Annotated in this window: 213 protein-coding genes and 3 tRNA genes (2 of these 216 only partly in view); 120 read left to right on the top strand and 96 right to left on the bottom strand. The window is 61.9% G+C overall.

The genetic code is table 11. The features are described from left to right. Window positions 1–308, bottom strand: the beginning of a protein-coding gene (locus tag AB7813_RS16680) for an MBL fold metallo-hydrolase (protein ID WP_439065100.1). Its footprint begins 544 nt before the window's first position; 308 of the gene's 852 nt are visible here — the first part of the coding sequence; it begins with the start codon at window positions 306–308; its stop codon lies beyond the left edge, outside the window. A gap of 130 nt (window positions 309–438) precedes the next feature. Here AB7813_RS16680 and AB7813_RS16675 point away from each other — a divergent pair, with 130 nt between their 5' ends. After that, window positions 439–852 (top strand): DUF3775 domain-containing protein, encoded by a 414-nt coding sequence (locus AB7813_RS16675; protein ID WP_439065099.1) that lies wholly within the window; start codon window positions 439–441, stop codon window positions 850–852. 72 nt (window positions 853–924) lie between these two features. Here the strand turns inward: AB7813_RS16675 and AB7813_RS16670 are convergent, their stop codons facing one another. Next, window positions 925–1,707 carry an SDR family oxidoreductase gene (locus AB7813_RS16670; protein ID WP_175367646.1) on the bottom strand — a complete coding sequence of 261 codons (783 nt, stop codon included), beginning with the start codon at window positions 1,705–1,707 and terminating at the stop codon, window positions 925–927. 76 nt (window positions 1,708–1,783) lie between these two features. Then, window positions 1,784–2,299, bottom strand: a complete 516-nt coding sequence (locus AB7813_RS16665; RefSeq protein WP_175367647.1) for a CvpA family protein — start codon at window positions 2,297–2,299, stop codon at window positions 1,784–1,786. 111 nt (window positions 2,300–2,410) lie between these two features. Here AB7813_RS16665 and AB7813_RS16660 point away from each other — a divergent pair, with 111 nt between their 5' ends. Together AB7813_RS16660 and AB7813_RS16655 are read left to right on the top strand one after the other, a co-directional pair. Continuing rightward, window positions 2,411–3,172 carry an SDR family NAD(P)-dependent oxidoreductase gene (locus AB7813_RS16660; RefSeq protein WP_439065098.1) on the top strand — a complete coding sequence of 254 codons (762 nt, stop codon included), beginning with the start codon at window positions 2,411–2,413 and terminating at the stop codon, window positions 3,170–3,172. A 283-nt stretch (window positions 3,173–3,455) separates the two neighbouring features. Then, a tRNA-Met gene (locus AB7813_RS16655) sits at window positions 3,456–3,532 on the top strand. A gap of 138 nt (window positions 3,533–3,670) precedes the next feature. On the opposite strand, the gene AB7813_RS16650 is transcribed toward AB7813_RS16655, so the two are convergent. The 5 genes from AB7813_RS16650 to AB7813_RS16630 all read right to left on the bottom strand — a co-directional run bounded on the left by AB7813_RS16650 (window position 3,671) and on the right by AB7813_RS16630 (window position 11,117). Then, window positions 3,671–5,389: a protein kinase domain-containing protein gene (locus tag AB7813_RS16650; RefSeq protein WP_439065097.1), complete on the bottom strand. Its 1,719-nt coding sequence runs from the start codon at window positions 5,387–5,389 to the stop codon at window positions 3,671–3,673. 71 nt (window positions 5,390–5,460) lie between these two features. Next, the gene (locus AB7813_RS16645) at window positions 5,461–6,282 is read right to left on the bottom strand and encodes a formate/nitrite transporter family protein (RefSeq protein WP_439065096.1); all 822 of its coding nucleotides are present in this window, start codon (window positions 6,280–6,282) and stop codon (window positions 5,461–5,463) included. A gap of 47 nt (window positions 6,283–6,329) precedes the next feature. Further along, the gene (gene nirD / locus AB7813_RS16640; protein WP_439065095.1) at window positions 6,330–6,674 is read right to left on the bottom strand and encodes a nitrite reductase small subunit NirD; all 345 of its coding nucleotides are present in this window, start codon (window positions 6,672–6,674) and stop codon (window positions 6,330–6,332) included. Window positions 6,675–6,676: 2 nt separating this feature from the next. Beyond that, entirely contained in the window at window positions 6,677–9,154 is a 2,478-nt protein-coding gene (gene nirB / locus AB7813_RS16635) for a nitrite reductase large subunit NirB (RefSeq protein ID WP_439065094.1), read from the bottom strand. 412 nt (window positions 9,155–9,566) lie between these two features. After that, entirely contained in the window at window positions 9,567–11,117 is a 1,551-nt protein-coding gene (locus AB7813_RS16630) for a methyltransferase domain-containing protein (RefSeq protein ID WP_441228243.1), read from the bottom strand. Window positions 11,118–11,342: 225 nt separating this feature from the next. Between AB7813_RS16630 and AB7813_RS16625 the strand changes: the two genes are divergently transcribed. The 3 genes from AB7813_RS16625 to AB7813_RS16615 all read left to right on the top strand — a co-directional run bounded on the left by AB7813_RS16625 (window position 11,343) and on the right by AB7813_RS16615 (window position 13,941). Continuing rightward, window positions 11,343–11,579 carry a ribbon-helix-helix domain-containing protein gene (locus AB7813_RS16625; protein WP_089265762.1) on the top strand — a complete coding sequence of 79 codons (237 nt, stop codon included), beginning with the start codon at window positions 11,343–11,345 and terminating at the stop codon, window positions 11,577–11,579. A 94-nt stretch (window positions 11,580–11,673) separates the two neighbouring features. Then, window positions 11,674–12,930 (top strand): aminopeptidase, encoded by a 1,257-nt coding sequence (locus AB7813_RS16620; RefSeq protein ID WP_439065092.1) that lies wholly within the window; start codon window positions 11,674–11,676, stop codon window positions 12,928–12,930. A gap of 48 nt (window positions 12,931–12,978) precedes the next feature. Further along, window positions 12,979–13,941, top strand: a complete 963-nt coding sequence (locus AB7813_RS16615; protein WP_115032928.1) for a GlxA family transcriptional regulator — start codon at window positions 12,979–12,981, stop codon at window positions 13,939–13,941. A gap of 3 nt (window positions 13,942–13,944) precedes the next feature. Here the strand turns inward: AB7813_RS16615 and AB7813_RS16610 are convergent, their stop codons facing one another. After that, window positions 13,945–14,607 carry an XRE family transcriptional regulator gene (locus AB7813_RS16610; protein ID WP_115032930.1) on the bottom strand — a complete coding sequence of 221 codons (663 nt, stop codon included), beginning with the start codon at window positions 14,605–14,607 and terminating at the stop codon, window positions 13,945–13,947. Window positions 14,608–14,741: 134 nt separating this feature from the next. Here AB7813_RS16610 and AB7813_RS16605 point away from each other — a divergent pair, with 134 nt between their 5' ends. The 5 genes from AB7813_RS16605 (at window position 14,742) to AB7813_RS16585 (ending at window position 20,239) form a co-directional block, all read left to right on the top strand. Further along, complete coding sequence (locus tag AB7813_RS16605) at window positions 14,742–15,635, top strand: class II glutamine amidotransferase (protein WP_231079106.1); 894 nt, start codon at window positions 14,742–14,744, stop codon at window positions 15,633–15,635. Further along, window positions 15,635–16,321 (top strand): protein glxC, encoded by a 687-nt coding sequence (locus tag AB7813_RS16600; RefSeq protein ID WP_231079108.1) that lies wholly within the window; start codon window positions 15,635–15,637, stop codon window positions 16,319–16,321. Before AB7813_RS16605 ends, AB7813_RS16600 begins: the two co-directional genes overlap by 1 nt. Then, window positions 16,321–17,652 (top strand): FMN-binding glutamate synthase family protein, encoded by a 1,332-nt coding sequence (locus AB7813_RS16595; protein ID WP_184512087.1) that lies wholly within the window; start codon window positions 16,321–16,323, stop codon window positions 17,650–17,652. The genes AB7813_RS16600 and AB7813_RS16595 overlap by 1 nt, the downstream gene beginning before the upstream one ends. Window positions 17,653–17,691: 39 nt before the next feature. Next, window positions 17,692–18,996 (top strand): type III glutamate--ammonia ligase, encoded by a 1,305-nt coding sequence (gene glnT, locus AB7813_RS16590; RefSeq protein ID WP_439059887.1) that lies wholly within the window; start codon window positions 17,692–17,694, stop codon window positions 18,994–18,996. Window positions 18,997–19,087: 91 nt separating this feature from the next. Further along, the gene (locus tag AB7813_RS16585; protein WP_439065091.1) at window positions 19,088–20,239 is read left to right on the top strand and encodes a DUF3095 domain-containing protein; all 1,152 of its coding nucleotides are present in this window, start codon (window positions 19,088–19,090) and stop codon (window positions 20,237–20,239) included. A 14-nt stretch (window positions 20,240–20,253) separates the two neighbouring features. Here the strand turns inward: AB7813_RS16585 and AB7813_RS16580 are convergent, their stop codons facing one another. Both AB7813_RS16580 and AB7813_RS16575 read right to left on the bottom strand, forming a co-directional pair. After that, the gene (locus tag AB7813_RS16580; protein ID WP_231079111.1) at window positions 20,254–20,697 is read right to left on the bottom strand and encodes a DUF2147 domain-containing protein; all 444 of its coding nucleotides are present in this window, start codon (window positions 20,695–20,697) and stop codon (window positions 20,254–20,256) included. A gap of 144 nt (window positions 20,698–20,841) precedes the next feature. Continuing rightward, window positions 20,842–21,366, bottom strand: coding sequence for a GNAT family N-acetyltransferase (locus AB7813_RS16575; protein WP_093757224.1), 525 nt, complete (start codon window positions 21,364–21,366; stop codon window positions 20,842–20,844). A gap of 116 nt (window positions 21,367–21,482) precedes the next feature. Here AB7813_RS16575 and AB7813_RS16570 point away from each other — a divergent pair, with 116 nt between their 5' ends. The 12 genes from AB7813_RS16570 to AB7813_RS16515 all read left to right on the top strand — a co-directional run bounded on the left by AB7813_RS16570 (window position 21,483) and on the right by AB7813_RS16515 (window position 31,149). Beyond that, entirely contained in the window at window positions 21,483–22,724 is a 1,242-nt protein-coding gene (locus tag AB7813_RS16570) for an MFS transporter (RefSeq protein WP_093757223.1), read from the top strand. A 106-nt stretch (window positions 22,725–22,830) separates the two neighbouring features. After that, window positions 22,831–23,430 carry a superoxide dismutase gene (locus tag AB7813_RS16565; RefSeq protein WP_093757222.1) on the top strand — a complete coding sequence of 200 codons (600 nt, stop codon included), beginning with the start codon at window positions 22,831–22,833 and terminating at the stop codon, window positions 23,428–23,430. Window positions 23,431–23,600: 170 nt separating this feature from the next. Next, entirely contained in the window at window positions 23,601–23,975 is a 375-nt protein-coding gene (crcB, locus tag AB7813_RS16560; RefSeq protein WP_089265774.1) for a fluoride efflux transporter CrcB, read from the top strand. Between the two features lie 90 nt (window positions 23,976–24,065). Beyond that, window positions 24,066–24,278, top strand: coding sequence for a hypothetical protein (locus AB7813_RS16555; protein ID WP_439065090.1), 213 nt, complete (start codon window positions 24,066–24,068; stop codon window positions 24,276–24,278). Continuing rightward, window positions 24,275–25,033, top strand: a complete 759-nt coding sequence (locus tag AB7813_RS16550) for a metal ABC transporter ATP-binding protein (RefSeq protein WP_439068635.1) — start codon at window positions 24,275–24,277, stop codon at window positions 25,031–25,033. Before AB7813_RS16555 ends, AB7813_RS16550 begins: the two co-directional genes overlap by 4 nt. A gap of 5 nt (window positions 25,034–25,038) precedes the next feature. Next, window positions 25,039–25,908: a metal ABC transporter permease gene (locus AB7813_RS16545; protein WP_089265777.1), complete on the top strand. Its 870-nt coding sequence runs from the start codon at window positions 25,039–25,041 to the stop codon at window positions 25,906–25,908. Window positions 25,909–25,955: 47 nt separating this feature from the next. Beyond that, entirely contained in the window at window positions 25,956–26,801 is an 846-nt protein-coding gene (locus tag AB7813_RS16540) for a metal ABC transporter substrate-binding protein (RefSeq protein ID WP_439065910.1), read from the top strand. A gap of 51 nt (window positions 26,802–26,852) precedes the next feature. Then, window positions 26,853–27,896, top strand: a complete 1,044-nt coding sequence (locus AB7813_RS16535) for a CobW family GTP-binding protein (RefSeq protein ID WP_184512079.1) — start codon at window positions 26,853–26,855, stop codon at window positions 27,894–27,896. After that, window positions 27,896–28,918 (top strand): WD40 repeat domain-containing protein, encoded by a 1,023-nt coding sequence (locus AB7813_RS16530; RefSeq protein ID WP_420878672.1) that lies wholly within the window; start codon window positions 27,896–27,898, stop codon window positions 28,916–28,918. The genes AB7813_RS16535 and AB7813_RS16530 overlap by 1 nt, the downstream gene beginning before the upstream one ends. Before the next feature lie 95 nt (window positions 28,919–29,013). Continuing rightward, window positions 29,014–29,730, top strand: a complete 717-nt coding sequence (locus tag AB7813_RS16525) for an MgtC/SapB family protein (RefSeq protein ID WP_089265780.1) — start codon at window positions 29,014–29,016, stop codon at window positions 29,728–29,730. Window positions 29,731–29,841: 111 nt separating this feature from the next. Further along, a complete protein-coding gene (locus tag AB7813_RS16520) occupies window positions 29,842–30,180 on the top strand; it encodes a hypothetical protein (protein ID WP_439065088.1) in 339 nt (112 codons plus the stop codon). A 228-nt stretch (window positions 30,181–30,408) separates the two neighbouring features. Continuing rightward, complete coding sequence (locus AB7813_RS16515; protein ID WP_439065087.1) at window positions 30,409–31,149, top strand: acetoacetate decarboxylase; 741 nt, start codon at window positions 30,409–30,411, stop codon at window positions 31,147–31,149. 121 nt (window positions 31,150–31,270) lie between these two features. Here the strand turns inward: AB7813_RS16515 and AB7813_RS16510 are convergent, their stop codons facing one another. The 7 genes from AB7813_RS16510 to AB7813_RS16480 all read right to left on the bottom strand — a co-directional run bounded on the left by AB7813_RS16510 (window position 31,271) and on the right by AB7813_RS16480 (window position 37,539). Continuing rightward, on the bottom strand, window positions 31,271–31,600 hold the full coding sequence (locus tag AB7813_RS16510; protein WP_068728996.1) for a GIY-YIG nuclease family protein: 330 nt from the start codon (window positions 31,598–31,600) through the stop codon (window positions 31,271–31,273). A gap of 231 nt (window positions 31,601–31,831) precedes the next feature. Then, window positions 31,832–33,277, bottom strand: a complete 1,446-nt coding sequence (locus AB7813_RS16505) for a homospermidine synthase (RefSeq protein WP_175367755.1) — start codon at window positions 33,275–33,277, stop codon at window positions 31,832–31,834. A gap of 128 nt (window positions 33,278–33,405) precedes the next feature. Then, the gene (rnk, locus tag AB7813_RS16500) at window positions 33,406–33,810 is read right to left on the bottom strand and encodes a nucleoside diphosphate kinase regulator (RefSeq protein ID WP_439083986.1); all 405 of its coding nucleotides are present in this window, start codon (window positions 33,808–33,810) and stop codon (window positions 33,406–33,408) included. A 271-nt stretch (window positions 33,811–34,081) separates the two neighbouring features. Continuing rightward, entirely contained in the window at window positions 34,082–34,468 is a 387-nt protein-coding gene (locus AB7813_RS16495; RefSeq protein WP_175367756.1) for a RidA family protein, read from the bottom strand. A 54-nt stretch (window positions 34,469–34,522) separates the two neighbouring features. Beyond that, window positions 34,523–35,119: a GNAT family N-acetyltransferase gene (locus AB7813_RS16490; protein WP_439065086.1), complete on the bottom strand. Its 597-nt coding sequence runs from the start codon at window positions 35,117–35,119 to the stop codon at window positions 34,523–34,525. Window positions 35,120–35,267: 148 nt separating this feature from the next. Continuing rightward, on the bottom strand, window positions 35,268–36,410 hold the full coding sequence (locus AB7813_RS16485; RefSeq protein ID WP_068728986.1) for a type III PLP-dependent enzyme: 1,143 nt from the start codon (window positions 36,408–36,410) through the stop codon (window positions 35,268–35,270). Window positions 36,411–37,287: 877 nt separating this feature from the next. Then, window positions 37,288–37,539 (bottom strand): hypothetical protein, encoded by a 252-nt coding sequence (locus AB7813_RS16480; protein ID WP_068728984.1) that lies wholly within the window; start codon window positions 37,537–37,539, stop codon window positions 37,288–37,290. 131 nt (window positions 37,540–37,670) lie between these two features. Between AB7813_RS16480 and AB7813_RS16475 the strand changes: the two genes are divergently transcribed. The 6 genes from AB7813_RS16475 (at window position 37,671) to AB7813_RS16450 (ending at window position 44,456) form a co-directional block, all read left to right on the top strand. Continuing rightward, on the top strand, window positions 37,671–39,761 hold the full coding sequence (locus tag AB7813_RS16475; protein ID WP_184512073.1) for a M3 family metallopeptidase: 2,091 nt from the start codon (window positions 37,671–37,673) through the stop codon (window positions 39,759–39,761). Window positions 39,762–39,774: 13 nt separating this feature from the next. Continuing rightward, the gene (locus AB7813_RS16470; RefSeq protein WP_231079133.1) at window positions 39,775–40,410 is read left to right on the top strand and encodes a DUF1007 family protein; all 636 of its coding nucleotides are present in this window, start codon (window positions 39,775–39,777) and stop codon (window positions 40,408–40,410) included. 89 nt (window positions 40,411–40,499) lie between these two features. Next, complete coding sequence (locus tag AB7813_RS16465) at window positions 40,500–41,669, top strand: nickel/cobalt transporter (RefSeq protein ID WP_439065085.1); 1,170 nt, start codon at window positions 40,500–40,502, stop codon at window positions 41,667–41,669. Between the two features lie 71 nt (window positions 41,670–41,740). Beyond that, window positions 41,741–42,778 carry a ferrochelatase gene (gene hemH, locus AB7813_RS16460; RefSeq protein ID WP_439065084.1) on the top strand — a complete coding sequence of 346 codons (1,038 nt, stop codon included), beginning with the start codon at window positions 41,741–41,743 and terminating at the stop codon, window positions 42,776–42,778. 234 nt (window positions 42,779–43,012) lie between these two features. Continuing rightward, window positions 43,013–44,002, top strand: a complete 990-nt coding sequence (locus AB7813_RS16455) for an SPFH domain-containing protein (protein WP_089265787.1) — start codon at window positions 43,013–43,015, stop codon at window positions 44,000–44,002. Window positions 44,003–44,012: 10 nt separating this feature from the next. Then, a complete protein-coding gene (locus tag AB7813_RS16450) occupies window positions 44,013–44,456 on the top strand; it encodes an NfeD family protein (RefSeq protein ID WP_093757207.1) in 444 nt (147 codons plus the stop codon). Here AB7813_RS16450 and AB7813_RS16445 read toward each other — a convergent pair whose 3' ends face one another. Then, on the bottom strand, window positions 44,457–44,798 hold the full coding sequence (locus AB7813_RS16445; RefSeq protein ID WP_439065083.1) for a winged helix-turn-helix transcriptional regulator: 342 nt from the start codon (window positions 44,796–44,798) through the stop codon (window positions 44,457–44,459). A 72-nt stretch (window positions 44,799–44,870) separates the two neighbouring features. Between AB7813_RS16445 and AB7813_RS16440 the strand changes: the two genes are divergently transcribed. Then, window positions 44,871–45,419: a carboxymuconolactone decarboxylase family protein gene (locus tag AB7813_RS16440; RefSeq protein WP_439065082.1), complete on the top strand. Its 549-nt coding sequence runs from the start codon at window positions 44,871–44,873 to the stop codon at window positions 45,417–45,419. A gap of 6 nt (window positions 45,420–45,425) precedes the next feature. Here AB7813_RS16440 and AB7813_RS16435 read toward each other — a convergent pair whose 3' ends face one another. Continuing rightward, complete coding sequence (locus AB7813_RS16435) at window positions 45,426–46,403, bottom strand: KpsF/GutQ family sugar-phosphate isomerase (RefSeq protein ID WP_439065908.1); 978 nt, start codon at window positions 46,401–46,403, stop codon at window positions 45,426–45,428. A 342-nt stretch (window positions 46,404–46,745) separates the two neighbouring features. Between AB7813_RS16435 and AB7813_RS16430 the strand changes: the two genes are divergently transcribed. After that, window positions 46,746–48,350 carry an outer membrane beta-barrel protein gene (locus AB7813_RS16430; protein ID WP_439065081.1) on the top strand — a complete coding sequence of 535 codons (1,605 nt, stop codon included), beginning with the start codon at window positions 46,746–46,748 and terminating at the stop codon, window positions 48,348–48,350. A gap of 34 nt (window positions 48,351–48,384) precedes the next feature. Here the strand turns inward: AB7813_RS16430 and AB7813_RS16425 are convergent, their stop codons facing one another. Next, on the bottom strand, window positions 48,385–48,657 hold the full coding sequence (locus AB7813_RS16425) for a hypothetical protein (RefSeq protein WP_089266229.1): 273 nt from the start codon (window positions 48,655–48,657) through the stop codon (window positions 48,385–48,387). Window positions 48,658–48,856: 199 nt separating this feature from the next. Between AB7813_RS16425 and AB7813_RS16420 the strand changes: the two genes are divergently transcribed. Beyond that, window positions 48,857–50,353 (top strand): sensor domain-containing diguanylate cyclase, encoded by a 1,497-nt coding sequence (locus tag AB7813_RS16420; protein ID WP_439083989.1) that lies wholly within the window; start codon window positions 48,857–48,859, stop codon window positions 50,351–50,353. Window positions 50,354–50,356: 3 nt separating this feature from the next. Here AB7813_RS16420 and AB7813_RS16415 read toward each other — a convergent pair whose 3' ends face one another. Then, entirely contained in the window at window positions 50,357–51,241 is an 885-nt protein-coding gene (locus AB7813_RS16415; RefSeq protein WP_068728967.1) for a UTP--glucose-1-phosphate uridylyltransferase, read from the bottom strand. A 262-nt stretch (window positions 51,242–51,503) separates the two neighbouring features. Here AB7813_RS16415 and AB7813_RS16410 point away from each other — a divergent pair, with 262 nt between their 5' ends. Next, entirely contained in the window at window positions 51,504–52,901 is a 1,398-nt protein-coding gene (locus AB7813_RS16410; protein WP_439065080.1) for a lytic murein transglycosylase, read from the top strand. Window positions 52,902–52,995: 94 nt separating this feature from the next. After that, a complete protein-coding gene (locus AB7813_RS16405; RefSeq protein WP_115032964.1) occupies window positions 52,996–53,961 on the top strand; it encodes a Bug family tripartite tricarboxylate transporter substrate binding protein in 966 nt (321 codons plus the stop codon). A 52-nt stretch (window positions 53,962–54,013) separates the two neighbouring features. Here the strand turns inward: AB7813_RS16405 and AB7813_RS16400 are convergent, their stop codons facing one another. Beyond that, window positions 54,014–54,901: a TauD/TfdA dioxygenase family protein gene (locus AB7813_RS16400; RefSeq protein WP_439065079.1), complete on the bottom strand. Its 888-nt coding sequence runs from the start codon at window positions 54,899–54,901 to the stop codon at window positions 54,014–54,016. A 117-nt stretch (window positions 54,902–55,018) separates the two neighbouring features. After that, a complete protein-coding gene (locus AB7813_RS16395; RefSeq protein WP_439065078.1) occupies window positions 55,019–55,798 on the bottom strand; it encodes an SDR family NAD(P)-dependent oxidoreductase in 780 nt (259 codons plus the stop codon). A gap of 107 nt (window positions 55,799–55,905) precedes the next feature. On the opposite strand from AB7813_RS16395, the gene AB7813_RS16390 reads away from it, so the two are divergent. Together AB7813_RS16390 and AB7813_RS16385 are read left to right on the top strand one after the other, a co-directional pair. Further along, window positions 55,906–56,640, top strand: coding sequence for an SDR family NAD(P)-dependent oxidoreductase (locus AB7813_RS16390; RefSeq protein ID WP_439083990.1), 735 nt, complete (start codon window positions 55,906–55,908; stop codon window positions 56,638–56,640). Window positions 56,641–56,722: 82 nt separating this feature from the next. Beyond that, complete coding sequence (locus AB7813_RS16385; protein ID WP_441228242.1) at window positions 56,723–57,085, top strand: CsbD family protein; 363 nt, start codon at window positions 56,723–56,725, stop codon at window positions 57,083–57,085. A 157-nt stretch (window positions 57,086–57,242) separates the two neighbouring features. Here AB7813_RS16385 and AB7813_RS16380 read toward each other — a convergent pair whose 3' ends face one another. Continuing rightward, window positions 57,243–58,943 (bottom strand): SGNH/GDSL hydrolase family protein, encoded by a 1,701-nt coding sequence (locus AB7813_RS16380; RefSeq protein WP_439065077.1) that lies wholly within the window; start codon window positions 58,941–58,943, stop codon window positions 57,243–57,245. Window positions 58,944–59,174: 231 nt separating this feature from the next. Here AB7813_RS16380 and AB7813_RS16375 point away from each other — a divergent pair, with 231 nt between their 5' ends. Continuing rightward, window positions 59,175–59,429 (top strand): PepSY domain-containing protein, encoded by a 255-nt coding sequence (locus tag AB7813_RS16375; RefSeq protein ID WP_093757199.1) that lies wholly within the window; start codon window positions 59,175–59,177, stop codon window positions 59,427–59,429. A gap of 15 nt (window positions 59,430–59,444) precedes the next feature. Here the strand turns inward: AB7813_RS16375 and AB7813_RS16370 are convergent, their stop codons facing one another. Then, entirely contained in the window at window positions 59,445–59,825 is a 381-nt protein-coding gene (locus tag AB7813_RS16370) for a DUF930 domain-containing protein (RefSeq protein WP_120287194.1), read from the bottom strand. 721 nt (window positions 59,826–60,546) lie between these two features. On the opposite strand from AB7813_RS16370, the gene AB7813_RS16365 reads away from it, so the two are divergent. After that, a complete protein-coding gene (locus AB7813_RS16365; protein ID WP_439065076.1) occupies window positions 60,547–61,053 on the top strand; it encodes an adenylate kinase in 507 nt (168 codons plus the stop codon). Window positions 61,054–61,089: 36 nt separating this feature from the next. Then, a complete protein-coding gene (locus AB7813_RS16360) occupies window positions 61,090–61,317 on the top strand; it encodes an endonuclease domain-containing protein (RefSeq protein WP_439065075.1) in 228 nt (75 codons plus the stop codon). A gap of 64 nt (window positions 61,318–61,381) precedes the next feature. Here the strand turns inward: AB7813_RS16360 and AB7813_RS16355 are convergent, their stop codons facing one another. Further along, window positions 61,382–62,839 carry a glutamate synthase subunit beta gene (locus AB7813_RS16355; protein WP_439065074.1) on the bottom strand — a complete coding sequence of 486 codons (1,458 nt, stop codon included), beginning with the start codon at window positions 62,837–62,839 and terminating at the stop codon, window positions 61,382–61,384. 146 nt (window positions 62,840–62,985) lie between these two features. Continuing rightward, window positions 62,986–67,743: a glutamate synthase large subunit gene (gene gltB, locus AB7813_RS16350; RefSeq protein ID WP_439068632.1), complete on the bottom strand. Its 4,758-nt coding sequence runs from the start codon at window positions 67,741–67,743 to the stop codon at window positions 62,986–62,988. Window positions 67,744–68,290: 547 nt separating this feature from the next. On the opposite strand from gltB, the gene AB7813_RS16345 reads away from it, so the two are divergent. Beyond that, window positions 68,291–69,136 carry a hypothetical protein gene (locus AB7813_RS16345; RefSeq protein ID WP_439068631.1) on the top strand — a complete coding sequence of 282 codons (846 nt, stop codon included), beginning with the start codon at window positions 68,291–68,293 and terminating at the stop codon, window positions 69,134–69,136. Window positions 69,137–69,255: 119 nt separating this feature from the next. Here AB7813_RS16345 and AB7813_RS16340 read toward each other — a convergent pair whose 3' ends face one another. Further along, window positions 69,256–69,732, bottom strand: a complete 477-nt coding sequence (locus tag AB7813_RS16340; protein ID WP_068730352.1) for an Hsp20 family protein — start codon at window positions 69,730–69,732, stop codon at window positions 69,256–69,258. A gap of 213 nt (window positions 69,733–69,945) precedes the next feature. Here AB7813_RS16340 and AB7813_RS16335 point away from each other — a divergent pair, with 213 nt between their 5' ends. Both AB7813_RS16335 and AB7813_RS16330 read left to right on the top strand, forming a co-directional pair. Then, window positions 69,946–70,893: an alpha/beta fold hydrolase gene (locus AB7813_RS16335; protein WP_120287188.1), complete on the top strand. Its 948-nt coding sequence runs from the start codon at window positions 69,946–69,948 to the stop codon at window positions 70,891–70,893. Between the two features lie 12 nt (window positions 70,894–70,905). Continuing rightward, window positions 70,906–71,544, top strand: a complete 639-nt coding sequence (locus AB7813_RS16330) for a LysE family translocator (RefSeq protein WP_120287187.1) — start codon at window positions 70,906–70,908, stop codon at window positions 71,542–71,544. Here AB7813_RS16330 and AB7813_RS16325 read toward each other — a convergent pair whose 3' ends face one another. Continuing rightward, the gene (locus AB7813_RS16325) at window positions 71,545–72,297 is read right to left on the bottom strand and encodes a sulfite exporter TauE/SafE family protein (protein ID WP_120288012.1); all 753 of its coding nucleotides are present in this window, start codon (window positions 72,295–72,297) and stop codon (window positions 71,545–71,547) included. It abuts the gene before it with no gap. Window positions 72,298–72,391: 94 nt separating this feature from the next. On the opposite strand from AB7813_RS16325, the gene AB7813_RS16320 reads away from it, so the two are divergent. Beyond that, entirely contained in the window at window positions 72,392–73,285 is an 894-nt protein-coding gene (locus tag AB7813_RS16320; protein WP_120287186.1) for a LysR substrate-binding domain-containing protein, read from the top strand. Window positions 73,286–73,295: 10 nt separating this feature from the next. Here AB7813_RS16320 and hisN read toward each other — a convergent pair whose 3' ends face one another. From hisN to AB7813_RS16305, 3 genes are all read right to left on the bottom strand, one after another. Further along, window positions 73,296–74,078: a histidinol-phosphatase gene (hisN, locus tag AB7813_RS16315; protein WP_120287185.1), complete on the bottom strand. Its 783-nt coding sequence runs from the start codon at window positions 74,076–74,078 to the stop codon at window positions 73,296–73,298. Between the two features lie 619 nt (window positions 74,079–74,697). Continuing rightward, complete coding sequence (locus tag AB7813_RS16310; protein WP_175367776.1) at window positions 74,698–74,862, bottom strand: Flp family type IVb pilin; 165 nt, start codon at window positions 74,860–74,862, stop codon at window positions 74,698–74,700. A gap of 227 nt (window positions 74,863–75,089) precedes the next feature. Further along, window positions 75,090–75,977 (bottom strand): N-formylglutamate amidohydrolase, encoded by an 888-nt coding sequence (locus tag AB7813_RS16305; protein WP_120287184.1) that lies wholly within the window; start codon window positions 75,975–75,977, stop codon window positions 75,090–75,092. A 292-nt stretch (window positions 75,978–76,269) separates the two neighbouring features. Between AB7813_RS16305 and cpdR the strand changes: the two genes are divergently transcribed. The 3 genes from cpdR (at window position 76,270) to AB7813_RS16290 (ending at window position 77,826) form a co-directional block, all read left to right on the top strand. Beyond that, complete coding sequence (gene cpdR / locus AB7813_RS16300) at window positions 76,270–76,629, top strand: cell cycle two-component system response regulator CpdR (protein ID WP_015669438.1); 360 nt, start codon at window positions 76,270–76,272, stop codon at window positions 76,627–76,629. 128 nt (window positions 76,630–76,757) lie between these two features. Beyond that, window positions 76,758–76,832, top strand: a tRNA-Val gene (locus AB7813_RS16295). Window positions 76,833–77,004: 172 nt separating this feature from the next. Then, window positions 77,005–77,826, top strand: a complete 822-nt coding sequence (locus AB7813_RS16290) for a gamma-glutamyl-gamma-aminobutyrate hydrolase family protein (protein WP_120287183.1) — start codon at window positions 77,005–77,007, stop codon at window positions 77,824–77,826. Here AB7813_RS16290 and AB7813_RS16285 read toward each other — a convergent pair. Then, window positions 77,786–79,204 carry a DHA2 family efflux MFS transporter permease subunit gene (locus AB7813_RS16285; protein WP_231079165.1) on the bottom strand — a complete coding sequence of 473 codons (1,419 nt, stop codon included), beginning with the start codon at window positions 79,202–79,204 and terminating at the stop codon, window positions 77,786–77,788. The genes AB7813_RS16290 and AB7813_RS16285 overlap by 41 nt on opposite strands. A 161-nt stretch (window positions 79,205–79,365) precedes the next feature. Here AB7813_RS16285 and AB7813_RS16280 point away from each other — a divergent pair, with 161 nt between their 5' ends. From AB7813_RS16280 to AB7813_RS16230, 11 genes are all read left to right on the top strand, one after another. After that, window positions 79,366–80,283, top strand: coding sequence for an amino acid ABC transporter substrate-binding protein (locus AB7813_RS16280; protein WP_093757187.1), 918 nt, complete (start codon window positions 79,366–79,368; stop codon window positions 80,281–80,283). A gap of 248 nt (window positions 80,284–80,531) precedes the next feature. Beyond that, entirely contained in the window at window positions 80,532–81,263 is a 732-nt protein-coding gene (locus AB7813_RS16275) for an amino acid ABC transporter permease (RefSeq protein WP_068728920.1), read from the top strand. A 3-nt stretch (window positions 81,264–81,266) separates the two neighbouring features. Next, on the top strand, window positions 81,267–81,959 hold the full coding sequence (locus AB7813_RS16270) for an amino acid ABC transporter permease (RefSeq protein WP_068728918.1): 693 nt from the start codon (window positions 81,267–81,269) through the stop codon (window positions 81,957–81,959). Window positions 81,960–82,010: 51 nt separating this feature from the next. Beyond that, a complete protein-coding gene (locus tag AB7813_RS16265; RefSeq protein ID WP_120288011.1) occupies window positions 82,011–82,742 on the top strand; it encodes an amino acid ABC transporter ATP-binding protein in 732 nt (243 codons plus the stop codon). Between the two features lie 316 nt (window positions 82,743–83,058). Beyond that, on the top strand, window positions 83,059–85,089 hold the full coding sequence (locus AB7813_RS16260; protein ID WP_439065068.1) for a methyl-accepting chemotaxis protein: 2,031 nt from the start codon (window positions 83,059–83,061) through the stop codon (window positions 85,087–85,089). Between the two features lie 88 nt (window positions 85,090–85,177). After that, entirely contained in the window at window positions 85,178–87,181 is a 2,004-nt protein-coding gene (locus tag AB7813_RS16255; protein WP_439065067.1) for a methyl-accepting chemotaxis protein, read from the top strand. Between the two features lie 281 nt (window positions 87,182–87,462). Then, entirely contained in the window at window positions 87,463–89,463 is a 2,001-nt protein-coding gene (locus AB7813_RS16250) for a methyl-accepting chemotaxis protein (protein ID WP_441228241.1), read from the top strand. 529 nt (window positions 89,464–89,992) lie between these two features. Next, window positions 89,993–91,753: a methyl-accepting chemotaxis protein gene (locus tag AB7813_RS16245; protein WP_439083994.1), complete on the top strand. Its 1,761-nt coding sequence runs from the start codon at window positions 89,993–89,995 to the stop codon at window positions 91,751–91,753. A gap of 54 nt (window positions 91,754–91,807) precedes the next feature. Next, a complete protein-coding gene (locus tag AB7813_RS16240) occupies window positions 91,808–93,499 on the top strand; it encodes a methyl-accepting chemotaxis protein (protein ID WP_439065064.1) in 1,692 nt (563 codons plus the stop codon). A gap of 285 nt (window positions 93,500–93,784) precedes the next feature. Then, complete coding sequence (locus AB7813_RS16235; RefSeq protein WP_439065063.1) at window positions 93,785–95,464, top strand: methyl-accepting chemotaxis protein; 1,680 nt, start codon at window positions 93,785–93,787, stop codon at window positions 95,462–95,464. 287 nt (window positions 95,465–95,751) lie between these two features. Continuing rightward, a complete protein-coding gene (locus tag AB7813_RS16230) occupies window positions 95,752–97,443 on the top strand; it encodes a methyl-accepting chemotaxis protein (RefSeq protein ID WP_439065062.1) in 1,692 nt (563 codons plus the stop codon). 111 nt (window positions 97,444–97,554) lie between these two features. Here AB7813_RS16230 and AB7813_RS16225 read toward each other — a convergent pair whose 3' ends face one another. After that, entirely contained in the window at window positions 97,555–99,357 is a 1,803-nt protein-coding gene (locus AB7813_RS16225) for a carbamoyltransferase family protein (RefSeq protein WP_439083995.1), read from the bottom strand. A gap of 389 nt (window positions 99,358–99,746) precedes the next feature. Here AB7813_RS16225 and AB7813_RS16220 point away from each other — a divergent pair, with 389 nt between their 5' ends. The 5 genes from AB7813_RS16220 (at window position 99,747) to hemC (ending at window position 104,411) form a co-directional block, all read left to right on the top strand. Beyond that, window positions 99,747–100,061 (top strand): hypothetical protein, encoded by a 315-nt coding sequence (locus AB7813_RS16220; RefSeq protein ID WP_089265834.1) that lies wholly within the window; start codon window positions 99,747–99,749, stop codon window positions 100,059–100,061. A 260-nt stretch (window positions 100,062–100,321) separates the two neighbouring features. After that, window positions 100,322–101,434 carry an NADH:flavin oxidoreductase/NADH oxidase gene (locus tag AB7813_RS16215; RefSeq protein WP_439065060.1) on the top strand — a complete coding sequence of 371 codons (1,113 nt, stop codon included), beginning with the start codon at window positions 100,322–100,324 and terminating at the stop codon, window positions 101,432–101,434. Between the two features lie 220 nt (window positions 101,435–101,654). Next, window positions 101,655–101,840: a DUF3311 domain-containing protein gene (locus AB7813_RS16210; RefSeq protein ID WP_093757178.1), complete on the top strand. Its 186-nt coding sequence runs from the start codon at window positions 101,655–101,657 to the stop codon at window positions 101,838–101,840. After that, on the top strand, window positions 101,830–103,317 hold the full coding sequence (gene mctP, locus AB7813_RS16205; RefSeq protein ID WP_439083997.1) for a monocarboxylate uptake permease MctP: 1,488 nt from the start codon (window positions 101,830–101,832) through the stop codon (window positions 103,315–103,317). The genes AB7813_RS16210 and mctP overlap by 11 nt, the downstream gene beginning before the upstream one ends. 110 nt (window positions 103,318–103,427) lie before the next feature. Then, complete coding sequence (hemC, locus tag AB7813_RS16200; RefSeq protein WP_439083998.1) at window positions 103,428–104,411, top strand: hydroxymethylbilane synthase; 984 nt, start codon at window positions 103,428–103,430, stop codon at window positions 104,409–104,411. 127 nt (window positions 104,412–104,538) lie between these two features. Here hemC and AB7813_RS16195 read toward each other — a convergent pair whose 3' ends face one another. Continuing rightward, on the bottom strand, window positions 104,539–106,638 hold the full coding sequence (locus AB7813_RS16195; RefSeq protein ID WP_441228240.1) for a S9 family peptidase: 2,100 nt from the start codon (window positions 106,636–106,638) through the stop codon (window positions 104,539–104,541). An 83-nt stretch (window positions 106,639–106,721) separates the two neighbouring features. On the opposite strand from AB7813_RS16195, the gene AB7813_RS16190 reads away from it, so the two are divergent. Then, window positions 106,722–107,327, top strand: coding sequence for a nuclear transport factor 2 family protein (locus AB7813_RS16190; RefSeq protein ID WP_175367789.1), 606 nt, complete (start codon window positions 106,722–106,724; stop codon window positions 107,325–107,327). 149 nt (window positions 107,328–107,476) lie between these two features. Beyond that, entirely contained in the window at window positions 107,477–109,015 is a 1,539-nt protein-coding gene (locus tag AB7813_RS16185) for an AMP-binding protein (RefSeq protein ID WP_439084001.1), read from the top strand. A gap of 162 nt (window positions 109,016–109,177) precedes the next feature. Here AB7813_RS16185 and AB7813_RS16180 read toward each other — a convergent pair whose 3' ends face one another. The 3 genes from AB7813_RS16180 to AB7813_RS16170 form a co-directional block, all read right to left on the bottom strand. After that, on the bottom strand, window positions 109,178–109,405 hold the full coding sequence (locus AB7813_RS16180; protein WP_439084003.1) for a SlyX family protein: 228 nt from the start codon (window positions 109,403–109,405) through the stop codon (window positions 109,178–109,180). Next, window positions 109,398–110,195 (bottom strand): oxygen-dependent tRNA uridine(34) hydroxylase TrhO, encoded by a 798-nt coding sequence (trhO, locus tag AB7813_RS16175; RefSeq protein WP_439084004.1) that lies wholly within the window; start codon window positions 110,193–110,195, stop codon window positions 109,398–109,400. The genes AB7813_RS16180 and trhO overlap by 8 nt, the downstream gene beginning before the upstream one ends. A 241-nt stretch (window positions 110,196–110,436) precedes the next feature. Beyond that, complete coding sequence (locus tag AB7813_RS16170) at window positions 110,437–110,652, bottom strand: CsbD family protein (RefSeq protein WP_089265843.1); 216 nt, start codon at window positions 110,650–110,652, stop codon at window positions 110,437–110,439. A gap of 165 nt (window positions 110,653–110,817) precedes the next feature. Between AB7813_RS16170 and AB7813_RS16165 the strand changes: the two genes are divergently transcribed. After that, window positions 110,818–111,354: a cupin domain-containing protein gene (locus AB7813_RS16165; protein ID WP_089266238.1), complete on the top strand. Its 537-nt coding sequence runs from the start codon at window positions 110,818–110,820 to the stop codon at window positions 111,352–111,354. Window positions 111,355–111,523: 169 nt separating this feature from the next. Here the strand turns inward: AB7813_RS16165 and AB7813_RS16160 are convergent, their stop codons facing one another. The 11 genes from AB7813_RS16160 to ygfZ form a co-directional block, all read right to left on the bottom strand. Continuing rightward, window positions 111,524–112,861 carry an amidase gene (locus AB7813_RS16160; RefSeq protein ID WP_439084005.1) on the bottom strand — a complete coding sequence of 446 codons (1,338 nt, stop codon included), beginning with the start codon at window positions 112,859–112,861 and terminating at the stop codon, window positions 111,524–111,526. A 71-nt stretch (window positions 112,862–112,932) separates the two neighbouring features. Continuing rightward, entirely contained in the window at window positions 112,933–113,901 is a 969-nt protein-coding gene (locus AB7813_RS16155; RefSeq protein WP_120287165.1) for an ABC transporter substrate-binding protein, read from the bottom strand. Between the two features lie 31 nt (window positions 113,902–113,932). Next, the gene (locus AB7813_RS16150) at window positions 113,933–114,790 is read right to left on the bottom strand and encodes an ABC transporter permease (RefSeq protein WP_439084007.1); all 858 of its coding nucleotides are present in this window, start codon (window positions 114,788–114,790) and stop codon (window positions 113,933–113,935) included. After that, window positions 114,787–115,569, bottom strand: a complete 783-nt coding sequence (locus AB7813_RS16145; protein ID WP_439074761.1) for an ABC transporter ATP-binding protein — start codon at window positions 115,567–115,569, stop codon at window positions 114,787–114,789. The genes AB7813_RS16150 and AB7813_RS16145 overlap by 4 nt, the downstream gene beginning before the upstream one ends. Before the next feature lie 199 nt (window positions 115,570–115,768). Beyond that, on the bottom strand, window positions 115,769–117,460 hold the full coding sequence (locus AB7813_RS16140; RefSeq protein WP_439084009.1) for a thiamine pyrophosphate-dependent enzyme: 1,692 nt from the start codon (window positions 117,458–117,460) through the stop codon (window positions 115,769–115,771). 186 nt (window positions 117,461–117,646) lie between these two features. Then, window positions 117,647–119,155, bottom strand: a complete 1,509-nt coding sequence (locus tag AB7813_RS16135; protein ID WP_439065048.1) for a flavin-containing monooxygenase — start codon at window positions 119,153–119,155, stop codon at window positions 117,647–117,649. Between the two features lie 143 nt (window positions 119,156–119,298). Beyond that, window positions 119,299–121,992 (bottom strand): DUF2339 domain-containing protein, encoded by a 2,694-nt coding sequence (locus tag AB7813_RS16130; protein ID WP_439065047.1) that lies wholly within the window; start codon window positions 121,990–121,992, stop codon window positions 119,299–119,301. Window positions 121,993–122,119: 127 nt separating this feature from the next. Continuing rightward, window positions 122,120–122,626: a tyrosine phosphatase family protein gene (locus tag AB7813_RS16125; protein ID WP_231079197.1), complete on the bottom strand. Its 507-nt coding sequence runs from the start codon at window positions 122,624–122,626 to the stop codon at window positions 122,120–122,122. Window positions 122,627–122,701: 75 nt separating this feature from the next. Further along, entirely contained in the window at window positions 122,702–123,328 is a 627-nt protein-coding gene (locus AB7813_RS16120) for a YfbR-like 5'-deoxynucleotidase (RefSeq protein WP_439065046.1), read from the bottom strand. Between the two features lie 27 nt (window positions 123,329–123,355). Beyond that, a complete protein-coding gene (locus tag AB7813_RS16115) occupies window positions 123,356–123,982 on the bottom strand; it encodes a DNA-3-methyladenine glycosylase I (RefSeq protein ID WP_439065045.1) in 627 nt (208 codons plus the stop codon). Window positions 123,983–123,995: 13 nt separating this feature from the next. Next, window positions 123,996–124,880: a CAF17-like 4Fe-4S cluster assembly/insertion protein YgfZ gene (gene ygfZ, locus AB7813_RS16110; protein ID WP_439084011.1), complete on the bottom strand. Its 885-nt coding sequence runs from the start codon at window positions 124,878–124,880 to the stop codon at window positions 123,996–123,998. Between the two features lie 150 nt (window positions 124,881–125,030). On the opposite strand from ygfZ, the gene AB7813_RS16105 reads away from it, so the two are divergent. After that, a complete protein-coding gene (locus tag AB7813_RS16105) occupies window positions 125,031–126,365 on the top strand; it encodes a dihydroorotase (RefSeq protein WP_439065043.1) in 1,335 nt (444 codons plus the stop codon). Between the two features lie 165 nt (window positions 126,366–126,530). Here AB7813_RS16105 and AB7813_RS16100 read toward each other — a convergent pair whose 3' ends face one another. Next, window positions 126,531–126,797 (bottom strand): hypothetical protein, encoded by a 267-nt coding sequence (locus tag AB7813_RS16100; protein WP_068730348.1) that lies wholly within the window; start codon window positions 126,795–126,797, stop codon window positions 126,531–126,533. 186 nt (window positions 126,798–126,983) lie between these two features. On the opposite strand from AB7813_RS16100, the gene AB7813_RS16095 reads away from it, so the two are divergent. Then, entirely contained in the window at window positions 126,984–128,270 is a 1,287-nt protein-coding gene (locus AB7813_RS16095) for a DUF445 domain-containing protein (RefSeq protein ID WP_184512030.1), read from the top strand. A 184-nt stretch (window positions 128,271–128,454) separates the two neighbouring features. After that, complete coding sequence (locus AB7813_RS16090; RefSeq protein ID WP_320445522.1) at window positions 128,455–129,225, top strand: esterase/lipase family protein; 771 nt, start codon at window positions 128,455–128,457, stop codon at window positions 129,223–129,225. Between the two features lie 19 nt (window positions 129,226–129,244). Here the strand turns inward: AB7813_RS16090 and AB7813_RS16085 are convergent, their stop codons facing one another. Continuing rightward, complete coding sequence (locus tag AB7813_RS16085) at window positions 129,245–130,468, bottom strand: bifunctional alpha/beta hydrolase/OsmC family protein (protein WP_439065042.1); 1,224 nt, start codon at window positions 130,466–130,468, stop codon at window positions 129,245–129,247. 345 nt (window positions 130,469–130,813) lie between these two features. On the opposite strand from AB7813_RS16085, the gene AB7813_RS16080 reads away from it, so the two are divergent. The 3 genes from AB7813_RS16080 (at window position 130,814) to AB7813_RS16070 (ending at window position 133,810) form a co-directional block, all read left to right on the top strand. Beyond that, window positions 130,814–131,818, top strand: a complete 1,005-nt coding sequence (locus AB7813_RS16080) for a TRAP transporter substrate-binding protein (protein WP_093757160.1) — start codon at window positions 130,814–130,816, stop codon at window positions 131,816–131,818. An 83-nt stretch (window positions 131,819–131,901) separates the two neighbouring features. After that, the gene (locus tag AB7813_RS16075) at window positions 131,902–132,477 is read left to right on the top strand and encodes a TRAP transporter small permease (protein ID WP_175367803.1); all 576 of its coding nucleotides are present in this window, start codon (window positions 131,902–131,904) and stop codon (window positions 132,475–132,477) included. A gap of 40 nt (window positions 132,478–132,517) precedes the next feature. After that, the gene (locus AB7813_RS16070; protein ID WP_089265860.1) at window positions 132,518–133,810 is read left to right on the top strand and encodes a TRAP transporter large permease; all 1,293 of its coding nucleotides are present in this window, start codon (window positions 132,518–132,520) and stop codon (window positions 133,808–133,810) included. 1 nt (window position 133,811) lies between these two features. Here the strand turns inward: AB7813_RS16070 and AB7813_RS16065 are convergent, their stop codons facing one another. The 3 genes from AB7813_RS16065 to AB7813_RS16055 form a co-directional block, all read right to left on the bottom strand. Continuing rightward, window positions 133,812–134,597 (bottom strand): FadR/GntR family transcriptional regulator, encoded by a 786-nt coding sequence (locus AB7813_RS16065; RefSeq protein WP_089265861.1) that lies wholly within the window; start codon window positions 134,595–134,597, stop codon window positions 133,812–133,814. Between the two features lie 70 nt (window positions 134,598–134,667). Further along, window positions 134,668–135,189 carry a hypothetical protein gene (locus AB7813_RS16060; protein ID WP_175367806.1) on the bottom strand — a complete coding sequence of 174 codons (522 nt, stop codon included), beginning with the start codon at window positions 135,187–135,189 and terminating at the stop codon, window positions 134,668–134,670. A 432-nt stretch (window positions 135,190–135,621) separates the two neighbouring features. Further along, the gene (locus tag AB7813_RS16055) at window positions 135,622–136,119 is read right to left on the bottom strand and encodes a YbaK/EbsC family protein (RefSeq protein ID WP_439065041.1); all 498 of its coding nucleotides are present in this window, start codon (window positions 136,117–136,119) and stop codon (window positions 135,622–135,624) included. 179 nt (window positions 136,120–136,298) lie between these two features. Here AB7813_RS16055 and AB7813_RS16050 point away from each other — a divergent pair, with 179 nt between their 5' ends. Next, entirely contained in the window at window positions 136,299–137,015 is a 717-nt protein-coding gene (locus AB7813_RS16050; RefSeq protein WP_089265863.1) for a glycosyltransferase family 25 protein, read from the top strand. Here AB7813_RS16050 and AB7813_RS16045 read toward each other — a convergent pair. The 3 genes from AB7813_RS16045 to AB7813_RS16035 all read right to left on the bottom strand — a co-directional run bounded on the left by AB7813_RS16045 (window position 136,975) and on the right by AB7813_RS16035 (window position 139,984). After that, window positions 136,975–138,252, bottom strand: coding sequence for an O-antigen ligase family protein (locus AB7813_RS16045; RefSeq protein WP_439065040.1), 1,278 nt, complete (start codon window positions 138,250–138,252; stop codon window positions 136,975–136,977). The genes AB7813_RS16050 and AB7813_RS16045 overlap by 41 nt on opposite strands. Continuing rightward, complete coding sequence (locus tag AB7813_RS16040; protein WP_089265865.1) at window positions 138,249–139,124, bottom strand: amidohydrolase family protein; 876 nt, start codon at window positions 139,122–139,124, stop codon at window positions 138,249–138,251. The genes AB7813_RS16045 and AB7813_RS16040 overlap by 4 nt, the downstream gene beginning before the upstream one ends. Window positions 139,125–139,213: 89 nt before the next feature. Further along, entirely contained in the window at window positions 139,214–139,984 is a 771-nt protein-coding gene (locus AB7813_RS16035; protein ID WP_089265866.1) for an IclR family transcriptional regulator domain-containing protein, read from the bottom strand. A gap of 106 nt (window positions 139,985–140,090) precedes the next feature. Between AB7813_RS16035 and AB7813_RS16030 the strand changes: the two genes are divergently transcribed. From AB7813_RS16030 to AB7813_RS16005, 6 genes are all read left to right on the top strand, one after another. After that, window positions 140,091–140,567 carry a MaoC family dehydratase gene (locus tag AB7813_RS16030; RefSeq protein WP_089265867.1) on the top strand — a complete coding sequence of 159 codons (477 nt, stop codon included), beginning with the start codon at window positions 140,091–140,093 and terminating at the stop codon, window positions 140,565–140,567. A 20-nt stretch (window positions 140,568–140,587) separates the two neighbouring features. Then, window positions 140,588–141,028 carry a MaoC family dehydratase gene (locus AB7813_RS16025; protein ID WP_068728848.1) on the top strand — a complete coding sequence of 147 codons (441 nt, stop codon included), beginning with the start codon at window positions 140,588–140,590 and terminating at the stop codon, window positions 141,026–141,028. A 63-nt stretch (window positions 141,029–141,091) separates the two neighbouring features. Then, on the top strand, window positions 141,092–142,063 hold the full coding sequence (locus tag AB7813_RS16020) for a Bug family tripartite tricarboxylate transporter substrate binding protein (RefSeq protein WP_439065039.1): 972 nt from the start codon (window positions 141,092–141,094) through the stop codon (window positions 142,061–142,063). 241 nt (window positions 142,064–142,304) lie between these two features. Next, window positions 142,305–142,430, top strand: a complete 126-nt coding sequence (ykgO, locus tag AB7813_RS16015; protein WP_055038661.1) for a type B 50S ribosomal protein L36 — start codon at window positions 142,305–142,307, stop codon at window positions 142,428–142,430. 101 nt (window positions 142,431–142,531) lie between these two features. After that, window positions 142,532–143,176 carry a tetratricopeptide repeat protein gene (locus AB7813_RS16010; RefSeq protein ID WP_116663200.1) on the top strand — a complete coding sequence of 215 codons (645 nt, stop codon included), beginning with the start codon at window positions 142,532–142,534 and terminating at the stop codon, window positions 143,174–143,176. A gap of 215 nt (window positions 143,177–143,391) precedes the next feature. After that, the gene (locus tag AB7813_RS16005; protein ID WP_439065038.1) at window positions 143,392–145,710 is read left to right on the top strand and encodes a mechanosensitive ion channel domain-containing protein; all 2,319 of its coding nucleotides are present in this window, start codon (window positions 143,392–143,394) and stop codon (window positions 145,708–145,710) included. Window positions 145,711–145,870: 160 nt separating this feature from the next. Here AB7813_RS16005 and AB7813_RS16000 read toward each other — a convergent pair whose 3' ends face one another. Then, entirely contained in the window at window positions 145,871–146,053 is a 183-nt protein-coding gene (locus AB7813_RS16000; RefSeq protein WP_068728843.1) for a hypothetical protein, read from the bottom strand. Between the two features lie 261 nt (window positions 146,054–146,314). On the opposite strand from AB7813_RS16000, the gene AB7813_RS15995 reads away from it, so the two are divergent. The 3 genes from AB7813_RS15995 to AB7813_RS15985 all read left to right on the top strand — a co-directional run bounded on the left by AB7813_RS15995 (window position 146,315) and on the right by AB7813_RS15985 (window position 148,482). Beyond that, window positions 146,315–146,977 carry a DUF3750 domain-containing protein gene (locus tag AB7813_RS15995; RefSeq protein WP_120288006.1) on the top strand — a complete coding sequence of 221 codons (663 nt, stop codon included), beginning with the start codon at window positions 146,315–146,317 and terminating at the stop codon, window positions 146,975–146,977. Between the two features lie 74 nt (window positions 146,978–147,051). Further along, window positions 147,052–148,014 (top strand): alpha/beta fold hydrolase, encoded by a 963-nt coding sequence (locus AB7813_RS15990; RefSeq protein ID WP_439065037.1) that lies wholly within the window; start codon window positions 147,052–147,054, stop codon window positions 148,012–148,014. Window positions 148,015–148,056: 42 nt separating this feature from the next. Continuing rightward, window positions 148,057–148,482: an OsmC family protein gene (locus AB7813_RS15985; RefSeq protein WP_175367812.1), complete on the top strand. Its 426-nt coding sequence runs from the start codon at window positions 148,057–148,059 to the stop codon at window positions 148,480–148,482. Between the two features lie 182 nt (window positions 148,483–148,664). Here the strand turns inward: AB7813_RS15985 and pyk are convergent, their stop codons facing one another. Both pyk and AB7813_RS15975 read right to left on the bottom strand, forming a co-directional pair. Beyond that, window positions 148,665–150,098 (bottom strand): pyruvate kinase, encoded by a 1,434-nt coding sequence (gene pyk / locus AB7813_RS15980; RefSeq protein ID WP_089265874.1) that lies wholly within the window; start codon window positions 150,096–150,098, stop codon window positions 148,665–148,667. Beyond that, entirely contained in the window at window positions 150,095–150,703 is a 609-nt protein-coding gene (locus tag AB7813_RS15975; protein ID WP_093757145.1) for a DUF1036 domain-containing protein, read from the bottom strand. The genes pyk and AB7813_RS15975 overlap by 4 nt, the downstream gene beginning before the upstream one ends. A 177-nt stretch (window positions 150,704–150,880) precedes the next feature. Here AB7813_RS15975 and AB7813_RS15970 point away from each other — a divergent pair, with 177 nt between their 5' ends. Then, on the top strand, window positions 150,881–151,183 hold the full coding sequence (locus tag AB7813_RS15970) for a DUF1244 domain-containing protein (protein WP_089265876.1): 303 nt from the start codon (window positions 150,881–150,883) through the stop codon (window positions 151,181–151,183). 187 nt (window positions 151,184–151,370) lie between these two features. Next, window positions 151,371–151,646: a DUF2312 domain-containing protein gene (locus AB7813_RS15965; RefSeq protein WP_068728829.1), complete on the top strand. Its 276-nt coding sequence runs from the start codon at window positions 151,371–151,373 to the stop codon at window positions 151,644–151,646. Window positions 151,647–151,817: 171 nt separating this feature from the next. On the opposite strand, the gene AB7813_RS15960 is transcribed toward AB7813_RS15965, so the two are convergent. The 5 genes from AB7813_RS15960 to AB7813_RS15940 form a co-directional block, all read right to left on the bottom strand. After that, window positions 151,818–153,476: a DUF882 domain-containing protein gene (locus tag AB7813_RS15960; RefSeq protein WP_439084016.1), complete on the bottom strand. Its 1,659-nt coding sequence runs from the start codon at window positions 153,474–153,476 to the stop codon at window positions 151,818–151,820. A 285-nt stretch (window positions 153,477–153,761) separates the two neighbouring features. Beyond that, the gene (locus AB7813_RS15955) at window positions 153,762–155,951 is read right to left on the bottom strand and encodes a L,D-transpeptidase family protein (protein ID WP_439084018.1); all 2,190 of its coding nucleotides are present in this window, start codon (window positions 155,949–155,951) and stop codon (window positions 153,762–153,764) included. Window positions 155,952–156,265: 314 nt separating this feature from the next. Beyond that, window positions 156,266–157,768, bottom strand: a complete 1,503-nt coding sequence (locus AB7813_RS15950) for a sigma-54-dependent transcriptional regulator (protein ID WP_439065033.1) — start codon at window positions 157,766–157,768, stop codon at window positions 156,266–156,268. Between the two features lie 62 nt (window positions 157,769–157,830). Beyond that, a complete protein-coding gene (locus tag AB7813_RS15945; protein WP_231079233.1) occupies window positions 157,831–158,484 on the bottom strand; it encodes a TerC family protein in 654 nt (217 codons plus the stop codon). Between the two features lie 136 nt (window positions 158,485–158,620). Further along, on the bottom strand, window positions 158,621–158,962 hold the full coding sequence (locus tag AB7813_RS15940; protein WP_093757132.1) for a hypothetical protein: 342 nt from the start codon (window positions 158,960–158,962) through the stop codon (window positions 158,621–158,623). Window positions 158,963–159,072: 110 nt separating this feature from the next. Here AB7813_RS15940 and AB7813_RS15935 point away from each other — a divergent pair, with 110 nt between their 5' ends. The 9 genes from AB7813_RS15935 to AB7813_RS15895 all read left to right on the top strand — a co-directional run bounded on the left by AB7813_RS15935 (window position 159,073) and on the right by AB7813_RS15895 (window position 165,708). Further along, window positions 159,073–159,402, top strand: coding sequence for a helix-turn-helix domain-containing protein (locus AB7813_RS15935; RefSeq protein WP_089265882.1), 330 nt, complete (start codon window positions 159,073–159,075; stop codon window positions 159,400–159,402). Next, entirely contained in the window at window positions 159,399–159,836 is a 438-nt protein-coding gene (locus tag AB7813_RS15930) for a hypothetical protein (protein ID WP_089265883.1), read from the top strand. The genes AB7813_RS15935 and AB7813_RS15930 overlap by 4 nt, the downstream gene beginning before the upstream one ends. A 25-nt stretch (window positions 159,837–159,861) precedes the next feature. Beyond that, entirely contained in the window at window positions 159,862–161,772 is a 1,911-nt protein-coding gene (locus tag AB7813_RS15925) for a M3 family oligoendopeptidase (RefSeq protein ID WP_439084021.1), read from the top strand. Window positions 161,773–161,844: 72 nt separating this feature from the next. Continuing rightward, window positions 161,845–162,105 (top strand): AbrB/MazE/SpoVT family DNA-binding domain-containing protein, encoded by a 261-nt coding sequence (locus AB7813_RS15920; RefSeq protein ID WP_120287136.1) that lies wholly within the window; start codon window positions 161,845–161,847, stop codon window positions 162,103–162,105. Next, window positions 162,102–162,494 carry a type II toxin-antitoxin system death-on-curing family toxin gene (locus tag AB7813_RS15915; protein WP_175367820.1) on the top strand — a complete coding sequence of 131 codons (393 nt, stop codon included), beginning with the start codon at window positions 162,102–162,104 and terminating at the stop codon, window positions 162,492–162,494. The genes AB7813_RS15920 and AB7813_RS15915 overlap by 4 nt, the downstream gene beginning before the upstream one ends. A 108-nt stretch (window positions 162,495–162,602) precedes the next feature. Further along, on the top strand, window positions 162,603–162,755 hold the full coding sequence (locus AB7813_RS15910; protein ID WP_068728814.1) for an aa3-type cytochrome c oxidase subunit IV: 153 nt from the start codon (window positions 162,603–162,605) through the stop codon (window positions 162,753–162,755). 82 nt (window positions 162,756–162,837) lie between these two features. Beyond that, window positions 162,838–163,968 (top strand): Re/Si-specific NAD(P)(+) transhydrogenase subunit alpha, encoded by a 1,131-nt coding sequence (locus tag AB7813_RS15905; RefSeq protein WP_439065031.1) that lies wholly within the window; start codon window positions 162,838–162,840, stop codon window positions 163,966–163,968. Between the two features lie 11 nt (window positions 163,969–163,979). Continuing rightward, complete coding sequence (locus AB7813_RS15900; RefSeq protein WP_089265888.1) at window positions 163,980–164,294, top strand: proton-translocating transhydrogenase family protein; 315 nt, start codon at window positions 163,980–163,982, stop codon at window positions 164,292–164,294. Window positions 164,295–164,304: 10 nt separating this feature from the next. Then, a complete protein-coding gene (locus AB7813_RS15895) occupies window positions 164,305–165,708 on the top strand; it encodes an NAD(P)(+) transhydrogenase (Re/Si-specific) subunit beta (RefSeq protein WP_439065030.1) in 1,404 nt (467 codons plus the stop codon). 64 nt (window positions 165,709–165,772) lie between these two features. On the opposite strand, the gene AB7813_RS15890 is transcribed toward AB7813_RS15895, so the two are convergent. Beyond that, window positions 165,773–166,165 (bottom strand): VOC family protein, encoded by a 393-nt coding sequence (locus AB7813_RS15890; RefSeq protein WP_089265890.1) that lies wholly within the window; start codon window positions 166,163–166,165, stop codon window positions 165,773–165,775. A gap of 172 nt (window positions 166,166–166,337) precedes the next feature. Between AB7813_RS15890 and AB7813_RS15885 the strand changes: the two genes are divergently transcribed. The 3 genes from AB7813_RS15885 to AB7813_RS15875 all read left to right on the top strand — a co-directional run bounded on the left by AB7813_RS15885 (window position 166,338) and on the right by AB7813_RS15875 (window position 168,749). Further along, on the top strand, window positions 166,338–167,438 hold the full coding sequence (locus AB7813_RS15885; RefSeq protein ID WP_089266242.1) for a calcium:proton antiporter: 1,101 nt from the start codon (window positions 166,338–166,340) through the stop codon (window positions 167,436–167,438). A gap of 20 nt (window positions 167,439–167,458) precedes the next feature. Further along, window positions 167,459–167,746 (top strand): cupin domain-containing protein, encoded by a 288-nt coding sequence (locus tag AB7813_RS15880; RefSeq protein ID WP_068730343.1) that lies wholly within the window; start codon window positions 167,459–167,461, stop codon window positions 167,744–167,746. A 166-nt stretch (window positions 167,747–167,912) separates the two neighbouring features. Continuing rightward, entirely contained in the window at window positions 167,913–168,749 is an 837-nt protein-coding gene (locus AB7813_RS15875) for a hypothetical protein (RefSeq protein WP_231079238.1), read from the top strand. Between the two features lie 85 nt (window positions 168,750–168,834). Here the strand turns inward: AB7813_RS15875 and AB7813_RS15870 are convergent, their stop codons facing one another. Both AB7813_RS15870 and rpsU read right to left on the bottom strand, forming a co-directional pair. Continuing rightward, the gene (locus AB7813_RS15870) at window positions 168,835–169,494 is read right to left on the bottom strand and encodes a tetratricopeptide repeat protein (RefSeq protein ID WP_175367821.1); all 660 of its coding nucleotides are present in this window, start codon (window positions 169,492–169,494) and stop codon (window positions 168,835–168,837) included. Window positions 169,495–169,664: 170 nt separating this feature from the next. Beyond that, window positions 169,665–169,967 (bottom strand): 30S ribosomal protein S21, encoded by a 303-nt coding sequence (rpsU, locus tag AB7813_RS15865; protein ID WP_089265892.1) that lies wholly within the window; start codon window positions 169,965–169,967, stop codon window positions 169,665–169,667. Window positions 169,968–170,250: 283 nt separating this feature from the next. On the opposite strand from rpsU, the gene aqpZ reads away from it, so the two are divergent. Further along, window positions 170,251–170,973, top strand: coding sequence for an aquaporin Z (gene aqpZ, locus AB7813_RS15860; protein ID WP_439065029.1), 723 nt, complete (start codon window positions 170,251–170,253; stop codon window positions 170,971–170,973). A 26-nt stretch (window positions 170,974–170,999) separates the two neighbouring features. On the opposite strand, the gene AB7813_RS15855 is transcribed toward aqpZ, so the two are convergent. From AB7813_RS15855 to AB7813_RS15845, 3 genes are read right to left on the bottom strand one after another with little or no spacing between them, the layout of a single operon-like run. Continuing rightward, window positions 171,000–172,085, bottom strand: a complete 1,086-nt coding sequence (locus tag AB7813_RS15855) for a 5-(carboxyamino)imidazole ribonucleotide synthase (RefSeq protein ID WP_309943157.1) — start codon at window positions 172,083–172,085, stop codon at window positions 171,000–171,002. An 8-nt stretch (window positions 172,086–172,093) separates the two neighbouring features. Next, complete coding sequence (purE, locus tag AB7813_RS15850) at window positions 172,094–172,582, bottom strand: 5-(carboxyamino)imidazole ribonucleotide mutase (protein ID WP_068728790.1); 489 nt, start codon at window positions 172,580–172,582, stop codon at window positions 172,094–172,096. Beyond that, entirely contained in the window at window positions 172,579–172,782 is a 204-nt protein-coding gene (locus AB7813_RS15845; RefSeq protein ID WP_439065028.1) for a hypothetical protein, read from the bottom strand. Before AB7813_RS15845 ends, purE begins: the two co-directional genes overlap by 4 nt. A gap of 101 nt (window positions 172,783–172,883) precedes the next feature. Here AB7813_RS15845 and AB7813_RS15840 point away from each other — a divergent pair, with 101 nt between their 5' ends. Further along, the gene (locus AB7813_RS15840; RefSeq protein ID WP_439065027.1) at window positions 172,884–173,177 is read left to right on the top strand and encodes a hypothetical protein; all 294 of its coding nucleotides are present in this window, start codon (window positions 172,884–172,886) and stop codon (window positions 173,175–173,177) included. Window positions 173,178–173,201: 24 nt separating this feature from the next. On the opposite strand, the gene AB7813_RS15835 is transcribed toward AB7813_RS15840, so the two are convergent. Then, a complete protein-coding gene (locus tag AB7813_RS15835) occupies window positions 173,202–173,453 on the bottom strand; it encodes a hypothetical protein (protein ID WP_068728784.1) in 252 nt (83 codons plus the stop codon). A 409-nt stretch (window positions 173,454–173,862) separates the two neighbouring features. Next, window positions 173,863–174,069: a YdcH family protein gene (locus AB7813_RS15830; protein ID WP_068728782.1), complete on the bottom strand. Its 207-nt coding sequence runs from the start codon at window positions 174,067–174,069 to the stop codon at window positions 173,863–173,865. A 249-nt stretch (window positions 174,070–174,318) separates the two neighbouring features. Here AB7813_RS15830 and AB7813_RS15825 point away from each other — a divergent pair, with 249 nt between their 5' ends. Continuing rightward, window positions 174,319–174,504: a YdcH family protein gene (locus AB7813_RS15825; RefSeq protein WP_068728781.1), complete on the top strand. Its 186-nt coding sequence runs from the start codon at window positions 174,319–174,321 to the stop codon at window positions 174,502–174,504. Between the two features lie 168 nt (window positions 174,505–174,672). On the opposite strand, the gene AB7813_RS15820 is transcribed toward AB7813_RS15825, so the two are convergent. Continuing rightward, window positions 174,673–175,776: an NAD(P)/FAD-dependent oxidoreductase gene (locus AB7813_RS15820; RefSeq protein WP_439065026.1), complete on the bottom strand. Its 1,104-nt coding sequence runs from the start codon at window positions 175,774–175,776 to the stop codon at window positions 174,673–174,675. A gap of 190 nt (window positions 175,777–175,966) precedes the next feature. On the opposite strand from AB7813_RS15820, the gene AB7813_RS15815 reads away from it, so the two are divergent. From AB7813_RS15815 to AB7813_RS15800, 4 genes are all read left to right on the top strand, one after another. Beyond that, a complete protein-coding gene (locus tag AB7813_RS15815) occupies window positions 175,967–178,636 on the top strand; it encodes a sensor domain-containing protein (protein ID WP_120287129.1) in 2,670 nt (889 codons plus the stop codon). Between the two features lie 65 nt (window positions 178,637–178,701). Continuing rightward, on the top strand, window positions 178,702–179,868 hold the full coding sequence (locus AB7813_RS15810; protein ID WP_439061947.1) for an ABC transporter ATP-binding protein: 1,167 nt from the start codon (window positions 178,702–178,704) through the stop codon (window positions 179,866–179,868). Next, a complete protein-coding gene (locus AB7813_RS15805) occupies window positions 179,865–180,776 on the top strand; it encodes an ABC transporter permease (RefSeq protein ID WP_439065025.1) in 912 nt (303 codons plus the stop codon). The genes AB7813_RS15810 and AB7813_RS15805 overlap by 4 nt, the downstream gene beginning before the upstream one ends. Then, a complete protein-coding gene (locus tag AB7813_RS15800) occupies window positions 180,776–181,591 on the top strand; it encodes an ABC transporter permease (RefSeq protein WP_175367826.1) in 816 nt (271 codons plus the stop codon). The genes AB7813_RS15805 and AB7813_RS15800 overlap by 1 nt, the downstream gene beginning before the upstream one ends. Before the next feature lie 9 nt (window positions 181,592–181,600). Here AB7813_RS15800 and AB7813_RS15795 read toward each other — a convergent pair whose 3' ends face one another. Further along, the gene (locus AB7813_RS15795; protein ID WP_184512007.1) at window positions 181,601–183,529 is read right to left on the bottom strand and encodes an AsmA family protein; all 1,929 of its coding nucleotides are present in this window, start codon (window positions 183,527–183,529) and stop codon (window positions 181,601–181,603) included. Between the two features lie 265 nt (window positions 183,530–183,794). Between AB7813_RS15795 and AB7813_RS15790 the strand changes: the two genes are divergently transcribed. The 3 genes from AB7813_RS15790 to AB7813_RS15780 all read left to right on the top strand — a co-directional run bounded on the left by AB7813_RS15790 (window position 183,795) and on the right by AB7813_RS15780 (window position 186,388). After that, complete coding sequence (locus tag AB7813_RS15790; protein ID WP_068728766.1) at window positions 183,795–184,499, top strand: CoA transferase subunit A; 705 nt, start codon at window positions 183,795–183,797, stop codon at window positions 184,497–184,499. Window positions 184,500–184,527: 28 nt separating this feature from the next. Then, window positions 184,528–185,178: a 3-oxoacid CoA-transferase subunit B gene (locus tag AB7813_RS15785; protein WP_068728764.1), complete on the top strand. Its 651-nt coding sequence runs from the start codon at window positions 184,528–184,530 to the stop codon at window positions 185,176–185,178. A 145-nt stretch (window positions 185,179–185,323) separates the two neighbouring features. Further along, a complete protein-coding gene (locus AB7813_RS15780) occupies window positions 185,324–186,388 on the top strand; it encodes an AI-2E family transporter (RefSeq protein WP_439065024.1) in 1,065 nt (354 codons plus the stop codon). 13 nt (window positions 186,389–186,401) lie between these two features. Here AB7813_RS15780 and AB7813_RS15775 read toward each other — a convergent pair whose 3' ends face one another. From AB7813_RS15775 to AB7813_RS15765, 3 genes are all read right to left on the bottom strand, one after another. Beyond that, complete coding sequence (locus AB7813_RS15775; RefSeq protein WP_374725605.1) at window positions 186,402–188,075, bottom strand: ABC transporter permease; 1,674 nt, start codon at window positions 188,073–188,075, stop codon at window positions 186,402–186,404. 187 nt (window positions 188,076–188,262) lie between these two features. After that, the gene (locus tag AB7813_RS15770) at window positions 188,263–189,279 is read right to left on the bottom strand and encodes a Fe(3+) ABC transporter substrate-binding protein (RefSeq protein WP_093757116.1); all 1,017 of its coding nucleotides are present in this window, start codon (window positions 189,277–189,279) and stop codon (window positions 188,263–188,265) included. A 167-nt stretch (window positions 189,280–189,446) separates the two neighbouring features. Continuing rightward, window positions 189,447–191,750, bottom strand: a complete 2,304-nt coding sequence (locus AB7813_RS15765) for a TonB-dependent receptor (protein ID WP_439084025.1) — start codon at window positions 191,748–191,750, stop codon at window positions 189,447–189,449. Between the two features lie 362 nt (window positions 191,751–192,112). Here AB7813_RS15765 and AB7813_RS15760 point away from each other — a divergent pair, with 362 nt between their 5' ends. Next, a complete protein-coding gene (locus AB7813_RS15760; protein ID WP_089266246.1) occupies window positions 192,113–192,778 on the top strand; it encodes a response regulator transcription factor in 666 nt (221 codons plus the stop codon). Beyond that, window positions 192,775–194,109 (top strand): ATP-binding protein, encoded by a 1,335-nt coding sequence (locus AB7813_RS15755; protein ID WP_184512001.1) that lies wholly within the window; start codon window positions 192,775–192,777, stop codon window positions 194,107–194,109. The genes AB7813_RS15760 and AB7813_RS15755 overlap by 4 nt, the downstream gene beginning before the upstream one ends. Window positions 194,110–194,114: 5 nt before the next feature. Here the strand turns inward: AB7813_RS15755 and AB7813_RS15750 are convergent, their stop codons facing one another. Next, entirely contained in the window at window positions 194,115–194,822 is a 708-nt protein-coding gene (locus AB7813_RS15750) for a Crp/Fnr family transcriptional regulator (RefSeq protein WP_439065023.1), read from the bottom strand. A 153-nt stretch (window positions 194,823–194,975) separates the two neighbouring features. On the opposite strand from AB7813_RS15750, the gene AB7813_RS15745 reads away from it, so the two are divergent. Together AB7813_RS15745 and AB7813_RS15740 are read left to right on the top strand one after the other, a co-directional pair. Further along, complete coding sequence (locus AB7813_RS15745) at window positions 194,976–195,440, top strand: pseudoazurin (RefSeq protein WP_439065022.1); 465 nt, start codon at window positions 194,976–194,978, stop codon at window positions 195,438–195,440. 2 nt (window positions 195,441–195,442) lie between these two features. Then, window positions 195,443–196,651, top strand: coding sequence for an NnrS family protein (locus AB7813_RS15740; RefSeq protein ID WP_439084027.1), 1,209 nt, complete (start codon window positions 195,443–195,445; stop codon window positions 196,649–196,651). Between the two features lie 15 nt (window positions 196,652–196,666). Here AB7813_RS15740 and AB7813_RS15735 read toward each other — a convergent pair whose 3' ends face one another. Beyond that, the gene (locus tag AB7813_RS15735) at window positions 196,667–199,927 is read right to left on the bottom strand and encodes a PAS domain-containing protein (RefSeq protein ID WP_439084028.1); all 3,261 of its coding nucleotides are present in this window, start codon (window positions 199,925–199,927) and stop codon (window positions 196,667–196,669) included. A gap of 366 nt (window positions 199,928–200,293) precedes the next feature. Here AB7813_RS15735 and AB7813_RS15730 point away from each other — a divergent pair, with 366 nt between their 5' ends. The 4 genes from AB7813_RS15730 (at window position 200,294) to AB7813_RS15715 (ending at window position 202,093) form a co-directional block, all read left to right on the top strand. Next, complete coding sequence (locus AB7813_RS15730; protein ID WP_115033036.1) at window positions 200,294–200,665, top strand: phasin; 372 nt, start codon at window positions 200,294–200,296, stop codon at window positions 200,663–200,665. 269 nt (window positions 200,666–200,934) lie between these two features. Then, on the top strand, window positions 200,935–201,369 hold the full coding sequence (locus AB7813_RS15725; RefSeq protein ID WP_068728746.1) for a phasin: 435 nt from the start codon (window positions 200,935–200,937) through the stop codon (window positions 201,367–201,369). A 151-nt stretch (window positions 201,370–201,520) separates the two neighbouring features. Beyond that, window positions 201,521–201,597: transfer RNA gene (locus tag AB7813_RS15720), tRNA-His, on the top strand. 265 nt (window positions 201,598–201,862) lie between these two features. Continuing rightward, window positions 201,863–202,093, top strand: a complete 231-nt coding sequence (locus AB7813_RS15715) for a hypothetical protein (protein WP_184511980.1) — start codon at window positions 201,863–201,865, stop codon at window positions 202,091–202,093. Between the two features lie 30 nt (window positions 202,094–202,123). Here the strand turns inward: AB7813_RS15715 and AB7813_RS15710 are convergent, their stop codons facing one another. Then, window positions 202,124–202,771: an SGNH/GDSL hydrolase family protein gene (locus tag AB7813_RS15710; protein ID WP_439084030.1), complete on the bottom strand. Its 648-nt coding sequence runs from the start codon at window positions 202,769–202,771 to the stop codon at window positions 202,124–202,126. Window positions 202,772–203,038: 267 nt separating this feature from the next. On the opposite strand from AB7813_RS15710, the gene AB7813_RS15705 reads away from it, so the two are divergent. The 3 genes from AB7813_RS15705 (at window position 203,039) to AB7813_RS15695 (ending at window position 204,726) form a co-directional block, all read left to right on the top strand. After that, window positions 203,039–203,290, top strand: coding sequence for a hypothetical protein (locus AB7813_RS15705; protein WP_439084032.1), 252 nt, complete (start codon window positions 203,039–203,041; stop codon window positions 203,288–203,290). 174 nt (window positions 203,291–203,464) lie between these two features. Continuing rightward, the gene (locus tag AB7813_RS15700; RefSeq protein WP_231079282.1) at window positions 203,465–203,836 is read left to right on the top strand and encodes a hypothetical protein; all 372 of its coding nucleotides are present in this window, start codon (window positions 203,465–203,467) and stop codon (window positions 203,834–203,836) included. Window positions 203,837–204,045: 209 nt separating this feature from the next. Beyond that, a complete protein-coding gene (locus AB7813_RS15695) occupies window positions 204,046–204,726 on the top strand; it encodes a ParA family protein (protein WP_068728738.1) in 681 nt (226 codons plus the stop codon). Window positions 204,727–204,819: 93 nt separating this feature from the next. Here the strand turns inward: AB7813_RS15695 and AB7813_RS15690 are convergent, their stop codons facing one another. Together AB7813_RS15690 and AB7813_RS15685 are read right to left on the bottom strand one after the other, a co-directional pair. Then, window positions 204,820–207,207: an EAL domain-containing protein gene (locus AB7813_RS15690; protein ID WP_439084034.1), complete on the bottom strand. Its 2,388-nt coding sequence runs from the start codon at window positions 207,205–207,207 to the stop codon at window positions 204,820–204,822. 266 nt (window positions 207,208–207,473) lie between these two features. Then, window positions 207,474–207,749, bottom strand: a complete 276-nt coding sequence (locus AB7813_RS15685) for a metal-sensitive transcriptional regulator (RefSeq protein WP_089266249.1) — start codon at window positions 207,747–207,749, stop codon at window positions 207,474–207,476. Here AB7813_RS15685 and AB7813_RS15680 point away from each other — a divergent pair. Beyond that, window positions 207,748–210,183 (top strand): heavy metal translocating P-type ATPase, encoded by a 2,436-nt coding sequence (locus tag AB7813_RS15680; RefSeq protein ID WP_439089165.1) that lies wholly within the window; start codon window positions 207,748–207,750, stop codon window positions 210,181–210,183. The two genes, AB7813_RS15685 and AB7813_RS15680, sit on opposite strands and share 2 nt — an antisense overlap. Window positions 210,184–210,437: 254 nt before the next feature. Here AB7813_RS15680 and AB7813_RS15675 read toward each other — a convergent pair whose 3' ends face one another. Together AB7813_RS15675 and trxB are read right to left on the bottom strand one after the other, a co-directional pair. Further along, entirely contained in the window at window positions 210,438–211,331 is an 894-nt protein-coding gene (locus AB7813_RS15675; RefSeq protein ID WP_089266250.1) for a LysR family transcriptional regulator, read from the bottom strand. A gap of 32 nt (window positions 211,332–211,363) precedes the next feature. Further along, on the bottom strand, window positions 211,364–212,329 hold the full coding sequence (gene trxB / locus AB7813_RS15670; RefSeq protein ID WP_184511976.1) for a thioredoxin-disulfide reductase: 966 nt from the start codon (window positions 212,327–212,329) through the stop codon (window positions 211,364–211,366). Window positions 212,330–212,590: 261 nt separating this feature from the next. On the opposite strand from trxB, the gene AB7813_RS15665 reads away from it, so the two are divergent. After that, window positions 212,591–213,070 carry an Lrp/AsnC family transcriptional regulator gene (locus AB7813_RS15665; RefSeq protein WP_068730339.1) on the top strand — a complete coding sequence of 160 codons (480 nt, stop codon included), beginning with the start codon at window positions 212,591–212,593 and terminating at the stop codon, window positions 213,068–213,070. A gap of 70 nt (window positions 213,071–213,140) precedes the next feature. Here AB7813_RS15665 and AB7813_RS15660 read toward each other — a convergent pair whose 3' ends face one another. From AB7813_RS15660 to AB7813_RS15645, 4 genes are all read right to left on the bottom strand, one after another. Further along, window positions 213,141–213,545, bottom strand: a complete 405-nt coding sequence (locus tag AB7813_RS15660; protein ID WP_089265916.1) for a DoxX family protein — start codon at window positions 213,543–213,545, stop codon at window positions 213,141–213,143. A gap of 201 nt (window positions 213,546–213,746) precedes the next feature. After that, window positions 213,747–214,223: a transcription elongation factor GreA gene (greA, locus tag AB7813_RS15655; RefSeq protein WP_068728727.1), complete on the bottom strand. Its 477-nt coding sequence runs from the start codon at window positions 214,221–214,223 to the stop codon at window positions 213,747–213,749. Window positions 214,224–214,420: 197 nt separating this feature from the next. Further along, entirely contained in the window at window positions 214,421–217,885 is a 3,465-nt protein-coding gene (carB, locus tag AB7813_RS15650; RefSeq protein ID WP_120287111.1) for a carbamoyl-phosphate synthase large subunit, read from the bottom strand. A 171-nt stretch (window positions 217,886–218,056) separates the two neighbouring features. Further along, window positions 218,057–219,229, bottom strand: coding sequence for an MFS transporter (locus AB7813_RS15645; protein WP_439065014.1), 1,173 nt, complete (start codon window positions 219,227–219,229; stop codon window positions 218,057–218,059). Between the two features lie 115 nt (window positions 219,230–219,344). Between AB7813_RS15645 and AB7813_RS15640 the strand changes: the two genes are divergently transcribed. Beyond that, window positions 219,345–219,710 carry an ArsR/SmtB family transcription factor gene (locus tag AB7813_RS15640; RefSeq protein WP_120287109.1) on the top strand — a complete coding sequence of 122 codons (366 nt, stop codon included), beginning with the start codon at window positions 219,345–219,347 and terminating at the stop codon, window positions 219,708–219,710. Window positions 219,711–219,911: 201 nt separating this feature from the next. Here AB7813_RS15640 and AB7813_RS15635 read toward each other — a convergent pair whose 3' ends face one another. Next, window positions 219,912–220,607, bottom strand: a complete 696-nt coding sequence (locus AB7813_RS15635) for a class I SAM-dependent methyltransferase (protein ID WP_120287108.1) — start codon at window positions 220,605–220,607, stop codon at window positions 219,912–219,914. A gap of 264 nt (window positions 220,608–220,871) precedes the next feature. Here AB7813_RS15635 and AB7813_RS15630 point away from each other — a divergent pair, with 264 nt between their 5' ends. Further along, a complete protein-coding gene (locus tag AB7813_RS15630; protein ID WP_089266251.1) occupies window positions 220,872–221,363 on the top strand; it encodes a Dps family protein in 492 nt (163 codons plus the stop codon). 98 nt (window positions 221,364–221,461) lie between these two features. On the opposite strand, the gene AB7813_RS15625 is transcribed toward AB7813_RS15630, so the two are convergent. From AB7813_RS15625 to AB7813_RS15605, 5 genes are all read right to left on the bottom strand, one after another. Then, complete coding sequence (locus tag AB7813_RS15625) at window positions 221,462–222,439, bottom strand: Bug family tripartite tricarboxylate transporter substrate binding protein (RefSeq protein ID WP_439065013.1); 978 nt, start codon at window positions 222,437–222,439, stop codon at window positions 221,462–221,464. Window positions 222,440–222,563: 124 nt separating this feature from the next. Next, complete coding sequence (locus tag AB7813_RS15620; RefSeq protein WP_439065012.1) at window positions 222,564–223,412, bottom strand: fumarylacetoacetate hydrolase family protein; 849 nt, start codon at window positions 223,410–223,412, stop codon at window positions 222,564–222,566. 73 nt (window positions 223,413–223,485) lie between these two features. Continuing rightward, window positions 223,486–225,054: a bifunctional 3-(3-hydroxy-phenyl)propionate/3-hydroxycinnamic acid hydroxylase MhpA gene (gene mhpA / locus AB7813_RS15615; protein ID WP_439065011.1), complete on the bottom strand. Its 1,569-nt coding sequence runs from the start codon at window positions 225,052–225,054 to the stop codon at window positions 223,486–223,488. Then, window positions 225,051–225,956 (bottom strand): VOC family protein, encoded by a 906-nt coding sequence (locus AB7813_RS15610; protein ID WP_439065010.1) that lies wholly within the window; start codon window positions 225,954–225,956, stop codon window positions 225,051–225,053. Before AB7813_RS15610 ends, mhpA begins: the two co-directional genes overlap by 4 nt. Next, on the bottom strand, window positions 225,953–226,177 hold the end of the coding sequence (locus tag AB7813_RS15605) for an amidohydrolase family protein (protein WP_439084038.1). Its footprint extends 807 nt past the window's final position; only the last 225 of its 1,032 coding nucleotides appear in the window; its start codon lies off the right edge, out of view; it ends in the stop codon at window positions 225,953–225,955. The genes AB7813_RS15610 and AB7813_RS15605 overlap by 4 nt, the downstream gene beginning before the upstream one ends.

Genomic DNA, 226,177 nt, shown 5'->3' with positions numbered 1-226,177 from the left:
GGCGCGAAGCCCGCCGCCGTCATGTTTTCGAGGAACGGCGTGTGCAGATTATTCCAGGTCGGCACCGAACGGCCCTGCTTGTCGTTGCCGAGACACGTATCGACTATGATCCTTTGCGTCGGCGTTTCCACCACCAGCGCATGGATCGACATTTTCAGCCGGCCTTCAGGAGTTGCAAATTCCGGCATCAGCCACGGCAGCGCATGGACCTCATCGGGGCCGACCTGCGGGAGAATGAAGCGTGTGCTGCCAATCGTCTCGCCTTCGATGATCTGCGTGATCCTGACTTTGCCGACCGTCCATTGCATCAGGCGTTCACCCCATTGTTCTTTTTAGGGCTGGAAAGATGCGGGTTTCCGGCGTGGCGCGCAATGGATCATCTCGCGGGGCTGCGCGTTGTCAGAGTGGAACACCGGGCCCTGCAGCGAGGAGCGTGCGATGCCAGAACTAGCGATTTCATCCGAGAAAGTGGGCTTCCTGATCGAGAAGGCCCGGCAGTTCGATGCCAAGGATATCGCCTCGGATCCCGATTCCGGCTCCAATGGCGCGGACGACGACATGACCGATGTGTTGGAGGACAATGGCGAGGATCCCGTGGCGCGGGAGATCGCAGGCTTCATCAGCGCGCTCACCGAGGACGAGCAGATCGATCTCGTCGCCCTGATGCGGTTGGGCCGCGGCGACGCTACCATCGATGAATGGAGTGACTTGCGCCGCGAGGCCGCAGAGGGCCGCAACGGGCGCACAGCGCGCTATCTGCTCGGCGAGCCATTGCTCGGCGATCTCCTCGCCGAAGGCCTGGAAGAATTCGGCGTCGATTGGTCGAGCGAACGCACCACACCTGTCCACTGATAACGTAACCCAAAAGAAAAGGCGATCGGCCGTGCAGCCGATCGCCTTTTTGCGTCTTGAGATGCTGCCGACTTACATCGTGCCGGGGAAGGCGCCGCCGTCGAGCACGATGTTCTGGCCGGTGATAAAGCCGGACTTCGAACTGCACAGCCAGGCGCAGGCCTGACCGAATTCATCGGGATGACCGAACCGGCCCGACGGATTTTCGGCGGCGCGCTTGGCCAGGATCTCGTCGACCGAAAGACCTGTGGCCTTGACCTGTCCGGCGGCGACGCCCTTCAGGCGGTCGGTGTAGAACGGGCCTGGCAGCAGGCCGTTGATGGTGACGTTCGCACGTACCGTCTTGCGCGACAGGCCGGCGATGAAGCCGGTGAGGCCGCTGCGTGCGCCGTTGGACAGGCCGAGCACATCGATCGGCGCCTTCACGGCGGCCGAGGTGATGTTGACGATGCGGCCGAACTTGCGCTCCATCATGCCGTCCACCGTCGCCTTGATCAGTTCGATCGGGGTCAGCATGTTGGCGTCGATGGCCTTGATCCAGTCGTCGCGGGTCCAGTTGCGGAAATCGCCGGGCGGCGGGCCGCCGGCATTGTTGATGAGGATGTCGATCTGGCCGGCTGCCTTCAGCGCAGCTTCGCGGCCTTCGACCGTGGTGATGTCACCGACGACTTCAGTGACCTCGACGCCGGGATAGGCCTTGCGGATATCGGCAGCGGCTGCAGCCAGCACGTCGCCGCCGCGTGCAGTCATCGTGACATGCACGCCTTCTGCGGCCAGCGCTTCGGCGCAGCCACGGCCGAGGCCCTTGCTGGATGCGCAGACAAGCGCGCGGCGGCCTTTGATTCCAAGATCCACGATGTCACTCCTGAAGTTCGATAATCCGAGGGCCGCGTTATAGCGGTTCCGGTGGGGTCTGATAAGGGCGCTCCCGTCAGAGCCGGTGCGCGCGTTTCCATTGCTCGATGGTGGCCGTCACGTCCGGCGGCAGCGATTTGACGCCCTTCTGCCCGGCCAGCGACAGCAGGGGCCGCAGCTGTGAGCCGGTCATATAGGCTGGCTGCCTGTCGGCCGGCACCAACTGGTCGAAGATCAGCACCAGCGTCACCGCGATCAGGCCGACGCGAATGGCGCCGAGCAAAGCGCCGCCGAGCCGGTCGCCGATGCCGATCTCGTGGCCGATCACGTCGTTAATTGCCATGCGCAGCAGCGAGCCGAGTACGATGCCTGACACGAGAAAGATCGCGAAGAACAGCAGTGAATTTTGCGTGGTCGAAGCGGCGGCGGCGCCGGACAGTTGCGGCGCGATCAGCCCGGTGATCCAGACGGCGATCGGCATGGCCAGCAGATAGCCCAGGATGGTCACGGCGCTGCGCAAGAGGCCGGCGCGGAAGCCGATGACCATGGCGACGATCAGGCCGACATAAACGACGACATCGAAACTGTTCATCGCGGCTTCGTCCCCATGCGGCAATTCCGCGTCAAAGAAATCGGCGGAGCGCGCCGGTTTGCGATCGCGGCAAGGCCGGGTATCACTAGGGCAAAATCAAAGGGAAATGCCATGTCCGGGATATTCGACGTCAGTAAAGAAACCATCCTCATCACCGGAGCCTCGCAGGGCCTCGGCCGACAATTTGCGCGCGTGCTGTCCGCGCATGGTGCAGCTGTGGTGCTCGCAGCGCGGCAAATGGGCAAGCTAGAGAGCCTGCAGAAGGAAATCACGGACAAGGGGGGCCGCGCTGTCGCGGTGTCGATGGACGTCACAGACAATGCCTCGATCGCAAACGCGTTCGATGCCGCTGAAGCTGCGCTCGGGCCGGTCCGCGTGCTGATCAACAATGCCGGCATCGCGGTGGAGAAGATGGCCATCGATCAGACTGAGGCGGATTGGGACGCGGTCATCGGGGCCAATCTCAAGGGCGCCTATTTCGCGGCGACCGAAGCCGCGCGCCGCATGATCGCGCATAAAGTGGAGGGCAATATCGTCAATATCGCTTCGGTCCTCGGATTCGGGCTGACCAAGGCGGTGTCGCCTTATGCGATCTCCAAGGCGGGCATCGTGCAGGCGACCAGGGCACTGGCGCTGGAACTCGCCGCGCACCGCATTCGCGTCAATGCGCTGGCGCCGGGCTATATCGATACCGACATCAACCACGCCGCGTGGGACACGCCCGTGGGCGAGAAGCTGATCAAGCGCATCGCGCAGCGCCGGGTCGGTCATGAGAGCGACCTCGACGGTGCCATCCTGCTGCTGGCCTCGCAGGCCTCGCGTTACATGACCGGCAGTACCGTGACCGTGGATGGCGGCTTTTTGCTGAATTAGGCCGCCAGAGCCCGTCCAGCGGGCCTGAAACGCCGGTTTCGGCGGTTGCATCCGGGCCGCGCCGGGTTGTGCCGAAACAGGGCAGACAGGCGTTTTCCCGGACCGTCATAAAAGCGCAAAAAGATCGCCGCTGCCCCTTTCCAAAGCAGGCAGGCATTGGTACATACCCCTCGCACCGAGGGCTTTGCCCCGGTTGCCTTCTCAGGAAGCCTCCGGACTGGGATCGATCGACGCCTTGGCGTTGGCCGACTTCGTTTCGTCTCTGGTTTTCCGAAAGGTTTGGCGCGGGGTGGAGCAGCCCGGTAGCTCGTCAGGCTCATAACCTGAAGGTCATAGGTTCAAATCCTATCCCCGCAACCAAACATCTAATTGATATTTCAGTAAAAACGAAAAGCCGCCCTCTGGGCGGCTTTTCGTTTTTACGCCGTGGCGACGGATGCCTTTCAGGGAAAGAATGTGAGGTTTCCGCAGTGATGCAGGCGCCAACTGGCGATGCCGTTAGCGCCTCGACAGCAATACGATGACAGTTATAGCGAGCAGCAACGACAGGCCCTTCCAGACCATGTTCGGATTGCGCTCCAGGAGAGGCACGGTCGACGGATTGAGAAACTCCGCCTTCGGATTGCGCAGGTCGTAAACATATTCGGAGAGTTCGTCGTAGCGCTTCGCCGGGTCGGCGTGCACGGCCTTACGCAACACGCCGTCGATCCATTCCGGAATATCGCTGGCATTGTTGAGCAGCGATCGATAACGCAGCTTGCGGTGCTGCGCGGCGTTCGTCGCCTTCGCGACCTCCGCTCCGTAAGGCAGCGTCCCGGACAGCATCTGATAGGTGAGGGTCCCAAGCGCATAGAGGTCGGATTGCGATGTGGCGCGCTTGCCGAAAAACAACTCGGGTGCGGTGTATTGCGGCGTGCCGAGAATGTCGCTGTGCTTGCCGGGTGAATCAGCTTCGGCGACGCCGTTGACGCGGGTCGAACCGAAATCGATGATCTTCACCGTGCCCGTCTTGTCGATCATGATGTTGTCTGGCCGAATGTCCTGATGGATCATCTCCATCCGATGGAACGCCTGCAAGCCGCGTGCTATCTGCTCGATGATGCCGCGCACGGTTTCCAAATCCGGCTTCGGATTGTCGAGCATCCACTGCTTCAGCGTCTGGCCTTCGATGAATTCGGCGACGATGTAGAGGTAGTTGCGCTTGCGCGACTGTCGGCACGGCTTCAGCACATGCGCGCTGTCGATCCGCCGCGCCACCCATTCCTCGATCATGAACCGCTTGAGATAGACCGGGTCGTCGCGCAGATCGATTGACGGAATCTTGATGACAACCTGTTCGCCGCTCTCCACATCGACTGCGAGATAGATGTGGCTGCGGCTGCTGCCGTGCAGTTCGCGTACGATCCTGTAGCCGTCGAACGCCATGCGGGCTTCAAGCAGCGGTGGCAGCGGCAATTGCGACATCAGAATGTCGCTGGCCTCGCCGTCCGGCGCCGCATCGATCCGTACGATCTGTACGGTGAGGTTGTCCGGGCTGTTCTGTGCATAGGCCTCGTCGACGATCGACTTCGCGGCGGCGTCGAGATCGTCGGCGTGATCGGCGATCGCCGAAGTGATGAAGCGCGCCCCGACGAAATCATAGACTCCGTCGGTGGCGAGGACGTAGACATCTCCGGCATCGATCTGCAGGGCTTGATAGTCGATCTCGATTTGCGGATTTATCCCAAGCGCGCGAGCGAGGTAGCTCTGCTCGGCCGAGATCACGACGCGGTGGTCGGTGGTGAGTTGCTCGAGTGCGCGGTCCGATACGCGATAGATGCGGGAATCGCCGACATGAAAGATGTGCGCTGCGCGGGCGCGTATCACCATTGCACTCAGCGTGCAGACATAGCCGCGATCCTTGTCGTAATGGTAGCGGCCGCGCTGCGTCTGAGATTGCAGCCATGAATTGGTTGCAGCGATGACGCGCTGTGCCGATGTCTTCACCGACCAGGATTCAGAGGTGCAGTAATAGTCGGTGAGAAACGACTTGACCGCAGATTCGCTGGCTTCGCCGCTGACCGCGCTGCTGCTGATGCCGTCGGCGATGACGACGGCAATGCCTTTGAGGCTCAACAGCGGCTCGGTCGGAATCAGGGCGCCGTGGAAATCCTGATTGGTGTCCTTGCGGCCCCTGTCCGAATGCTGGCCGATCGAAATCGTCAATTCACGCGGCATGGGTCACGCTAATAAAATGACGCCCCAACTGGAGAAGCCGGGGCGTCGTGTTGCGAGGATTGCGGATCAGCCTAGTGGGCGAGACTAGCAGTGCGCTTCGGGCCTGTCTTGATGTGTGTGGCATACAGCGTCAGGCCGGTAAAGGTCAGGCCGCCAATGAGGTTGCCGAGCACGGTCGGAATCTCGTTCCAGATGATGTAATCCATGATCGTGAACTTGCCGCCGAGCATCAGGCCGGCAGGGAACAGGAACATGTTGACGATCGAATGCTCGAACGTCATCGCGAAGAAGACCATGACCGGCATCCACATCGCGATGACTTTGCCGCTGACGGTCGTTGAGATCATCGCGCCGACCACGCCGGTTGAGACCATCCAGTTGCAGAGCATGCCGCGGATGAACAGCGTCAGCATGCCGGCTGCGCCATACTGCGCATAGCCGAGCGTGCGGCCTTCGCCGATATGGCCGATCACCTGACCCACCTTGTCCGGCGGCGTCGAGAAACCGAAGGTGAACACGATTGACATCATGATGGCGACGATGATCGCACCCATGAAGTTGCCGATGAAGACGAGCCCCCAATTGCGCAGCACGCCGCCGACAGTGACGCCGGGGCGCTTGTCAAGCAATGCCAGAGGCGTCAGCACGAAGACACCAGTGAGCAGGTCGAAGCCGAGCAGATAGAGCATACAAAAGCCGACCGGGAAGAGGATCGCGCCGATGATCGGATAGCCTGTTTGCACCGTGACGGTGACGGCAAACACCGCGGCGAGTGCCAGGATAGCGCCGGCCATGAAGGCGCGGATGATGGTGTCGCGCGTGGACATGAAAATCTTGGATTCGCCGGCATCCACCATTTTGGTCACGAATTCTGAAGGGACGAGATAGGCCATTACTTGAAAACTTTCTTTGGAGCGGGGTCGGTTGATGTGGCGTGCACCTATGGGGCGGCGGCGACGCTCATGTTGAGATAGATGCGGCCGTTCTCGAGTTTGACCGGGAAGCTGCGCGCGCAGCCTTTGTCAGCGCCCGAGGCTTCGCCATCATCGAGGTTGATGATCCAGTTGTGCAGTGGGCAGGCGACCTTGCGACCGTGTACGATGCCTTCACTAAGCGGACCGCCCTTGTGCGGGCAGCGATTTTCCAGCGCGAACACCTCGTCGCTGGCGGTGCGGAATACCGCGATCTCGCGCCGCGGAGTCTTCACCGTGCGCGCGCCGCGTTGCGGGATCGCGCGCAGTGGGCCGACGTCGAACCAGAAGTCGTTGGATGGGGCCATTGTCATGTTCATTCTGCCGGGACGGCTATAATCGAGTTGAGTGTTGCAAGCGGCGTAAATTCATGCTGTTCGCGGCCGGCGGCGCGTTCGGCCCAGGGATCCTTGCGGACCGCGCGCTGTGATTTCTCGAAGCGCGCCAGCAGCGCGCGACGGTTGTCGGCATCATCCATGATCGCCGCACGTACCTTGTCGAGGCCGGCGTTTTCGACCCACTTCCAGACGCGTTCGAGATAGCCCGCTTCCTCGCGGTACATCTGCATGAAGGCAGCGATGTATTCGATCGCCTCGTCCTCCGTATCGACATGGCCAAGCAGATCGGTCTGGCGGACATGCAGGCCCGCCGCACCGGCGATGTGGATGTCGTAGCCGGATTCGACGCAGATCACGCCGATGTCCTTCACCGTGGATTCCGCGCAGTTCCGCGGGCAGCCGGAGACGCCGAGCTTTACCTTCGCAGGCGCCCATGAGCCGCACATGAAGCGCTCGAGTTTGACGCCGAGACCGGTCGAGTCCTGTGTGCCGAAGCGGCACCATTCGGAGCCGACGCAGGTCTTCACCGTACGTAGGCCCTTGGCATAGGCTGCGCCGGAGACGAGGCCCGCACTGTTGAGCTGCGCCCACACGGCAGGCAGGTCTTCCTTGCGTACGCCCAGCAGATCGATGCGCTGGCCGCCGGTGACTTTCACCGTCGGAATCTTGAAGCGGTCGGCGACGTCGGCGATGGCGCGCAATTCGTCAGGAGTGGTCAGGCCGCCCCACATGCGCGGCACAACGGAGAAGGTGCCGTCCTTCTGGATGTTGGCGTGGACGCGCTCGTTGATGTAGCGCGACTGCGCATCGTCGGCATACTCGCCCGGCCACGCGCAGAGCAGGTAATAATTCAGCGCGGGGCGGCAGGACGGACAACCGCAGGAGGTTTTCCACGCCAGTTCCTGCATCACGGCCGGAACGGACTTCAACTCCTTCGAGAGGATGAAGCCACGGACTTCGCTATGGGTGAGGTCAGTGCATTTGCACATCGGCTTGCGGCCGGCGGCGGAGTAGTTGTCGCCAAGCGTGGCCGCGAGCAGCGATTCCACCTTCGCCGTGCACTGGCCGCAGGACGCTGATGCCTTGGTGCGGGCGCGCACATCGTCGAGGGTGGTGAGGCCGTGGGCGGCGATCGCCTGGGTGATTGCGCCCTTGCACACGCCGTTGCAGCCGCAGATTTCGGCATCGTCCGACAACGCTGCAACAGCAGCGACCGGATCGAGTGCGACGCCGCCCTGATAGGCCTGGCCGAGGATCAGAGCGTTGCGCATGGCGCCGATATCGACGTTCTTTTTGAGCAGGTCGAAATACCACGAGCCGTCGGCCGTATCGCCATAGAGCACCGCGCCGATGATGCGGTCGTCGCGCAAGACGACACGCTTGTAGATGCCGCGGGCAGGATCGCGTAGCACGATCTCATCCTTGACGTCGCCTTCGGCGAAATCGCCGGCCGAGAACAGGTCTACGCCGGTGACTTTCAGCTTGGTCGAGGTGGTCGAACCGATATAGCCGTCAACGGTCTCCCCGGCGAGGGTCGCCGCGAGGGTCTTCGCCATGTCATACAGGGGCGCGACAAGGCCGTAGCACTGGCCGCGATGCTCGACGCACTCGCCGACCGCATAGATGTTGTCGTCGCTGGTTCGTAGATGGTCGTTCACGACGATGCCGCGCTTGACGTTGAGGTCGGCGAGCTTGGCGAGTGCGGTGTTCGGGCGGATGCCGACCGCCATCACGACGAGATCGGCCGGTAGGGTCCGACCATCGTCGAGCCGGACTGACTCGACACATGTGTCACCGAGGATGGCTGCTGTGTTGGCTCCGGTCAGCACCTCGATGCCGCGCGCCTCGATCGCCTTTTGCAACAGATAAGCGGCATTGGGATCGAGTTGGCGCTCCATCAGTGTTGGCATCAGATGGACAACGGTTGTTGTCATGCCGCGCATGGCCAGACCGGCTGCGGCCTCGAGGCCGAGCAAGCCGCCGCCGATGACGACAGCGTGGCCGCCCTTACCGGCTGCATCGAGCATCAAGTTGACGTCGTCGAGATCGCGATAGGTGACGACGCCGGGCAGCTCCGCGCCGGGTACTGGAATAAGAATCGGCTTCGAGCCGGTTGCGATAATCAGCGTGTCATAAGCTTCGACCGCGCCGGACTGTGTGGTGACGGTTTTCGCAACGCGATCGATCGCGACGACGAGTTCGCCGCGCCTGAGATCAACCTTGTTGGTCGCGTACCACTCATCGGTGTGGATCAGAATGTCGTCATATGCCTTCTCGCCGGAGAGCACCGGCGACAGCATGATGCGGTCGTAATTAACACGCGGCTCCGCGCCGAACACCACTACGTCGTAGCGGTCTGGTGCACGTGCGAACAGCTCGTCCATGACGCGGCCGGCGGCCATGCCGTTGCCGAGGATGACGAGCTTCAGCTTCTTTGCATTCGGTTGATCGAGCATGTGCAAACCTGTTTGGACCGCTGTCGATCGGAAACAGGAACTCGCACACCAAACCCGGTAGGGATGGAGTCACGATGACCGCTTCGCACCTGACAATCAGGAAGCGAGCTGTGTCCCTGCGCTTGAAACCAGCAGCGGTTTCAGCATCCGGCGGACGGCGGTCATCATTGACGTAGATGTTATTAGCAAATGGCGTGCCAACGTACCTGTCGTCTAACATTCTGATTTTTCGACTATTTCTAAATGAGCTCGGCTGTCGCAGATCAGTCGTGCCATTAAAACGAGCGGCATTACTGATTTCCTAGGCAGGTGATTAAATCTTGTGCGGTGCGCTTCAGGTTCGAGGTGGCTCCCGATCTGTGCAGACAACAGGTTCGAAGGCGGACGCGCGCTTGGCGAAGATCTCGTCAATTTATTGGTGGTTTGTTGCGGTGGTGAGCTGGCCGTTCTCGGTGCTCGGCCGGGCACGGCGACGCAGCACATAAAGCGTGCCGAGGGCGGGGCGCCCTGCTTCGAGGCGCAGCTCGGAATTCTCCTTGCATACGATTTCGAAGTCCTTCGCGGCGCAGGTTTCGAAATATGTCTCGCTATGGGCGAACCTGCCTGACGAGAGCAGCGTGAAGTCGCCGTGACCCGCGCCCTCGATGCTTGCTGCGAAGAAGCCGCCCGGAGGGAGCGCGCACGCAATCAGGCCGATGAGTTCGTCCAGCCGGCCGAGATAGATCAGAAGATCGGCAGCGAAGACGAGGTCGAAGCTGCGCGGGCTGTCCGCGAGATAGCTCACGACATCGGCCTTGATAAGGTCGTGATAGGCGTTCCGCCGTGTTGCGATGGCGAGCATCTTCTCCGACAGGTCGATGCCGGTCAGTCGCGCGCCGAACCGCCCGAGTGGCTCTGCAGCCAACCCCGTTCCGCAGCCGAGATCCAGAAGGGTCGCAAGTGTCGGTCGGCAGGACGCAATCATATCGGCGAGTTGCTGCGGCACCTTGTAGCCAAGAATGTCCACAAGCTTGCTGTCGAAGCCCTCGGCGAATTCGTTGAAATGCGCCTCCACATAGGCTGCCGGTGCGCGATCATGTGTCTGTCCACCGACGGCATCCAGCAAGTAGCGCTGCACGGGATCGTCCGGCTGGCCTTCCAGTCGCAGTCGTCCGACCGTGGCAGCGGCTTCATGCATGCCATAGGCGCTGAACAACGCGAATGCGGTGCGCAAGACCTCATCCAATGGCTCGGTCTCCTGTCCCGCAAGTGTCGGGTAGCGGGTGATTGCGCCCTGAATGTCGCCGTCCAGCATCGAAGCAAAGGTACGCGCGCGGGCGTAGAGACGCAGCGTCACGCCTTCCAGCGGCACAAATCCGTTTGCGATCGTCAAGGCATCGGCGCTCTCGCAAAACCGGCCGGCCATGTAGAAGGCCTGTCCGAGGCAAAGATGCGTGACCGCGTCGATGCCGCCCCAGGATAGTGCGTATTGCAGATGCATGATCGCCTGCTCGGGACGGCGGGAGCCGAGATACAGCACGCCCAGGCCGAGATGAGCGTCGCCAAGCGAGGCATCGCCCGACAGAGCGCGCAGATAGGCCGCTTCAGCATCATCGATACGCTGCAGCCGGTAGGCGAGGCTCGCATATTGCAGCCATGTCGTCGCGTGGTCCGGATCGATGGCGAGCGCGCGCAACGCACTTGCTTCCGCCAGTTCGTCGCGACCGCTCAATTGATAGTCCGTCGCGAGCTCACGCCAGGCGGTGACGTCCGTCGGCATCAGTGCAAGTGCAGCAAGAAGCGCGTCGATAGCGACGTTATGCTGGCCATGGTTGCAGTTGATCGTTGCAAACTGCCGCAGCGCAGAACATGCATTGTCGGAATGCTCCATCAGCAGCGCGAAGACGGCGTGCTCCTTCATCCAGCGATCGATCTGATCAGCGGCGTGCTGGGCATCGGGGAGTTCAGGCGTGGCGGAATTCATCGGGACGATCGGGAGTTTGATCCAGAGGCGTGCGCGATGCTGCTTCTGCCCAATGCGCGCCACGAAGGCAACGTATCGATAGTTCCGTAGAGGTTGTGTCGTGATCGAGAGGTTGTGTGTGAGTACTCGTCTAAGGTTGGATGATCTGATCTGTTGCCGCAGGTTTCAATCCGTATAAGCTGGCTGAAAAGAAACCGATCACTGGGTGGAAATGGAGAAGGCGCGGTGAAATCACCCGTCGTAAAGCGATCGATCGTCGTCGCCGGACACAAGACAAGCGTCAGCCTCGAAGAGGCGTTCTGGACGGCGCTGAAGGAGATCGCCGGCATGCGCCGGATCACGATGTCGCAGCTCGTCGGCGAGATCGACAAGAACCGACAGCAGAACAACCTGTCCTCGGCGATCAGGCTTTACGCGCTGGCCCATTACCAGGCCCTCGTCCCGCAGTCCGGGCTGTCGTAGGCGTCCGGTAAGCCCTGCGGCGGACCGGCTGGCGGCAAGGCGCATCTGCGCCTACATTCGGTCCAGCTACGTTCACACCAGTCAGGGCCTCTGCATGACCGTTCACCAGCGCAATTTGTCCACCCCTATTGATCCCGTGAAGCTCGACCGTCTGGCCGAGGTCGCCGTGAAAGTCGGGCTGCAACTGGCGCCGGGGCAGGATCTGCTGCTGACCGGCCCCGCCGCGGCGCTGCCGCTGGTGCGCAAGATCGCTGAACATGCCTACAAGGCCGGCGCCGGATTGGTGACGCCGTTCTTCTCCGATGAAGAGATGACGCTGGCGCGCTACCGCTACGGTCACGATGTGAGCTTCGATCGCGCCGCCGGCTGGCTCTATGAGGGCATGGCCAAAGCGCTCGGCAACAACACGGCGCGCCTCGCCATCGTTGGCGACAATCCGATGCTGCTGTCGAACGAAGATCCCGCCAAGGTCTCGCGCGCCAGCAAGGCGAATTCCATCGCCTATCAGCCGGCGCTGCAGAAGATCGCCGGCTTCGACATCAACTGGAATATCATCGCTTATCCGACGTTGTCGTGGGCCAAGCAGGTGTTTCCTGGCGATGAGGACGACGTTGCCGTGCAGAAGCTTGCGGATGCGATCTTCGCGGCGTCGCGCGTCGACAATGCCGATCCCATCGCCGCCTGGGCCAAGCACAATGCGGCGTTGCGTAGCCGCACCGAATGGCTGAACGCGCAGCGCTTCCACGCGTTGCATTTCACCGGGCCGGGCACCGATCTCGTGGTGGGTCTTGCAGATGGTCATGAATGGGAAGGCGGCGCATCGACGGCCAAGAACGGCATCATCTGCAACGCCAATATCCCGACCGAGGAAGTCTTCACCACACCGCATGCCGCGCGTGTCGACGGCCATGTCCGCTCGACCAAGCCGCTATCCTATCAAGGCACGCTGATCGACGACATCGCGGTGCGCTTCGAGGGCGGCAAGATCGTCGAGGCCAAGGCCTCACGCGGCGAGGAAGTGCTCAACAAGGTGCTCGACACCGACGAAGGCTCGCGTCGGCTCGGTGAAGTGGCGCTGGTGCCGCATTCGTCGCCGATCTCGGCGAGTGGCCTCTTGTTCTACAACACGCTGTTCGACGAGAATGCCGCCTGCCATATCGCGCTCGGCCAGTGCTATTCGAAGTGCTTCGTCAATGGCGGCGATCTCACGCCCGAGCAGATCGCGGCGCAGGGCGGCAACAAGAGCTTCATCCATATCGACTGGATGATCGGCTCCGGCGAGATTGACATCGACGGTGCCCACGCCGACGGCCGTCGCGTGCCGGTGTTCCGTAAGGGCGAGTGGGCGTAACGCTGCAGCTATGATCTGAACGGGCGCGGAAACTGAGTCTTCAAATCTATGGCCCAGCCCCACCGCGTCGGCTTTCTTCTGATCGACGGCTTCGCGCTGATGTCCTTCGCCTCGGCGATCGAACCGCTGCGCGCCGCCAATGTGCTAGCCGGCAAGAAACTGTATCAGTGGCTGCAGATCTCGACCGGCGCCGACGCGATTCTGGCGTCGAACGGATTGTCGGTGGCGTCCGATCACACCATTGCCGACAGCGTGCGTTACGACACGGTGCTGGTTTGTGCCGGCGGCAATCCCGCTGGTTTCGATGATGCCAAGACGCTGGCGTGGCTACGTCGCCTCGCGCGCTCGGGCTGCGCCATCGGCGGCGTCTCCGGTGGGCCGTTCATTCTGGCCAAGGCCGGCATACTCGATGGCGTTCGCTGCACGATCCATTGGGAGCATCTCGATGCATTCATCGAGGCCTTTCCCGAGATCGAGCCGACGCGTACGCTGTTCGAGATCGATAGCAACCGGCTCACCTGCGCCGGTGGTGTCGCCGCGCTCGACATGATGCATGCCATCATCCGCCGCGATCACGGCCAGGCACTGGCAGCGAAAGTCAGTGACTGGTTTCTGCAAACCGCCGTGCGTCTCGGCGACGACAGCCAGCGCATTTCATTGCGCGAGCGCCTCGGCACCAGCAATCGCGCCGTGCTCTCGGCGATCACCGTGATGGAACGGCGTCTGGCCAGCCCTGCGCCGCGCGACGAGCTGGCAAAAACGGCCGGCGTGTCCGTGCGCCAGCTCGAGCGGCTGTTCACCGCACATCTCGGCGTAACCATTGAGCAGCATTACCTGACCCTGCGCCTCGGGAAAGCTCGTGCACTGCTGCAGCAGACCAGTATGCCGGTGGTCGAGGTCTCGGCCGAATGCGGCTTCGCCAGCGCCAGCCATTTCGCACGGATGTATCGGCGGGCCTTCGATGTGCCACCGTCGCAGGACCGGATGTCGGGGAAGAGCAAGGCGAAGTGAGGCCTAGCTCCGCCGCGGATAAATAATCACAGACAGATACGTCATAGGCGCCTTCACCAGTTCTTCCGGGCCGTGCCGCGCGGCTGCGTCGAAGAACAGCGTGTCGCCGGGCTCCATCAGATAGGTCTGATCGGCGTGGCGATAACGCACCTTGCCGGTCAGCATGTAGATCATCTCGACGCCGGCATGGCGGAAGTTGCTATAGGCCTCGGCATCCTCGTTCAGCGTGATCAGATAGGGCTCGACGCCGAGCTCGCCGTGGATCGACTGGCCAAGCAGTTGATAGTGATGGCCGGACTTGGTGCCGCGTCGCTCGATCTTGACGCCCGTACCGGCTTTCACGAAAGAGCAATCGCGCTCTTCCTCAGTCTCGCGAAAGAATCTGGAGATCGGAACGTTGAGCGCTTTTGAGAGTGCATTCAGCGTGCCCAGTGATGCGGAGATGCTGCCGGTCTCGATCTTTGACAGCATGCCGGTCGAGATGCCCGCCGATGTGCTGAGCTCGGCCACCGTCAGCTCCAGCTCCTTGCGGAGCTGCCGCACTTCATTGCCGATCTTGGATTCCAGCGAGCCACCGACTTCCAGCGGCGCGTTCGAACCGGTGCGCAGCTCCTCCAGCTTTGAGCGCGCGGGCGATGATTTCGTTGTCTTCGGTTTCGCTTTCACGATGGCGTTTCCTGCAGCGTTGATTTCCCGACAATAGCAATATTTCTTGTCAGGAAAACTATTTTCTCTGTGGTTGACATGGCGGTTTTGTTTCGGGCAAGGTCCACGCGCATTCAACGAGCGAGACGCGAGCCATGTGCGGCATTGCCGGTCTGTTTCTGAAAGATCAAAAGCTGGCCCCCGAATTAGGCGGGTTGCTCTCCGGCATGCTGGAAGCGCTGAGCGATCGCGGCCCTGACTCTGCAGGCTTTGCTGTTTATGGCGACGGCGATGCCGGACAGATCAAGCTGACGCTGCGCGCTGCGCCGTCGTTCGATTTTGCTGAACTGATGGCATCGCTTGGTAAAATCGCCGGCGCACCGATTTCGTATCAGGTGCACGATACCCACGCCGTCATCAGCGTTCCCACCGATCGCGAGGCTGCTGTCGCATCTGTGCTCCTCGGCATGAAAGACGTCGACATGGTTGCGCGCGGCAAGCGCATGGCTGTGTTCAAGGAAGTCGGTCTGCCCGCTGACGTGGCCAAGCGCTTCGGTCTGAACGCGATGGCCGGCACCCATGCCGTCGGCCACACCCGCATGGCGACTGAGTCCGCAGTGACCACCAATGGCGCGCACCCCTTCACCACGGGCACGGACCAGTGCCTCGTGCATAACGGTTCGTTGTCGAACCACAATGACGTTCGCCGCGAGTTGATCCGCCAGGGCATGACGTTCCGCACCGAAAATGATTCCGAGGTCGCCGCCGGCTATATCTCATCGCAAATGGCCGCCGGTGCTTCGCTGCAGGATGCGATGACGTCGTCGCTGTCCGCGCTCGATGGCTTCTACACATTCGTCATCGGCACCGAGACCGGCTTCGGCGTGCTGCGCGATCCCATTGCCTGCAAGCCAGCCGTGATGGCCGAGACCGATCGCTGGGTCGCCTTCGGCACCGAATATCGTGCGCTGGTCGATCTGCCGGGCATCGACGTCGCCAAGGTCTGGGAGCCCGAACCCGCCAAAGTTTATTTGTGGGAGCGGCACTGATGCCTTCGGTTGATCTTGCGTCCTCGCCGCTGCGCGAACTCAACAGCGCGCTGCATGCGCTGACTGATAACACCAACGCGACGCACTGGACCGTCAGCAATCCGCGCGGCCAGCACAATATCGCGGTCGGTCTCGATTTTCCGGTCGAGATCGAGATCGACGGTCACGTCGGCTATTACTGCGCCGGTATGAACAAGCAGGCGCGCGTCACCGTGCGCGGCAATGCCGGGCAGGGTGTCGCCGAAAACATGATGTCGGGCCGCGTGCACGTCACCGGCGATGCCTCGCAGGCGGCGGGCGCCAGCGGCAATGGCGGCCTGCTCGTGATCGACGGTAATGCCTCGGCGCGCTGCGGCATCTCGATGAAGGGCATCGATATCGTCGTGAAGGGCTCGGTCGGCCATCTCTCGGCCTTCATGGCGCAGGCCGGAAAACTCGTGGTGCTCGGCGATGCCGGCGAAGCGCTCGGCGATTCCATCTATGAGGCGCAGCTCTTCGTGCGCGGAACGGTCACGAGCCTCGGCGCCGATTGCATCGAGAAGCCGTTGAATGACGAACACAAAGTCGAGCTGAAGAAGCTGCTCGATGAGGCCGGCGTCGAGGGCGTCAGACCGGACGAGTTCAAACGCTATGGCTCCGCGCGAAAGCTCTATCACTTCCACATCGACAACGTCGGGTCCTACTGATGAGCGCGCAAGACCGCTGGATCCATACGCCGCCGCGCAAGTCCGCGACCTTCGATGATGCCGCGATCGCGGAAATCCGTCGTGCTGCCGCGACCGGCATCTATGACATTCGCGGCGCCGGCGCCAAGCGCAAGCTGCCGCATTTCGACGACCTGCTGTTTCTTGGCGCCTCGATCAGCCGCTATCCGCTGGAGGGCTACCGCGAGAAATGCGCCACCGATGTCGTCATCGGCGCGCGCTTCGCCAAGAAGCCGATCCATCTGAAGATTCCGATCACCATCGCCGGCATGAGCTTCGGTGCGCTGTCCGGCCCTGCCAAGGAAGCACTCGGCCGCGGCGCATCGGCGGTGGGCACGTCGACGACCACGGGCGACGGCGGCATGACCCCGGAAGAACGTGGTCATTCCGATCTGCTGGTCTATCAGGTGCTGCCGTCGCGTTACGGCATGAATCCGGACGACCTGCGTAAGGCCGATGCAATTGAAGTCGTGGTCGGGCAGGGTGCCAAGCCCGGTGGCGGCGGCATGTTGCTCGGCCAGAAGATTACCGAGCGCGTCGCCGGCATGCGCCGTTTGCCGGTGGGAATCGACCAGCGTTCGGCGTGCCGGCATCCGGACTGGACCGGGCCCGACGATCTCGAAATCAAGATCCAGGAACTGCGCGAGATCACCGACTGGAATATCCCCATTTACGTGAAGGTCGGTGCCTCACGCCCGTATTACGATATCGCGCTCGCTGTGAAATCCGGCGCCGATGCCATCGTGCTCGACGGCATGCAGGGCGGGACGGCTGCGACGCAGGACGTCTTCATCGAGAATGTCGGCCTGCCCACCATGTGCGCGATCCCGCCGGCGGTAAAGGCGCTGCAGGACTTGGGCATGCATCGCAAGGTGCAGCTCATCGTGTCCGGTGGCATCCGCAATGGAGCTGACGTGGCCAAGTGTCTCGCGCTCGGCGCGGATGCGGTGGCGATCGGCACGGCTGCATTGATCGCGCTCGGTGATAACGACCCCGCACTGGAAGCCGAATATCAGAAGCTCGGCACTACGGCCGGCGCCTATGACGACTGGCACGAGGGCCGCGATCCCGCGGGCATCACAACGCAGGATCCTTTGCTGGCCGCGCGGCTCAATCCCGTGATCGCCGGCCGCAAGCTCGCAAACTATCTTTCCGTGATGACGCTGGAAGCGCAGACCATCGCACGCGCCTGCGGCAAGAGCCACGTCCACAATCTCGAACCGGAAGATCTGGTGGCGCTGACAATGGAGTCGGCGGCCATGGCGAGGGTCCCTCTCGCGGGGACGAACTGGATTCCCGGCAGCAATATCTAACGAGCCATTATGGCTGGATGACCTTCGGAGCGCGTGTCAATGACGACCTGGACCGAACTAGCCAAACAGCACGATCTCAAATATTTCCTGATTGCCTTTGTCGATCTGTTCGGCGGCATGCGCGCCAAGCTGGTGCCGGCCACGGCCATGGACGGCGTGGCAAAGTCCGGCGCTGGCTTTGCCGGTTTCGCGGCCTGGTTCGATATGACGCCGGCCGATCCCGACGTGCTCGTGATGCCGGATATGGATACGCTGACGCTGCTGCCATGGAAGCCCGGCGTCGCCTGGGTCACGGGGGATCTCTATATGGGCGGCAAGCCCGTGGCGCAGAATCCACGTCAGGTGCTGAAAGGCCTCATTGCGAAGGCGGCGGAGCAGGGTGTCGAACTCAAGACCGGCGTCGAATGCGAGTACTTCCTGATCTCGCCGGACGGTACCGCGATCTCCGATCCCGCCGATCAGCAGGCCAAGCCGTGCTACGACCAGCAGGCACTGATGCGGCGCTACGAGATCGTCGCTGAAATCTGCGACGCGATGATCTCGCTCGGCTGGAAGCCCTATCAAAACGACCATGAAGACGCCAACGGCCAGTTCGAGATGAACTGGGAGTTCGACACCGCGCTGAAGACCGCCGATCGTCACGCGTTCTTCAAGTTCATGGTCAAGTCGATCGCCGAGAAGCACGGCTACAAGGCGACCTTCATGCCGAAGCCGTTTGCCAATCTCACTGGCAACGGCTGCCACGTCCATGCGTCGCTTTGGTCGACCAAGGATGGCTCCAACGTATTTGAAGATGAGGCCGGTGAACTCGGCCTGTCGAAGACCGCCTATCACTTCATCGGCGGCCTCGTTCATTCGGCCGAAGCGGTTTGCGCCATCACCAATCCCACGGTGAATTCCTACAAGCGCATCAATGCGCCGCGCACGCTCTCCGGCGCGACGTGGTCGCCGAATACGGTGACCTACGGCGGCAACAACCGGACGCATATGATCCGCATTCCCGATGCTGGTCGTTTTGAATTCCGTCTGCCCGACGGCGCGGTCAATCCGTATCTGCTGCCTGCGGCGCTGTTGGCCGCCGGCCTCGACGGCATGGCCAACAGCCGCGATCCCGGCCCGCGCCTCGACATCAATATGTATACGGAAGGCGCGAAGGCGCCGAAGGCAAAGCAGCTGCCGCTGAACCTGCTCGATGCATTGCGCGCGCTCGAAGCGTCCGCGGTGTTGAAGGATCAACTCGGCGAGGTCGTGGTCGGATCGTATCTCAAGCTCAAACACAGCGACTGGAATGAGCACTGCCGTCAGCTCACCGAATGGGAGCGGCAGACGACTTTGGATTGCTGATACCGCACGTTCGTCGAAATTGCGTGCTATGAGTCCTGACTTGGGAGCGTCATTGGGTTGACGCAACGTTGTCGCAGGATCATTTCGCACCATGACGACCGGCGTCAGCGCGTTTTACGACGGCATTTCAATATTTTACGGTTTCGACCGGGTGATGGACCCGGCTTTGTACATGCCGCTGCCGGATGACTGGATCATCGGCGTCGCCGATATCGTCGAATCCACCAAGGCCATCGCCGAACAGCGCTACAAGGCCGTCAACATGGCCGGCGCTGCCGTCATTGCTGCCGTGACCAACGCGTTGGACGGCCGCGAATTCCCCTTCGTGTTCGGCGGCGATGGCGCGAGCTTCGCAGTCTCGCCGGACGATCTCGATCGCGCCCGCGGGGCATTGGCGGCAACGGCCACCTGGGTGAAGCACGATCTCGATCTCGCGATGCGCGTGGCCCTGGTGCCGATCAAAGACATCCGCGCGCAGGGGCTGGATGTGCGCGTGGCGCGCTTTGGTCCATCGAAGAATGTGTCCTATGCGATGTTTTCCGGTGGCGGATTGGGCTGGGCAGAGGCCGCGATGAAGCGCGGCGAATTCGCGGTGACGCCGGCACCTGTCGGAACCTATCCCGATCTCTCCGGGCTCTCATGTCGCTTCGAGGAAATTCCATCGGCACATGGTTTGATTCTGTCGGTGTTGGTGACGGCTGCAGCGGGAGCCGACCCATCCGCATTTCGTCGCGTTATCGAAGACATCATCGCACTGGTCGAACGCAGTCCTAATGCGGGCCGTCCCGTGCCTGCCGGCGGCCCAGCGCTGAGGTGGCCGCCTGCGGGTCTCGGCTACGAAATCCGAGCTGGCCGCGGCGCGAAATCGCTGTCGCGCTTTCGTATCTGGGTGACGACGCGAACGCTGTTCGTTTTTGTGTTGATGCGTTTTGGCATTAGCGTCGGCGGCTTCGTGCCGAAGACCTATGTGCAGCAGTTGGTCGAGAACTCGGATTTCCGCAAATATGACGACAGCCTGCGCATGATTCTGGATTGCACGCCCGATCTCGAACGCGCGCTGGAGCAGCGTCTTGTTGCGGCGGGCTCGGAAGGAACGGTGCGCTATGGTCTGCACCGCCAGGATGCTGCGATGATGACGTGTTTCACACCGTCAGCCATCCGCAGCGATCACGTACATTTCATTGACGGCGCGCGCGGTGGCTATGCCTCGGCGGCCACCGCATTGAAGGCTATGTCAGTTTGAAAGAGATCGCCTGATCAGCGGCCGACGCGGGTCCAGTTTTCGCCGCCGCAGAATGCGCCGACGCAGCCTTCGACCTTCAGCGTGTTAGGGCCGACCAGCGCCACGTTGCTGGTATAGATCTTCCCGTCATCGGCATTGTAGATCCGGCCCGACCACGTGTTCGCTCCGGTTGGGCGCATATCGTAGAACAAGTGAATGCCGATCATCGAGCGCTTGGCTAGCGAGGGATCGGGATTCTTGTCGTCGATCGGCGGCTTGCCGGTCTGCGGATCGATCTTGTCGCGCAGCGAGACGACGGTGCCGCACAGGATGGTGCCGCATTTGCTGACCCGCACCTGCGCATCGCCGGCCTGGGTCTGCCAGACACCCGTTGCTTCGCCGCCCGATTGGGCTTGCGCAGCGGAGCCTGCGAACACTGCACCCAGCAATGCGATCATAACAGTGAATCTGGCGGCCATGCGTGTCTCCTCGGATCAGGCGGTCTGCATAACAAGAAATGGGATTTGTGCAATGCCGCGGCGATGCGTTTGAGACTACTCAGCGTCTCAAATGATCATGATCGATTCGATTTGACGCAGCTTGCTCAGGTCAACCGGTGGCGGTCACCACGGCAGCCCGCACAGGTCCATCTCGCCTTCATGCGGCGCTCGCTTCAGGTAGGACACCAGCGGGGTCATGACATCGAAGCGTACCCGCTCGCCGTGCTGTTCGGCATAGACCTCGCCGATGAACGGCTTCCAGTTGCGGCGGGTGTAGAAATCCAGATTGTGCGGTTCGCAGAACAGCAGCGCAAAATCGGTGGCGCGTTCGTCTTTCAGCGTATGGAGTGCGGCGGTGAGCGCCAGACTGGCCAGACCGCGACGACGATAGTCGGGATGCGTCACAACGCCGCCGATGCCGCCAATCCGCGTCTTGCGATCCTTCCATATGCCTTCGCGCCGATACAGGCCGACATGGCAGACCGGCTGTCCGTCGTCCTCCACGATGACCCGCAATTCGGGATAGGCGAAGACCACGTGTCCCCAGGGCAGTTTCTCGACCGCCTCGCGCGGCCAAACCAGGTCGAACAGCGGTTTGACACTCGGCCATGAGGCATCGCCGGTCACAATCTCGATTTCGATGCTCATTTCGGTCGCCACCTCTGCGCTTTGTGCAGCCCTTATAGGTCGGTCCGAGGGTAGTAAACCTGTCGAATCCAGTGCTTATCTGAGAATAATATTCTAGGTATCAAGGAAACGTTGGAATGACTGAGGCGGAGCTCTCCAAATACCAGCGCTGGGCGATTTTGGCCGGCGCGGCGACGCTGCTCAGCCTGGCCATGGGCATGCGCCAGAGCTTCGGCCTGTTTCAACCCTCGATTCTGCGCGACACCGCCATCACCACGGCTGATTTCTCCCTGGCCACCGCTTTGCAGAACGTGATCTGGGGCATCTCGCAGCCCTTCATCGGTGCTATCGCCGATCGTTTCGGCACCCGTCACGTCATGATCACCGGCGTTTTGATTTATGCCGCCGGTCTCGTCCTGATGATGGTCGCGACCACGCCGTTGGTGTTCACGCTTGGCGCCGGCCTTTGCGTCGGCCTCGCGCTGTCCTGCACGGCATCGAGCATGACCATGACGGTAGCTTCGCGCAGCGTCTCCGCCGCCAAGCGCAGCGTCACCATGGGCGCGGTGTCGGCTGCAGGTTCGCTCGGTCTCGTCATCGCGTCGCCGCTGGCGCAGACGCTGATCTCGACGGCGGGCTGGCAAGTGGCGCTGATCGGCTTTCTCGGCCTCGCTGCGGTGATGCTCCCCGCTGCGCTGTTTGCTGGCCAGTCTGACAAGATCGAACGCGCACCGGCGGATGAGCTGCAGCAATCTTTGGGAGAAGTGGTGCAGTCCGCACTCGGTCATTCCGGTTATATCGTGCTGGCGTTGTCGTTCTTTGTCTGCGGCCTGCAGCTAGTATTCATCACCACGCATCTGCCGAATTATCTGGCGATCTGCGGCCTCGACGCGTCGCTTGGCGCCACCGCGCTGGCAATAGTCGGTCTGTTCAATGTGTTTGGCTCCTATGCCTTTGGCTGGCTTGGCGGCCGTTATCCGAAGCAGATTTTGCTCGGCGGAATTTACATCGTTCGCTCGTTGGCGCTCGCCACTTATTTCTATTTTCCGGCGACGCCGACCACGACCATGGTCTTCGCAGCCGTGCTGGGGTCGCTCTGGCTCGGCGTGGTCCCGCTGGTGAACGGCCTCGTCGCGCAGCTGTTCGGGTTGCGCTTCATGGCGACACTCACGGGCATCGCCTTCCTCAGCCATCAGGCAGGATCTTTCCTGGGCGCCTGGGGCGGCGGCATGATCTTCTCTCATCTCGGCAATTACGATCGTGCCTGGCAATTCGCCGTCGTGATCGGGATGATCGCCGGATGCTTCCAGATGCTGATGAATGTGAAGCCGCCAGTGCGGCGCGATGCCGTCTCCGCCGCAATGCCGAGCGCGGCCTGATCGCGAAGCGATCGGGGATCGCAAAGATGGGAGTGTCGGAGCCGGGCGGAACCTTCTATAAGGGTTCCCGTTAAGCCAACTCTCCCATTATTGCGGATCTTGACCCATGACCTTCACGCTTCCCAATCTGCCTTACGCCTATGACGCGCTCGCGCCGCATATGTCGAAGGAAACGCTGGAATTCCATCACGATAAGCACCATCAGGCTTACGTGACCAACGGCAATAACCTGCTGAAGGGCACCGAATTCGAAGGCAAATCGCTTGAAGAAATCGTGAAGGGCTCGTTCGGCAAGAATGCCGCGCTCTTCAACAATGCCGGCCAGCACTACAACCATCTCCACTTCTGGAACTGGATGAAGCCGAACGGCGGTGGCGACAAGCTACCCGGCCGTCTGGAGAAGAAGATCACCGAGGATCTCGGCGGTCTCGAGAAGTTCAAGACCGACTTCGCCGCTGCAGGCGTTGGCCAGTTCGGCTCCGGCTGGGCCTGGCTCTCGGTCAAGAACGGCAAGCTGGAAATCTCCAAGACCGCGAACGGCGAAAGCCCGTTGGTCCATGGCGCGACCCCGATCCTCGGCGTCGACGTCTGGGAGCACTCCTACTACATCGACTATCGCAACCGTCGTCCCGACTATCTCAAGGCGTTCGTCGATCATCTCGTGAACTGGGAATATGTCGACGAGCAGTTCGGCAAGGCGGTCTGATCGCTTTCGATCTGCGTTTAATGACGCGCGGGAAGGGCGGTGGCGCAAGCTGCCGCCTTTTTTCGTTGTCGTGACGTTTTCGTGTCTTGGTTGACCTGCTGCGACTTGCCGCCGCAGGCACGCTGCGGCAAAACGGAATGACGTGAGCCACTAAGCGCAGCGGGTATTAGATGAATTATGTTTTGGTTTTTGTCGGCGGCGGCCTTGGCGCCACCTTGCGCCATGTCATCAACATGACCTGCGCTCGCTGCATGGGAGCGGCGTTCCCGTGGGGCACCTTCATCATCAACATCACTGGCTCCACGGTGATGGGCCTGATCGCCGGCTATCTCGCTTACAAGGGTGAGGCCTCGCAGCCCTGGCGCCTGTTCCTGATGACCGGCATCCTCGGCGGCTACACGACCTTTTCGGCCTTTTCACTGGATACGGCAGTGCTCTATGAGCGCGGCGAATTGGGCCTTGCCCTGGCCTATGTGCTGGGCTCAGTGGTGCTGTCGATTGCCGGGCTCTTTGCCGGCCTGGCGCTGGTCCGCCATTTCGCCTGATCCGCTCCGGGCTTGCGGTATGTTATAATATAACATAAATGACAGTGAGGCGTTTTGGCGCCGGGTTTCCACTGGCTCAGGCCCTATTTCATGGCGCATTCCCATTCCCACGGTCATGACCACTCCCATGGTCACGCGCACGGCCACGGTCATGCCCACAGCCATGGCCCGGCAAGCCCGCATCCGGCCCAGCCCGCGCCCTGGTCGATCCTGCGCATGACGTTGCCCGCACGGCTGGGGGCTGCGCTGGCGGTCTCCGCAGCGCTCTGGGCGGTGGTTCTGCTGGCGATGAGGCCATCATGACGGCACAGCTCGCTTTCCAGAACGTCACACTGGGCTATGACCGGCATCCGGCGGTGCATCACCTCAATGGCGAGATCGCCGCTGGCAGTTTGCTCGCGGTGGTCGGGCCGAACGGCGCCGGCAAATCCACGCTGTTTCGCGGCATCGTCGGCATCCTGAAGCCGCTGACGGGCGCGATCACACTTGGCGGCCTGAAGGCGCGCGACATCGCTTACCTGCCGCAGAGCGTCGATATCGACCGCACATTCCCTATTTCGGTGTTCGACTTCGTCGGCACAGGGCTTTGGCGCACGACCGGGATATTCGGCGGCCTTGGCAAGACCGCGCGTGCGCAAATAGGACAGGCGCTCGCCTCTGTCGGCCTCAATGGTTTCGAGAATCGCAATATCGGCACGCTGTCGGGCGGCCAGATGCAGCGGATGCTGTTTGCGCGGGTGTTGTTGCAGGACGCACGCGTTATCGTGCTCGACGAGCCGTTCAATGCGATCGATACCAAGACGTCGGCGGACCTGATTGCGCTGGTGCGTCACTGGCATGCCGAGAAGCGCACGGTGCTGGCGGCGCTGCACGATATGGAGATGGTGCGCGCGCATTTCCCGGAGACGCTGCTGCTGGCGCGCGGCTCCGTGGCCTGGGGATCGACCCAGCAGGTGCTGACGGCGGATAACCTGCTGGAGGCGCGGCGCATGTGCGAAGCCTTCGACGATGGCGCCGGCACCTGTGTTGTCGACGCCGCACACTCGTGGGCGGCCTGATCGACATGCTCTACGATGCGCTGATCGCGCCTTTCCTCGAATTCGAATTCATGCGCCGCGCGCTGGCCGGCGTGGTTGCGCTCGCGCTCGGCGGCGCGCCGATCGGCGTGTTCCTGATGCTGCGGCGGATGAGCCTTGTGGGCGATGCCATGGCGCATGCGATTCTGCCGGGGGCGGCGATCGGCTTCCTGTTCTCGGGGCTAAATCTGTTTGCGATGACGTTTGGCGGCCTGATTGCAGGCTTTTCCGTCGCTTTGCTGGCAGGGCTGGTGTCGCGCGTGACCGTTATCAAGGAAGACGCATCGCTTGCCGCGTTCTATCTCGTATCACTCGCAGTCGGCGTCACCATCGTTTCGATGCGCGGCACCAATATCGATCTGCTGCATGTGCTGTTTGGCAATATTCTCGCACTCGACGATCAGACGCTGCTGGTGATCGCGTTCAACGCGACGATCACGTTGGTTGTGATGGCGGTGATCTATCGGCCACTGGTGATCGAATGCGTCGATCCGGTGTTTCTGCGCACTGTCTCGCGCGCCGGTGCACCCGCGCATCTGGCGTTTCTCGCGCTGGTCGTCGTTAATCTCGTCAACGGCTTTCACGCGCTCGGTACGCTGCTCGCGGTGGGGCTGATGATCCTGCCGGCGGGCATCGCGCGGTTCTGGTCGCGCGATATCACGGGGATGATGATGATCTCCGTCGCGAGCGCGATGGTCTCCGGTTACTTCGGTCTGGTGCTGTCGTTCCAGACCAAGGTGCCGTCCGGTCCCGCGATCATTCTGGTCGCCGCGGTGCTCTACGTATTTTCGGTTTTGTTCGGCAATGTCAGTGGCTTGGTGAGGCAGTTATTCCCCGGCCGGCATCTTGAGGCGTAGGTGTGTCAGTCATGCGGAAATCCAGCATATTCGTGCTTTCTGCTATCATGTCGCTCGTCGCTGCGATCGTCCCGGCGCGTGCGCAGGACAAGATCGATGTCGTCGCGAGTTTCTCCATCCTGGGTGACTTCGTGCGCAATGTCGGTGGCGAGCGAGTCGCTGTCACGACCCTGGTCGGCCCGAATGGCGATGCGCATGTCTACACACCGACGCCGCGTGACGCGAAAAAGATCGCCGATGCGAAGCTCGTGGTGGTCAACGGCCTCGGCTTCGAGGGCTGGTTGCCGCGGCTGGTGAAATCATCCGGCGGCAAGGCTGTCATCGTCACCGCGACACAGGGCATCGCACCGCGCAAGCTCGACTCGCACGAGGATCCGCACGCCTGGCAATCGGTGGCCAATGCCAGGATCTATGTCGCAAACATTCGCGATGCGCTGGCCAAGGCCGATCCTGCCGGTGCCGACACCTACAAGGCGAACGCCGAGGCCTATCTCGCGAAGCTGACGGCCCTCGACAGTGATGTGAAGGCAGCCATCGCTACCATTCCCACGGTACACCGCAAGGTGATCTCGACCCATGACGCCTTCGGCTATTTCGCGGCGGCCTATGGCATCGAATTTATTGCGCCGCAGGGCGTTTCGACGGATTCGGAGCCCAGCGCCAAGGATATCGCGGTCATCATCACCCAGCTCAAGATCTCGAAAATTCCGGCGGTTTTTCTGGAAAACATCGCCGATCCCCGGCTGATGCGCCGGATCGCCGCCGAGACCGGGGCAAAAATCGGCGGAACGCTGTATTCGGACAGTCTGACGGCCGAAAACGGCGATGCACCCACTTACATTGATATGGTCAGGCACAATATAAAGGCGCTGACGAGCGCGCTGACCAGTTAGCGCAGGGGCACCCCTGCTGCCGGCGCTGCACAAGACCCCGCCGGAGAGATCATGTCTGAAGCGACTGCCAACAAAATTCCCGTGACCGTGCTGACCGGCTATCTCGGCGCCGGCAAGACCACGCTGTTGAACCGCATCCTGTCGGAAAACCACGGCAAGAAATACGCTGTGATCGTCAACGAGTTCGGCGAGATCGGTATCGACAACGATCTCATCATCGGCGCGGATGAAGAAGTTTTCGAGATGAACAACGGCTGCGTCTGCTGCACTGTCCGCGGCGACCTCGTGCGTATTCTCGACGGCCTGATGAAGCGCAAGGGCAAATTCGACGCCATCATCGTCGAGACCACGGGTCTCGCGGATCCGGCCCCGGTCGCGCAGACCTTCTTCGTCGACGAGGACGTGCAGGCCCATGCGCGGCTCGATGCCGTCGTGACCGTGGCCGATGCCAAGTGGCTGAGCGATCGCCTCAAGGACGCGCCGGAAGCCAAGAACCAGATCGCTTTCGCCGATGTCATCGTGCTCAACAAGATCGATCTCGTGTCGAAGCCTGAGCTCGCCGAAGTCGAGGCGCGCATTCGCGCCATCAACCCCTACGCCAAGCTGCACAAGACCGAACGCGCGCAGGTGAAGCTGTCCGATGTGCTGGAGCGTGGCGCCTTCGATCTCGATCGCATTCTGGAGATCGAACCGGAATTCCTCAATGCGGACGACGGTCACGATCATCATGACCACGATCACGGCCATCATCACCATCATGATCATGGCCACGGTGGTTTGAAGCACTATCACGACGAGGACATGCACTCGATGTCGCTGCGCACCGACAAGGCGCTCGATGCGTCGACCTTCATGCCCTGGCTGCAGGACCTGATGGCCAAGGAGGGCGGCAAGATTTTGCGCTCCAAGGGCATCCTGTCGTTCTCCGGCGATGACGAGCGCTATGTCTTCCAGGGCGTGCACATGATGCTCGAAGGCGATCATCAGCGGCCGTGGAAGGACGGCGAGAAGCGCGAAAGCCGTCTTGTCTTTATCGGTCGCGATCTGCCCGAGCAGCTGATCCGCGACGGCTTCGAACGCTGCATCCCCGCCTGATGATGTCCGATTTCAATCCGCTGCAGGAGCAGGAATCCATCGTTTCGGTCACCGACCGTGTGTTGCCGGTGGCCATCGGTGCGTCGGTCACATCAGTGCATTTTCTCGGCGACAAGGCAGCCTTTGTCGGCGCCGAAGAGAAAGTCACGCTGGTCGATCCGGCAGGCGCGATGTCGCCGGTCGAGGTCGCGTTCGGTGGCATCCTGTGCTCGACCTCCGACGGCAAGCGCATCGTGATGGGCTGCGACGACGGCAAGGTCGTCGTGCTCGACCGCGACGGCACAGTCTCGACCTTTGCGACCGACGCCAAGAGGCGCTGGATCGACAGTGTAGCTTTGCATCCCGACGGCGCTGTTGCGTGGTCGGCGGGCAAGACGGCCTTCGTGCAGGCGCCGAAGGGCGAAGTGAAATTCTTCGAGGTGCCATCGACCGTCGGCGGCCTTGCATTCGCGCCCAAAGGGCTGCGGCTCGCGATAGCCCACTACAACGGCGTGACGCTGTGGTTTCCCAACATGGCCGGCAATGCCGAAGTGCTGGAATGGGCCGGTTCGCATCTCGGCGTGACCTTCAGCCCGGACAACAAGTTTCTGGTCACCGCGATGCATGAGCCGGCGCTGCATGGCTGGCGTCTCGTGGACGGCAAGCACATGCGCATGACCGGCTATCCCGCACGCGTGCGCTCGATTTCCTGGAGCGCCGGCGGCAAGGGTCTCGCGACCTCGGGCGCCGATACGGTCATCATCTGGCCGTTTGCCAGCAAGGACGGCCCGATGGGCAAGGAGCCGGCGATGCTGGCGCCGCTCAAGGCCAAGGTCACCATGGTGGCCTGTCATCCCAAGCAGGACATCCTGGCCGCCGGTTACAGTGACGGCACCATCCTGATGGTCCGCATGACCGACGGCGCGGAAATTCTGGTACGCGCCAACAAGGGGCAGCCCGTCAGCGCGCTGGCCTGGAATGCCAAGGGTACGCTGCTGGCCTTCGCCGATCAGGACGGCGACGCGGGATTGCTGGAGCTGTAGTTCTTTCACCTCCCCTGTGGGGAGAGAGAGTCACGACGGTCGGTGCGAGGCGGCATTGTCATCCGCCCGTCACTTCCTGTACGCATGCAGACATCATGCGATTTTTGGCAACATTCCAGACCTACGACTTCCTCGACACGCTGCTCAGCCTGGCCACGGCCTTTGTGCTGGGCACGCTGATCGGTGCTGAGCGACAATATCGCCAGCGCACCGCGGGCCTGCGCACCAATGTGCTGGTGGCGCTCGGGGCGGCCGCTTTCGTCGATCTGGCAATGCAGCTGCACGGTGCCGATGGCGCGGTGCGCGTGATCGCCTATGTCGTCTCCGGCATCGGCTTTCTCGGCGCGGGCGTCATCATGAAGGAAGGCACCAATGTGCGCGGCCTCAATACGGCGGCGACGCTATGGAGTTCGGCCGCGGTGGGCTCCTGCGCCGGCGCGGACATGATCGCACAGGCTATCGCGCTTACATTTTTCGTGCTGGCCGGCAATACGTTGCTGCGGCCGCTGGTCAATGCGATCAACCGGGCGCCGCTGGACGCGAAGTCGTCGGAAGTGACCTATTACGTGCGGCTCACGGTCTCGCCCGAGGTGGTACCGGAGATGCGCGAGCGCCTGCAGGAGGCGCTGGAAGCCGCAAAATATCCGGTCGGCGATGTCGATGTGATCGAGCAGAGCGACACCCAGCAGGAGATCGTCGCCACGCTGGTCTCGACGGCCGTCGATCCCAAGGAGCTGGATGCCGTGGCCGCCCGGCTCGAGGCGTATGCCGGCGTGCGCAACGCCACATGGGACGTCAGCACCAAGGACTAGTCGTCCAAAAGAAGTCCAGTCCAGGGCGCCATCGGCGATCTGCGACTTTCCGGCTCGGGAACTTTGGCGGCCGGCTCCCGTTGTCACCGCACATTAACTGCGGTGGATGCCATGATCTCGACGACCCAGACGCGCGTGTTCCGGACTAATTTGGCGATCGCGATCTTGGCGACGGCTGCAGGATTGGGCGCATCGACGTCGGCAATGGCACGGCTCACGCTGACGCCACCATCCGCTCGATTTGCCCAGGCGACGCCGCCACTGCAGTCAACGCCGGGTGCCGAAAACAAGCCGTCGGCCCCCGCAGAACCCGCGACCACTGGCCAGCGCCCGCAGGAAACGCCGCCGCAGCCGGCGCGTCCGGATGCAGAAGCACGCGATGCCGGCGCCAAGCCGGCGCTGCCACCAGCGCCGGCTGAGAAGACCGCGCCGCCGATCACCACGAAATAGCGGAGCTTTCGAGGTCGCTGTCAAAGTCCCTCATGGTGAGGAGGCGCGTTTGCGCCGTCTCGAACCATGAGGCCGGGTTCTCCCAGTGTGCCGCCATCCTTCGAGACGCGCGCGAAGAGCGCGCTCCTCAGGATGAGGACGGTGTTTGTTGACGCTGCCCGCACAATAGTCTCGCCAGTTTCATCGACCGCCTTCATACTCCCTGCCAACAGTTTCATAGGGGGCACCATGAAGATCGAAGATATCAGGCGTAACGCCTATTCGATGCCGCTGACCAATCCGTCATTCCCGCGCGGGCCCTACAAATTCTACGACCGCGAATATTTCATCATCAGCTATCGCACCGACATGGACGCGCTGCAGGCTGTGGTGCCGGAGCCGCTGGAGATCGTCGACAACATCGTCAAATACGAATTCATCCGCATGCCCGATTCCACCGGCTTCGGCGACTATACCGAGACCGGGCAGGCGATTCCGGTCCGCCTCAACGGCGTCGAGGGCGTCTATATCCATTCGATGTATCTCGACGACGATGCGCCGATTGCCGGTGGCCGCGAGCTCTGGGGCTTCCCGAAGAAGCGCGCGACCCCGAAGATCGTGGTGGAGAGCGACGTGCTGGTCGGCACGCTGCATTACGGCTCCGTGCTCTGCGCTTCAGGCACTATGGGCTACAAGCACCGGCCGGTGGATCATGACACGGTGATGCATGCGCTGACGGTGCCGAACTTTATTCTGAAGATCATCCCGCAGGTCGATGGCACGCCGCGCATCTGCGAGCTGGTGCGCTATCACCTGGAAGAGATCAATCTCAAGGAAGCCTGGACCGGGCCTGCGGCACTCGGACTGTTCCCGCATGCGCTGGCGGATGTGGCGCGTTTGCCGGTGAAGGAGGTCGTGTCGGCATTGCACTTCAAGTGCGACCTGACGCTGGGATTGGGCGAAGTGGCGTTTGATTATCTGGCGAAATAGGAAGCGGGCGCCTCTGCCCGACCCTCATGGTGAGGAGGCGTTCTTGCGCCGTCTCGAACCATGAGGCCGAGGTGTCGAAGTGTGCGGCCATCCTTCGAGACGGCGCTGAAGAAGCGCCTCCTCAGGATGAGGGCTGAGCATGTGGTGGTTTCCGTAAGTGAGGTAACTTGCGTCGAGCAAGTTGCTTCAATATCGCGAAGTCGCCACGGATTAGCGCTTCCTTCTTCGCCCTGCTCCAGCGCTTGAGTTTACGCTCATTCTCGATCGCGTCGGTGATGCGCTCAAACCATTGCGAATACAACAGTTCGACAGGTCTGCGTGTAGACGTATAGCCGGGAAAGGTACCGGCGTTGTGCTGGGCTATTCTGATGTCGAGCGAGGTGCGTGTGATGCCGATGTAATAACTACCGTCGGCACACCTCACGATATAGAGAAACGCACCGTCCAGCATGGATCGGCTCCATTCTCTGAGAAATTGAAAGTTCCAATCTCAAGAATGGAGCAGTCGTTCGCACTGTCAAGTTGCTCTGCAGCCCAACCCTCATGGTGAGGAGGCGCTTCTTCAGCGCCGTCTCGAACCATGAGGGCACGGAGCCGAAGCCCGCGGCCATCCTTCGAGACGCAAATGGCGGCTGCGAGATGCAGCCGCCATTTGCTCCTCAGGATGAGGGCGGAGTGTTCGCTACCGCACCAGCACGTTTTTGAACTGCCACGGGTCGCTCGTGTCGATATCTTCCGGGAACAGGCCCGGACGGCCTTCGAGCGGCGTCCAGTCGGTGTAGTAGCCTTTCACCGGGCCGAGATAGGGTGTCTGGATCTCCAGCAGACGCTCGAAGTCGATCTCGTCGGCTTCGACGATGCCTTCGGTCGGGTGCTCCAGCGCCCACACCATGCCGCCGAGCACGGCCGAGGTTACCTGCAGGCCGGTGGCGTTCTGATAGGGCGCGAGTTCACGCGTCTCCTCGATGGAGAGCTGCGAGCCGAACCAGTAGGCATTGTTGTCGTGGCCGTAGAGCAGCACACCGAGTTCGTCGATACCGTCGACGATTTCGTTTTCGTCGAGGATGTGGTGCTTCGTCTGCATCTTGCCGGAGCCGAACATCTCGTGCAGCGACAGCACCGCATCGTCCGCCGGGTGATAGGCATAGTGGCAGGTCGGCCGGAACACCGCGGTGCCCGACGCGTCACGCACCGTGAAATAATCGGAGATCGAGATCGACTCGTTGTGGGTGACGAGGAAGCCGTATTGCGCGCCGCGCGTCGGGCACCAGGTGCGCACGCGCGTATTGGCGCCGGGCTGCATCAGGTAGATCGCAGCGCCGCAGCCGGCCTCATGGGTGTGTGCATTCTCCGGCATCCACTTTTCATGGGTGCCCCAGCCGAGTTCGGACGGCTGCACGCCTTCCGAGAGGAAGCCTTCGACCGACCAGGTGTTGACGAACACCTCCGGCGGCTTCGGCGACTTGGAGCGTTGCGTGTCGCGCTCGGCGATGTGGACGCCCTTGATACCGGCCTGCCGCATCAGGTCCGCCCATTCGGCCTTGGTCTTCGGCTGGGGGGCATTGAGCTTCAGGTCGGAAGCGACATTCAGCAGCGCCTGCTTGACGAAGAAGGAGACCATGCCGGGATTTGCGCCGCAGCAGGAGACCGCCGTGGTCGAGCCGGGCTTGCGGGCCTTCTTGGCGGCCAGCGTCGTTTCGCGCAAAGCGTAGTTGGAGCGCGCTTCGGCGCCCTTCGAGGCGTCGAAATAGAAGCCGAGCCAAGGCTCGTTGACCGTGTCGATGTAGAGCGCGCCGAGCTCGTTGCAGAGCTCCATGATATCGACCGAGCCGGTATCGACCGACAGGTTGACGCAAAAACCCTGGCCGCCGCCCTCAGTGAGGAGCGGCGTCAGCAGTTCGCGATAATTCTCCCTGGTCAGCCCCTGCTGGATGAAGCGCAGACCATGCTTGTCGCACAGCGCCTTGCGGCCCTCATCCTTGGGGTCGAGCACGGTGATGCGCGACTTGTCGTAGTCGAGATGCCGCTCGATCATCGGCACCATGCCCTTGCCGATCGAGCCGAAGCCGACGATCACGATGGGGCCGGTGATCTTCGCGTAGATCGGCGAGGCGGGGGATGAGGACATCAGCTTCTAACTCCAGACAGGATCAAGATGAACGCGCTGCGTCGTGCGCGGTTGGGAAAGGACAGTGACGATGTGACATCAGAATGAAATTTCGGGAATGAAATCTCGATGCCGGTATTAAATGCAGCTCAGCGGCGTATGCCGACCGAGAGAACGGTCAGCGAACGTGGTTCCCCCGAGGGCGTCTCGAATGTAATGGACTGCCCCGCAGAAAGGCCGATAAGCGCGGCTCCGATCGGGGTCAATACCGAAATTCGCCCGGCGTCCACGTCGGCGGAGGTCGGATAGACCAGTGTGACGTGCTTTTCCTGTCCGCTGATATCGTCGCGGAACGTCACATCGGACTCCATGCCGACGATTCCGGGCAATGGATGAGTGTCGGGCACGATCGTCGCGCGCTCAACTTCGTCGGCCAGAAAGTCGGCGGTCACGGGGTGCTTCTCTGCAGCGGCCTCGGCCAGTACGCCGAGACGCTCACCGTCGCTGCGGCGGAGTGTGATGGGCGGCAGCTCAGTGCGAAGGGAATGGATCATGGGTTTCACAGCCAAATGACGCCCGGCGCGCAAAGCGCCCGAGCATGCCAAGAATGATGAGGATGTTGAAATCGAACAAGCCCGGACGGCACGCGCGCGTGCGCCCGGGTCACATTCCTGCTTGAAGGTGACCGGCGCGGAGCAGTAAGCGGTTGCGGGGCAGGTTCGTCATGATGGCCGAAACCTATGTATCCTGCAGTGAAAGTCAACCGGCGATGGCGCCGTTGCTAGCAGCGACGTCAAACGGGTGTGTCTGACGCGCGGTTGACGATCAGCTGCGCCGCTTGGCGGTGACTTCGATTTCGACTTTCATCTCGGGCTTGTAGAGCCCGGAGACCACGAGGAGCGTGGCAGCGGGCCTGATCTCGCCGAGATGGGCACCGGTCACCGCAAACACCTTGTCGGCGTCGCTGGCGTCCGTGATGTAGTAGATCGCACGCACGATATCGGCCATGGCAAAGCCGGCCTCCTTCAGCGCGGCTTCAATGGTCTTGAAGCAGTTCTGTGTCTGTGCCGTGATATCTGCCGGCAAGATCATGGTGGTGTAATCGTAGCCGGTGGTTCCGGACACGAAGCAGAAATCGCCGTCGACCACGGCGCGGCTATAGCCAGCGGTCTTTTCGAACGGCGATCCGGTGGAAATCAGTTTGCGCGTCATTACCGGGCTCTCCTGCGGAGGTGAGCTCCGCAATGCCGTGTCTTGGTGGTCAAATCAAGCCGCGTGGGCCAGATCGGCAGGCTCAGCAGCCTTGCGGACCCATTTACCGCTTCCGAAGATGATGCCGCGGGCGCCATCCAGCGCTCCGGGCTTCAGTTCAAGGCCGAGCAGGCGATCGCGCTCGAACGGCCCGGGCAGCGCCAGATCGGTCATTTTCCGGGGCATGAAGCCGAAGCGGGCGTAATAAGGTGCATCGCCGAGCAGCACGATGGCGCCATGGCCGCGCGCCGAGGCCTCGGCGATCGCGTGATTCATCAACGCGGCGCCAAGGCCAAGGTCGCGGGCACCCGGATCGACCGCCAGGGGGCCGAGCATCAACGCAGCTCGGCCCCCGGCGTCGACATGCCAAAGCCTGATCGTGCCGACCAGCCTGCCTTGCACCACCGCCGAGAAGGCCAGGCCTTCGGCGGGCAGTCGTCCGTCACGCAGTCGCTGGCAGGTGCGGGCATGGCGCGAAGCGCCGAAGCACACATCCAGCAGAGATTCACGGGCGGCGACGTCGGAGCCACGTTCCGCACGGATCTCGTACGAAGGGGCTGCGATGGGCAAAGCAACAGTGTTGTTGGTGGCGGTCTCGTGCAGATCGGTCATGGCATGTCGGTCCCCACTCCGTTTTTCACACGGAGTGTTGTCATCCAGAATTGGAAGGTGACGGGATGAGAGCCGGCGGGCCGGCTCTCCGATTAGTCATATCCGGGGTGGACGCCGGATATAGTGAGCGAACTTAAATTTGCAACGCTCAGATATGGAAGGTGCGCAGCGGCGGGAAGCCGTTGAACGCCACTGCCGAGTAGGTCGACGTATAGGCGCCGGTGCCTTCGATCAGCAGCTTGTCGCCGATCTCGAGAGTCACGGGCAGCGGATACGGCAGCTTCTCATACATCACGTCGGCCGAATCGCAGGTCGGGCCGGCGAGCACGCAGGGCGTCATCTCGGCGCCGTCATGCGGCGTCTTGATGGCGTAGCGGATCGACTCGTCCATGGTCTCGGCGAGACCGCCGAACTTGCCAATGTCCAGGTACACCCAGCGCACGTCGTCCTCGTCGCTCTTCTTCGAGATCAGAACGACTTCGGCTTCGATGATACCGGCATTGCCGACCATGCCGCGCCCCGGCTCGATGATGGTCTCCGGAATCGCGTTGCCGAAGTGCTTGCGCAGCGCACGGAAGATCGAACGGCCGTACTGCACGACCGCCGGGACTTCCTTGAGGTACTTGGTCGGGAAGCCACCGCCCATATTGACCATGGACAGGTTGATCCCGCGCTCGGCGCAGTCACGGAACACCGACGAGGCCATCGCCAGCGCACGGTCCCATGCCTTCACCTTGCGCTGCTGCGAGCCGACATGGAACGAGATGCCATAGGGCTCCAGGCCAAGACGCTTGGCGAGGTCCAGCACGTCGACAGCCATTTCCGGATCGCAGCCGAACTTGCGCGACAGCGGCCACTCGGCGCCGGCGCAATCGTAGAGAATGCGGCAGAACACGCGGGCGCCAGGAGCTGCACGCGCGATCTTCTCGACCTCAGCGGCGCAGTCGACCGAGAACAGGCCGATGCCGAGCGCGTGGGCGCGCGCGATATCGCGTTCCTTCTTGATGGTGTTGCCGAAGGAGATGCGGTCCGGCGTGGCGCCAGCGTCGAGCGCCATCTGGATTTCCTGCACCGACGCACAGTCGAAGCACGAGCCCATCGAGGCCAGCAGCGACAGCACTTCCGGCGCCGGATTTGCCTTCACCGCGTAGAACACGCGGCTATCAGGCAAAGCCTTCGCAAAGCTCTGGAAGTTGTCGCGCACGACTTCGAGGTCGACGACGAGGCACGGCTCGACATCGGTGCCCTCGTTGCGGCGGGCGCGGAGGAATTCCTGAATACGTTCGGTCATAGCACTCTCCCAAACGGCCCCGCGAAAGGGTCACGTTCAAAAAATGATGACGGTTCAGCGCTTTCGGACCCAGGCACGCGATGGAGGCGTGACAAAGCCAAAAGTACAGACCGTAAGTGCTGCCGTGGATTGGTTGGGGGTGACCCTACCGCACACCTGGCAATGAAGGACAAGCCTCTTCGGTATTCGCGCTGGCTGTTGGAAAGCCAGCAGAGACCAAAAAAGCCCGCTCCGTCGTTGCTTTAAGTCGCGTCCCCCGTTGAGAACGAGGTGCGCCGGTTCGCCTCCGGCTGCCAGTCACGGTTGCAAAGAACAAAGTCACCTTCAACGGCATCTCTGGAGAGAGATGCTGGCCTTTCGCAAAACTCCGCGAACGACCCTCGGCTTCTTCATCCCTTGGCGGCTGTCCGGCCTCTTGTCCGGATACCTACCGACTGACACACGACCACAGGCACGTGCGAAATTGGGCAAGACCGGAAATAGGTTCTTTGACCCTGCTACGCAACAATTTTTTTGGGCTGTGGGGCATTTTATTCAACGCCATCGCGCAGCGTTGCAAACGAGACGCACTCAGCGCGCTCAACATGAACGGATGTTAAGTTCGGTTAAGGAATTGGAGTGGTGTGAGGCTGGTGTGGAGTGCTGAACTACACCAGCGTCATGGTTCTGTAGTCGTCCTCTCGTGCGGCTGTCATCTCGCTCTCGGTTGTTGTTCTCCGCGAAAGCGGAGAATCCCATAAACGCTGTAATCAGCGACGAATCGCGAACCGCGCCGGTTACTGGGGCGCCCAATTCAAGCGCGCAATTGCGCGCCTGGCTGGGCGATGACAGTCGAGTGTGAGAAGCCGGAGAGTGGAGTTGCGCGGGCGCAGAGCGATCAGCCGCGGCGGGTGAACGGCTCGATCCGTGCGGCGGTGCGCAGGAAGGCGACCATGATGGCGACGCCGCACAGGAACAGGCAAACCTGGAGGATGTGTTCGCCGGTGGTGGAGAGGCCGAACAGGATCGACAGCGCCCAGCCGCCCGCGAAGGCGGCGCCGAACACTTCCGCGCCGATCAGGATCGCCGCCGAGATGACGGTGATGACGCTGGGCCAGTAGATGCGGCGAGGGGCGGTGGAGGTGGTCATAATCTCAAGGTCCTGTTTCGGGCCGCAATCTCTCCGAAAAAGCCTGCTGCGGCAAGCACTAAAGGGCCCAAAAAAGCCCCATCGCGTGGTATAGATCGACGCATTCTATGGGCTTCAAAGCAGGATTTCTTATGTCAGAAACGTCGGTCTCGCCGGTTGCGTCGAAAGGTCTCGAAAATCCGCTTCTGAAAGCCTGGCAGACCCCGTTCGAGACCCCGCCGTTCGACGAGATCAAGCCCGAGCACTTCATGCCGGCCTTCGAACAGGCGTTTTTCGACCATTCGGCCGAGATTGCCGCGATCGTGAACGATCCGGCCGCGCCTGACTTCGCCAATACGATCACGGCGCTGGAGCGCTCCGGCAAGTTGCTCAGCCGTGTGGCATCGGTGTTCTACGATCTGGTGTCGGCGCATTCCAATCCGGCGATCCTGGAGATCGACAAGGACGTGTCGTCGCGGATGGCGCGGCACTGGAATCCGATCATGATGAATGCCGTGTTGTTCGGCCGCATCGTGGCGCTGCATGACAAACGCGCCGAGCTCGGCCTCACCACCGAACAGATGCGTCTCCTGGAGCGGACCTATACCCGCTTCCACCGCTCCGGCGCCGGCCTCGACGAGACCGCCAAGGCGCGGATGGCCGAGATCAACGAGCGCCTGGCGCATCTCGGCACCAGTTTCAGCCATCATCTGCTCGGCGACGAGCAGGAGTGGTTCATGGAGCTGGGCGAGGGCGACCTCGATGGGCTCGCCGAGAGCTTCGTCGCCTCTGCCAGGGCCTCGGCTGATGAGCGCGGCATGACTGGCAAGGCGATCATCACCACGTCGCGGTCCTCGATGGAGCCGTTCCTGAAAAGCGCGGCGCGGCGCGACCTGCGCGAGAAGGCCTACAAGGCCTTCATCCAGCGCGGCAACAATGGCAACGCCAATGACAATAACGAGACGATCGTCGAAATCCTGAAGCTGCGCGAGGAGACCGCGAAAATCCTGGGCTTCCCGACCTTCGCGGCCTACCGGCTGGAGGATTCCATGGCCAAGACGCCGGAGGCCGTGCGCGGTCTGCTGGAGCGCGTCTGGAAGCCAGCCCGCGCCCGCGCGCTGGCCGATCGCGATGCGCTGCAGGAGCTGATTGCGGAGGAGGGTGGCAACTTTAAGCTCGCTGCCTGGGATTGGCGCTATTACGCCGAGAAGCTGCGCCAGCGCCGCGCCAATTTCGATGATGCGGCGATCAAGCCTTATCTGACCCTCGACAATATGATCGCGGCGCAATTCGACACCGCGACGCGCTTGTTCGGCATCACCTTCGCCGAGCGCAAGGACGTGCCGGTCTGGCATCCCGACGTCCGCGTCTGGGAGGTCAAGGATGCCAAGGGGGCGCTCAAGGCGATCTTCTATGGCGACTACTTCGCCCGCCCGTCGAAGCGCTCCGGCGCCTGGATGACCTCGCTGCGCGACCAGCAGAAGCTCGACGGCGACGTGGCGCCGCTGGTGCTGAACATCTGCAATTTCGCCAAGGGCACCGACGGCCAGCCATCGCTGCTGTCGCCGGACGATGCGCGCACGCTGTTCCACGAATTCGGCCACGGCCTGCACGGGATGCTGTCCAACGTCACCTATCCCTCGCTGTCGGGGACGTCGGTGTTCACCGACTTCGTCGAACTACCGTCGCAACTCTATGAACACTGGCAGGAGCAGCCGCAGGTGCTGCAGACTTTTGCCAAGCACTACCAGACCGGCGAGCCGCTGCCCGACGATCTGCTGAAGCGGTTCATCGCTGCCCGCAAGTTCAACCAGGGCTTTGCCACGGTAGAATTCGTATCCTCGGCGCTGATCGATCTCGAATTCCACACCCAGCCGGCCTCGGCCTCCGCCGATGTCGCGGCCTTCGAGAAGAAGGAGCTGGAGAAGATCGGCATGCCCGAGGAAATCGCGCTGCGACACCGGCCGACGCAATTCGGGCACATCTTCTCCGGCGATCACTATGCGTCTGGCTACTACAGCTACATGTGGTCCGAAGTGATGGATGCGGACGCCTTCGGCGCCTTCGAGGAAGCCGGCAACATCTTCGATCCCGCAGTGGCCAAGCGGCTGCATGACGACATCTATTCGTCGGGCGGTTCGGTCGATCCCGAAGCAGCCTATATCGCGTTCCGCGGCCGTGCCCCCGCGCCGGATGCGCTGCTGCGGCGGCGCGGGTTGTTGGAAGAGCCTGAGGCGGCGTGAGGTGATACTTCTGATGAACCGCTTTTTGGGTCTGATCGCGATCGTTGTTGCGCTGGCTGGCGGCATCACCGCCGCCTCGGCCCACCCGCATGTCTTCGTCACGGCATCCAGCGAACTGATCTACGCGCCGGACGGCACCATCACCGGCGTGCGCCATGCCTGGGTATTCGACGACATGTTCTCGACCTATGCGCTGCAGGGCATCGAGAGCAAGACCAAGGGCGTCTATACCCGCGAGGAGCTGGCGCCGCTGGCACAGACCAATGTGGAGTCGCTGAAGGAATTCGCCTTCTTCACCTTCGCCAAGGTGGAGGGCAAGAAGCAGCGCTTCAACGATCCCGTCGACTATTATCTGGAGAAGCGTGACGCCGCGCTGGTGCTGCACTTCACGCTGCCGTTCAAGACGCCGTTCAAGGCCAAGAAGATGGAACTCGAAATCTTCGATCCGAGCTTCTTCGTCGATTTCGGTCTGGAGAAGAAAGACCCCATCAAGCTGGCCGGCGCGCCGGCCTCCTGCACGATGGCGATCCAGCGCCCGTCGGACGGCGCCGCCAAGGCGCAGACCATGAACGAAGACACTTTCATGAATGGCGAGAACAGCAATTACGGCGCCATGTTCGCTAACAAGATCACGGTCGATTGCCCATGAGTGTAACTTCATCGACAGGTCTCTCCCCGCGTCATGCCCGGGCTTGTCCCGGGCATCCACGCCTAGACACCGGCATCCGGAAGACGTGGATGGCCGGAACAAGCCCGGCCATGACGAGCGGATGGAGTGTCGTTCTTGTTTGTGCGGTAGTGCTGGTCGTCGCCGCCATGACCGACGCTTCGCTGCATCACGCTCTCGCGCAGAATCCGTTCGGTGCGCCGAAGGGCGTGCCGGACTCGCAGGTCGGCGGCATCATCGGCTGGTTGCTCACCAAGCAGTCCGAATTCTACCGGGCGATGTCGGCGACCATCCGTGCCGCAAAGTCCGACGGCAGCGCCGTGTGGACGCTGCTGGCGATTTCCTTTGCTTACGGCATCTTCCACGCCGCCGGCCCAGGGCACGGCAAAGCGGTGATCTCGTCCTATCTGGTCGCCAATGAAGAGACCGCCAAGCGCGGTATCATATTGTCCTTCGTCTCGGCGCTGATGCAGGCGCTGGTGGCGGTGTTGATCGTGGGCATTGGCGCATGGCTGCTGAATGTCACGGCGAAGACCATGTGCAGCACCGAGCGCTGGGTGGAAATTGCGAGCTACGGCCTAATCGCGGCATTCGGCGCGCGGCTGGTCTGGAGCAAGGGGCGCGGCTTTGTCCGCGCCTTGCGACCGTCGCTGCCGGCCGCCGGCCCGCAGCTCGCGATGGCGCATGCTAGTGCGTCCGCGCATTCCCACGATCATGGCCATGACCACCATCACCACGAGCACGCTCACGGCCACGCGCATGCTCATGCGCACGCGCATTCGGCTCATGCCGAGGCGACGGCTTCAGCACATGCGCATCATGACGACAGTCATCATGATCACGTTCATGACGAGCATTGCGGCCATTCCCACGGTCCGACGCCTGATCAGCTCGCAGGCCCCGGTGGCTGGGCGCGCGGACTGTCGGCGGTGTTCACGGTGGGCATCCGGCCGTGTTCCGGCGCGATCCTCGTGCTGGTCTTCGCGCTGGCGCAGGGCATGTTCTGGGCCGGCATCGCTGCGACTTTCGTGATGGGCCTGGGAACCGCGATCACCGTGGCAACCATTGCCGTCATCGCCGTTTCCGCCAAGGGCCTCGCCCGCCGTCTGGCTGGTGGGCGCGACGGCAGCGGCGCGCTGGTGATGCGGGGGATCGAGTTCGGCGCGGCGGCGCTGGTGATGCTGTTCGGCGTTGGCCTGCTGCTGGGCTATGTCGCGGCCGAACGCGTCACCTGTTTCTGATCGCTGTCCTGCCCTGATGGACAGTCCGTCGTCTTGACAAGGTCCAGCCAAAGCGCGAAGCCACCGGCATCATGACAAATGTCGTTTCCCTCGAGCAGCCACTGGCCTCCACCCTGGAGATACCGGAACGCGTCGGCGTCTTGCTGGTCAATCTCGGAACTCCCGACACGGCGGATACCCGCGGCGTGCGCGTCTATCTCAGAGAGTTCCTGTCCGATCCGCGCGTGATCGAGAACCAGGGCCTGCTGTGGAAGCTGATCCTCAATGGCATCATCCTGACCACGCGGCCGCGCCGCAAGGCCAAGGACTATCTGAAGATCTGGAACACGGAGAAGAACGAGTCTCCGCTGAAGACGATCACGCGTGCGCAGTCCGACAAGCTCGCAGCCTCGCTCGATAGTCATACACATCTCGTGGTGGACTGGGCGATGCGCTACGGCAATCCCTCCATCCGCTCCCGCATTGCCGAGCTGACTGCAAAGGGCTGCGACCGCATTCTGGTGGTGCCGCTCTATCCGCAATATTCGGCGGCGACCTCTGCGACCGTTTGCGACGAAGTGTTCCGCGTGCTCGGCACCATGCGGGCGCAGCCGACGCTGCGGGTCACACCGCCTTATTATGATGAGCCGGATTATATCGGCGCGCTGGCGACCTCGATCGAGAAGCATCTGGCGACGCTGTCATTCGTGCCGGAAATGATCGTGGCGTCGTTCCACGGCATGCCGCAGAAATACATCGACAAGGGCGACCCTTATCAGGCGCAATGCGTGGCCACGACCGAAGCGCTGCGCAAACGGCTTGGGCCGGATGCGCCGAAGCTGCTGCTGACCTTCCAGTCCCGTTTCGGCTTCGATGCCTGGCTTCAGCCCTATACGGACAAGACCATCGAGCAGCTCGCTAAGGACGGCGTGCGTCGCATTGCCGTCGTAATGCCTGGCTTCTCGGCCGACTGCCTGGAGACGCTGGAAGAAATCGCGCAGGAGAATTGCGAGATCTTCATGCACAATGGCGGCGAGCAATTCTCTGCGATCCCCTGCCTCAACGACAGCGACGAGGGCATGGACACGATCCGCCAGCTTGTGCTGCGCGAGCTGCAGGGCTGGATCTAAGGGCGCTCCAACCCATCCACGTCATTGCGAGCGCAGCGAAGCAATCCAGAAGCCACAAGCGAAGACTGGATTGCTTCGTCGCAAGGGCTCCTCGCAATGACGGCTGAGAGGTCCGTGGCTCGTGATCACGTCGGCGCTCTCGCTTTTCCCGATTTCGAACCTTAAAATCCTCCACGCCGACAAAACAACGAGGCGCCATATGTTGCGCGTCCATTTTGCCGCAGGGAGACTTTGATGTCCGGTTACGACATTTTCGCCATCGCCGTTGTACTGCTGATCATCTTCACGCTGTTTGCCGGCGTGAAGACCGTGCCGCAGGGCTATGACTGGACCATCGAACGCTTCGGCAAATTCACCCGCACGCTGTCGCCAGGCCTCAACCTCATCATCCCTTATTTCGACCGCGTCGGTCGCAAGATGAACATGATGGAGCAGGTGATCAGCATCCCCGAGCAGGAAGTGATCACCAAGGACAACGCCACCGTCACCGTGGACGGCGTCGCGTTCTTCCAGGTGTTCGACGCGGCCAAGGCAAGCTACGAAGTGTCCGACCTCAATCAGGCGATCATCGTGCTGACCATGACCAACATCCGTTCGGTAATGGGCTCGATGGATCTCGATCAGGTGCTGTCGCATCGTGACGAGATCAATGAGCGGCTGCTGCGCGTCGTCGATGCCGCGGTGTCGCCATGGGGCCTCAAGGTCAACCGCATCGAGATCAAGGACATCGTGCCGCCGGCCGATCTGGTCGAGGCTATGGGCCGGCAGATGAAGGCCGAGCGTGTCAAGCGCGCCGATATTCTGCAGGCTGAGGGTCAGCGCCAGTCGGAAATTCTCCGTGCCGAAGGTGCCAAGCAGGGCCAGATCCTGCAGGCCGAAGGTCGCCGCGAGGCTGCGTTCCGTGACGCCGAGGCACGCGAGCGTTCCGCAGAGGCCGAAGCCAACGCAACGCGGGTGGTGTCGGAGGCGATTTCGAAGGGTGACGTTGCGGCGCTGAACTACTTCATCGCCGACAAATACATCAAGGCGTTCGGCCAGCTTGCGGAATCGCCGAACCAGAAGGTCATCATGCTGCCGGTGGAAGCCATGAGCATGCTGGGCTCGCTGGCCGGTATCGGCGAGATCGCCAAGGCGACCTTCGGCGAGAACTCGACCTCGGCCCAGGCTGCCGCGCGCCGCAGCGGATCAGTGCCGCCGGCGGGTACAACGCCGCCGCGCAGCTAGGGATTTCGCAATGGCCGAAATGTTCGTCACTTTGGGCAGCTGGAACTGGCTGATCTTTGGCGTGCTGCTGATGGCGCTGGAGCTGCTGGCGCCCGGCGTCTTCATGTTCTGGCTCGGGCTGTCCGCATTCCTCGTCGGCGTGCTGTCCTTCATCGTCACGCCGTCCTGGCAAGTGCAGATCCTGCTGTTCGGATTGTTCGCGCTGGCAGCCGTCCCGCTGTGGCGACGGATTGCGCGCCAGAAGCCCGGCGCCAATCCGAATCCGTTCCTCAACAAGCGCTCCGATGCGCTGGTCGGGCGTGTCTGCACGCTGGATCGACCGATCATCGACGGCGAGGGCATCGTGCGCATTGACGACACGGTCTGGCGCGTCAGTGGCCCGGATACGCCGGCAGGCACCAAGGTGAAGATTGTGAAGGCGGACGGAGCGAGCCTGACGGTGGATGTGGCTTGATCAGTCGGCGGCAAGCGATTTGCTCCACCGCTCCGCAAAATGATGCAGTGGCAGGAAGGTGTCCTGCAACTCCCGGCCCGTATCCGTCAGCCCATAGCCGTCGGGCCGCAGCGCGATCAGACCCGCGTCTCTGAGATCGCTCAGGCGTGCCTGCAGAACGGTAGGGGACGCGTCGTCGCAAGCCTCGCGCAGCGCTCGTGAGGTCAGGGAGTGCTCACGCAACTCCCAAAGAATGCGCAGCGTCCAGCGCCGGCCTAGCAGGTCGAGCAGCGCCATGATCGGTCGGCCGGTCGTCGAGCCGCGCACGGCGCGTCTGGGCTGCTTGGAAACGGACTTTGCCATCACATTCTCTCTTGCAGGTCGCTACAGAATATGTAGCATATCGCTACGATTATAGTAGCGCAGGAGTTGGGCATGTCACGCATCGCGCCGCTGCAGCCGCCTTATGCTTCCGATATTCAGACGCAATTCGATGCGATCATGCGCGGGGCGCCGCCGCTGATGCTGTTTCGCGTGATCGCCGGTCATCCGAGGGCATGGAGCAAATTTCGCGCAGCTGGCCTGCTTGATCGCGGACCGCTGTCGCTGCGGGAGCGCGAGATTGTCATAGATCGCACCTGCGCACTGACCGGATGCGAATATGAATGGGGCGTCCATGTCGCGACCTTTGCAGACGCGGCGAAACTGACGGAAGCTGAGGTGAAGGCGACCGTTGACGGTGACTCACAGGCGACATGCTGGTCGTCAGCGGAACAAGCTCTGATCGCGGCAGTCGATGCGCTGCATCACCGCGCCACGCTCAGCGATGAGGAGTTCAAGACGCTGGCCGCTCACTACGATGACGCGAAAATCTTCGAGATCATCCTGCTGTGTGGATTCTATCGTACGGTGTCGTACATCGCGAACGGCTTGGCATTGCCACTCGAAGCGAATGCGGCAAGGTTCCTGCGAACTGCCAGCTAACGTGGCTTACGCCACGCCCGCCCGTAGCAGATCGTGCAGATGCACGATGCCGACGGGCTTTCTGGCGTCCGTCACCAGCAGCGCGGTGATCTTCGACGAGTTGAGGATTTCCAGCGCCTCGCCGGCGAGCAGGTCGCGGCTGATGGTCTTGGGATTCTTGGTCATGACTTCATCGACCGAGACCGTCATCAGGTCGGCGCGCATGTGACGGCGGAGATCGCCGTCGGTGACGATGCCGACCACATGGCCGTTGCCATCGGTGATGCCGACGCAGCCAAATCCCTTCGAGGACATTTCCACCAGCGCATCGGACATCTTGGTGCCGAGCGGCTTGAGCGGCACGGCGTCGCCTGAATGCATGAGGTCGCGGGTGTATTTCAGCATTGCGCCGAGCTTGCCTCCGGGGTGCAGCACGCTGAAATCCACCGACGTAAAGCCACGGCCTTCCAGCAGCGCGATCGCCAGCGCATCGCCCATCGCCAGCATCATCAGCGACGATGTCGTGGGCGCGAGATTATGCGGGCAGGCCTCGCGCGCCTTCGGCAGCGTCAGCGCGACATCGGCGGCCTCGGCCAGCGTCGAGGTGGCTTCGGAGGTGATCGCGATCACGCCGATCCTGAAACGCTTGGCATAGGTGATGAGGTTCTTCATTTCCGGCTGCTCGCCGGACCACGACAGCGCCATGATGACGTCGTCGGGCGTGATCATGCCGAGATCGCCATGGCTGGCTTCGGCGGCATGGACGAAGAAGGCAGGTGTTCCGGTCGAGGCGAAGGTCGCGGCGATCTTGCGGCCAATATGGCCGGACTTGCCGAGGCCGGTGATGATCAGGCGGCCCTTCGCCTTGAGGATCAGGTCGGCGGCGGCGACGAAGGCCGGGCCAAGGTCGGATTGCAGCGCGGTGGCCAGCGCGGTGACGCCGCTGGCTTCGGCCTCCAGCGTACGCAGCGCAGAGGCAATCGCTTCAATGGCCTGATCGCTCATCGCTGCCGTCGTTTTCGTCGGAAGGCCGGGTGTCTTGGAGAGGGGCATCAATCGCATCCTGGGGCCGTAAATTGTCCGGCTGTGTCGCCGTCCTCTTAGCACGGCTGGGCCTGCCTGGCGAAACCCCGCCGATGCGATCTCAACGGGCCATTAACCATAAGCGTTTTAACTCCCTTAACCATGAGTTGTCGCGCGCGCCTCCGGCGTCGCTCTTGGTGGATTTTGTAAGATTTTGATAGTGTTGGAGTTTTTCTGATCGTGAGGATGGGTCGAGTACGCGACCGCCGCAACCGCGCCTGGGCCAACGGCGCGGTTTCGGCATGTCTGTGCCTGAGCCTCCTCATGCCATCTCCGGCATTCTCGCAAGCATTGACGTCAGACCTGCTGGCGCCGGTCCCGGGCGGCTTCGTGTCACCGCAGAACCTGCCGACACGCCGGACGACGGATGCGCCGCTCCAGCCAAATGGAACGCTGCAGACCAGCCAGCTATCGCCGGATCGCATCCCGCAGTCGATCATCACGCCGCCGATGCCCGCCGCATCGGGCGCCGCCGGCACCGGATTCGATGCGCTCAACCGCAAGCGCAAGCAGATCAAATATTATCCGGGCGCGAAGAAGCCGAAGCCGCCAGTGGGGCCTGGCAGCCCGCCGCCGCCGCTGGTGCCCGAAACGCGGCCGTCACCGCCATCGGCCAAGGCCGCCAAGCCTCCCGTCGCCCCATCGGTTGCCGGCACGGTGGTAGGTCAGCCGCCGCGCCGGCGATTGCCGATTGATCCCGATCCTTATGCCCCGACCGGCGTGCGCGTCGGCAGCTTTCTCGTGAAGTCAGCCGTGGAAATCTATGGCGGTTTCGACAACAATCCGGCGCGTTTCGTGCAGCCGAAGGGGTCGTCGTTCTACAAGGTCGCGCCGGAGCTGCTGGCCGCAACCGACTGGACGCGGCACTCGATCATCGTGGATCTGCGCGGATCCTTCACCGGCTATGAGAAACAGTTTCCCGCAGCGCCATTCCAGACTTCGCCGGCACCCGAAAATGTCGATCGCGCCGAATTCAACGGCAAGATCGCCGGTCGTCTCGATGTCGCCCGCGACCTGCGCGTTAACAGCGAAATGCGTATGCGGGTCGGCGCGGATAATCCGGGCAGCCCGAACATTCAGGCCGGCTTGAAGGAGTTCCCGCTGTTCACGACGACTGGTGGGTCGCTCGGGGTCGAGAAGGACTTCAACCGCCTTCAGATCAAGGTCGATGGTCTCGTCGATCGCACCGTCTATCAGGATTCGAAACTGACCGACGGCACCCAGACCAACAACAATGACCGTAATTTCAATCAGTATGGCGGCGTCGGCCGCGCCACCTATGAAGTGCTGCCGGGTCTGAAGCCGTTCGCCGAAGTCCAGGGCGATGTCCGTGTGCACGACGATCGGGCGGATCGCTTCGGCTATCTCCGCGATTCCAGCGGCGGCTATATCAAGGCCGGCACGACGTTTGAATTCACGCGTCTGCTGACGGGCGAAGCCTCAATCGGTTATGCAGCGCGCAGCTATACGGATACGCGGCTGGAGGTTCTCAAGGGCCTGCTGACGTCAGCGTCGCTGATCTGGACGGCCACACCGCTGACGACCGCGAAATTCGTTTCGACCACGTCGATCGACGAGACCACCGTTCCCGGCGTTCCCGGCATTCTCACGCGCACCTATACGGTCGAGGTCAATCACGACTTCCGGCGCTGGCTGACGGCCACGGGCAAGTTCACTTACGTGACGCAGGATTATCAGGAAAACTTCCGCTTCGATAAGATCTACTCGCTGCAGGGTGATCTCGTTTACAAGCTGAACCGTGAAATCCAGCTCAAGGCTCAGGTGCGCCGCGATATCCTGGATTCAAACATCCTTGGCGCGAGCACGGCCTCGACCGTGGTGATGCTGGGCGTGAGACTGCAGCGATAGCGGTCAAAAATCGCTGGGCGCCACGTCGCTCGTCCTAATTCCACTTCCGCATGAACTTGGCCGTCTTCCGGCGAAATTTTACACCGGAGCCATCGGGCAATCGGATGGCGATGAAGCCGGCTGCGATACAGGCCTCGCGCTGCGGCATGTGCTCATCGGGCGCGCGCTCGGTCTCCCACCACGAGGCCCGGTGCGACGCGCGCGGCAGCGCGTCGTCGATGATCTCCTCGATCGCATCCATGCTCAGCACGAATTCGTCCTTGGTCTGGCTGGCCAGGTAGGCGCGGAGCAGGTCGTAGTCAGGCACGGAATTGTCCTCGGTATAATCTCGCAAACGTCATACGCGCCCGCGCGATCAGGCGCTACAGCGCGATTTCGGTAAATCGACATCGGAAGTGCGTCATCCGAGCATTTTCCGCAACCGTTCGTTAACGCCGTGTGGAACCCAAAGCCGGTACTTAAGCGCTCGGCAAGCATTCGCGTGCGATCCGTGGGGTACGGAGCACATGATGAAGTCGGGGAATGCAAGCACGGGAATTCGACGCTGGCCGTTATCGGCCAAGCTGTTGATTCTGTCGTCGCTGGTCACGATCATTGGCTTTTCGGCCGTTTGCGGCACTGTGATGCTCGATATGCGCCGCGGCGAGGAAGCGCTCGCGCGACAGACTGCCGAGAACCTCGCCACCTCCATCGATTCTGATATAGGTCGAACTGTTGAACAATACGATCTGTCGTTGCGCGCTGTCATTTCCGGCATCAATACGCCCGAGATCGACAAGCTGAGCAAGGAAATGCGCCAGCTGATCCTGTTCGACAATGCGGCATCAGCGCGCCAGTTCGCATCCATCCAGGTGTTCGATGCGCATGGCGATCTTATCATCGATGCGGCATCGCTCGATCCTGCCAAGCAGAGCAGTGCCGACGAAGAGTTCTTCAAGGTACACAAGTTCGACGGCGAGCGCGGGCTCTATGTCAGCAAACCGATGCTGCACCGGGGCGCGTATTCCGTCGTGCTGAGCCGCCGCATCACCGACGTCGATGGCAATTTTGCCGGCGTCGTCGCGGGTGCCATCCGGTTCGCCTACTTTCATGATCTGTTCGGCCGCTTGCGGCTGAACAAGGACGACAACATCACAGTGATCCGCCGCGACGGCGTCGTCATCATGCGTACGCCGTTCGATCTCGACGTGGTCGGCAGGGATCTGAGCAAGACCCCCGGCGTGATGCGGGCGCTGAGCCGGTCCAACGGGTCGTATTCGGGCGTCGGTGTCGTTGACCAGATCGAGCGCCTCTATGTGTGGCGCGACAGCGGTCGGCCGTTGCTCGTGATCGTCGGCCGGCCGTGGGCCGGCATCTACAGTCTGTGGTATCAGCAGGCGATCAAGATCGGCGGCATCATGCTGGCGCTGATTATCTTCATCACCGCGGTGACACTGTTCCTGGCGCGCGAAATAGGCCGCCGCGCGCACGCAGAGCACAAGCTTGAAGAACTGGCCACGACCGATGGCCTCACTGGGCTGCGCAATCGCCGCAAATTCGATGCGGCGATGGAGCTGGAATGGCGTCGCGCCATCAGGCATTCACGGCCGATGGCACTGCTGTTGATCGACGCCGACCATTTCAAGTTTTTCAACGACAGCTTCGGTCATCAATCCGGAGACACTGCCCTGATCGCGATCGCGAATTGCATCGCAGGAGCGGCGAAGCGGGCCGGCGACTGTGCCGCGCGCTATGGCGGGGAAGAGTTCGCCGTGCTGCTGCCCGGTGCGACCGTGCAGGATGCCTATGAGGTTGCCGAAACCATTCGACGTCGCGTCGAACAGGTGCCGGCCGATCCTGCGATGCTCACGGTCAGCATCGGCGTCGCCAGCGTGAAGCCGCTGGTGACGATGGAGTGGACGGGACTGGTCGAAGCTGCCGACAAGGCGCTCTATGCGGCGAAGGCCGCAGGCCGCAACCAGTGTGTCATCGCAGGCGATGCGCACCAGGCGATTGCAGCCTAGCGCTTACTCTCCGAGGTAACGCAGCATTTCGGCGCGCAGACCTTCGCGCAGATCGGGGCGTTGCAGGCCGAACGCGATATTGGCGCGCAGGAAGCCGGACTTCGAACCGCAATCGTGCCGCTCGCCTTCGAATTCCACGCCGTAGAACGACTGGCTCTTGGCGAGGCCGATCATCGCATCGGTGAGCTGGATTTCGCCACCTGCGCCGCGCTCCTGGGTCTCCAAAATTTTGAATATCTCCGGCTGCAGGATGTAGCGGCCGGTAATCGAAAGGTTGGACGGCGCGGTGCCCTTCGGGGGTTTCTCGACCATGCCGTCGATGGTGAAAGCGGCTTCGTGAGTTGGGTGGCGCTCGCCGACACCGCAGATGCCGTATTGATGCGTCATGTCCATCGGGACTTCCTCGACGGCAACGAGGTTGGACTTTTCGCCAAGCGCTCCCGCGATATCGACCATCTGCTTCAGGCAGCCCGGGGAATTCAGCACCAGTTCGTCCGGCAGCACCACGGCGAAGGGCTCATTGCCGACGATATCGCGGGCACACCACACAGCATGGCCAAGCCCGAGCGGCGCCTGCTGGCGCGTGAAGCTCATGGCGCCGGCGGCAGGCTGGGACAGCGCCAGCTGTTCGATCTCGGCAGACTTGTTGCGGCTCTTGAGTGTCTCGTCGAGCTCGAACATGCGGTCGAAGTGATCTTCGATGATGCCCTTGTTGCGGCCGGTAACGAAGATGAAATGCTCGATGCCGGCCTCGCGGGCTTCGTCGACCACATATTGGATCAACGGCCGATCGACGATGGTCAGCATTTCCTTCGGCATCGCCTTGGTGGCGGGAAGGACGCGGGTGCCGAGGCCGGCGACCGGAAAAACGGCTTTGCGAATTTTCATCAGGGGACTTTGCAATGACCTTGGAGGGGAACGACGCAGGCAGGCCAACGAAGATTGCGCCTGCTGGTTCCGTTTGCAACCGGGAACAAAGGCGGATGTGTGGTGCCGGGCTACATGTCTGCAATTATCCTTTCTGCCGCGCGGCACGTTCGCCCAGCCAGGCAAAACTGGAATAGTGTTAAGCTGATGGAAACCCTCGCCGGGCCTCCTGTCATGCCACAGTCATGACCAAATTCCGGTCAGATTCCCGAGATGGATAGTGATGAAATCTGCGACGAAGATGGCGCGTAGCCTGACATGCGGTGTAGCTGCGCTCGGCGCAGTTTTGCTTACGGCAGCCCTGCCCGTGGCGGCGCAGGCGCAGAGCAAGAGCGGCCCTTTCAGCCTGTTCGACAATATCTTTAGCGGATCGTCGCAGACCCAGGACCCGCCGCCACAGGCGGCACTGCCCGGCGCGCCCGGAGCGCAGCCCTGGAGCGGCGAGAACGGCGCATCCGGCCATCCGCTGATGACTGCACAGGCAATCCGCGAGGCCGCTGGTAATTTCGACAACTGCATTGCCGGACTGTGGCCTGATGCCGCACGCCGCGGCATCTCGCAGGACAGCTATCAGCGTTTCACCGCCGGGCTGACGCCGGATCTGCGAATCATGGACCTGATGGATTCGCAGCCGGAATTCACCAAGGCGATCTGGGACTATCTCGACATCCTGGTGAACGACAACCGGATGGCCAAGGGCCGTGAGGTGCTGGCGCAGTACAAGACGATCTTCGATGCGGCCGAGAAGGCTTACGGCGTCGATCGCTACATCGTCGCGTCGATCTGGGGCATCGAGTCGAACTACTCGACGATGATCGGCGATCGCAGTGTGCTGCGCTCGACGGCGACGCTAGCCTGCGTCGGCCGCCGCCAGGCCTATTTCAAGGACGAGTTTCTGGTTGCTCTGGAAATCCTGCATCGCGGCGATCTGAGGCCTGAACAGATGCGCGGCTCTTGGGCCGGCGCATTCGGCCCGACCCAGTTCATGCCGACCGCGTTCAAACGCTTTGCGGTGGACGGCGACGGCGATGGTCGCCGTGACGTGGTGGACAACCCGACCGATCTGATTTTCTCGACCGCCAACAACCTGAAAAAGGATGGCTGGCAGAGCGGTCAGACCTGGGGCTACGAAGTCGTGGTTCCACAGGGCTTCAACTACATGCTGGCCGACAAGGCCAAGGCGATGACGCTGCCGCAATGGGAGCAGCTTGGCCTCAAGCGGGCGAACAACCAGCCGTTCCCGCGCATGACAGAAAAGGCCTATCTACTCGCGCCCGCCGGTTCGCAGGGGCCGGGCTTCCTGATGCTGACGAATTTCCGCGTCATCATGAAATACAATCCGGCCGAGGCCTATGCGATGGCCATCGGCCATTTTGCCGATCGGTTGCGCGGCGGTCCGCCTTTCGTGCAGCCATGGCCGCGTCAGGAGCGCGTGCTATCCCGCGCAGAACGGCTTGAGCTGCAGCAGCTGCTGACGCAGCGCGGCTTCTACAAGGGCACGCCGGACGGCCAGTTCGGCGGCCAGACCCGTGAAGCCTTGCGCAATTTCCAGGCCTCCGTCGGCGCGCCTGCTGATGGGTTTGCATCATCGGAGATGCTGGATCGGCTCCGGGTGAGATAAGCGCCCTGCGCAGAGGGCCATAGCGCATAACATTATACCGCAGTGCAGCATGCGTGTTAGGCTGCTCCCCTTGATGCATTCTTGGGGACTATCGATGTTGAACAGGCGCACGCTGCTGGCCGGGTTGTCGGCAAGCCTTCTTCCATTTCAGGCTAAAGCGGCGTGGCCGGAACGGTCCATCACCCTGCTGCACGGTTTCGCGCCGGGCGGCGGCACCGACGCAACCTCGCGTGTGCTCGCCGAAGGTCTGTCGAAAATTCTCGGCCAGACCGTGGTGGTCGAAACCAAGCCCGGCGCCGGCACGACGCTCGCCGGGGCGCAGCTCGCCCGCTCGGCGCCCGACGGCTACACGATCTCGCTGATCACCGCGACCTATGGCGCGTCGTCGGCCTTCTACAAGAGCCTGCCTTACAAGCCGGTCGATGACCTCAAGGGTATCTGCCAGGTCTCCGAAGCGCCCTACATGTTCTCGTGTAATGCGGACGCGCCCTTCAAGAATCTCGCCGAGTTGATCGCTTCTGCAAAGAAGCAGCCGGACAAGCCGCTCACTTACGGCACGCCCGGTGTCGGCTCGGGCCCGCATCTGATCGTCGAGCAGATCGGGCAGTTGGCCGGCGTGAAGTTTCAGCACATTCCGTTTCGCGGCGGCGCTCAGGCCGTTGTCGAAGTCCTCGCGGGGCGCATCGACTTCATGGTCGATCCGCCGATCTCGATGATCGAGCAGATCAAGGCCGGCAAGTTCCGCGCACTCGCGGTGACGACGGCTGAACGCTTCCCGTCTTTCCCCGATATTCCCACCGTGGCCGAAGCGGGCTTTCCCGGTTACGCCGCGCCGGGCTGGTACAGCCTCGTTGGCCCGGTCGGCCTTCCCGACGACGTCGTGGCAAAGTTGAACGCTGCGACGGTCACACTGCTCAAGGATGAGAGCGTGAAGGAGCGGCTGCTGTCGCTCGGTAGCCAGGCTAAGGCCTCGCAGCCGAAGGAGGTCATCGATCTCCTCGCCTCCGACGTGAAGCGCTGGAGCGAGGTGCTGGAGAAGGCAAAGATCGAGCGGATCTAGAACGCACACGGGCGTGCCGCATCGTGCGGCGCGCCTGTCTTTGAACGGCAGGTTATTCCGCCGCCTGCTGCGCCACCGTCGGCGCATTGCCGGCGACTGTGGCCCGGCGCATGTCGCGCGGCTGCGACTGGTCGTAGCGGCGGACGCGATGCATGGTCTGGCGATTGTCCCACATCACGAGATCATGCAGCGTCCATTTGTGGACATGGACGAATTGCGGCTGCGTGGCGTGCTCGTTGAGATCGCGTAACAATACGCGGGCTTCGGGCACCGACATGCCCTGGATCGCGCCGGCATGCGACGACAGATACAGCGACTTCCGGCCATGCACCGGATGGGTGCGCACCAGCCGTTGCAGCACCGGCTTGAACATCTCTTTTTCTTCGTCGGTGTAGTCGAGAAAGCCGAGCGCGCCGCGCGACGTCATCAGCGAGTGTTCGCAGATCATGTCCTCGATCTCGGCCTTGGCATCACCGTCGAGCGCATCATAGGCCGCGCGCATGTCGGCGAATTCGGTATTGCCACCCTTCGGGTTGACCACGCGCGCCGACAGTAGCGAGAATTTTGCGGGGATAGGCCGGAAGGAACTGTCGGAGTGCCACAGGCAGTTGCCGAGATTGAACAGGTGTGCCCGGCTGTCTTTCGGCAGCGGCTTGCCGTCCTTGCCGAGATTGGATACGTCGGCGAGACCCGATGTCAGCCGGTAGTCTTCCTTCTTGGTGACGGAGCCGCCTTTTCGATTCTCGCGCTCACCGAAATTCTGTGCGAAAGCGAGTTGCTGTTCGTCGGTGATATCCTGCTTGGGGAATATCAGAACAGCGTAGTTATCCATGCCGCGCTCGATGGCAGCGGCGTCATCGGGGCTGATGGGCTTGGTCAGATCGACGCCGGTCACTTCGCCGACGAACAAGGGATGTAGTTTGCGGATCGTCACGGGCATTGCAGATTTCCTCCGTGTGGAATGGTTGACCCATTCGATTGCGGCTTCCGATCATGCTAGGCCGCTTGAGAAAAATGCTACGCCCGTGCGGACTGATGTCAATCGGCGCGAATGCAGTTACGCATTGCGTGCCATGAGGCCGCCGTCGACTGGGATCACCGCGCCTGTGATATAGGACGCGGCAGGCAGGCACAGGCTTAGCGTCATATGCGCGACTTCTTCCGGCTCTCCGTAGCGGCGCAGAACGGTGCGGCGCTTGGCGAAGATCACCTTGTGTTCTTCGCTGATGGGTTCGGTGATCCCCGTCGTGATCGGGCCGGGACAGATGCAATTCACTGTGATGCCGTCGCGGCCGAGTTCCACCGCGAGCGAGCGCGTGAGGCCGGTAACGCCGGCCTTCGCCGCGGAATAGGGACTGTGCAGTGCGGTGGCGCCGAGCGCTTCGGTGGACGCGATGTTGACGATCCGCGGCGAGGGCGATTTGCGCAGGTGCGGCAGCGCGGCGCGGACGATGCGCTGGTGCGAGGTCAGCATCACCGCGATGGCGCGATCCCACGCGGCGTCATAGCCGTCCTGGTCGATCGCGGTGGAAACTGAGATGCCGGCATTGTTGACGATGATATCGAGACTCCCGAAATGCGCGGCGACGTCGCTGACCACTGTGCGGATGCGATCGGGATCGGCAACGTCGAGCGTCCATGCGTGTGCGCTGCCGCCGCCTGATGTGATCGCATCCGACACTGCGGCAATCCCGTCCGCCGAAATATCCGTGACGGCAACATTGGCGCCTTCGTCGCCGAACACGCGCGCCGTCGCGCGGCCCATGCCGCTTGCAGCGCCGGTGACGAGAACTGTGAGGCCGCGCACCGAGCGGCTGAGTTGTTTGAAATCCGACAAGGCATCCTCCGAATTTTGCGCCTTCATGATGAGGCTTGATTGAAGGCTTGCACCGATCGCGGGCGCGGTCAAACATGCGTCGATAAAATCAAGAAGGATAATCAGGGATGAACGAACTCGATTTCAGCGGCCAACAGGTGCTTATCGTCGGCGGATCCAGCGGCATCGGCAACGGCATGGCGCAGGCGTTTCGTGCGCGCGGTGCACGCGTGCATGTGTGCGGTACGCGCGCCAGGGCCAGCGACTACACGATCGATGAAGGTTCCGATCTCGACGGCCTCGGCTACAGCCAGCTCGATGTTGGCAGCGCGTCGGCCATCGAGGCCTTCGATCCGAAGCTCGATCGGGTCGATGTGCTGATCCTTGCGCAGGGTGCTGTGATCTATCGCCGCGGCGAGTTCGAGATGGATGGCTTCCGCAAGGTGATGGAAGTCAATCTGATCAGCCTGATGGGCTGCGCGACGAAGTTTCATGCGCAGCTCAAGGCCAGCAAGGGCCGATTGATCATTGTCAGTTCCACCGCGGCCTATCATGCCACCAAGGGCAATCCCTCTTACAATGCGTCGAAGACCGGCGCGGTCGGCCTCACGCGCACATTGGCGCAGGCGTGGTCGGAAGACGGCATCCGTGTCAACGGTATCGCGCCGGGGCTCGTTGACACCAAGATGACAAAGGTCACGACAGCGAATCCGAAGCGGCTGGAAGGCGCGATTGCCAGGATCCCGCTGCAGCGCCTCGGCACGCCTGCCGATATGGCCGGCGCCGCATTGTTCCTTGCGTCGCCGCTGTCATCCTATGTTTGCGGTCATACGCTGGTCGTCGATGGCGGTTTGATCCTTTAAATTGACGGCGCCTGCATCGCGGCGGAACCAGTACTGGCTTCAGGCATTACACCGGCGAGAATTTCCTCACGGAGTAATGGACATGGACAAGGACCGTATTGCGGGCGCAGCCAAGGATGCAGCTGGCAAGGTTGAAGGTGTGATCGGCCGAGCCACGGGCGATGAGCGGACTGAAGCCTCGGGCCGCGCGCGCGAAGCGACGGGCACCGTGCAGAACCTGTACGGCCAGGCCAAGGACGCCGTGCGTGACGCATCGGACGCCGCCACCAGCTATGCCGAGGATGCACTCGACAGCGACGTCTATCGCGACGGCACGCAGGCGATCACCGACAAGGTCCGCGACAATCCGCTGGGCTCGCTGCTGATCGCAGGCGGTATCGGCTTTGCGCTGGCGATGCTGATGACGCGTCCGCCGCGCCGTCGTCCGAACCGTTTCGGTTATTGATAGCAGATCGCGGCTGACATAACGGACGCTGCAGAAGCGTCAGCAGTCGCATCTGAGAAAACGTCCAAGAAAATATCCAGAAGCGAAAATCCCTCAGCCCGCAAAGGCTGAGGGATTTTTTTGACTCTGAAATTTCGCGTCGGAATTTTTCGCGCGATTAGCGCGTGAAGAAACCGGAGGGGGCGGAGGCGGCGGGGCCGACATTGGCGGGCGGGCGCGGGCCGGGTGCCTGGGCCGGGCGGGGGCGCTGGGGCGCCTGCTGGACGGGCGCGCGGCGCGGCGTATCGTCGAAGCCAAAGAAACTACCGAAGGATGACGGCGCTTCGGTGGCGATGACGGGCTTCGGCTTTTTCTTCGGTGCGGCCGGCGCTGCCATCACCGGAACGATGCCATCCGGTCCTGTCGTCGCAGCGCCGCTCGTGCCTGAGGTAGCAGGTGTGGCCGCCGCGACGGGAACATCGCCCTTGGCCTGTTCGCGGCCGATCTCGCGGCGCGGCCAGGCGAAGTCATCGGCGCGGCCGGCCGGTGCGGCGAGTGGCTCGCCTTTGACCAATACACGCGCGACCAGTGCATCGACACTCACCGGCTTCACGCCGGGGCCGCCGAGCAGTTGATCGGTGCCGACCGAGGAGGCGACCAATGGCACGATGGGGCCGGCCAGCGGACGCGGCGCTGGCGCGCCAGGCACGGCATTGAGGTCCGGCGTCGCAGGCTCGCTCGGCAGCGCGATCGGCGCGGAGCGGCCGGAGAGCAAACGGGTGATTTCGCGCTCGACGTAATGCGCCATCTTGCGGGCGCCGGCCTTGGTGAAATAGACGCCGTCGGCCGCACGCAGCCGGCGGATCTGGCCTTCGAAATCCGGGCCCTGCTGCAGGAAGCGGCCGGCTTCGTCGACAAAGCCGTCCCAGATATCGACGTAGGTGATGCCGGCCTTGGTCGCGGCGTCGCGATAGAGATTGTCGAGATAGAGCATGTCGGCGGTCGCCTTGGTGCCGCGCACTGCCGGCAGGCCGACCCACAGCACGGGTACGCCCTTCGCCTTCACGACATTGATCATCTCCTCGATCTTCTTCGAGTAGAGTTCGCCCCAGCGCTCGTCGCGGAAATCGACCATGCCGCCGGTGCGCGCGCCGCGCTCGGTCACGATCGAACCGGGATCGGGAATATCTGCATCGTCAGCTTCCGGCTCCGCCGGCTTGTCGCCGGGCTTCACTTCCGCGGCGCTGTCTTTCTTTTCGTCCTTCTTGGCGCCCTTCTTCTCGGCCGCCTTGTCGGGCTCGCGGATTGCGACGCGGTCATTGAGGCCGAGCATGACGACGATCGCATCGGGCTTCTCGGTGGCAAGAATGCCCTTGGCCGCCGCGGCCCAATCGGCGGGATCGCCCTTCGGCTGATAGCGCAGCAGGCCGGAGACGGTCTTGTGCTTGCGGATCACGCCCATGTCGGGCTGTTCGGCATAGGCGTCCTCGAGGCCGTAAGCGAGCCAGTCGGCCATGCTGTCGCCGAGCACCAGCACGTTGCGCTCGGCCGGTGCGTCGCGTTTTTCCGGCGATGGTGCGCGTGAATAGTCCTCGCGCGGAGCGGCCCGCTTCGGCGCCTGTTGTTGTTGGAACGGCGCGAAAAACGGGCTGTCATTGCCGCCGCCGAACCAGCCGAAGCCGCCACCGCCGCCTTGAGGCACATTGCGCTGCGGACGTGGAGGAGGTTGCTGCGGACCGCCGAAACCGAAGAACTGCGCGGAGGCCGGCGCCACGATGCCGATCAGGAGGCCCAGCGCCACGGCGAGCACCATCAGCGTGCCCTTTTCGGCACGCCAGTGATCGATCCGCCATCTCGGCAAGTTGGGCTTCTGTGACATGCGCCTCGACCGCAATCGCAGGGTCCGCAGACCCGGGTTCCCGCTCGACATACTACCGGATTCGGGCCGCAAGCGGGCAGCCGCGATCCCGCCATCAAGCGCCGCCCGGCGTTAACGTCAAGCAAATCCCGGAACTTTTAGCGGCAGGGTGAACAGCGAGGCCGCAGCCAAGGCCTGTGCCGAACAAAGCGGCAATCCCGGAGTTGTCGTGACAAATCAGGGAGGTTTGCCATGAAGTCACTGCTGCTCGCCGTTGCGCTCGTTTTCGCGCTGCCCTCATGGGCTTCCGCAGATACCCCGGGCAAGGACTGGATGACCGCACAGCAGGTCACCGAGAAGCTGCGCAGCTTGGGCTACACGGAGATCAGAGAGCTTGAGGCCGACGACGGCCATTGGGAAGCCGATGTCGTGAAGGACGGCCGGACCTTCGAGGTCCATGTCGATCCGCATAGCGGCGCGCTCACCAAGAACGAGCCCAAGCACTGACGCCGGCAGGCTAGTCTATTTCCATAGTCCCAAAGACTGCCATTTGGCGGGCGGAATGACCGTTCCCGTCTTGTAGGTGAAATCCAGCACCGTCTTGTGGTCCGGCGTCGCCTTGCAGGTGAAGGCGACCTGCATCCATTTGCCGCCCGCGCGATAGGCGCCGCCCTTGGCGATCATCGTATTGCCGAGATGTTGCGGCGGCATCAGCGCGTCGGATTTGGCGCGCTCGACGCGCGGGCCGCCCTTGCTGATCCGGCGCATCGCCTCGAAGTCGCAGACCTGTTCCAGCCGGGTCTTGGGATCGAGCTTGCCGAGGGCCGCCATGAAGCGGGCATCGCTGGCATGGGCCTGCGGGACAAGCGCCACAAGGCCGAGCGGAATAAGCAGGAATTTCATGCGGGAAGGGACAACACGTTTGGAAGGATGAACCGGCGGGATGACATCCGCTTAGCGTGTCCGGAGGTTGCTGGCTACCCACTCTGGGATGCGCAGCGCGCCCGGTCGCGCTGTGCGAGTCCCGGTCATGAATGGGGTCGACGCGCGCACGCGCCGTCTGTCCCGCGCCGCCGCGCAAGTTGGCCTTCCGGTGGTCCCCTTTGATGTGGAGGATAGAGCGCCGAAAGGCGCAACTTTGTCGTCAGTGGCGCGTCCCGTTGGTTGCCTGCGACAGCGACCTTCGGTGCGCGCACGCCTTTCGGCGCTCCATCGCGACTTTTTTGTTCCCGGGGCCGTGCTTCCGGGTACTGGGTACGGGCATCGTGCCCGTCATCCGGCCGGCTTTCGCCAGCCTTCACCCGCACCCGTCCAGCCGCAAGCGGCAGAGCCCCGTAGTGGGCCCGGACGGCTACCCAGGACCTCCCGAGTCCGTGCTTGCGAGGCACGTCCGCGGGCGCCGCACCCTGTCCCACCTCCAAAGACGCCCTCGAGAAGCGCCCTCGTTGGACAGAGTGATAGGAATGTCAGCCTTTATAGGAATAATGTCAATATCGAAATATGTCGTTAAAGTCATAGCCGCCATGAGTAAGAATGGCGAAGGTCCCTTGTCCCTCAAGCGTGGCGTACCCGCTCGTTATGCAAGAGCGGGAAAAGGGCATTGCTGCTCCGCGGAGTTCTTGCTTTGAAACGCATCTTGATCGTCGGCTGTCCAGGCGCGGGAAAGAGTACGGCAGCTCGTGCGCTGTCTGAAATCACTGGCCTGCCAGTCATTCATCTCGACCGTCATTATTGGCAGCCTGGTTGGCGCATGCCGGATAGCGACGTCTGGCGCACGACAGTCGAGGCGTTGGCGGCTGAACCGTACTGGGTCATGGATGGAAATTACAGTGGCACGCTTGTGTCGCGGCTGGCGCGGGCCGATACGCTGATCCATCTGGATTATTCAACCGGTCTTTGCCTGTGGCGCGTTTTACGTCGAGCGACTTTGGGCTGGGGACGGGTGCGTGCGGATACGGGGCCGGGATGCCCAGAGCGTTTCAATGCAGAGTTTCTGCGTTTTGTCGTCAACTACAGACGCGACCAGCGTGCGCGTGACATGGAGCGCATGGCGGACTTTGCCGGCGAGGTGCACCGGTTTACGAGGCCGGCGGAGTTGACGGCGTTCATTGCTGCTCAGCGCTCGGCATGATCTGCTGGTTTCTCTTAGCTTCATTAACCCGTACGCTTGGTCATCGAAGTCGATGGCGGACAGCATAATTTCGATGAGGCGGCGCGTCGGGATGAAGCGCGGGATGCGTTCTTGCGCGGCGAGGGATTTCGCGTGATGCGGTTCTGGAATTTCGAGGTGGATCGGAATCTGGATGGCGTGATGGAGTCGATAATCGGAGCTCTGGGCTACCCCCACCCGGCTGGCCTTACGGCCGTCCACCCTCCCCACAAGGGGGAGGGATAAGAAAGGAGCCTCGACACTTTCGCGTCGAGGCTCTTGAAGCTCAGAGTTAGATCACTCGCGGCCCTCACCTCGGCAGCGTCGTCGTTCCCATCAGCGCCTGATCGATGGCGCGGGCGCACAACCGGCCCTCACGGATCGCCCAGACCACCAGCGACTGGCCGCGGCGCATGTCGCCGGCGGAGAACACCTTGGGCAGGGAGGTAGCGAAATCCGTCGTCGGGGCGCGGACGTTGCCGCGCTGGTCGAGATCGACGCCGAGGGTCTTCAGCATGCCTTCGTGGACGGGATGGACGAAGCCCATCGCCAGCAGAACGAGGTCGGCCTGCAACGAAAATTCCGAGCCGGGGATCGGCTTGAACTTGTCGTCGACCTGCACGCAGTTCAGCTTGGTGACCTTGCCGTCTACGCCTTCGAAGCTTTGCGTCAGCACGGCAAATTCGCGCTTGGCGCCTTCGGCTTGGCTCGACGAGGTCCGCATCTTCAGCGGCCAGTTCGGCCAGGTCAGGCCCTTGTTCTCCTGCTCGGGCGGCGCCGGCATGATTTCGAGCTGGGTCACCGACAGCGCGCCCTGACGCAGCGAGGTGCCGATGCAGTCGGAGCCGGTGTCGCCGCCGCCGATGACGACGACATGCTTGCCGCCGGCCAGGATCTCCTTGACGTCGCCGAGCGGCTCGTTGCCGACGCGGCGGTTCTGCTGCGGCAGGAAGTCCATCGCGAAATGGATGCCGTCGAATTCGCGGCCGGGGATCGGCAGGTCGCGGCCGTGCTCGGCGCCGCCGGTCAGCGCGATGGCTTCATATTCCTTGAGCAATTCGGCGGGGTCGATGGCGCCGGGTGATGTGCCGCCGACAGCCTTGCCGTAATGGAAGGTGACGCCTTCGCCTTCCATCTGCGCGACGCGGCGATCGATGATGTGCTTTTCCATCTTGAAGTCGGGAATGCCATAGCGCATCAACCCGCCGGCCTTGGCGAGTTTCTCATAGACATGGACGTCGTGGCCGGCGCGCGCGAGCTGCTGTGCGCAGGCCATGCCGGCGGGACCGGCACCGATCACGGCGACCTTGCGGCCGGTCTTCACGGCGGAGACCTGCGGCTTCAGCCAGCCATTGTCCCATGCCTTGTCGACGATGGCGCATTCGATGGTCTTGATGGTGACCGGGTTGTCATCGATGTTCAGCGTGCAAGAGGCTTCGCACGGTGCCGGACAGATGCGGCCGGTGAATTCCGGGAAGTTGTTGGTCGAGTGCAGGTTGCGCGAGGCTTCTTCCCAGTTGCCGGTATAGACGAGGTCGTTCCAGTCCGGGATCTGGTTGTTGACCGGGCAGCCGGGCGTGCCGGGCTGAACCGAGCCGGTGCCGTGGCAATAGGGAATGCCGCAATTCATGCAGCGCGCGGCCTGATCGCGGGTGTCTTTCTCGCTGAGCGGAATGACGAACTCGTTATAGCCCTTCAGGCGCTCGGCAACCGGCGCATACTTGCGGTCGTGACGATCGATTTCCAGAAAACCCGTGATCTTGCCCATTACAACTGACGCCTCTGAACTCTTAAGTTCCAAATTCCGTCCTCATCCTGAGGAGCGGCCACTTGGCCGCGTCTCGAAGGATGCGTGATTTGTCCCTCATGGTTCGAGACGGCGCTGCGCGCCTCCTCACCATGAGGGCCTTTTCCTTACGCGCCGATCGCGATCTGCGGTTCGGCCTCGGCGCTTTTCGCTTTCAACTCGCGCAGCGCGCGGCGGTACTCGACCGGCATCACCTTGCGGAATTTCGGCAGCCAGGTTTTCCAGTCCGCGAGGATCATCGCAGCCTTGGCGGAGCCGGCATATTTCGCGTGACGTGTGATCAGCACATGCAGGCGCTCGATGTCGCTATCGAGCAAGTTGGCGAATACGTCCACCTTGCCATGGGCTTCGAGATCGCCGGAGTGGTGATAGGTGTTCTCGGCGATCATCTCTTCCGAGAGAACCGGTTCGAGTTCGACCATCGCCATGTTGCACAGCTTCGGGAAGTCGCCGGTTTCGTCGAGCACGTAAGCCACGCCGCCGGACATGCCGGCCGCGAAGTTACGGCCGGTCTTGCCCAGCACCACGACGATGCCGCCGGTCATGTATTCGCAGCAGTGATCGCCGGCGCCTTCGACGACGGCCACGGCACCCGAGTTACGCACGGCGAAACGCTCGCCGGCGACGCCGCGGAAATAGCACTCGCCCTCGATCGCGCCATACATCACGGTGTTGCCGACGATGATCGACTCTTCCGGAACGATGGCGGAATGCGCCGGCGGACGCACGATGATCTTGCCGCCCGAGAGGCCCTTGCCGACATAGTCGTTGCCTTCGCCTTCGAGATCGAAGGTGATGCCCTTGCACAGCCAGGCGCCGAAGGCCTGACCGGCGGTGCCCTTCAGCGACACCTTGATGGTGTCGTCGGGCAGGCCGGCATGGCCATAGATCTTGGCCACCGAGCCCGCCAGCATGGCGCCGGCAGAACGGTTGGTGCTGTTGATCTTGGTGTCGATCTTCACCGGCGCGCCGCGATCGAGCGCGGGCTGCGCATGCTTTATCAACTCGCGATCGAGCACAGCTTCCAGGTGATGGTCCTGATCCTCGGTGTGATAGATCTTCTGGCCGGGCAGTTCGGGCTGGCGCACGAACAGCTTGGAGAAGTCGAGACCCTTGGCCTTCCAGTGCGACACCAGGGCCGACTGGTCGAGCATCTGCACCTGGCCGACCATCTCGTCGAAGTTGCGATAGCCGAGCTGGGCCATGATCTCGCGGACTTCCTCGGCGACGAAGAAGAAGTAGTTGATGACGTGCTCGGGCTGGCCGGTGAAGCGCTTGCGCAGCACCGGATCCTGGGTGGCGACGCCAACCGGGCAGGTGTTGAGATGGCACTTGCGCATCATGATGCAGCCGGCAGCAATCAAGGGCGCGGTGGCGAAGCCGAATTCGTCGGCGCCGAGGAGCGCGCCGATGACGACGTCACGGCCGGTGCGGAAGCCGCCGTCGACCTGGACGATGATGCGGCTACGCAGCCGTTCGCGCACCAGGGTCTGATGGGTTTCGGCAAGACCGATTTCCCATGGCGAACCCGCATGCTTGATCGAGGTCAGCGGCGATGCGCCGGTGCCGCCTTCGAAGCCGGCGATGGTCACGTGGTCCGCGCGCGCCTTGGCGACGCCCGCGGCGACCGTGCCGACGCCGATTTCCGACACCAGCTTGACCGAGACCTGGCCCGTCGGATTGACGTTCTTGAGGTCGTAGATCAGCTGCGCGATATCTTCGATCGAATAGATGTCATGATGCGGCGGCGGCGAGATGAGACCGACGCCCGGGGTCGAGTGGCGCACGGCGGCAATCGTCGCGTCGACCTTGTGGCCGGGCAACTGACCGCCTTCGCCGGGCTTCGCGCCCTGCGCCATCTTGATCTGCATCATGTCGGAATTGACGAGATATTCCGTGGTGACGCCGAAACGGCCGGACGCGACCTGCTTGATCGCCGAACGCATGCTGTCGCCATTCGGCATCGGCTTGTAGCGATCCGACTCCTCGCCGCCTTCACCGGTGTTCGACTTGCCGCCGATCCGGTTCATGGCGATGGCCAGCGTGGTATGCGCCTCGCGCGATATCGAGCCGTAGGACATGGCGCCGGTGGCGAAGCGCTTGACGATGTCCGCGGCGGATTCGACTTCGTCGAGCGGCACAGGCTTGCGCTTCTCGTCTTCAGCCGTCTTGATCTTGAACAGGCCGCGCAGCGTCAGCAGACGCTCGGACTGTTCGTTGAGGATCTTGGCGAAGGCCCTGTAGCGGTCCTGCGAGTTGCCGCGCACGGCATGCTGCAGCAGCGACACCGACTCGGCGTTCCAGGCGTGATCCTCACCACGGCTTCGATAGGCGTATTCACCGCCGACATCGAGGGCGGTCTTGTAGATCTGGATTTCGCCGAACGCCTCGTTGTGGCGACGCACGGTTTCCTCGGCGATTTCGGCGAGGCCGACGCCTTCGATCTTGGTGTGGGTGCCTGTGAAGTACTTGGTCACGAATTCCTGACGCAGGCCGACGGCGTCGAAGATCTGCGCGCCGCAATAGGACTGGTAGGTCGAGATGCCCATCTTCGACATGACCTTGAGCAGGCCCTTGCCGATCGACTTGATGAAGCGCTTGACGATTTCATAGTCGTCGAGCTGCACCGGCAGCCGGTCCTTCATGGCGATGATGGATTCGAACGCCAGATACGGGTTGATCGCTTCGGCGCCATAGCCGGCGAGGCAGGCGAAGTGATGCACTTCGCGCGGTTCGCCGGATTCGACGACCAAGCCCACCGAGGTGCGCAGGCCAGTGCGGATCAGGTGGTGATGCACGGAGGCGCAGGCCAGCAGCGACGGGATCGGAATGCGATCCGAGCCGGCCATGCGGTCGGACAGGATGATGATGTTGACGCCTTCGCGCACTGCGGCTTCGGCGCGGGCGCACAGTTCATCGAGCACCTGCTCCATGCCTGCCGCGCCGAAACCGGCATGGAAGGTGGTGTCGAGGGTGCGCGAGACGAAATGCGACTCGGCAACGTCGGTGATCGAGCGGATCTTTTCGAGATCCTGGTCGGTCAGGATCGGCTGACGAACTTCAAGGCGCTTGGTGGTGGCGACGCCCTGCAGGTCGAACAGGTTCGGCCGCGGTCCGATGATCGAGACGAGGCTCATGACGAGCTCTTCGCGGATCGGATCGATCGGCGGGTTGGTGACCTGCGCGAAGTTCTGCTTGAAGTAGGTGAACAGCGGCTTCGGCTTGCTCGACAGCGCCGAGATCGGCGTGTCGGTGCCCATGGAGCCCGACGCTTCCTCGCCCTGCGACGCCATCGGCGTCAGCAGGATGGTGACGTCTTCCTGGGTGTAGCCAAAGGCCTGCTGGCGATCGAGCAGCGGCAGGTTGGAACGCTGGCCCTTGGCCGCCGCGTCCGGAAGCTCTTCCAGAACGATCTGGGTGTGTTCAAGCCACTCGCTATAGGGATGACTTGCAGCCAGCGTCGCCTTGATCTCGTCGTCAGGGATCAGACGGCCCTGGACGAGGTCGACCAGCAGCATCTTGCCGGGCTGCAGGCGCCACTTCGTGATGATGTCTTCTTCCGGAATCGCCAGCACGCCCATTTCGGACGCCATCACGATGCGGTCGTCCTTGGTGACGAGATAACGTGCGGGGCGCAGACCGTTACGGTCCAGCGTCGCGCCGATCTGGCGACCGTCGGTGAAGGCCAGCGCAGCAGGGCCGTCCCACGGCTCCATCATTGCGGCGTGATATTCGTAGAAGGCGCGGCGCTGCTCATCCATCAGGGGATTGCCAGCCCAGGCTTCCGGAATCATCATCATCACGGCGTGGGGCAGCGAGTAGCCACCCTGTACCAGGAATTCGAGCGCGTTGTCGAAACAGGCGGTGTCCGACTGGCCTTCATAGGAGATCGGCCACAGACGGCTGATGTCCTTGCCGTACAGTTCGGACTCGATGGACGCCTGACGCGCCGCCATCCAGTTGACGTTGCCGCGCAGCGTGTTGATTTCGCCGTTATGCGCGACCATGCGGTACGGATGCGCCAGCGACCAGGTCGGGAAGGTGTTGGTCGAGAAGCGCTGATGCACCAGTGCCAGCGCGCTTTCGAAATCCTCTTCGTGCAGGTCGGCATAGTAGCTGCCGAGCTGGTCGGCGAGGAACATGCCCTTGTAGATGATCGTGCGGCACGACATCGAGCACGGATAGTAGCCGGCAAGGCCGCGCTCGCGGCGCTGATAGATCGCCTGCGAGATCGACTTGCGGAGAATGTACAGACGACGTTCGAATTCGTCCTCGTCGGCGATCTTGGCTTTGCCGATGCCGATGAAGACTTGCATGTTGGCAGGCTCGGTCGGCTTCACGCTTTCGCCGAGCGATGCGTTGTCGGTCGGGACGTCGCGCCAGCCGAGCAGCTTCAGGCCTTCGGCCTTAATCTGGTCGCCGATGATGCCCTGAATGACTTTCCGCCACGCGGTATCACGCGGCATGAACAGCGCGCCGATGGCGTATTGGCCAGGCTCCGGCAGGCTGAAGCCGAGTTCCGCAGTCTTGCGGACGAAGAACTTATGCGGGATCTGCACCAGAATACCGGCACCGTCGCCAAAGCGCGGATCTGCGCCGGTGGCGCCGCGGTGCTCGAGGTTGCACAGGATGCTGATCGCGTCAGACACAATCTGATGCGACTTGCGGCCCTTGATGTTGGCAATGAAGCCGACGCCACAGGCGTCCTTTTCCTGCGACGGGTCATAGAGGCCCAGCGCCGGCGGACGGTAGGTATGGAGTTCCGGTTTGATGGCGGTGTCTTTCACGTTAGCCGATTTGATAGCCGGGGCCGCCGAATGCGTGCCGGTTTCGATCAATTGGCGCTCGTGCTCTGATCCGCTCATCTTCGTCCTCTCAACCCCCGTCGGGGTTCTGCCACCCTTGTCGGCGCACCTTTGACGCTCGCGGAACCCGTTCGGGCTGCCGCTCGCGCGTCTTGCGAGCCTCGTTTTCAGAATTCAGACTGGTGGTGCCCATCGTCCCCGGCGGCCACCCCATATCTCGCCTTAAAGGCATTTCGTCTCAGCAGGCGTGTTTTTTAGTCGCGACGCCTGCTTATGTTGCAAACCCTGTGCCGGATTTGCCACCAAAAATTGCGACAGTGATGCTGTCCTAACCAGGACTTTGCCAAATTTTTATCTAGCACACAAGCGCGCTTGAGTCCGTCGTCGCATAGCAACAACGCATGCCAAATTGTCCAAGCTGGCGTGGACACATTCAGCCCGGAGGTGCCGCGTTCCGGCCAAAGGCTGGCCCAAGGGCTGCCGGATTCAGCAGTGAGGTTGCGCAGTGCTAGTTAACGCCTGTGGCAGCGGTGCTGGCAGGCGAGCGAAGCGTGAGGTTCAGGAAGTTGAATACTCTCCGGGCGCGGGGGCGTCGAAGGAGCATGCAATGAAGGTACTTGTGGGATGTCTGGCCTCGGCCGGTCTGTTGCTGGCGAGCGGCGCTGTACAGGCGCAGGCGCTGCCGCCGATGCGCGGCGACGTTGCCGCTGTGGCGCAGGTATCCGATGTCGGCGGTCCCTATGCGGCCATGCCGCCGGCGGCATATGCGGAGCCGCGCCCCTATGGCGTGTTGCGCCGCGGTTATGATCTGGCGGTGCTGCCGCTGCGCGAGGTCTATTCGATCCTCCGCGAGGCCGGCTTCTCTGCCCTCGGCATGCCGCAGCAACGCGGCCTCATCTACACGGTTGCGGCGATCGACCTCGACGGCGAGGACGGCCGGTTGGTGATCGATGCGCGCAGCGGACGCATTCTGCGCTTCATTCCGGCCTATCGCATGGGCGACCGGATGAGCGAGGAGATCGACACGCGCTATGGCCCGCAAGGCGCAGTGCCGACCCTGCCGCAATATCGCCGCCCGCCGTTTACGGCCGGAACGGCAACGCCCGCGCCGAAGGTTGCCAGCCGCACGACGAGCGTGCCGCTGCCGAAGCGGCCACCGGTGCGCGCGGTTGCGGCGCCGGCTAAGCCTGTTACGCCAGCCGAGACCAAGCCGGTCGCAGTCAAACCACCTGAAACGCCGCCCGCCGCTGCGCCCGTGCAGCAATCGGCCGTGACGGAGCAGAAACCGGCCGAGACGAAGGCGCCGGAAACGACCGGGGCTGCTCCGGCAACACCGGCCGCGCCCGAGAAGAAGGACGCTGTTGCTCCGACAGTCGCTGCGCCGGCGACAGAAGCAAAGCCTGCGACACCGCCGGCTGCGGAAACGCCGCCGCCCGCTCAGGGGCTGGAATAGTCCGGGCCTCCAGCACTTCTCTTGGAGAGGAATCAAGAAAAACGCCCCGGATCGCTCCGGGGCGTTTCGTTCTACAACTACACTTACTTCAGTTCACATGCTTCAGTACAAAGTCGCGGTTACGCGGCGACTTTCTCGGCCGAGCCGTCGACCACCTGCGGCGCGCTCACCGCGCTGGTGGAAATCGGAATGCTGCGCGGCTTCTTGGCTTCCGGGATCTCACGGACGAGGTCCACATGAAGCAGGCCGTTCTCGAGCGAGGCGTTCTTCACCTGTACGAAATCGGCAAGCTGGAAGGCGCGTTCGAAGGCGCGCGCGGCTATGCCGCGATAGAGCACTTCGGCCTTGCTGCCATTCTCGTTGGCAGCCTTCTCGCCCTTGATCGTCAGCGTGTTTTCCTTCGCGACGATGGAAAGCTCGTTCTGCGCAAAGCCGGAAACGGCGACGCTGATACGGTATTCGTTCTCGCCTGTGCGCTCGATATTGTAGGGCGGATAGCCCGGCGCTGCGTCACCTGTGCTCTGATCAAGCAGATTAAACAGGCGGTCAAAACCGACGGTGGAACGATAAAACGGGGTGAGATCATAGCTACGCATAGAATAGTCCTCCATTGAGCGACTGTTGCAATAACCCGCCCGCCATAAGGGCCGGGCTTTCGTGTCATGCAGCCTAGAGAGGCCTGCATGAAGCTGATATGGGAGGGGTCTGGCGGCTCGCAAGGGGGGCCGAAAGATTCGCGCCGACTTGTCTCCCGCCCTTGAAATCCTGCCCTTGAAATCCTGCGTTTTTCGCCTAACCGGTCCCCCGCCATGACGCTCGTCTCCATTCCCGCCAACCCCGTTCCCGAGGGGGCCGTGTCCGGCACCATCAAGACGCCGGACGGCGCTGAGCTACGTTTTGCGCGCTGGGCGCCGACGACCGGGCGCAAGGGCACGGTCTGCGTGTTCAGCGGGCGCGGCGAATATATCGAGAAGTATTTCGAGACCGTGCGCGACCTGCGCGACCGCGGCTTTGCAGTGGCCATGATCGACTGGCGCGGGCAGGGCCATTCGTCGCGGCAGTTGCGGGATGGCCGCAAGGGCTATGTGCGCAGCTTCTCGGATTTCGAGATCGACGTCGAAAGTTTCGTGCAGCAGGTGGTGATGCCGGATTGCCCGCCGCCTTACTTCGCGCTAGCGCATTCGATGGGTGGTGCGGTGATGCTGCGTGTGGCGCATTCCGGCAAGCGCTGGTTCGATCGCATGGTGTTGTCGGCGCCGATGATCGATCTGCCGGGCCGCTCGACCTCACTGCCGGCGCGGCTGCTGTTGCGTGTCATGCGCTGGACCGGGCAGGGCGGCAACTACATTCCCGGCGGCAATGGCGAACTGGTCGGGACCTCGTCATTCCCCAATAACAAGCTGACCAGCGATCCGGTGCGCTATGCGCGCAACGCGGCGATCCTCGAAGAGGACGCGACGCTCGGCATCGGCTCGCCGACGGTGGCCTGGGCCGATACGGCGATCCGTGGGATGCATGGCTTTCGCGAGGCCAGCTATCCCGTGAAGATCCGTCAGCCGATCCTGATGCTGGCGGCCAGCAACGATCAGGTGGTGTCGACGCCGGCCATCGAGGAATTCGCCTATCACCTGCGTGCCGGCTCGCATCTGGTGATCGCCGGCTCCCGTCACGAGATCCTGCAGGAACAGGATCGCTACCGGCAGCAATTCTGGGCGGCATTCGACGCATTCGTGCCGGGCACGCCGCTGTTTAAGTAACGGACACATCCTATGCTGGGTATTCACGGCCTCTGGCTCTTCATCCTGTCCGGCATCCTGCTCAACATCACGCCGGGGCCGGACACGGCTTATATCGTCGGGCGCAGCGTGCAGATGGGCTGGCGTGGCGGTGTCGCGGCCGCGCTGGGGATCAGTGCGGGATGCCTCGTCCATGTGTTCGCCGCGGCGGTCGGATTGTCGGCGCTGCTGGCGGCCTCGTCCTATGCCTTCACAGCGGTGAAATGGATCGGTGCGGCCTATCTGCTTTACACCGGCGTGCAGATGCTGCGTGCGCGGGCATCGACAGTTGCAACGAACGACGCTGCGGAAAAGCCGCTGCTGTCGCTTCGGCAGGTGTTCTGGCAGGGCGCCTTCACCAACGCGCTGAACCCGAAGGTGGCGCTGTTCTTTCTCGCCTTCCTGCCGCAATTCGTCGACGTGGATGCGCCCAGCAAGGCGTTGGCTTTCATCGTACTTGGGCTGATCTTCATCAGCACGGGCACGATCTGGGGGCTCGGCACGGCCATTGTCGCGGCCAAAGCCGCCAGCCGCGTCCGGCGATCCAGTCAGGCAATGATGTGGATCAACCGCGCCCTCGGCGGCGTCTTCATCTATCTCGGCATCCGCGTGGCGATGCTGGAGACGCGTTAGTTACTTCAGAATTTCCCACGTCTCGACGCCGGCCAGATAGACGCCGAGCAGCATCATCGCGATCAGGAACCAGCGGCGGAATTGGTCGGGATGCATCCGCATACGCACCATCTGGCCGATGAACATGCCGGCAAAGGCCATCACCATGGCAACGAGGCCCGACAGCGCTATGGAGGCATTCAGCAGACCGGCGCTGGAGAGGTTGAAGGCCTGTGCGAGAGTACAGACGGTGAAATAGACACCGAGCGCCTGGATCAGCTCGTCCTTTTCCATGCCAATCGACTGCATGAAGGGCATCGACGGGATCACCTGCACGCCGGTGGCGGCAGCGACGACACCGGTGACAAGGCCGACGACGCCGCCGACCCACCCTTCGTTCTGTTTTGCGACGCTTAGCTGGAATTTCACGAGGCTGATGGCACCATAGATCACCAGCAGGATGCCGAGCACGACGGTGCCGTAGCGCGCATAGGGGCCGGTCATCAGCCCGCCGCTGCTCCAGATACCGAAAGCGGTGCCGAGCATCAGCGGCCACAGCCGGCGGATGATGTCGCGCAAATAGCCGCCGACGAAAGTCTGCCAGATATTGGTGACGATCGCGGGGGCGATGACGATGGCCAGCGCCTGCACCGGCGGCATGGCGACGGCGAGCAGGCCCATCGAAACGGTCGGGAGGCCGAGGCCGATGACCCCTTTGACGAAGCCGGCGAGCGCGAAGACTGCAGCGATCAGAATGAGTGAGGAATCGAACATGATGCAGGCACATTGACCGATCGGCTGGACAGGCACAATCTGGAGGTTACGGAGAAAGCCTTCGTCTTTAACGAAGGCTGGCGCGGAGAACACCATGCATGCCGACCTTGTCGATCTCAGGCTGTTCGTCGCGGTGGCCGAGGCGCGCAGTATCACCGCGGGTGCTGCCGCTGCCAATCTGGCGCTGGCTTCGGCTAGTGCGAGAATCAAGGGGCTGGAGGCGACGATCGGCGTGCCATTGCTGAAACGGGGCCGGCGCGGCGTTACGCTGACGGCGGCTGGCGAGAGCCTGCTCGGCCATGCCCGCATCGTAATGCAGAATGTCGAGACCATGCGCGGCGACATGGCGGCCTATGCCAATGGCATGAAGGCCAGTGTGTCGATGCTGGCCAATACGGTGGGCTTGTCCGAACATCTGCCGAAGGCGCTCGCGAGTTTCCTGCGCGAGCACCCCAATGTCAGCCTCGAGGTCGAGGAGCGCGAGAGCGCCGATATCGCCCAGGCGATCGCCGCCGGCATCGCCGATTTCGGCTTCGCTGCCGAGCATACGCTGCCGGACAGTCTGGAACGCTTCACCTTCAACGAAGACCGGCTGATGCTGGTGACGGCGCCGCGCAGCGATCTCGCCGGCCGGCGACATATCGATTTCCATGAGATCATCGACCGCGACTTCATCGGCCTCACCAACGCGACCGCGCTGCAGAACCACATCGGCAAATATGCGGCGAAGCTGGGCGCGCGACTGCGCTACCGAGCGCAGATGCGGGATTTCGATGCGATGTGTCAGATGGCGGCGGCGGGGGTCGGCATTGCGATTGTGCCGGAAGTCGCCGCACGGCGCTGCGCGCGGTCAACGGCGCTGGCGCTGATCCGCATTCGCGATCCCTGGGCGAACCGCAGACTGGCGATCTGCTTTCGCAGCCTGAAGACGTTATCCCGTCCCGCGCAGCAGATGATCGAGCATCTGCGGGCTGCAGCGCGGGCGTAGCAGTTCCCGATCAGGCGTTGAGGATCTTCAGCGCCGCCTCATGCACGCGCGGGTCGCCGGCGGCGACGATGCGGCCACCGTTCTGCGCGGGCTTGCCCTCCCACGTTGTCACCACGCCGCCGGCGCCGGTGATGATCGGGATCAGGGCTGCGATATCGTAGGGCTTCAGCTCGGTCTCGATGACGAGGTCGAGATGGCCAGCGGCGAGCATGCAATAGGAATAGCAATCGCCGCCGTAGCGCGTCAGCCGCACGCCTTTTTCGACGTCGTGAAATTTTGCGCGATCGGCGTCGCCCATCAGCCGCGGGCTGGTGGTGAACAGCGTGGCGTCCTTCAGCGATGCGCAGCGGCGCACGGCAAGCTTGCGGGTGGTGTTGTTGGGGCCCTGGTAGCGCGCCGAGCCGCTGTCGCCGCTGAAGCGCTCGCCGATATAGGGCTGGTGCATCATGCCATAGACCGGTGTGCCCCGATGCAGCAGCGCGATCAGCGTGCCCCAGATCGGGAAGCCGGAGATGAAGGATTTGGTGCCGTCGATCGGGTCGAGCACCCAGACATATTCGGCGTCTTCGCGTTCGGTACCGAATTCCTCGCCAACAATGCCGTGCTGGGGGAAGTTGGCCTTGATCAGCCGGCGCATCACCGCCTCGGCGGCGCGGTCGGCTTCCGTGACCGGGTCGAAATCGGTGCTGTTCTTGTTGTCGATACTCAGCGAGGTGCGAAAGAACGGCAGGATGGTCTCGCCCGACGAGGTCGCAAGACGACCAATGAAGGCGTTGAAGTCGATGACCGTCACGGAGAGGTCCTTTGTTGCGGCTGCTGGATGGGGACGTGTCGCTTCCTATACAGCGCAGGGCAACGACTCGCATCTGCGGTGATCGAAATCTCTCTGCGATTCCCCTAAGCCACAGCACTGAATCGGATTGCGATTTCCCTAAGATTCCTGATGTCCGGCATCAGAAATTGGTCAATGGAATGAATATATGATCATTTCTTAAATAGGTCAAAGCTACTGTCATTTCTATATCGCATTGATTTTCCTTATAGAAATTATGACGCCTATGCCTGAACGGTGCGATCACCATGCGAAATTTGCATGGAAATTTGCCCGAAAACTCTTGCACTTGGTGCGTCGCGGCTGCATATTGTTGCGGTGCGGTAGCGCTTGCGCTATCGCTGCCCTCCTTGGGCGTTTCCTCCCTAGACTTGGGCCGCTTGCTATCGCAAGCGGCCCTTTTTTCTTGTCGGAGGAGTTTTGCATCACGGCGTGCCGACGTGGCTGCCGGCGATTGTCTTTATGTCGCCTGGCCTGTTCGTCGCCTGGCACCCCGACAGCCTCGGGCCCATTGCGACGTCAGTCATCAAGCAAGACTTATTCGGCTGAGAACCTCAAGCCGGTGTCCACGTCGTGGCGGTTACTTCAGCGACCCGTTGATCTCGGTGAACTTGCCGTTGAGGTTGGTGCCGAGGCCGTTGACGACGGCGATGATGGCCAGCGAGATGCCGGCGGCGATTAGCCCGTATTCGATCGCAGTCGCTCCCGATTCGTCCGACCAGAATTTCTTGATCATGTTCTTCATGTTCTCTCCTGCCATTTTACGCGGTTCCAATCCGCGGAACCACGCTGGTGGGGATAACCTAAAGTTGCATTAATCCCGGTGGTAAAACTCTGCCCCATCTCTAAATCCAGCGAAAATTGACAATTTGTCGCACGAAATAAGCGCTGCCGTGACCCGGCGGTCACGGTTCCAAATACCCCACCTGATTGAGTGAAGGTTCGAACCCCGGCGAGCCGTTCGGCCCCAGCCTATTCGGCGGCGGCCTGGAACGGGCCGAGGCTGTCCAGCGGGATCTTCGCCAGCGCATCGGCCAGGACGGTAAAATCGGCAGCAATCTGATCGAAGCGCGCGGTTCGCTCACGGCGGCGTTCGTCCATATAGATCGCCCGGTTCAGCTCGATCTGGATGGCGTGCAGCCCACTGGCCGGGTTGCCGTAATGCTCGGTAATGAAGCCGCCGGCATAGGGCTTGTTACGGCCCAGCGAATAGCCGAGGCCGCCGAATGTGTCTTCGACCACCTCGGCCAGGATAGTGGCGCAGCTGGTGCCATATCGGTCGCCGACGACCACGTCCGGGCGGCGCGGCTCCTCGCGGGAAATTCCGATCGAGGGCATCGAGTGGCAATCCACCAGGATCACCGTGCCGAATGTCTGGTGCGCCTTGTTGATCAGGCGGCGCAGGGCGCGATGGTACGGCTTGTACAACGCCTCGATCCGGGTGAGGGCGTCATCGACGTCCAGCCGCTCGCGGTAGATCTCCTGGCCGTCGCCGACCACCCGGGGAATAGTGCCAAGACCGCCGGCGACCCGCATCGAGCGGGTATTGGCAAAGCTGGGCAGCCGGCCGTTGAACATCCGCGGATCGAGCTCATAGGGCTCGCGATTGACGTCCACATAGGAGCGCGGGAAATGCACCCGGACCACCGGGAAGCCGCGATCGCTCAATCCCGCGATCAATTCGTCCATGAACGAATCTTCCGAGCGGCGCAGTGCCGTCACGTCAATGCGGGACGCGCTGAGGAATTCCGCCGGATAGACCGAGCCGGAATGCGGGGAATTGAAAATGATCGGGGCGCGCCAGTTGGCCGGCTCGACGATCTCGAAGGGAGGCGACAGCTCACCGTCAAACTGGGTCATCGTCGCGCATCGTCCCTGCAGCCGCGTTCTTCGGTTTGCCCAGTCTGGCAGAAAACCGGCGCTTTGTGAGGCTGCATTGTCGATAACGGAAACAAGTCTGCCAAGTTAAAAACCTTCCGCAGGCGCGGCGATCGCGAGAAACGCGCTCATTTGTTGTGTTTCACGACGTTCTGGCGCACCATCTTGAGACGCTTATGCACAGTCTGCGCTGATCACCTTCACCCGAAATTTACCAGACCTCGGGCTTAGTGGGCGAACAGGTCCTCTCATTCGGGTTCGACGTCCAACCGCCATGCACAAAATCCTTCTCGCAGAAGACGACAACGACATGCGCCGCTTCCTGGTGAAGGCGTTGGAAAACGCCGGTTTTCAGGTGTCGCACCACGATAACGGGATGTCAGCCTATCAGAGACTCCGCGAGGAACCCTTTGAAATGCTTCTAACGGACATCGTGATGCCGGAGATGGACGGGATCGAACTGGCGCGCCGCGCCAGCGAACTCGATCCCGACATCAAGATCATGTTCATCACCGGTTTCGCCGCCGTGGCGCTGAATTCCGACTCGGAAGCGCCGAAAAACGCCAAGGTTCTGTCCAAGCCGGTCCACCTGCGCGAATTGGTCAGCGAAGTGAACAAGATGCTGGCGGCCTGAGGGCAGCCCGCTTTCCTGGATTTCTTTCTTGGATTTCCTGCAAATCAGGCAAGGATTGGCCCTCCGCCGTCCTTGCTTGTCCGGGTTTGACCCGTTATAGACCCCACACCCGTAACGACCGGTTCTTAGGGCGCGTAGCTCAGCGGGAGAGCACTTCCTTGACATGGAAGGGGTCACAGGTTCGATCCCTGTCGCGCCCACCATCCAAACGCACCTTACACTTTCGAAAACTGCCGGATTGGCGCTTTTTCAGGCGCCGGGAGACGTTTCTTTCCCTAATGCTCCGATTAGTGACAGTTTTATTTCGGAACCAGTCGTGTTCACGCCGTGACTCGGCTATAGCTCAATGGTCCAGGATTTTTCGACCGGAAGCTGATGCCAACGAAGACCCGGCCGGTAATCGGCGTGATCGGCAACGCGTATCGCATTGAGAACAGGTTCTCCGTCCAGGCGGTCGGAGAAAACAACCTTCGTGCGGTCGCGGAAGTGGCCAATGCCCTGCCGATGATGTTTGCCGGCACCCCCGACATTACCGATATCGGTCAGGTGCTCGATCTGGTCGATGGCATTCTGCTCACCGGCGCGCGTGCCAATGTCCACCCGACCCGGTTCGGCATGGAAGCCCATGCCCGTCACGAGCCCTATGACAACGGCCGCGATGCGGTGGCTCTGGCCATGATCGAAGCCTGTGTCGCGCGCGGAGTCCCGATTTTCGGTATCTGCCGCGGATTGCAAGAGATGAACGTCGCATTCGGCGGTTCATTGCATCCCGAGATCCGCGAGATTCCCGGCCGTATCAATCATCGCATGCCGCGGCTCGAGAGCGGCGAGATCCATCCCGATCCGGCCGTCGTATTTGCCGATCGCCACGACGTGCATCTGACCAGCAACGGCACCTTCGCCAGCCTGCTGGGGCGCGAGACCATCACGGTCAATTCCCTGCATGGTCAGGGCATCGATGTCCCTGGCGAGCGAGTGGTGATCGAGGGTATTGCCGAGGACGGCACCATCGAGGCCATCCGCATTGCCGATGCGCCGAGCTTCGCGCTCGGTGTGCAATGGCACGCCGAATATGATCCGCAGATCAACCCGATCAACCGGACGCTGTTTCAGGCCTTCGGCGAGGCAGTGGCCGCTCGCAGGCAGCGTGGGGCCTTCACGGCTGCGGCCGCGCCGCTATCAGCAGGAATGCGCTGAGCGCGGCTGCGACACAGAGCACAGCACCCGCGACCGTCGCTGCTGCAAAGGCGCTGATCAGCGCCGGCCCCTTTGCCGCCATAACCGATCCGATCAGCGCCGTGACCACAAGACCGCCCGTGCGTGCGACCGCGCTGTTGAAGCCCGATGCAGACCCGGTGTGACGCGCATCGACGGACATCAGCACGGCCGTCGTCAGAGGTGCGACAGCGCCGGCCATGCCGATGGCGATGACGACCATGGCGGGGAAGACACTGGTCCAGTAGCTGGTGTCGGGACCGATTCGGAGCGCCAGCAGAAAACCCATCGCCACAATCACCGGTCCCAGCGTCAGCATGATCCTCGGGCCGGTTCTGGCTGCGAGCGAGCCAGCAAGCGGTGATGTCAAAGAGATGACAAGCGGCAAGGGCAGCAGCGCGGCACCGGCCTGTGTCGCCGTGTAGCCGGCGGCTTCGATCAGGAGAAAAGGCATCAAGACGAACAGCCCACCGAGTGCGCCGTACAACAAGAATGTCAGCAGCGTCAGGCCGACGAAGCTCGCCGACCCGAACAGTGCGAGCGGCATCATCGCGCGTTCGCCTTTGCGGCCTTCCACCCACACGAAAACGAGCAACAGCAGGAGTCCTGCGACGAGCGCGCCAAGCGTGAAACCCGTCCAATCATGTGACGTAGCTTCGGTCAGACTCCAGGTCGTCAGGCCAAGTCCCGCAGTCGCGAGGATGGCGCCGAGACTATCGAGCGGCTCGTCGCTGTCGTGTCGATCGCGGGGGATGCCTAGCCAGGCAAGCACCATTGCCACCAATGCGATCGGCACATTGATGAGAAAGATGAGATGCCAGCTGCCGATGTCGATCAGCCATCCGCCCAGCACCGGGCCGAGCGCGCCGGCGGCAGCGCCGCTGGCAGCCCAGATGCCGATAGCGCGGCCCTTGGCTTCGCCGGAAAACGTCTGGCCGAGGATCGCCAGGCTGTTCGGCATCAGCATCGCCGCGCTGACGCCCTGAAGGAAACGCGCGGCCAGCAGCAGAGGCAGGCTGGGCGCCACAGCGCAGGCCAGCGAGGCCAGCGCGAACAGGCCGACTCCGCAGATCAGAAGCCTGCGGCGGCCGAAGCGGTCGCCTGCTGCACCGCCGAGCAAAAGAAGTGCACTGAGCGGCAGCAGATAGGCATTGATCACCCATTGCAGGTCGACGGCATCGGCCTGAAAACTCGCAGCAATGGCCGGAAGTCCGACATTCACCACCGATCCGTCGATGAAGGCCAGGCTGGAGGCCAGAATCGTGGTGGTGATCACCAGGCCGGGATGGCTGATATCATCGATCTTTTCCGTGGCGCCGGCGGCGCCTGCGTCACAAAGCGCATGCAAGGCGTTACTCATGACCGGGTTGTAGGGGGAACGGGAGCTCAGAACAAACCATTGTCCTCCGATCGGGCAATTCCGTTTTGGCCCCGATTGTGCAAGCATCCCGGGCGGTCGTGCCGGGGCGCTCGGTAAGAGAGTCGTCGGCGTGAGATCGGACTGTGTTGAGGAGAGGGACTATGAAACGAATTTATCTGTTGGGGACCATGATCGCCGCGGCGGTCTGCACGACGCAGGCGGGCGCTCAGGAGCTCACCGGCACGCTCAAGAAGATCAAGGACACCGGCGCCATCACCATCGGCTTCCGCGATTCCTCGGTGCCGTTCTCTTATCTGGATGACAATCAGAAGCCCGTCGGTTTCGCCATGGATATCTGCTACAAGATCGTCGATGCGGTGAAGAAAGAGCTGAAGAACGACAAGATCGAGGTGAAGCTCAATCCGGTGACCTCTGCCACCCGTATTCCGCTGATTGCCAACGGCACCGTCGACCTCGAATGCGGCTCGACCACCAACAATGCCGATCGCCAGAAGCAGGTCGCGTTCACCAATACGCACTTCCTGACGGCCAGCCGCTTCGTTTCGAAGAAGGCCGCCAAGCTCGACAAGATCGACGATCTGAAGGGCAAGTCGGTGGTCTCGACCTCCGGCACCACCAACATCAAGCAGCTCACCGAAGCCAATGCCGCGCGTAATCTCGGCATCAACGTCATTCCCGCCAAGGATCACGCCGAAGCATTCCTGATGGTCGAGACCGACCGTGCTGTGGCCTTCGTGATGGATGACATCCTGCTTGCCAGCCTTGCTGCCGGTGCGCGCGATCCGAGCGCCTATGTGATCTCCAAGGACGCGTTCTCGAAAGCTGAGCCCTACGGCATCATGCTCCGCAAGGACGACGCGCCGTTCAAGAAGGTTGTCGATGCGGCCACTGCCGAGCTCTACAAGAGCCCGGAAGGCGCCAAGATCTATGACAAGTGGTTCACGCAGAAGATTCCGCCCAAGGGCCTCAATCTGAACGTTCCGATGGGAGCCGAGCAGAAGAAGGCGTTCGCCAGCCCGTCGGATTCGCCTGATCCCGACGCCTACGCAGCCAACTAACTCTTGCTTACCTCTCCCCGCTTGCGGGGAGAGGTCGTCTTACATGCGCGTAGCGCGTGTAAGACGGGTGAGGGGGAGGCAGCGAGTAAAACACTGGCTCCCCCTCACCCGTCTCGAACGACCCTCGGTCGTTCGATCCACCCTCTCCCCGCAGGCGGGGCGAGGGAAGAAGCAATGGCCCGGCCATTGCATGGGTTTCTGCCTGAGGTTGCCAGGTTTTCGCGTGGACGGCGCGTGGGGGTGAATGCGTGAACTATAACTGGAATTGGGGAATCTTCTGGGATCAGACGCCTGATGCGACGGGGACCTATTTTGGCTCGCTGATGAGCGGCCTTCAGGTCACGATCCTGCTCGCACTCTGCGCCTGGTTCATCGCGTTTGTGATGGGCTCTCTGATCGGCATCATGCGGACCCTGCCTGCGCGCTGGGCGGTGTTTGTCGGCAATGCCTATATCGAGATGTTCCGCAACATTCCGCTGCTGGTGCAGTTGTTCATCTGGTTCTTCGTCGTTCCCGAACTTTTGCCCGGCGATCTCGGCATCTGGATCAAGCAACTGCGCAACGGGCCGTTCATCGCCGCGATGCTCGGGCTTGGCTTCTATATGTCCTCGCGTGTCGCTGCACAGATCACCGCCGGCATCAATGCACTGCCAAAGGGCCAGCGCATGGCCGGCACGGCCATTGGCCTTACCACCTGGCAGACCTATCGCTACATCCTGCTTCCGCTGGCCTATCGCATCATCTTTCCGCCGCTGACCTCCGAATTTCTCAACACCATCAAGAACACGGCGCCCGCACTCACCATCGGTGTGCTTGAACTGACGGCACGGGCGCGGTCCATGCAGGAGTTCTCGTTCCAGGTGTTCGAGGCCTTCTCGGCTGCGGCCGCCATCTACCTCGTCCTCAGTGCCGTCGTGACGATCGGAATGCGCATCCTCGAAAAGCGCCTGGCGATCCCCGGCTTCAACGAGGGGAAATAAGCGATGTTCAGCAATTTCGATTACGACGTCATCTGGCGTAGCCTGCCCTACCTGTTTCAGCAGGGCATGGCGTTCACCCTCACGCTGACGGCTATTGCGACGGTCTTCGGTCTCATCCTCGGCACCTTGATCGCGATGATGCGGCTGTCGTCCAGTGCCGTGCTGTCGGGCTTCGCCGTAAGCTACGTCAATCTGATGCGCTCGCTGCCGCTCGTGCTGGTGATCTTCCTGTTCTACTTCCTGATGCCCTATGTCGGACAGTGGATCATCCGCTCCGATCAGCCGGTACAGGTCGGCGCCTACGCCTCGACTATCGTCACCTTCACGCTGTTCGAGGCTGCCTATTTCTCCGAGATCATGCGTGCCGGCATCCAGTCGGTGCCGCGGGGGCAGGTGATGGCCGGTTATGCCATCGGCCTCAACTATCGCGAGGTGATGCGCCATGTCGTGCTGCCGCAGGCGTTCCGCAACATGCTGCCGGTGATCTTCACCCAGACCATCGTGCTGTTCCAGGACACATCGCTGGTCTACGTGCTGTCGATCACGGATTTTCTGGGTGCTGCGTCCAAGGTCGCACAGCGCGACGGTCGTCTCACCGAAATGTATCTGTTCGCGGCGCTGGTCTACTTCCTGATCTGCTTCACCGCGTCATTCTTTGTGAAGCGCTTGCAGAAGCGCATCAGCATCATCCGCTAGCCACTTTCGCTTTCAGTCTTTGCCTCCAACTATCGGTCGCTCATCATGCCCATGATCACCATCGAAAAAGTCAGCAAGTGGTACAACCCGCAGTTCCAGGTGTTGAAGAACTGCACGACGGCCGTTGAGAAAGGCGAGGTGGTCGTCGTCTGCGGTCCCTCGGGATCTGGCAAGTCGACGCTGATCAAGACCGTGAATGCGCTGGAGCCCGTGCAGCAGGGCACCATCATGGTCGATGGACTGAATGTGACGACGATGAAGAAGGACCTGCCGAAGCTGCGCTCACGCGTCGGCATGGTGTTTCAGCACTTCGAACTGTTTCCGCATCTGAAGATCGTCGAGAACCTGTGTCTCGGCCAGACCATCGTGCTCGGCCGCTCCGAAGATGCGGCGAAGGCCAAGGCCATGAAGATGCTGGAGCGCGTCGGCCTCACGGCGCATGCGCAGAAATATCCCGGCCAGCTCTCCGGCGGTCAGCAGCAGCGCGTCGCCATTGCGCGCGCGCTGGTGATGGATCCTATCTGCATGCTGTTCGACGAACCGACCTCGGCGCTCGATCCCGAAATGATCAACGAGGTGCTCGACGTCATGGTCGAGCTCGCCAAGGAAGGCATGACCATGATGGTGGTGACCCACGAAATGGGCTTCGCCAAGAAGGTCGCCAACCGTGTCATCTTCATGGATGCCGGTGAGATCGTCGAGGATGCGCAGAAGGAAGACTTCTTCGGCCATCCGCGCAGCGATCGGGCCCAGCAGTTCCTGTCGAAGATCCTCGCGCACTGACGCAAGAGCGGGCGCATACAGCATCGCGCAAGTGCCTCAAGTTTATGCAGATTCTTGAATGCTGCATGACGGGGCAATTAACGAATGTGTCAGAAATGGAGTGGTATCCTTCAACCGTGAGGGCGAGGGCCTGTTGGTCCGCTGATTGAACTCCACCGGAGCGATCGGGTCTTTGTCCTCACGGACAATTCCACGACGCCACGTTCTCAGCCTCTGCCCAATGCTTCTCTGACCGTCTTCCAACGACCCGAGCCGAGGCTGCGCGAGCCATGCTTGCGCGCGTCCTGACTTGGCCCTTCTCCGGAAAGTGCATCGCATGATCAAGATCAACAGTGTCGGCAACAAATTGGGTCTTGCCGGTCTCGTTGGCATCTTGCTCTCGGCGGGCGTCGTGGCGAACCAGATGAGGACCGAGACCGCGATCTCGGAGGTCAACCGTCTGGCCGATGTGCAGCAGAAAATCGCCGATAGCGCGATGGAGGCCGACGGCCAGATGCGCGCCATGCAGGTGGCCAGTCAAGGCCTGCGCATGGCCATCACGACACCCGAGATTGACAAGAACGCGGCCGAGATCAGGGCCGCCAAGGCTGCGCAGGACCGCATCATCGATGCCGCGTCCGCCCTGGCGACCAGGCAGGAATACAAGGACAATTTCGCGAAGATTAAATCGCTGACGTCAACCTATCTCGCCGCTGCCGACGAGATCGTCGGTCTGCAGAAGAAACTGCTCGAGCTCTATCGCAACCGCAACGTCGCCGTGATCGACTGGAACCGGCATCTCGACCAGCTGCGCCTCACCACTGCCGTGACCGAGGCGACGAACTGGCCTGAAGTCGATGGACAGCTCAAGATCGCGGACAATGCCATCAACGCTGTGCAGGCAGCCGCATGGCGTTATGCGTCGATGAATGAAGTCACGCAAAAGGGTCAGATTATCACCCGGGCCAAGGTGCTGACCGACGCACTGGCCAAGGCCAGCGTGTTCGAAGACAGCGAGCTCGTGCAGAGCGGTCTGATCCAGCTCGGCACCGACATGAAGAAATTCATGACGGCCACCGATGAAGCGATCGGCAGTAACGACCAGAAGACCGATATCGTCCGCACCAAAATCACGCCCGCCGCTGTGGCAGCATCTCAACTGGTCGCGCAATCGGTCTCGTCGGCGAAGGCTGCGGTTGGAGAGGCCCGGGCGCAGGCCGCCGAGGAAATGGCACGATCCGGCCAGGTCAATCTCGCGCTCGGCCTCGCGGTCGTGCTGGTGCTGATCTGCACCATGGTGTTCTCCTTTGTCGGCGTCGCACGGCCGATGACGCGCCTGAACGGCGCCATGGGCAAGATGGCGGCCGGCGATCTCGATGTCGTCATCCCCGGCGCCAAGCGTGGCGACGAAATCGGCGATATCGCCAAGACCGTTACGGTCATTCGCGCCAATGCCGAACAGAAGGCACGCGACGAGGCGTCGGCCCGCGTCGATCAGGACAATCTGGCCGCGGCGTCGCGCAAGCGCGAAATGGTCGAGCTCGCCGGGACGTTCGAACGCGCCGTCGGCAATATCGTCGACAACGTCTCCTCGGCGTCGAACAGACTCGAGGAGTCCGCGGGCGCGCTGACGGCAACAGCCGAACAGGCCAAGGAGCTGACCGCTGCAGTCGTTGCTGCATCGGACGAGGCATCCACCAATGTGCAGGCGGTTGCGTCATCGACCGAAGAGATGTCGTCATCGGTCAACGAGATCAGCCGGCAGGTCCAGGAATCTGCGAATATCGCCAACTCGGCCGTGGCGCAGGCGCGCAAGACCAATGAGCGTGTGGCCGAGCTCGCCAAGGCAGCGGCCCGGATCGGCGATGTCGTCGAGCTCATCAATACCATTGCCGGCCAGACCAACCTGCTGGCGCTCAACGCCACCATCGAAGCGGCGCGCGCCGGCGATGCGGGCCGCGGCTTTGCGGTGGTTGCGTCCGAGGTGAAGGCGCTGGCCGAACAGACCGCCAAGGCGACGGGCGACATCAGCCACCAGATCAACGGTATCCAGGCGGCGACCCAGGAATCCGTCGGCGCCATCAAGGAGATCGGTGACACCATCGGCCGCATGTCCGAGATCGCCTCGACCATCGCCTCTGCCGTCGAGCAGCAGGGCGCGGCAACCCAGGAAATCTCGCGCAATGTTCAGCAGGCAGCGCAGGGCACGATGCAGGTGACGTCGAACATCACCGATGTACAGCGTGGCGCCAGCGCGACCGGATCAGCTTCGACGCAAGTGCTGTCCGCGGCGCAGTCGCTGTCCGGCGAAAGCGCGCGGCTCAAGCTCGAAGTCGGCAAGTTCCTGGACTCCGTCCGGGCCGCATAAATTCATGCTCCTCCCATAATGGGGGAAGCAGCAACGAAGACGGCGCCCGTCGCCGAAGCCAGATCAGATCCCACCTAGGAAGCCAATGATGTCGCTGCTCAATCTCCGTATCCGCGGTCGCCTCTATGGTGGTTTCGGCGCGCTGGTCCTGTTTGGTCTCGCCAGTTCGGGATTTGCCGTCTGGCAGATGACGGAAGTTGGAACGCAGGTCGACTCCCTGAACATTCTTTCGGCCAACACGATCCGGGCCTCGGAGATCGCCTCCGAACTGCACGCGATCCGCGGTGCCGTGTTGCGCTATTCGTTCGATCAGGATGAAGCGGCGCTTGCGGATGCCGACAAGCGTCTCGCCGGGGTCACCGCCAGCCTGGATACGGTGATCAAGACCAGCCGCTCGGAAGAGCGCCGCGCCGCCTACCGCACCATCGAGAAGGACGTTGCCGACGTGAAGGCGCAGCGCCAGGCGCTTGGCGAGGCCATCAAGCAGATGGTCGCCGGCCGGGAAGTGCTGCAGGAAGCCGGCGACAAGCTGTCATCCAGCCTGCGCAAACTGGTGATCAGCACGCGCAACACCATGTATGGCCAGGGTTCGACCAAGCTCGAATCCGATACGCTCATGGTGCAGATTGCGAATTGGCGCTTCTTCGTTAGCCGCGACGAGAAGCATATCGAATCGTTCAAGGATCACGTCCGCATCGCCGAGCAGCAGATCGGCGAGATGGAGAAGATGCAGATGCCGCCGACGCTCAGTGCGTTGTTCGGCACTATCCGCAGCAACCTGAAGAGCTACGCCGCCCAGTTCGAGAAGGCTGCCGCCAGCCTGCAGACGGCAGATGGCATCTTCAACAAGTCGATCAGCCCGACCGTCGTGAAAGCGATCGGCAAGGTCGAGACCATCAAATCCGACATCCAGCAGGTTCAGTCGCAAACCGTCGCCGCAACCAGCAACCGCATGTCGACGACGAGCATGCTGCAGCAGATCGTGGCCGGCGTCGCTACTGTGGTCGGTCTAGCGATTGCCTTCCTGATCGCGCGCGGCATTATTGGCCCTCTGTCGGGCCTGACGGCTGGCATGAAGCGGCTCGCTGACGGGGATTTCAGCGTGGTGCTGCCGGGTCTCGCCCGCAAGGACGAGGTCGGCGACATGGCGCGTGCGGTCGAGACCTTCAAGGTACGAGCCGAGGAGAAGGCGCGCGCCGAAGCCGAAGCCAAGCTGACGCAGGACCAGCAGGCAGCGATTCAGCGCCGCCGGGACATGATCCGTCTCGCGGACGATTTCGAGGGCGCCGTCGGCAGCATCGTCGAGAACGTGTCATCGGCCTCGAGCCAGCTCGAAGAATCGGCGGGCGGACTGACTGCGACCGCCGAGCAATCCCGCCAGCTCACCGCCATCGTGGCCGCAGCCTCCGACGAAGCGTCGACCAATGTGCAGGCGGTGGCGTCATCCACCGAGGAGATGTCGTCCTCGGTCAACGAGATCAGCCGTCAGGTTCAGGAGTCGGCCAATATCGCCAACTCCGCGGTGGCACAGGCCCGCAAGACCAATGATCGCGTGGCTGAGCTTGCCAAGGCGGCCGCGCGGATCGGCGATGTTGTCGAGCTGATCAACACGATTGCCGGCCAGACCAATCTGCTGGCGCTCAATGCCACCATTGAAGCGGCGCGCGCCGGCGATGCCGGTCGCGGCTTCGCGGTCGTTGCATCGGAAGTAAAGGCGCTCGCCGAACAGACGGCCAGGGCAACCGGCGACATCAGTCACCAGATCTCCGGCATCCAGGCCGCGACTGAAGAGTCGGTCGGCGCCATCAAGGAAATCGGGGACACCATCGGCCGCATGTCGGAGATCGCGTCGACCATCGCATCTGCCGTCGAGCAGCAGGGTGCGGCGACACAGGAGATCTCGCGCAACGTTCAGCAGGCCGCGCAAGGCACGATGCAGGTGAGCTCGAACATTCTGGATGTGCAGCGCGGCGCGAGCAACACGGGTTCAGCGTCGTCGCAGGTCTTGTCCGCTGCGCAATCGCTGTCCGGCGAAAGCGCGCGGTTGAAGCGCGAAGTCGGCAAGTTTCTGGACTCCGTTCGCGCGGCATAGGACAAAACGTCACACGATCGCGCGCGTTCGCCTGACGAATAAGATACAACTAGCAAACAGCCCGGATGCGTCATCGCATCCGGGCTGTTTGTTTTGGTGAGTCAAACGATGACACGCGCGACAAAAAGTCATTCCACTTTAAAGCGTTTGCGCGGCTGAAATTAACCTGAAGTTCTCGCAACCTGACGATGATCGGATTCGAGATTGCCTCTTGCGTTGCGGGTGCGATTCGCGACGTGCAAGGTTGGCTGTCAGTGGTTCTCCCAAGAAGGGCATGTCGCATGTCGCTATTCAATCTCCGCATCCGTGGCAGGCTGTATGGGGGCTTCGGTGCGCTCGTGCTGTTCGGGTTGGCCATGGCGGGTTTCGCGGTGTGGAAACTCACGGAAATTCGCGACGACGTCTCGGCGATGAATGCCCAGTCCGCCAATGCGATGCGCTCGATGGAGATTTCGGCGGAACTCCAGGCGCTTCGCCGCGCGATGCTGCGCTATACATTCGATCAGGACGAGGCGTCATTCGCTGAAGCCGAAAAGCTGCTGACTCAGGTCGGTGGTGTGCTGGAAGAGACGATCAAGGCGAGCTCGGAGGAGCGTCGGGGGGTCTATCGCGAGGTCGAAAAGACGATCAATGATTTGAAGAGCAAGCGAGTCGATCTCGGCAACACCGTCAAGGAGATGATCGACGGCCGCAAGGCACTGCTTGCCGAAGGTGAAAAGCTTCAGACGGACCTGAAGAAGCTCGTGCTCTCGACCCGCAGCTCACCATTTGCGCAAGGGTCGACGACGCTGCAATCCGAAACCCTCCTGGTCCAGATGGCGAACTGGCGGTTCTTTGCCGGCCGCGATCAGGACAATGTGACGCTGTTCGCGAACAGCGTGAAGAATGCGCAGCAACAGATCGCCGAGATGGAAAAGTTCGACATGCCGCCAAGCCTTGCGGCGCTGTTCGAGTCGATCAAGAAGGGACTGGTCAGCTACTCCAGCGTGTTCGATAAGGCGTCCAACAACCTGCTGAAGATGGATCAACTCTATTACAACTCGATCACTCCGATGGTGGTCAGCGCCATCCGCAAGACCGACGGCATCAAGGCAGCGATCCAGCAGGAGGTCGTGAGCGCGACGACAGCCAATGAGCAGCGCATTTCCGGCACGATCACGCTGCAGCAGATCGTGGCCGGCGCAGCGACCATCACCGGTCTGCTGATTGCGTTCCTGATCGCGCGCGGCATCATCGGGCCACTGTCGGGTCTGACGGCGGGCATGAAGCAGCTCGCCGAGGGCAATTTCGGCGTGGTGCTGCCGGGGCTCGGCCGCAAGGACGAGGTCGGCGACATGGCGCAGGCTGTCGAGACATTCAAGGTCAAGGCGGAAGAGAAAGCCCAGGCGGAAGCCGAGGCACGGATCACGCAGGATCAGGCGGCGGCCTTGCAACGCAAGCAGGACATGATCCGGCTCGCCGACGATTTCGAAGGTACGGTCGGTGAAATAGTCGAGGCGGTGTCGTCCGCGTCGACCGAATTGGAAGCCTCGGCCAGCACGCTGACGTCGACAGCGGATCGGTCGCAGCAGCTCACCACGGTCGTCGCGACGGCGTCGGAAGAAGCCTCCACCAACGTGCAGTCGGTGGCGTCCGCCACTGAGGAAATGGCGTCGTCCATCACCGAGATCGGGCGTCAGGTTCAGGAATCAGCACGTATCGCCAACGAGGCCGTGGATCAGGCGCAGAAGACCAACGACCGCGTCGGCGAGTTGTCGAAAGCTGCCGGCCGCATTGGCGCGGTGGTCGAGCTGATCAACACCATTGCGGGGCAGACTAACCTGCTGGCGCTCAATGCCACCATCGAGGCGGCACGTGCCGGCGATGCCGGCCGCGGCTTCGCAGTGGTCGCGTCCGAGGTGAAGGCGCTCGCCGAGCAGACCGCCAAGGCCACCGGCGAGATCAGCCAGCAGATCGCGAGCATCCAGACTGCGACCGATGATTCCGTCTCGGCGATCCGCGAGATCGGCACGACCATCGGCAAGATGTCGGAGATCGCGTCCACGATCGCTTCGGCTGTCGAAGAGCAGGGCGCGGCGACGCAGGAGATTTCCCGTAACGTGCAGCAGGCTGCGCAAGGCACGATGCAGGTCTCGTCCAACATCGTCGACGTGCAGCGCGGCGCGAGCGAGACCGGCGGCGCGTCGTCTCAGGTGCTGTCGGCAGCGCAGTCGCTCTCGTCAGATAGCAACCGTCTGAAGCATGAAGTTAGTCGCTTCCTGAACTCGGTCCGCGCGGCCTGAGTTCTCCAACATCGCAATTCACCGGCTTGAGTAACGGTGCGTTCTCCGCGCACTGCCATTCAAGCTGCTATACGCTCCGAGAGAACTCTGGGTCTCGAAATATCCCGTGCAGGGCATCGCATGATGAGATTGCAATTTTAGATCGTTAATTCAGAACCTCTGATGCCTGAACTCGAACTCCATCACTGTCTGAAAAGTCCGAATTGCTCGACGACCATTGCGGTACCGGCTCAATTTGAGTGATTGCATCATCGGCGCGTTAACGTTTGTGTCAGAAGCGCGGTGGTAGGTTCCTGCCCATGAGCAGGTGATTTGATCGATCATCGAACGTATCGCCCGCTCATATGAGCCGATGACGCTTCTCGTTCAGGATCGGCTCACGCCAAGCTTCGCGTGCCCGTCGGATTGCCGCCGGGCTGCGCCAAAAATGACAACCGCTTAGCATTCGACCATTTCACGCGACGCCGGACTCCGTCCGGCGAAGGACGACCCGACTCATTTTTCTGCCACTTCATTCCCAGGGACTGTCATGGCCTTCATCCAGAATCTGCGCATCGGCACCAAGCTCGCGATTGCGTCCGGGCTCGGCATTATTCTCCTCGGTGTCATGATCTATATGCAGACGATGGGAAGCGCAGGCGTTCGCCAGTCATATCAGACGGCCGGCGTCTATCAGGGTATTGCGCAGAACGCTGCCGAGGCCAAGGCCTCGTTTCGCGGCATGCAGATCGGCGTGCGTGACTTCCTCGGGGCAACGAAAGTGGCCGATGTCCAGAAGGCCGCCGACTATTTCACGGCGCGTACTACCGCTGGCCTTAAATTTTCGGCTCAGATGCTCAAGCTTGCGACCGCACCGGACGAGCGCGAGCGCATCGGCAAATTCCTCGACATGATGACGACCCTCGGTAAGGGCGGCGACAAGATCGGTGTAATCCGCACAGATATCTTGAATCTGCAGGCGACGCGCAACGAAGCTGGCGAATTGTCTGCGGATGCCTCCGCGCGCATCACCACACTGGGCGCGGAGATCGTGAAGCTCCGCACCGACGTGCTGCTACCCATGAGTGCAGAACTCGACAAGCTGGCCGATACGATCGTCAATCTGGCTAAGGAGAAGGTCGAGCAGCAGACGAGCGCTGCGGCGAACGAGGCCGCTGCGACCGAGCGGGACTCGCTAATTCTCGGTGGTGTGGTCGCCCTGATGCTGATCGGAACCTGCGTGTTCTCGGTGTTCACCATCGGGCGTCCGATGCGCGCGCTGAGCCGTTCAATGGAAGAACTCGCCGAGGGCAATTTCGGCGAGGTGTTGCCGGGCTTGGGCCGCAAGGACGAGATCGGCGACGTCGCTGGCGCCGTGGAGAAGTTCAAGGTCAAGGCACAGGAGCGCGCCCGCGCCGAAGCCGATGCTCAAAAGCAGCAGGAGCAGATCGCCGCCGAGCAGCGCAAGCGCGAGATGATCGCGCTGGCGAACGATTTTGAGAGTGCGGTCGGCGAGATCGTCGAAACAGTGTCGTCGGCATCGACCGAACTCGAAGCGTCGGCGGGCACGCTGACGTCGTCTGCCGAGCGTTCGCAGCATTTGACCACCATGGTGGCGGCCGCTTCGGAAGAGGCTTCGACGAACGTCCAATCCGTGGCATCGGCGACCGAGGAAATGGCGTCATCGGTGAACGAGATCAGCCGCCAGGTTCAGGAATCTGCGCGTATCGCCAGCGAGGCCGTACAGCAGGCCCAGAAGACCAACGACCGTGTCGGCGAGCTATCCAAGGCGGCCAGCCGTATCGGCGACGTGGTCGAGCTGATCAATAGCATCGCGGGGCAGACCAACCTTCTGGCGCTCAATGCGACCATCGAAGCCGCCCGCGCCGGTGAAGCGGGCCGCGGCTTCGCCGTGGTGGCGGCCGAGGTGAAGACGCTCGCAGAGCAGACCGCCAAGGCGACCGGCGAGATCAGCATGCAGATCGGCAGCATCCAGTCCGCCACGGACGAATCGGTCAGTGCCATCCGCGAGATCGGCGTCACCATCGGCCGGATGTCGGAAATTTCGTCCACGATTGCTTCGGCCGTCGAAGAGCAGGGTGCCGCCACCCAGGAGATTTCCCGCAACGTGCAGCAAGCCGCGCATGGCACCCAGCAGGTCTCGTCCAACATTACGGATGTGCAGCGCGGCGCCAGCGAGACCGGATCGGCCTCGTCGCAGGTTCTTTCGGCAGCACAGTCGCTGTCGTCGGACGGCGCGCGGCTAAAGGTCGAAGTCGCGCGGTTCCTCAACTCTGTTCGCGCGGCCTAGGCCATGCGGGATCAGAACTGATCATTCTATCGAGCGATAACAGGACGTCCAGCCATGCTCTCGAACATCTCTATCAAAGCCAAGATCACCATCGTTATCGCTTTTCTGTTAATCGCAATGACGGGGATGGGGGCGCTTGCTGTCAGCAAGATGCAGACAATTAACGCCAATGCGTCGGACATCCAGAAGAACTGGCTTCCAAGCGTCCGTGTGCTCGGCGGGCTGCGGGCGACGACCATCGATTATCGCAATCTGGTGCGCGCGCACATCCTCGCAGCCAATGCTGACCAGATGCAGAAGACCGAGGCTGGTATCGACACCATCGTCAAGCGGGCCACCGATGAGCGGACTGCCTATGACAAGTTGGTATCGAGCCCCGAAGAGCGCGCAATCTTCAACGACTGGAGCAAGGAGTGGGACAACTACGTATCACGCAGCCAGGAAATCTTTGTGCTCGATCGCAAGAATCTCGGCAAAAGCAGTCAGGAAGCCCATGAGCTCAATCTGAATGTGATCAATCCGCTGGGATCCAAAGCCGATTTTGCCCTGCGCAAGGCCATCGAATTCAACGACAAGGGTGCGGCAGCATCGGGACAGAAGGCCGATGAGAGCTATGGTTCGGCGCTGATGACAGTCATCGCGATCATTGCAGCGACGGCGGTCATCGGCATCGGTGTCGGCATTTATCTGGTCAAGGACGTGTCGTCGGGTATCGCTTCGATCGTGCAACCGATGCAGGCGCTGAGCGCCGGCGATCTCACGGCGCATGTGGCGCATCAGGGCGAAAAGACCGAGATCGGCGCGATGGCCGACACGCTTCAGGTGTTCAAACAGGCGCTGATCGACAAGCGCGCGGCGGATGAAGCTGCCTCTGCCGACGCCGAAGCCAAGATCGAGCGTGGTCGCCGCGTTGACAACATCACCCGCGAATTCGAATCGATGATTGGCGAGATCGTGGAGACCGTATCGTCGGCATCGACCGAACTCGAGGCCTCCGCAAGCACGCTGACCGCGACGGCCGAACGTTCCCAGGACCTAGCCACTACAGTGGCGGCAGCGTCCGAAGAAGCCTCCACCAACGTCCAGTCGGTGGCATCGGCCACTGAAGAAATGGCCTCGTCGGTCAACGAGATCAGCCGACAGGTGCAGGAGTCGGCGAGCATCGCCAATCAGGCGGTCGACCAAGCGCGGCGCACCAACGATCGCGTCAGCGAACTCGCCAGCGCTGCGTCCCGCATTGGGGACGTTGTCGAGCTCATCAACAATATCGCCGGCCAGACAAACCTGCTCGCGCTCAACGCAACCATCGAGGCGGCGCGTGCCGGTGAAGCGGGCCGGGGCTTCGCGGTCGTGGCTTCCGAAGTAAAGGCATTGGCCGAGCAGACTGCCAAGGCGACTGGCGAGATCTCGACGCAGATCTCCGGTATCCAGGCGGCGACGCAGGAATCGGTTGGCGCCATCAAGGAGATCGGCGACACCATCGGCCGGATGTCCGAGATTGCCTCGACCATCGCATCGGCGGTGGAAGAGCAGGGCGCCGCAACGCAGGAGATTTCGCGTAACGTCCAGCAGGCGGCACAGGGTACCATGCAGGTCTCGTCGAACATCACCGATGTGCAGCGCGGAGCGTCCGAGACCGGCTCTGCGTCGTCGCAAGTGCTTTCGGCCGCGCGGTCGTTGTCATCGGACAGCACACGTCTCAAGAATGAAGTCGGCAAGTTCTTGAACTCGGTGCGCGCTGCCTGACGGGCTTGAACACAAGTGTACAGCGTAAAAAGCCGGCGCGTGAGCGTCGGCTTTTTTGCGCGATAGTGTTGTTATGCGCGAGCGCTACGTTCGCTCAAGAAGCCATGCACGAGAAGCAGTCATGATGCACTGCTCCTTAACTTTATCCGGACAATCTCGATCACGAGATCGTTGAAAGCTATCGACGCTCGGCCGGCAGCTCCAATGCATGCCGTGTCTTCAAACCCAGAAAATGCCATTCGTGCAGTTGCGCGCCAACGGTCAAAAACCGAGGGACCATCACCTATGTTTGCCAGCCTGTCCATCCGCACCAAGATCACTCTTGTCGTCTCGTTCCTGCTGCTCGCCATGTCAGCAATGGGCGCGCTGGCCATCAAGCAGATGTACACCATCAACGGAGCGACATCCGACATCGTCACGAGCTGGCTGCCGAGCGTGCGCGCTCTGGGTGAAGTCCGCGCTGCAACGATCAGCTATCGTTCGGTGGTTCGTGGGCATCTGCTTGTGACCGATGCCGCAGATACGAAGGTCCAGGACGACACGCTGGTGCGTTACGCTGAGATGCTCGACAAGGCGCGCAAGAGCTATGAGCCGATGATTTCGTCGCCCGAGGAGCGCGCGATGTATAGCGAATTCAACAAGCTCTGGAGCGAATACATAGCGGCGTTGCAGCCGGTTCTTGCGTTGTCGCGCAAGAACGCTCGTGATGAAGCGCGAGATATGAACGTGAAGGTCAACCAGATTGGCTTCAAAGCGGACGAAGCCCTGCAGAAGGATGTCGAGCTCAACAACAAGGGAGCTTTGACAGCCGGAGAACTGGCGACGGACAGCTTTGGGGTCGCCATCAAGATGGTGATCGGTTCGCTCTTGTTTGCGATTGTTGTCGGCATCGGTGCGGCTATCTTGCTGGTGCGCGATGTCTCCGCCGGCATTACGTCGATCGTGCTGCCGATGCAGGCGCTTGGCACAGGAGATCTGACAGCAAATGTTCCGCATCAGGGCGAGAAAACCGAAATCGGTACGATGGCGGATTCGCTTCAGGTATTCAAACAGGCGCTGATCGACAAGCGCGCGGCGGATGAAGCCGCGGCGGCCGATGCAGAAGCCAAGATCGAGCGCGGTCGCCGCGTCGACAGCATCACCCGCAACTTCGAATCGATGATCGGCGAGATCGTGGAGACGGTGTCGTCGGCATCGACCGAACTGGAAGCCTCGGCAGGTACGCTGACCGCCACGGCGGAACGTTCGCAGGAATTGACCACGACGGTTGCCGCAGCCTCCGAAGAAGCATCTACCAATGTTCAGTCAGTGGCATCGGCAACCGAAGAAATGGCCTCGTCGGTCAACGAGATCAGCCGACAGGTGCAGGAGTCGGCTGCGATCGCAGGGCAGGCGGTCGATCAGGCACGCAAGACCAATGATCGCGTCGGCGAGCTCGCCAGCGCTGCGTCGCGCATCGGCGATGTGGTCGAGCTGATCAACAACATCGCAGGCCAGACGAACTTGCTGGCGCTCAACGCCACCATCGAAGCGGCGCGTGCCGGCGAAGCCGGTCGCGGCTTCGCCGTCGTTGCCTCCGAGGTGAAGGCACTCGCTGAGCAGACTGCCAAGGCGACTGGCGAGATCTCGACGCAGATCTCCGGTATCCAGGCGGCGACCCAGGAATCGGTTGGCGCTATCAAGGAGATCGGAGACACGATCGGGCGGATGTCCGAGATTGCCTCGACCATCGCATCGGCGGTGGAAGAGCAGGGCGCGGCGACGCAGGAGATTTCTCGCAATGTTCAGCAGGCGGCACAGGGCACGATGCAGGTCTCGTCGAACATCGTTGATGTGCAGCGTGGTGCAACAGAGACTGGATCTGCCTCGACCCAGGTTCTCGCTGCGGCGCAATCACTGTCCTCGGACAGTACGCGATTGAAGGATGAAGTCAGCAAGTTCCTGAACGCGGTGCGGGCAGCCTGAATTTCAATACAGCATGATCAAGAAAGCCGGCGCGTGAGCGTCGGCTATTTTGTGGATTGCATGATCTGTCGCAGGCAACGCTATCGCATCGGGATTATGCAATAACGCAGTTCGTGCTGCACTGCTTTTTAACTTTATCTCGCCACTCTCTTTCGCGCGAGCTCAGACCGTTCTTTTCAATCTGTGCTCGACTGGTAATTGCTGCCAAACCTCGCGCGAGGCGCGATCATAAAAATCAAGCTCTGCCATTGCTGACCAACGGTAGAATACCGAAGGAATACGGTTTCATGCTCGCCAAGATTTCCATTCGCACCAAGATCACCATTGTCATTTCCTTCTTATTGATTGCCATGGGTGGCATGGGCGTTCTGGCTGTCACCAAGATGCGCGCCATCTACGGCGAAGCATCGGAAATCCAGAAGAGCTGGCTGCCGAGCGTCCGTTCACTGGGGGAGCTTCGTGCAGGCGTAAATGTCTACCGCAATATCGTGCGCCTCCATATGCTCGCTGCGACACTGGAAGCGAAGGCATCGGCCGAGAAGCGCCTGATCAATACCGACGCGGATAACATGAAGATCCGTGCGACCTATGAGAAGCTGATCACCTCGCCTGAGGAGCGCGCGCTGTATACGCAATGGGCGCAGCAGTGGAGCCTCTACATGAATGGTGTCCAGGAAGTTCTGGCGCTTTCGCGCGCCAGCGTCGGCAAGATTCCGAACGAACCGCAGGATCTGAACGAGAGCAAGGTGTTGCCGATCGGCAAGAAGGCGGACGACCTGCTCGACAAGGATATCGCGCTGAATAAAGCCGGCGCGGATGCAGCCGGCAAGAGCGCCGAAGACAACTACGAGACAGCCTTCATGTTACTTGCGATCATGCTCGGTGCATCGGCAATCCTCGGGATCGGCGTCGGCATCTATCTGGTGAAAGACGTGTCGAGTGGCATCGCTTCGATCGTCAAGCCGATGCAGGCGCTCGGCGCCGGCGATCTGACGGCTGTCGTGCCCCATCAGGGCATGAAGACCGAGATCGGCACCATGGGTGATACGCTGCAGGTGTTCAAACAGGCGCTGATCGACAAGCGCGCGGCGGATGAAGCCGCAGCGGCCGATGCAGAAGCCAAGATCGAGCGCGGTCGCCGCGTCGACAGCATCACCCGCAACTTCGAATCGATGATCGGTGAGATCGTCGAGACGGTGTCGTCGGCATCGACCGAACTGGAAGCCTCGGCAGGTACGCTGACCGCCACGGCGGAGCGCTCGCAGGAATTGACCACGACGGTTGCCGCAGCCTCCGAAGAGGCGTCCGCCAATGTGCAGTCAGTGGCATCGGCAACCGAAGAAATGGCCTCGTCGGTCAACGAGATCAGCCGACAGGTGCAGGAATCGGCGAGCATCGCCAATCAGGCGGTCGATCAGGCGCGCCGCACCAACGATCGCGTCAGCGAGCTCGCGAGCGCCGCGTCGCGCATCGGCGATGTGGTCGAGCTCATCAATAACATTGCTGGTCAGACCAATTTGCTGGCGTTGAACGCGACCATCGAGGCCGCGCGTGCTGGTGAAGCCGGCCGTGGTTTCGCAGTCGTGGCCTCCGAGGTGAAAGCGCTGGCCGAGCAGACCGCCAAGGCGACCGGCGAGATCTCGACGCAGATTTCCGGTATTCAAGCGGCGACGCATGAGTCGGTCGGCGCCATCAAGGAAATCGGCGACACCATCGGCCGCATGTCCGAGATCGCCTCGACCATCGCTTCCGCGGTGGAAGAGCAGGGCGCCGCGACGCAGGAGATTTCGCGTAATGTCCAGCAGGCGGCGCAGGGCACGATGCAGGTCTCGTCGAACATCGTTGATGTGCAGCGTGGTGCAACGGAGACTGGATCTGCCTCGACTCAGGTTCTCGCTGCGGCGCAATCACTGTCCTCGGACAGCACGCGACTGAAGGATGAAGTCAGCAAGTTCCTGAACGCGGTGCGGGCGGCCTGATCATGGCTTGTAGGGTGGGCAAAGGCGCTCTTGCGCCGTGCCCACCGCAGCGCTTTCGATGATGGTGGCGGGCACGCTGCGCTTTTGCCCGCCCTGCGGATGTCGAGCGTTCTATCTCGTACTCGCCGACACCAGCCCCGCGATATCCATATAGGTGCGCACCAGCGGGGCGACGAAACGATGCGCCGATGTCTTCGACACCAGCGTATCGTGCAGGATCAGGTGGTCGATGCCGGTATTGATGAAACACGCCATGGCGTCGCGCGGAGTCTCGACGATCGGCTCGCCCTTCACGTTGAACGACGTGTTGAGCAGCACCGGCACGCCGGTGAGCGCATCGAATTCCTTCAGCAGCCGATAGAGCACCGGATTGGTGTCTTCCGTGACGGTCTGGATGCGCGCCGTTCCATCGATGTGCACAATGGCCGGAATCTTCTCGCGCCATTCGGGGCGCACCGGGGCGGCGATCAGCATAAACGGCGAATCCTGATCGCCTTCGAAAATCTCTCTGGCGCGCTCGGCGAGCACAATCGGCGCGAATGGCCGGAACGGCTGACGATGTTTCACGCGTGAATTAAGGATGTCCTTCATCTCCGGTCGGCGCGGATCGGCGATGATGCTGCGATTGCCGAGCGCGCGGGGGCCGTATTCCGAGCGACCCTGAAACCAGCCGATCACTTTCTGGTCGGCGAGCAGCTTGGCCGTATCGCGGCAGATATTGTCGCTGCGCACCGCGCTGGTCTGCGCCTTGACGAGTGTGCGCTGGGTCGCTGTCTCGACGTCGCGATCGGTGTAAGTCTTTCCCGTGTAGGAATGCGTCATCACATAGGAGCGCGGCTGCTTCTGTACCTCCAGCAGGCCGTAATAGGCGCAGCCGATGGCGATGCCGTTGTCGCCGGCAGCGGGCTGGATCCAGACATTTTCGAAGCCGGCTTCGCGGGCGATGCGGCCATTAGCGACGCAATTGAGCGCGACGCCGCCGGCGATGCAGAGGTTCTTTGCGCCGGTCGTTTCGCGCAGCCAGCGCGCGCGGGCGAGCAGCACCTTCTCGGTGTCGTCCTGCACGCGCCAGGCGAGATCCTCCCAGTGCCGCATGGACGGATGGGTGTCCCACTTGCCGTCGCTGTCGGCGATATAGGGCTGGTTGTATTCGGGGGTCCAGCGCGGCACGCTGAGGACATTGTCGGTGATATCCATCAGCGGCTTGACCTGGTCGCGGCGGCCATAGGGCGCCAGCCCCATCAGCTCGCCGCATTTGTTCCAGTCGCCGAACACATAGGTCGAGGCCCGGCTATAAAGCGCCCCGAGGCCTGGCATGTTGTAGAATTCATCGCTGAGGAAGCCGCGGTCCGGCTCCATCCAGACTTTCTTGAGGCAATCGAGCTGCGTGCCCTTGAACGTGTAGTAGCTCTCGGATTCCCGGGCGAGCTTCGAGCCCGGCTCGTCGCCGGGATAGACCTCCATCACATCGGAGCGATAGCTGCCGACGCCGTCGACGATCATGATCGCCCCCTCTTCGAAGGGGCAGACGGCAAACGCGCTATAGGCGTGCGCCAGATGATGCGAGATCGTTTTGACCTTGCCGGTGCGCGCCCGAAACAGCGGATGGACGCTGGCGTCCTGCCGTTCATATTCGGGCAGGAAGCCCGGCATGTCCTGATAGATCAGGCGGTCTTCCATCTCCGGAACTGGCAGGATGTAGCAATTGCTCACCACCAGGTCGACGTCGCCCAGCGTGATGCCTTCGGCGTCGAGGACGTAGTCGATCACTTCCTTGTAGAACCCCGTCGCGTGTTTCTCGCGGGTAATCCGCTCCTTCTCGATCGCATAGGCCAGCGCGCCGTTGCGCAGCAGGCAGGCGCTGACGTCGTGATCGTAGGTGTTGAGACCGAGGATGTAGCTGGGTTTGGACATGAATCAGCTTCTGACAATTCGCGGGAAGGGACGAATGATGGGATCGAGCTGCTAATGCAGACGCGGCGGGTGGGGCTGACCGCATATTCGCAGTTGCGAGGTGCGGCGATCAGCATAGTGCGAGGCAATATGAAGAGAAGATGAACGCAGGAGGTCAAAAGCGAGGTGACGCGTGAAGGTGCGCATTCGTTCGTAGTGACAGCGTTGCCGGCAACTTGACCGGCGTTCGAGCTTGACCCTATTGTAAAGTTGTTCGTGCGTGCACGCCTTGTGATGGCCATATTACTATTCTGGTTTCAGCACCTGTGTGAATCAAGAATTGCTCACTGAACGATTCGAGGCCGGAAGCATTCTAAAGCCGTGCTTCTGCAGAATGGGAGTTCCTAAGAATGGCTCAAACCAAAACGACGCGCCATAATATCGTGACCCGCTGCCTGGCAGCGATGGCGCTTGTGTCTGTCTACTGTGTTGGTCTGATCGGCGCATCCACGGTGTTGCTCACCACGAGCAGCACCTCGGCCGAGGCCCGTGGCGGTGGTCGCGGTCGTGGCGGCGGCGGTTGGGGCCGTGGACGCGGTGGCGGCTTCTATCGTGGCGGCGGTCGTGGCTATGGTCGCGGCTATGGCTTCTACGGTGGACCGCGCTTTGTGGCGCCGGGCTGCTATTTCAGCCGTCGCTGGGGCCGGGTGGTCTGCCCGTACTAAGTCATAAGCGCTACGGCGCTGAATGAACGAGATAGAGAGGCGCGCCGGGTAACCGGGGCGCCTTTTGCTTTCCAGGCTCGCCTTTCTCCAGGAAACGGGCCTCTCTTTCGGGAATGATTTGTCGAAAGCTACCCTCCTTGCACAATGCTGAGGTCGCTTTTGGCATGCCATCTTGTGTTTTCTCATCCAAATTCCAATGTCGGCATGGCAAGCTTGCGCGCCCGCGCATGGCAATTCGGTCCTCCCACCCTGGAACCTTCATGAGCGCCCTGTTCTCTCCCTTCAAGCTGCGCGACCTCACGCTGCCAAACCGTATCGTCATTGCACCGATGTGCCAGTATTCTGCCGAAGATGGCCGGGCCACCGACTGGCACATGATCCATCTCGGCAATATGGCCCTGTCGGGCGCCGCCATGCTGGTGATCGAAGCGACCGCCGTGGAAGCCATCGGCCGCATCACACCCGGCGATCTCGGCCTCTATAATGACGCGACCGAAGCCGCGTTGAAGCCGGTGCTAGCGGCAATCCGCAAGCATTCGAACATTGCCGTTGGCATGCAGATCGCCCATGCGGGCCGTAAGGCGTCGAGCCACGCCCCATGGGATGGCGGCCAGCAGGTCCCGCTCGACAAAGGCGGCTGGGTCGCCCAGGCGCCCTCGGCCATTCCGCAGAAACCCGGCGAACTGGCGCCGCAGGAGATCGACGTTGCCGGCCTCAAGCGCATCCGCGATGCCTTCGTGGCCACGGCGAAACGCGCCGAGCGGCTCGGCATCGATGCGCTCGAGATCCACGCGGCGCACGGCTATCTGCTGCACGAATTCCTGTCGCCGATTTCCAACCAGCGCACCGACAATTATGGCGGCTCCCTGGAGAACCGGATCCGGTTTCCACTCGAAGTGTTCGACGCGGTACGCGCGGCTTTTCCCGCGCACAAGCCTGTGGGCGTTCGCGTATCGGCCTCGGACTGGGTCGAGGGCGGCTGGGATATCGAGCAGACCATCGTCTTCGCCAGTGAGCTGAAGAAGCGCGGTGTCGACTGGATGGATGTTTCGTCCGGCGGTGTCTCGCCGCAGCAGAAGATCGCGCTCGGGCCGGGTTATCAGGTGCCGTTCGCCGAAGCCGTGAAAGCGGCGACGGGACTGCCGACGATTGCGGTGGGGTTGATCACCGAAGTGCAACAGGCTGAAGACATCGTGGCCTCCGGCAAGGCCGATCTGGTCGCCATCGCACGTGGCATTCTCTACGATCCGCGCTGGCCGTGGCACGCGGCGGCGCAGCTTGGCGGTCAGGTGCAGGCGCCGCCACAATACTGGCGCTCGCAGCCATCGACGCAAAAGGCGTTGTTCGGCGATACGACGTTCGGCGGGCGCTAAACCACTTCAAGGCGCCTCACTTTCAACACCCACACATTGTCCCGCAAGCCCGATGCGATGTGTGGGTGTTTGTCGTTGCGGCGCGTCCACTCCGCGAATGGCAGCCCTGCGGCAGCATCGTGTTTACATGACAGAATGTCGCACCTACACAGCGCAAAATTCTGCGCCGTAAAATAATCGTGGCATCCGGCGCTGCCCGCCTATCGAGAGGAGCCGCGCCATGGCCCGCCATTTCTTATGGCTTCTGCTGATCCCCTTCGTCGGCCTGCTCTGGGTCCCGTTCTACAATTTTCATGATCCGGTGCTGTTCGGCTTTCCGTTCTTCTACTGGTACCAGCTCGCCTGGGTGCCGATGACCGCCTTTCTGACTTGGCTCGCTTACCGGACTTACGCCAATGAAGACTGAGCTCGATATTCCCGCCGTTGCGGTCTTTCTGTTCTTCTTCGCGCTCGTCACCGTGATGGGCTTCGTCGCCTCGAAGTGGCGCCGCCCGAAAACGCTGGCCAGTCTCGACGAATGGGGCCTTGGTGGCCGCCAGTTCGGCACCTGGATAACCTGGTTTCTGGTCGGCGGCGATTTCTATACCGCCTATACGGTGATTGCCGTGCCGGCACTGGTCTATTCGGTCGGTGCTTACGGCTTCTTCGCGCTGCCTTACACGATCCTGGTCTATCCCATCGTGTTCATGGTGATGCCGAGGCTGTGGCAGGTCGCCAAGGACAACGGCCATGTCACTGCCGCCGACGTTGTGCATGGCCGCTATGGTTCACGCATGCTGGAAGCAGCAGTCGCCATCACCGGTGTCGTCGCCACCATGCCCTATATCGCGCTGCAGCTGATCGGTATGGCCACGGCTGTGAAGGCGCTTGGCTTCGAAGGCGAATTGCCGCTGATCGCGGCCTTTGTCGTGCTCGCGCTCTACACCTACTCTTCGGGCCTGCGCGCGCCGGCATTGATCGCTTTCGTCAAGGACATCATGATCTATATCGCCGTCATCGCGGCAGTGTCAGTGATCCCCGGCAAGCTCGGCGGCTATGCCGCAGTGTTCGACGCCGCCGATCAGGCATTCAAGGCCAAGGGCTCGGGCAGTATCCTGCTGCAGCCCAGCCAGTATGTCGCCTATGCCACGCTGGCACTTGGTTCGGCGCTCGCGGCCTTCATGTATCCGCATACGCTGACCGGTATCTTCGCCAGCAAGAGCGCCACGACCATCCGCAAGAACGCCGTACTGTTACCGGCCTATACACTGATGCTCGGCCTGCTGGCGCTGCTCGGCTATATGGGCCACGCCGCCAAGTTGAAGCTCGCCAGCAATAATGACGTGGTACCGGCGCTGTTCCAGACGCTGTTTCCGAGCTGGTTCGCAGGCTTCGCTTTTGCGGCGATTGCCATCGGCGCGCTGGTCCCGGCAGCGGTGATGAGCATTGGTGCTGCCAATCTCTTTACCCGCAATTTCTGGAAGGCCTATGTCAATCCGCAGGTCGATACGGCGGGTGAAGCAGCCGTTGCCAAGATCGCGTCGCTGGTGGTGAAGGTCGGCGCGCTGCTGGTCATCATCTATCTGCCGACGCAGTTCGCGCTCGACCTGCAGCTTCTCGGAGGCCTGTGGATCCTGCAGACGCTGCCGGCCTTGATCTTCGGCCTGTTCACCCGCTGGTTCACCGCACCGGCCTTGCTGGCCGGCTGGGTCGTCGGCCTGTTTGGCGGCACATATCTGGCGTGGACGGACGGCCTCAAGCCGCTGCACTTGCTGTCGATCGGCAGCTTCCAGGCGACGGTCTATGTCGGGCTGATTGCCCTCGTCGCGAATATCGTGGTCGCAATGCTGGTCAATCTCGTGGTGCGGAAGCCGGTGGCAACGGCCGAGGCGTCGAGCACTTAAAGGCTTCGTTGTAAAGCCCGCGCGCGCATTGTTTCCGGCGCGCGCTGGCTTTATTGTCCGCGCGAATGCCCGCCATCCCTGTGCGGGACCGCCGGATGGAGCTTGCCTGAGTGACTGAATCGATGCGCATCGGCACGCGCAAAAGCACCATGGCGCTGGCCCAGACCGAAGAGATCGCGCGCCGGCTGGCGGTGGTCGCGCCGGAACTGGCCGTCGAGATCGTGAAATTCGAGCCGGTCGGCGACCGCGACCAGACCAGCAATCTCCTGAAGCATGGCGGCAAGGGCGGCGCTTTCGTCGGCGAAATTCGCGCGGCCGTGCTCAAGGGTACGCTGCATGCGGCGATGCATTCGCTGAAGGACATGCCCGGCAATGAAGACACGCCGGGTCTCGTGATCGGCGCCACGCTGGTGCGCGATCCGCCGACCGATGCACTGGTGCTGCGCGAAGGCGTCAGCCTCGACGATCTCAAGCGCACGCATGGCAAAGGCTTCAAAATCGGCACCAACGCCGTGCGCCGCGCGGCCTATATTCGGCGGCTATTTCCCGAGATCGAGGTGATCCACTTCCGCGGTGCCGCCGATACGCGCGTGCGCAAACTCGACAATGGCGAAATGCAGCGGCTGCCTGATGGCGGCGAGGTCGGTCCCGCCGACGCGCTGATCATGGCGCGTTCAGGCCTCGAGCGTGTTGGATTGGCGAGCCGCATCGCACGTGATTTCACGCCGCAGGAAATGTTGCCGGCTGTGGGGCAGGGCATCGTCGCAGTCGAATGCGCGGCGCATGATTGGGCCTCGCGGTGTCATCTGTCACTGATCGACGACCCTGCGGCGCATCTGTCCTGCGATGCCGAGCGCGAGGTGCTTTGGGTGCTGAACGGCCACTGCAATTCGCCGATCGCCGGCTATTCGGTGATCTCAGGGCACGAGATGTCGCTGACCGCATCGGTGCTGGATGAAGCCGGCGGGCAGTTCATTGAGGTGACGCGCATAGGGCCGGCGGATCGTCCGCGCGAGCTGGGGCGGGCTGTCGGGCTGGAGCTGCTCGACAAGGGCGCCGGCGCGCTGATCGAGGCCAATCGGCCGGAGCACTAGGCCGTTCGATACGACACTTTGCCCTCTCCACGTCATTCCCGGGCTTGACCCGGGCATCCATCTTTTGATGTACGACAGTGAAGTTGGATGGCCGGGTCAGGCCCGGCCATGACGGAGTGTGTGGCGACTAGCTCTCCGCCATCCCCACCGACCACAGTGCGAACGCATAGACGATCGCGATCTCATCCAGCCGGTTGAAACGCCCGGACGCGCCACCGTGACCGGCGCCCATATTCGTCCGCAGCAGCACCGGCCCGCCACCCGTCATCGTCGCGCGCAGCCGTGCGATCCATTTCGCCGGCTCCCAATAGGTGACGCGTGGATCGGTGAGGCCACCCATCGCCAGGATCTTCGGATAGGCTTTCGCCGCGACCTGGTCATAGGGCGAGTAGGACAGGATGGTCTTGAAGTCGGCTTCGCTCTCGATCGGGTTGCCCCATTCGGGCCATTCCGGCGGCGTCAGTGGCAGCGTGTCGTCGAGCATGGTGTTGAGCACATCGACGAATGGCACTTCGGCAACGATGCCGGAGAATAGCTCGCCGGAGCGATTGGCGACGGCGCCCATCAGCATGCCGCCGGCGCTGCCGCCATGGCCAACGATGCGCTTCTCCGAAGTATATTTCGCGTCGATCAGCGCGCGCGCAGCCGCGGCGAAATCGTCGAACGAGTTCGTCTTCTTGTCGCGCTTGCCGTCGAGATACCAGCCCCAGCCCTTGTCGGCGCCGCCGCGGATATGCGCGATGGCATAGACGAAACCGCGATCGACCAGCGACAGCCGGTTGGCGGAGAACGACGCAGGCATCGCCATGCCGTAGGAACCATAGCCATAGAGCAGCAGCGGCGCCTTGCCGTCCCGTGCCAGGTCCTTGCGATGCAGGATCGACACCGGAACCTCGGCGCCGTCATGTGCCTTGGCCATGATGCGCGTGGTGACATAGTCGGCGGGATTGTGCCCCGACGGAATCTCCTGGCGCTTGCGCAACGTACGCTCGCGCGTCGCCATGTCGTAGTCATAGACTTCCGACGGCGTCGTCATCGAGGAATAGGCGAAGCGAAGCGTGGTCGTATCGAATTCGTAGCCGCCCATGGTGTCGAGCGAATAGGCGGCTTCGTCGAAGGCGATAGCGTGTTCTTCCTTGGTGGTGAGATCGCGAATCACAATCGACGGCAGAGCATTGGCGCGCTCCAGACGGACGAGATGGCCGGCCGTGAGATCCATGTCGAGGACATAGATGCCTTCGCGATAGGGAATCAGGTCTTTCCAGTTCGTGCGCGCGGGCGCCGCCAGTGGCGCGGTGACGATCTTGAAGTCGATGGTGCCATCGGCATTGGTCAGGATGAACAGCTCGTCGCCACGATCGGCCAGCGAATATTGCACGCCCTCTTCGCGCTTCGCCACGAGGCGGGGGGGCATGTCTGGTGCTGCGAGATCGATCAGTTGCTGCTCGGAGGTCTCATGATCGCCGCCCGCGATGACGCAGAAGCGGCCGCTGGCGCTTTCATGGATATGGGTGAACCAGCCCGAATCGTGCTCCTCGAAGATAAGTTTGTCGTCTGCCTGCCTGGTGCCGAGCCTGTGCAACCAGACCTGCATCGGGCGATGGTTGTCGTCGAGCTTCACATAGAAGAAGGACTTGCAATCGAGCGTCCACACCACGCCGCCATCGGTCTCCTCGACCACGTCGTCAAGGTCCTTGCCAGTGGCCCAGTCACGTACACGGATGGTGAAATATTCCGAGCCTTTGACGTCGGCACTCCAGGCTTCCAGCGCGTGATCGGGCGAATGGCGGGCGCCGCCGAACTTGAAATATTTGTGGTTGGCCGCGAGCTTGTCGCCATCGAGAATGATGGTGGCCTCGCCGCCATCCCGTGGCGTGCGGCCGAACAATTCGTGCTGGCCGCCCTCGCGGAATTTCCGCAAATAAGCATAAGGGCCATCCGGCGACGGCACGCTGGAATCGTCCTCCTTGATGCGGCCACGCATTTCCGCGACCAGCCTTGCCTGCAGCGCCGCCGTGCCGCCGAGCAGGCTGTCGGTATAGGCGTTCTCGGCGTCGAGATAGGTGCGGATCTCCGGCTCCAGCACGCTGGGGTCGCGCAGCACCTCCTGCCATTTGGCATCCTTCAGCCAGGCGTAATCATCGCTGACGGTGATGCCATGGGTCGTGAAGGAATGCGGATGACGCGGCGCAACCGGCGCGGGCATGGAGGATGTCTGCTTTGTCATGAACGCTCTTTTCGCGGAAGCCTGATCGGATATGATTACGGAACACGCGCGCATCGGCGCCTGCCCCGCATATTGGATATTCCATGGATATAGAGATTATCGACCGCCTTGCCATCCGCGATCTCATTGAAAACTGGGTGGTCTGGCGCGATGCCGGCGACTGGGACCGCTTCCGCACCGTCTGGTTCGACGATGGCCGCATGGTAGCCACCTGGACCCAGGGCACCGCGGACGAGTTCATCGCCATGAGCAAGGCCGGCTGGGCCAAGGGCGTGTCGATCATGCATTTCCTCGGCGCGCAATCGATCGATCTCGCTGGCACCCGCGCAATTTCGCAGACCAAGATGACCATTGCCCAGCGCGCGCTGGTGCACGGCGTCAATGTCGACGTGATGCTGACCGGGCGGTTTTACGATTTCCTCGAAAAACGTGATGGCAAATGGGGCATGGTGTTGCGGCAGCCGATCTACGAGAAGGACCGCATGGACCCCGTAGTGCCCGGCGCGCCGTTGAAGCTCGATGCGGATCTGCTCGCGAGTTTCCCGGAAGGCTATCGCCATCTCGCTTATCTGCAGAGCCAGATCGGTTATCAGATCAAGCCTGATATGCCCGGCCTGCGCGGCGACGCGGTGGAGGCGCTTTATGCCAGCGGCAAGAAGTGGCTGAACGGCGAAAAGCTGGATCGGTAGCCGCCTTACCCTCAGCCGTCATTGCGAGGAGCCTCTTGGCGACGAAGCAATCCAGTCTTTCCTTGTCGCTTTCTGGATTGCTTTGTCGCTCCGCTCCTCGCAATGACGTGGATAGTTGATAAAGAACAAAAAAGACTGGGAGAAACAACATGCCCGACTTCATCACCCTCGATGCACTGGTCCGTGACACCGCCGCGTCCAAGCCGACCAAGATCGCCGTGATCGATGCCGATCGCCAGATCGATTACGCCGCCTTCGATGCGCTGATCGACCGTATCGCTGCGTCACTGCAGGCCAGTGGCCTCAAGCCGCGCGACGCGATCTCCATCTGTGCGCTGTCGTCGATCGAATATGCAGCGGTGTTTCTTGGTGCGTTGCGCGTCGGTGTGGCGGTCGCTCCGCTGGCGCCGTCATCGACACCCACGGATTTCGCCGCAATGGTGAAGGATGCAGCGGCAAAAATCCTGTTCATGGATGACGCGACGGCGGCCTCCTTTGCGGATGCTGCGATCGATCCGTCGGTCCAGCGCATTGCGCTTGACGGCGGCAAGGCCGGAAAGCCGTTCGCGCAATGGCTGGCGCCGGAAGGCGTGAAGCCCACGCCGGTGGCGATCGATCCGGAATGGGTCTTCAACATTATCTATTCTTCGGGCACGACTGGTACGCCGAAGGGCATCATCCACACTTGCTTGATGCGCTGGCGGCAATATGGTCAGCTCGATCCGCTCGGCTACGGGCCGGATGCGGTCACCGTGCTGTCGACGCCGCTCTATTCCAACACCACGTTGGTCTGTTTCAATCCGACACTCGCCGGTGGCGGCACCCTGGTGCTGATGAAGAAGTTTGATGCGCGCGGCTTCCTTGAACTCAGCGCCAGACATCGGGCGACCCATGCGATGCTGGTGCCGGTGCAGTATCGCCGCATCATGTCCGTGCCGGATTTCGACAGCTTCGATCTAAAGTCTTTCCTGATGAAATTCTCGACCTCGGCGCCATTCGGCGGCGCGCTGAAGGCCGACGTGTTGAAACGCTGGCCTGGCGGGCTGACCGAATATTACGGGATGACCGAAGGCGGCGGCACCTGCGTGCTGCTGGCGCATGAACATCCAACCAAGCTGCACACGGTCGGTCAGCCGGCGCCTGATCACGACATTCGCCTGATTGACGATGACGGCAATTTCGTTGCCCAAGGCGAGATTGGCGAAGTGGTCGGGCATTCGCCCGTCATCATGCAGGGCTATCTCAATCAGCCCGGCAAGACCGCCGAGACGTTCTGGCACGATGCCTCCGGCAAACGCTATGTGCGGACTGGCGATGTCGGACGTTTCGACGAAGACGGCTTTCTGCAGTTGATGGACCGCAAGAAGGACATGATCATTTCCGGCGGTTTCAACATCTATCCGAGCGATCTCGAAGCCGTGCTGACGAAACACGAGGACGTGCTCGAAGCCGCTGTCGTGGCCATGCCGTCGGAAGAGTGGGGTGAGACACCGGTCGCCTTCGTGGTGATGAAGGCGGGTGCCTCAGTCGATGCGCCGGGGCTGAAGGCTTGGACGAATGAGCGTGTCGGCAAGTTCCAGCGCCTCAACGATGTCGTGCTGGTCGATGTGCTGCCGCGCAGTGCCATCGGCAAGGTGCTGAAGCGCGAGTTGCGAGACCGGAAACTGGCGGCGGATTTGTCGGTTTAGAGCACTGGCCTATCAGGTGTCGTCCCCGCGGAGGTGGGGACCCATAACCACGGTCAGTATGGTTCAAGCGGCAGAGTTATAACCACAGCGTCTTTTCCAACTCTTCGGCGTGTATGGGTCCCCGCCTCCGCGGGGACGACGGCTGAGTTTGGGATCGCCGCCTCAATAATGCGGTGGAGGTTCATTCCGCGGCGCACCGCTATTGCTTTCGGCTTCCTGCAGCCGCTCGCCGAGCGTGGCGACCTGCCGCGTCAGCATGTCGATCTGTTTCCACTGAGCGGTGATCGTCGCATTCAGCGTTTCAATCGTGTCGTCCTGATAGGCGACGCGGGCTTCGAGTGCGTCGATACGTTCGCGCAAGCCTGTCAGGTCGTTTGCGGTCTCACTCATCGGATGCGCTCTCCCGCAGCATCGCAAAATCTTCCGAATTGATCGGCAAGTCAGGCCTGATCGACTGGCTCTCGACAAGGCCATGACCGAGCGCGACGCGCTGGTCGAACACGAAGCATTCGCCGCGCCAGCGGCTCTCGACCTCAGGAATCTCCTCGAGATATTTCAGGATGCCACCCTTGAGGTGATAGACGTCGGCGAAGCCGCGCGACAACAGATACGAGCTCGCCTTCTCGCAGCGGATGCCGCCGGTGCAGAACATCGCGATTTTCGTGTGCTTGGCGGGATCGAGCGTGCGTGCGACGAAATCCTTGAACTGGCCGAAGCTTGCGATCTCCGGATCGACCGCACCCTCGAAGGTGCCCATTGCCACTTCGAAAGCATTGCGCGTATCGAGCACCAGCGTGTTCTCGTCCGCGATCAGCTCGTTCCAGTCGGCGGCATCCACATAGGTGCCGACGGTCTTGGTCGGATCGGTCCGGGGATCGCCGAGGGTGACGATCTCCTTCTTCAGCCGCACCTTCATGTGCAGGAACGGCATCAGGCTGGCGCGGGAGAATTTCAGCTCCAGATGGTTCAGTCGGCCGCTGAACATCACGCCGGTCTCAAGTTCGTGCACCAGCGCATCGATGGCAGCGTCGGTGCCAGCCACGGTGCCGTTGATGCCCTCCTCGGCCAGCAGGATCGAGCCTTTGATGCCGAGGTTGACGCAGAGTGCGCGCAGCGGCTCGCGCAATTGCCGAAAATCCGGCAGCGCGGCGAATTGATAGAGGGCGGCGACCTTGAACATGGCGGGGGTTTACCAGCCGGACCCGCGAGGGGGAAGTCCGGGAACTGGCCGAAATATCGTTGCCATCAGGGCTTTGGGCCGGATGCCCCCCTGCGCAGGTATTGACCTATGTCATACCCGGCGCAACCAGCTCAACGCGTGGGTGCCAGAACGCAAAAAACCGGCCCCTTACGGGACCGGCTTCTTTTGCAGCGTCACCTGCGACCGACGGAGGAGTCAAAACTCCGCCGGTTGGAATTGGTTAAAGTTTGCGGTTCGCAAAATCCGACGCCTTGTCGGCGGCGTCCTTGGCAGCCTGCTTGGCATCGCCGACGGCCTTCTGCGCGTGGCCCTTGCCTTCCTGGATCAGGCCTTCGCCCTGCAGGCGGTCAGAGCCGGTCGCTTCACCGATGCCCTGCTTGGCCTTGCCGATGGCTTCGTTTGCGGTTCCCTTGATCTTGTCTGCGGTGGCACCCATGGGATACTCCTGTCATGTAGCAGACGCAGTTCCGAGACCATTCTCGATACGCGCTGCTTGAGCTTCGCAGAGACAATTGCCAGCTCAATTGAATGTTCCTCACTCCCGGGGGCGTGATGCCGCATGCGGTGGCAGCATTTCTTCGGAACCCAAGAAGGCATTGAAATGTCCGGTCACGGCCACGATCACACTCATCCGCACGATCACGCGCATGATCATTCTCACGACCATGATCCAGATCGCTGGAAGCACGACGGCATTCGCGTCATTCCCGCCGACAATCTCGATACCAACGTGCCATCGACCAAAGGCATGGACCGCGCGGCCGCGATCAATTTCGCGCGCGTCGGTGCGCAGAAGCTCTGGGCCGGCACCGTGTCGATCCAGCCGGATGCCAAGACTGGAGCGCATCATCACGGCCATCTCGAAAGCGTCATCTATGTGGTGAAGGGCAAGGCGCGGATGCGCTGGGGCGATCGCCTGCAGTTTACCGCGGAGGCCGGTCCTGGCGATTTCATCTTCGTGCCGCCTTACGTGCCGCATCAGGAGATCAATGCCAGCGCTGACGAAGTGCTGGAATGCGTGCTGGTGCGCAGCGACGGCGAAGCGGTCGCCATCAATATCGATATCGAGCCGGTGGAGAAGCCGGAGACGGTGTTGTGGGTCGATCCTACGCATCCCGATGGGGCGGTGAAGAAATAGTTATTTTACCTCGCCCCGCTTGCGGGGAGAGGTCGCTTTCCACATGCGCAGCATATGGAAAGCGGGTGAGGGGGAGTCAGTGTTTCACTCGCTGACTCCCCCTCACCCGTCGCGACAAGCTTCGCTTGCCGCGCCACCCTCTCCCCGCAAGCGGGGCGAGGGAAGAAGGCTATTTGATCTCGGGCAGTCCCGGCGAAAACGCCAGCGCGCTCTCGATCCATTTTGCCACGCGCAGTGTGCGCAGATCGTTCAGATAGGGGCCGACCACCTGCAGGCCGAGCGGCAGATGGTTCTTGCCGAACCCGGCCGGCAGCGACAGCGCGGGCACGCCGATCAGGGTCCATGGCGCGCAATATTCGGCATCGCCGGTATAGCTCAGCCCTTCCGGTGCTTCGCCATAGGCCGGCAGCGTCAGCACCGCATCGTAATTCGTCATCTGCGCGGTGAAGTCCGCGCGCAGCTTTGTCTGCAACGCCTTGGCCTTGAGATAGGCTGCCGCGCTGATGGCGCTGCCGGTTTCCACCAGTTTCTTCAGGTGATCGCTGGTCTTGTCAGGATAGCGTGCGACGAGATCGCCAAAGATCACCGCCCCTTCGGCGGCCAGAATGATGTTGATCGCGTCCCAGTTGCTGCGATCCAGTTCGGGCAGTTCAAGTTCCTCGATCGACGCGCCGGCGCTGCGCAGTCGCGCGACAGAGGCCTCGAACACCTGTTGCTGTTCGCTCTCGGCCTTGGCGAATTTGGCAAAGCGCACCACTGCGAGACGTGGTGACGGCAGCGGCGGTACACCGCGCTCGACGGAGATTTCGAAACCCGGCACCGACGCGCCATGCGGATCGCTGTCGCTGGTGCCTGCGATCAGTGACAGCGCATAGGCGACGTCATCGACCTTGCGCGCGAAGAAGCCGATGTGGTCGAGCGACTGGCTGAGGTGGTGCGCGCCGCTGCGGGGGATAGCGCCGAAGCTCGGCTTGAAGCCGACGACGCCATTGAAGGCGGCGGGGCGGACGATGGAGCCCAGCGTCTGCGTGCCCAGCGCCAGTGGCACGATACCGGCAGCGACGGAGGCTGCGGAGCCGGAGGACGAACCGCCCGGCGTGTGCTTGCTGTTCCATGGATTGGTGGTCGGGCCGGGATGGCGCCAGGCGAATTCGGTGGAGACGGTCTTGCCGAAGATGGTGGCGCCGAGATTGCGCAGACGTTCGACGACCCATGCATCGGCCGATGGCACGTAATCGGCATAAACGGCCGAGCCATTGGTGGTCGGCATGTCGGTGGTGGCGATGATATCCTTGACGGCGACGGGAATGCCGGAGAGCGGCCCTGGCTTGCGCACAGTGTCGGTGGGGAGGACCTCAAAGGCCTTCAGCATGGGCTCGGCAGCCTTGGCCTGTGCGAGCCGCTCCGATGCGTAGTGATCTGCCGCAGATGTGTTGCCCTTGAACAGCCGCAGCAGGTCCAGAACCCCCGCGCCAGATGTTGCAGTGCGCGCGGTTGCATTCGTCATGTCGTTTCGTCCTGAACGTTTCTTCTGGGATCGAGAGAGGCGCGCAACCGCGAGGCTGCGCGCCTTCGATATTACTTCATCGCCAATGCGGGCTCGATATATTTCTTCACGACAAACTTGTCATAGTCAGGCTGGGCCGCGAGATTGCCGAGCGCGATCTGGGTGTCCATAGAGATCTTCAGCGAGGGTGCAGAAATATCGACGCTGTCCGGATAGACGCCGTCGGCCAGCATACGCTTGACGGCGGATTCGATCACGGCCGGATCCAGCGTTGGAAATTCCTTCTGCGCAATGGCCACGGTCTTGGCAGGATCTTTCTTCATGAAGCGCATCGCCATTTCCATACCGTTGGTGACGCGCTGCGCCAGATCCGGATTGACGTCATTGCGCGCGGTCACCGACGAAAATGCATAGGCGCCGTAGCTCTTCGGGAAGCCGTAGACCACCTTCATGCCCTTGGCGACGACCTGATCGAGGCCGGGTTCATACATTACGGCGACGTCAGCCTGCTTGGCGAGGAACGGACCCGGTTCGCTGCCGATTGCGACTGGGATCATCTCCACATCGGTCTTGCCGTCCATGCCGTTCTCCTTCAGCAGCTTCAGGAACAGCGAGGTGCTGGTGGTCGGCATGGTGCCGACGACCACTTTCTGGCCTTTCAGGCTCTTGACGTCAGTGAACTTGAAATCCGGCGCGGTCGCGATCCACACGGCGGCGCCGTTGACCACATTGGCGATGATGCCGACCGGCGCGCCCTTGGAGGCCGCAATGGCTGTCCATTCCGGGCCATGGATCGAGAACTGTGCGCTGCCGGAGATCACCGCCGAGAGTGCGACCGTGGGCGAGCCTGCGGTTTCCTTGGTGAGGTCGAGGCCCTGCGCGGTGAAGAAGCCTTCGTTGATGGCTACATAGAGCGGCAAATACAGCATCGACTGGAAGGCCTGCGACAACACCACCTTCTTGTTCTGCGCCATCGCTGGCGTGGCGAGCAAGACTCCAGCCAGCGCGACCGCGCCGGTGATACGCTTCAACAATGACATAGAACGTCTCCGTTATGGTGGAAAGGGGGGATTAAACCTGGACCTGATGCGAGGTGGTCGCCTGCTTCCACGGCAGCGAAGTGCGCTCGATGATGTCGATGACGTAATAGAGCACGAAGCCGAGGATCATCAGCGTGAATAGCCCAACCCAGACCGAATTTAGGTCATACAGGCTGGAGGCGAGGAAGATCATGTGGCCGAGGCCGCGCTGCGACGAGATGAATTCGCCGACCACGGCCCCGACCAGGCCGAAACCGATATTGATGCGGAAGGTGGCGATAATCGACGGCAGTGTGGATGGCACCACAGCCTTCCAGAACACCTGATGCTTGTCGGCGCCCATGGAGATCATCAGCGACTGCAGATCGACGTCGGCATCCTTGGCCGCCTGATAAGCGGCGATCAGCGCTACCAGTGCAGTGAGTGAAACGGCGAGTGCGACCTTCGAGATCAGGCCGGTGCCGAACCACAGCACCACGATGGGCGCGAGCGCGATCTTCGGCACGGAATTGATGGCAACGATGAAGGGCTCGACCAGCTTCGCGACGAACACCGAATACCACAGCGCCAGACCGAACAGCGATCCGAAGATGGTGCCGATGATGAAGCCCAAAATGGCCTCGAACAGCGTGTACCAGGAATCCGACAGCAGTTCGCCGCTCAGGACCAGCTTGTAGAACGTGGCGAAGATGCCAGATGGCGACCCCATCAAAAATGCCGAGATATAGCCGGCATGCACGCCGGCCTCCCATAGCGCGAAGAACACTGCGACGGCGAGCAGCTGCAACACCGCGCGGCCGAGCGTCGTGTCGAAGGTCGATCGCTTCTTGCGGGACTTGCGCGGTGCGGTCTTCTTGCGCGCGGATGTGCCGGACATCACGAGGCTCATGATGTTGTCTCCGTCTGGATATCGAGTTCGGCGCAAAGCGTCTTGAAATAAGTCGAGAATTTCACGTCGTTGCGCGCGGTGATGGGTGAGGTTGCCTCGATGTCGATCTCATGCACGACCTTCACCCGTGCCGGGCGGCCGGACAGCACGACGACGCGCTTCGACAGCGCGACCGCCTCGTCGATGTCATGGGTCACGAGGATGACCGTCTTGTTGAATTTCTGGACCGCATCCTTGAGCACGCCTTCGAGATACAGCCGCGTCTGATAATCCAGCGCCGAGAATGGCTCGTCGAGCAGCAGGATGTCGGGATCCATGATCAGCGTACGGATCAGCGCCACGCGCTGGCGCATTCCACCGGACAGGGTCTTGGGATAGGCGTTCTCGAAGCCGGCGAGGCCGAACTGCTTGAGATACTCGCGCGCTTTCTCCTCGGCCTCCTTCTGGTCGACGCCGCGAGTCTCCAGCCCGAGCAGTACATTGCCCATCACCGTGCGCCACGGAAACAGCAGGTCTTTCTGCATCATGTAGCCGACGCGGCCGCGCAGGCTTTCGATTTCCTTGCCGCGATAGGTGATAGTGCCGCCATCGGGCTCCAGCAGGCCGGCGATGATGTTGAAGATGGTCGTCTTGCCGCAGCCGCTGGGGCCAATAATGCTGACGAAATCGCGCTCGTTGATGGTGAAGGAGAGGTCGTCGAGCACATTGACGTCGCCGCCCTTGCCGGCAAACGACTTGCTGATGTTCTGGATGGTGAGCTGAACTTGTTTCGGCGGCATGATGCGGTTTCCTGGGTACCGCACATACGCAAGCTGCGTGCCATCTTGGACGCGAAAAAGCCTCAAGCAATCGCGCAGGTTTTCTGCGGATAGCTTGAGGCTTGAAGTGTTTTGCCCCGGCTTTGGGCAGGCTGGAATTATTCTCGGCGATAAATTGAGCAGGCACGCCGAAGTGCATTTTTGGCGAACAGTTCGCGCATCAACCCGTGACGGCCATCACCGCTTCCCTGATCTTGGCCAGCGCGTAATTGCCGACCATGGCGGCATCCACATGCGGCAGGTTCGGGATCTCGTCGGCCGCCACTACGCAATCGACGATGGCGGGCCCGTCACAGGCCAGCGCGTCGGCGATGGCCTTCTTCAGATCACCAGGCTGCTTGGCCGTAAAGCCTTGCGCGCCGCAGGCGCGTGCCAGTGCCGCGAAATCGGGATTGGGGAATTCGATGGCCTCGCGGAACGGCGCCAGGCCAATGCTTTCGGCTTCCAGCGTGATCAGGCCCAGGGCGGAGTTGTTATAGACGATGACCTTGATGGGCAGCTTGTGCTGCACAGCCGTCATGAATTCGCCCATCAGCATGTTGAAGCCGCCGTCGCCGGTGAGCACGATCACCTGCTTGCTGCGATCGAGGATCTGCACGCCGTTGCCCTGGCCGACGGACGTGCCGACCGCGGCATTGTTGAACGAGCCGATGATGCGCTGGGTGCCGTTCTGGCGGATCCAGTTGGCCGACCACAGCGTGTTCAGACCGGTGTCGAACACGAAGATTGCATCGGGCCGTGCCAGATCGCTGGCGATGCGCGCGACGGCCTGCGGGTGGATATTGTTCTTGCTGCGCGCAGGATCGGCCTGCTTGTCGAGCATCTCATCCCACTTCTTGCGGGCGTGACTGGTCGTCTCGAAGAACTCGCCGTCGGTCTTGGTCTGCACCCTGTCCAGCAGCATCTTCAGCGCTGGCCGTGCCGAGCCGATGACGCCGAGGCTCGTCGGTGTGCGCCTGCCGAGCGCTTCGGCGCGCACATCGATCTGGATGACATTGCCCTTGCGGGGCAGGAAATTCGAATAAGGATAGTCAGTCCCGATCATCACCAGCAGGTCGCAATCATGTACGGCATTGTAGACGGCTTTGGTGCCGATCATGCCGAGCCCGCCCATCCAGCGTGGATCGTCAAACGCCATGATCTCCTTGCCGCGCACCGAATGCACCAGTGGCGCCTTCAGCTTGTCGCTGAGCGCGCGCAGGAGTTCGGCGGTGCCGAGTGCGCCATGGCCGCACATGAGGACAACGCTGCCGGCCTCGTCGATGCGGCGGGCGGCTTCCTGTATGGCGGCATCATTCGGCAGGATCTCGCCGCGTGGCACCAGCGTGGCAAGGCTCGCTGTCGCCCCTTCGGCTTTCGACGACAGTACGTCGACAGGCAGCGTCAGATGCGCGACGCCAGGCCCTGCATAGGCGGTGGAGATGGCCTGATGGATCACACCGGGCGCCTGCGCGGCGGTGGTGATGGTCTGGGTGTAGAGTGCGACGTCGCGAAACAGCAGGTCCGGCTCGGTGGTCTGGAAGAAGTCGACGCCTTTGGCTGCCCGCGCCATTTCGCCCGAGAGTGCCAGCACCGGGGCGTGATCGCGCGCCGCTTCATAGAGACCGGCGACGAGATGCGTGCTGCCGGGCCCGGTGGAGCCGGCGCAAACGCCGAGCTTGCCGGTGAGCTTGGCCTGGCCTGCGGCGGCCAGCGCCGCGCCTTCCTCATGCCGTACCCCGACCCACTCGATCTTGCTGCGCCGGACCGAGTCCGCCAGCGGATTAAGCGAGTCGGCGATCAAGCCGAAAATCTGCTGTACGCCAATCGTCTCAAGAACATGGACAATCTCATCCGCGACAGTTTTCGACATTGGGGGCTCCGATTTCTAGAATTGGCTCTCCGCCGGGAGGCGGGCTGATGCAGCAATGCGGTCGGTCCAATTGTGATTGGAGCCGAATGGTCGCACTGCAGCAATAGCTGAACCGCGAAACGGTTTCATGATGGTCAATTATGTTTGCGCAATGCTTGGAGAAATGCGCGATGTGTTGAACGTTTGTTACGTGTATCGGAAGATCGGATCGTCATAGGCGATGGCCGGAAATATGTTCTTGTCGCTCCAGTAGTCCTGGTTGTGCTGCCACTCCTGCTTGTCGCCGCGCTTCGGCAACAGGTGCATGCCGCGCATGATGTAGCCGGGATTGAAGTCCTCCGGATCGATCCAGGGCAGTAGCGGCATGTCGCGGTCTTCGGGCCGCAGCATCGGCGTCACTGTGGTCGTGCCGGTCTCTTCCATGTGCTTCAGCAGCCCGCAGACGAAGTCGGCGACGAGATCGACACGCAATGTCCAGCTGGCACGGAGATAGCCGAAGATCCACACCATGTTCGGCACGCCGGTGAACATCATGCCGCGATAGGTCACAGTGTCGGAGAAATTCAGCGGTGCGTCATCGATGGAGAAGGCGATATCGCCGAGCATGTTGAGATTGAAGCCGGTGGCGGTGACGGCCACGTCGGCGTCGATCGTCTTGCCGGATTTCAGCGTGATGCCGTATTCCGTGAAGGTCTCGATCTCGTCGGTGACGACACTCGCCTTGCCGGCCTTGATGCTCTGGAACAGGTCGCCATCCGGAATGAAGGCGATACGCTGCCGCCATGGTCGGTAGCGCGGCGTGAAATGGGTGGCGATGTCGTAGTCCTTGCCGAGATAGGCCTGTACGCCCTTCAGCAGTTCCTCTTTCACCACCTCCGGTTCGCTGTTCGTCCGCTTGGTGAAGGCCTGCTGATCGAACAGGATCTTGCGGCGGACGATCTCGTGGACCCATTCTTCGTCGACATCCAGCTCGCGCAGCGTCTCCGCCAGCGCGTTGGCATTACGGCCGGTGATGAAGAAGGTCGGCGAGCGCTGCAGCATGGTGACTTCAGCGCATTTATCGGCGATGGCCGGCACCAGAGTCGCGGCAGTCGCGCCGGAGCCGATCACGACAACCTTCTTGCCGGTGACGTCGAGATCTTCCGGCCAGGTCTGCGGATGCACCAGGCGGCCCTTGAACCGGCCCATGCCCGGCCATTGCGGCGTGTAGCCCTGATTGTGGTTGTAATAGCCCTGACACATCCAGAGAAAACGCGTGGTGAAGTTCAGCGTCTCGCCGGTGTCGTGACGGATGACGGTGAGCGTCCAGAGCCTGTCGGCATTCGACCAGTTGGCAGACAATATCTTGTGGCGATAGCGGATATGCGTGTCGAGGCCGTTCTCGGCGATCACGTCCCCCATATAGCGCAGGATTTCCGCAGCGGTGGCGATGGGCGCCGATGTCCAGGGCTTGAAGCGATAGCCGAACGTATGCAGGTCACTGTCGGAGCGGATGCCGGGATAGCGATGGGTGTGCCAGGTGCCGCCGAAACTGTCCTGGGTTTCCAGAACCAGAAAACGCGTGTCCGGATTTTGCTTGGTGAGGTGATAAGCGGCGCCGATGCCGGAGATCCCGGCGCCGACGACGATGACATCGACATGTTCGGGGGAGTTTTCGACGGATGGATCTGTGGCGATCTTTCGCTGGACGTTCATGGGCTCCCGATCTTTTTTGGCTCTCGCGCTTGGTGCGCGGATGCTTTTATGCGGCGATCCCCGGTTTAAGGCCGGAGATCGCCGCGATCGGTATCATTGACGATCGCAGGGAATGCGCAAGCGGGAATTGCGCTGGAGAGGCGTCAGCTTTCTGCTGCAGGGGCCGCCGCGGGTGACTGTGCGCGTCTCGAGAACAGGATGCGCTGATACAGCCAGCCGATGGCTACCAGCACGAGGCCGAGGCACATGAAGGACAGTGCGCGGTAGACGCCGGTGAGCGACGACATGTCGACCAGGAACGCCTTCAGCACCGTCAATGCGATCACCACGGCAGAGGCGAGCCGCGCGCGCTGAGAGTTGACGAGGATGCCGATGCCGAGCAGCACGACGCCAAAGCCGAGCCATGCGATCGACAACGTATATTGCTCGGCATCGGTGATCGCGGCGTTGTAGAAAATCGGGCCATGATAGATGCGGCGGATTTCCAGCGTCACATACATCAGGGCTAGCACCAGCGCGCCACCGGCGATGGTGTTGCCGTAGGCCGGCTTGCGACGGCCGGCGACGGCATAGGACAGCAGCAAAGCGAGCACCGCGGGGAGGGCATAGCCGAGCAGCAGCAGGTTGATGACCACGCCGCCCACATCGATGTGCCAGATGCCGGGATTGGTGAGGAACAGTAACCCGCCGAGACTTGCGACGCCGGCGAACAGCGTCAGCAACCCGGCACTGACGCTGTGCACGATGCTGCGGCTCCGCTCCCACAGGCGTTCCAACCCGATTGCCATGGCCAGCGCGACGCAGACCTGCAGCGCGACTTCGGTGAGGCTCGAGGAGGACCGATAGACATCGCCGCCATTCACGAAGTGGCGGATCTCCATAAAGGCCAGCAGCACCGTGAACAGGATCGCTGCGGACTCCACCATGCGCAGCGGTGCATCATCGCCGCGCCGGCGCATCAGGATGCTGGCGGCCCAGAACGAAGTAGCGGGCACGCCGTAACCCCATAGCAGCCAGTTGAAGATCGGCGTGGTGCCGACGAGATCTCCGACCACGCGCGGCTCCCATCCCATCCGGGCGACGACAATGCCGGCAAGGATGGCCGCGAGCCAGCGCAGGAACGGGATCGGCCGCTGCATGGAGATCCAGGCTGTGCCCAGCGCCATCAGCGACAGTGCGATGGTGAGCCAGCCTTTCTCCAGTGCAAAGGTCAGCCCCAGCGCCAGCGCACCGAGGGTACCGGTGGCGAACAGCGCCGTGGAGATCGCGAGGCCCGGACGTGGCTCGCGCTTGCCGAGTAGTTCGGTGGCGGCCGCGAAGGCTGCGCCGATGATCACGGCGAGAATGGCGAAGGGGATCGAGCGATCGAGATGCGCGATGCGGGCATAGAGCGCGATCAGCAGCGCCAGCGGCGTGAATACCGCGGCGCCCGACCAGATCACCGGAATAACGGCGCTAACGGATCGGCCCTGTGCGAGGAAGCCGAGCACGCCGAAGCCGAGGGCGAAAACCGCCGCGGAGGCGAGATGCAACGACACCGAGCTTTCCACCGGGCTGGCGCCGATGCCCGCCAGTGGCCCGCCGGGCAGCACCAGCATGTCGAGATTGCCCTGGATGGCCCATTCCAGGAAGACCACGGCGACGAAGCCTGCGGCCACGGCAACCGCCGCGGTGGCGGCTTGAGCGTACCAGGCGACGAACAGTGTGCCGGCGACGACGAGCGCGAATGTCACCATGGCCATGTCGGCATGAAAACTGGAAAGTACGACCAGCGTCGCGCTGAGCAAGCTCGCACTGAGTGCGCCCGATGAGATGCCTTCGATGCGGCCTTCTTCGGCCGGCGGACCATACAGGAAGCCGCAGACGACCAGCAGTGAGGCCAATATGAAGCCGGCCAGGACATGGAACGCATGGGGCGCGAGTGCCGGTGTGCCGGCGTCGAGGCCCGGCAGGGTCCACAGCGTCGCGAAGACGATGGTGGTCAGCGCCAACCAGCGCCACAGCCGGATACGCGCGAGGCTGAAGGCAGCCGCCATGACGATGGCGAGATAGATATACAGCGCCCAGTAGTCCGGCTTGCCGGACGACACCAAAACCGGCGTGACGAAGGCGGCGGCAATGCCGAGGCCCGCGAGCGCCGGGCCGTGCAGCAATGCCGCGGCCATGGTGCACATGGCGACGATGCCGAGCAGGGCGAAGGCCGTGCCGGGGACGAGGAAGTCGTACAGCGCATAGGCGGCGTAGACGGTGGCAAAGGCGACGGCAGTGCCGGCCGCTGTGAGGATCGCCGGAATATTGGCGATGGGCAGCGGTGCAATCGCAGACAGGCTTTCCTTGCGGCGCGCAAATTCGCCGACGGCAAGCAGTGCCAGGGCGAACAGGCCGCCGAGCAGCACGCGCACTTCGGGGCCGAGCAGGCCGGCCTCGATGGAATAGCGCACCATGAAGAAGCCGCCGAGCGCCAGCGTGAGGCCGCCGACCCAGACCACCCAGCGCGTGCCGATGCGTTCCTCGAAGCCGGGGCCAGCCGCAGGGGCTTCCACAGGCGCGGCGGGTTCGGGCGTAGTATGAGCAGGGACATCCGGCTGGATCGAGGGGGCAGCTTCGCGGGTCACCTCGGTTGGAGTCTCGGATACGGCAGGGGCGGATGCAATGTTCGGCGTGGTCGGTGTGAGGTCCGGCCTTGCGACGGCGGCCGGCATTGCCGCCACGCGCGGCAGCGCCTCATAGGCGTCGACCCGGGCGCGCAGCACCTTCACTTCATTGCGCGCCTTGCGCGCGAAGATGAAGGCAACGATGGCAATCACTAGCGTGACGAAACCGAAATCATCGAACATCGACTATCAAACCTTCAGGAAGCAGGGCACACGCCAATCATGCCCCGGAACGGCGCCCGGGGACATGGCCATCGGTATGTGTTGTCGTGGAGAACTTTAGTTCACGCGCCGCGCGTAATTGCTGGAATTAATCCAGATCGAGGCGAAACGGCTTGCCGATCACGGTCAGATTGCCGGGGCCCATCTCGTCGAGCGCGCGGACCATGCGGCCGCCGCGGCCCAGCGCCTTGTCGGCGAGAGTCACGAGCAGGCGGTTGGGGGAGGCGATCGGCGAGGCGGCGCGGATTCGCAGCGCGATGTCGCGCTCGTCGCGGTCCGGATTGAGCATGCAGGCGGCGGCAAAGGCGCTGGCGGTGGAACGCGAGATGCCGGCATAGCAATGGATCACCAGCGGCGAGGCGCGATCCCAGCCGCGGACGAAGTCCAGCACCTGCGTGATGTGACCTTCGTTGGGCGCGACAAAGCCGTCCATCACCTCGGTGATGTCGTCGACCTGCACCCTGAGATGATTGGCCTCGCTGATCGACGGCGGCCGCTGCACCTGCGCGACATTGGCCATGATGGTGAGCACGTGGCTCGCGGCCGTGTCCTTCACGGTGGGATGCAGATCGGCGAGCGAGCAGACGTGGATCATCGGGGAACCTTTTGTTGAGCGTCGTTATAACGCTCCGTTCTCTCCACGTCATGCCCGGGCATGACGGAGTTTAAATTACGCCAGCAGCGCCTCAAACCTTGCCAGAAACCGCTTCTCAGCCTTCCCCGCCGACCACGGCGTCAGGTAATCTTCCACCATAGCTTCCGAGAGGCCGGGATCCTTGCCGAACAGACGCTTTGCCTCGGCCTCCTTAAATCCCGCAAGCCGGGTTGCTTCCAGATAGGCGGCGCCCATATCGGCGGCCTTGATCTGTTTGGTGATCCCGGGCTCCAGCGCTGGCGGCAGGCCGAAGCGGATGTGGATGGCGCCGAGCAGGCGATTCTCGATCACCTTGTAATCGCCGCCGATCACCGCCTTGAACGGCGAGATCATGTCGCCGATGACATATTCCGGCGCGTCATGCAGCAGGGCTGCGAGCCGCACGCGCTCGTCGGCGCGCGGCATCTGCTCGCGCAACACGGCTTCGACCAGCAGCGTGTGCTGTGCTACCGAGAAAATATGCGCGCCGTGGGTCTGCCCGTTCCAGCGCGCGACGCGCGCGAGCCCGTGGGCAATATCGGCAATTTCGATATCCAGCGGCGAGGGATCGAGCAGATCAAGCCGCCGGCCCGACAGCATGCGTTGCCAGGCGCGGGTGGCGACGTCGCGGGAAAATCTTTGGTCGAATTTCGATTTGGCCATCGGTTCTTGGTCTTGAGTTTCTTGTTGCTACTTCGCCTTGAGGCGCGGCTTGCGCTTCAGGCCCATGCAGGCCTCGTGGCAAAAGCAGGTCACGAGATGATCGTTGACCATGCCTGTGGCCTCCATAAAGGCATAGACGATGGTCGGGCCGACGAATTTGAAGCCGCGCCCCTGCAGGTCTTTCGAGATATTGGCCGATAGCGGTGTCGAGGCCGGCACGCTGCCATGGGTCTTGAAATTGTTGACCAGCGGCTTGCCGTCGACGAAGTCCCACAGATATTTCGAGAAGCCGGCACCTTCTTCCATGATTTTCAGATAGCCCTTGGCGCTGAGGATCGCGCCTTCGATCTTGGCGCGGTTGCGCACGATGCCGGCATCGTTCATCAGCGCATGAACTTTCTTCTCGCTGTAGCGCGCGATTTTTTCCGGCTGAAAGTCATCGAATGCTTTGCGGAAATTGTCGCGCTTGCGCAGGATGGTGATCCAGGAGAGGCCGGCCTGGAAGCCATCGAGGATCAGCTTCTCGTAGAGCGCGCGGTCGTCATATTCCGGGACGCCCCATTCGGTGTCGTGATAGGCGACATAGAATGGATCTTCACCCGGCCACGGGCAGCGCGTCTTGCCGTCGTCATGCGTGATCGCGGGTTTGCTCATGCCGAGATCTTTTTCATGCGGGGGTCTTCTTCGTGGCCAGTGCGCGTACGGCAGCGGCGTCGGCGAGATGAATGGCGATGTCGCCGGCCAGGAAAGCGGCATCGGCATCGAGCGCATCACTGGCGCGGTCGGTGCGGATCATGGCGAGGCCACGGCCATCGGCAGACGAGCCCATGGTGCCGATCGGCTTGTCCGCGGCGCGGATTTCGGTGCCGGCGGCCGGCGCCGCGCCATCCAGCGTGACGCCGACGATGCGCGTGCGCGCGGTGCCGCGATGCTGCATGCGGGAGACGACCTCCTGGCCGATGTAACATCCCTTGTCGAAATCGACTCCGCCGAGCTTGTCCATATTGGCCTCATGCGGAAATGCGTCGCTATAGGCGAAATCAGCTCCGCCGCGTGGCACGCCGAGCCTGATGCGGTGCGCTTCATAGGCTGATGCATCGACCGGTTCGGCACCGACCAGCGCCGCCGTCTTTGCGGCGAGATCCGCCGGCACGAGGATGCGATAGCCGAGCTCCGCATTGCGCGGATCGGCGAAGGTCAGGTCCGGCTTCATGCCGGGCTCGCCATCCCAGACCGCAAGCACGCCGAACGCGTCGGAGAGATTCTCTACCGTCACCTTGGCGCGCAACTTGTAGAAGCCGAGCTTGGTGGCCAGCGGTTGTGCCAGTTCGCGCGGGCAGTCGATCAGGAGCCCGCCGCCATGGCCGGCCGGCGCTTGGGTGATGAGGAAGTCGGCGATGATCTTGCCCTGCGGCGTCAGCAGCGCGCCGAACCGGGCGATGCCAGGCGCCACCACCTCGATCTCGGAAGTCACGAGGTTGTTGAGGAAACCGCGGGCGTCGTCGCCGGCGATTTTCACCACACCCCGATCGGGGAGAAACGCTGCTTTCATTGGGAAAATCTCGAAAAATCCAATAAACGAGCCAGGAACCGAGGGTGAATCACGGCTGGCGGATATGACAGCTAAAGTTAAGCCGCTAAGATGCCGACAACAAGGCCCGCGCTCATCCTGCGCGCCATTCACAGGCTGTGACGAGACCAGATGACCCAGACATTCGATACGATTTTGAAGAACGGCACCGTCGTCAATCAGGACGGCGAGGGTGTGCGCGATATCGGCATTCGCAATGGCCGAATCGCGGCCATCGGATCGCTCGGTGCGGCCTCGGCCGCTGAAGTGATCGACTGCAAGGGGCTGCACATCCTGCCGGGCGTGATCGACACCCAGGTGCATTTCCGCGAGCCGGGCCTCGAACAGAAGGAAGACCTGGAGACCGGATCACGCAGCGCCGTGATGGGCGGCGTCACCGGCGTGTTCGAAATGCCGAATACCAATCCGCTGACCATCGACGAGGCGACCTTCACCGACAAGGTGAAGCGGGGTCATCATCGCATGCATTGCGATTACGCCTTCTTCATCGGCGGGACCCGCGAGAACGTGCAGGACCTGCCGGAGCTCGAACGCGCGCCCGGCTGCGCCGGCGTGAAAGTATTCATCGGCTCATCCACCGGCGCGCTGCTGGTCGAGGATGACGACAGCCTCCGCCGCATCTTCCAGGTCATCAAGCGCCGCGCCGCCTTCCACGCCGAAGACGAATATCGCCTCAACGAGCGCAAGAACCTGCGTATCGAAGGCGACACCCGTTCGCACCCGGTGTGGCGCGACGAGACTGCGGCGCTGATGGCGACGCAGCGGCTGGTCAACCTTGCGCGCGAGACCGGCAAGCGCATCCATGTTCTGCATATCTCGACGAAAGAAGAGATCGAATATTTGCGCGACCACAAGGACGTCGCGTCCTGCGAGGCGACGCCGCATCATCTGACCATGGCGGCGCCAGAATGCTACGAACGCCTCGGCACGCTGGCGCAGATGAACCCGCCGGTGCGCGATGCCAGCCATCGCGACGGCATCTGGAATGGCATCAGTCAGGGCATCATCGATGTGCTCGGCTCCGACCACGCGCCGCACACGCTCGAGGAAAAGAAGAAAATCTATCCGGCGTCGCCCTCGGGAATGACCGGCGTGCAGACGCTGGTGCCGATCATGCTGGATCACGTCAATGCCGGCCGCCTGTCGCTGGCACGCTTCGTCGATCTGTCGAGTGCAGGTCCCGCGCGGCTGTACAACATCGCCATGAAGGGCCGCATCGCGGCGGGCTATGACGCCGACTTCACCATCGTGGATCTGAAACGCACCGAGACCATCACCAATGACTGGGTAGCCTCGAAGGCCGGCTGGACGCCCTATGACGGTGTGAAAGTCACCGGCTGGCCCGTCGGCACCTTCGTGCGCGGCCGCCGCGTGATGTGGCAGGGCGAACTGGTCACGCCGTCGCAGGGCGAGACGGTGAAGTTCCTGGAGACGTTGAAGGCTTGAACTCTTCACCCTCCCCTAGTGGGGGAGGGTCGATGCGAGCGAAGCTCGCAGCGGGGTGGGGTGAAATCACGAGCGACGTAGTGTGTGGCCTCACCCCACCCCGTCTCGCATCCGCTTCGCGGATTGCTCACCGACCCTCCCCCCTTCAGGGGAGGGTAAGAAATCTTACTGCCGTGCCAGTGTCAGCGAGAACTCGCCATTGCGCACGCGGCCCGGAAGACCCTCGACAAACTTCGCCACGGCGTCTTCGCCATAGGTGCCGACGAGCTCGGCAAAGGCTGCGAACAGGCTGGCCTGCGCGAGGCAATCGCCATCGACGCCGTCATGCCGTGCTTCCGCCCAGGCTTCGTTGAGATAGCTCAGCGCGGCCTGCTTCTGTTCCTGATCCGGTAGCGGATCGCGGGCGGGGCGGTACGACAATGATTCGCTCATGAAATTCCCAAAACGGTCTTCGGTGCGCATCAAAGCGAAGCGCGCCTCGCAAGTTCGAATCGAGATTTACCACGCGGAGCAGGTTCCGCGAGCGACATCTTTAAGAAAGGTTAACGACAGTGACTCACATTGTCCGACATTATGTTAACAGCGGGAACCGGTCATCTTGACCGGTTGAGGAAGCCTATGGACGCAAACAGTTTTTCGTCTTTCGCGAGTCCCGGCGACGCTGCGCGCGCAGCAGAGTTGCGACGCGTCAAGGCGATTGCGGCGCTGGTGCTGGCGAGCTGTCTGGTCGTGTTTGTCGGTGCAAAAATCTTGCTGTCGATTCATCCCGCGTTCGGATTCGTTGCGGCCTTCGCGGAAGCGGCCACTATTGGCGGATTGGCGGACTGGTACGCCGTTGTCGCGCTGTTCCGTCGGCCGCTGGGCCTGCCGATTCCGCACACCGCGATCATCCAGGCGAATCAAAATCGCATTGCGGACAAGCTGGGTGAATTCATCGAGGTGCATTTCCTCGAAGCCGGGCCGGTCGAGGCCAAACTACGTGAGGTGGATTTTGCGAGTTTCGTTGCAGACTGGCTGAGCGATAAAAAGCGTAGCGCGGATCTCGCGCGTTTCTTGCTGCGGCTGCTGCCGGAGGCGATGTCGGCGACGGAAACGTCTGGTCTCAAAACCTTCATCACGCGCCGCGTGATGACTCAGCTGCAGTCAGTTGATCTCGCGCCCATCGCTGCCGGCACCATGCGCGGCTTCATTCGCGATGGTCGCCATCAGGGCCTGCTCGACAATCTGCTCGGCGCCATGCATGGCGCGCTGACCGAGCCGGACACGCTGGCTGTCATCAAGAACAAGATTCGCGACGAGCTGCCGACGTTGCTCAAACTCTATCGCGCCGATGCGTTCCTGCTGAAGCGCATCGTCGCGTCGGCCACGACCTTCTTTGACGATGTACGCAAGGATCCAGCGCATCCGTTCCGTGGTGAGTTCGACCGCATGCTGCTCTCCTTCGTCGATCGGCTGGAGACCGAGCCCGGCTTCACCGGCCGCATCGATGGGTTGAAGCGCGATCTGCTGGCGCGCCCCGAGCTTGCCGAACTTGGGCGTAATCTCTGGAACAATGCGCGCAGCTTCATCGAGCGCAGTGCATCAGGTGAAAGCAATGTACTGGCACATCATCTGGCCAATGTGTTCGTCGAGGCCGGTGCAGCGCTGCGCGCCGATGCCGAGATGCGCGGCGAGATCAACCAGGGCATCGTCGTGGTGCTGCGCACGTTCATCGCCGATCAGAAAAGCGGCGTGTCGAGTTTTATCGCCGATCAGGTGAAGGGCTGGGACATGCAGCAGCTGATCGGTGTCATCGAAGTCAATATAGGCCGCGATCTGCAATATATCCGCTTCAACGGTTCGCTGATCGGCGGCCTCGCTGGGCTGGCGCTCTACACGATCGAATATCTGTTGCGACTGCTGTGAGAGCAGTTCCGCATTGCGGAAGTGAGGCACCGGGGGGTATCGGGATGCGCTTGAACTGCCACAAACCCGACCTTAACTTGAGTGAACTGATAGTTGCTTCGGTGCGTTGTGTGATTCCCTCCCTGTGAGGCTGCTTTCAAATCAATCGATATGACCGGCCAACGCGCCGGCGAGAGGAAATCAGATGTCGGCTACGGCCCAGGCGCAGCGTCCCCCATCGAAAACCCTGATGTTTCTTGAAGGCCGTGCGGTTCACGAATTCGGCGCCTTTCTCGGCGCGCTGCCGCTGCTGAATCTCGCGCCGCGTGGCGATGGTCATCCGGTACTGGTACTGCCGGGCCTTGTGGCCTCGGATGTTTCGACAGGTCCGCTCCGCACCTTCCTCAAAGGCCGCGGCTATGCCGTCAGCGGCTGGAAGCAGGGCCGCAATCTCGGCCTGCGCGACGGTGTGCAGGGCAGCATGGTCGAATTGCTGAAAGAGATGAACGAGAACCACGGCCGCAAGGTGAGTCTGGTCGGCTGGAGTCTCGGCGGCCTTTACGCACGCCAGCTTGCCAAGATGATGCCGGACCGCGTCCGCTCGGTGATCACGCTGGGTAGCCCGTTTGCCGGCCATCCGAAATCCACCAATGCCTGGCGCGTCTATGAATTCGCCAGCGGCAAACGCGCCGATGACACCGACGACGATTTCGGTGGTTCGCTTGCCGATACGCCGCCGGTCCCGACCACCGCGATCTACAGCCGCACCGACGGCGTCTGTGCCTGGCAGGGCTGCATGGAGAAGTCATCGGCGATGTCGGAGAGCATCGAGGTCGAGAGCAGCCATTGCGGGATGGGGCATCACCCCGCCGTCGTCTATGCAGTGGCGGAGCGTCTCGCGCAAAAGGAAGGCGCGTGGGCACCGTTCGATCGCTCTGGCTGGCGCAGCCTGGTCTATCCGGACCCTAACAGGTAAAGGCGCGTCAGCGACACGCTCACTCTGCTGCTGTCGTCACGATCCTGATCTCAGATGTCAGTGTCCGGTGTACCGGGCACTTGTCAGCGATCTCCATGAGCTTTGCGCGCTGCTCGGCGTCGAGCTTGCCGTCGATCGTGATGACGCGCTCAATCTGGTCCAGCATGCCGTCCTTGGTCTCGCATTCCTCGCAATCCCTGGCGTAGATCTTCTTGTGGTTCAGCGTCACCGTAACGTGGTCCATCGGCAATGCCTTGCGCTCGGCATAGAGCCGCATGGTCATCGCGGTGCAGGCGCCGAGCGCGCTGAGCAGCAGATCATACGGACCGGGTCCGGTGTCCTCGCCGCCGGCCGCGATCGGCTCGTCGGCGAGTATCTGATGCGGGCCGACATTGATGACCTGCTGGAATTTGCTGGCGCGCGTCTCGCTCACCACCACCTTGCGCGGCTCATCGGGCGGGCTCGCTACGGGCGTGACGGCGACCGCATTGAGATAGCGCCCAGCCCAGGCGGCGATGACATCGGCGACATAGATCGCGTCATGCTTTTGCGTGAGCAGATGATCGGCGCCGGCCAGCGAGACGAAGCTCTTGGGATGTTTGGCAGCGACGAAAATCTTCGTGGCGTTGTCGATGCCCACGGTGTCGTCGGTGGGCGCATGCATGATCAGCAGCGCCTTGTGCAGCCTGGCGACCTTGGCCATCAGATTGTGCTCGGCGATATCGTCGAGGAATTCACGCTTGATGCTGAATGGCCGGCCGGCGAGCTTGACCTCGACCTCGCCTTTTTCTCGGATCGCGTCGACATGTTCGGCGAACATGTCGGTGACATGCGCGGGATCGGAGGGCGCCGCGATGGTGACAACGGCCTTGGCTTCCGGCACCTGTTCAGCGGCGGCGAGGATCGCTGCGCCGCCGAGGCTGTGGCCGATCAGGATTGCCGGTGCCTGGCGTATTTCCCGCAAATGGTCCGCGGCCTTTACGAGATCGGCGACATTCGACGAGAACGTGCTATTGGCGAAATCGCCATCGCTGGAGCCGAGGCCAGTGAAGTCGAAGCGCAGCACGGCGATGCCCTTGAGCGTCAGCGCCGCAGAGATACGCCGCGCCGCGAGCACGTCCTTGCCGCAAGTGAAGCAATGCGCGAACAGCGCATATGCATGGACATCGCCATCGGGCAGGTCCAGCGCCGCCGCCAGCATATGGCCGGCCGCGCCGGGGAATTGAAAGCGTTCAGTTGGCACGGTGGGCTCCTGTCGTGACAGATGTCTCTTTCTACACCGATTCCACCCAATCAATCAGTGGGTACCCAACACCCGCGCGAGAATGAGGCCGAGCTGCTCTCTTGGCGTCGCACCTCGGGTTGAACTTTAGTTCTGCGCGGCCGCTCGAGCACGCGCTTGCCGGCCTCCGATGTCGGTGCTAGATGTCGGGTCATCGTACAACTTTTGGGGTGCGCTGCCGCTACAAGCTGATGGACGGCGGGCCGGCACGCTCCTAGAATTGTGACAAGATCGACCCCGCAAAGGGGCGAACCAGAATAATGGCCAACGCGCCGCATCGGGAAATTCACAGGGAGGATTTCGTCCATGAAGAGAAGAGATGTCGTCAAAGGCGGACTGGCCGCGCTCGCGGTTGGCGCTACCGGTCTCGGGCGGTTCACGCCTGCGCAGGCGCAGACCAAGATGGTCCTCAAGGCCTCTGACGTCCACCCGCTCGGCTACCCCACGGTCGAATCCGTGGTGCGCATGGGCAAGAAGCTGGATGCCGCCACAAGCGGCCGGCTCACCATCCAGATGTTTCCGTCCATGCAGCTCGGCGGCGAGAAGGAAGCCATCGAGCAGGCCCAGGTCGGCGCTCTGCAGATCGCGCGCATTTCCGTCGGCGCCGTCGGCCCGGTGGTCGATGACGTCAACGTCTTCAACATGCCGTTCGTGTTTCGCGATTCCAAGCACATGGAAGCGGTCCTCGATGGCGAGATTGGCACCGAGCTGCTGAACAAGATCACGGCCAATGAAAAAACCGGCCTGGTCGCGCTTGGCTGGATGAATGCCGGCTCGCGCAACATCTATAACAGCAAGCGCCCGATCAAGACGCTCGCTGATCTCAAGGGTCTCAAGATCCGGATGATCGGCAATCCGTTGTTTATCGACACCATGAATGCGCTCGGCGGCAATGGTGTCGCCATGGGCTTCGATCAGGTGTTTAGCGCCATGCAGACCGGCGTCGTCGATGGGGCCGAGAACAACCTGCCATCCTTCGTGGCGCAGAACCACTTCCAGGTCGCCAAGTATTTCTCGATGACAGAGCATCTGATCATTCCGGAATTGCTGGTGTTCTCGAAGGCGTCATGGGCGAAGCTCACGCCGGACGATCAGGCGCTGCTGAAGAAATTCGGCCGCGAAGCGCAGCTCGAACAGCGCGTGCTCTGGTACGAGGCGGAGAAGACCGCGCTGGACAAGATGAAGGAAGTCGGCACCGACATCGTCACGTCCATCGACAAGCAGCCGTTCCGCGATGCCGTGAAGCCGGTGTGGGACAAATACGGCGCGAAATACGCCGAGATGACCAAGCGCATTGCTGCGGTGAGCTAGCGGCATGTTCTCAATGTGTCGTCCCCGCCTTCGCGGGGACGACAGGATAGGCCAGCGCTTCCGTCGCGTTACCTGAGGTCTTCATGTCTGACGTTATTTCCAAACTGCCGGCTGCATCCAGTCATCACGCCGATACGGCCAGCCATGGTGCGGCTTACGCGTTCCGCCGCGCCATGAACGCACTGTACTGGTCCGGTGCCGTTTTTTCTTGCCTGGCGCTTGTGCTGATCTCCGCGATTATCCCTTGGGCTGTTTACACCCGCTACATTTTAAACAGCGCGGCGTCATGGCCGGAGCCGCTGGCGGTGTTGCTGACGATAGCGGTGACTTTCATCGGCGCCGCCAACTGCTATCGCCAGCGCATCCACATGAACATGACGGTAGGTACCAATCTGCTGCCGCCTCACGCGCGTGTCGTAGCTGCTTTCATCAGCGAGTTGCTGATGGCTGCGGTGGCACTGTTCATGGTGATCTGGGGCATGAAGCTGGTGATGACCACCTGGGGCAATTCGGTGGATGAATTTCCCTGGTTGTCTGTCGGGATCACCTACATGCCGATCCCGGTTTCCGGCGCGATGATGTTTCTCTTTGTCGTCGAACGCCTGACCATCGGTCCGCCGCCGCAGGATGGCAGCGACGCACACATACCTCTCGACTAGCTTCGCCGATCAGCTCCAGCCAGAATAAAGAAAATCCGACATGGACATCGCCGTTCTTCTGCTCAGCATGTGTCTGTTCTTCGCCGTCGGCATGCCGATCGCCTTTGCCCTGGCGCTTTCCGCGCTGGTCGGCGCACTGTGGATCGATCTGCCCGTTGCAGCTGTGATGCAGCAACTCTCCAGCGGCGTCGGCAAGGTGTCGATGCTGACTGTGCCGTTCTTCGTGCTGGCCGGCGCCATCATGGCAGAAGGCGGCATGGCGCGAAGGCTGGTGGATTTTGCAGCCGTCGTGGTCGGCTTCACGCGTATCCGCGGCGGCCTATCCCAGGTCAATATTCTGGCTACGACTATCATGTCCGGGATTTCCGGCTCGTCGGTCGCGGATACGTCGGCGATTGGCTCGGTGATGATCCCGCAGATGGCGGCGAAGGGGTATCCACGGGTGTTCGCCACCAATGTGACCATCTCCGCCTCGGTCCAGGCGATCCTGGTGCCGCCGAGCCACAATGCGGTGATCTATTCGCTGGCGACCGGCGGCGTGGTCTCGATCACCAGCCTGTTCCTGGCAGGTATCGTGCCCGGGCTATTGCTTGGCTTTGCGATCATGTTGTTGTGTCTCTACTTTGCCTATCGCGATGGTCATCCGAAGGGCGAGCCGGTGCCAGTGAAGCAGGCGCTGAAGATGCTGGGGGATGCCACCTGGGGAATCGTCACGCTGGTAATTGTGCTCGGTGGCATTCTCACAGGCGTGTTCACGCCGATCGAGGCTGGCGCTGTGGCGTGCGTCTGGGCCTTCTTCGTCACGATGTTTATCTATCGCGACTACAAATGGTCCGAGCTGCCGATGCTGACCTACCGGACGCTCCAGACGGTGGCGATGGTGTTGACGCTGGTCGCGACCGCGTCATGCTTCGGCTATGTCGCTGCGATGATGCGGATGCCGGCGCATATGACCGAGTTCTTCGTCGCCATCTCGTCGAACAAATACGTGCTATTGATGTGGCTCAATATCATGCTGCTGATCCTCGGCACGGCGCTCGATCTCGCGCCACTGCTGCTGATCTGCACGCCGATCCTGCTGCCGGTGGTGAAGAGTTTCGGGATCGACCCCGTGCATTTCGGCATCGTGATGCTGCTCAATCTCGGCATCGGCCTGTTGACGCCTCCGGTCGGTACCACGCTGTTCGTGGGCTGCGCCATCGGCAAGGTCTCGGTGGACGAGGTGATGCGCGGGATCTGGCCGTTTTACTGGGTGATGTTCGCGGTCTTGATGCTGGTGACTTACGTACCGTGGTTCTCGATGGCGCTGCCGCACGCGTTCGGCTTCAGGTGAGCTACTGGACCGGATCGACTGACAACTGCTTGTAGCGTTCCTTGCCGTTCAGCAAATGCCGGCGCATCGCATCGCGAGCCTTGCGCGGCGAACGGGCGCTGATCGCATTGACGATGACTTGATGCTCCTTCTCGATACTCTCGAGATAGCGCTTCTGCAATTCGACTTTGCCATCGAAGGTGCGGATGCTCTGGCGCGGGATGATAAGACCGCCAAGGAATTCCAGAAAACCGACAAAGCGCGCATTCTGCGTGGCGACAGCAATGGCGAAGTGGAAGTCAAAGTCCTCCTTCACCGCACGGTCGCCATTGGCGATGGCGCGGCTGAAGGTAGCCGCGGCCTTGGCAATGGCTCGGATCTGGGCAGCGGTGGCGCGCTCGCTGGCTATAGCCGCGGCCTCCATCTCGACGGCCGTGCGCAGTTCAAGAATTTCGATCACGCTGCCAAGCGAGCCCAGGCCGTCGGGGTCGATGGCATAAGGCTGCTGATCGGGCTCGCTGTTGACGAAGGCACCGGCGCCTTGCCGGGTGGTTACAAGACCCCGGGCGCGGAGTGCCGCAATCGCCTCGCGAACGACCGTGCGGCTGACGCCCATGGCCGCCATCATGGCCTGCTCGGTCGGTAGGCGCGCGCCTGCGGGCAAGCGGCCTTCGATGATCTGGGCAGCGATGCGCTCGACGACTTCCTCAGTACGGCGGCGCACGGGATTGAGCGGTCGCAGCAAAGGCGTGCCTGCGGCCCCATTGGTTGTCTTGCGCTTGGTGCGTGGCTTAGCTTGTCCGGTCATCGTACAACCGGGCTATCATCGCCGATGTCGCTGCGCAAGCTTGCGGCACGCGTCATTGCGCTGCACGCTCTTACATTGTTTCGAGTTCGGGCAGCTTGAGATCGCATTCGACCCAGGCGCCGTTAATGGTGAAGCGCTGGAACGGCGAGTCGGGCACCGGAGCCTGCAATGGGGCGAGGAACTGCGCGTCGGCGGGGCTGCGGAGGTGAAACTGGATATGGCTGGCGGAAAGGGCGTTGCGCGACAGCCAGATCATGCCGGAAAACAGCTCGATCAGCAGTTGTCCGTATTTATCGAGACCGGCACTTCCGAAGTCGTAGGTTGGCGACACGGTCATGAAACGGCAACGCAGCACGGGGCCTTCGAATTTGGGCATCAGAAGTTTGCTGACCTGACAGAAAGCCTGCGGAACGGTGCCGTCGTAGAGACCGTACAACCCACCCTTGCCGCCCTGCATGACAGGGTCCAAAGCCGCGAAAATACCCTGGGTGTAAGTGGAGAAGTCTTCCTCGGCTGCCTCGGCAGCCTTCCGCCACTGCGACTTCAGTGAAGCCCAGCTTCTGTCGGCGTCGGTGATCGGCACGAGCCGCATCTCGAGGTCCCCCCGCCGATTTACACACGGCCGGATGCAACCCTAGCTATATACCCTCAAGATTTTGATAACGCGGGAACTTGGCGCCAGCCACGTTTGCGCTCCAGCGGACGTCTACAGAGCGCGTTCAGGCGCCAGCGGACTGTAATCCGGCTGCAGCTGCGGCCACGATCGACGCCACCACCTGCTTCCAGGTCTTCGACGACTGCGGGCGATGAGACGAGGCTTTGAAGCGCATGGTCCTTGTCCGGTTGGGCCGCACATATTGCTGCGCAGCCGAGCGTCCTCAGGGACGACACCCGGAAAATCGTGCCTTGCGCGGGGGAAGTCGATCCCCCGGCAAAAATAGCAATACCCGCGCTGCTCTCGTGCCGGACGGCGGTTGGCTTGTTCTCTGCTGGCAATGAACGGCAGTGAATTATTCTCGCTGCCTCAACCCATCGCGGGAGCTTGCTCCTGCACTGCCGCCGGTTCCTGGCAAACATCGACCCAGCTGGCCCCGGTCAGTTCGGCCATCCGTGCCGGGGAAATCCGCACCGAACTGTTGACCGAGCCCGCCGCCGGCCACACCTCGGCGAATTCCCTCAGCGACACGTCGCAGTAGACTTGTAATGGCGTTGCCAGGCCGAACGGGCAGACGCCGCCGACCGGATGGCCGGTGAGGGCAACGACCTCATCGGCCCCCAGCATGCGGGGCTTGCCGCCAAGTGCATCGCGTGCCTTCTTGTTGTCGAGCCGCGCTGTACCCTTGGTCACCACCAGCACCACCCGGTCGCCGACCCGCACCGACAGCGTCTTGGCGATTTGGCCGGGCTCGACGCCCAACGCCTCGGCGGCGAGAAGGACCGTGGCCGAGCTTTTGTCAGTGACGGTGACGAATAATTCGGGGGCGTTGGCGGTGAGAAAGGCGCGGACGGACTCAAGGCTCATGATGCGGTCTCGGTGACATACCGCCACGCCCTCTCACATGTCGCCGACAAAGTGAAGTCACATCCGTGCATTGGGGAACTGGGCGGCGCTGCCGCGCCATTCCCTCACGCCGGTTTTGACCTTATACGGGCTCTTGTCCGGCTGACCGTGCCGGGCGATGTTCTGGAGCCTACCCCTCGATGCTGCCGGCCTATGTGATCCATGCCAAGTCGTTGCCCGAGCGCACGGAGCATATCCAGCGTGAGCTCGACCGTGCGGGCATCAAGTTCGAGTGGGTGCTGGATTTCGATGCCGACGAGATCACCTCCGATGTCGATCGGGCTTATTTCGCCGAAGGCGCCGATCTCACGCTGCGGCAGAAATCCTGCGCGCTGAAACATGTCGTCGCCATGCAGCGCATCCGCGAGCGCGGCCAGGATCTGGCGCTGATCTTCGAGGATGACGCATTGCTGGTGCCGGATTTCTGCGACCAGTTGAAGCGCGTGCTTGATGAAGCCGAAAAGTGGCCGCGGCCGCGCATTCTGCATCTTGGCGCCGCGACCAATTTTTACACCCCGGCGTCGGAGTTGCGCCCGGGCCAGATCGTCTATCCCGGCAATCGCGTGCGCAATATGGAAGCCTATGTCCTGGGCGCGCCCGAGGCTTCGGCACGACTTGACTGGATCGCGCGGCATCCGATGCACGAGCCTATCGACATCGCCTTCAACACCGGCGATCCTGCCATGGGCATCCCGTTCCTGTGGCCGGAACCGCCGCTGGCCGAGCAAGGCTCGCTCAACGGCGTGTTCAAGAGCTCGCTTGATCGCAAGGGGCATGCGCAATTGCAGCTGCGCATACAGTTTGCCGTGCAGAAGTTCAGGCGGCGTTATTTGAAGCGGTGGCTGAAGCTGAAGTAATTGGCGGCTTCCGGCCGGTCATTCCGGATAGAGTATTGCGTACCAACGCGCCGAGCAATCCCACTGCCAGACAGTACAGCATCCCCTGCGTCACCGCCGAGATGTGGCTGTTGAATAAAGAGCCAATCACGTTCTGCAACACGACGGCCTGGCCGAGGATGCTTGCATAATCGCGCGCGAGAAAAAGCCGTGCATGCGCGATCCACATGGCCCACAGCAGCAGCCCGCCGATCAGGCCGACCTGCAGCACCGTATGAAGCGTTTGATTGTGCGGATCGGGCGTGGCTTGGCCATAGGGCGACGGCTTCGTCGCCTCCATGTTCTGATACAGCGGCTTGATGCTCCCGGTGCCGTGACCGACGATGGGCGAGGCCTTCACGAAGCCGACTGCCTTGCTCCAGAAATCCATCCGCGATGCAGTCGAGACTGTTTCGCCGCCAGCGGTCTGGCCGCTATTGGCGTTGATGTCCGAGTTGATCTCTGCGATCCGGCGCTGCGCTTGTGGCGAGGTCAGCAATGCGATGCCGATCACGATCATGGCTGCGACCGCGACCATGGCGGAGCGTCGCCAGCCGCCGGCGTGGATGACGAATAAACCGAGTAATGCGGCGGCCATGATTGCGCCCGTCTTCGACACATAGATCAGGAAAATGTCGGCAAAGAACAGAAGCGCGAGCACGATCATCGCGATGGCGCGGCGGGTGTCCTGGACCCAGATGCGCATCGCGCCGATCGCCAGAGCGAAGGCACAAAGTGCGAAGCAGCCGGATTGAACCGCGTTGTCCTTGAAGGGCACGCCGGGCGCCTTGAACCAGCCCCACGGTCCCGTGGGCCACAGGAACGCAGCCCATGACAGGGCGAGAAGACAAATACAGGCGGCAAGAAAGCCATAAGCGATTTGTAACGCTTGTTTCGGCGTAAATGCCGTTGCCATCACCAATGGAATCAACAGCAGCTTGGCGTAGGGACCAACCCATCTGATCGCGCCGCTGAGCGGCTGCATCGACCAGAGTACGCCGACCAGGATCAGCGCGAACAGCGCGACCGGCAGATAGGCCGCCGGCCTCCGCAACGTGGCGATGAAACGATCGCGGTCGAGTGTCAGCAGCGCGAGCACTGCAAAGATCGACACCGCGATAGCCTGACCGCTGGTTGAGAACGGCAGCGAGAAGCCGGTGGCAATGGCAGCGATCTGCCGGGCATCCGCAAGTTTGCGCGGCAGATCGTTGTTCGTCATATGCCCAGGAGTTTCCGTGCGTTGTTCTTCAGGACCTTCGGACGCACCTCGTCGCGAATGTCGAGCTTGGCGAAATCGGCCATCCAGCGATCCGGCATGATCACCGGCCAGTCGGAGCCGAACAGCATCTTATCCTGCAGGATCGAATTGATGTAGCGCACCAGGATCGGCGGGAAGTATTTCGGCGACCAGCCGGACAGGTCGATATACACGTTGGGCTTGTGGGTCGCGACCGACAGCGCCTCTTCCTGCCAGGGGAAGGAGGGATGCGCCAGAATGATCTTCATGTCGGGAAAGTCGACCGCAACGTCGTCCATATACATCGGGTTGGAATATTTCAGCCGCATCCCCATGCCGCCTGGCATGCCGGAGCCGACGCCTGTCTGGCCGGTGTGGAACAGCGCGATAGCGCCGCCTTCCTGGATCGCCTCATAGAGCGGATAGGCCATGCGGTCGTTGGCGTAAAAGCCCTGCATGGTCGGGTGGAACTTGAAACCCTTTACACCGTATTCGGAGATCAGCTTGCGTGCCTCGCGCACGCCAAGCTTGCCCTTGTGCGGATCGATCGACGCGAACGGGATCAGCACGTCGGCGTTTTCTTTGGCGATCTCCAGCATCTCGTAGTTGTTGTAGCGGCGGAAGCCGGTCTCGCGCTCGGCGTCGACCGGGAAGATCACCGCGGCAATCTTCTTGTCGCGGTAATAGGCGGCTGTTTCCTGCACTGTCGGCGGATGCTTATGCGGCGACTTGAAATACTCGGCCATGCGGGCCTGGAAATCATCATAGCCGTCGTCGGCGTGGCAGCCGCATGGCTCTTCCGCATGTGTGTGGATGTCGATGGCGACAAGGTCGTCCGGATTGAGCAATTTCATGTCCCGCGTCTCCCGCACTTTCATCATTATCGTTGGCGGTTGCTCTAGCAAACCGGCCTGCTGAATGAAAGGCGCGGAACGCTGCCGACCTAGCCGGTGGAGAAGGACTGTGTCCGGATATCCTGCGCGGTGCGGCGGAGCGGGATCAGGTATTTCTCCTTTGCCGTCGCCTCGTCCATTGTGCCCGAAATGGCATTCACGCTGATCGCCGCGACGACCCGGCCGCCGTGGTCGCGGACGGGGACGGCGATGCCGCAGATGGCTGGATCGAGTTCACCATCGACCCAGCCATAGCCTTTGGCCTCGACGCGTTCGAGCTCGCGTTCCAGCAGCACGGGATCGGTGATGGTGCGTGGGGTGATATGTTTGAATTCGGTGGTGGCGAGATAGTGCGCGCGCTGGTCCGGCGGCAGGGCTGCGAGCAGGACCCGGCCGAGCGACACCACGTGGGCGGGCAGGCGGCTTCCGACGGCGAGATTGGCCGAGAGAATGCGCTGCGCCGGCAATCGCAGCGCATAGACGATCTCGGTCTCGTCCAGCACGGCCAGCGAGCAGGATTCGCCGATTTCGTTGCGCAGGTCTTCCAAAGCGCGTTGCGCATAGCCCCAGTAAGGCAGTGCATTGAGGTAGGAAAGGCCAAGTCCCAGCGCCCGCGGGCGTAGGCTGAAATAGCGGCCATCGGCTTCGCAATATTTCATCACGATCAGCGTCGCCAGCATCCGGCGCGCCGTCGCGCGGCTGAGGCCCGCGATCGCGGCGACTTCCGAGAGCGTGTGCCGACCTGGTGGGCGACCCAGCGCTTCGACGGCCGCAAAACCACGGGCGATCGCCCGAACGAAACCGTCACTGTCTTTAGCCATGCACCATCCTGCCGGTTCGGACTTGTCAGTCTCGGGAAACCGCGCCTATAGTTGTTCGTAAGGCGACCATAAAGTTCGCCTGGTGAACGTTAGTGGAGAAGGCGCTATGGCGCAAGCGGAAGTTTTTGAAACCGATTTCTGGAAGGACGCGAACCTGCGCAAGGTCTGGGACGAGATCGTCCCGGGTGAGCCACGCAAGACGCTGCCTTATGTCCTGACGAGGGAGGCGATCCAGCTTTATTGCCGCTCGGTTGGCGAGAACCACCCATTGTATTTCGACGAGGCTTACGCGAAGGCGTCGCCCTATGGCGGTCTGATCGCGCCGCCATCGATCCACATTCTGCTGATGTTCTCCTGCACGCCGGCCGACGACTGGATGCGCACACCTGGGACCGTCAACGCTGGCCAGTCCTGGAGCTACAACGTCCCGGCACGGCCCGGAGATACCATCACCCTGCAGGCCCGCGCGCTCGACAAGTTCATCAAGCGCGAGCGGCTGTTCGTGGTCCACGACAACGTGTTCTTCAACCAGCGTGGCGACGTCATCTGTTCTGGCCGCGGCCAGACCATCCGCCCGATGTGAGCGTGGCAAGGAGATCAACCATGACAACCAGCTTTGACAAACTCTCCACCGGCGACACCATCGACGGTCCGAGCTTCGCAGTGTCGCGCGAGTCGATCCGGCTCTTCTGCGACGGATCACTCGACTATAATCCGCTGCATCTCGACGACAACTATATGAAGAACTCGTTCGGCAAGACCAATTTCGGCGGCATCATCATGCATGGCATGAATAATTTCGGGCTGATCACCCGCATGCTGACCGACTGGGCCTATCCCGCAGGTGCAATCCATCGCCGTCTCGAAACGCGATGGGTCAAGCCGGTGAAGCCCGGCGACACGATCCAGCCGGTTGGCATCATCAAGGCCAAGCAGACCACCGAGAAATCGCGCTGGGTGCTGATCGACGTGCTGGTGAAGAACCAGAACGACGAGAAGGTCGCTGTTGGCGAGGCGATGGTTGAATTTCCGCTGACAGCCTAGTGGCTCAATGCAACGGCGTGCGGCATAGTCCGCACGCCGGATAAAAACAGGCAAGGGATCGAAATGAAGAAGCTCACGAGGCTCGCCCTGTCGTGTCTGGCGATGACTTTTGTCATGTTGTCAGGCGCGCTGGCGCAGAATTTTCCAGTCAGTCAGATCAAGATCATCGTGCCGTTCCCGGCAGGTGGCACGACGGACATCCTCGCGCGGTTCGTCGCGCAATATCTAGGCGAGAAGCTCGGCGTCGCCACCATCGTCGAGAACCGGCCCGGTGCATCGGGCACGATCGGTTCGGAAGTTGTCGTGAAGTCGCCCGCCGATGGCAGCGTGTTGTTGGTCACGGCCACGCACCACGTGATCAATCCGAGTCTACGCAAGAGTCTGCCTTACGAGACACAGAAGGACTTCTCGCCGATCGCCCTGATCGCGACGGCGCCAAATGCGCTTGTTGTGACCAGGGACTTTCCGGCGAAGTCGGTCGCCGAGTTGATCGAGTTGGCGAAGAAGCAGCCCGGCAAGCTGTCCTTCGGATCGGCCGGCGTCGGCGGCGCCAATCATCTGTCGGGCGAATTGTTCAAGCAGATGGCTGGAATCAATATCGAACACATCCCTTACAAGGGCGCCGCGCCGGCGATGAACGACCTGATCGGCGGCCATATTCCGATCATGTTCGATACGTTGCCGACTGTTCTGCCTGCTGCCGAGGCGGGCAACATCCGTGTGCTCGCGGTCACCAGCCTGACCCGAGCGGCCTCGCTCCCCAATGCCCCCACCCTCGATGAGGCCGGCGTAAAGGGGTTCGAGGCGACCGCCTGGTTCGGCATGTATATGCCGCAGGCCAATGGCAGCCCGGCCTATACGAAGCTGGTCGCGGCCATGAAGGAGATCCTGGCGGCACCCGCGACCCGCGAGAAATTCGCCACCCAGGGTGTCGAGCCGGGCAAGCTGGCGGGAGCTGAATTCACGGCTTTCGTCGATTCGGAGATCAAGAAGTGGGGCGCAGTGGTGATAACCGCGAATGTCCCGCAAGAGTGATCCGCACGTGTTTGAAGGGTCCGGTGGCTGTTCCCGGACCCTCAAGCCACCAAAATACCTGCAAATATCGATCCGATGGTCGTCAGATGCCCGGATCGGATTGACAGTCTGGCGCCCGATGGCTTAGAAACCGCGGGTCCCGGGCGACTTGGTCGCCAGCGGGTTCAAGCTCATTTTCGCTGATTTCGGCCTGCTGCGCACGGCCTTTGACGTCAGTATCGCAAGCTATCAGGATTGACCGATGAAAGTCCGTAACTCGTTGAAATCGCTGCGTGGTCGTCACCGCGACAACCGCCTGGTCCGCCGCAAGGGCCGCGTCTACGTGATCAACAAGACCCAGCGCCGTTTCAAGGCTCGCCAGGGTTGAGTTGCTGAGCGGCCGGCATTTTGCCGGCTGGCCTCACGACATCACAGGTGTTTGACGCGCTGCTGCTTTGCAGCGCGTTTTTTCGTGTCTAGACTTGCAGCATGGCATTGAGAATCCCGGCCGCAGGTTTTGGAATTCTGCTGAGCGCGTTTCTGGGCGCAGCACCCGTCTATGCGCAGGTGCGAGATCCGCAGGTCGTGACCCCGGATGCGCCGAAGAAGATTCCCGAGCCACCCGCCAAACTGCCGAAGGTCAATGCCGACAAGACGCGCGGCCTTGATTTTCTGTTTGGTGCGCTGAAAGCGGCGCCGGACGAAGCCAGTGCCAAACACGTCGAAGGCCGGATCTGGGCCCTGTGGTCGCAGACCACGAGCGACACGACGGCGCTGCTGATGACCCGCGCCAAGACGGCGCTGGACGCCAAGCAGGTCGATCTGTCGCTGCAGTTGTTGAGCGCGGTGGTGAAGCTGCGCCCGGATTACGTCGAGGGCTGGAATCGGCGCGCGACGCTGTATTACCTGCAGAACGATTACACCCGGTCGCTGCAGGATATCGAGCAAGTGCTGATACGCGAACCCCGGCATTTCGGTGCTCTGGCAGGGCTCGGCATGATCATGCAGGAGCTGGGCGACGACAAGCGTGCGCTTGATGCGTTCCGCAAGGCGCTTGCGGTCAATCCGCATCTCGAAAAGGTGCCGGAGCTGGTCAAGACCCTGACCGAAAAGGTCGAAGGCCGCGATATCTGAGATTCCCTGAAAGTTGGGGCGCTTGCGGGACATCGCGGGAACATCGCCCTGCTTTGATGCATCCCTGCTGCCCGCGATGGAAAAACAAGACATCGTCGCCGGGGAATCAAACTTCTGACACAGGAAACGGGCGAAAAGGGCGTTTTCCGAGCCACAGGAAGGGACACCTTTTGGCGCCGAAGTCATTTCCGCTATTCGCTTTGCTATGTGTGTTGATGGCCGCACCGATGGCTGCTGTGACCGGCCCTGCGCTGGCGCAGAAAGCCGATGCGCCGCCGGCGCCTGCAGCTTCGACGCTGTCCCCCGATCAGGCCAAGGCTGCGCTCGACACATTGCAAGACGACGTCAAGCGCAAGGAAATGATCGATACGCTGCGCGCGATCGCCACGGCGACACCTGCATCGCCGGAGAAGAAACCGGCCATTCCGCTCGACGCCGACAGTCTTGGCGCGCAATTGCTCGTGACTATTTCCGATCAGCTCGGCGATATTACACGCGAGGTCTCGACAGCCGTGCAATCGGTCACGCGCTTTCCGGCGCTATGGTACTGGCTACAGCGCAGCGCGAACGATCCCGCCACCTATCATCTCCTGTTCGACATCGCCTGGAAGCTTGTTGTCGTATTCGGCGGTGCGCTGGCGGCGGAATGGCTCATGGTTTGGCTGCTGCGCAAGCCGCAGGCCGCGCTCGAGGCGCGCATTCCTTTCGTCGCCCGTGCGCCGTCCTCGCTCATCGAACGTGCCGATCCACCGTCGTCCACGGCCGACTTCACCGAGACGCCTGATCTCAACAAACGGCGGCGCAGCCTGACCCGGGCGTGGCAATCGCTGCTGCGGCTTCCCTATGTGGTCGGGCGTCTTCTCCTCGAATTGTTTCCGATTTTCGTCTTTACCGGCACAGTATCGCTGCTGCTCGGCACCCAGATCGGCGATGCCGGGATCACGCGCCTCGCGATCCTTGCGATCGTAAACAGCTATGTGGTGGCGCGCGCCATCATCTGCGCGATGCGCGCGTTGTTCGGGCCGCTCGCTCTGTTCAGGGTGAAGGAGGAGACCGCAGCCTATCTCGAAATCTGGACGCGTCGCATCGTCGGCGTCGGCGCCACCGGCATCGCAATCGCCAATGTCGCCCTGATGATGGGCCTCTATCGTTCGGCACATTTTGCGTTGATCAAGCTCGTGATGCTGGTCGTGCATCTGTTTGTTGTCGTCATCGTCCTGCAGTGCCGGAAGCCCGTTGCCGATGCGCTCCGCGCGCCGATCGGCGCTACGGGCTTCCTGAGCGCGATGCGCAATCGCCTCGCCAGTCTCTGGCATGTGCTGGCGATCGTCGTCGTGATGGCGGCTTGGACCATCTGGGCGCTCAATATCCAGAACGGTTATTCATTGCTGCTGCGATACATCGTCGGCACGGTCATTGTCGCGCTGGTGGCCCGGCTCGTCTCGATGATTGCGCTGAGCCTCATTGATCGCGGTTTCCGCATCAAACCGGAAATCTTGCAGCGCTTTCCGGGTCTTGAGACGCGTGCCAATCGTTATCTGCCACTGTTGCGCAAGGTCGTCGCAACGATCATCGCGGTGATCGGCCTCGTTGCCTTGCTGGAAGTGTGGGGCGTCAATGCCATTGTCTGGTTCTATGGCGGCCAGATCGGCAGTCGGGTCGTCTCGGCTGTCATCACCGTCGGCATCGCTGCCATTGTCGCTGCGGTTGTGTGGGAAGGTAGCAATGCGCTGATGGAGCGTCAGCTCGCGGCGCTGACGCGCGATGCTCATTTCGCCCGCGCGGCCCGTCTGCGCACGTTCCAGCCGATGCTGCGTACGACATTGCTCGGCGTAATCATCGCGGTGGTTGCGCTCACCGCGCTGAGCGAGATCGGTGTCAATGTTGCGCCGCTGCTCGCTGGTGCCGGCATCCTCGGTATCGCTATCGGCTTCGGTTCGCAGAAGCTGGTGCAGGACGTGATTACCGGCCTGTTTCTGCTGCTGGAAAGCACCGTGCAGGTTGGTGACAACGTTACGGTGTCGGGCCTGTCGGGTGTCGTGGAGAACGTCTCGATCCGTACCATTCGACTGCGTGCCGGCGATGGTTCGGTTCACATCATTCCCTTCAGCGCGGTGACCACCATCACCAATGCCAGCCGCGGTGCAGGCAACGCGGCCGTCAGCGTCAGCGTCGCTTACAAGGAAGATACCGACCGCGCCGGCCAGTTGCTGAAGGACATCGTCGAGCAGATGCGCAATGAGGCAGCTTTCAAGCCGCTGATCCGCAGCGATCTCGAATTGTGGGGCGTCGATAAGGTCGATGGTTCGATGGCGACGATCGTCGGGCAGATCCGGTGTACCGATTCCGGCCGCTGGGCGGTGCAGCGCGAATTCAATCGCCGTATGAAAATCCGCTTCCAGGAAGAAGGTATCGAGATCGCGTCACCCGGACAGACCGTTTTGATGCAGTTGCCGCCGCCGACCACTGAAGCTGCAGAGGACAATGACGCAGATAACCAGCAGAGCAAGTCAGCGCAGCGCCGCGCGGGCTAGTGATTGTCGCGACTTTTCGAGGATGCGGCAGCTCCGGATTAGCCAAAGTTGCGGCTACGTGGGGCGCAATGGCAGCCATATTCGCCATCCCGCCACGGCCTCTCTGGCAGATGGACGAACCGGAAGACAAGGACAATCCAGAATAGGTGCGTCTGTCGATCTAGTGCAGGACGTTATTGCCGGGCCGGATAGCACCGAACTGGGGTGAAGCGGCATAGAGTTGCTGCAATTCCGCTTCCAGTTGCTCGTTGACCATCAGCAAAGCCTTGAGCGCGCCGCGCAAGTCGCCATTGCAGGTAGAAATGATTTCGTCGATCACAGCATCGGTTGGGCGGGCCGTCATGGAACTATCTCCAGTTCAGATCATGGCGTCAGTCCGCCGCCTGATCGTGGCGATAACCGGGCGGGAACGAATGCGTTCCTGTGGATAGCGTGGACAGTTCTTGCTGGCCATTCGTCGCGGCCGCCGTGGCAAAGCCGCCAAACGCCCCCCATATCCACAACATTACTTCCCTCCACGGGCCTTTCCTCGGTGAGAAAATTTGTGATTGTCCTGCTCGCGCTTCTCGTCGTTCCCATTGTTGTGTCGGCAGCCAGATATTGGATGGGTGATCGCTCGGTAGATTGGCAGAGCGCGGATCGTTCAAGCGCCGGCCTGTTGCCACCGCCCGCCACGCATCCCGAGGCACTTGTGCGCGTCTTCGCGGCGCGGACCGTGCGCTGGCGCGGTATCTTTGCGGTCCATAGCTGGATCGTGTTCAAGGAACAGGGCGCGTCGCGTTATACTCGCTACGATTATACGGCGTGGGGCGAGCCGATCCGCCTGAATGGATTTGCCGCAGACGGCCGCTGGTTCGGCGACGTGCCGACCGCTATCGCCTCCGCCGACGGCGATGCCGCCACCGCCATGATCCCGAAAATCCAGGCGGCCATCGCGAGTTACTCCTGGCGCTCTTATGGCGACTATCGGGCTTGGCCGGGGCCGAACTCCAACACCTTCGTCGCGGCAGTTTTGGCCGCCGTGCCCGAATTGCAGGTGGCATTGCCGCCCACCGCCATCGGGAAGGATTTCCCCTATGCCGGCAATGCCTTTGGCTGGACACCTTCCGGCACCGGCGTGCGCGCCACATTGGGCGGCTATCTCGGTGTTACCGCAGGCTGGGTCGAAGGGGTCGAGCTCAATCTGCTGGGTGCCGTATTCGGCCTCGACATCCGCCGGCCCGCGATCAAACTGCCGGGCATTGGTCGTCTTGGCGTCAGTGCGTAAATGACGCGCGGCGCGAAACCCTCAGGGTACCGTCGCGTAGCTGAACCGTGCACAAAATTCCTCGGATATCGGCGATGATATCGGTCACTGTGGTGGCCGTGCTATGCGTGCTGGCCGTGGCCACGCAGGTCGGCGTGCTGGTATTCGAGCGTAAATATCGGCCAACGGGTGAGCTTGTCGACGTCACGGGTGGCCGTCTGCATGTGGTGCAGATCGGACCACGCGACGCATCAGGCCCGCCGATTGTCCTCATCCACGGTGCCACGTCGAGCATGGAGACCATGCGGCTGCCGCTCGGCAATATGCTGGCAGAAAAACACCGCGTTATCCTGATCGACCGTCCCGGCTTTGGCTGGAGCACGCGTGACGATTTGTCGAACTCTTCTCCGGCGATGCAGGCGAGGATGATCGATGAAGCGCTTGAAAAACTCGGCGTCGATCAGGCGATCGTTGTGGTGCATTCGCTTGCCGGCGCACTCGGCGCGCTGATGGCGCTGGACTATCCGCAGCGTTTCGCAGGACTGGTCATGCTGGCGGGTGTCACTCATCCCTGGCCCGGTGGCGTTGGCATCTATAACGAGGTCGTCACCACTCCGGCCATAGGCAAGCTGCTGGCCTATACGATCACGCTGCCGCTCGGCTATTTCTTGACGGACATGGCCGGACGCGCAGTGTTTGCGCCGCAGCCGATGCCGGAAGGCTATATCGCGCAGACCGCGACGCAACTTGTACTGCGGCCGCGCAACTTCCTTGCCAATGCCTGGGATCTAGTAACGTTGAAATCTGCCGTCATGGCGCAGGCATCGCGCTATGCCGATATCAAAGCTCCGACCGTCGTGATCGCAGGCTCTGCCGACACCATCGTATCGCCGGAGATTCATTCGCGTCATTTCGCGAAAACCGTGCCGGGCGCCAAACTAATCGTGCTGCCGAACGTTGGTCATATGGTGCAAAACGCTGCACCTGATCTTATCATGAGGGAGATCGAGGGCATGATCTCGGCCGCTGACACAAAACCGAAGGCCGCCTTGCGCTAACCTCCCGTTCGATCGACTTCAACCCAAATTGAGGAGAATTGCATGACCACGACTTTCGGTTCGGCCAAATGGCAGGGCGGCATCAAGGACGGCAAGGGATCGATTTCCACCAAGAGCGGCGCGCTCAGTGACTATCCGTATGGTTTCGCCAGCCGCTTCGAAGGCAAGCCTGGCTCCAATCCTGAAGAGCTGATCGGTGCGGCCCATGCCGCCTGTTTTACCATGGCGCTGTCGCTGATCCTTGGCGAAGCAGGGTTCAAAGCCGACAATATGGAAACCAAGGCGGATGTGACGCTGGAGAAGCAGGGTGACGGCTTCGCGATTACCAAAGTGCACCTCACGCTGTCGGCCTCTATTCCCGGCGCCGACAAGGCGAAGTTCGACGAACTCACCGCCATGGCAAAGGCCGGCTGCCCGGTGTCGAAGGTGCTGAACGCAGAAATCACGCTCGACGCGACACTGGTGTAGTTCTCAGGGTCTTGGCACCTGCCGCGCACTCCCTCGCCCCGCTCTTGCGGGGAGAGGTGGGGTGAGGGGCTCTTCGATCCGTGAGTGAAGTGCGTATGGTGGGCTTTGTGCGATGCCTCTCACCCGCCGCTAGACGCGGCGACCTCTCCCCGCAAAGCGCGGGGAGAGGTTAAGCAAGTGAACTACATATCCGCGTCGTTTGGCCCGACATAAGCGATGCGGACCATGTTGGTCGCACCTGGTGTGCCGAGTGGCACGCCAGCGACAATGATGACCCGCTGGCCGGCTTTGGCGAAGCCGTCTCGGAAGGCGATGCGTCCGGCGCGATCGACCATGTCGTCGAGGTCCTTCGCATCCTCCGCCACCACGCAGTGTACACCCCACACGACCGAGAGCTTGCGACCGGCGGCGAGGTTCGGCGTGATCGCTACCACCGGCGGCTTCGGCCGTTCACGGGCGACGCGGACGGCGGTGGATCCTGAGCTGGTCCAGCAAATGATCGCAGACAGATCCAACGTCTCTGCGATTTGTCGTGCGGCGTCCGCAATGGCGTCACCGACGGTCGGCTCGGGTTCGGGGCGCTGGGCCATCAGTACGGTGCGATAGGTCGGATCGCGCTCTACTTCCTCGCCGATGCGGTTCATCGTTGAGACGGCTTCGACCGGGAATTTGCCGGCGGCGGATTCGGCCGACAGCATGACGGCGTCCGCGCCTTCATAGATGGCCGTTGCCACGTCGGAGACTTCGGCGCGCGTCGGCACCGGACTCTGGATCATTGACTCCAGCATCTGCGTAGCGACGACGACGGGTTTGCCGGCGCGGCGCGCCATGCGCGTCATGCGCTTTTGTAGACTTGGTACCCGTTCCAGCGGCAGTTCGACGCCGAGATCACCGCGCGCGACCATCAGCGCATCGGACGCTTCCAGAATGGAATCGAGACGGTCGATCGCCTGCGGCTTCTCGATCTTCGACATGATGGATGCGCGGCCGCGCACCAGCCGCTTGGCTTCATGAACGTCCTCGGCGCGCTGCACGAAGGACAGGGCTATCCAGTCGATGCCGGTCTCGAGTGCGGCTTCCAGATCCAGGCGGTCCTTCGGCGTCATGGCCGACACCGGCAGGTCTGTATCGGGCAGGCTGACGCCCTTGCGGTCGGAGATGCGGCCGCCGACCACCACGCGCGTCACCGCGCGGTCGTTCGATGTCTCCTCGGCAATCAGCCGCAGCTTGCCGTCGTCGATCAGCAGCGCATGGCCCGGGCGAAGTGCAGCGAGAATTTCCGGATGTGGCAGGTGCACGCGGGTGGCGTCGCCGGGCGCGGGATCGGAATCCAGCACGAAGCTCTCGCCATTCTTGAGCTGCACACCGCCTTCGGCAAAGGCGCCGACACGCAGCTTCGGGCCCTGCAGATCGACCAGAATGCCGATCGGGCGCCCGTAGCTGCTCTCGACATTGCGGATGGTCTTCACCAGCTCGCGCATCTTGTCATGCGGCGTGTGGCTCATATTGATGCGGAACACGTCGGCACCAGCCTCGAACAGCTTGCGGATCATCGCGCTGTCGGAGGAGGCAGGGCCGAGCGTGGCCAGAATCTTGATGCGGCGTTGACGTCTCATTGTTTGCCTCCCGGCGGTACTGATGGCGGCAGGGTCGTTGACCCGCCCGGGGGCGCGCCACCTGGCGTGTTGGGCAGACCGGGGAAGCCCGCGCCGGGTGCGCCCGGAGGCGGTCCGGTCGGCCCCGGAATGCCCGGCAGCTTCGGCGGTTGTTCGTTGGTTTCGGTCAGTTGCACCGTCCAGGCACGCTGTTCGCCGGTATCGACCTCAAAAAAGCCGGTCCGGTCAAAGCCGCGCGCGAGGCAGTTTTCGGTGCCCTTGATAGTGAATTCCTTGTCGCGGGAGCACATGAAGGCCTGACCCGACCACTCACCACCCCGGTCGTAATCGAGTGCGTAGATATAATAATACCGCGCAACCAGGGTTCCGCGCAGCAAGGTCTCGCAGGCTCGCGACGAGACATTCCACCAGCCCTCGGTGGTCCAGCCTTCGGCATCCTTGTAGCCCAGCGCGATCCCGACCCGGCTCGAGGTGTTGTTGCACAGCCGGAAATCAGCCGCCGCGGGGCTCGCCCACAGGCACGACAGGGCCAGCGCCAGCACCGGCAACAGGCCGGCGAGGGGGACGCGTCGAAAGGGGCGGGAATGGGAATCTCTTGCGGTCATGCGGCGAAGCTATCTCAATTCGTTGACGATTTCGCTTGACCCGGCGGGCCTGTCAACGGTCGCGGAACCAATTCTGCCCCGCCAGGCGGTTTGCGTTGTGATATGGCAAAATCTGTGACAGCGCCCATGTTACACGAAGACGACAGGCCGGTATCGGGTGCAACAGCGAGACCATTCATGGCGATTGACGACAAGATCCAGACCGAACTCGAGGCCGCCGCCTTTCGCCGGCTGGTAGACCATTTGCGCGGTCGCACCGATGTGCAGAATATCGACCTGATGAATCTGGCCGGCTTCTGTCGGAACTGCCTGTCAAACTGGCTGAAGGACGCTGCCGACGCCAAGGGCGTGGCGATGACCAAGGATGAGAGCCGCGAAGCGATTTACGGCATGCCTTACGAGACCTGGAAATCGCTGCATCAGGCCGAGGCCAAACCCGAACAAATTGAGGCCATGAAGAAAGTGCACAGCGGGCACTGACGATTTCTTGTCTTTTTGAGGCATGAAATCAAAGCTGTGGGGGCGCTGTGGATGACCGCGAAGGCGCCTTGACGCAAGGCGCCGTGGTCTTGAGTGTCATTTCCTTAAGATTAATGCGCGCATAACGCTGCGCACTAAACCCACCCGATATCCGCTTAAAGCAACATCAGTTCACCAGGAGTTTTCGATGGCCACCTCTGCTGCGTCCGTGCTGGACGATCAGGCGACACATTCTTTCGCCAAGGATCAGCTCAAGGCTATCGTCGAGCGTATCGAGCGCCTTGAAGAAGAAAAGAAGACGATCTCCGACGACATCAAGGACGTCTATGGCGAAGCCAAGGGCAACGGCTACGACGTGAAGGCGCTGCGCACCATCATCCGCATGCGCAAGCAGGACGCCAACGAGCGTGCCGAGCAGGAGACAATCCTCGAGACCTATCTGCAGGCCTTGGGAATGCTGTAAGGCGCTTAGCGCGCCAATACTCAGCCAAACACTCAGGTGTCATACGCGGGCAAAAGCGCGAAGCGCGTCTTCGCGCTAGACGACCCGCGTATCCATCTATCCACAAAAAATCGATGGATGGCCGGGTCAAGCCCGGCCATGACACCATTATAGTCTGAGAAATTCGCGCGCTTAACGCAGCGATGCCGTGCGCATCACAAATGCTGTCGTCGCAAGCGAGGCTGTTGCCGAGCCGGTGAAGCGGTCGCAGACCAGACCGAGCTGCGGATCATCCGAGAAAGTCATCGCCACCACCGCCTGCGGCTTGACGAAGTGTGCGCGCAGGATGGTCATGTCGCCGTCGCCCATTACTGAGGCCGACATCGACGTGGTGGCGCTCGGCGCGAGGATCATCGCGCGCATCCAGACATGGTTGTCGGGAATGGCTGCTGCGGTCAGGCGGGTCGCTACGGTGACGGTGCTGTTCTGGCCCTGAGCGCCCTTCGCGACGACGGTCGTGATGTTGTTCACCGCCATCGGGTTCTTGGCCACGGAGGCCGGACGCATGCTACGTGGGATCGGCGCGCTGGCGGCAACGACATTGGCGCGATCGACCGGGGAGTTGGCCGGCGGCGCATAGGCCATCGCCTTGGCGAAGCTGGACTCGGTGGCGGCCGGCTGCGGATCTACCACATTGGCCAAGGCCTGCCGTGCGGTGATCGCGGCGACCTGCTGCGGCGTGGCCTGTTTCGGCGCCGGCATATCATCCCAGAAGCCGCGGGCATTGATAATATCGGCCGGCGTCTGCGGCCGGTTGTCGGTCTTGGCTGCGGGCGCCGGAATCGGTGCCTTCGGGCGCGGTACCGGAACGGTCTCGGTGTCAGCCGATGCGAGCTGATAGGTTGCCGCTGCGGCCGGCTTGGAGCGCGGCATCGGAACGGGGTCCGAAGACTTCGCCTCAGCCAGCTTCGTTTCGGCCTGCTTCGTGTCGACCGGTTTCGCAGGCATCGCGGCGGCCATCATGCCGACAGGCGACGGCTTGGCGGGCGCGATCGCGGCCGCTGCGCTCTCGTCTTCGTCGTCATTCGACTTGCCACCACGGAACAGCGAGGCGAACAGGCCCGGCTTGCTCTTGGCAAAAGCTGCACTGTCGCCATCGCCGCGCTTCTCGATCTCAGCCATTGCCAGCTGATAACCAGCCAATGGACGGCCGTCGGTCGGCAAATGCACGGTGCGGCCGTCGGGGAAGACGCGCGCCAGCTGGTCATGCGTCATACGCGGCCAGTGACGGATGCTGCCAGTGTCGAGATGCACGAAAGGCGAGCCGGAGGTCGGATAGAAGCCGACGCCGCCGCGCTGCAGGCGTAAACCGGCAAAGCGGATCTTTTCCAGCGCCACGCCGGGAATGAAGAAGTCCATCGCGTGGCCGAGCATATGCTGGCTGGCGCGAGCGACGCCGGACGAGCGGCGGCGGAGCATGGCGTTGGTGGTGGGAGAGCGATAGGCGGAGATAATCTGGATCGACGCCTTGCCGTCGACATCGCGGTAGACCTCCCAGAGGATGTCGAACAGGCGACGATCCATGTTGGTCTGGTCCTGGCTGCGCCAGTCGCGCAAGAAATAGTTGATCTTCTTCATCCCGTCGTCGTCGTAGCGGCCATTGCGCTTGAACGTGACGGTGAGATCTTCGCCTGAATGGGTGTGGTGGAACGAGAGGGTGCGGGTTTCGTCGAGAGCGGTGGCGTTATGGACGGAGCTGGCGCCTGCGATCAGCAGGACTGAAGCGAGGCCGGCATAAAAGCCAGCGCGCGATGTCCGCAATCTCGTTTTGCGTGCGAAACCGCTCAGCACGTATGAACCCACCCAAGTCGACAACTCTCTCGCTACCCCATGCGGCGACAGAGAGTGAACGTACTCTTAAAACGGGAGGGTTAACCGAGATTTACAACCCATCCCCCCAAGCGGGCTTTTCAGCCAGCCATTAAACTTAACCCATTGAGTATGGCGAAAAATAGCCCGCTGCCGGGTTCCAGATGGACGATGGTTAATCTGGATAAAGGGCGAAACGTAAAAAAGGCTCCACCGGAAGGTGAAGCCCTTGATAAGTCTTTCGAATTTTGAGGACTGGCGTCGCGCTTAGCGGGTCACCGTCCGGCGTGGTTTCTGACCGGGTGCAACTGGCTGTGGTGCCGGGGCACCGCCGCCGAACAGGCGCTCGAAGAAGGACAGGCCGCCATTGCTGGCCATGCGCGAGCCGTTGTCGTTGAAGGCTACGCCTTGCGGGATATCTGCGCGTGGGCGCGAATAGCTCGGCTGGGCCCGAGCGACGACCTGCTCCAGATCCTTGTTCTTGCCGCCGCGGAGCAACTGCATCATCTGCGCGTCGCGTCCGTAGATATCCTTGCGCAGCTGCAGCTTGCCAGCGTCATCGACGAAGGCTGTCTGGTAAGTGATGTTCACCGGGATCGGCGTCGGGAATTTCAGGTCGATCTCGCTGCGGCCATACATGCCGCGAACCTTTTCCGGTGTGTAGTGCTCGTTCGGCATCGTGATGTTCAGCAGCGTCGCGGCGTATTGATCCGGATTCTGCACGCGCATGCAGCCGTGGCTGAAGGCGCGCTCGTCGCGGCCGAACAGGTTCTTGTCCGGTGTATCGTGCTGATAGACGAGGAACTTGTTCGGGAAGTTGAAGCGGATGCGGCCCAGCGCGTTGGCTTCACCGGGGGGCTGCGCAATGTGGATGCTGCCGTCGGAATTGCGCGTCAGCTTCAGGCCCATGCGGTCAAGCACCGTCGGGTCCTGCTGCAGAGCGGGCAGGTATTCGTTGTAGATGATCGACGGCGGCACGTTCCAGGTCGGGTTGACCGTGATGTACTTCATCGTCTCGGTCATCAGCGGCGTGGCGTGATTGCCCGGCTTGCCGACGACGACGCGTGTGGTCCAGACCTGCGCGCCGTTCTGCATCACTTTCAGCGTATAGTCCGGGATGTTCAGCATCACATAGGCATTGCCGACTGCGGACGCGCCGAGCTGGCGTGGCAGCCAGCGCCAACGCTCCATGTTGACCAGCACCGTATCGATGTGGCGATCACGCTTCGGCGAATTCATCGCGCGCACGGTAGCCTCGTCCAGCACGCCGGTGGCCTTCAGGTCATTGCTGGCCTGATACTTGCGAACGGCTTCGGCGACGGCAGCGTCATATTTGGTCTCGGCCGGATTCTCGACATTGAGGCGCGCGCGCAGCAACGGCACGCGCGAGTCGTCCATCACGGTCGGGTTGGGATTTTTCTTCGTGGCCTTGGCGAAACGCAGAGCCGGGCCCTCGCCGATCGGCTGTACTGGCGTTGCGGTTTCGCCGCGCAGTTCAGCGAGCTTCTTCTTCAGCTCCTGATAGCCCTTGTGCGGCGGGTTGTAGGCGTCGAGGGCTGCCGAAGCGTTCTTCGCGGTCAAGATATTGGCGAGCACTTCCGCCGGATCTGTCGGATGCTCCGGATACATGATGTCGCCAGTCACCTGCGACCAGTGCATGCGGCCGCTCTGTGCCTGGCGGGCATAGTCGAGCATGCTGGCGGTGAGCTTCAGCTCCGCCTCGGCGAGCGCATCGGGCGTATTCGCCGCGGTGAAATCCGGCACCGGATAGTCGGCGGCGTCGAGGCCGTCAGAAGCGGCGTCCTTGAGGCGCGCAATGACACCCTTGGCGGCAGGGGTCGTTGCGCCGCCCTGGGTCCAGATCGGTGCGAAGTCACGTGCGGTGTAGAACTTCTCGGCCGCGGCGCGCTCGCCCTTACGGTCGAAATAGCGCGTGGACTTGGCGCCGAACATGTCGCGCAGCTTCTCGGCGACGGGCTGATCGCTGGACGCAACAGTGGTCGCGGGCTTGGCGATGTCCTTGGCGACATCCTTCGGCGGCTCGGCTGCGGGCGCGGGAGGTGCGACGGCAGTCGCGGCCGGCGGTGTCGCAGCGGCGGGCACGGTTACAGCCTCGCTCGGCTTCACATCCGCAGGCGCTTGCGCGGCCTCGGTTGCCTTTGGCGTATCGGTCGAGGTCGAGCCGATGGTCTTCTCGGACGTCTTGGTTGCATCGGGCACGGACGCGGTGGTCTCGGCCTTCGGCGCCTCGGCCTTGAAGTCGGCAGCGGTCGGCGGGGCTACGTTGGCGGGTTCCGGGCGCGGCACCGCCGCATCGATGGCGAGTTCGGAGACACTGTCGCGGGGCGCTGCGCTCTGGGCAGCAGCAGCTGCGCCAGCGGAAACCGTCAGGAATGTCGCGGCCACGGCCATCAGCACGCGGTCGAATCCCGAGCGGCCCTTGGAATAGTCTCGCATTCTCGCACCTCGTTAGGTGAGCTGTTCCGGCATGGAACAGTTCTAGTCTGACGTCATCAGCTTCGGTTGAAGCAGTCGCGCTGTTTTGCCTGCCCGCTCCGATTCAGAGCGCTTCCTGTGCAGACGATACACGCGCCCGGCACAAGCGCTAGCGCTTGTCGGACAAGTCACAACAAACTGACCTCAACCTCCCCGGTTTGCAACGCATACCGAGGTTTCACCGATGCTTTTGACTTTGTGTGTCACCAGACCGCAACGGTTCAAGTTCCATAGCGATCGCAACAACATGTTCAATCGCGTGGGAGGCGAGAAGTTCAGTTCGACGGTGCGGAATCCGCAATCGATGAATCTTTCTCCGCTGCCTCATCGAGCTTGCGGTAGAGTGTCGACCGGCCGATTTTGAGGCGCCGCGCGACTTCCGACATCTGACCGCGATAGTGCGCAATGGCAAAGCGGATGATCTCGGATTCGAGCTCTTCCAGTGCCCTTACCTCGTTCTCCGCTGTCAGCATGGACAGGCTTCCGGCGGCGAGCGATATCGGGGCTGCGTCGATGCCCGGTACCATGGTCGGCGCCATCGTGTGGAAGACGGGGTCTACAATCAGCGGCGCGACCGCCGATGCCACGATCGATGGAACGTACGCGGTCGTTTGCGGGAAGTCGGCCAGTCCGAGTTGATCGCCTTCGCTCATCACCACGGCGCGGTAGACGGCATTTTCCAGCTGCCGGATATTGCCCGGCCAGTCGAGCTGCGTGAGCATCGTCATGGCGTCGCCGGCGATGCTGGTAATCGGCCTGTTCTCCTCGGCGCAGAAACGCGCCAGGAAATGCCGCAGCAGGTACGGAATGTCCTCGCGGCGCGCCCGGAGCGGCGGCACCGTGAGCGGCAGCACATGCAGGCGATAGAACAGATCTTCGCGGAATTGCCCGGCTTTGACGAGATCGAGCAGCTTGCGGTTGGTAGCCGAAATGATGCGGACGTCGACCTTGACCGGCTTGCGCCCGCCCACGGCCTCGACCGAACCTTCCTGAAGCGCGCGCAGCAGCTTCACTTGCGCCGATAGCGGCAGCTCGCCGACTTCGTCGAGAAACAGCGTGCCGCCGTGCGCCTCGACAAACTTGCCAAGATGCCGGTCGGTAGCGCCGGTAAAGGCGCCCTTCTCGTGGCCGAACAGGATCGACTCCACGAGGTTGTCGGGAATGGCGCCGCAATTCACAGCTACGAACGGCTTGCTGCTGCGTTCGCCCGAGCCGTGGATGGCGCGCGCGATCAATTCCTTGCCGACGCCGGACTCGCCTTCGATCAGCACGGGGATCGTGGAGGTCGCCGCCTTGCGTGCGGTGCGCAGCACGGCATCCATGCCGGCATTGCGGGTGACGATGTCGGCAAAAGTGAGCTTGCCTTCGCGGCTGTGCCTGATGCGCTGCAATTCGCCTTTCAACGCACTGGTATTGAGCGCATTGCGCAGGCTCACCTGCAGACGTTCGACGCCGACAGGTTTGACGACGAAATCATGTGCGCCGGCACGCATGGCGGACACAACATTCTCGATACCGCCATGGGCAGTCTGGACGATGACCGGGATACTGAGGCCGCTATCGCGAATCTTGTCGAGCACGCCCATGCCGTCGAGGCCCGGCATCATCAGGTCGAGGACCAGAGCATCGATGGCGGCCGCTTCGGGATCAATCAGCCGGGCCATGGCAGCGTCGCCGCTATCGACCGTGATGGCCTCATAGCCGCAGCGCTGCACCATGTTTTCGAGGAGGCGGCGCTGGACGGCGTCGTCATCTGCGATGAGGATTCGTTCGGCCATGGCAACTCCAGAGCGGGTATGTCCCGATTTGAGCCACCATGGCGATCAAAGCCTTAATGCTTTCATAACACCGGGGCGAGGTAAGCCGTCGCATAGGGCCAGACTTCGCGGGCACCGCGATAGATCATGTCACCCGCCACATAGAGAATGATGGCGAGGCCGACATAGGCGATCCAGCGGTGCTTCTGCAGCAGCTTGGCGATGAAGGAGGCGGCGAGACCCATCAGCGCGATCGACAGCACGAGGCCGAAGATCAGGATGCTCGGGTGTTCACGCGCGGCACCGGCGACCGCGAGCACGTTGTCCAGCGACATCGACACATCGGCGACGGTGATCTGCCAGATCGCCTGGCCCAGCGTCTTGCGCGGGCCGTTGGCCGTGCCATCGGCATTGAGCTGGTTCTCGAGCGCGTCGAGATCGTGCTCATGCCCGGCGCGCAATTCGCGCCACATCTTCCAGCACACCCACAGCAAGAGGATGCCGCCGGCCAGAAGCAGACCGATGATCTGCAGCAGTTGGACGGTGATGCTGGCGAAGCCGATGCGCAGGATGGTGGCGGCGATGATGCCGATCAGGATGGCTTTGCCGCGCTGTTCCTTGGGAAGGCCGGCGGCCGCAAGGCCGATCACGATGGCGTTGTCGCCGGCGAGGACCAGGTCGATCATCACGACCTGGAAAAGTGCAGTCATAGCTTCAGCGGTGAAGAAGTCTGTCATGTGGGCCACTCCGTATGAACGTCCAGTCCGACATCACAGTTCGGGTGAACTGCCAGAGGGGCCCGGGCCAGGACGTGCTTGTTAAAAGTCGTGCTTTGCAAACATGCGGGTTTGATCCCGCGGTTGATCCGATCCGTTACTCGGGTTGATCCGAGAGGGTGACAAGCCGAACCATCTGGTCGGGCTCGATGAGAATGGTGATGCCGACGCCGATGAAGGTCAGGACGCCGGCGACATCGAACCAGGTCGCGCGCCGCGCGAAGTTCCGCGGAATCAGCGCGCCGCCGGCCATCAATGCTGCAAGTGCGAATAGCAGGGTGGCGACCATCGGCGCCAGCGCATCGAGCGAGACAAATGCGCGCAAGGCCAGTGCCGCGGTTAGCGCCAGCAAAAGGGTTGCGGCAAACAGCTCCTTGACCCGGTGAGGGGCAGGAGGCGCATAATTGCGGCCAATGCTGTTGCGATCCGTAAAGGCCATCGTTGTCCTGTCGGGTATCGTTTCATCCCGTCCGCAACGTTCTTGCAGCTCGATAGTCGTGCTACAGGAAGTCGTCAGATCTTTAATTCATACTGGATAGTTTCGTAATCATGAAACGTGGCGAAAATCAAGAAGATTTCGCTGGAGTGCAGCGCGGCAAAGCCTTGCCGGAAGCGCGGCAGTTGCGAAAACAGGCTGGGGATTGGCTAAAAGCGCGACGCGCGGAAGCCGGGTTGTCGCAGGTCGATCTCGCCGCAAAACTTGGTCTCAAATATTACACGTTCATCTCGCAGGTTGAGAACGGCTTCAGTCGGGTGCCCACCGAAACGATGGAAGCATGGGCCATTCAGCTCGGTCTGGAGCCGGCCGCCTTCGCAAAACATTTGCTGGTCTATTACGAGCCGGAATTGCACCGGCTGCTGTTTGGAGCACCCAAATGAACGTCATCGCATTTCAGCGCAAACCGCTGCAGGGCGCGTGGAGCGAGACCGAGCTCGCCACGCTTGCCGACACGATCAATCTCGGGCATCGCGGCCGCGAATGGGAGACTGGCATCACTGAGAACGGCGATGCGCAGCTCTATCTGCTGGGACCGCAGCCGGAGCAGGCCTGCGAATTGTGCGTATCGCGCGTGGATGGCCAGTACATTCTCGAAGACGGCACCGGGCGCCTGTTGTTCGAGCATCGCAGCCTGCCGCTGGTGGCGGCGCATGCCCGCACTGCGCTGCGCGGGACGCGATGGTGGCTTGTCGCACGGATTGTCATGGTGTGGTGTACGATTCGCCATATGCTTCATGACGAGATCGAACCCTTGATGACCGAGGGCGAAGAACTGCTTGTCCATTTCGCTCCGCAGCTCGCTGCTTTCGTGTGACGGCTGCATCCAACCGAAAGTATTCATGACGAAATCTGCGACTGCTCGGACTGCCAAGCCTTCTCGAAAGACCGCTTCTCGCAAAACTGTTTCGCGCAAATCCGCTCCGGCCAAAAAAGCGGTGAGCAAGCTGGCGCCGAAATCATCGGCCAAATCGCCGGGGGGCAAGCTGCCGGAATGGAATCTTGCGGATCTCTATACGGCGATCGACGCGCCGGAGATTGCCGGGGATCTCGACAAGATCGACGCCGAATGCGCGGCATTCGAAGCTGATTACAAGGGCAAGCTCGCGGAAGAGACGGCTAAGCCCGGCGGTGGTGTGTGGCTCGCGGGCGCTGTTCGCCGTTATGAGGCGATCGACGATCTGGCCGGCCGGCTCGGCTCCTATGCCGGTCTCGTCCATGCCGGCGACAGCGTCGATCCTGCGATTTCGAAATTCTACGGCGACGTTTCCGAGCGCATCACCGCGGCGTCGGTGCATCTCCTCTTCTTCGGCCTCGAACTCAATCGTGTCGACGATGCCGTGATCGAGCAGGCGATGCAGACGCCCGAGCTTGGCCACTACCGGCCGTGGATCGAAGACAGCCGCAAGGACAAGCCCTATCAGCTCGAAGACCGCGTCGAGCAGCTGTTTCACGAGAAGTCTCAGACCGGTTATGGCGCCTTCAACCGCCTGTTTGATCAGACAATCGCGGGGCTTCGCTTCAAGCTCGGCGGCAAGGAGTTGGCGATCGAGCCAACGTTGACCATGCTGCAGGACCGCGCGCCGGCCAAGCGCAAGGCGGCCGGGCAAGCGCTGGCGAAAACCTTCAAGGCCAATGAGCGCACCTTTGCGCTGATCACCAACACGCTGGCCAAGGACAAGGAAATCTCCGACCGCTGGCGCGGTTTCCAGGATATTGCGGATTCCCGCCATCTCAACAATCGCGTCGAGCGCGAAGTGGTGGACGCACTAGTATCATCGGTGCGCGCGGCCTATCCGCGGCTGTCGCATCGCTACTATCAGTTGAAGGCGCGCTGGTTCGGCAAGAAGAAGCTCGCCCATTGGGACCGCAACGCGCCGCTGCCGTTTGCGCCGACCGGCACGATTCCATGGTCGGACGCACAGGACATGGTGCTGACCGCCTATGGCGCGTTTTCACCAGACATGGCCAATATCGCCAAGCGCTTCTTCACCGATCGCTGGATCGATGCGCCGGTGCGCCCGGGCAAGGCGCCCGGAGCGTTCTCGCATCCGACCACGCCGTCGGCGCATCCCTATGTGTTGATGAACTATCAGGGCAAGCCGCGCGACGTGATGACGCTCGCCCACGAACTCGGCCATGGCGTGCATCAGGTGCTCGCCGCCCGCAACGGTGCGCTGATGGCGCCGACACCGCTGACGCTGGCCGAAACTGCCAGCGTGTTCGGTGAAATGCTGACCTTCAAGCGGCTGCTGTCGCAGACCAAGAGCGCCAAGCAGCGTCAGGCGCTGCTGGCGGGAAAGGTCGAGGACATGATCAACACGGTGGTGCGGCAGATCGCGTTCTATTCATTCGAGCGCGCTGTTCACACCGAGCGTCGCCACGGCGAACTCACCGCGCAGCGGCTTGGCGAACTCTGGCTCAGCGTGCAGACTGAAAGCCTTGGGCCGGCGATCGAGATCAAACCGGGTTACGAGAACTTCTGGATGTACATCCCGCACTTCATCCATTCGCCGTTCTACGTCTACGCCTATGCCTTCGGGGATTGCCTCGTGAACTCGCTCTACGCGGTTTACGAGAACGCCCAGGAAGGGTTTGCGGATCGCTACCTCGCGATGCTCGCCGCTGGAGGCACCAAGCACTATTCCGAATTGCTCAAGCCCTTCGGCCTCGACGCCAGGGACCCGACCTTCTGGGACGGCGGCCTCTCGGTCATCGCCGGGATGATCGATGAGCTTGAAGCGATGGGGTAGGCGTACGTAAAACATTTGTTGTACGTACGCGAGCTTTCTGTTATACATTCCGTACAACAGGGAGTTGGACCTATGAATGGAGCTGCCCGGAATCCCGAATTCGAGGCAACGGCGCTTCAAATTCGTAAAATTGGTAATTCGGTGGGAGTGATTTTGCCGAAGGAATTGCTGGCGCGCCTCAATTTGAAGGAGGGCGACAAATTCTATCCGGTTGAACAGCCAGACGGAAGCTTGCGGCTGTCTCCCTTCAATCCGAAGCATGCGCGGACGATGGAAATCGCCCGCAAGGTGATGCACGAATACAGGGATACATTCGCCGCGCTGGCCAAATGAACGCGACATTCGAGCCATTGTGGCTTGATGTCGATGAAGTAATCGACATGCACGCGGAACAGCTTGCTATGTTTGGTGGTCCCGAAGGTGTTCGGGACCACGGCCTCCTTGAGTCGGCAGTGCTACGGCCGATCAATCAATGGCATTACGGCGAGACTGATATGGCGGCGCTTGCTGCAGCTTATGGATACGGTCTCGCCAAAAATCATGCGTTCGTTGATGGCAACAAACGCATCGCCTTTCATGCGATGATGGTGTTCTTGCGCATGAATGATATCTCGTTCGCCCCAGATCCCGGCCAAGCTACAGAGATCATCCTTGCCCTTGCTGCCGGCGAAGTCAGCGAGCAATCGCTCACGCGCTGGATTCGGGACAACTGGCCCGCCTAATGCACTGCGGTATGTAAAGATTGCCGTGGTATGCCAGCAACCGTTGCTCTCCATATCCAATTGCGCTAATTCCGTGGCAACATACGAAATACGAGGCGGGAGACCCTGATGTCCGATCACAGCGAAGTCGCTTACACCACGGCCGATGGCAACGACTATCCGGCGCATGAGCAGACCTATGAGGGCTTTCTCGTGCTGGTGAAGTGGGGCACCATCGGCGTCGTCGCCATCGTGGCCCTGATGGGCATCTTCCTTACCTGATCTATCGCCGATTGCGCCGCCCGACTCGGGTGGTGTCCTGTCCTATTTGCTCACGCGCGTGCCTTGCGCCGCCGGAGGCCCCATGAAGATTGCCGTTGCCAAGGAAATCGATCCGTCCGAACCGCGCGTGGCGATCTCGCCCGACACGGTGAAGAAGTTCAAGGCGCTCGGCGTCGATGTGGCGATTGAGCCTGGCGCCGGCATCAAGTCCGGCCTGCCGGATTCGGAATACACGGCCGTGGGCGCCACCATCAGCGCCGATGCGGTGAAGGATGCCGACATCGTCATCAAGGTGAAGCGTCCCGAGGTGTCCGAACTCGCCGGTTACAAGCGCGGTGCGCTAGTGATCGCGATCATGGACCCCTATGGCAACGACGCGGCGCTGAAGGCGATGGCCGATGCCGGCGTGTCGGCCTTCGCGATGGAGCTGATGCCGCGCATCACCCGCGCGCAGGTGATGGACGTGCTGTCGAGCCAGGCCAATCTCGCCGGCTACCGCGCCGTCATCGAGGCCGCCGAAAGCTTCGGCCGCGCTTTTCCGATGATGATGACAGCCGCCGGCACCATTCCGGCCGCCAAGGTATTCGTGATGGGCGTCGGCGTCGCCGGCCTGCAGGCGATCGCGACCGCGCGCCGCTTGGGCGCGGTGGTCACCGCGACAGACGTGCGCCCGGCCACCAAAGAGCAGGTCGAGAGCCTCGGCGCGAAATTCCTTGCGGTGGAAGACGACGAATTCAAGAACGCACAGACCGCCGGCGGCTACGCCAAGGAAATGTCCAAGGAATATCAGGCCAAGCAGGCCGCGCTCACTGCCGAGCATATCAAGAAGCAGGACATCATCATCACCACCGCTCTGATCCCGGGCCGGCCTGCGCCGCGTCTGGTCACCGCCGAGATGGTGGCGTCCATGAAGCCCGGTTCGGTGCTGGTCGATCTCGCCGTCGAACGCGGCGGCAATGTCGAAGGTGCCAAGCCCGGCGAAGTCGCTGACGTCAACGGCATCAAGATCGTTGGTTATACCAATGTCGCCGGCCGCGTCGCCGCCTCGGCGTCGAGCCTCTATGCGCGCAACCTGTTCTCGTTCATCGAAACGTTGGTCAACAAAGAGACCAAGGCGCTCGCGGTGAACTGGGACGACGAACTGGTCAAGGCAACGGCTTTGACCAAGGACGGCGCCGTCATTCATCCGAACTTCCTGCCGAAGACCGCTTAAGGAGCGCTGCCATGGATCATGCCTCGCTGGTCAGCCCGTTCGTCTTTCAGCTCTCGATCTTCGTGCTCGCCGTGTTCGTCGGCTATTTCGTGGTGTGGTCGGTGACCCCCGCGCTGCATACGCCGCTGATGTCGGTGACCAATGCGATCTCTTCGGTGATCGTGGTCGGCGCACTGCTCGCGGTCGGTGTCAACATGGTCGGCAGTGGCGGCGCCTTGGCGCGCGGCTTCGGCTTCGTCGCGCTGATCTTTGCATGCGTCAATATTTTCGGCGGCTTCCTGGTCACGCAGCGCATGCTTGCGATGTACCAGAAGAAAAAGAAGTAAGGGCAGCCCGATGAACGCCAATCTCGCCGCACTGCTCTATCTCGTCGCGGGCATCCTCTTCATCCTATCGCTGCGCGGGCTGTCCAGCCCGGCGTCCAGCCGCCAGGGCAATTTCCTCGGTATGGCCGGCATGGTCATCGCAGTGGGTACCACGCTGGCCGCGCATCCGCCGGCCGATGCGCTCGGCTGGGTCCTGGTGATCCTCGGTATCGCCATCGGTGGCGGCATCGGCGCGGTCATCGCCAAGCGCGTGCCGATGACCTCGATGCCCGAACTGGTCGCGGCCTTCCACTCGCTGGTCGGCATGGCCGCGGTGCTGGTTGCCGCCGGCGCGTTCTATGCGCCGGAAGCCTTCGGCATTCTCGATCCGGTGACCAAGAAGATCGTCGGCGCCAGCCTCGTCGAAATGTCGCTCGGCGTCGCCATCGGCGCGCTGACCTTCACCGGCTCGGTGATTGCGTTCGCCAAGCTCTCCGGCCGCATGAGCGGCTCGCCGATCATCCTGCCGGCGCGTCACATCATCAATATCGCGCTCGCCCTGGCGCTGGTGTTCTTCATCTTCGGTCTGGTCCGTTCGGGCAGTGCGGTCGACTTCTGGCTCATCACCGTCATTGCGCTGGTGCTCGGCGCGCTGCTGATCATCCCGATCGGCGGCGCTGACATGCCGGTCGTGATCTCGATGCTGAACTCCTATTCCGGCTGGGCAGCTGCCGGCATCGGTTTCACGCTGGGCAATTCGGCGCTGATCATCACCGGCGCGCTGGTCGGCTCGTCGGGCGCGATCCTGTCCTACATCATGTGCCACGCGATGAACCGTTCCTTCATCTCGGTCATCCTCGGCGGCTTCGGCGGCGAGACCGCGGCGGCCGGTGGTGGCTCGGGCGAACAGAAGCCGGCCAAGCTCGGCTCGGCGGACGACGCGGCCTTCATCATGAAGAACGCGCAGAAGGTCATCATCGTGCCCGGCTATGGCATGGCGGTGGCGCAGGCCCAGCATGCGCTGCGCGAAATGGCCGACACGCTGAAGAAGGAAGGCGTCGAGGTGAAATACGCCATTCATCCGGTGGCCGGCCGCATGCCCGGCCACATGAACGTGCTGCTGGCGGAAGCCAATGTGCCTTACGACGAGGTGTTCGAATTGGAGGACATCAATTCGGAATTCGCGCAGGCTGACATCGCCTTCGTGATCGGCGCCAACGACGTCACCAATCCGGCGGCGGAAGATGACAAGACCTCGCCGATCTACGGCATGCCGGTGCTGCAGGTCTGGAAGGCCGGCACCGTGATGTTCATCAAGCGCTCGCTGGCGTCCGGCTATGCCGGCATCGACAACCCGCTGTTCTATCGCGACAACACCATGATGCTGCTCGGCGACGCGAAGAAGGTGACGGAGAACATCGTCAAGGCGATGTAAGTCCCACCCTGATGACCTTCATCAAAACGCCCGGCTACAAGCCGGGCGTTTTTTGTTTGAAAGGTCAGCTCGCAGCGTCTTCCTTTGGCAAGCGATACAGCGCGCACAGCTTGTTGCCGTCGGGGTCGCGCAGATAGGCCAGATAAAGCTTCACGCCGCCTTCGCGGATGCCCGGCGGTTCTTCGCAGGTGGTGGCGCCATTGGCGATGCCGGCGGCGTGCCAGGCATCGGCTTCTTCCTGCGATTTGGCGAGAAAGCCGATGGTGCCGCCATTGGCAGCGCAAGCAGGCTCGCCATTGATCGGCTTCGACACCGAGAAAGTACCGGTCTTGGTCCGCCAGAAAACCCGGTGGCGATCGACGGCGCCGGGCGGGACGCCCAGCGTGCCGAGCAGCTTGTCATAAAACGACTTCGCGGCTTCGAGGTCGTTGGTGCCGATCATGACATGTGAAAACATCTCGCTTCCTCTCCCACTTTCTTGCAAACTCACCTTCAGGTGATACGCAACTATACGCATCATATGCAGTTTGGCGAGACGGCATGATCCCGCCGCGCAATCGGTTTTGTGGGTCTGCAATAGCGGCGTGTCGCTTGCTGCCGAACCCGTTTTCAATCAGGACACTTGCTTGATGTCAGCACATCCCATGCCCAGATCGTCCTGGATTTTCCCCACGTTGGCCGTTCTGCTTTTTATCGCGACGTCAATTCCTTCGCTCGGGATCGGATTCACTGAGACGACTGCTGGCATTGTGTTCGCGGTTGTTCTGCTGGTCATCCTGTTCGGCACGGTGTTCGCCGCCGTGCATCATGCCGAAGTCATCGCACACAAGATCGGCGAACCGTTCGGCACGCTGTTGCTGACACTGGCCGTGACTATCATCGAGGTGGCGCTGATCGCCTCCATCATGCTGGGTGACAAGGCCGTCCCGACGCTGGCGCGCGATACTGTCTTCGCGGTGGTGATGATCGTTTGCAACGGGTTGGTTGGCATCTGCATCCTTGTCGGAGGGTTGCGTTACCGAGAGCAGGATTTTCAGGTCACGGGCTCGAATATTTATCTCAGTGTGCTGATTGTGATGGCGACGATCACGCTGATCCTGCCGAATTACACCCTGACCACTCCGGGGCCGTTCTATTCGAACGCACAGCTCGCCTTCGTCAGCGTCGCCACCATCATGCTCTATGCGGTGTTTCTCTACACGCAGACCATCCGACATCAGGATTACTTCGTCGCAGACGGAAGTAGCGAAGGTGCCGCAGGCGGGCATGTTTCCAACCGTCTTCTGGCCGTCAGCGCCGTTTTGCTGCTGGTCTCGTTGTTGGCGGTGGTGCTGCTGGCGAAGAAATTCTCGCTGGTGGTGGATGCCGGCATTGAACGGATCGGCGCGCCGGAAGCCTTTGCCGGTATCCTCGTGGCGCTGCTGATCCTGCTGCCGGAAAGCGTCGCCGCCATTTCTGCCGCGCGTGGCAACGATCTGCAGAAGAGCATCAACCTCGCACTCGGTTCATCGCTCGCCACCATCGGACTGACGATACCTGCGGTTGCGGTGGCAGCCTATGCGTTAAACAAGGAACTGGTGCTCGGTCTCAGTGCGCAGAAGATGGTGCTGCTGGTGATGACCTTCGTGCTGAGCATGCTGACCTTTGGCACCGGACGCACAAACATCCTGTTCGGGCTGGTTCACTTGGTAGTGTTTGCGGTATTCATCTTCATGGTGTTTGTGCCGTGACCACTTTGGAGAATGAGACGATGCTCGCTGCCCAGTCCGACGTTCAGCAGGACACGCCCGAAGTTCGCGTCACCGAATGGCGACTCGCGCCTGGCGCGGCGACTGGTCACCACACCCATGGGATGGACTATGTGATCGTTCCGATCACCACGAGCGTGATGACCATCGTTGCGCCGGACGGCACCCGTTCGCAGGCGCCGATCACGACCGGCAAATCCTATTTCCGCAAAGCAGGCGTCGAGCATGACGTTCTGAATGAAACCGACAAGGAAATCGTGTTTCTCGAGGTCGAGGTTAAGAAAGCTTAACCTTGTCTGCCTCCAGCGGCTGCCGGTTCATCGTGCTTAGCCTGCTGAGGACGACCTGAAACAATTCAATGCGACGGATTGGAACTTTGCCTTCGATCCGTCGCGATTGATCCCTGAATCAGCCTCAAATTCCTAGCATGAAGCAGCTTGGGGAAGAGGCCGGTTCATGCTGCACAAGTATCTCTCGAAGTTCACCATCGATATCTTGCCGTCGATTCTGGCGACGATCGTGGGTGCCTATATCGTCAATCACTACATCATCCCGAAGGCGAGCCCGGATCGCCCCGCTGCGGCTGTCGCATCGACGTCTGCGGAGCCGAAGCCTGACACCAAGGCAGCGACAGCCAAGCCCGCCGAGAATTCTGCCGACCTCGCCAATCTGCCCGAATCGGCCCCGGCCAAGGCCGGCGATAAGCCAGTGGTCGAGAAGGCCAGCATCGAAAAGCCCGAGGCGGCCACGACACCCGAGCCGCGTCGCCATCAGCCGGCATTGCGCGAGAAGGCAGCGGCCAAACCCGCGCCGGCTCCGGCCGCGCCTGCGCCGGTCCTTGCCACCGTGGGCACTGCGCCAGCGGCGAATGCCAGCGCGGATGAACGCCGCGACGCCAACGATCTCGCCCGTGCTGCCATCGAGCGCCTGAACCGCAGCGAGCCGCGACCCCAGGAAGCTGCCCGTGCGCCTGAGACTCCGCGTGCACCGGAGGCGCCTCGGGTGCAGGAAGCCGCACGGACTGTTTCCCCTCCGTCGATGCAGCAGCTGCCACCGCCGATCGTGGTGGCGACGCCAAGCGTCGAGAAGCTCGATCCCATGCCCTCGCAGGCCGAACGCCCCGAAGTACGTCGCATTCGTCCGCCCGGTGACATCCCGACGCCGCAGCCGATGGATCTGCAGGCGGATGCTGCTGGCACACCGCGATCTGAGCGCACCAACGTGGCCGAAGATGTGCTGTCTGCGGCAAAGTCGGTGTTCAATTCGGTGATCCCGCGCCCGTTCGAGCGGTAAGGGAAACGGTGGATTTTCCGCGCGCCGCTCTCACGCATGCAGGGCGACGTCGTATTGGTATCAGCCTGACTCCTGCCAGCTTTAGCTAGCCCGCGCGTCCACCCGTGCGGGCGAGGCCGTTCCGCGCGGCATCGTCCTTCGGGCGCAGCGCGACCGCGCGGCTGTAGGAGTCTGCGGCCTTGGCCCTGTCGCCAAGCTTCTCATAGGTCGCGCCGCGGGTCAGCCAGACCTGCGCATTGCCCGGTGCCACCTGCGAAGCCTCGTCGAGATCCGCTGCGGCTTCCTGGTTTTTGCCGAGGGCGAGATAGCATTGCGCGCGGCCGAGCAGGGGATCGGCCTGCTGCGGCGTCAGGCCGTTGGCCGACGTAAAATCCGCGATGGCAAATTCATATTTCTTCTCGGACTGATAGAGCAGCCCGCGTTGGTAGAAGGTCTGCGCACTGTGCGGATCGAGGTCGAGTGCCTGATTGAAGGCCAGCAGCGCGTCATCGGGTTTGCCGGATTGTGCGAGCGCCTGCGCGCGTGCAGCGTGGATCTGTGCATCCTGCGGATTGGTCTTGCCGGCATTCGCGGGCGGCGGAGGCGCCAGAGCCGTCGTCTTCGGTTCGTCCTTGTCAGACCCTGGTGTTAGTGACGACAGGTTGAACGAGCATCCGGTGCCGCACAGACCCGTAACGATAAGGGCAATCGCGGTAAGACCGCGGGCGCCGAAGCGGGACGGGGACTTGCGGACGGGACATTCCATGCAGGGCCAATCTCACGCAGCGACCAATGACCTATTGGTAGCGCGACATCGGGCAAAATGCACCCGATCAAGACCAGCGCGCCAAAGAAGTAGTTCGCGCAAAAAGCAACTGCGCAAAAAAATAACGCGGGCTTTGGCCCGCGTTATCAAACTCGGTGGATGAAGTGCGCTTAGCGCGCCGGACGCGGAGCGCCCGCGCCGCCAGCGCCGGGACGGCCGCCACGATCGGCGCCAGGACCCGCGCCGAACACCGGCTTCGGCTTCATCGGCAGCAGGCCTTCGCGCTGCAGCTTCTTGCGAGCCAGCTTGCGTGCGCGACGCACAGCCTCAGCCTTCTCGCGAGCCTTCTTCTCAGAGGGCTTCTCGTAGTGACCGCGGAGCTTCATCTCGCGGAAAATACCCTCGCGCTGCATCTTCTTCTTCAGCGCCTTGAGAGCCTGATCGACGTTATTATCGCGAACGAGAACCTGCACGCGGCATCCTCTTTTCAATTGATCGGATTTGAATTTCGGTAAAGTGAAGGGCCGACAAAGGCCATGCCCTTAACCTCAAGGGCGCCGATGTACCAGATGAAATGGCGAATGTCCACCTTGCGGCACCGTCATTTTAACCTTCTGGGCCGGGAAAATAACCTATTTTTTCCGAATTTTCCCGGGTGGGGATAGGGCAGGTTCCCTGTCTCGACAGGTATTGGAGCACGGACGCATAATTCCCGTGGCGACTCAGCCGGGACGCCGATTACGACCGGAGAGCATCATGAATGGGAAAAAATACGCGGCCGAGCTGATCGGCACCTTTTGGCTCACATTTGCAGGCTGCGGCAGTGCCGTAATCGCGGCAGCATTTCCGCAGGTCGGTATCGGTCTCGTCGGCGTCTCGCTGGCCTTCGGCCTCAGCGTCGTGACCATGGCCTATGCCATCGGCCACGTTTCGGGCTGCCATCTCAATCCTGCGGTCACCGTGGGCCTTGCGGCAGGTGGACGTTTTCCCGCCGGCCAGATTCTCCCTTATGTGATTGCGCAGGTCGTCGGTGCGGTTGCAGGTGTGGCCGTGTTGTATGTCATCGCCAGCGGCGCTGCCGGTTTCGACCTTGCCAAGGGCTTTGCGTCGAACGGCTACGGCGATCATTCGCCCGGCAAATACAGCATGGTCGCGGGCTTCATCATGGAAGTGGTGATGACCATGATGTTCCTGTTCATCATTATGGGGTCCACGCACGGCAAGGCCCCTGCGGGCTTCGCGCCGCTGGCAATCGGGCTTGCGCTGGTGATGATCCACCTCGTCAGCATTCCAGTCACCAACACGTCGGTGAATCCGGCGCGCAGCACTGGGCCGGCATTGTTTGTCGGCGGCTGGGCACTGCAGCAGTTGTGGCTGTTCTGGGTGGCACCGCTGGTTGGCGGTGTTCTCGGCGGCGCGATCTATCGCTGGCTGAGTGACGAGCCCACTGGTGTGGTGGAAGGCAAGGCGACCGCCTGACGAATGAGGCGGTGAAGCCGGCGCCGTTACGTCGCCGGCTTCACTTCAACCACGTGGCCCATCTTGCGGCCGGGCTTCGGCGCGCCCTTGCCATAGAGATGCACGGTGGCGCCGGGGACGGTAAGCCACTTGCCGTAGTCGAGAATGTCGTCGCCGATCAGGTTGATCATGGTGACCTGGCCGTGGCGGACGGGTTTGGCGAGCGGCCAGCCGGCGATGGCGCGGATGTGCTGTTCGAATTGCGACACCGAGGCGCCATCGAGCGTCCAGTGGCCGGAATTATGCACGCGCGGCGCAATTTCGTTCACGACAAGCGTCGCGCTGTCCTTACCGGGCACGACAAACAGTTCGACGGCAAAGACGCCGACATAGCCCAGCGCAGTGCCGATCTTCTCGGCGATCTCGCGTGCCTTCGCGGCAAGCGCGTCGGAGATGCGTGCGGGCGCATAGGAGAATTTCAGGATGTGATCGCGGTGCTCGTTCTCGGTGACGTCGAAACATTCGACTTGACCGTCGGCGCCGCGTGCAGCGATGACCGAGACCTCGCGTTCGAACGGCACGAAGGCTTCAAGGATCGCGGAATTGGTGCCGAGATCCTTCCAGACCTGATCGAGATCGTCACCCTCGCGGATGATTGCCTGGCCCTTGCCGTCATAACCGAAGCGACGTGTCTTGATGACAGCTGGCAGACCGATCTTCTTGACCGCGGCATGAAGCTCGCCAGCATTCGCAACACCTGCGTAACCGGCCGTGCCGATACCCAGTGACGTTACAAAATCCTTCTCGGCCAGACGATCCTGCGTGGTCTGCAGGATTGTCTGTGCGGGCAGAACCGGGCGCCGCGCGTCGAGGATCATCGCGGTGGCGGCCGGCACGTTCTCGAATTCGTAGGTGATGACGTCGCAATCGCTGGCGAACAGTTCGAGCGCCTCGACATCAGCATATTCAGCGCATGTCGCGTTCTGCACCACATCGAAAGCCGGCGAATCCGGATCCGGTGAAAAAACCTGACAGCGGAGGCCGAGGCGTGCTGCGGACATCGCCAACATACGACCGAGCTGGCCGCCACCGAGAATGCCGATCGTATCGCCCGGCTTGAGAACCTTCGTCACCACAGCGCTCACGCTGCACCTTCCGGCTTTTCAGCCACGGCATCGGTCTGCGCCTTGCGCCAGGCGGCGAGCTTTGTTGCCAGTGCCGTGTCGTGCAGCGCCAGCACGCTCGCCGCGAGCAGTGCCGCATTGATCGCGCCGGGTTTGCCGATGGCCAGCGTGCCGACGGGCACGCCGCCCGGCATCTGTACGATCGAATAAAGCGAGTCGACGCCGGACAGCGCCTTGGATTCCACGGGCACGCCGAATACCGGGAGTTCCGTCAGCGCCGCGGCCATGCCGGGCAAATGCGCAGCGCCGCCGGCACCGGCGATGATGATCTGGAAGCCCGCTGCCTTGGCGCCCTTGGCGAATGCGACCAGCCGGTCCGGCGTGCGGTGGGCCGAGACGATGCGCGCCTCATGGGATACGCCGAGCGCTGTCAGCGTTTCGGCGGCATGGCGCATGGTTTCCCAGTCCGACTGGCTTCCCATAATAATGGCGACGGGCGCGGTCATTCCGTATTTTCTTTCGCGAATCCAGAAAGATAGGCTGGAAATACAATGTCGTCCCCTTGCGTGGCAAGGAGCGTGGCAAACATGATCTCGTCTTGGTGAAGACTGGCAAGCCTTGTAACAAATCCCATGCAAAAGAAAACCCGAACGCCTGCTGCAAAGTCGGTCAAACCTTCCATGAAGCCGGCGTTGCGCGGTTCCAAGGCGTTGGTGTCGCTGCCAAAAAGCCGCGCGCCGGCGGCCGCGCTGACGATTCGGGCGGCTGGAAGCGCAACTCACACAGGCCGAGGCGAAGATTGCCGAATTGCGAGCTTCGGCGGAAACCGACTTCCTGCTCGACATTCTCAACCGCCGTGGCTTTGCCCGCGAGCTGACCCGCGCCGTGGCCTTCATCGCCCGCTATAGCGCGACGGGTGCACTGATTGTGCTCGATGCCGCGATCGACCAGCTCACTTTCGTCTTCCGCGACATCAACGTGTCGGCTGGCGCCTCTGCAGGCGTCGCACTGCTGGGTCCCGATGTCGATGGCGAAGCCGCGTTGGTTCAGGCCGACAGGGCGATGTACGTGCGCAAGACCGCGCGACGCGCGAAAGTGTAGTTAGCCATCGCCGGCGTTGGCGCCTTACAACGCGCTGAGGTCGCTTGGCACTTCGCCAAAGGCGCGGATCACCTGGGCGTCGCCGAACTCGCCGATCATCGGATCGCCGGTACGGCTGAAGGCCAATGCGCCGATTGAACCTGGCGCACGGGACAATAGTTCGGCGCGGCGGATGGCGCCGGATGCGCTCTGACATTCCTCGGCGGCACCGGCGGCGGGCGAACCAGAGTCGTCGTGCAGGAAGGGCAGTGCGACATAATAGGTGATATCGGCCATGGTGCCTCACGAGTCGATTGATCTCGGCGTAAGTTTGTTCTTATTTTGTTCTTATTGTCAAGTTTCGGCAGCGTCTTGTTTGCGGTCGCCCCGTTCCGCTCCTGTGAGGCCGCAACGGCTGGCTTGCGCGGTGCGAGCGCCAGCGCCATCGCGATCAATTCGCGCAGCCTCAGCAGTTTTCACCGCGCCACGATGCGATGCTGGCCAGAATTAAGTTTGGCTGTCGTGCCTACGATGCCGCGCGAAAAGAGCGGCGGCCGTCGCGAAGCAAGGTTTTTACGACGGGCGAGTTCAACACCCAGCCTGCTGCATTCACCGCGAGTTAAAGAAAGCCGATCTATTGATCGTCACGCATCGGGTTGCAGTCATGGCCGCTCTTTAGCCGACGGCCAGAGCGTGACGCATTGTCTCAGGCGATAATATCCGGGGTGATCTGATCTTCGATGAAGGAGATGCGGTCTTTCAGCTGAAGCTTTCTCTTCTTCAACCGTTGCAGTCGCAAAAGATCGGGTGCCGGTGAATGTTGCAAGGCATCGATAGCGGCGTCGAGGTCGCGATGTTCTTGCTGCAATCGGGCGAGTTCTAACGGGAGTTCGCGATCTTCGTCGTCGTTCATGTTTCTAGCTGACTGGATTCGCAAGTCATTTGCGAGGAATTTCTAGGATGACTATCGCCGGTGCAGGCGCACCACGCAAGCCGTCCGGTTCCATGTTTTTGCTGCGCAATTAGGTCACGATTCGTTTCAGACGATACCCGAAGCTCAAAATACACTTTTCAATACCCATCGACAGATGTCCACTGTCATGTAGAATTCATCGTCCAACCGAACGTATCCTGAGGTTCAATCCTACCGAGGAGTTTTCGAATGGCACTACAGGCGCATCTCGTCGAACTGGAACGCAAGCACAAAGTTCTCGAAAGCGAATTGCACGAAGCGCTCGTGCACCTGTCTACCGACGATCTCCGCATCGTCGAACTCAAGCGTCGAAAACTGATGGTCAGGGACGAAATCCAGCGTCTCAAAAACGGGGCCAGCGAAACGGTGCACTGATCAACGGCTGCACTGATCAGCGAACGATAAATCACAGCATCGACATCGTCGTCTACGTCACTGCTTTCGCGTAGGTGCGATGACGTCTTCCCCTCATCCCGCGATAGGTTTGCGACGAAGCTCCAGTATTCGGTTGGCCTGGATCGCTTCGCCTGCAACCTTTCGCGTTCAATGTCCCGCCATCTCAGCCACGTAGTCCGCGATGGCCAGCGATGATGTCAGCCCCGGTGACTCGATGCCGAACAGGTTGATAAGGCCCGGCACGCCATGGGTCTGGGCACCCTGGATCATGAAATCCTGCACCGCGACTGCGGGCGGCACGATCTTCGGCCGCATTCCTGAATAGCTCGGCATTAATGCGCCGTCCGGCAGACTTGGCCAGTAGCGCCTGATAGCCGGATAGAACCTCTCTCCGCGTGCCGGATCGACCGTGTAGTCGATGTGATCCACCCACTCGACGTCAGGGCCGAAACGCGCCTGGCCGGCCAGATCGAGCGTCAGATGCACCCCGAGGCCGCCCGGTTCCGGCACGGGATAGATCAGCCGCGAGAACGGTGCTTTCGCATTGCAGCTGAAATAACAGCCTTTCGCCAGATAAGCGGGCGGTATCAGGTCGAGCGGCATGCCGTCGAGCATGCGGGCGATCGCGGTTGCGGACAGGCCTGCTGAATTGATCAGCATGTCGCAGGCTAGTGTCATCGGAGCCTCGCCGCCGACATCCAGTTCGAAACCGTCGGCGGTGACCCGGCCACGTTCCAGCGGCGCGAGGAATGCGAAGGCCGCGCCGGCGGCTTCCGCTTCACCGCGCAGCGACAACATGTAGCTGTGGCTATCGACGATTCCGGTGGAGGGGGACAACAGCGCGGCTTCGCAAGCCAATGCCGGCTCCAGCGCCCGTGCCTCTGTCCCGGATAATTGCTCGAGATCAGCGACGCCATTGGCTTCGGCATGCGCTTTGATCGACGCCAGTTTGGCGATCTCCTCCGGACGTGTGGCGACGATCAGTTTCCCGGAGTTGCGATGTGGGATGCCGCGATCGCGGCAATAATCATAGAGCGCCTGTTTTCCAGCGACGCAGAGCCGTGCCATCAGGCTTCCGGCCGGATAATAGATGCCGGCATGGATGACCTCGCTGTTGCGCGACGAGGTCACGGTACCGATCGCGTCCGCGGCCTCTAGCACGATGACCTCGCGTCCCGCTTCCGCCAGTCGCCGGGCGATCGCAAGACCCACGACGCCGGCGCCCACCACCACGCATTCAACCTTGTCCATGTCGCGTCCGATAGTTTGCTGCGCCGGTCAGCTGCGGTTCGACCTTGCGCATGTGGCGCATTAGTAAAACATTAAGCATCACAGCTAATTACCACCAAATTTCGCCGCATTCTGCAGGTGCGACGATACGCATTTACCTGATCCACATACCTGTAACCAAACACTCACGCTGCGAATACGCGGGTGTGTAATGACTGGCAAGATCGGGCGATCAGACAGCAAGGCGGCAGTGTCCGTCATCGCAGTCGCGTGCCTTCTCGGCAGCATTGCCGGAGCCCACGCAGAATCCCCGGCGGTTCATTATATCAGTGAACTCGACCCGCAAATGATCTGGCAGATCCTCATCGGTGGATTTGTCGCGCTGGCATTTCTCGCCGCCATTGTGCTGTGGGTCGCCTCGGCGCTGCGCAATGTGCGTCGCGAGCAGCATCGTCGCAATGCGTTTGTCGGTTCTGCCCTCAATCATCTCGGCCAAGGCATCGTGATGCTCGACGACCAGAAGCGGGTCGTGTTTTGCAACGATCGCTATCTTGAGATCTACGACCTGACGCGCGCCGACATCACCAAGGATATTACCGGTCCAGAATTGCGGGAGTTACGCCGCCAGCGTGGCAAGCTCGATCTGGCCACCCAGAGCTTCTACGAGCAGACTGTTTCCGCCGGCGAGTACATTGCCGAAATGCCCGGCGGGCAATCCGTTCACGTCAAGTTCAGCCGGCTTCCCAATGGCGGCGCCATTGGCATTCATGAGGACTGCACCGAGCAGCGTTTCCTGCAGCGCGAGCTTGCGACCACCAAGCAATTCCTCGAATCTGTCCTTGATCACGTCCCGATCTGCGTCGCGGCCAAGACCATTGACGATGGCCGCTATATCTTCGCCAACCGGGCTTTCGAGACCTTCTCTCGGCTCTCGCGCGATAAGATCGTTGGCAAGCGACCGGATCAGATATTCTCCGCACAGTCTGCGAAAGCGATTGCCGAAGCCGATGCCCTGGCAGTGGAAACGCGCAGTCAGTGTCGCAGCGAGTTCAATGTGGAGATTGGTTCAGACCTCCGCACGCTGGATAGCAATCGCGTGATTGCCTTTAACGAACGCAATGAGCCGGCATTTCTGATTGCGCTGTTCGAGGATGTGACCGACCGCAAGTCGCTGTCCAAGGAACTGGAGAACGCCAAGAAATTCCTTGAGACCGTGCTCGACAACATTCCTGTGTCGCTGATGGTGCAGCAGATCAGCACCGGTCGTTATCTGTTCGCCAACCGCGGCGCAGAGGTCATTTTGGGTCGGAAGCGCGAAGACGCTATCGGTCTGACGGTTCCCGAAATGCTTCGCCCGGAAGAAGCGAAGCTGATCGTCAGCCGGGATCAGGCCGCGATCAGGGGCCGAACACCGATTGCGGAAGAGCATCCGATCAGCACGCGCGACGGATTGCGGCTGTTCCTGACCCGGCGGGTCACCGTGCTCGACGAAGCAGGCGAGCCGCAATATCTGATCAAGACCCACGAAGATGTCACCGACCGCCGCCAGACCGAGGCGCGGATGGCGCATATGGCCTATCACGACGGCCTGACCGATCTGCCGAACCGCCCGGCCTTTTTGCAGGCCCTGTCGCAGATGATCGATGCCTGCGGCGAGACTTCCGAGGAATTCGCGGTGCTGTCGATCGATCTCGACGGCCTGAAGGAGGTCAACGATGTCTTCGGTCACGCCATCGGTGACAAGCTGCTGATCGAAGTGTCGCGTCGTGTCGATGCAGCCGTGGGCGGCGGAGTTGTGGCGCGGCTCGGCGGTGACGAGTTCGGCGTGATCATCGACGGCGCGCAGCCCGCGGCCGGGCTGTTGATCGCAGAGCGGATCTCCGCGGCCCTTGCGGAGGAATTCCCGATCGAGGGCAAATCGGTGCGTACAGGCGTCACCACGGGCATCTCGCTGTTCCCGCGCGACGGCCATGACCCGGCCGCGTTGCTGGCGAATTCCGGCGCGGCGCTGTTCCGTGCCAAGTCGCAGTCGCGCGGTTCGATCAGCATCTTCGAGCCGCAAATGGACCAGCAACTGCGCGATCGCCGCGTGCTGCATCAGGACCTCTCGGCCGCGATCCGCAATGGCGAATTGTCGCTGCACTACCAGCCCCAGGCTCGCGCTGGCCAGACCGTCGTCGATGCCGACATTACGGGCTTCGAGGCACTGGCGCGGTGGATTCATCCGACGCGCGGTTTCGTGCCGCCCGGAGACTTCATTCCGCTGGCCGAAGAAAGTGGCCTGATCGTCGAGATGGGCGAGTGGATCCTGCGCCAGGCCTGCCTTGAGGCTGCCTCGTGGCCGGTGCCGCTGCAGATCGCGGTCAATCTGTCGCCCGCGCAGTTCATGCATGGTGATCTCGTCGGCCTCGTGCATTCAATCCTGCTCGAAACCGGCCTGCAGCCCGGTCGCCTTGAGCTGGAAATCACCGAGGGTGTGCTGATCGAGGATTTCGATCGCGGCGTCGCATTGCTGCGGCGGTTGAAGGCGCTCGGCGTGCGCATCTCGATGGACGACTTCGGCTCCGGCTATTCGTCGCTGACCTATCTGCAGGCATTCCCGTTCGACAAGATCAAGATTGACCGCGCTTTCGTGATCAATCTGGGGCTCAATCCGCAGTCCGCTGCCATCGTGCGCGCGGTCATCGGGCTGGGCCATGGCCTCGACGTCGCGATCGTTGCGGAAGGCGTCGAGACCCACGAGCAACTCTGCTTCCTCGCCAGCGAAGGCTGCGACGGCGTACAAGGCTACTTCATCGGGCGTCCTGCCCCGATTGCGCAATATGCTGCGCTGGTCGGACGGATTGCCGCCGCTGCGCCCGCCGCGCGCATGGTCGGTTGAGCGACAGGCCGTTGCGAAGTGCTGATGCTGTTGAGCCCGCGGCGTTCCGCGGCTAGCTTGCGGTTATGACGAATCTCACTGCGACAGTCGCGGATCCGGCGGCCAGCGATGCGCCGGTCATCGCCTATCCCACGCCCTTGCTGCGGATCGACGGTGTCACCAAAAAATTCGGCGCGCATAGCGCAGTGGACAATCTCTCTTTGGACATCAAGGCCGGTGAATTCTTCGCGCTGCTCGGCCCGAGCGGTTGTGGCAAGACCACGTTACTGCGCATGCTGGCAGGTTTCGAAGCGCCGGACACGGGCAAGATCGAGTTGAACGGCGAGGATATCGCCGCGGTCTTGCCGCATCAGCGGCCCGTCAACATGATGTTCCAAAACTACGCGCTGTTTCCGCATCTCAACGTGCGCGACAATATCGGTTTCGGTCTCAAGAGCGCTAGCCTGACGCGTCTCGGCATCGATACGCGGGTTGCCGAAATGGTGGCGCTGGTCAAGCTCCAGGGACTGGAGAAACGCCGACCGGATCAATTATCGGGCGGCCAGAAACAACGCGTGGCGCTCGCCCGGGCGCTGGCGCGGCATCCGCAATTGTTGCTGCTCGATGAGCCGCTGGCAGCTCTCGACAAGAAACTGCGCGAGGAAACCCAGGTCGAATTGATGGCGCTGCAGCGCCAGCTCGGCACCACCTTCGTGATCGTCACCCACGATCAGGAGGAGGCGATGACCATGGCCGACCGTATCGGCGTCATGAATGACGGTCGCCTGCAACAGGTCGCGACACCGCGACAGCTTTATGAGGCGCCTGCATCGCGCTGGGTCGCGGAGTTCGTCGGCGACATCAACATCATCGAGGGCGGGATCACGCATCGTGACAGTCATCGCCTGACCATTGCAGGCCGCGATGTAGGAACCCTGTTTGCGATTGAGCCGCGACAGCCCGTCGGCGATGCGGTCATCTGTGTTGCGATCCGCCCGGAGAAGATCCGGTTGTCGCGTCGCGGGCCGGCGACGGACCTCGTCAATAGCGGCGCCATGAATAGCCTTGAGGGTGTCATTTCCGACGTCGGCTATCTCGGCGGTCGCTCGCTCTACAAAGTGAAGCTCGACCGCGGAGCCACATTGCGGGTCGCTCTCGCCAATACCGCGCGGCTCGATGTTGATGCCTATTCGATCGGCGAGCGCGTTGCGGCATGGTTCGCCCCCGATGATTGCGTGGTGCTGGTTCAATGAGCGCGCGTCGCATCTTCACGGCGCCGGCGCGGCTGGCTGCCATCCCGCCCTATGTCTGGATGGTGCTGTTCTTTCTGGTGCCGTTCGGTTTCGTGCTGAAGATCAGCCTGTCGCAGACGGCGATTGCGCAGCCGCCTTATCTGCCGGTGTTCAGTCTGTCCGAAGGAATCGCCGGGCTAAAGGCGTCGTTTATCGCGCTGTCGCTGGATAATTTCCGGCTGCTCGTTTCCGACAATCTCTATCTTGCGTCCTATCTGCGCAGTGTCCTCGTCGCCGTCGTGTCGACCCTGATCTTGCTCGCGGTCGGTTATCCCATCGCCTATGGCATGGCGCGTTTGCCGCGACGCTGGCAGGGCATTGCGATGATGCTGGTGATCGTGCCGTTCTGGACCTCGTTCCTGATCCGCATCTATGCCTGGATCAACATCCTGCAGCATGACGGCTTGCTCAATAAGGTCCTTCTTGCGCTGCACGTCGTATCGACGCCAATCGTGTGGCTCTCCACCGACAGTGCGATGTATCTCGGCATCGTCTATTCCTATCTGCCTTTCATGATCCTGCCGCTCTATGCCACGCTGGCGAAGCAGGACCCGTCGCTGATCGAGGCCGCCGCCGATCTCGGCGTCTCGCGCATCGACGCCTTCTGGCTGGTGACGGTTCCCTTGTCGCTGCGTGGCGTCGGCGCCGGTGCACTGCTCTGCTTCATTCCGATCATGGGCGAATTTGTCATTCCCGATCTGCTTGCCGGATCGAATTCGCTGATGATCGGCCAGACGCTGTGGCTCGAATTCTTCACCAACAAGGATTGGCCGGTCGCCTCTGCCACCGCCATCTTGTTGCTCGGGCTGCTGTTGATCCCGTTATTGGTCTATGACCGGCTGCAGCGCCGGCAGCTGGAGGCGCGCTGATGGCCGTGCATCCGCTCCGCCTGTCGCGCTTTAACGTCACGTCGCTGGTGCTTGGTCTGGCGTTTCTCTATCTGCCGATCGTCATTCTGGTCATCTATTCGTTCAACGCGTCTCGCCTCGTGACCGTGTGGGGCGGCTGGTCGACGCGCTGGTACACCGAATTTTTCAACGACCGCGCGATGCTGGACGCTGCCTGGATGAGTCTCCGTGTGGGTGTCGTGTCAGCAACACTGGCAACGCTGCTCGGCACTTTGGCCGCGATAGCGTTGACGCGTGGCGCGGGATTTCGCGGCCGGATGCTGATGTCCGGGATGCTCTATGCGCCGCTGGTGATGCCCGAAGTGATTACCGGCCTGTCGCTGCTGCTGCTGTTCGTGGCGCTGGATGCCGGGCGCGGCTTTGTCACGGTGACCATCGCCCACACCACACTGACCATGTGCTTCGTCGCTGTCGTGGTACAGTCGCGTCTCGCCGGGATCGATCGCAGCCTCGAGGAAGCGGCGATGGATCTCGGCCGCGATCCGCTCCGCGCATTTATAGCCGTCACGTTGCCGCTGATCTGGCCGGCCATTGCAGCGGGCTGGATGCTGGCCTTCACACTGTCGCTGGACGACCTCGTCATCGCTAGTTTTACGACCGGGCCGGGTTCGGCGACGCTACCGATCCGGATCTATTCGGAAGTGCGTCTCGGCGTGAAGCCGGAGATCAACGCGATCTGCACGCTGATCGTCGGTTTCATCGCCGTCGTTATCGTGCTGGCATCGCTAGTGTCGAAACTGTCGAGCGCCCGCGGCGAAAGCGCCGCGCCGTTGTAAGGCAAAAAGTTAGTTCGCCTTTGGTGCTGCATCCGCAGGTGCTGCCGCCGCAGGTGCATCGGCGGGCTTATCCGGCTCTGCTATCGGCGCCTGCTTCGGCACGCCCGTAAAGCGCTCGATCACCGAGCGTACAGCGTCGCGGGTCTTGCGATCCTTTACCGCATCCAGCAAAGGCGCCGCGCCCGGCGACCGGCGGATCAGGCTTTCCGGATCTGGGAAGATCAGCGGATCGTCCCACGGGCCTTGGATCACAAAAGGCAACTCGAAGCCGCCGGTGCCGTTGGTTGCCGGATTGAGACTGGCAATGCCCTTGAAATCATATTCACGCGCCGGCACCGACGCGGTACCGGTCAGCGTCAGTTTCGCAGCGGGACCATCGATCCGGATATCCTGTGCGGTGGCGATACCGTCGTTGAATTTCACGGACATGTTGAGCGTGTTGAACGGCGTCGAACCCGAGCGGAAATTGCCGGCGCCGGACAGCGGACGTCGCTCCAACCGCTTCAGCAACTGTTCGACGTTGAAGCCACTGATGGCGCCGTCATGACCGGTCAACGTCGCGGTGCCGTCGAGTGATTGTGCGAGGCCGAAAGGCGATGAGCCCGAGGCCTCCAGCATCATGCTGAGATTGCCGCGGCCGGTGAGCTTGTTGACGCCGAACAGATCGCTGGCACAGGCCTGCAGATCGACATCGCTGAACTGGAACTGGGCCTTCACATCGGCCACGGCATCGGAATGGGCAACATTGAACGAACCACGGACGATGCCGCCATACATCTGCGCTTCACCCACCGACAGCGCCAGTGTGCCGCCGCGCAGGTTGGCGCCGAGCGCGGTGCGGCCGAGCACTGAGGAGCCAACTGTGACCTTGGCGGCCGACAGGCGCATGTCGAGATCCGTGGTGGACAGCGCGTTCAGATCGAACAACTGCCGGTTCCAGTCACGGGCGCCGGAGGCCAGCAGCCGCACGGTAGACACATAGGGCGTGAAGTCGAGTGCGCCGGCAGCCAGGGTGGCCTGCAGCGTCTGACGGCCGGTGTTGCTGTAGGTCATGACGCCTTCGGCGCTGTTGCCGTCGAGCTCGACATTGACATTGGTCAGCGCGATCGACGGACCGACCAGGCTGGCGCGCGCCTTCAGGGCAAAGCGGCCGAAACCGCCGGAGCCGGGCGGTGCCTGACCGACCCAGCGCAGCGCATTGCGCAGCGACAGGCTGTCAGCAGTCAACGTGCCTTCCATGACCAGACTGGCCTTGTTGGCGACGGTGCCGTCGAATGCCAGCTTGATCGGCGCACCAGCGATGCGGGCCTTTACACCGGAGCGCTCGCCGGACAGTGCGGCAATGAAGTCGCTGACGCTGAGGCTGCCGTCGATGCGTTCGCCGCGCCAGTCGAACTGGCCGGTTGCAGCGAACGAGCGCGAGATCGATGGCCAGGCCAGTGACAGGTCGATGTCGCCGAGACGCTCGGTGTTGTGCGGGTCCTGATAGTGCAGCACGCCGTCCTGGATGCGGATCTCGGAGAAGGATAGTGGCTGTTCAGCGCCCGGCCTCATGGTGCGGGCGATGGACTCGATGAATGGAGTCCAGTTGCTTTCGCCGGAGGCCTCGCGGATCACGCGGATACGTGGCCGCAGCATCATCATGTCGGCGATCTCGAAACGCTGAAGCAGCAGCGGCAACAGCCGGAGATTGGCCGTCAGCACATCGACCGTCAAAGCGGGATCGATCGACCCGCCGCCTTTCAGGCCGACATCGTGAAACGAGACATAGCTGCCTGGAAAGACCGAGACATCCACCGCGCCGTTGACGACGAAATCCAGCCCGGTCACGGCGCGGATCTGGGCCTCCACGGCATGACGCAGCGTATCGCGGTTAAGCAACCACGACATGGCAAACAGCCCGATCACTGCAACACCCAGGAGCGCCGCAATCGGCATCCCCAGGCGTCTTATTCCTTGGGCACTCGTCAATGAACTATCCGGGTTGGTTGGTGGTCACACATAGCGGGGCGGCATCCACGTGCGCCCACGTCCAAGGTCCTCAATTTGAAGGGTTTTCTTGACGCTTTCAAGGCCATAGCGGGGGTGATGGGGTCGCAGTCCCCCGCGATTGACCTGTCGCGGAGTTTCCGCCTAATAATCCACGACATAGCCGCCCGCGCCCGCTGGGTTCTCAGCGCATTCCTGCATCAGGTCGATTCCCATGAACAAGGTCTACCCCGACGCCAAATCGGCACTCGATGGCATTCTCAAGGACGGCATGATGATCATGTCCGGCGGCTTCGGCCTCTGCGGCATTGCCGAGGACCTGTCGGACGCATTGCGCGATTCCGGGGTCAAGGACCTCACCGTGGTGTCCAATAACGCCGGCGTCGACGGCATCGGCCTGTCGCGCCTGCTGGAAACCCGCCAGATCAAGAAGATGATCTCGTCCTATGTCGGCGAGAACAAGCTGTTCGCCCAGCAGTATCTGGCCGGCGAACTGGAACTCGAATTCTCCCCGCAGGGCACGCTGGCCGAGCGTATCCGCGCCGGCGGCGCCGGCATTCCTGGCTTTTACACCAAGACCGGCGTCGGCACGCTGATCTCGGAAGGCAAGCCGACCATGGAATTCAATGGCGAGACCTACATGCTGGAGCGTGGTCTGTTCGCCGACATTGCCATCGTGCACGCCTGGAAGGGCGATACCGCCGGCAACCTCGTCTATCGCAAGACCGCCCGCAACTTTAACCCGATGATGGCGACCGCCGCCAAGATCACCATTGCCGAAGTCGAGCATCTGGTGCCGGCCGGCGAGATCGATCCGGATCACATTCACACCCCCGGCATTTTTGTGAAGCGCATTGTCGAGGTCGGTACCGGCAAGAAGCGGATCGAAAAAGTCACCTCGCGTCAGCGTCCCGCGTAACCGCCAAAAGCAAAAACAGGAGAGAACGATGGCTTGGACCCGTGATCAAATGGCAGCGCGCGCGGCTAAGGAACTGCGCGACGGATATTACGTCAATCTCGGCATTGGTATTCCGACGCTGGTGTCAAACTACATTCCCGAAGGCGTCGACGTTCAGCTGCAGAGCGAGAACGGCATGCTCGGCATGGGCCCTTTCCCCTATGAGGGCGACGAAGATCCGGACCTCATCAATGCCGGCAAGCAGACCGTCACCGAACTGCCGGAGACCAGCTATTTCTCGTCGGCGGATTCGTTCGGCATGGTCCGTGGCGGTCATATTGATTTGTCGATCCTCGGTGCCATGCAGGTCGCCCAGAATGGCGATCTCGCCAACTGGATGATCCCAGGCAAGATGGTGAAGGGCATGGGCGGCGCGATGGACCTCGTCGCCGGCGTCAAGCGCGTCGTCGTCGTGATGGAGCACTCGGCCAAGGACGGCGCCAAGCTGCTGAAGAGCTGCAATCTGCCGCTCACCGGCGAGCGCGTCGTCGACATGGTCGTCACCGATCTCGCAGTGTTCACCATCGACAAGCATGGCAATGACGGCATGGCCCTGATCGAACTCGCCGATGGCGTGACGCTCGATGAGGTGAAGGCCAATACCGAAGCTGAATTCCGGGTCGCGCTGACCAATACCTGAACGATTGCGTGCTCCGAACGTTGACATGATGCCCGGCCTCGTGCCGGGCATTCGTGTTAGTATCTGCCTTTTCATCTCTTTAGTTGAGCATGATCAATCGGAAAACCGGTTGCCACTTTTCCGGGTCATGCTCTAGGAAGCCGACATGCGCGCCAGTCTCGAAGACCGTTTCTTCCTGCTTCTGATCGTCGTGGTCACGTTGGCCTTCGGCTGGATCATGAGCTCGTTCTACAGCGCGATCCTGTGGGGCGTCGTCATCGCGATCATGTTCGCACCGATGCACCGGCGGCTGGAGCGCCGTATGCCGAAGCATCCAAATTCGGCAGCTCTGCTCACCGTAGGTCTGATCGTGTTGATCGTGATCCTGCCGCTGACACTCGTTGGCGCATCGCTGGCGCAGGAAGCGGCCGTCGTCGTCGGCAAGATGAAATCTGGCCAATTCAATCTCGGCACGTTTCTGCAGCAGATACTCGATGCCGTCCCACAATGGGCGAAGGGACTGCTGGATCGCTTCGGCGTCGCCAATCTCGGCGGCATGCAGGACAAGTTGACCGAGGGTCTCGTCAAAGGCAGTCAGTACTTCGCATCGCAGGCGCTGAACATCGGCCAGAGCACGTTCGACTTCATCATCAATCTCGGCATCATGCTCTATCTGCTGTTTTTCCTGTTCAAGGACGGCGAAGCGTTGTCGCAGCGTGTGAAGGATGCGATCCCGCTGCGGCCCGAGCTGCGTGACGATCTGATGGAGAAGTTCACGGTGGTGATCCGCGCCACGGTGAAGGGCGGCATTCTGGTGGCGCTGGCACAGGGCGCGCTCGGCGGGTTGATCTTCTGGATCCTTGGCATCAATGCCGCGTTGCTGTGGGCCGTGCTGATGGCGTTTCTGTCGCTGTTGCCTGCGGTGGGAGCTGGCCTCGTCTGGATGCCGGTCGCGCTTTATCTGCTTGCGACGGGCTCGGTCGTTCAGGGTGTCATCCTGATCGCCTATGGATTTCTCGTCATCGGTCTGGTCGACAACATCCTGCGCCCGATGCTGGTCGGCAAGGATACCAAGCTGCCGGACTATCTGGTGCTGATCGCGACGCTCGGGGGCATCGATGCGCTGGGCCTCAATGGCTTCGTCGTCGGTCCGGTAATCGCTGCAATGTTTGTTGCGGGCTGGGCGATTTTCGCGCAGTCGCGAAAGGAAGTTACAGGCGACGCCGCTTAATCAGCGTTGATACTCAGACCGGCCCCTGCGGGACATCCGCAAACCGCGTCAGCCAGACCACCGGACCGATGCTCGCAGCGACGATCAGCAGTGCGGCGAGTGCGCCCTCTTCGAAGCTGCCCCGACTGGCATATTGATAGATCGATGTCGCGAGCGTTTCGACATTGAGCGGTCGCAGTAACAGCGTTGCTGGCAATTCTTTCAGGCAATCCACGAAGACGACGATGACGGCGCCGAACAATGCTGGACGCAATAGTGGCAGTTGAATCATGCGCAGCGTGGTGATTGCCGGCGCGCCGGCGGCGCGGGCGCTGTCGTCGTAATCGACGGGGATGTGCTCGAAGCCGGCCTTGATGAAACCGGTCGGCACCGCCAGGAACCGGATCACGTAGGCGATCACCACGGCGGCGCCGGAGCCGACCATGACAAGCCCGGGCGAAGCGAGACTGAGCCATCCGGCGAGCTTGCTGAATCCATTGTCGATGAACAGCACCGGCGTCAGTAGACCCAGCGCCAGCACCGTTCCGGGCAGCGCATAGCCGGTCTGAGCGACGGCGACCGACAGGTTGGTCAGCCGCGAAGCACGCCAGCGCTGAGCGACGATCACCACAAGCCCGAGAAGCAGCGCAGCTCCTGTGGCAATTGCGGCCAGCGCAATGGTGTGGCCGGCATCGCGCCAAACCGTCGTTTCCATCGACAGCAGACCGCGACGCAGGCTTTCACGCAGTAGATAGAGCAAGGGCACGGCGAAGCCGAGCAGGGCAGGGAGGAGACAGGCGGTGAAAGCAAGCCATCCGCGTGCACCCGTCAAAGGCGTGCGCGGTGCCAGTCTCGGATTCTCCGAAGAGAATTCCACGCTGCCTTCGCGGCGGCCGAAGCGCTCGATGGTGATCAGTACCCCGACGATGGCGAGCATGAACAATGACAGCTGCGCGGCACCTGCAAGGCTGCCGCGATTGAGCCAGGTCGTGAAAACCGAGACGGTAAGCGTACGAATGCCCAGATATTCGCTGGCGCCGATGTCATTCAGCGTTTCCAGCGATACCAGTGCGAGGCCCACAGCGAGGGCGGGGCGCGCCATCGGTAGCGAGACCCGGCGGAACGTCGTCCAGCGATCGGCACCGAGTATCTTCGCGGCTTCAGCAAAATCGGCGCTGCGATGCTGGAACATCGCGCGGGCAGAGAGATAGACGTAGGGATACAACACGATGCCGATCACGAAGATGGCGCCGGGCAACGAACGCAGGCTCGGCAGCCACCCGATCGCGCCGGGCAACGACATTGCCGTTGCCAGCGCGCGATGGACGAGACCCAGTGGCTCGAACAGGTCCACATAGACGTAAGCGGCGAGATAGGTCGGAATCGCCAGCGGCAGCGGCAAGAGCCAGAGCATGAGCGTGCGGCCGGGGAAATCGTGCGCCGAGACCAGCCATGCGGTGCCGGCACCGACTGTGAGCGTAACGATACCGACGCCGATCAGGAGGGCTGCGGTGTCGCGCAGCGCTTGCGGTAATACATAGGCAATCAGATGCTGCCAAAGCTCAGGCTCCGGCTGCAGCGCGAGTAATGCGATGCTGATCACGGGCGCTGCCACGAGGAGTGCGGTGGCAACTGCGACGAGAATCGCGAGCGCTTCGGTGCGGGAAGGCCTCACGGGCGTGCATGCCCATGTGGGCACTCTCCGCATGTCATCCCCGCGAAGGCGGGGATCCATACCCCAAGGAGAAGTAAGTCAGAAATTGCCGTAGCCACAGCGCCCTACCGAGAGTTCGGTGCGTATGGGTCCCCGCCCCGTGTGCGCTGCAGGCACACAGGGCGGGGACAACATACTGATAGGCTGTGTATCATCGCAGCCTACGGAGCAATAGCCGGGCTCAATTATCAAACCCGACCTTGTCCACCAGCGTCGACGCGGCTTTGCGGTTGGCGGCAATCTTGGCGATGGGCATCGGATCGGCATTGAGCTTGCCGTAGCCCGCGATGGTCGGATTGATCGTGATGCCGGCGCGCACGGGATATTCGTAATTGGCGTCGGCATAGACCTGCTGGGCATGCTCGCCGGCGAGCCATTCGATCAGCTTCATGGCATTGGCCTTGTTCGGCGCATGTTTGGCAAGCAGCACGCCGGACAGGTTCACATGGGTGCCGCCGCCTTCGAAGGTCGGCAGGATCACCTTGGTGGCTTCCGCCCACGGCTTCTTGTCGGGATCGGCATTCATCATCAGCGCCCAGTAATAGGTGTTGCCGATACCGAGATCGCATTTGCCGGCTGCAACGTCCCGCGCGGTCTCGCGGTCGCCGCCCGAGGGCTTCTGCGCCAGATTGGCCTTGACGCCGCGCAGCCATTCTTCGGCCTTGGCCTCGCCGTGCTTGGCGACATAGGCGGCGAACAGGCCGTTATTGTAGATGTGCTGGCCGGAGCGAATGCAGATCTTGCCCTTCCACTTCGGATCGGCCAGTTCCTCATAGGTGATGGCGTCCTGCTTGACGCGATCCTTCGACGCATAGATCACGCGGGCGCGCATCGAGATGCCGGCCCAGTGGCCGTCGGGATCGCGATATTGCGCCGGCACGACCTTCTCGATCACCTCGGATTTCATCGGCTGCGTCACGCCCGCCTGCACGGCCTCGTCGATGCGGCCGATATCTACCGTCAGCAGCACGTCCGCCGGGCTGTTGGCGCCTTCGGCCTTCATGCGTTGCTCGAGGCCCGAACTCGCCGAGATCACATTGACCTTCACGCCGGTGTCCTTGGTGAAGGCCTCGAAGATCGGCTGCACGAGCTTGGTCTCGCGATAAGTATAGACATTGACCTCTTCGGCGGCCTGCAGCGCTGAAGCACCGAGGGCGGCGAAGACGACGGCGGTGGCGAGGGCGTGATGCTTGATCATGAAATGGCTCCGGCAAGGGGCGTATCTACAATGTCAGGTGGAGTAGCGCAGTGGGCGTTCGAATGTCAGTGACTGAACGTCGCGTGACAAAAGATTAGATTGATTCCAGATTCGAAAGTGGGCCGCAGATAAGCAACGGCTTACCTGCGGCCCACTGTCGAGAGCTCTTAGAAGTTCGCCGTCACCGAAGCCCGGAACGCACGCGGCGAGCCCGGCGTGATGTTGTTGGCCGCATCGGCGGTGGCGTAGTAGCTGGTATCGAACAGGTTCTCGATGTTCAGCTGGGCACGCCACGTCTTGTCGAGCCGGAAGTAGATTGCGGCATCGACGCGGGTGAAGGCTTTCAGCTTCACTGTATCATCCGACGTGGCGAAGAAGTCGTCGTAATGGATGATACCGAGGCCGGCACCCCACATCTCATTGAACTGATATTTGTTCCACATGGTGAAGGTATTGAACGGCACCAGGCCGACGCGGTTGCCCGCGACGATCGTGGCGGAGCTGGCATCGACGATGCGCGCGTCGGTGTAGGCGTAGCCGCCGGTGACCTGCCACTGATCGGTGACATAGCCGGTTAGGCTGAGCTCAGCACCCTTGGTGTAGGTCTTGCCAAGGGCGACAACCTGGCCGCCCACGATGAACCTCTGGTTCTCCCGGTCGAGGTCGTAGATTGCCGCGGAGGCCTGCAGCCGTGGGGTGATGTCCCACTTCACGCCGACTTCGTTATTGATGAACTTCTCCGGCACGGTGACGGCGAGCGATGGCGTCAGCGAGCTGAACTGGTCGCCGGCGCTTGGCAGATACGAAATGCTGTAGCTGCCATAGACCGAGACGTTGTCGACCGGCTTGATAATCACGCCGGCGCGTGGCGACACCAGGTTATCCACGCGGCTGTCTACGGTGCCGCCCGGATTGAGGTTCTGCGACGTGAGGTCGAAGCGATCGTAACGAACGCCGCCGATGAACTGCAGGTAACGGCTGACCTCGATTTGGTCCTGAATATAGACCGATGCGATGTCGAGCGTCGCATAGGAGTTGTTGTCGGAGGCGTTGTTGTGGATGAACGACCACGGGGCAAAGGTGGTCGGGCTGGACGCGGGAACGAGCAGGGTCGTGCCGCCGTTGATCTGGCCGGTGTTGCGGAGGCTGAAAGTGTTCTGCCGTCCGAACTCGGTACCGAAGACGATAGTGTGCAGCACGGGGCCGGTATTGGTCTTGTAGGTCCAGTCGGTTTGATTGAAGAGGTTTTCGCGCTGAGCAAGGTTGTTGTAAGCCGAGATTGACGCGATACCGCCCGGTGTGACGAACGTCCCCGTGGTCGGGAAGACGTTCTGGTAGAATTTGTCGTAATTGGCATAGCGCGACGAATTTTTGACCGAGAGACCGTTGTTGAAATCGTGGTCGATGACGGCGTTGGCAATGTGGACGTCCTGCTTCGAATAGCTCTGGTCCGGATTGCCGAAGAAGGTCGAAGCATTGGTTGCGAATGGTACAGTCGGGCGTGCATTCGTGGGCGCCGGTACGGTGCCCTGTGCCGGGATGCCGCGATCCGCGGTGCGGTCGTCATGCAGATATTCGTAGCTGAGCTTGACCTTGGTATCCTCGCCGCGGATCGTAACGGTCGGATTGATGCCATAGCGCTCGAGATGGCCGTAGTCGCGATAGGTTCCGGAATTCTCGTACATTGCGTTGATACGCGCTGCGACATTCTCGTTCACGGCGCCGCCAGTATCGATGGTGACGCGCTTGTTGTCGAACGATCCGCCCTGAACTGTCACTTCGCGGATCGAAACGCCATCGGCTTCCTTCTGCACGCGATTGATGACGCCGCCGCCGCCGCCGCGGCCGAAGATCATGGCATTCGGTCCCTTCAGGACCTCGATGCGCTGGGTGTTGTAGAGATCGCGGAAATACTGCACGTCGTCGCGGATTCCGTCGATAAAGAAGTCGGCATTGGTGCGCTGGCCGCGGATGACGACGTCATCGCGATTGCCTTCGCCCTGATGCGGCACGACGCCCGGCACATAGCGAACCGCTTCGCCGATGCTGCGGAAATCCTGATCCCGGATGAATTCCTTCGTCAGCACCGTGACGGATTGCGGCACGTTGAGGAGCGCGGTGTTGGTTTTGGTGCCGCTCGAAATATTGCGGGTGATGTAGCCGACCTGGCCGGACTGTGCGTCTTGGGGGTTGACGCTGAGCGGCTGGCGAACCGGCTGCGGCGCAACGGGGCGCGTCCGGGCGACGCGTCCGGATGCGGCGCGCTGCGGCTGGGCGCGGCGTACGCGCGGTGCGCTGGGAGCGTCGACTTGCACCGGCGGCAATGTCGATGCGCCGGAATTCGCATTCTGCGCAATCGCCGGCTCTGCGATGCAAAATCCAGCCGCGATGATGGCCGCCGCGCTCGTCGAAATCAGAAAAGCTTTGCGCGCCGCCGTGCCGCGCGCGCCGATAGAAGTCCTGGAAGTCATTACTACGCCCCTGAAATATTCTCCGCTCACGCAAACGCCGGCGGTCCTTGTGCTTCCTCGGAAACACTTGGACACATCTGCAATCCGGAGTATTAGGCGCGAATTAGATGGCGTTTAGAATAAATCGAACTTCGAGGGATATGCTCAGGGTGTGTGATCCATGCACCAATGGCCGTCGAGATAATTTGTAATCGTTCTAAACGAGGAGCGACGGCTAGCCTGCGCCAAACGATTGGTCACTGGACAAGCGCTGCGCGTAAGCGCCGCAGTCACCGACACTTGGGATAAGGGAATATCGGGATGCCTCCGATGTTGTCTGACTGACTGGCTTTCCGAATGTCCCGCAGGCACGAGATTGAATGATGCGCGTTCTACTGATCGAAGACGATGCCATGTTCGGCAAGGCGCTGGTGCGTGGCCTGAGCGAGAATGGCATGAGCGTCGACTGGGCGCGCAATGGCCGCGATGGCTTCGCCGCGATGGACCGGTCGGAATATGCGGTCGCACTGATCGATATCGGTCTTCCCAAGATGTCCGGCCTGGACGTGCTCAAGGCGAAAAGAAAAGCCGGCATGACCACGCCGGCCCTTATCATCACCGCGCGGGATGGTGTGTCCGATATGGTGGCGGGCCTCGATCTCGGCGCAGACGATTACATCGTCAAGCCGTTTGAATTGCCGGTACTGCTCGCGCGCATCCGCGCAGTCACGCGCCGCGCCAATGGCCGCGTGGTATCGCTCATGACGTCTGCGGAGATCACGCTGGATCCATCGACGCAGGTGGCGACATTCCGCGATATCAAGCATCTGCTGTCGGTGCGCGAATTTGCGGTACTGCAGGCCTTGATGGAACGGCCCGGGCAGATTCTGTCGCGTAGCCAGATCGAGAGCCGGATCTACGGCTGGGGCGAGGAAGTGCAGAGCAACGCGGTCGATGTGCTGATTCACGGGCTGCGCAAGAAATTTGACAAGGACATTGTCCGCAATGTCCGCGGTGCGGGCTGGATGGTCACCAAGGAGGGCGCATGACGTCGTTGCGAAAGACCGTGATGACTTACGTCACGGGACTGCTGATCTTGGTCGGCGTTGCTGCGGCCATCACGTCCTATTATTTCGTCAAATACGAGGTGAACAGCTTCCAGGATAACGCCCTTCATGAGGTTGCACTCACGGCGGGCATGGTGTTCCGGCACGATATCGAGCCGCGGATCGATGCCGAACTGGAAGACCAATTGGTGATCCAGATCTGGGATCAGTCGAAACAGCCCATTCATCGTTCAGGCCCTTCGGTCGATATCCCGTTTCAGTCGGAACTCGGCTATGCCGACGTGACCGCGGGCGGAGAGCGCTGGCGCGTGTTTCGTTCGCGTGATGCCACGCATGCGATCCAGGTTGCGCAGCGCTGGAGTGCGCGTGAGGAAGTTGCCGCCTATGCGGCCGCGGGCGCTGCGGTGCCGTTGATCGCGGCCATTCCGATCGCATGGCTGATGATCTGGTGGGCGGTCAAGCGCGTGCTCTCTGGCCTCGGGACGTTGTCGATGGATATCGGCCAGCGCAGCGCCGATGCGAAGGGCGCGCTCAGCCTGACAGGCGTTCCGGTCGAAGTCGCTCCGCTTGTGACAGCCATGAACTCGCTGATCGAGCGACATCAGACCGCGCTGGAGACCCAGCGTCGCTTCGTGTCTGACGCGGCACATGAATTGCGGACTCCGCTCGCGGCGCTTCAGATCCAGATCGATAATCTGCGGGCACGGGAGCTCAATGGGCCTGAGCGTGAAATAGCGCAGGATCTGCTCGACGGGATTCGAAGGGCCTCTTATTCGGTCAACCAGTTGATGACCATGGTTCGCGCCGATGCCGGCATCGAAAGCGAAGCCGAAGTCGTCGATGCGGAGGCCTTCGTGCGGCTGGTGGTGTCCGGTTTCGTGTCCATCGCCGAGGCAAAGGGCGTCTCACTCGCGATCGAGCCGGGGACGCGTGATGAATTGAATGTTCGTGCCGCCGATCTCCGGCTGATCGTCTCGAACCTGCTCGACAATGCGGTGCGCTACACGCGCGCCGGCGGCGCGGTCAGCATCAAGGCTGAGCGCCGAGGCACGGATCTCGTCATCGAGGTGATCGACAGCGGATGCGGAATACCGGAATCCGCCGTGCCGTATCTCTACGACCGCTTCTTCCGTGCGGCGCCGATGGATATCGATGGCACGGGGCTCGGACTGGCGATTGCCCGGACGGCGGCGGATCGTAACGGCTTCAGCCTCGATATCGCAAACCGCGACGATGCTCAGGGCGTCAGGGCTGCCGTCTCGATCCCACTCGGAGAAGTGCCGAACGAAGTCAGGCAGTTCGAAGCCGCGTAACCACGCTATGCGTCATCACCTGGAACGGCATCAGCGAGCGCACGCAATGTCTCGGGTTCGCGCAGCACGATGCGCTGCCGGCTGCTTTCGATCAGCCCGCGCTGTTCCCAGGTGCTGAGCGTGCGGCTCACGGTGAAGACCGTGGCGCCGGTCATTTCAGCGATATCCTGACGGCTCAACTGGAAATCGATCTCGATGCCTTGCGCGGTCTTGCGGCCTGATTGGTTCACCAGTCGCAGCAGGGCGTGAGCAACGCGCTGCTCGACCTGCTGGGTCGACATCTCGACCACGCGCGTATGAGCCTCCTGCAACCGGCTGCCGACGGTCTTGAGCGTATTGGCGGCAAGGGCGGGATAGTCAGCAACCAGCCGCGTCCAGATCGTGGTGGGCCACACCAGAACCACGCTGTCATCCACCGCCGTTGCGGTTGCCGGATAGGTTGCGAGCCCCATCGCCTGACCGATCCCAAAGATCTCGCCGGTCGCGACATAGCGCACGATCACCTGTTCGCCGGCGGGCGTCATCTTGGTCGCGCGGATATGGCCATGGAGCAGCAGATAGAACGAATGGACGTCCTCGCCCTGCTCGAAAATCACCTTGTTCTTCGGGACGCGGATCGAATGCGCCTCGCACAGGATCGCCTCGCAGGCTGCGGTGTCGAGACTCTCGAACAGCGGCAGATGCGCGACCATGGAGCTGTCGACTGCCGACATGCGTTCTCCGTCAAGTTCCCGTTCCGGCCACTTCTAGACCGTGATTGCGGGCGTCGATCAAGCGGAAGTTTGCGCTGGCGCAATGTCGAGGCCGGGCGGCAGGCCTAATTTGGCGCATCCGGCTGAAATGACCGGAGTTTACGGAGAAATACGATGCGCAAGGCTCTTATGCTTGCAACCGCCGCCGTCCTTTTCGCTCTGACAGGCGCCGCTGGCGCTGCGGAAGTCGAGGTCAAAATGCTCAACAAGGACGCCGACGGGACCGCAATGGTGTTCGAGCCCGCACTGGTCAATGTGCAGCCCGGCGATACCGTGAAATTCGTGTCGACTGACAAGGCGCACAGCGTTGAATCGGTCAAAGGCATGCTGCCCGCCGATGCGACGCCCTTCATTGGCAAGATGAGCCAGGACCTCGTGGTGATCTTCGACAAGCCCGGCGTCTACGGCGTGAAATGCGCGCCGCATTACGGCATGGGCATGGTGGGACTGGTGGTGGTCGGTACGCCAACCAACGCGGCCGAAGCCAAGGCGGTGACCCATCCCGGCAAGGCCAAGACAGCGTTCGCGGCGCTGTTCGAGAAAGTGGCTGCGAAGTACGCGCTCCAAACGGGAGAGTGACGATGACGCTTCTTCGTGTTCGTTCCATCGCCGATTGGCCGTTGCTCTCGGCCGGCTTCCGCCCCTTTTTCCTGCTCGGTGCGTGTTATGCCGGCTTGGGAATTCTGGTCTGGATGCCGGCCTTCCATGGCCGGCTGGCGCTGGCCACCGGTTTTGCGCCGCGCGACTGGCACATTCACGAGATGCTGTTCGGCTTCATGTCGGCCGTCGTCACCGGCTTTCTGTTCACGGCCATTCCGAACTGGACCGGCCGGTTGCCAATCCGCGGCTTGCCATTGCTCGGGCTGGTCGTCCTCTGGATCGCGGGACGGATTTGCCTGACGTTTTCGGCCTATACCGGCTGGCTCGTGGCGATGCTGGTCGATGTGAGTTTCCTGACGCTGGTCGCTGCCGCTACAACCCGCGAGATCGCGGCGGGCCGCAACTGGCGCAATCTGCCGGTGGTCGGCATCGTCGCCTTCCTGCTGCTCGGTAACATCGCCTTTCATGTCGAAGCTCATCTTGCTGGCGTCGCAGACGTCAGCATCCAGATCGGCGTCGCGGTCGTGGTGTTGCTGATCTCGCTGATCGGCGGGCGGATCATTCCGAGCTTCACCCGCAACTGGCTGGTGCGCGAGAATCCCGGTCGGCTTCCAGTGCCGTTCGCGCGTTTCGATATGGTTGTCATTGCCGTCAGCGCCGCTGCGCTGGTGCTGTGGATCGCGCGGCCCTTTGCCGAACTAACGGGAGTGGCTCTCGCGCTGGTCGGCTTGCTGCACATCATGCGTCTTGCGCGCTGGGCCGGCGATCGCACCTCGCGCGAGGGCCTGCTGCTGATCCTGCATATTGGTTACGCTTTCGTGCCGCTGGGTTTTCTGCTGAATGCCGCAGCGGCAGCAGGATGGGTCGCGCCCAGCGCCGGCCTGCATGCATGGATGGCAGGTGCGGCCGGCGTGATGACGCTGGCTGTCATGAGCCGCGCAACACTGGGGCATACTGGCCAGGCACTGCACGCCTCACGCACGACGCTGATGATCTATGCTGCCGTCATCGTAGCGGCACTGGCGCGGATTGGCGCCGTGATCGCGCCGGCTTACAGTCCGCCGCTGCTCCATGTTGCAGCATTGACGTGGGTCGCGGCCTTTATCGGCTTCGCCGTCTCATTCGGTCCGCTGCTGATCGGCTATCGCAAGCCACGCCGTTCCGACGCGGCGATGGCGCTCAGTCGCTAAATCGGTGAAGGCCGCTCAGGCTTTCATTGCTGCATTCGAAAATGCCACCTCGATCAGCGTGCCCGAGCTTGGCGCGGTCTTGATCTGGAAGCGCGCGTTGTTGGCTTCGACGAGGGCCTTGGTCAGCGACAGGCTGACACCCGAGCTCTCCGAAGAATCAGCCGGCGTTGAACTCCGGAACGGCTCCATCGCGGCAGCGAGTTCGTTGTCGTTGAGGCCGTGACCGGTGTCGCGGACGCGCAGCACGATCTCACCGAAGTCCGACAATGCGGTTGAGACGATCACCTGACCGCCGGCATTGGCGAGGTGGATCGAATTGCCGATCAGATTCAGCGTGATCTGCCGCAGCGCACGGGCGTCGGCAACGACCGTCGGCAGCAGATGCGCCAGCGAGGTACGGATGATGATGCGGCCGCGATTGGCCTGCGGCTGCATCACCGCGACGCATTGCTCCACCATCTCGTTGAGGTTCTGCGTGGTGAAAGCGAGGTCAATCTTGCCGGTCTCGATGCGTGACAGATCGAGCAGATCGTTGACGATCGCGATGACGCGTTCACCCGAGGCCCGAATGTCTTTCATGTATTCGACATAGCGCTCGTTGCCGAGTGGGCCGAAGCGCTGGTCGACTATCACTTCCGCAAAGCCGATGATGGCATTCAGCGGTGTCCGGACCTCGTGGCTGATCCGCGCCAGCACATCCGCCTTGGCGGTTGCCGCACGATCGGCCTGGCGGCGTGCATTCAGCAGTTCGGTTTCGGTCTTCTTCGTCTGCGTCAGGTCGCGGAACACGGCAAAGAAGTTCGGTCCATCCGTGCGCGTGCGGCCGATGGTCATCGACAGCGACACGAGGCCGCCGGCGCGCACCTGGCCCAGGGCCTCACGGCCATGATCCATCAGGCTGGCCACGCCGGAATCCTTGACGCTTGCGAGATAGTCCTGCACCACGCGGCGGCTTTCTGCTGCGAAGAGGTCGGTCAGATTCCGCTGCGTCAGTAATTCGCCGCTATAGCCGAACAGTGCCACGGCGCTGCGGTTGCAGGAATTGATATTGCCTTCGGCGTCGAACATGATGACGCCTTCGGCCGTGGTATCGAGGATCGTGGCCAGATCTTCGGCATCGATATGGCCGGCGGGCAAGGGCGCGTCCGCAACGGGCGCAGCGATCGTAACAGGGGTGGCGACAGGCTCTGCCTTGGACGGAGAGAAAATCAGCGCATGCGCCGGCTCGTTGTCCCATGAAATCGTGTACAGGCGCGCTTCGGCGGGCACCGTGTTGCCGGACTGGTCACCGCCTGAAATCGTGACGGCGGTGCCGTCATCCGAGGTGCTGGCCGCAGAAGAGACATCAGCTCCGACATAGAGCGCATCGAGGCCACCCGCTTCTTCCAGTGCGTTCAGGCTCGGATAGTTCATCCGGGCGAGGAAGGCGGGATTGGCGAACAGCAGGCGATCGAGGCGATAGATCAGGACGCCGACCGGCATCAGGTCGAGCAGCACCTTGTCGCGCATCATCTCGCCGCGCGGTGCAGCCGGTGGCGTTGTCAGCCAGGCAGCCTGTGACGCCGCCTCAGCTGGCTGAGACAAGGTCTGGGCAGGCGTCGGTGCATCGTCTGTCTCGCTGTCCGCTTCGGGTGTGTTCGTGCTCGTGATCAGTCCCGTTTCCGACTCAAGCCGCGCCGACAATTGCCGCGCAAGCTCATTGAAGGCGCTGTTCTCGACAGGCGTCAGTGCCGGCGATCTGGGATCGCCTGGTCGAAATGGCACGACGTTCTCGGGTGGTTGCACGGTGCTGTCCGGTGTGGTTGGCGGTGGTGTCTGTTCTGGTATCGGGTTGGTGGTGAGGGTAATCGGTTCATCGAGACTGTCGCCGACAGGGCCGGCCTGCGCGACATCGGCGGATAATGGTCGGGGCGGTGGATCGCCGATGTGATCATGTCGACGCTGCTCGGCGAGCCGCGTCATTCCATCGAGATCGCGGCAAACACCGAAACCGCGATAGCCGGTGAAATTGCGCTCGCGATCGAACAGCGGCAGGCCAGAGAGTTCGACAGGCAGACGGCCACCGCCATCCACCGGCCAGAGCAGCGTGATGCCACTCCATGTCTGCTGCGTGGCCATCGCCTTGACGACGTGGCTATCGGGATCGAGGTTGAATTCGGCTGTCAGATCGTTCCACTTACGGCCAAAGCCTGCCGCTGTACGCGGGCCGATCAGGTGGACGAACTCGTCAGAGTTCAGTGTGAAGCGCTTCTCCGCATCGATCTGCCATACGAAACGGAGCGGCGTCGTGCGCGGCTCGATCTCTGGCAGCGCAACGGACGCAGGTTGGTCGGCAACGGCTTCGACGGCGGGCGACTGCGCATCAGTCTCAGTCGGTGCGTCGGCATGTGCGATGGTTTCGGCGATCACCTCTTCGAGATGTACGTCGCGATCGATCTCGGCTTTTTCCGGCTCGATCGGAGCGTCGATGTCGATGGTCTGTTTGTTGAGGTCTGCCGCTTCGATGGCCTCATCGAATTCGACAAACAGGTCGCTCGGCTCTGCAAGGGCGCTCTGTGGTTCAACACTGGCTTCGGGTTTTGTGGAAGCCTCGAGTTCTTCTTCGCTCGGCGCCGGATGCACAGCGCCCGGCGCGATCAGCGCCACGAGTCCGACATCGGCGCCGCTGCCTACGCGCTGCAGTACCATGCGGCCAAAACCGATAGGCGTTTCGATGCGGCCGTCCTTCAGCGCGCCGTCGCGCGCATGATCGAGGCCGGCATCGGAGAGATTGCGAAAACCAAGCAGCGCCCGAGCCATTTCGTTGGCGCCGACGAACAGGCCGTCGCGTGCAAAGGCGGCGATCGGGGTGTCGATTCCCTCGACGAGATTTTGCAGCCGTTCGACCAGCGGCATGCCGCGGCCACCGAGCGGCTCCGCTGCGACAACGAGAATGCCGCTGCCGCCATCGGGAAATTCAAGCTGCGAGCAGGCGCAGGTCATCAAGCTGCCCAGCGCCGCGCCGAAGCCGCGCAGGCGCTCCAGCCGCATTGCGCCACTGGCCGGCAACCGGGAGCCGAGCTGGGCTATCTGGCGGCGATGGGTATCGGCGGGTCCGAAAGTCCTGGCAAACAGGTCCGCTGCGTTACGGGCGCCGAACAGTCGCGCGCCGACCGGATTGGCCCACAGCACACGGGTGCCGTCGCGCGACCACAGCCAGACCGGTTGGTTGCTGGTGGCGTGTACGGCCAGCCGTGCATCGCCAACGCCCCGCAACTGAAAATCCGCATTGTTCATCGGCACTTCATGACTGACTCGTTGGGCGCCCGTCCGGTATCCGCGTCACAGATTGCGGGCCAAACGATGACATCCTTAATAATTCGTTAGTATCGCCCGCGCGGACGCGCAGGTCCACGTCCCCGGCCCATTCCAGCAGGCCAAAGCAGCAATAACGTTAATCCGCTCCGAGGGTTCGGCATTCTGCCGAACGGAGGGGCTGGGCCATGCGTTGGCAGTTGCAAAACAAAAACAAAGGTCCACGATGGGATCGGACGAGGACGGGACGCCGCGTCACATCGGCGATGCCAAGCTCGGCTAGATTGCAGTGGGCGACACGGGAGACGGGGCCGTGGACGGCTTCGTCAATGCAAAATGGAGCGGGACATGACCGACCAATTCGAAATTCCGAAGGAAATGCGCGCAATGGCCGAAGCCAGCTTCGACCAGGCCAAGCAGGCATTCGAGAAGTTTCTGGCCAGCGCCCAGAGCACGGCGTCGTCGATCGAAAATCGCGGTGAGACCGTGCGCGCCGGCGCCAAGGATGTCAGCACCAAGGCCATCGCCTATGCCGAGAAGAACGTCGCCGCGTCGCTGGATTATGCCCAGCAGTTGCTGCACGCCAAGGATCTCGGCGACGTCATGCGGCTCCACAGCGAATACGTGCAGTCGCAGATGAAGTCGCTGGCAGAGCAAGCTAGCGAAATGGGCCAGATCATGAGCCGCGCTGCTATGGACGCCGCCAAGCCCAAGAGCTGACCGACCCCTGCGCTCTCCGCCATGCAATCAGTGATTGATATTTAGCGAGTTCCATGACGTGGGCGCGCATTCGATCCGGGTCTCATGCGATTCTGCGGTGCAATATTCTGTTGCGCCGCACAATTCCGACATGATATTGCGGTAACCACAATGACGCATCGCTGATGGCGATGCCGCTCTGTTTCCCGCCAGCTGATGAAAGGCACCGGTGCCTTCCGCAGCCTCCACGGGTTTATTGATTTCACCCCCCACCACGAAGGATGCACGCTATGGCCGAATCGACCGATCCGTTCTCATCTTCCGTTATCCCGTTCCAGGTGCCGGAGCAGGTCCGCGCATTCGCCGAAAAGGGCGTCTCGCAGGCGCGCGAGGGTTATGCCAAGTTCAAGGACGCTGCCGAGACCCATAACAGCACGGTTGAAGCCGTGTTCGGCACGGCCACCAAGGGCGCTGCCGAATATTCGGCCAAGCTGCTCGACATTGCCAAGACCAACACCAATGCGGGTTTTGACTTCGCCCAGTCGCTGATCGGCGTGAAGTCGCCGTCGCAGGCGATGGAGCTGTGGACCGCTTTTGCGCGCAGCCAGGTTGAAACCTTCACCGGTCAGACCAAACAGCTGGCCGAACTCGGCCAGAAGATCGCCACCGAGACCGCCGAACCGATCAAGACCGGCGCTTCGAAGCTGTTCCAGCCGGCCGCCTGAGCCGATCGCACCGCCAAATAATCGAAAGCCCGGGCCGCAAGCCCGGGCTTTTGTTTGCGCCAAAAATCATCATCGCGGCCTTGCCAAAGTGATGCGTTGCACCTAGTTTCCCGCCTGTTCGGGACCCCCTGATTTTGGGGCCGGTCAGGATGCAGTTGTAGCTCAGTTGGTTAGAGCGCCTGTTTGTGGAGCAGGAGGTCGGTGGTTCGAGACCACCCAACTGTACCATACAAATCAATCATTTAGCCGATTCGAGCTTGGCCGTTGCTTTGGGCTGCGGCAATGTCTGACCGCTTGGGTCGGGCCGGTAATGCCGGCGCGCCGGTCAGATCATTCAGCGTGCCCACGATCTGGCTCGGGGCTGTAAGGTTTCCGCACAAACAGCCCGCCTTCGGGCAACTCGACGTCGTAAATGCCCGCGTGCTTCCGCCAGGCCGGTCGTGGAACTCGATTGCCATCGTTCCGTTGGCTTCCCAACGACAGGGAGGCAATCATGATCGACGCTGATATCAGCAATACCGCTATTGCGATGATGTGCGACATCGCGCGCGCCTCCGGGCTCGATCTCAATGCCGAAAAACGTGCCGTGCTTGACGGGCTGATTGCTCAAGGGCTTGTCGAGGTAATCGATCAAGCCAAGCCGGCAGCGGGGCCGAAATTTAGGATCACGTTGAAAGGGCAGCAGCTCCTTGACGAGCGCGGCGTTGGCGTCAACGAGGCCTGATGCGGGTTTCTGCGTTGATCACTTTCGCTGCTACTTGCCTTTGCAGAGGACCTCGCTGACCCCGCCAAGAACCGCCTTGGTCCAGATGGCATAGCCGGCATCATTCAGGTGAATGCCATCGGTTGTGTATTTCGCCGGCATGGACGGGATGGTGATAAGGCTCGCGCCAGCATCGCCGGCGATGGTTGGTAGCAAAGCGTTGTAGTTGTCGATCGCCTGGACGTTGATGCGCGCGCTATCGGATTTACCGGCTTCAACGAGTGTCACGGTCGCGACGGCCATTCGTGGAGCCGTGGATTTTAGCGTCGCGAGCAAAGCGAGATAGTTGGTCCTGTATGAGTCCGCGTGCACAGGGACCGCAGCATCGTTGAGTCCGAGGGAGACGACGACCATGGCGGCCTGTTTCCCACCAAGTGCTTTTGTCAGCATGGCATCGAGACCGCTCGAGGTCGTTGATCCGTCGATTCCGGCATTGACGATGGGCCGACCGCAGACGGCACGGGGGAAGGTTGCGCGTTTGACGATACTGTCGCCGAGGATGATGACGGGATCATCGACCTGTTTCAATGCTGCCCTGATCAGAAGTGGGCGCGGCGGCGTCGCGTCATTTCCTTTGGGCCATGCCGCCCAGCCGCACAACCCCACGAAGCCGATAATGCCAATACGGGTCCAGTTCATGATCGTGGACCGCCCGCGCAGGTTCGGAGTATCGCTTTTGTCTCACTGTTCATCCTGGACCGTCTCTCGCACGAGGTCGCGACGGGGTAACGGCGCCGCGATGTCCGGGAGAAACTACAGGGCCGGCGCGAAGGCAAGCCCGATCCCCGTCACGTCCACCTTGCCAAGCTGGCAATCGTCTCCGACACTCCCACGATAACGTGCAACCAGGGGGGACTAATGTCGGTACGTCCAGGGATTTTGAGCGGGTCGCTTGCCATGTCACTCATGATCGGCGCGTCGTTCTTGGCGACGCCGTCGCAAGCCTATACCGACGATCAGCAACAGCTCTGCACCGGCGATGCCTTTCGGCTCTGCAGTGCAGCCATTCCTGATGTGGATCGCGTGACGGCCTGCATGATCCAGAAGCGGGCGCAATTGAGCCCGGGCTGCGCGCAATTCTTTCGGGCAACGCCGGCCAGCGCGCGCAAACCCGCGGGCAAGTCGCGAAGGGCGAAAAAACCGACTCGCCCGAGTTGATCAGGCCTCGCTTTCACGTGAATGGAAGTTTAGGCAGCGTGCAGAACGGCGTGATCTCGCCGAGTCGCTGCACCGTGACGCCATCGATCGTGGCAAAAAAGTGAACCCGTGACAAACTGACACGTTGGGTATCACGACACGAAACAACATCTCCAGACCACGAGGAGCGTCATTTTGAGCAGCGAAACCAATATTGACTACAAGGCCGAACTCAATCGGCATTTGGCCTGGTTCGAAACGAAACTTCCGCCCCGACCGGCTCGATTTGTAGGTTGGTTGCGAAAGCCCTCATCGAAGCTCGTGCGATTCCCGCTTGGCATTTTGCTGATTATCGGCGGGATTTTCAGCATTCTTCCTGTGCTCGGCCTCTGGATGTTGCCGCTCGGACTCATCCTCATCGCGCAGGATATTCCGCCGCTGGAAAAACCGGTGGCGCAGTTTCTCGGTTGGCTTGAGCGAAAGTGGATCGAACGTCAGCGCGCGAAGGGCATTGCTATCGAAGGTCCGGACTCAACTCGTTCCAACGGCGCTGATAGCAAGATTTGAGCGCCTGACTTGATACCAGAGTGCGACAAAGTGGCGACAAGCGTACTACACCTGACTCATTTCGGGCCTGTTGCGCCGCACTGTGTGACTCAAAAACCAACATTCCAAACAAATCAGGCACATATCCTTGAATTACGCGTAAATATGACTTTAACGAATCAGCAGACTGATTCATTTTCGCCTCCTGGGGTCAATCTGGAGGCCAACATATGAACGTCATAGTTTTCGCATCGCGTAAAGGCGGCTCGGGGAAGAGTACCCTGGCTGCACATCTTGCTGCTCAAGTTCATAAATCAACGAAGCCTTGCTTGCTCATCGACGCGGATCCGCAGGGTTCGTTGACGCTGTGGCACAAGCTGCGGGGAACAAATGAACCGCCGCTGAAGATCGCAAATCGCAGCGTGACCGAAATGGTTGCCGCCGCGAAGCGTGATGGTTTCGAATGGGTGTTCATCGATACGCCGCCGAACACATCGGCTGTGGTCGACGATGCCATCAAGAACGCAACCATGGTGATCATTCCTGCGCGTCCCGGCGTGTTCGACGTCGACGCCGTACAGGCGACGATTCAGTCCTGCCGTTCGGCCCGCAAGCCCTATGCGGTTGTCATCAATGGTGCGCCGGCACGCCGTGACGATTCCGAAAGCCGTATCGTGACGATCGCCCGCGAAGCGCTCGCCAAGTTCAAGGCTCCGGTGTGGTCGGGTCAGATCACCAACCGTGCAGATCTCCTGCTCGCGCTTGGCAACGGCGAAGGCGCCCGCGAATATCAGGCAGAAGGTCGCGCAGCCAGCGAGATCGGGAAGCTGTGGGCGGCGATCGAACGTTCGATCAAGGCTATTCGCGGCAACGGATCGGCGACCGGCGCGATGCACAAGCAGGCGGCCTGATAGCCGTTCTGCTCTTTTGACCCCAGAAAAAGCGCGCGAGACCTTCGCGCGTTTTTTGTCGTTGGTGTGACCGCGACGGTGGGGTGTTCACGCCTATGCTGAAATGGCGATATCTCCGGCGGGCGAGGTCACCCCTTGGGTGACTTCACGGAAGTTGTCTATGTCAGCCGGACGGCCGAGCAGATAGCCCTGCGCTTCGTCGCATTTCTCGTCGCGCAGGAATGCGAATTCCGCTTCGGTTTCCACGCCTTCGGCGAGCACCGGCAGCCCAAGCCCGCGGCCGAGGCCGAGGACGGCGCGCACGATTGCTGCTGCCTGGCTGTTGGTGTTCACCGACCTGATGAATGATCCGTCGATCTTGATCTTGTCGAAAGGGAATGCACGCAGGTTCGACAGCGACGAGTAGCCGGTGCCGAAATCATCCATGGCGATGTGAACGCCGAGTGCCTTGATCCGGCGAAGTGTCAACAGCGCGCGATCGAAGTCGCGAATCAGCGCAGTCTCGGTGATCTCCAGTTCGAGCCGATGCGGGGGCAGGCCGGTTTCCAGCAAGACCTCATGGACGGTTGCGACAAAGCTATCGTGGTGGATCTGAACCGCCGAGACATTGACCGCGATGGTCAACGGATGCTTCCACGTCGCTGCTTCACGGCAGGCGGCGCGCAGCACCCATTCGCCGATGCCGAGAATGGCGCCGGTGTCTTCCGCAATCGGAATGAAGATGTCGGGGCGAATATTGCCGCGGACGGGATGGTTCCAGCGCAGCAGTGCCTCGAAGCCGATCACACGGCCCGACTCCATGGTGCCCTGGGGCTGATAGACCACTTTCAGCTGATTGGCATCGATGGCGTTGCGCAGATCGTGTTCGAGCAGCCGGCGGTCGCGCACGGCTTCCCCCATTGCAGGTTCGAAGAAGCGCCAGGTCGCGCGGCCTTCGGATTTGGCGCGGTAGAGCGCGGTGTCGGCGCAAGCCAGCAACGTGTCGCGATCACTGGAGTCGTCTGGGCAGAGTGCGATACCGACACTGGCGGTGACGCTGCCGAGTTCGAAGGTGGCATCCTTGCTCCGGAATGCTTCCAGTATCCTGTCGGCGAACTGACTCGCAGCTGCGGGCGAGGTCAGGTTCGGCAAGAGAATGGCGAACTCGTCGCCGCCAAGGCGCGCCATCATCTCGCCTTCGCCAAGCAGGGCGGTGATGCGGGCCGTTACGCTCTTGAGGACCTTGTCGCCGGCGGCGTGGCCGAACAGGTCATTGACCTGTTTGAACTGATCGAGATCTAAAGCGAGTATGGCGAGCGGGCGGTCCTCGGATAGTGTCGCAATCTCCTGATCGATTCGATCATGGAACGTGCCGCGATTGGGCAGTCCGGTCAGGGAGTCGTAGTGGGCGAGATAGCGGATGTGCTGTTCGGCCTGTTTGCGTTCGCGGAGGTCACGTACGGCGATGACCTGATGCGGCTCCCCTGCAAAGTCGATTCCACGCAGGATCAATTCGACCGGAATCGTCTGGCCGTTGCGCTGCCGCAGGCTCGCTTCCACCGATTTGTCAGGCTGGCTCATGATCTGCGTCCGCGTATCTCCATCGGGGAAGCAGTCTTGCAGACGCCCGCCAATCAGCAATTCAGCGGACGATCCCGCCAGCGCGGCGAAGGACGTGTTGACCGTGACGATCGTGTCGCCGTCGCACACCAGCAGCCCTTCGACGGCAGCATTGGCGAGTCCGCGCATGCGGTCGGCTTCGAGATCGGAGCGGCGGTGATCACGGATATCCAGCACGATGCCGGCCAGCGCCAGACCAATGATGGCGAAGCTGATCAATGAGACGCCAAGTGCGAGCCATCCGGCGGGGATGGTCAGCGGCGAGACGGCGATGGTCGGATCCGGGGTGATCGTGACCGCGCTCATCGCCGTGAAATGGTGACTGCAGATCGCGAGCGTTAGCAGCAGCGCGCCGCTGATCTTCCAGCGCAGGGTGGTGCCATGCAACCCTACCGGAAGCGCGATCGCACCGAGCACGGCTCCCAATACGATCGAGACGATGACGAGCGTCATATCCCAGTCGATGCGCGCCTGAAGTTCGAAGGCGGCCATGCCGGTGTAATGCATCGCCGCGATGCCGCCCGCGACGACGGCGCCGCCGATCCAGAGGCCGGCACGAAAATTCGGGATCAACGACACGGCAAGGCCGGCGCCGGTCAGCAGCAGTGCGGCGATCAGCGAGACGACCGTAAGTACGATATTGTAGCCGCTCGGCATCCCCGGCGAGAATGCCAGCATCGCTACGAAATGCGTGGCCCAGATGCCGAAGCCCGTGGAGATCGCGGATACCGCGAGCCAGACGAGGCGCATCTGGCCTGTGGCGCTTCGCGCATGACGGAGCAGGTTGATAGCAGCGAGGGACGCGATCGCGCAGATGATGGCCGCAAGTCCGACGAGCCTGAAATCATGGGCATTGGCGATGCAGTTATAGATCGTAAGCATGTACAGATACCGCGAGCGGGATTACCGCAATTGCGCGGGACGTTAGATATAAGTACGTAAAGACACGTAAATACCGGCGATCGGCGCTATTAGATCGCCCCGTGTGCTATCGCTGCGCATGCTTATCCAACCGTAAATTTTGCGGATATTCGCCGGCTCTTGATGACCTAAAGGTGTGGTCGCATTTCAGCGCCACCCTCACCGGGCAAAAACTGTAACGACTGATCAACCGTTTTCTAACATCGCGCCCGCACGTCGCATTCGCGTCACCGATCGACGCGACTGACCACGTCCATCAGTTCGGCGATCTTGCGGCGTTGGTCGGCCTTGTCGCCTGACGAGATCGCGTGCTCCACGCAATGCGCGACATGGTCGCGCAGGATCTCTTCCTCGACGCGCCGCAACGCTGCGCGGGCCGCGGCGATCTGCGTAACCACATCGATGCAATAGCGGTCGGCCTCGACCATGCCGGCCAAGCCGCGGACCTGGCCTTCGATCCGTTTGAGGCGTTTTAAACAGGACGTCTTGATCTCGCTGCGCATGAGGTCCATATACCCCCGTAGGGTATATGTTTCAAGAGGCGAGGTCACGGTGGCAGAGACAACTCACACGCATACGGGGCACGATGCCCATGCCGGTCACACGCATGGCGCATGCTGTTCGCATGGTCACCATCACGCCGAGGCTGCGCCGACCAAAGTGCTCGATCCGGTCTGCGGCATGACCGTCGATCCCGCGACTGCCAAGAACCGTCTGATCTATCAGGGCCATGAGTATTTCTTCTGCAGCGCGCGCTGTCGCGAGCGGTTCAATGCGGATCCCGAGAGTTTTCTGAAGCCGAAGGAGCCCGCGCCGCCCGCGCCAGCCGGCACCATCTATACCTGCCCGATGCACCCGGAGATCCGTCAGGAAGGACCCGGGAGCTGTCCGATCTGCGGCATGGCGCTGGAGCCGGAGCAGGTCTCGCTCGACGACAAGCCCGATCCTGAACTGATCGACATGACCCGGCGCTTCTGGATCGCGCTGGCGCTGACATTGCCGGTGTTCGTGCTGGAGATGGGTGCGCATCTCGGCCTGATGCAACTGGTATCGCAGACCACATCGAATTGGATCTCACTCGTGCTGGCGACACCCGTGGTGCTGTGGGCCGGCGCACCGTTCTTCGAACGCGGATGGCGCTCGGTGGTAACGCGCAATCTCAACATGTTCACGCTGATCGCCATGGGCACCGGTGTGGCGTGGATCTACAGCGTCGTTGCGACCTTCGCGCCCGGTCTGTTTCCCGACACGTTCCGTGACCATCACGGTGCAGTGGCGGTCTATTTCGAAGCCGCTGCGGTGATCACCGTGCTCGTACTGCTGGGACAAGTGCTTGAGCTGCGTGCGCGCAATCAGACGTCAGGTGCGATCCGCGCGCTGCTCGGTCTTGCACCGAAGACCGCGCGGCGCATCGGCAAGGACGGTGATGAGGACGTCGCCCTCGACGCCATTGCCATCGGCGATTTGTTGCGGGTGAGGCCGGGCGAGAAAATTCCCGTCGACGGCGTTGTTACCGAGGGGCGTTCGTCGGTGGATGAATCCATGGTCACCGGCGAGTCCATGCCGGTGAGCAAGGCCGAAGGCGCGCGCGTCATCGGCGGCACCGTCAACCAGAGCGGTGGTCTCGTGCTGCGGGCCGACAAGATCGGCCGCGATACGATGTTGTCGCGGATCGTCGACATGGTCGCGAAGGCACAGCGCTCGCGCGCACCGATCCAGCGTCTCGCGGATCGTGTCGCCGGCTGGTTCGTGCCGGCAGTGCTGGCCGCGGCGGTGATTGCATTCATCGCCTGGGCGACATTCGGCCCGGAGCCGCGGCTCTCGTTTGCGCTTGTTGCTGCGGTCACCGTGTTGATCATCGCGTGCCCCTGTGCGCTCGGTCTGGCAACGCCCATGTCGATCATGGTCGGCGTCGGTCGCGGCGCCCATGCCGGCATTCTGGTGCGTGACGCGCAGGCGCTGGAGCGCCTGGAAAGCATCGACACCATTGTGATCGATAAGACCGGTACGCTGACGGAAGGCAAGCCGAAACTGGTGAGCATCACGCCGGCGGAAGGGTTCAACGAAAGCGACATTCTGCAACTTGCTGCAAGTATCGAACGTTCCAGCGAACACCCGCTGGCGCAGGCCATCGTCAATGAAGCAAAGCAACGCAATGTGGTGCTGAGCGATGCCAGTGACTTCGCCTCGCCGTCCGGCAAAGGCGCGTCGGGTGTGGTCAATGGCAAGCGCGTTGCGCTCGGCAATGCGATGCTGATGGACGAATTGAAAGTGGATACGACGCGCTCCGACGGCGTCGCCGAGCTGGCGCGGCAGAACGGTGCGACTGCCATCTTCGTTGCCATCGATGGCAGCGTCGCCGGCGTGATGGCGATTGCCGATCCCGTAAAGCCATCGGCGCAGGACGCCTTGAAGAAGCTGCGCGCCGACGGCCTGCGCATCGTCATGCTCACCGGCGACAATGCGACGACGGCTAAAGCTGTTGCAAAGACACTGGGTATCGACGAGGTCGAGGCGGGCGTGTTGCCGGAGCGCAAGAGTGACGTGGTCACACGTCTGTGCGGCGAAGGCCGCCGGGTCGCCATGGTTGGCGACGGCGTCAACGACGCACCTGCGCTGGCTGCTGCGGATGTCGGCATCGCCATGGGCACGGGGACCGATGTGGCGATCGAGAGTGCTGGCGTGACGTTGCTGACCGGCGATCTGATGGGGCTGGTGCGCGCGCGCGAACTATCAAAGGCCGTGATGAGCAACATCCGTCAGAATCTGATTTTTGCCTTCATCTACAACGCGGCTGGCGTGCCGATTGCGGCCGGTGTGCTGTATCCGATCTTCGGCATCCTGCTGTCGCCGATGCTCGGCGCTGCCGCGATGGCGCTGTCCTCGGTGAGCGTGATCGGCAATGCGCTCCGGCTGGCGAAAGTGAAGCTGGACTGACAATTCGCGGGCGCAAAAAAAAAGCCGGACTCAAACGAGTCCGGCTCTGAGGTATTGGCCTCGAGAGGCCGACACAATCACCTTCCAAGAGGGATTACTGAGACTTCGCACCACTGGAGGAGGGGGACAAATGCGCAGCGCAAAATCTCAGCGTCTGAGAAGTATGATCCCTGAAGGTGGCATGCAGCAACGCATCACTTGGCATGTCTGACATGCTGGGAAGCGTGGGCATATCTGCCCTGAAATATTGCGGGTTAGGACGGCCAGCGCTGTGCCTTGCTGACGATGAAGTCGCGGAACACCTGCACACGGGCGACCGTCTTCAACTCTTCGGGATAGACAAAATAAGTATCGAGTTGAATCGAGTCCGACTCGCTGAAGAGCTGAACCAGACGATCGTTTTCTTCGACTAGGTAGTCCGGCAATGCTGCAATGCCCAAGCCCTGCTGGCAGGCGCGCATCAGGCCCAGAATATTGTTGACCTTGAAGTAGGGTTCGCGCGGGCCGGAGCCGTTGCGCCCGGCATCGATCAGCCAGCTGCGGTTTTGCAGGTGCGGGGACACCTGGGCGTCGCTGAGCATGATGATGCGGTGCCCGTCGAGTTCGTCGAGGGTGCGCGGGGTGCCGAAATGCTTGATATATTCCGGCGAGCAATAGGCGTGGAACCCCATGGCGAACAGCTTGCGCTGGATCAGGTCCGGCTGGGTCGGCTTGCGGGTGCGGATGGCCACATCGGCCTCGCGCATCGACAGGTCGAGTTCCTCGTCGGTAACGATCAGCGAAATGCGGATTTCCGGATAGAGCGCGGTGAACTCGCCAAGGCGTGGGATCAGCCAATTGATGCCGACGCCCGGGGTAGTGGTCACCTTGAGGTCGCCGCTCGGCCGCTCGCGGCTGTCGGTCAGCTTTGCGCGGGCCGCCTGGAGCTGCATGAACACGTCATGGGCGGTGCGGAACAGCAGGTCGCCCTGTTCGGTGAGGATCAGGCCGCGGGCGTGGCGGTGGAACAGCGAGACCGCCAATTCCTGCTCAAGCGCGCTCACCTGTCGTGAGACTGCCGATTGCGACAGGCCCAGTTGCTCGCCTGCATGCGTGAAGCTCCCCGCTTCCGCCGCCGCGTGAAACACCTTCAGCTTGTCCCAGTCCATATCTGTAAATCCGTCGCGGGTTCGTTTGATCATCATTCGGCCGCTGCGCGGTCATGAGCATGCGCGGCAAGATAGCGTTCGGCTTCGAGGGCGGCCATGCAGCCCATGCCGGCGGCGGTGACCGCCTGCCGATAGGTTTCGTCCGCCACGTCGCCGGCGGCGAACACGCCGGGCATCGAGGTTGCGGTGGAATTCGGAGCCACTTCGACATAGCCCGAGGGCTTCAACTTGATCTGGCCCTTGATGAGTTCGGTCGCGGGCGCGTGGCCGATGGCAATGAAGACGCCGTCGGCTGGCACCTGAGTGATGGCGCCAGTCTTGACGTTTTTCAGGCGCACATGGGTGACCTTGGCCGGGCCTTCGGTGCCGCAGATCTCGTCGAGCGCCGAGTCCCAGACCACCTTGATCTTCGGGTGCTTGAACAATCGCTCCTGCAGGATGCGTTCGGCGCGGAAATGGTCGCGGCGATGCACGATGGTGACCTGCGAGGCGAAATTGGTCAGGAACAAAGCTTCCTCGACGGCCGTGTTGCCGCCGCCGACTACGATCACTTCCTTGTTGCGATAGAAGAATCCGTCGCAGGTGGCGCAGGCGGATACGCCGCCGCCCTGGAATTTCTCTTCCGACGGGATGCCGAGCCAGCGCGCCTGTGCGCCGGTGGCCAGGATCACGGTTTCGGCCAGATAGACGTCGCCGCTGTCGCAGGTCAGGCGGAACGGGCGCTGGCTAAGATCCATGTCGCTGACCAGATCGGTGACGATCTTGGTGCCGACATGATGTGCCTGCTTCTCCATCTGCTCCATCAGCCAGGGCCCCTGGACGACGTCGGCGAAGCCCGGATAGTTTTCGACATCCGTGGTGATGGTGAGCTGGCCGCCGGGCTGAATCCCCTGGATCAGGACGGGCTCGAGCATCGCGCGTGCGGCGTAGATAGCGGCAGTGTAGCCAGCCGGGCCTGAGCCGATGATGACGACTTTGGCATGGATGGGGGCGGCCATGGTCGAGTCCCTTTCTGAAGGGAAATTGGTCATTGCTGAGGCGAAATGTGCCGGCGAACACGTCGCTGCGGCGTCGAAAGTCTTGTCTGCTAGTGTAGAATATCTGGCGAGCCATGCAAGAATTGCAATTCGTCCCGGCAATTTTTCCCCCGGAGACGCTTAATTTCTGCGATGCACGCGCAATAAAATTGCGCAAGTTGCGGCTCCTGCGCTAAGAGAGTTCAAACGGTTTGTTTGAATACCAGCCAGGATCCGCGCCGCGTGCCGAAAAGCCTAGACGACATCGACCTCAAAATTCTCAGCGAAATCCAGGCCGACGGCCGAATCACCAATGTGGAACTCGCCAAGCGCGTCGGCATCTCGCCGCCGCCCTGCCTGCGCCGGGTCCGGACCCTGGAAGAGGCTGGCTATATCCAGGGCTATCGCGGGTTGCTGGATCCCCGATTGCTCGGTTTCGACGTTACGGTGTTCGCCTCGGTCCACCTGTCGAGCCAGGCGGATGCCGATCTCAAGGCGTTCGAGGATTTCGTCCGCAAGGAGCCTTTGGTGCGGGAGTGCTGGATGCTGTCGGGCGAGATCGACTTCATCCTGAAATGCGTGGCGCCAGATATGGCAACTTTCCAGGATTTCGTCGGCCATCTCACGGCCGCACCGCATGTCCGCAACGTCCGCACGTCCTTGGTTCTGCAGAATTCGAAATACGCAGCCGCCGTGCCGCTCGAGCTGAGGGCCGCGGATTAGCAGCGTGCGCTAAAGCAAAGGGCGCCCACCTTGCGGTGAGCGCCCTTTCTTTATTGTCGTGATGTCGAGCTTAGTTCTTCTTGCGCAGTATCGCGTCGAGGCTGATCGGGCCTCCGCCTGACGTCGCAAGATAGAGGCAGGAGAAGCAGAACAGGATGGCAGCGGTGCCGCCGTTCAGCAGCGGCAGGAAAACCGGATCCGCGCCTTTAAACATGTGGCCGAGGAAGTAAGCGAAAGCCATTTCACCGGCGAGGATGAACGCAACTGGGCGCGTGAACAGGCCGAGCAGCAGCAGCGCACCGCCGACGAGTTCAAGCGTTGCCGCGACCTGGATCAACGGCGGAATATTCGCGAAATAGGGCAGAACCGGAAATTTGAAGATCTTGGCGATGCCATACTGCAGCAGCAGCAGGCCGGTGATGAAGCGGAAAAGGCTTAGTGCAGCAGGCTGAAATTTAGCGAAGGCTTGGTCCATGTCATTAGTCCCCCTGTGATGACCATCGTTTCTAGCATTACTGCAATGCAAAATGCTGGTCACTCTCGTGTGAAAACACGTGAGCTGTGGAAGTATTCCAGAAGTTTTCGTGAGTAGCGATGGCTGGATACCGCCATCAGGGGATAATAAAAAAGCCGCGCATCATGCGCGGCTTTCTTGTTTCGCGTTGAGCGCTGTCGATCAGCGCCACTCGACCTTGGTGATCTCATAGGCCTTGGCCCCGCCGGGAGCGACGACTTCGACCGATGCGCCTTTGCTCTTGCCGATCAGCGCACGCGCCAGTGGCGAGGTAATCGAGATGCGACCTTTCTTGGCATCAGCCTCGGGCTCGCCGACGATCTGCCAGACTGCCTTCTTCTCGGTGTCCTCATCGATCAGCGTCACGGTCGCGCCGAACTTGATGGTATCGCCGGACAGCTTCGAGATATCGATGATATCGGCGCGGGCGAGCTTGTCCTCGATATCGCTGATGCGGCCTTCATTATGCGACTGCTCTTCCTTGGCGGCGTGATACTCGGCATTTTCCGAGAGGTCGCCATGGGAGCGCGCTTCGGCGATCTGCTCGATGATCCGCGGACGGTGCACCGACTGACGTTCCTTCAGCTCGACCTCCAGCGCAGCGTAGCCACCTGCTGTCATCGGGACCTTCTCAACCATTCTCTTCGTCCTCTAACGTCATGCGGAACGCGGCGGCGCGCGCATGAAACCATTCGTTCTGCAAGATGTCGGCTTGGCTGCGCTTGCAGCCAGTTCAGACGCCGGCTTCGAGTGCCGAAACAAAACAAAAACGCGACCGGTGAGTTCCGGTCGTGCCTTGCCTAGCTGATCTCGTCGGACCTGCAGTCCGCCCGAATTCAGGCTTCGGAAAAGTAACTCTGCAATGTGCGGACCTCAAGGTCCCCGCCCAGATAGGCCCGGACGCCCTGTGCAGCCGCCACGGCACCCGAAAGAGTGGTGTAATACGGTACTTTATGCAAGAGGGCAGCCCGCCGCAGCGAGCGGCTGTCCGCCAGGGCCTGCGGCCCGTCGGTGGTGTTCAGAACCAGCTGAATCTCGCCATTGGTGATGGCATCGACGATGTGCGGCCGGCCTTCCAGCACCTTGTTGATCTTCTCGGCGGGGACGCCGTTGTCGACCAGGAAGCGCTGGGTCCCTGACGTCGCGAGCACCTTGAAGCCGTTCGACGAGAGCAGCTTCACGGCATCGAGAATGCGCGTCTTGTCGCTTTCGCGCACGGACACGAACACGGTGCCACTCCGCGGCACGCGGGTGCCGCCACCGAGCTGGCTCTTGGCGAAGGCGATTTCGAACGAGCGGTCGATGCCCATCACTTCGCCGGTGGAGCGCATCTCCGGGCCGAGCACCGTATCGACGCCGGGGAAGCGCGCGAACGGGAAGACCGATTCCTTGACGCCGACATGGTCGAGCTTGCGCTTCTTCAGACTGAAGTCGGCGAGCTTCTCGCCGGCCATGATACGCGCGGCGATCTTGGCCACCGGCATGCCCATCACCTTGGCAACGAAAGGCACGGTGCGCGACGCGCGCGGATTGACTTCGAGCACGTAGATGTCGCGATCCTTGACCGCGAACTGCACGTTCATCAGTCCGACCACGTCGAGGCCGAGCGCCATGTCGCGGGTCTGGCGTTCGAGTTCGGCGATCATGTCGTCGTCGAGCGAATGCGGCGGCAGCGAGCAGGCCGAGTCGCCGGAGTGAATGCCAGCTTCTTCGATATGCTCCATGATGCCGACGATGAAGGTATCCTTGCCATCGCACAGGCAGTCGACGTCGACTTCGATGGCATCCGACAGGTAGCGATCGAACAGCAGCGGATTGGTGCCGAGCACCGTATTGATCTGGCCGGTCTTGTCGTTCGGATAGCGCGCCTTGACGTCGCCGGGCACCAGCTCCGGCAGCGTGCCGAGCAGGTAATCGCCGAGCTGGCTTTCCTCGCGGATGATCTGCATCGCGCGGCCGCCGAGCACATAGGACGGACGCACCACCAGCGGCAGGCCGAGATCGGCTGCGACGAGGCGGGCCTGTTCGACCGAATAGGCGATGCCGTTCTTCGGCTGCTTGAGCTTGAGCTTGTCGAGGATGCGCTTGAAGCGATCGCGATCTTCGGCAAGATCGATGGCATCCGGCGAGGTACCGAGGATCGGCACGTCGGCGGCTTCCAGCGCGCGCGCGAGCTTCAGCGGGGTCTGGCCGCCGAACTGCACGATCACGCCATGCAGCGTGCCGTTCTGACGTTCGGTGTCGATGATCTCGAGCACATCTTCGGCAGTCAGCGGTTCGAAATACAGGCGATCCGCCGTGTCGTAGTCGGTCGACACGGTCTCCGGATTGCAGTTGACCATGATGGTTTCGTAGCCGGCGTCGGCCAGCGCGAAGCAGGCGTGACAGCAGCAATAGTCGAACTCGATGCCCTGGCCGATACGGTTCGGGCCGCCGCCAAGAATGATGACCTTGTTCTTGTCCGACGGCTGACTCTCGTCGGCGAAGCTACCGGCGAAGGACGACTCATAGGTCGAATACATGTAAGCGGTCGGCGAGGCGAATTCGGCGGCGCAGGTGTCGATGCGCTTGAACACCGGGCGCACATCGAGCGAGCGGCGCAGTGCCTTGACGTCGGCCTCGGTCTTGCCGGCGAGCACGGCGAGGCGCGCGTCGGAGAAGCCCATGGCCTTCAGCGTCCGCATGCCGAAGGCGTTGGCGGGCAGGCCATTGGCCTTCACCTTGGCTTCCATTTCGACGATGCCGCGCATCTCGGCGAGGAACCACGGATCGATCTTGCAGGAGTTGAAGATCTCCTCGTCGGTCCAGCCCAGACGCATGGCCTGGCCAACCTGCAACAGACGGTCTGGCGTCGGTGTGCCCAGAGCAGCGCGGATGGCGTTCTTGTCGTCGCCGCGGCCGAGATCCTCGATCTCGATTTCGTCGAGACCGGTCAGGCCGGTTTCAAGTCCGCGCAGTGCCTTCTGCAAGCTTTCCTGGAATGTGCGGCCGATGGCCATCACTTCGCCGACCGACTTCATCGACGTGGTCAGCGTGCGCGATGCGCCCGGGAATTTCTCGAAGGCAAAGCGGGGAATCTTGGTGACGACATAGTCGATGGTCGGTTCGAACGACGCAGGGGTTGCGCCGCCAGTGATGTCGTTGGCGATTTCATCCAGCGTGTAACCAACGGCAAGCTTTGCCGCGACCTTGGCGATCGGGAAGCCGGTGGCCTTCGACGCCAGCGCCGACGAGCGCGACACGCGCGGATTCATTTCGATCACGACCATGCGGCCGTCGGCGGGATTGACGCCGAACTGCACGTTGGAGCCGCCGGTCTCGACGCCGATCTCGCGCAGCACCGCCAGCGAGGCGTCGCGCATGATCTGATATTCTTTATCGGTCAACGTCAGCGCCGGCGCGACGGTGATGGAGTCGCCGGTATGCACGCCCATCGGATCGAGATTCTCGATCGAGCAGATGATGATGCAGTTGTCCTTCTTGTCGCGGACGACTTCCATCTCGTACTCTTTCCAGCCGAGCACTGACTCTTCGATCAGCACTTCGTTGGTCGGAGACGCGTCGAGGCCGCGCTCGATGATGTCGAGGAATTCTTCGCGGTTATAGGCAATGCCGCCGCCGGTGCCGCCCATGGTGAAGGACGGGCGGATGATCGCGGGCAAACCAATTTCAGACAGCGCCATCAGCGCCTGGCCAAGCGCGTGCTCCTGATAACGCTTGCGGCGGTCACCTTCATGGAGCACCCACTGGCGTTCGTGTTCGGCCAGCGCGTCGCCCGTTAGCTTGGCCTTTTCGGCCTGGTGCTGCTCGCGATACTGTTTCTTCAGCGCGGATGCGTTGGCGAGCCGCGACTTCGGCGTCTCCAGCCCGATTTTCGTCATCGCCTCGCGGAACAGCTGGCGGTCTTCGGCCTTGTCGATCGCTTCGGCGGTCGCGCCGATCATCTCGACGTCGAACTTCTCCAGCGTGCCCTGCTGGCGCAGCGACAGCGCGCAGTTCAGCGCGGTCTGGCCGCCCATGGTCGGCAGCAGCGCAAAACCCTTGGAGCGGTCGCCGCGCTCCTTTTCGATGATCTTGGCGACGATCTCGGGTGTGATCGGCTCGATATAGGTCGCGTCCGCCAGTTCCGGGTCCGTCATGATCGTGGCCGGATTGGAATTGACCAGAACGATCCGGTAGCCCTCTTCCTTGAGCGTCTTGACGGCTTGCGTGCCCGAATAGTCGAACTCGCAGGCCTGGCCGATCACGATAGGACCGGCGCCGATGATCAGGATGGTGGATATGTCGGTGCGTTTTGGCATTTAAACTCGCGGTGGTGACAAATCGGCACAAAAAAAGGGCGCGCATACGCGCGTCCCTCGGGCCCGGGCGCCAAACCAGCCATTGACCCCTCAGGGAGCCATAGGCCGATCCTCGCGCGCGGCTGTCTTTAGACCACTATAACGGGGCGGGGAAGGCTTTTGAAGGTGCCATCAACCGGCAATTTGGGCCGGTTTCGGGCGCTTCAGAAGGTGTCCGGCGAGGACGAGCACGAGGGCTGCCGCCTCGGCGCAGCCGCCGATCCAGCCGAGGTGGTTGGAGCTCAATGTCGACAGCACCACGCCGCCCAACGCGCTGCCGCCGGCAAAGCCGATATACATGGCCGAGGCGTTCAGCGAGAGCGCGATGACCGAGGCTTCCGGCGTGATGCGCACGAGATGTGCGACCTGTCCGGGATAGAACATCCAGCCGGCAATGCCCTGGGAAAAAATGAAGACCAGAAACAGCACACCCGCAGTGGCGGGCGGTGCGAATGTCAGGGCCGCCGATTGCAGCGTCAGTGACAGCATCATGCCGATCAGGCCCAGCGTTGAGGTCCGGAGCGGTCCGATACGGTCGGACATCGCGCCGCCCAGGGTGTTTCCGATGGCCGCGGCGACGCCAAAGACCAGCAGCGCCAGGCTGATTCCGTTGGCGTCAAAGCCGAGCCGATGCAGCGGCACAGCCAGATAGGTGAATGAGGTAAAGCCCCCGAGGCCCCACATGCAGGTTACGGCAAGGGTTTTCAGCACTTCGGGATGGCGCGCGACGGCAAGCCTCTGACCGAGTGTGGCAGCAGTGCGTGGCAAACCGCGGGGCAGTCCCAGCAGCAGCCCGGCCAATGCGACGGCGCCGAGCGCTGCGACCATCACGAATGTCGACCGCCAGCCAAAATGACTGCCGACCCAGGTTCCGAGCGGCACGCCCAGAACCGTCGCCACCGTCAGGCCGGAGATCACCAGCGACGCGGCGCGGCCACGGCGTTCCGGTGCAGCGATCGCGATTGCGACGGCCATGGCGGTCGGCATGCACAGTCCCGCGCCCACAGCCATCAGCATGCGCGATAGCAGGAGAGTGCCGAATGTGGTCGCAACGGCCGCTAAAAGATTTCCGAGGATGAAGCAGACCAGCGCCAACGAAACGACGGTGCGGCGGTCAAAATTGCTGAACAGCACAGCCAGGATCGGCGAGCCGATGGCATAGGTGATGGCGTAAACGGTGACCAATTGTCCCGTAGCCGCCAACGTGACATTCAGGTCCGCTGCCATGATTGGAAGAAGGCCAGCAATCACAAATGCTTCGGTCCCAATCGCAAATGCCGCCAGGGCCAGCCAGAACACGCTCATCACTACATCCTTAGTTCAAGGTCTGTTGAACTATTGATGCGGCGGTGCAAAATGTCAAATGGTTCAAGAAATATTGAACATTGCGGCGGCCGGTTGGATTCAGTATTGAGGAGTCATGAGCCGCATTCTCCCGCATCCCACGCGCGAACAGATCGAATTGCCTGGCGTGATGGATTGCCTGAGCGATCCGATCCGGCTGGCGATCGTCTATAATCTGGCCAAACGCGAGAAAGAGGTCGGTGAATTGCGCTGTGGCGATTTTTACGGCCTCAGCGGCAAATCCAATCTCGCCTATCATTTTGCGAAACTGCGCGAGGCCGGCCTGATGGAAACGCGCGCGGTGGGGACGGCGCGTTTGATGAAACTGCGCCGCGAAGATCTCGAGAGCAGATTTCCGGGTTTGCTGGATGCGGTGCTCGCATCGGCCGAGCGCGATGCCGAGCGCCTGCAGCTTCCGGTGCTGGAATTCACCGAAACCTGACAGCGCCGACCCACTGGTAAATGTCTGAAAGGTTGGAGGCCCAGCCTGGACTTGAACCAGGATAAAGAGCGATGCATCGCCCCCGCGTAGACATTTCCGCCACCGGGCCGAGCACATGTTACCGATCACGGGGTGGCGATCCACCTCAAGTTTTGTAAACCGTCTGTTAACCTTAATCGTCCGTTTGCCCGAGCCGATGCCTCAGAATGCGTGATGGGCGACGAAGGTCATGCGCGAGGAATTGTGGCCGATATTGATCGGCGCCCGCGACGCCCGGAAACCGGCCGCGGTCAGCTTGGCCAGCATCTCCGCCTCGCTGTAGCGCTGCAGGCCAACCTTGGTGCGCAGCTGTCGGTAGTCAGAGAGGGCCGTGCGCACGAGTCCGACGAATGCATCCCACAGAAAGCCGTGTTCCCGGGCGAGCTTCAGCAGCGCCATGACATCGGTCGCCATGCCGACATCGGGCTGCAGGATGTCGCCGACCACCAACTTGCCGCCAGGCGCCAGCAGCCGCTTGATGATTGCAAAGGCATCGTCGAGTTCGGGGCCTGTCATGTACTGAGCCACCGAATTCATGACAGCCAGGTCGATCGACTGCGCCGTCATGTTGCGCAACTCTTCCAGCGAACGGACCCGGATTTTGGTGTTGGGCGCGAAGCGGGCGACCAGTCGGCCGCGAACGCCAGGCGCGGGCTCTGCCAGGATCAGCTTGCTGCAGGCATTGGCCACTTTGGCGGCCGAGAGTGCTTCACCGCAGGCATAGTCGAGCACGACGGCATCCTGAGAGGCGATATAGCCAATGATATCGCGGGCGATGACCTCGAAATGCACGTCACGATGCAGCTTGCTCGCATAAATCGTATGCGTGGAATCGTAATAATCGATCCAATCTTCCATCGTCTGCCCGGCCCGATTGTTGTTCCCGTGTCGGGAACCCCTATATTTGTGATGCGTTGAAACGGTCTAGAGCGTTTTCAGGCGCGTGGGAAACCGCCTTTCCTTCAAGAACCGCAGTTTTCGGAAATTTGCAGTGCTTTCCGTCAAGACCACTCCGATTTTTCCTGAAATCTTCCGCCCTGACGACAACCCTCCAGCCATCAAATCATCCAACACGGGAAGGTAAGTAACGTGAGCACCAAGACATCGAAAATCGCTGCCGAAATGAATACCCCGACTGACCTCTCAGCCGACGCCGTGGAGAAGGTGGCCAAGGCGCTGAACGGGTTGCTCGCCGACGCTTTCGCGCTTTACCTGAAGACCAAGAATTTTCACTGGCATCTCAGCGGGCGCCATTTCCGCGACTATCACCTGATGCTCGACGAGCAGTCCGACCAGATTTTTGCGACGACAGACCCGTTGGCGGAACGCGTGCGCAAGATCGGCGGTCGCACGCTGCGCTCGATCGGCGAAGTCGCCAAGCTGCAGACCATCAAGGACAATGACGAGGCCTATGTGCCGCCGGTGGAGATGCTGCGCGAGCTGATGAACGACAACAAGAAGATGGCAGCGGCGATGCGCAAGGCCCACGAGGTCTGCGACGACGCCAAGGACATCGCCAGCGCCAGCCTGCTTGAAAACTACATCGACGACACCGAGCGCCGCACCTGGTTCCTGTTCGAGGCGTCGCAGCAGGAAGGCGGCAACGAGGCGTAAGCTTCGTTCCCGATTGAATATGTCAAAGCGCCCGCTTCACAGCGGGCGTTTTCATGTGGAGATGTTGCCGTTGTTCAGCACCAAGCGCTGGGCCGCGGTTATTCAGGCTGAATGCCGAGTTCCTGAATCGTCTTGCCCGTGGCGACAAGCTCGGCGTCGAAAAAGCGCTTTGCGCCCGCAGGCGTCACCACGTCACCGGAGGCGACGTCGAAGCCGAGTACAGGCGCGCGCTCCAGCACGTCCGGCGATTTCAGTGCCTGCGCAATCTCGGCACTGAGTTTGTCGACGATCTCGGCAGGTGTCCCGGTCGGGGCCATCATCATGAACCAGCCTTGCAGATCCGCGCCCTTCAGCGTCTCGGCAATTGCGGGCACATCCGGCAATGAATCGACGCGCTTGTTGCCGGCGATGGCGAGCGCGCGCAACGTGCCAGCCTTGATGAAGGATTCGGCGACCGATGCCGACTGGATCGTCACCTGGGTGCGTCCGGTCAGGCTGTCCTGGATCGCGTTGGTGATGGTGTTGTAGGGGACCAGGACGAAACTGGTGCCCGCCTGCTTGTTGATGGTTTGTGCGATCAGGCCGGAAATGTTGCGCGCGCCGTCGACCGCCATGCTCAGGGAGCCGGGAGCGGATTTTTCAAGCGCGATCAATTCCGCCAGCGTTTTGGCTTTTACTTCGGGATTGACGAGCAGGACGTGGTTGCTCCGCGCCACCATCGCCACCGGCACGAAATCCTTCACGGGGTCGTAGGGCAGTTTCTTGAACGTATAGGGATTGGTGACCAGCGCCGCCGACGTCGCGAACAGGAAGGTGTAGCCGTCGGGGGCGGCGCGCGCGACCGTCTGTGCGCCGACGAGGTTCGCGGCGCCCGGGCGGTTCTCAACGATGAACTGCTGTCCGAGCGCGCGGGAGAGTTTTTCGGCGACGATGCGGCACAGCACATCCGGGCTGTTGCCCGCCGCCTGCGGCACCACGATCGTCACCGGCTTTTGCGGCCATGATTGCGCGTGGGCGGGCAGCGAGAGGCAAAGAATGCCACCGGTCAACAAGATACGACGGGACAATGTGAGCATGAACTTCCTCCTGAAATGGTTGGCCTGCGATTTCTGATCGCTTGTTGAGGCGTGCTTTTTGAACGAGCGGGTCTTTGTCGTGCGAAGCAGCCCGCGGCGCTGGCGGTGCGGGCTGCCGCTTGCATCAGGCTTCGTCGGCCACGCCGTTGCGCAGCACACCTAGCCGATCGATCTCGACTTCGACGATATCGCCCGGCTTCAGCCAGAGCGGAGGCGTGCGCTTGGCGCCGACGCCGCCCGGCGTGCCGGTGGCGATCACGTCGCCCGGCTCAAGACGGGTGAAGGACGAGCAGTATTCGATCTGACGCGGGATATCGAAGATCATTTGATCGATGGTGGCGTCCTGCACGACCTGGCCATTGACGCGGGTCTGCAGCCGCAGCGGCGCCACGTCGCCGAGTTCGTCCGGCGTCATCATCCAGGGGCCGAAGCCGCCGGTCTCCGGAAAATTCTTGCCGGGCGTGAACTGATGGGTGTGACGCTGGAAATCGCGCACGCTGCCTTCATTGTAGCAGGCGTAACCGGCGATATGGCTCCACGCATCGGCCTGCGTGATGTGGCGGCCGGGCTTGCCGATAATGATGGCGAGTTCGCCTTCGAAGTCGAGGTGGGTCGAGACCTTCGGCCGGATGATATTGGTGAGATGACCGGCCTGACTGTTGGCGAAGCGGCCAAACACCGTGGGATTGTCGACCTCGGCGCGTCCGGTTTCCTTGCGGTGCATCTCGTAGTTCAGGCCGATGCAGAGAATCTTGTCCGGATTCGGAATCACCGGCAACCAGGTAATATCAGCCGTCGGGATACGTTTGGCCTTGTCCGCTGCATCACGCACCACGGACAGCGCGTCGGCTGCAATGACGGATTTGAGATCGGGATAGCGCGCTCCAAGAACCGCGCCGATGTCGAGTGCCTCGTCGCCCTCGATCACACCCCAGGTCTTGCTGGTGCCGATCTGAAAACTTGCCAATTTCATCGTGATGTCCTCGCTGTGGAAGCTGCGTGTCCGTGGGGAATGGTGGTGTGGCGACGCTGTGCGGCCGGCGTGATCATCGGAGCCGCTCAGCAAGATCGGTGAGCAGCGCGTCGAGTGCGCTGGTCTCGCTGGCGACGCCGAAGACGTAATGGTCGGGTCTGACGACGGCGGCATGACAGCCGTGGCGATCGAACCAGGCAGCGAGAACGCCATCTTCTTCAGTAAGTACGTCATCGGCGGAGGGGCCGATGCGAATTGGCCTGATGTCCAGCCGAGTCAGGATCGCTCGCAGATCGGGACTGAGCTCCAGTTCGTTGCGCATATCGAGCACAAGCCGCCATCCAGTGCCGGCGACGCTATCGAGACGGCGCCGTCCTTCTGCAGTCCTGATCCAGGGCTGTGGAAACAACGTGCCGTGTGCCGGGTGGAGGGGAAATGCCAGTAGTCCCGTCTGCAAGGGCGGCACGATTTCCTGACGGGTGATGGTGCGGGGGTGGCCGCCACCCTCCGCAAGAATGCGCTCGTCGCGTGCTGCTGCGGCGTCGGGATCGCGTTCGCAGATCACATGACCGATGGCCTTGATGCGGGAAGTGAGCTGGCGCACATGCTCGCCGCGCTCCTCGCCGTAGCTGTCGAGCAATTTTGCATTGGATTGTCCGCGGAGTACGCGGTCGAGCTTCCAGACCAGATTGCCGACATCGCGGATACCCTGGCACATGCCCTGGCCGATGAAGGGCGGCTGCTGATGTGCGGCATCGCCGGCGAGGAAGATGCGGCCGCGTCGCCATTCCTTCGCGACGAGCGCATGAAACCGGTAGCTCGCAGCACGCCACAGCGTGGCATCATCAGGCGTGATCCAGCGCGCAAGCAGTCGCCAGACTTGCGCGGCCGTTTCCATCTCGCGCAGATCTTCGCCGGGCAGCAGCATGATTTCGAAGCGACGATGATTGCCGGGGCCGATGATGAAGGTCGTGGGCCGCGACGGATCGCAGAATTGCGCCGCGGTCTGCGGCAGCTTGCTGAGGGAGGCGTCGTTGACCTGAAGATCGACGACAAGCCAGGGCTCATCGAAGACGAGATCTTCGAATGCGATGCCAAGCTGTTGCCGGGTGCCGCTCGATGCGCCGTCGCAAGCGATGACGTAGTCGGCGGTAACGTCGCGCGTCGCGCCGCGGTCGTTCCGCAAATGCAGCGTCACACGGTCGGTCGATTGCTCGAAGCCGAGCAGTTCGGTGCCCAGCTCGACTTCGACGCTATCATAGGCCGCGGCATGTTCGCGCAAGGCAGCTTCGACCGGCGGCTGCGTGAACACCATGCTGGGCGTGTAGCCGAGCGGATAGGGCTCCGCGACCATGTCGATCCGGCGGATCAGCTGCCCTTTGGCGCCGAAATGCTGGGAGGCGGGGAATGGAGCAACATAAGGCAGCACGCGCTCGGCAGCGCCGATATTGTCGAGCAGGCGCAGGATCTCGTGATCGATCGCGATCGCACGCGGCTTGTCATAGACCTCTAGCTGACGGTCGATGGCCAGTGTGCGGATGCCACGGTCGCCAAGAAGACTGGCCGCGATGGCGCCTGACGGCCCATGGCCGACCACGACGACCTGAAAATCATTTCGTGTCTGCTCGGATGAAAGCGTCACGCGGTACTCCCGTCGGCGTAGCCAACGGCGGTCTGTGCCGCCTTGACGTGATCGGCCTTGGGTGGGGCGATGCCCCAGTGATCGGTGCGGCCGGGTGGCCAGACCCATTCCGCCGGGCCGCGCACGACATAGCTGTCATCGACCTGCAAAACTTCGGCGGTGTATTCGATGACGATCCCGACCGGATCGATGAAATAGGCAAACACATTGTCGCCGGGGCCGTGACGGCCGACGCCCCAGGCAATGGGAAATCCGGCGTCGATCATGCGGCCCGAGCCGCGCATCACGGCTTCGAGATCCGGCATCAGGAAGGCGACGTGATTGAGCCCGTTCACGGCAGCGTCGGCGATGACGATGGCGTGGTGGTCGCTGTTGCAGCGAACGAAGGCCATGATCTTCGAGCGGTCGGTGAGACGAAAGCCGAGCGCCTGTTCGTAGAACGCGGCGAGATCATCGACACCTGTGCTGTTGATGTTGACATGCGCGAGACGCGTCGGCCGGTTGGCCGATGACGGAGCTTCGGCATGTTGCAGGTCGCCATGAACGAAGCGAAGCGCGCCGCCACCGGGCGCGCGAATGCTCATGATCGTTCCGCCATCGGGCCCCGGATTCGGAGCCGGGCCTGAGAGCAGCGTGGCCCCGTGTTTCACGGATGCTGCGGCGATCGTTTCGAATTCCGCATCCGAATGCAGCCGGAACGTGATGGCCCTCAGCGCAGGGCGATCGCCCTGCCGCAAGGCGACGACATGGTGGTCGCTGCCGCTGGCCCGCAAGTAAGTGACGCCTCCGTGGCGTGTCACGAGGTCGAGTCCCCACACAGATGTGTAGAACTGTTCGGATCGCTGCAAATCTGGCGTGTCGAGATCGACGCTGCGCAGGGCGGAGATCGGGAAATGGGTCATTGCGAAGCCTGCTCGTCAAGGTCGAGGAAACGTCTTGCATTGGCATGAAGGACGAGATTGCGCGTCGCCTCGTCGCCGATCGCTGATGCGGCGCGCGTTGCCGGCGTGCGATCGTGAAATGCGAACGGGTAGTCTGTGCCGAGCATGATCTGCGTCGCGCCGAACTTGGCGATCAGATGCAGCAGCGTCGGGTCGTCATAGACCAGCGCGTCGTAATAGAG

Origin of the sequence: Tardiphaga sp. 20_F10_N6_6, from assembly GCF_052076045.1 — a bacterium.
GTDB classification, from domain to species: Bacteria; Pseudomonadota; Alphaproteobacteria; order Rhizobiales; family Xanthobacteraceae; genus Tardiphaga; species Tardiphaga robiniae.
Note: the sequence above shows the minus strand (reverse complement) of the source record. Positions and strands in the feature narration are given on the sequence as shown.

Excerpts from the sequence above, each read along its gene's own strand:
- AB7813_RS16675 (WP_439065099.1), top strand. The coding sequence starts at position 439 with ATGCCAGAACTAGCGATTTCATCCGAGAAAGTGGGCTTCCTGATCGAG.
- AB7813_RS16665 (WP_175367647.1), bottom strand. The coding sequence starts at position 2,299 with ATGAACAGTTTCGATGTCGTCGTTTATGTCGGCCTGATCGTCGCCATG.
- AB7813_RS16660 (WP_439065098.1), top strand. The coding sequence starts at position 2,411 with ATGTCCGGGATATTCGACGTCAGTAAAGAAACCATCCTCATCACCGGA.
- AB7813_RS16650 (WP_439065097.1), bottom strand. The coding sequence starts at position 5,389 with ATGCCGCGTGAATTGACGATTTCGATCGGCCAGCATTCGGACAGGGGC.
- AB7813_RS16645 (WP_439065096.1), bottom strand. The coding sequence starts at position 6,282 with ATGGCCTATCTCGTCCCTTCAGAATTCGTGACCAAAATGGTGGATGCC.
- nirD (WP_439065095.1), bottom strand. The coding sequence starts at position 6,674 with ATGACAATGGCCCCATCCAACGACTTCTGGTTCGACGTCGGCCCACTG.
- nirB (WP_439065094.1), bottom strand. The coding sequence starts at position 9,154 with ATGCTCGATCAACCGAATGCAAAGAAGCTGAAGCTCGTCATCCTCGGC.
- AB7813_RS16630 (WP_441228243.1), bottom strand. The coding sequence starts at position 11,117 with ATGAATTCCGCCACGCCTGAACTCCCCGATGCCCAGCACGCCGCTGAT.
- AB7813_RS16620 (WP_439065092.1), top strand. The coding sequence starts at position 11,674 with ATGACCGTTCACCAGCGCAATTTGTCCACCCCTATTGATCCCGTGAAG.
- AB7813_RS16615 (WP_115032928.1), top strand. The coding sequence starts at position 12,979 with ATGGCCCAGCCCCACCGCGTCGGCTTTCTTCTGATCGACGGCTTCGCG.
- AB7813_RS16605 (WP_231079106.1), top strand. The coding sequence starts at position 14,742 with ATGTGCGGCATTGCCGGTCTGTTTCTGAAAGATCAAAAGCTGGCCCCC.
- AB7813_RS16600 (WP_231079108.1), top strand. The coding sequence starts at position 15,635 with ATGCCTTCGGTTGATCTTGCGTCCTCGCCGCTGCGCGAACTCAACAGC.
- AB7813_RS16595 (WP_184512087.1), top strand. The coding sequence starts at position 16,321 with ATGAGCGCGCAAGACCGCTGGATCCATACGCCGCCGCGCAAGTCCGCG.
- glnT (WP_439059887.1), top strand. The coding sequence starts at position 17,692 with ATGACGACCTGGACCGAACTAGCCAAACAGCACGATCTCAAATATTTC.
- AB7813_RS16585 (WP_439065091.1), top strand. The coding sequence starts at position 19,088 with ATGACGACCGGCGTCAGCGCGTTTTACGACGGCATTTCAATATTTTAC.
- AB7813_RS16580 (WP_231079111.1), bottom strand. The coding sequence starts at position 20,697 with ATGGCCGCCAGATTCACTGTTATGATCGCATTGCTGGGTGCAGTGTTC.
- AB7813_RS16575 (WP_093757224.1), bottom strand. The coding sequence starts at position 21,366 with ATGAGCATCGAAATCGAGATTGTGACCGGCGATGCCTCATGGCCGAGT.
- AB7813_RS16570 (WP_093757223.1), top strand. The coding sequence starts at position 21,483 with ATGACTGAGGCGGAGCTCTCCAAATACCAGCGCTGGGCGATTTTGGCC.
- AB7813_RS16565 (WP_093757222.1), top strand. The coding sequence starts at position 22,831 with ATGACCTTCACGCTTCCCAATCTGCCTTACGCCTATGACGCGCTCGCG.
- crcB (WP_089265774.1), top strand. The coding sequence starts at position 23,601 with ATGAATTATGTTTTGGTTTTTGTCGGCGGCGGCCTTGGCGCCACCTTG.
- AB7813_RS16555 (WP_439065090.1), top strand. The coding sequence starts at position 24,066 with ATGGCGCATTCCCATTCCCACGGTCATGACCACTCCCATGGTCACGCG.
- AB7813_RS16550 (WP_439068635.1), top strand. The coding sequence starts at position 24,275 with ATGACGGCACAGCTCGCTTTCCAGAACGTCACACTGGGCTATGACCGG.
- AB7813_RS16545 (WP_089265777.1), top strand. The coding sequence starts at position 25,039 with ATGCTCTACGATGCGCTGATCGCGCCTTTCCTCGAATTCGAATTCATG.
- AB7813_RS16540 (WP_439065910.1), top strand. The coding sequence starts at position 25,956 with ATGTCGCTCGTCGCTGCGATCGTCCCGGCGCGTGCGCAGGACAAGATC.
- AB7813_RS16535 (WP_184512079.1), top strand. The coding sequence starts at position 26,853 with ATGTCTGAAGCGACTGCCAACAAAATTCCCGTGACCGTGCTGACCGGC.
- AB7813_RS16530 (WP_420878672.1), top strand. The coding sequence starts at position 27,896 with ATGATGTCCGATTTCAATCCGCTGCAGGAGCAGGAATCCATCGTTTCG.
- AB7813_RS16525 (WP_089265780.1), top strand. The coding sequence starts at position 29,014 with ATGCGATTTTTGGCAACATTCCAGACCTACGACTTCCTCGACACGCTG.
- AB7813_RS16520 (WP_439065088.1), top strand. The coding sequence starts at position 29,842 with ATGATCTCGACGACCCAGACGCGCGTGTTCCGGACTAATTTGGCGATC.
- AB7813_RS16515 (WP_439065087.1), top strand. The coding sequence starts at position 30,409 with ATGAAGATCGAAGATATCAGGCGTAACGCCTATTCGATGCCGCTGACC.
- AB7813_RS16510 (WP_068728996.1), bottom strand. The coding sequence starts at position 31,600 with ATGCTGGACGGTGCGTTTCTCTATATCGTGAGGTGTGCCGACGGTAGT.
- AB7813_RS16505 (WP_175367755.1), bottom strand. The coding sequence starts at position 33,277 with ATGTCCTCATCCCCCGCCTCGCCGATCTACGCGAAGATCACCGGCCCC.
- rnk (WP_439083986.1), bottom strand. The coding sequence starts at position 33,810 with ATGATCCATTCCCTTCGCACTGAGCTGCCGCCCATCACACTCCGCCGC.
- AB7813_RS16495 (WP_175367756.1), bottom strand. The coding sequence starts at position 34,468 with ATGACGCGCAAACTGATTTCCACCGGATCGCCGTTCGAAAAGACCGCT.
- AB7813_RS16490 (WP_439065086.1), bottom strand. The coding sequence starts at position 35,119 with ATGACCGATCTGCACGAGACCGCCACCAACAACACTGTTGCTTTGCCC.
- AB7813_RS16485 (WP_068728986.1), bottom strand. The coding sequence starts at position 36,410 with ATGACCGAACGTATTCAGGAATTCCTCCGCGCCCGCCGCAACGAGGGC.
- AB7813_RS16480 (WP_068728984.1), bottom strand. The coding sequence starts at position 37,539 with ATGACCACCTCCACCGCCCCTCGCCGCATCTACTGGCCCAGCGTCATC.
- AB7813_RS16475 (WP_184512073.1), top strand. The coding sequence starts at position 37,671 with ATGTCAGAAACGTCGGTCTCGCCGGTTGCGTCGAAAGGTCTCGAAAAT.
- AB7813_RS16470 (WP_231079133.1), top strand. The coding sequence starts at position 39,775 with ATGAACCGCTTTTTGGGTCTGATCGCGATCGTTGTTGCGCTGGCTGGC.
- AB7813_RS16465 (WP_439065085.1), top strand. The coding sequence starts at position 40,500 with ATGGCCGGAACAAGCCCGGCCATGACGAGCGGATGGAGTGTCGTTCTT.
- hemH (WP_439065084.1), top strand. The coding sequence starts at position 41,741 with ATGACAAATGTCGTTTCCCTCGAGCAGCCACTGGCCTCCACCCTGGAG.
- AB7813_RS16455 (WP_089265787.1), top strand. The coding sequence starts at position 43,013 with ATGTCCGGTTACGACATTTTCGCCATCGCCGTTGTACTGCTGATCATC.
- AB7813_RS16450 (WP_093757207.1), top strand. The coding sequence starts at position 44,013 with ATGGCCGAAATGTTCGTCACTTTGGGCAGCTGGAACTGGCTGATCTTT.
- AB7813_RS16445 (WP_439065083.1), bottom strand. The coding sequence starts at position 44,798 with ATGGCAAAGTCCGTTTCCAAGCAGCCCAGACGCGCCGTGCGCGGCTCG.
- AB7813_RS16440 (WP_439065082.1), top strand. The coding sequence starts at position 44,871 with ATGTCACGCATCGCGCCGCTGCAGCCGCCTTATGCTTCCGATATTCAG.
- AB7813_RS16435 (WP_439065908.1), bottom strand. The coding sequence starts at position 46,403 with ATGAGCGATCAGGCCATTGAAGCGATTGCCTCTGCGCTGCGTACGCTG.
- AB7813_RS16430 (WP_439065081.1), top strand. The coding sequence starts at position 46,746 with ATGCCATCTCCGGCATTCTCGCAAGCATTGACGTCAGACCTGCTGGCG.
- AB7813_RS16420 (WP_439083989.1), top strand. The coding sequence starts at position 48,857 with ATGATGAAGTCGGGGAATGCAAGCACGGGAATTCGACGCTGGCCGTTA.
- AB7813_RS16415 (WP_068728967.1), bottom strand. The coding sequence starts at position 51,241 with ATGAAAATTCGCAAAGCCGTTTTTCCGGTCGCCGGCCTCGGCACCCGC.
- AB7813_RS16410 (WP_439065080.1), top strand. The coding sequence starts at position 51,504 with ATGAAATCTGCGACGAAGATGGCGCGTAGCCTGACATGCGGTGTAGCT.
- AB7813_RS16405 (WP_115032964.1), top strand. The coding sequence starts at position 52,996 with ATGTTGAACAGGCGCACGCTGCTGGCCGGGTTGTCGGCAAGCCTTCTT.
- AB7813_RS16400 (WP_439065079.1), bottom strand. The coding sequence starts at position 54,901 with ATGCCCGTGACGATCCGCAAACTACATCCCTTGTTCGTCGGCGAAGTG.
- AB7813_RS16390 (WP_439083990.1), top strand. The coding sequence starts at position 55,906 with ATGAACGAACTCGATTTCAGCGGCCAACAGGTGCTTATCGTCGGCGGA.
- AB7813_RS16385 (WP_441228242.1), top strand. The coding sequence starts at position 56,723 with ATGGACAAGGACCGTATTGCGGGCGCAGCCAAGGATGCAGCTGGCAAG.
- AB7813_RS16380 (WP_439065077.1), bottom strand. The coding sequence starts at position 58,943 with ATGTCACAGAAGCCCAACTTGCCGAGATGGCGGATCGATCACTGGCGT.
- AB7813_RS16375 (WP_093757199.1), top strand. The coding sequence starts at position 59,175 with ATGAAGTCACTGCTGCTCGCCGTTGCGCTCGTTTTCGCGCTGCCCTCA.
- AB7813_RS16370 (WP_120287194.1), bottom strand. The coding sequence starts at position 59,825 with ATGAAATTCCTGCTTATTCCGCTCGGCCTTGTGGCGCTTGTCCCGCAG.
- AB7813_RS16355 (WP_439065074.1), bottom strand. The coding sequence starts at position 62,839 with ATGGGCAAGATCACGGGTTTTCTGGAAATCGATCGTCACGACCGCAAG.
- gltB (WP_439068632.1), bottom strand. The coding sequence starts at position 67,743 with ATGAGCGGATCAGAGCACGAGCGCCAATTGATCGAAACCGGCACGCAT.
- AB7813_RS16345 (WP_439068631.1), top strand. The coding sequence starts at position 68,291 with ATGAAGGTACTTGTGGGATGTCTGGCCTCGGCCGGTCTGTTGCTGGCG.
- AB7813_RS16340 (WP_068730352.1), bottom strand. The coding sequence starts at position 69,732 with ATGCGTAGCTATGATCTCACCCCGTTTTATCGTTCCACCGTCGGTTTT.
- AB7813_RS16335 (WP_120287188.1), top strand. The coding sequence starts at position 69,946 with ATGACGCTCGTCTCCATTCCCGCCAACCCCGTTCCCGAGGGGGCCGTG.
- AB7813_RS16330 (WP_120287187.1), top strand. The coding sequence starts at position 70,906 with ATGCTGGGTATTCACGGCCTCTGGCTCTTCATCCTGTCCGGCATCCTG.
- AB7813_RS16325 (WP_120288012.1), bottom strand. The coding sequence starts at position 72,297 with ATGTTCGATTCCTCACTCATTCTGATCGCTGCAGTCTTCGCGCTCGCC.
- AB7813_RS16320 (WP_120287186.1), top strand. The coding sequence starts at position 72,392 with ATGCATGCCGACCTTGTCGATCTCAGGCTGTTCGTCGCGGTGGCCGAG.
- AB7813_RS16310 (WP_175367776.1), bottom strand. The coding sequence starts at position 74,862 with ATGAAGAACATGATCAAGAAATTCTGGTCGGACGAATCGGGAGCGACT.
- AB7813_RS16305 (WP_120287184.1), bottom strand. The coding sequence starts at position 75,977 with ATGACCCAGTTTGACGGTGAGCTGTCGCCTCCCTTCGAGATCGTCGAG.
- cpdR (WP_015669438.1), top strand. The coding sequence starts at position 76,270 with ATGCACAAAATCCTTCTCGCAGAAGACGACAACGACATGCGCCGCTTC.
- AB7813_RS16290 (WP_120287183.1), top strand. The coding sequence starts at position 77,005 with ATGCCAACGAAGACCCGGCCGGTAATCGGCGTGATCGGCAACGCGTAT.
- AB7813_RS16285 (WP_231079165.1), bottom strand. The coding sequence starts at position 79,204 with ATGAGTAACGCCTTGCATGCGCTTTGTGACGCAGGCGCCGCCGGCGCC.
- AB7813_RS16280 (WP_093757187.1), top strand. The coding sequence starts at position 79,366 with ATGAAACGAATTTATCTGTTGGGGACCATGATCGCCGCGGCGGTCTGC.
- AB7813_RS16270 (WP_068728918.1), top strand. The coding sequence starts at position 81,267 with ATGTTCAGCAATTTCGATTACGACGTCATCTGGCGTAGCCTGCCCTAC.
- AB7813_RS16265 (WP_120288011.1), top strand. The coding sequence starts at position 82,011 with ATGATCACCATCGAAAAAGTCAGCAAGTGGTACAACCCGCAGTTCCAG.
- AB7813_RS16260 (WP_439065068.1), top strand. The coding sequence starts at position 83,059 with ATGATCAAGATCAACAGTGTCGGCAACAAATTGGGTCTTGCCGGTCTC.
- AB7813_RS16255 (WP_439065067.1), top strand. The coding sequence starts at position 85,178 with ATGTCGCTGCTCAATCTCCGTATCCGCGGTCGCCTCTATGGTGGTTTC.
- AB7813_RS16250 (WP_441228241.1), top strand. The coding sequence starts at position 87,463 with ATGTCGCTATTCAATCTCCGCATCCGTGGCAGGCTGTATGGGGGCTTC.
- AB7813_RS16245 (WP_439083994.1), top strand. The coding sequence starts at position 89,993 with ATGGCCTTCATCCAGAATCTGCGCATCGGCACCAAGCTCGCGATTGCG.
- AB7813_RS16240 (WP_439065064.1), top strand. The coding sequence starts at position 91,808 with ATGCTCTCGAACATCTCTATCAAAGCCAAGATCACCATCGTTATCGCT.
- AB7813_RS16235 (WP_439065063.1), top strand. The coding sequence starts at position 93,785 with ATGTTTGCCAGCCTGTCCATCCGCACCAAGATCACTCTTGTCGTCTCG.
- AB7813_RS16230 (WP_439065062.1), top strand. The coding sequence starts at position 95,752 with ATGCTCGCCAAGATTTCCATTCGCACCAAGATCACCATTGTCATTTCC.
- AB7813_RS16225 (WP_439083995.1), bottom strand. The coding sequence starts at position 99,357 with ATGTCCAAACCCAGCTACATCCTCGGTCTCAACACCTACGATCACGAC.
- AB7813_RS16220 (WP_089265834.1), top strand. The coding sequence starts at position 99,747 with ATGGCTCAAACCAAAACGACGCGCCATAATATCGTGACCCGCTGCCTG.
- AB7813_RS16215 (WP_439065060.1), top strand. The coding sequence starts at position 100,322 with ATGAGCGCCCTGTTCTCTCCCTTCAAGCTGCGCGACCTCACGCTGCCA.
- AB7813_RS16210 (WP_093757178.1), top strand. The coding sequence starts at position 101,655 with ATGGCCCGCCATTTCTTATGGCTTCTGCTGATCCCCTTCGTCGGCCTG.
- mctP (WP_439083997.1), top strand. The coding sequence starts at position 101,830 with ATGAAGACTGAGCTCGATATTCCCGCCGTTGCGGTCTTTCTGTTCTTC.
- AB7813_RS16195 (WP_441228240.1), bottom strand. The coding sequence starts at position 106,638 with ATGACAAAGCAGACATCCTCCATGCCCGCGCCGGTTGCGCCGCGTCAT.
- AB7813_RS16190 (WP_175367789.1), top strand. The coding sequence starts at position 106,722 with ATGGATATAGAGATTATCGACCGCCTTGCCATCCGCGATCTCATTGAA.
- AB7813_RS16185 (WP_439084001.1), top strand. The coding sequence starts at position 107,477 with ATGCCCGACTTCATCACCCTCGATGCACTGGTCCGTGACACCGCCGCG.
- AB7813_RS16180 (WP_439084003.1), bottom strand. The coding sequence starts at position 109,405 with ATGAGTGAGACCGCAAACGACCTGACAGGCTTGCGCGAACGTATCGAC.
- trhO (WP_439084004.1), bottom strand. The coding sequence starts at position 110,195 with ATGTTCAAGGTCGCCGCCCTCTATCAATTCGCCGCGCTGCCGGATTTT.
- AB7813_RS16170 (WP_089265843.1), bottom strand. The coding sequence starts at position 110,652 with ATGGGTGCCACCGCAGACAAGATCAAGGGAACCGCAAACGAAGCCATC.
- AB7813_RS16165 (WP_089266238.1), top strand. The coding sequence starts at position 110,818 with ATGTCCGGTCACGGCCACGATCACACTCATCCGCACGATCACGCGCAT.
- AB7813_RS16160 (WP_439084005.1), bottom strand. The coding sequence starts at position 112,861 with ATGACGAATGCAACCGCGCGCACTGCAACATCTGGCGCGGGGGTTCTG.
- AB7813_RS16155 (WP_120287165.1), bottom strand. The coding sequence starts at position 113,901 with ATGTCATTGTTGAAGCGTATCACCGGCGCGGTCGCGCTGGCTGGAGTC.
- AB7813_RS16150 (WP_439084007.1), bottom strand. The coding sequence starts at position 114,790 with ATGAGCCTCGTGATGTCCGGCACATCCGCGCGCAAGAAGACCGCACCG.
- AB7813_RS16145 (WP_439074761.1), bottom strand. The coding sequence starts at position 115,569 with ATGCCGCCGAAACAAGTTCAGCTCACCATCCAGAACATCAGCAAGTCG.
- AB7813_RS16140 (WP_439084009.1), bottom strand. The coding sequence starts at position 117,460 with ATGTCGAAAACTGTCGCGGATGAGATTGTCCATGTTCTTGAGACGATT.
- AB7813_RS16135 (WP_439065048.1), bottom strand. The coding sequence starts at position 119,155 with ATGAACGTCCAGCGAAAGATCGCCACAGATCCATCCGTCGAAAACTCC.
- AB7813_RS16130 (WP_439065047.1), bottom strand. The coding sequence starts at position 121,992 with ATGTTCGATGATTTCGGTTTCGTCACGCTAGTGATTGCCATCGTTGCC.
- AB7813_RS16125 (WP_231079197.1), bottom strand. The coding sequence starts at position 122,626 with ATGATCCACGTCTGCTCGCTCGCCGATCTGCATCCCACCGTGAAGGAC.
- AB7813_RS16120 (WP_439065046.1), bottom strand. The coding sequence starts at position 123,328 with ATGGCCAAATCGAAATTCGACCAAAGATTTTCCCGCGACGTCGCCACC.
- AB7813_RS16115 (WP_439065045.1), bottom strand. The coding sequence starts at position 123,982 with ATGAGCAAACCCGCGATCACGCATGACGACGGCAAGACGCGCTGCCCG.
- ygfZ (WP_439084011.1), bottom strand. The coding sequence starts at position 124,880 with ATGAAAGCAGCGTTTCTCCCCGATCGGGGTGTGGTGAAAATCGCCGGC.
- AB7813_RS16105 (WP_439065043.1), top strand. The coding sequence starts at position 125,031 with ATGACCCAGACATTCGATACGATTTTGAAGAACGGCACCGTCGTCAAT.
- AB7813_RS16100 (WP_068730348.1), bottom strand. The coding sequence starts at position 126,797 with ATGAGCGAATCATTGTCGTACCGCCCCGCCCGCGATCCGCTACCGGAT.
- AB7813_RS16095 (WP_184512030.1), top strand. The coding sequence starts at position 126,984 with ATGGACGCAAACAGTTTTTCGTCTTTCGCGAGTCCCGGCGACGCTGCG.
- AB7813_RS16090 (WP_320445522.1), top strand. The coding sequence starts at position 128,455 with ATGTCGGCTACGGCCCAGGCGCAGCGTCCCCCATCGAAAACCCTGATG.
- AB7813_RS16080 (WP_093757160.1), top strand. The coding sequence starts at position 130,814 with ATGAAGAGAAGAGATGTCGTCAAAGGCGGACTGGCCGCGCTCGCGGTT.
- AB7813_RS16075 (WP_175367803.1), top strand. The coding sequence starts at position 131,902 with ATGTCTGACGTTATTTCCAAACTGCCGGCTGCATCCAGTCATCACGCC.
- AB7813_RS16070 (WP_089265860.1), top strand. The coding sequence starts at position 132,518 with ATGGACATCGCCGTTCTTCTGCTCAGCATGTGTCTGTTCTTCGCCGTC.
- AB7813_RS16065 (WP_089265861.1), bottom strand. The coding sequence starts at position 134,597 with ATGACCGGACAAGCTAAGCCACGCACCAAGCGCAAGACAACCAATGGG.
- AB7813_RS16060 (WP_175367806.1), bottom strand. The coding sequence starts at position 135,189 with ATGCGGCTCGTGCCGATCACCGACGCCGACAGAAGCTGGGCTTCACTG.
- AB7813_RS16055 (WP_439065041.1), bottom strand. The coding sequence starts at position 136,119 with ATGAGCCTTGAGTCCGTCCGCGCCTTTCTCACCGCCAACGCCCCCGAA.
- AB7813_RS16050 (WP_089265863.1), top strand. The coding sequence starts at position 136,299 with ATGCTGCCGGCCTATGTGATCCATGCCAAGTCGTTGCCCGAGCGCACG.
- AB7813_RS16045 (WP_439065040.1), bottom strand. The coding sequence starts at position 138,252 with ATGACGAACAACGATCTGCCGCGCAAACTTGCGGATGCCCGGCAGATC.
- AB7813_RS16040 (WP_089265865.1), bottom strand. The coding sequence starts at position 139,124 with ATGAAATTGCTCAATCCGGACGACCTTGTCGCCATCGACATCCACACA.
- AB7813_RS16035 (WP_089265866.1), bottom strand. The coding sequence starts at position 139,984 with ATGGCTAAAGACAGTGACGGTTTCGTTCGGGCGATCGCCCGTGGTTTT.
- AB7813_RS16030 (WP_089265867.1), top strand. The coding sequence starts at position 140,091 with ATGGCGCAAGCGGAAGTTTTTGAAACCGATTTCTGGAAGGACGCGAAC.
- AB7813_RS16025 (WP_068728848.1), top strand. The coding sequence starts at position 140,588 with ATGACAACCAGCTTTGACAAACTCTCCACCGGCGACACCATCGACGGT.
- AB7813_RS16020 (WP_439065039.1), top strand. The coding sequence starts at position 141,092 with ATGAAGAAGCTCACGAGGCTCGCCCTGTCGTGTCTGGCGATGACTTTT.
- ykgO (WP_055038661.1), top strand. The coding sequence starts at position 142,305 with ATGAAAGTCCGTAACTCGTTGAAATCGCTGCGTGGTCGTCACCGCGAC.
- AB7813_RS16010 (WP_116663200.1), top strand. The coding sequence starts at position 142,532 with ATGGCATTGAGAATCCCGGCCGCAGGTTTTGGAATTCTGCTGAGCGCG.
- AB7813_RS16005 (WP_439065038.1), top strand. The coding sequence starts at position 143,392 with ATGGCCGCACCGATGGCTGCTGTGACCGGCCCTGCGCTGGCGCAGAAA.
- AB7813_RS16000 (WP_068728843.1), bottom strand. The coding sequence starts at position 146,053 with ATGACGGCCCGCCCAACCGATGCTGTGATCGACGAAATCATTTCTACC.
- AB7813_RS15995 (WP_120288006.1), top strand. The coding sequence starts at position 146,315 with ATGGGTGATCGCTCGGTAGATTGGCAGAGCGCGGATCGTTCAAGCGCC.
- AB7813_RS15990 (WP_439065037.1), top strand. The coding sequence starts at position 147,052 with ATGATATCGGTCACTGTGGTGGCCGTGCTATGCGTGCTGGCCGTGGCC.
- AB7813_RS15985 (WP_175367812.1), top strand. The coding sequence starts at position 148,057 with ATGACCACGACTTTCGGTTCGGCCAAATGGCAGGGCGGCATCAAGGAC.
- pyk (WP_089265874.1), bottom strand. The coding sequence starts at position 150,098 with ATGAGACGTCAACGCCGCATCAAGATTCTGGCCACGCTCGGCCCTGCC.
- AB7813_RS15975 (WP_093757145.1), bottom strand. The coding sequence starts at position 150,703 with ATGACCGCAAGAGATTCCCATTCCCGCCCCTTTCGACGCGTCCCCCTC.
- AB7813_RS15970 (WP_089265876.1), top strand. The coding sequence starts at position 150,881 with ATGGCGATTGACGACAAGATCCAGACCGAACTCGAGGCCGCCGCCTTT.
- AB7813_RS15965 (WP_068728829.1), top strand. The coding sequence starts at position 151,371 with ATGGCCACCTCTGCTGCGTCCGTGCTGGACGATCAGGCGACACATTCT.
- AB7813_RS15955 (WP_439084018.1), bottom strand. The coding sequence starts at position 155,951 with ATGCGAGACTATTCCAAGGGCCGCTCGGGATTCGACCGCGTGCTGATG.
- AB7813_RS15950 (WP_439065033.1), bottom strand. The coding sequence starts at position 157,768 with ATGGCCGAACGAATCCTCATCGCAGATGACGACGCCGTCCAGCGCCGC.
- AB7813_RS15945 (WP_231079233.1), bottom strand. The coding sequence starts at position 158,484 with ATGACAGACTTCTTCACCGCTGAAGCTATGACTGCACTTTTCCAGGTC.
- AB7813_RS15940 (WP_093757132.1), bottom strand. The coding sequence starts at position 158,962 with ATGGCCTTTACGGATCGCAACAGCATTGGCCGCAATTATGCGCCTCCT.
- AB7813_RS15935 (WP_089265882.1), top strand. The coding sequence starts at position 159,073 with ATGAAACGTGGCGAAAATCAAGAAGATTTCGCTGGAGTGCAGCGCGGC.
- AB7813_RS15930 (WP_089265883.1), top strand. The coding sequence starts at position 159,399 with ATGAACGTCATCGCATTTCAGCGCAAACCGCTGCAGGGCGCGTGGAGC.
- AB7813_RS15925 (WP_439084021.1), top strand. The coding sequence starts at position 159,862 with ATGACGAAATCTGCGACTGCTCGGACTGCCAAGCCTTCTCGAAAGACC.
- AB7813_RS15920 (WP_120287136.1), top strand. The coding sequence starts at position 161,845 with ATGAATGGAGCTGCCCGGAATCCCGAATTCGAGGCAACGGCGCTTCAA.
- AB7813_RS15915 (WP_175367820.1), top strand. The coding sequence starts at position 162,102 with ATGAACGCGACATTCGAGCCATTGTGGCTTGATGTCGATGAAGTAATC.
- AB7813_RS15910 (WP_068728814.1), top strand. The coding sequence starts at position 162,603 with ATGTCCGATCACAGCGAAGTCGCTTACACCACGGCCGATGGCAACGAC.
- AB7813_RS15905 (WP_439065031.1), top strand. The coding sequence starts at position 162,838 with ATGAAGATTGCCGTTGCCAAGGAAATCGATCCGTCCGAACCGCGCGTG.
- AB7813_RS15900 (WP_089265888.1), top strand. The coding sequence starts at position 163,980 with ATGGATCATGCCTCGCTGGTCAGCCCGTTCGTCTTTCAGCTCTCGATC.
- AB7813_RS15895 (WP_439065030.1), top strand. The coding sequence starts at position 164,305 with ATGAACGCCAATCTCGCCGCACTGCTCTATCTCGTCGCGGGCATCCTC.
- AB7813_RS15890 (WP_089265890.1), bottom strand. The coding sequence starts at position 166,165 with ATGTTTTCACATGTCATGATCGGCACCAACGACCTCGAAGCCGCGAAG.
- AB7813_RS15885 (WP_089266242.1), top strand. The coding sequence starts at position 166,338 with ATGTCAGCACATCCCATGCCCAGATCGTCCTGGATTTTCCCCACGTTG.
- AB7813_RS15880 (WP_068730343.1), top strand. The coding sequence starts at position 167,459 with ATGCTCGCTGCCCAGTCCGACGTTCAGCAGGACACGCCCGAAGTTCGC.
- AB7813_RS15875 (WP_231079238.1), top strand. The coding sequence starts at position 167,913 with ATGCTGCACAAGTATCTCTCGAAGTTCACCATCGATATCTTGCCGTCG.
- AB7813_RS15870 (WP_175367821.1), bottom strand. The coding sequence starts at position 169,494 with ATGGAATGTCCCGTCCGCAAGTCCCCGTCCCGCTTCGGCGCCCGCGGT.
- aqpZ (WP_439065029.1), top strand. The coding sequence starts at position 170,251 with ATGAATGGGAAAAAATACGCGGCCGAGCTGATCGGCACCTTTTGGCTC.
- purE (WP_068728790.1), bottom strand. The coding sequence starts at position 172,582 with ATGACCGCGCCCGTCGCCATTATTATGGGAAGCCAGTCGGACTGGGAA.
- AB7813_RS15835 (WP_068728784.1), bottom strand. The coding sequence starts at position 173,453 with ATGGCCGATATCACCTATTATGTCGCACTGCCCTTCCTGCACGACGAC.
- AB7813_RS15830 (WP_068728782.1), bottom strand. The coding sequence starts at position 174,069 with ATGAACGACGACGAAGATCGCGAACTCCCGTTAGAACTCGCCCGATTG.
- AB7813_RS15825 (WP_068728781.1), top strand. The coding sequence starts at position 174,319 with ATGGCACTACAGGCGCATCTCGTCGAACTGGAACGCAAGCACAAAGTT.
- AB7813_RS15820 (WP_439065026.1), bottom strand. The coding sequence starts at position 175,776 with ATGGACAAGGTTGAATGCGTGGTGGTGGGCGCCGGCGTCGTGGGTCTT.
- AB7813_RS15815 (WP_120287129.1), top strand. The coding sequence starts at position 175,967 with ATGACTGGCAAGATCGGGCGATCAGACAGCAAGGCGGCAGTGTCCGTC.
- AB7813_RS15810 (WP_439061947.1), top strand. The coding sequence starts at position 178,702 with ATGACGAATCTCACTGCGACAGTCGCGGATCCGGCGGCCAGCGATGCG.
- AB7813_RS15805 (WP_439065025.1), top strand. The coding sequence starts at position 179,865 with ATGAGCGCGCGTCGCATCTTCACGGCGCCGGCGCGGCTGGCTGCCATC.
- AB7813_RS15800 (WP_175367826.1), top strand. The coding sequence starts at position 180,776 with ATGGCCGTGCATCCGCTCCGCCTGTCGCGCTTTAACGTCACGTCGCTG.
- AB7813_RS15795 (WP_184512007.1), bottom strand. The coding sequence starts at position 183,529 with ATGCCGATTGCGGCGCTCCTGGGTGTTGCAGTGATCGGGCTGTTTGCC.
- AB7813_RS15790 (WP_068728766.1), top strand. The coding sequence starts at position 183,795 with ATGAACAAGGTCTACCCCGACGCCAAATCGGCACTCGATGGCATTCTC.
- AB7813_RS15785 (WP_068728764.1), top strand. The coding sequence starts at position 184,528 with ATGGCTTGGACCCGTGATCAAATGGCAGCGCGCGCGGCTAAGGAACTG.
- AB7813_RS15780 (WP_439065024.1), top strand. The coding sequence starts at position 185,324 with ATGCGCGCCAGTCTCGAAGACCGTTTCTTCCTGCTTCTGATCGTCGTG.
- AB7813_RS15775 (WP_374725605.1), bottom strand. The coding sequence starts at position 188,075 with ATGCGGAGAGTGCCCACATGGGCATGCACGCCCGTGAGGCCTTCCCGC.
- AB7813_RS15770 (WP_093757116.1), bottom strand. The coding sequence starts at position 189,279 with ATGATCAAGCATCACGCCCTCGCCACCGCCGTCGTCTTCGCCGCCCTC.
- AB7813_RS15765 (WP_439084025.1), bottom strand. The coding sequence starts at position 191,750 with ATGACTTCCAGGACTTCTATCGGCGCGCGCGGCACGGCGGCGCGCAAA.
- AB7813_RS15760 (WP_089266246.1), top strand. The coding sequence starts at position 192,113 with ATGCGCGTTCTACTGATCGAAGACGATGCCATGTTCGGCAAGGCGCTG.
- AB7813_RS15755 (WP_184512001.1), top strand. The coding sequence starts at position 192,775 with ATGACGTCGTTGCGAAAGACCGTGATGACTTACGTCACGGGACTGCTG.
- AB7813_RS15750 (WP_439065023.1), bottom strand. The coding sequence starts at position 194,822 with ATGTCGGCAGTCGACAGCTCCATGGTCGCGCATCTGCCGCTGTTCGAG.
- AB7813_RS15745 (WP_439065022.1), top strand. The coding sequence starts at position 194,976 with ATGCGCAAGGCTCTTATGCTTGCAACCGCCGCCGTCCTTTTCGCTCTG.
- AB7813_RS15740 (WP_439084027.1), top strand. The coding sequence starts at position 195,443 with ATGACGCTTCTTCGTGTTCGTTCCATCGCCGATTGGCCGTTGCTCTCG.
- AB7813_RS15735 (WP_439084028.1), bottom strand. The coding sequence starts at position 199,927 with ATGAACAATGCGGATTTTCAGTTGCGGGGCGTTGGCGATGCACGGCTG.
- AB7813_RS15730 (WP_115033036.1), top strand. The coding sequence starts at position 200,294 with ATGACCGACCAATTCGAAATTCCGAAGGAAATGCGCGCAATGGCCGAA.
- AB7813_RS15725 (WP_068728746.1), top strand. The coding sequence starts at position 200,935 with ATGGCCGAATCGACCGATCCGTTCTCATCTTCCGTTATCCCGTTCCAG.
- AB7813_RS15715 (WP_184511980.1), top strand. The coding sequence starts at position 201,863 with ATGATCGACGCTGATATCAGCAATACCGCTATTGCGATGATGTGCGAC.
- AB7813_RS15710 (WP_439084030.1), bottom strand. The coding sequence starts at position 202,771 with ATGAACTGGACCCGTATTGGCATTATCGGCTTCGTGGGGTTGTGCGGC.
- AB7813_RS15705 (WP_439084032.1), top strand. The coding sequence starts at position 203,039 with ATGATCGGCGCGTCGTTCTTGGCGACGCCGTCGCAAGCCTATACCGAC.
- AB7813_RS15695 (WP_068728738.1), top strand. The coding sequence starts at position 204,046 with ATGAACGTCATAGTTTTCGCATCGCGTAAAGGCGGCTCGGGGAAGAGT.
- AB7813_RS15690 (WP_439084034.1), bottom strand. The coding sequence starts at position 207,207 with ATGCTTACGATCTATAACTGCATCGCCAATGCCCATGATTTCAGGCTC.
- AB7813_RS15680 (WP_439089165.1), top strand. The coding sequence starts at position 207,748 with ATGAGGTCCATATACCCCCGTAGGGTATATGTTTCAAGAGGCGAGGTC.
- AB7813_RS15685 (WP_089266249.1), bottom strand. The coding sequence starts at position 207,749 with ATGCGCAGCGAGATCAAGACGTCCTGTTTAAAACGCCTCAAACGGATC.
- AB7813_RS15675 (WP_089266250.1), bottom strand. The coding sequence starts at position 211,331 with ATGGACTGGGACAAGCTGAAGGTGTTTCACGCGGCGGCGGAAGCGGGG.
- trxB (WP_184511976.1), bottom strand. The coding sequence starts at position 212,329 with ATGGCCGCCCCCATCCATGCCAAAGTCGTCATCATCGGCTCAGGCCCG.
- AB7813_RS15660 (WP_089265916.1), bottom strand. The coding sequence starts at position 213,545 with ATGGACCAAGCCTTCGCTAAATTTCAGCCTGCTGCACTAAGCCTTTTC.
- greA (WP_068728727.1), bottom strand. The coding sequence starts at position 214,223 with ATGGTTGAGAAGGTCCCGATGACAGCAGGTGGCTACGCTGCGCTGGAG.
- carB (WP_120287111.1), bottom strand. The coding sequence starts at position 217,885 with ATGCCAAAACGCACCGACATATCCACCATCCTGATCATCGGCGCCGGT.
- AB7813_RS15645 (WP_439065014.1), bottom strand. The coding sequence starts at position 219,229 with ATGAGCGTGTTCTGGCTGGCCCTGGCGGCATTTGCGATTGGGACCGAA.
- AB7813_RS15640 (WP_120287109.1), top strand. The coding sequence starts at position 219,345 with ATGAGCCGCATTCTCCCGCATCCCACGCGCGAACAGATCGAATTGCCT.
- AB7813_RS15635 (WP_120287108.1), bottom strand. The coding sequence starts at position 220,607 with ATGGAAGATTGGATCGATTATTACGATTCCACGCATACGATTTATGCG.
- AB7813_RS15630 (WP_089266251.1), top strand. The coding sequence starts at position 220,872 with ATGAATACCCCGACTGACCTCTCAGCCGACGCCGTGGAGAAGGTGGCC.
- AB7813_RS15625 (WP_439065013.1), bottom strand. The coding sequence starts at position 222,439 with ATGCTCACATTGTCCCGTCGTATCTTGTTGACCGGTGGCATTCTTTGC.
- AB7813_RS15620 (WP_439065012.1), bottom strand. The coding sequence starts at position 223,412 with ATGAAATTGGCAAGTTTTCAGATCGGCACCAGCAAGACCTGGGGTGTG.
- AB7813_RS15610 (WP_439065010.1), bottom strand. The coding sequence starts at position 225,956 with ATGACCCATTTCCCGATCTCCGCCCTGCGCAGCGTCGATCTCGACACG.